A 230686-nucleotide genomic window follows, 5' to 3' on the forward strand; every position below is an offset into this window, starting at 1 on the left:
TTGACGATTACGTTCATTGGTTTAACAACATCCGTATCCACGGAACTCTTGGCTATTTAACGCCGATGGAATTCAAGCTACAGCCCACATGATTTTTGTCCAGTTTAGTGTTGACATTCCATCATGGAACATTTCCAGGATGCGGGGTTAAGATATTCAGTAAGGTTAAGCCATTTTGATAGACACACACGCTCAAACATTGCATTGAAAGCCCACTTGGTAACGGAATCATCCATAAGTGCGTTTATAATTTCATCGGGGATTTCCTCCCCACTGGCAAGGTCAACCACCTGTACTTCACCGCCATCCACCGAATAACCAAATAGTAGAATTTCAAAATCATCACTCTCTGCATAACGGTAAACTCCAGACTTTTGAAGGTTGGCACTACTAAATGTTTCAATATCAATAGAAATAGAATTCATATATTACCGCCCTTTCCAATGCAAACGAGGTGGCAGAAGAACAACCTCCACCACCTCGTCTGTATTTATTCCTTATGCTAGAAAATCATCATCAATAGTTGTGAAGTCATCAGCTGCATTGGTCCTTCCACCTAAAGGCTCTCCATCTCTTATCTTCTGGATGTTGCCAAGACCACATGCTACACCCTTATTGCCATTAGAGTTAAAAGCATAGAAATTTAGGGATACTCTTGCATAACAACCGCTGTAAACCTCGTTGCGATCCAAGATAGGTCTAACCGCTTTATCTACTATTTGGGGTGGCGTCTTGCTGTTGGCATTTACAAAATAATGCCCTTTATAAGCCTCATCATCACGTTCTACATCACCATCACGAAGTGGCAGTTTGATAGCCGCCTTATTCGGCTTTTTACCACCAAACTGTGCAATGCCCTCTTCAATGGCTGCATCTACTGCTGCATTGATAGCATTGATGGTTTCCTTATCTGTTTTGGGAATCAATACGGATACGCTGTACTTTTCCGCTCCGCCATTGATGGATACGGGTTCCCAGCCGTGAAAGTAGCTGAGACGGGTGTTGACACTTGTAATAACCTTCGTTCTGTTTTGATTATTCATATTCCAATTCCTCCGTTATTTCGTTAAATTCGTTATTTACGTTTGATATATTCATAGCTGGTGTGTATTGCATAATAAAAGTGCAGACTAGTGCAGCGAATTTGTACAGAGTCTAGCACTTTTTTAGTGCAAAAAAATAGACTTGCCAGCCACCCCAAGTCACTCTACTGTTAAAGTGTCGAATTTTACCAGTGGAGGTTTGAAAGGATGCTAGCAATGTCTGAAGTTAATTGTATCAAAACATTACGAAATGAAAAAGGATTATCGATTACTGAAATCGCCAATACAATGCAAGTCAATTGGCGTACTGCCAAGAAATACGGTGATGGGGATCAGTTGCCGCAGGAGAAAACTCACCTGAAAAAAGGCATGATGTACGACGAAAAATGGGGAGAAATCGTAGTTGATTGGTTAGAAGAGGATTTAAAACTAAAGAAAAAATTACGCCGTACAAACAAGAAAATGCTTGAGGATCTAGTAAAGATGGGATTCAAAGGTTCTTACAGAACGCTTTGTAATTTTATTCAAGAATGGAAAGCAACAGAAGAAGAGGAAGCAGATAAAGGGCATGAACGTTTAAATCATCCAGGAGGAGAAGCACAGGTAGACTTCGGTGTAATGGAGGCTGTTCAAGATGGGGAAATTATTGATGTTCACGCATTAGTCATGTCATTCCCTGCAAGTAATACAGCATTTGCGGTGCCGATGCCTGGTGAAAACTTAGAATGTTTTTTAGGTGGACTTCAAATGTTGTTTAAACAGGCTGGTGGTATTCCTTTGAGCATTCGAATTGATAACCTAACACCTGCGGTGAAAAAAGTAAGAAAAGGAGATTCAGAGGCCCAATTAACCGAAGCCTTCCGACATTTCCAACAATATTACGGCTTTAAAGTGCAAGTGTGTAACCCACGCAAAGGAAATGAAAAAGGTCATGTAGAAAGAAAGGTTGGCTATGTACGCTATAATTTCTTTAGCTTGCCACCTGTCATTAAAGACCTTGAGGATTTAGGAAATCAATTAGAACAGCAGTTAGCAAATGATCGTCAACGAATTCATTATAAAAAGGAAGTACTGATTGATGAGCTATGGCAGCTTGAACAAAAGCAATTGATCAAATTACCTGAAGAACCATATCCGATATTTAAGCAGTTTCTGATAAAGTTTAATAAGTATAATGAATTCAAGCTTGATGGACATTTGATTCATGTACCAAGAGCAAGGAACTACGTCCAACTTTCTTGTGTGACATATTGGGATTCGTATAAAGTCATCACAAATGACGGTGAAATTCTATTATCTGATGCCCGTCCTTATATGAGAAAACGCCGTTTTATTCCTTGGAAGGAGATTTTAAAAGATTGGTTGAAAAAACCACGTGTTGTAGGGCATTCTCGTTATTCAAACTATTTACCAGCGCGTATTAAAGAGTATTTAACAGTGCCTTCGCTTGCCTTAAGAAAACAACGGATTAATGAATTACTGACGCTTTTACTCACACATGATATGAATGACATTGATCAAAACTTTTATAGTTATATTGGACGTGAGGTAGAAGAGACAGAACACCCTTACGGTGTGAATTGGACAGAATATGATGCCTTATCGCCAAAAGGAACGGAGGCGTTGAATCATGAATGAAGCGATTTTAACGCTCTGTAAGCAATTGAGATTGGCTTATGTGGCAGAAGCCATTAAAGTGGTACCTTTTACCGATCCAGAAGAATATATTTATCAAATTTTATTAAAAGAGCAGCTTGGCAGAGAACAAGCAAAAATAGCGCGTAATTTGAAGCAGGCACGTTTTATCGATACGAAGACGCTTGAAAGTTACCAGTGGCATAAAGATATTTGTTTACCTAGCCATTTAACAAAAGATGAATTAGAGCGACTAGATTTCATTCGAAGAAAAGAGAATATCATTTTAGTTGGAGCACCTGGAACAGGTAAAACTCATTTAGCTTCTGCACTTGGACGAAAAGCTTGTGAACAAGGATTTGAAGTGCGTTTTTATCGCGTTTCACATTTGGTTGAAGAATTAGAGCAAGCACTCCTTGTAGGGAAATTAAAGCAATTTAGAAGTAAATTAGAGAAAGTTGATTTAATGATTTTAGATGAAATGGGTTATTTGCCTTTTGGTAAAGAAGGAGCAGAATTACTGTTTCAAATTATTTCAGAGTTCTATGAACAAAAGAGCTTGATTATCACATCAAATTTAGAATTTAGTCAGTGGAACCGCATTTTCTCGGATTCACGTTTAACGGCAGCTCTGGTGGATCGTTTGATTCACCACGCCCATATTATTTCATACACGGGTCAGAGCTTCCGTTTAACCAATGCGTTGTCGAGAAAATAGAGAAAATATTGGGTGGCAATGCTCTGTATTTTTCGTTGCAATTCTCTGCACTTTTCTCTTGCAAAATACAGCAGTATCCGATCCATGCAAGAACGAAGTAAAGAGTTAATATCTGGTCGTTTACAAGACGTCGCTTATGAACGTATAGACGACCAAACGGAAGCCCTCATTTCCATGATTGGCGAACATCAAGTAGACTATCGTTTCTTTATTGGGTTTAAGCTGTTGCTGAAAGAAGAAGAAGTCAGTATGAAATCAATGGGGAAAAACATTAAAAATTCACTATCTTCATTTGTCCGTGATGCAAACCACCACCTGATGGGAGATTTTGTCTCGATGCCACATGAAGAAATGAGGCGTTTCTCTAAAATGGAATCTTTATTACAAAACAAAATTTCTAGACGTTTTAAGGTACGGCCATTAGATAAAAATGACTTTGGCTATCTGATTGAACATCTTCACGGTCAAACAGGAATTGCTTATGACGAATATGACTATGCCCTCCCTCTAAAGAAATTAAAAAAGGAAACTTTAGTGAAGCGTTATGACCTGATTAAACCGACTCGTTGTTTGATAGAGGAAAACCAACGGTATTTAAAAATCGAACAGGAAGAACAAACCACGTATGTGGCATACTTTACGATTAATTCCATTGTCGGTGATCTTGAGTTTCCATCTGATGAAATTTTTTATTATCAACAACAACAATTTGATTTTCAAATCGATACTTCCATGAACGTAGAAATTGTAACGAATAAAAAAGCGTTATCTACCGTTCGGAATAAGAAAAAGGAACTCAAAGACTTGGATAATCATGCCTGGGAATCCGATAATGAAACTGGCAGCAATGTCATCGACGCATTAGAACAGGTAAATGAATTAGAAGATGTGCTCGACCAAAGTAAAGAATCGATGTATAAATTAAGCTACGTGATTCGCGTGTCTGCTCCTAACTTGGACGAACTCAAACAGCGTTGTAATGAGGTAAAAGATTTTTATGATGATTTGAACGTAAAACTCGTTCGTCCGTTTGGAGATATGATCGGTTTACACAGTGAATTTATCCCAGCCAGTAAGCGGTATATGAATGATTATATTCAGTATGTTACATCTGATTTTTTGGCAGGACTTGGATTTGGGGCAACGCAAATGCTCGGAGAAACGGAAGGAATATATTTTGGCTACAATTTGGACACGGGAAGAAATGTCTATCTCAATCCCAGCCTGGCTAGTCAAGGAGTCAAAGGTTCTGTTACCAATGCGTTAGCTTCTGCATTCTTAGGTTCACTTGGTGGTGGGAAATCTTTTTCCAATAATCTATTAGTCTATTATGCCGTTCTCTTTGGAGGACAAGCACTCATTGTTGATCCAAAGGCAGAACGAGGAAAATGGAAAGAAACATTACCTGAAATCGCTCACGAGATTAATATTGTTAATTTAACGAGTGAAGATCAAAATAAAGGATTACTTGATCCTTATGTCATTATGAAAAAGAAAAAGGATTCAGAAAGTCTTGCGATTGATATTCTCACTTTCCTCACGGGTATTTCTAGTCGAGATGGTGAAAAGTTTCCAGTGTTACGAAGAGCGATTCGAGCTGTCAGTCAACAGGAAGAACGAGGCTTGCTTCTTGTGATTCATGAATTAAGAAGTGACCCTAATCCATTAGCGGGCCCTATTGCTGACCATATCGAGAGTTTTACGGATTATGACTTTGCCCACCTCCTCTTTTCAGATGGAACGGTGAAACATTCAATCAGTTTAGAAAAGCAGTTAAATATTATCCAAGTGGCGGATTTAGTGTTACCAGACGCAGAAACAAGTTTTGAGGAATATACAACGATGGAATTATTAAGTGTCGCCATGTTGATTGTCATTTCCACTTTTGCGTTAGACTTCATTCATTCCGACCGTAGCATTTTTAAAATTGTTGATTTGGACGAAGCCTGGAGCTTCCTACAAGTTGCACAAGGAAAAACACTTTCTAATAAATTGGTTCGTGCAGGGCGTGCCATGAATGCAGGTGTCTACTTTGTTACCCAGAACGCCGACGATTTAACCGATGAAAAATTAAAGAATAATATTGGTGTCAAGTTCGCTTTCCGTTCAAGAGATATGACAGAAATAAAGAAAACTCTTCAATTCTTTGGTGTGGATGCGGAAGATGAATCGAATCAAAGGCGATTACGGGAACTGGAAAACGGACAATGTTTAATTCAAGACTTATATGGGCGTGTGGGGATTATTCAAGTCCATCCTGTCTTTGAAGATTTATTTTATGCTTTTGACACGCGTCCACCGACACAGGAGAAGAAAGGTGGCGATTAATTTGAAAAAACAAAAATGGAAAAAGATTGTCTTAACGGTGGTACTTATTGGTACTGCCGTTTTTCTATGTCTTCTTTTACTTGGAACATTAGCTCAAGCAGCTGGCTTAGTTGATGATACGGTGTCAGAAGATAATCTCTATTCCTTGTACCCACTTGACCATTATCAATTAGATTTCTACGTGGATTCGGGTTGGGATTGGTTGCCGTGGAATTGGGATGATGGCATAGGTAAACAAGTCATGTATGGCTTATATACAATCACGAATTTCATTTGGATTATTAGCTTATATTTATCAAATGCAACAGGCTACTTAATCCAACAAGCTTATTCTCTCGATTTCATTTCCCAAACGGCAGACGCTATCGGGAAAAACATGCAAACATTAGCTGGAATTACCGCAAGTGGTTTCAGCAGTTCCGGATTTTATATAGGTTTTTTGCTTCTTTTCATTTTAGTGATTGGAATTTACGTGGCCTATACAGGCTTAATGAAACGGGAAACAACGAAAGCGATTCGGGCGATCCTAAACTTTTTAGTCGTGTTTATTTTGTCGGCTTCTTTTATCGCCTACGCTCCAACCTATATTACTAAAATTAATGATTTTTCAGCAGATATTAGTCAAGCAAGTTTAGGTTTAGGAACAAAAATCTTGATGCCGAACTCTAACAGTCAAGGAAAAGACAGCGTGGATATGATACGGAATAACCTCTTTTCCATTCAAGTGGAGCAGCCTTGGATGTTGTTGCAGTTTGATGATTCAGACAAAGAGACAATTGGCGAAGAACGTGTTGAATCCTTAGTTTCCATTAGCCCTGACGCCAATAATGGGAAAGATCGTGAAGATGCTGTCAAAGCAGAAATTGAAGATCACGACAATAAAAATTTAACGATTACGAAGACCACCACACGTTTAGGGATGGTCTTCTTTTTATTTATATTTAATATTGGAATATCCATTTTCGTGTTCCTACTATCGGGCATTATGATTTTCTCGCAAATTCTGTTTATCATCTATGCAATGTTCTTACCAATTAGTTTTCTACTTTCCATGATACCCACCTTTGAAAACATGGGAAAACAAGCGATTATGAAACTATTTAATGTGATTATGCTTCGGGCTGGGATTACGTTGATTATCACAGTAGCCTTTAGTATTTCATCCATGCTTTACAGTTTAACAACAAGTTTTCCGTTTTTCTTGATTGCCTTTTTGCAGATCGTGACGTTTGCAGGCATTTACATGAAACTCGGTGACATTATGAGCATGTTTAAACTACAAAGTAATGATTCACAACAAGTCGGACGTCAAGTCATGCGTCGTCCTTATCGAATGTTTAATCGGGGTAGTCGGCGATTACAGCGAACAATCGGACGCACCCTTGCAGGGGCAACAGCTGGAGCAACGGTCGGGGCAATGGTTGGAAAATCAAAGCAAACAAAAGGCTCGTTCTCTCCCCTACGCCCATCGCAACGGTTAACATCGACTACAAAAAATAACAAAGAACGGCCAACTGATCGCACGAAATCAACATCTTTAAGTCAGAAAGTAGGTCAAGTCACAGGAAAAGTGCTTGGTGCGAAAAGTCAGTTCCGTGCAAATATAGATCATCGTAAAGAACAACTACATGATTTACCTACTACTGCTCAATATGCGGTGATGCAAGGAAAAGAACAGCTTACAAAACCCGCCCGTGATTTTAAAGAAGGCATGAAGCAAGCAAAGGAAAAGAGACAAAAAACAGATGCAGACCGTCAAGCAAAACATCGTCAAACCATTGCAGATAGGCGGCAAGCATTGGATAAAAAACGTCCCCCTTCTCGAAAGACTGCTAGTTATGAACGACCAGTCACGCATGATGTCAATGAATCCGCACATCAAGATAGATTAAAGAACCCAACTGTTCAACAAAGAGAAAAGACAAGACCTGCCGCAAAAAGCGAGCATATGAAGCAATTCAAATTACAACGACAGTTATCGAGTCCAGACAGAAAAGAGCATTTTACAGATAATCCCAAACAACCTGTTAAAAAAGAAAACCGATCTCCTAATGAAGAACGTTCTCGACCAAAAAATAGTCGGACAATCATCAAGCGTCCTTCTAAACCGTTGAAACGTACAAACCGGAAACAAATCACTAAGCGTCCAATCCATGCTGTTAGGAGGAAACGCTGATGAAAGTCATGAAATTAAAGGTCATGTTAATTGCTGGAGGATTAGGCTTTCTTGCCTTTTTAGGGATATTAACATTTGTAGCTATTTTTATATCAAACGAAGAACACTCATCAGATGGTGGTGATTTCATTCATGATATAGGTGGCATATCAGTATCCGCCGATGTATTAAAGCACCAGCCAATGGTAGAAAAGTATGCACAAGAATATGGAATTAGTGAGTATGTCTCTACTCTACTTGCGATTATTGAAGTGGAAAGCGGCGGTAAATTGCCAGACGTAATGCAGGCCAGTGAATCGTTGGGATTACCGCCTAATACATTGGATACCGAAGCTTCTATTAAACAAGGAACAAGATATTTTGCAGATTTGTTGCGTTCTGCAGAAGCAAAAGGTATCGATGAGAATACAGTCATTCAGGCTTACAACTATGGCGGTGCTTTTATTGATTATGTCGCAAAACAAGGAAGCTCTTACTCTTTTAAATTAGCTGAAAGCTTTGCGAAGGAACGGTCAGGGGGCAGTAAAGTCACTTACTCTAATCCAATAGCCGTAAAGAAAAATGGTGGTTGGCGGTACCGTTATGGCAATATGTTTTATGTCGATTTAGTGAGTCAGTATTCTATTTCGCCTCAATTTGATGATGAAATGGTTCAGATTGTCATGAATGAAGCATTAAAATACGAAGGGTTTCCTTATGTCTTTGGTGGAGATAATCCAAATACTTCATTTGATTGTAGTGGACTCACGCAGTGGAGCTATCGGAAAGCTGGGATTAATTTGCCCCGAACAGCACAACAGCAATATAACGTAACTGAGCATATTCCTCTTTCAGAAGCAAAACCTGGGGATTTAGTATTTTTTCATTCTACGTATAACGCGGGAACGTATGTCACGCACGTTGGGATCTATGTTGGAAACAACCAAATGTATAACGCAGGTGATCCGATTGGTTATGCGGATTTGACGTCTTCTTACTGGCAAAAGCACTTAATTGGAGCTGGACGGATTAAACAATAGAAAGGGTTAGATAAAATGAAGGGATTATTTAAAAAGCAAGACAAGCAAACGAAAGAAACAAAACCTAAAAAAATAAAAGTAAAGACAGTTGGACCACGTAAAAAGTCAGTGGTGTTTTTATGGATAGTCCTCATTGGAAGTCTTGCCTTTGGAATCTATAAAAACTTTACAGCAATTGATCAACATACCGTTCATGAAAGAGAAATCATTGAAACCAAGATCATGGATACGAATGCGATTGAGAGCTTTACGAAAAACTTTGTGAAAGATTACTACACATGGGAAAATGAAAAAGATTCCATTGAACAACGGGCGGAAAAGATCAGTCACTATTTGACAGAGGAATTACAAGCTTTAAATATCGATACCGTAAGAGATGATATTCCTACTAGTTCCAGCGTAGGTAATATTGATATCTGGTCAGTATCACCAGAAAATGATAATACCTATGCGGTTGTTTATTCGGTAGATCAAAAAATTACGGAAGATAAAAATAGCGAAAGGGTTCGATCCACATATCGAATACTTCTTCATCAAGATAATGCAGGAAACTTAGTCATTACACAAAATCCTACCTTATGGAGCTTACCGAATAAATCAGATTATGAGCCACAACAACCTGAAAGTAACGGAACGGTTGATTCTGATACTGTGCAAGAAGTGACAGAGTTTTTGGAGACATTCTTTACATTTTATCCTACTGCCACTGATAAAGAACTTGCTTATTATGTGAAAAATAATGCCTTACCACCGATTGGCAAAGACTATATATTTTCAGAGCTAGTTAATCCTATATTCCAACAGTCTGGAAATCAGGTGTATGTTTGGATATCGGTGAAGTACTTAGATGGGACAACAAAGGCAACGCAGCTTTCTCAATATGTACTAACTTTAGAGAAAGATATAAATTGGATGATTGTTAAGTAACTGTGCTAACAGTTTGTTTGCTGAAAATTAATATTAATAAATTATTATTTAAACCTGTTTCACTTTTATCATTCTTGACAATTGATGATTATTAAACTTTATTAATAAAATCCACACTTTAAGTACTTAGTATATAAACAATAATTAGCTTTATTATTGAAAGTAGGAATATATAGGGTAATAAACTCCATTTGTAATATAAATATATTGAATTATTATATACTTAGTATATAATAATATTGAAAATAGGAGGGATTGATAAAGTGATTCAGGTTAAAAATCTTAAAAAGGAATTTTCACAAGGACAAGAAAGAATAAAAGTATTAAAAAATGTTAGTTTACAAATCCAAGAAGGTGAATTTGTAGCTATTATGGGTCCTAGTGGCTCTGGAAAAAGCACATTACTCCAATTGTTAGGTGGTCTTGATATACCTACTGAAGGAGATATTATAATTAATCAGCATTATTTAAATAAGATGACGGAAAAGAAAAGAACAATATTTCGTAGACAGAATATAGGATTCATTTTCCAAAATTATCAATTACTTACTAATTTAAATGTAGAAGAAAATATAGCTTTTCCGCTTCATGCAGATGGAACTTTAACAAAAGAAAAAAAGCAATTAGTTTTAGAATTACTTGATTCTGTTGGATTAAAAGGACTTGGTCAGAAAAGAGCTAATTTGCTTAGCGGTGGTCAACAACAACGTGTGGCTATAGCCAGAGCACTGGTTAGCAAACCTGCCGTATTATTGGCAGATGAGCCAACAGGTAATTTAGATAGAAATACAGCCGAAGAAATTCTTGGTTTAATAACAAAATTTAATCGAGATTACAATCAAACAATAATTATGGTTACACATGATATTTTCGCAGCTGGATTTGCAGATCGAATTATTCTTTTTAAAGATGGAGTTGTCGATCAGGTGATTTCTAGAAAGGATGAAGATTATGCTAAATATGTGGCGAATTTCATGGCGTAACATAACACAAAACAAAAAAAGATTTTTCTTTTCATTACTTGGGATTATCATTGGTGTTTCCTTTATAACATCTATGTTAATCGCAGATAAAACAACAAACGATGTTTTTAATTATTATAAACAAATGTATGTAGCAAATGCTGATTATTGGCTTTTAAGTGATGAACATACCTTTTCGGAAGAGACTGTTTCACCCCATTTAAACAGTCCAATCATTACTGAAACATTGTTTGTACTTGATAAACAAGCATTCATAGATCTAAGTGATAAATCGCTAAATCAACGATCTGTACGAATTACAGGTGTGGATGATCAAAACAGTTCCTTATTAAAACTTCCTGTTATTGAAGGGAGTTTAGACAATGAGGGATTGGTAATACCCGATGTTCTTGCAAATTTACTAAATAAAAGAGTAGGAGATACCATTCAGTTTACTAATCTGGGAGAGGCTAAAATATCTGCTGTAGTTGAGTATACACAGTTACTTGCAAGCCCGAGCAATTGGGAGAGTGCTGAATCAACCAGTTTTAGAGTCATGGCTCCACTTGATTTGTTAAGAGAATGGACAAGTATGGATAATGAGCTTTCATATGTAAGGCTTCAAACAAATGAAGAAGGTGAAAAACTTTTTCAATCTTTACAGAAAGAATTTAGTAATTCAAGTGTATATATACAGCCAGTTGTCGCAGATGATCGACAAAGTAACGATATTGGGGGACTCTATACATTTTTTTACTTAATTGCTGGCTTATCTATGCTTATTAGTGGATTCATTGTCTTTAATATGATTTATACAAGCGTTATGGAGAGAAAAAAGGAATTTGCAATAATGAAAAGTTTTGGTTATTTACAAAGTTCTATTTCTAGGCTTGTTTTAATTGAAGTAATAATTTTATCATTAATTGGTACGGCTGTAGGGGTACCAATTGGAATTTGGCTTGGCGATATGTTTATGCAAATTTTGCTTAGTGTGTTTGAATTTGACATGGTTTACACTTTGAATTGGAAAATACCTACAATAACAGCCATAGTAATAGGAATTGTATTTCCCATTATTTTCTCCTTATTTCCTATTTACAATGCGGGAAAAACTTCGGTGCTCTTAACATTAAAAATGGCAAATCAAACAGAATCATCGAAAAGACAATACGTGTTTAGAGGTATTGTAGGAGTTGGCTTATTTACTTTTATATTTATTGATCATTTCGTTTCCTATCTAGCTATTTTAGCAAGTATCATTTTGCTGTTCCCATTCTTGCTAAAAGGAGTAAGTAAGATCTTTAAACCAATTTTCAAAGTACTTTTTGGCTATTCAGGAATTTTAGCTACGCATAGCCTTACGCAGCAATTAAATCGAAATGCCAATACTTCCGCTATCCTTGCCATAGGGATAGGAGTAATCTTATTGTTAAGCTCTGTTATAGAATCTGCTCCTGAAGGTTATGAACGTGACATTAGAAATACATTTGGAGGTGATCTAAGAGCTACATCGGAAGCTCCTTGGTCTAGTGAGGATATAACAACTCTACTTTCTTATGATTCTGTAGCAAATGTTGTCCCATTAACGGAAGCCACACCCATTACATGGGAAACAATGAATGAAGAGAATAGACAATTCTCTATTTTTGCCGTAAGTAAAAAAGGGCCTATTTTATTTGAAGATATTGAAAAAGAATCGTTATATCAAGAGTTACAAAAGAAACCATCTATCCTGCTCGGTAAACGGGCTTTTGATGAATGGGGTGGAAAAGTTGGAGAATACATTCACGTAAATACTCCTTCTGGTAAACAAAAATTTGAAGTCATTGACGTTGTGGATACTTCTCATTATTCAGGATATGTTGGCTTTATGGATGAGGAGCATTTAAATAATGAATTTGGTTGGAGAAATAGTTTTGATATGCTACTAACATTAAATGATAAATATAGCAGCGAGGAATTACGAGATCAGTTATGGATAGATTTCAATGAACACCTTTCAAAAGTTAAAACTGTCGAAGATGAAATTAAATCAACTACTTCTGCGTTATCTGGTATGAACGAATTAATATTAATTATGCTATTCCTAATTATTGGTCTAGCTAGTATTGGTACAGCTAATACTCTTTTGATGAATACCTTGGAACGTACATCTGAGATTGGAACGATGCGGGCGCTTGGATTTACTAGACAGCAAGTAAGAAAGATGGTAATTGGTGAGGGGTTACTTATAGGTTTGGTAGGAGTCATTGGAGGCGTAGCATCAGGTGTGATTTTACTTTACGTTACTAGTAAATCCAAGCTTTTGGGAGATTTCATATCTTTCCAGATACCTCTTGGTAATATTGGAGTAGCATTGATTGCTGGTCTTTTACTAAGTTTATTTGCCTCTTGGATTTCTAGTACGACAGCTAGTAAAATAAATATTTTGTCATCACTCAAAGAAGGTTAAAATTATGTCGGTAAAGTACGGGATATTAACATTGTTATTCCTACAAGAAAATCATGGATACGAATTGAAAGTAGAATTAGAGTCTCTTCTAAGTATCAAGGGAAAGATTAACCCTGGTCAGATTTATACTACCCTTGACCGTCTCATTCGTGATCAACTCGTGTCATCGGCAGGAATAGATGACCAAGAAAGAAAGTTATATAAATTAGAAGCGGAAGGTGAAAATGAATTAAAAAAATGGTTATTAGAACCTGTACCTTATTACTCTACTAGGGACGACTTTCATTTTAAATGGAGTTGCGCTCGAAAAATCCACTTTGATCGAGAAAATATTATGCTTGAGCAACAAAAAGCAATGATAATGAAAGATGTAATGGAGTTGACTAAATTAAAAACGGAGTTACTTATTCAGGGTGAAGAGGATAAATATTTATTAATCAGTGGTACACTCTTACATTTGGAGGCAGATTTAAATTGGATAAGTCAGATTGAAAATAGAAATCGTTCATAAATCTAAGTAGAGGTTTCCTTTTCGATATACCGTTGTAATTATCTGTAAGCCCGAAATATAAAAAATAGCGCACCTTTACGGTACGCACGACGAATGGCCAACTATCCTAGATTTTTTTCGGATAGTTGGCTATTTTGCACATGTGGCTTGAATATTATCTGACCAAGGCATGTAATTATGTAAAATTTCAGGTTGTTGATGGAACGGTAAATTTGGTAACTCCGTCATCAGCTTCACCAGGTACTGATAAAAATCAATCCCGTTTGCTTTGGCCGTTTCAGCCAAACTTAAACAGATGGCATTCGCATTGGCACCTGCTTCGCTCACAGAGAAAAGCCAGTTTTTTCGGCCAATCACATTTGGGCGAATCGCATTTTCAGCGGGATTATTGTCAATTGCGATGTGGCCGTTTTCAAGAAAGACTTTTAACTCATCCGCTCGGCTCAATGTATATTCCGCTGCTTTCGCAATCGCGTTTTTACCAAAGAAAGGAGAACGGTCTATCCAATCGAAAAATTCAGCTATGATAGGCTTTGCTTCTTGTTGACGAACTCGTACACGTTCTTCCGGTGAAAGGTGTTTAATTTTACGTTCGATGTAAAATAAACGATCGCAATATTCAACGCCTATTCGTCCGTTTTTACTATCAGCTTTCAGCCAATAACGTCGTACGTGCGCCCAACAGTTCGCGAACTGAACATTAGGCAATTGACCATAAGCCGAATAGCCGTCACAAATCACAGTCCCATTGAATCCCGCAAGTAAATTTTCTAATATAGCTCGCCCTCGTGAGAGTGCGCTCTTAAATAAAACGATAATAGGACCTTCACTTTGTACACTACGACATACCCAATTATAGGCGTTCGATTGAGCCGGTTTTCCATCCGAACGTTTAAGTATCTGTGCATATGTTTCATCCACATGCAGCACAGATTTCGCCGTCAATAGTTGCTTCATCAAATCATAAAGCGGCTGAAGCCAATCTTCTGATACACGTATTACCCAATTGGATAAATTCTTATCGTTGGTATGTAGGCCATGTCTCTCCCATTCATTTACCTGACGGTAAAGTGGCAAGTACTGGATAAACTTATCGTAGATAAGCTTTGCTAAAACAGTGGGTCCAGCAATGCTTCTTTGGATAACACCTTGTGGTGCTTTACCACGTTTGATTTGTGCTTTTTGTAGGGCATCTTTTTTACACGCTTTGCACTCATAAGTATGTTCGAAATGTTGTACACGCTTCATCGTCGCTGGAATAAATTTAGCTTCTTCACGTACCATCGTTGAACTGAATTCTACCATTTCACCAAGACAACAATCACAAGCTAAGTTAGCTGGATGATGATGAATTTCTTCAACTTCAATATCCTCACGAAATGAATCATTTCGTTTTTTATTTGTCTTTTTACGAGTAACAGTATAACTAACCGTTTCCGTGCTTTTTTCTTCTGTCTGCTCAGGTTCGCTAAAAGACGGATCGTCTTCAAATAAAGAGCCTTGTCCATCGGGCGCTTGATACTTAGATTTCTCTGATTTAGAGCCATATAAAGCTTTTGTTAATTGGCGAACCTGTTCAGTTAATGCTTCAATTTGTTTGTTTAAACTTTTATTTTGTTCTTTCGTGTAGGATAGTTGTTCTTCCAATAATTGAATTACTTTTTCATTTGAAGCGTTTCCCAAATCATTCACCACGTTTCGTTCAGTATAAGTTGTGGATGATTATACCATTTTTTATACTGCGATTAAAAGATACCTTTTACAGATTTTGCAATTGCCTTTGGCTGTTGTAGGGATAATCCTTCTAATAACCAGCGAAGTTCTTGTTGCGAAAGGTTACGCACTTCATTTTCATCTTTTGGCCATTGTAATTTTCCATTATCTAATCGTTTATAAAGCATAGCGAAGCCATCTCCATCGAAATACAAACATTTATAACGGTCCTTGCTCCATCCAGAAAACAGAAAGATAGAATCACTATACGGATCCAATTCGAAAGAATCTTGAATGAGCGTTGCGAGACCGTCAATGCCTTTACGCATATCAGTCTTACCGCATATTATGTAGATGTTTTGCACGCTCGTAAAATCCTGTTTCATCAACCATTCAGCTCCTTCATAATGGTTTGGATAATGCGCTCATCTACGCCATTAAAGAGGGAAATTTCAGCCGTAGCGGTTTTAATTACACAACTTGGCTCAGTAGTGTATTGGCTAGAATGGAACGAAGAAGTTTCAACTGGAAGAGGGTCGAGTTTGACGGGAACAATGGTTAATTTGTCCGTTGGCATAGGAATGGCACCTCCTTTGAATGATACGTTTATCGTACCGGAGGTGCCAGGTCATTTATATGCGTTATTTGATTACGGGCTTACAATTATCTTATACTAATCATTCCCAAAAAGGAGGAGTTTAGTTGGGTCTTATTCTTGAATACAATTGGGAATTGTTTATCCTCATCGAATTATTGTCTATAGGGGCACTAATCCTATTTGGTATATTTCGTTATTTCTTTAACAAACCTAGACTTAGTATTATGTTCATTTTCTTCTTTTTGTTTATGGTAATACTTGAAGGGCTGCTCGGGTTGTATGTCTATCATCAAACAGGAGAGATTTCAACGTTTCAAATTGTTATTACTGTATTTATTATCTATGCGTTTACATTTGGAATATTTGATTTTATAAGATTAGATCGTTGGATGCGTAGAAAAATTGGAACGTTACGTGGTGTTGAATTATTGTCTGACAAAGACTATAAAATTATTGAAAGGAATAATAACCCTAAATATATTGCAAAAAAGTATCGTAAATCTTCCTATATACATTTATTTATTTTTGTTACAGTTCAAGCGATTCTTTGGATCATAGGTACGGAAAGCATCGCAGAGATAAAAATGTATTTAAGTGATTTTTCATGGATAGAGAAAGGAGTAGCAAAAGAATCACCTTATCCTAATGATGTTACCTTTGGAATCGGAATAATTTGGGGAATTGTTTTTATCGCCGATTTTATTTATTCGTGGTCTTATACATTGTTTCCAAAATAACTAAAAAACCGTTGTTTGTAGTGTGAAAAATGTATATATATATACGGTGAAAGAAAATTAGAGTTTCAAGCACAGCCTATTCACCGTATTTTCAGGTGTTTGATTAATCATTTGGATAAAGCCTTGGACAGCACGTTGAATCTTTCCGACATTTGAGTAAAAGACATTGTGGATCACCGTTGTCTTCATCCATTTCCACAGTCCTTCGATTAAATTTAAATTGGGACTGTACGGCGGAAGGAACAGAAATTCAAAGAAATCTTGATACTTTTCTAAAAATGGTTGAATCAATTTCGCATGGTGTATGCGCGCATTGTCTAATACCATCACGATGCGTTCATTCGGATAACGAGCGATGACTTTTTCTAAAAAACTTAGGAATTCAACAGCGGTATATTGTTCTTCTTGCACGCAAAATACATCGCCCGTTTCGTAATCCAATGTACCAATTAGCTTAACCCCTTGATGTCGGCCATATGTTGGAATGATTTTTTGTTGACCTTTAAGAAACCACGTGTTGGAAATCGCTTGGTAATCACGGATCATTGACTCGTCTTCAAATAAAATACGATCAATTTGACCATGAATTAGTTTTTTTTCGCCTGTTCAAATTTTTCAAGGAAAACTGCTTGTTTGAGGGGGTCTGCTTTTTCCAATGTATACGTTGGTTTCGTATAACTTAAACCAAGACGGTACAATAAATCACGTGTCCCACGTACAGAAAAAGACACACCAAATGTTCGCTCAATCCAATCGCGAAGAAGAGGCGCTGTCCAGTTCATTTCAACGGGAAAACCAGCATCTTTAGGCGTTTGGTTGACAATTGTCGCGACGACTCGTGCTTCTTGTTCAGCCGTTAAATGACGCTTTCGACCAGGTTGTTTTTTACGTCCAAGTCCAGCGATCCCTTTTTCACAATAAGCTTTGCGATAATTGAACAGCGTCGCTAAAGAAAGACCTGTATAGTCGACAATTTTTTCATACGATTCGCCGGAAAGTAACATATAAATCACTTGGTAGCGAACGAACATTTTATGATTGTTTTCTTCTTTCATGACAAGCTTTAATTCTTCTAAAGCAGCAGGAATTTGTTCTTCAGGAATTAGGACAATTTTACGCATCATTTTTCTCCGTTTCATATCTATTAAGAATAGTATACAGGAAAACGAAGAAAAAGAGTGTAAGTCTAAAAGTTAATCACCTTATATATAGAAAGATAATATATCAAACGGCGGTTTTGAAAATAAGAAATTTCAAAGCCGCCATTTTTCTAAAAAATAGAATTACGGAAGGTGTATTAAGTTCGCTCTTTTTTAAGGACACGGCGGTATGAAGGAGGTTATCGCCGTGTTTATTTATGCTTACCTTTATTGGATATCGCAAGCCATATCAAGAAACATCTTAAAGTGCTGTCAGATTATTATAACTAAAAATTTAATAGAAAGCGTCAAATTTTATGCCTAGCTGGCTTATGTTCAGTTGGGCTTTTTTTGTGCATTTCACAATTTTTTTAAGAAAACTTCTCTTATTTTTGGCATTTCACAAAAAATCTTGTTGAAGGTTATGAAAGGGGAAATCATCACCCACCTTTGCAGTTGCGAAGGGAGAGGAAATGCATGATAGAACCAGATCGTACCGAGTGGCAAGTTCGCTGTGCATTTAATGCTTTTTGTAAACGTGTTTTGAAGAATGAAGCAATCAATATTTTTAATGAAAGAAAACAACGACAAGCAAAGGAGATGACATTTTCTGATCTCACCCCACAAGAAGAAAATCAACTCTATACCTTAGATAAGCAATATGAAGGAGAAGAAGGGCAAAGTTTTCAAGTGGCTGGAAAGAAAATCACTCCGAAATTACTTGCTGAAGCCATGCGTACCTTGCCAAAGGAAAAGCGTATCACTGTCCTACTATACTATTTTTTTCAACTGTCTGATGTGGAAATTGGTCAACTACTCGACATTCCACGTAGTACAGTTCAGTATAGGCGGACAAGCTCTTTTGAACGGTTAAAGCGATTTTTGGAGGAACATGCAGATGAATGGGATGAATAATTCTAATATTGAAAACAACGAGCGTGGTTTATTGCCGTACCCAATTATTTTAGCTGCAAATAAGGGTGAGCCAGAAGCAATGAAAGTAGTTGTTCTGCATTATGGAAGCTATATGACAAGCCTATCCATGCGTAAGCTCCGTGATGAACAAGGAAACACTTATTGGGGCATCGATGAAGATACACGTGATCGCTTACGAGCGAAGCTTATGCAATCTGTTTTAGCTTTCAAAATTTGAATACAGAATGGTTAGGTTTTCCCTTTCATTAATCATATATTTGTTCTTTGACAAAGAAAGCACGGAAGATAACGCCGTGCAGTATAAACAAAAAATCAGATACGTTCTACTGATGATGAGCCACTTGATTCATACGCCATGACTTTCGTTAGGAACGAGCGATAATTTGTGAATCTAATGTAATTGTGGTGGATTGCTGGCGATAACCCATCAGTAAAGATAATGATACTCCCCTACCGTCATGGTTCGAGCGTTCAAAGCGTCGCAAGCTATGAGTAGGGCTGGAAGAAATACTTGCAGGGGTGAAATTCCCGTGGAGCTGTACCAACAGCCGTCTGATTTTTTAATAGATTAGGTAAGGGGGCGTTTTTTTGAAACAGAATTTGATTCTATATAGTATGCAAATTGCTATGTTAAAACAACTGCTAACCCGTAAACTAATTTCAGATAAAGAATATTATATTGTAAAAAACAAATTAATGAAAGAGTATGGTATTGTTTCTGACATTACAAGCTGAATTGTGTTCCTAGCGATGCTATAATACAAAGTATATAAGGAACACAAAAGGAGGAGCTATTATGTCAGGAGTTGAAGTGATTAGGGCAAATAGTAACTTGGCTAACCAAAAACGTGGAAGAGAAATTGAACGGCTTCGGGTTGCAGCGTATTGTAGAGTTAGTACAGATTCAGAAGACCAGTTAAACAGTTATAAGTCACAAGTTGCATATTATTCGGATTTAATCAAGAAAAATATGGAATGGGTATTAGCTGATATATATGCTGACGAAGCAATTACTGGAACACAGGTAACAAAGCGGGAAGATTTCCAGCGATTGATTAATGACTGTATGAATGGAGATATTGATATGGTCATTACAAAATCAATATCCAGATTTGCAAGAAATACACTGGATACGTTGAAATATGTCCGTATGCTAAAGGAAAGAGATATAGCTGTTTATTTTGAAGATGAAAAAATTAACACGCTTACAATGGATGGTGAATTGTTACTCGTAGTGTTGAGTTCAGTAGCACAACAAGAAGTTGAGAATATATCTTCTAATGTAAAAAAAGGATTAAAGATGAAAATGAAACGAGGTGAATTAGTCGGTTTTCAAGGCTGTCTCGGTTATGATTATCACCCAGAAGATAAGAGTATAACTGTAAACGAGAAAGAAGCAGAAATTGTTCGTTATATATTCCACAGGTATGTTGAAGGAGCCGGGGGCAGTATCATTGCAAGAGAACTTGAGAATTTAGGCTATAAAACTAAAAGAGGTACTCCAACATGGGCTGAATCGACGGTACTTGGAATTATTAAGAATGAAAAATATAAAGGCGATCTTTTAATGGGAAAAACTTTCACATTGGATCCTATTTCGAAACGTCGATTGGAAAATTTTGGAGAAGAAGATCAATATTATTTAAGAAATCACCATGAACCCATTGTCAGTGCTGAAATATTTGATAAAGCGCAGGAGATCAGATTAAGACGAAGTAGGGGAAGAAATACGGTAGAAAAAAATGGTGGTAAACGTGAAAAATTCAGTCGTAAATATGCTTTTAGCTGCATGATTGATTGTGCTTATTGTGGCAGTACATTAACAAGACGTAGATGGCATAGTGGAACTAAATATGGCAAGACAATTTGGCAATGTGTTACGAGTACGAAGAAAGGTAAAAAGTTTTGTCCAGATAGTAAAGGAATACCAGAAGAAGCCATTGAAAAGGCCTTTTTGGAAAGTTACCGTATTATGTGTAATAATAACAAAGACGTTTTAGATGAGTTTTTGCAACGAATGGAAGAGGCTTTAAGTGCCAGTACGATTCAAAAAGAACTTTCTAAAATAGAAAAGGAAGTTCAAGGGTTAGAAAACAAAAAGAATAAGTTAGTAGACATGAGATTAGAGGATATTATCGACAAAGAAACGTATGAAGAAAAATATAATGAACTAATGCAGAAGATAAATGAAAAAGTTCAAGAAAGAGAAAAATCGCTGTCAAATTTAGAAGAAGAAAAAGATATTAAAAAACGGTTATTAGCCTTCAAAAAAGTGTTAGAACAAAATGAGGTTATCGATACTTTTGATCGTTATGTATTTGAAAGTGTAGTTGAAAAAGTAATCGTTGGTGGAATAGATGAAGATGGAAATAAAGATCCTGCCATGATTACTTTTGTATATAAAACAGGACTAAGTAACAGTCTTGATGGTGAAAAATTTAAACCTGCTAGAAGAAACGCAAAAAAAGATAACACAAATGCATCTAATGAATTGTGTTCACATACAGGCAACGAGGACAATAAATTGTATCCACATAGTAGTGACGACGCATGTTGAGTGTGTGGCGTGGATGTCTAGGGTGGTTGTAGACAAGCAATAAACTCCTGTACTTTATAATAAAGTCGCAATATCCATATTCAACCGTTTAAAATAAAGTCCTGTACCCAAAATGCCCGAAACCCTTGTAACTACTATCTTTTCTTGATTTGAATCTTACAGAACTTTATTTTAAATCGAGAAAAACGTGAACAAAAAGTGTGAAAAAAGGGCGGAAAAACGTGCAAAACGTGATTAAAAATGTGTGAAAATGAGGGAAAGATAGCGTGACTTTATTTTAAACGGCAACGGTGGAATGCGGGTTGGCGTGGGGTGAAGATGGGGTGAGATTTTTTTAAAAGAACAGTGGTGTAGATAAATATTAATCTCTTGGCAACCAAAATAAACTCTTGCTAACTTCACCACCAATACTGTCAAAATAAACATTTGCTTTTTCAATATAAAACTCATTAAAAACTCGGTTTTTCCACATCAGGATCCCGAGTTTTTTATGTCTTTTTCAATATCATTTCAATACATATATGTACCTAAACCGATTGATAATAGTGGGTTTATCCAATATACTAATCAATATAATCTCAATAATTTTTCCACTATTTTTATCTTTTTTCTTTACCTCTTATCTCAACCATTTTCTTCCCTCTATTATGGCAAAACTTTATTCCAACTCCGAAAAAACCGTGAAAAAACAGCCGAAAAAGGCCCGAAAAACGACCGATATTAATCCAAAATTGGATAAAAATGAGGGGTCTGTAGCAAAACATTATTATGAGTGAAACGGTGGAATGCGGGTTGGAGGGGTGGGGTTTTAGCAAATGATTATTCTTATGGTGGAAAATTGTCTGTTTAAAAAGTAAATCTCTCAATTAAAATAAACATTACCGACTCTGATCCGAATATCGTTAAAATGAACATTTGGAAGTTCTTAAAAGAAAAAAGAGAGAAAATATAGATAAAAAATGAAGGGTTGAATCTAAAACAAGATTCAACTCCTTATTTTGATAAAATATTTCTTTAAGAACATTTACTTGAATTATAGTTTGAAAATTCCCTCAGTAAAGTTTTTTCTCAAATGCTTTTGTTTGGTTTAATCGAGGATAAGCCCAAGGAGTAATTCCGAAAATAAGTCTTCATTTTTATTAAATACTTAATTTAAGAATTCCTACCCAACTTTACTTGGTAAACAAGGTCTTAATCTTCTTTCTTACCTGCTATGCCGTAAAAGAATAACTTGGTAAGATCCTCAGCAATTGGAAGTGTCATTGTGGCAACATCTTCACGCTGCAAATATTCTTGAAACATCTTTAAATAGAATAAAATAGCTTCATCTGATATCTCAGAGTCAATATATCCTTGTTCTCTACCTTCATTAAAAAGTTTAATGAAGAGTGGAAGGGCTTCCTTTTGATATACTTCTTCAACATAACTCTGCCCACTTGCATAATCTTTCATAAAGTCTTGAAAAAATCGTTCGCTTATTTGATTAGCGGCAATACCTTTTTCAAATATAATCTTTTTAATCTTCTCATTAAATGGAAGGTCATTAACTAATAGATGTTTTTGTTCATCCCATATCTGATCAACATAAAACTTAAAAACTAAACGAACTAGATTTTCTTTACTTTCAAAGTAATTATATATGGTGACTTGCGATACATTGGCCTTTTTAGCTATTTCTGTAATAGATACCTTTTGTAATCCATACTCCATGAATAGGGCTAATGCGGCATTTAAAATGTCTCTTTTCTTTTGTTCCCTACGTTTTTCAAACCCATCCATTTTCTTCACCTCATTGTTAGTTTAATAAAAATTATGTAATAAAACAATAAAAATAGTTCATAAGTTGTTGCAGAAAAAATAGTTTTTGTATATTATGAAATAAACGAGTTAAAATAGTTCATAATTTAAAGGCGATGAAACATGAATCTATTAAAATGCTGTGGAGGATTAATATTATGATAGGAAACTTTCCAGAAATTAAAACGATAAAACTAAAATTAAATGATATAAATGTCAATTGCTATACAGCTGGAGAATCTGGTTCTCCTGTGATACTTTTGCATGGTGCAGGAGTTGATTCAGCAAATATATCTTGGAGTGAGGTATTAGGTCCTTTATCAAAAAATCACCGTGTATTTGCTCCTGACCTTCCTGGGTATGGAGAAAGTGATAAACCTAATGTGGAATATTCACTTTCCTTTTACATTGATATATTGAATCAAATAATAGATCGTCTTCACCTTGAGAAGGCTAACTTGGTTGGACTATCTTTAGGTGGAGGAATCTCTCTTGGGTATACGCTCGAATATCCAGCTCGAGTAGAAAAGCTAGTATTAGTAGGTGCGTGGGGGCTATTTAGTAAACTTCCTTATCATCTTCTCACTTATTGGTATACACAATCATTCCTCAATGAACTTTCGTATAAATGGTCAAGTAAAAGCAGAAGATTTGTGAAGTGGACGCTGCTAAATAGTTTATTTGGAAATCCTAATAATGTATCAGAAGAACTTGTAGATGAAATTTATGGATTTTTACAAGCACCACATGCTGGTAAAGCATTTATGTCATTCCAGAGAAGTGAGATTACACGCACAGGACTTAGAACTAAGTTGGCAGAAAATCTATCTGAAATTAAAAAACGGACATTAATCGTTCATGGGTCAAAAGATACCTCAGTTCCTATTAAACATGCGTTTGAAGCACATGAGGCTATGAAGGCTTCCGAGCTGTATGTAATGGAAGGGTGTAAACATTGGCCACAGAAAGAGAGACCGGAAGAGTTTACCCGAGTTATTACAACATTTCTAGGGAAAGAGTAAAGTAAAAATATGTACTTGAACAGGAGCTATAAAGAAATGAACATAGTAATTAAACAAGAACAGGTGAAAGACTATAAAATAACTGAAGAAGTGGTAAAGAATGCATTCGCTAATGCGGAGCACAGTGATAAAAATGAACATCATTTGGTGTCTCGTATTAGAAATTCAAACGTATTTATACCAGAATTATCTTTAGTGGCGATGGATAATGATGATAACAAACAAGTGGGACATATTCTATTATCCAAGATAAAAATTAAAAATGAAGATCAAGTTGTAGAGTCACTCGCTCTTGCACCTGTATCTGTCCTACCAGAATATCAAAATCAAGGCGTAGGTAAATTATTGATTAGTAAAGCATTGCAAAAGGCAAAAGAGCTTAGATTTAATTCGGTTGTTGTTTTAGGGCATCCTGAATATTATCCGAAGTTCGGGTTCAAAAAAGCATCCACTTGGGGAATAAAAGCACCTTTTGAAGTGCCAGACGAGTCGTTTATGGCAGTGGAGTTAGGCGGAAATACCCTTGATAAAGTTTCAGGAGTTGTTGAATATCCTCGTGTGTTTTTTGAATAAAATGTAAATTAAAATTAAGAATATGACCATTAATTATATCTTTTTTATTGGTGTTCAATATGGTTTTTTCTGAAGAAGTTCTAGAATTGGAGATGATACAGCTGTTCCGTTTTTAGAGCCCCTCTATTAAAAGTATATCTTTCATGGTAGTTTAATCCATTTCTTAATTGATTCATACTTCGAGTAACATTATTAAGCATTTTTTGACTATAAAAAAATAGACTTTAACCAGTTAGTAGGGGAAATGGAAAAAACGACCGCTGCCTCGGCCTGTGTGAAATAATTCGTTGTGATTAAATTAGCAAGTCATCTTTAAACAATGATATAAAGGAGTGAGTTTATGTCTGCTAATAATTTTCCTGGACCAAATCCACAAACTCCATTTCCATTAGAAGGAAATAAAAATGTTCAATTTATTAAGCCAACTATAACAAGAAAAAATGTTTCTGTTGGGGATTATTCGTACTACGATAGTAAACATGGAGAGTCATTTGAAGAACAAGTTCTATATCACTATGAAGTAATAGGTGATGAACTGATTATAGGAAAGTTTTGTTCGATAGGTCCAGGAACAACCTTTATTATGAATGGAGCGAACCATCAAATGGATGGCTCTACTTATCCATTCCATTTGTTTGGCAGTGGGTGGGATATGTATGTACCTACCTTAGACGACCTGCCGATTAAAGGAGATACTGAAGTCGGAAATGATGTATGGATAGGAAGAGATGTAACAATTATGCCTGGAGTCAAAATTGGAGATGGAGCAATAATTGCTGCACAATCAGTTGTTACAAAAAATGTAGCCCCCTATACAGTTGTTGGAGGAAATCCTGCGATAGTTATAAAAAAACGTTATTCAGATAAAGTAATAGAGGATTGGCTAACAATAAAGTGGTGGGATTGGGATTCTAAGAAAATTAGTGATAATCTCGAGTTCATAATAGGTGGACATATAGATAAATTGAAAAAGAACAATTAAATTAAGATCGGACTGGATGCTTAATAGGTTCTTCTGATCTTTGTTCTAAAATACTTCACTCTCGAAAAGTAGTGTGGATGATGACTTACTTGGTGGGTTTTGTACCAAAAGGTTAAGAAAGTAATTTAAGTAGAAAATCTATTTTCTTATATCTGAAACTCTTTTTCTACTATGTAGATCAATAATAAACTCTTGACAGTCATAATAAACTTTTGCTAACTTTACCACCAATTCTGTAAGAATAAACCTTTGCTTTTTCAATATAAAACTCATTAAAAATTCGGGTTTTCCTCATCAGGAACCCGGATTTTTTCATGTCTTTTTCAATATCTTTTCAATACAGTAATGTTCCCAAACTATTGATGTTACTGGCTTTTTCCAATATTCGATTCAATACTATTTCAATAACAAATCAATACTTATCCAATATTTTTATCTTTCCTCTTGATCTCTTATCTCCATTATTTTCTTCCCTCTATTATGTCAAAACTTTATTCTAACTCCGAAAAAACCATGAAAAAACAGCTAAAAAAGGCTCGTAAAGCGATCGATTTTAATCCAAAATTGGATAAAAATGAGGGGTCTGTAGCAAAACTTTATTATGACTCGAACGGTGGAATGCGGGTTGGAGAGGTGGGATTTAGCAGATGATTATTCTTATGGTACAGGTGGAGAAATAAGGCTATTCAAAGCACTGATAAATAAAGGGTTTCCTGACATTGAACTTTGCTCACGGCTACTTTGCCGAGGATGTTAAAGTCGGGAAACCCTCATTTTTATTCTTTGAGGAAACATATCAACTACCCTGAAAACGATAGGGTCGAGTTGACAGATTAGATTTTTTATTGAGGTTGAGGAGACAGGATAGATGTATTATTTAATCTTCTCGTACAGCATCTGTATCGAAAATTCTATCCAGTTCCTCATTTGATGTTATGCCACGAACTTTATTCCTAATCGTTGTTTTTCCCATATCTAGTCGATAGAAATGTTCACGACCATCTACACCTTTTTTAAGTCGAATGAGCTGAATCCTGCCAAATATATCCCAATGCTTCTCTGCGAATTTTGCTAAACCCACTGCCTTAGGATAATTGTCTTTAAATTGCCACCCCTTCTTACGGACTCCGAAATTGAAGAAGTTCTTTCTAAACTGTCTGACCTTACAAAGTGGGCAAATGAAATCATTGCTTATGCCACGGATGCTGCTGTTAATCACGGGAAAGAGTGGCGCGGTTTTAAGGTAGTCGAGGGCAGGTCTATCCGTAAATATAAGGACGAAGAGGCTGTGGCTGAAGTAGCCAAGGCAAACGGCTATAAGGATATCTATCGTCAGAGTCTCATTACCCTTACGGAAATGCAGAAGCTGATGGGTAAAAAGAAATTTGAGCAAATTCTCGGTGGCCTCATACATAAGCCACCGGGCAAGCCAACGCTGGTTCCAAATTCGGATAAGCGGCCAGCTGTATTTTGCAAGAGAAAAGTGCAGAGAATTGCAACGAAAAATACAGAGCATTGCCACCCAATATTTTCTCTATTTTCTCGACAACGCATTGGTTAAACGGAAGCTCTGACCCGTGTATGAAATAATATGGGCGTGGTGAATCAAACGATCCACCAGAGCTGCCGTTAAACGTGAATCCGAGAAAATGCGGTTCCACTGACTAAATTCTAAATTTGATGTGATAATCAAGCTCTTTTGTTCATAGAACTCTGAAATAATTTGAAACAGTAATTCTGCTCCTTCTTTACCAAAAGGCAAATAACCCATTTCATCTAAAATCATTAAATCAACTTTCTCTAATTTACTTCTAAATTGCTTTAATTTCCCTACAAGGAGTGCTTGCTCTAATTCTTCAACCAAATGTGAAACGCGATAAAAACGCACTTCAAATCCTTGTTCACAAGCTTTTCGTCCAAGTGCAGAAGCTAAATGAGTTTTACCTGTTCCAGGTGCTCCAACTAAAATGATATTCTCTTTTCTTCGAATGAAATCTAGTCGCTCTAATTCATCTTTTGTTAAATGGCTAGGTAAACAAATATCTTTATGCCACTGGTAACTTTCAAGCGTCTTCGTATCGATAAAACGTGCCTGCTTCAAATTACGCGCTATTTTTGCTTGTTCTCTGCCAAGCTGCTCTTTTAATAAAATTTGATAAATATATTCTTCTGGATCGGTAAAAGGTACCACTTTAATGGCTTCTGCCACATAAGCCAATCTCAATTGCTTACAGAGCGTTAAAATCGCTTCATTCATGATTCAACGCCTCCGTTCCTTTTGGCGATAAGGCATCATATTCTGTCCAATTCACACCGTAAGGGTGTTCTGTCTCTTCTACCTCACGTCCAATATAACTATAAAAGTTTTGATCAATGTCATTCATATCATGTGTGAGTAAAAGCGTCAGTAATTCATTAATCCGTTGTTTTCTTAAGGCAAGCGAAGGCACTGTTAAATACTCTTTAATACGCGCTGGTAAATAGTTTGAATAACGAGAATGCCCTACAACACGTGGTTTTTTCAACCAATCTTTTAAAATCTCCTTCCAAGGAATAAAACGGCGTTTTCTCATATAAGGACGGGCATCAGATAATAGAATTTCACCGTCATTTGTGATGACTTTATACGAATCCCAATATGTCACACAAGAAAGTTGGACGTAGTTCCTTGCTCTTGGTACATGAATCAAATGTCCATCAAGCTTGAATTCATTATACTTATTAAACTTTATCAGAAACTGCTTAAATATCGGATATGGTTCTTCAGGTAATTTGATCAATTGCTTTTGTTCAAGCTGCCATAGCTCATCAATCAGTACTTCCTTTTTATAATGAATTCGTTGACGATCATTTGCTAACTGCTGTTCTAATTGATTTCCTAAATCCTCAAGGTCTTTAATGACAGGTGGCAAGCTAAAGAAATTATAGCGTACATAGCCAACCTTTCTTTCTACATGACCTTTTTCATTTCCTTTGCGTGGGTTACACACTTGCACTTTAAAGCCGTAATATTGTTGGAAATGTCGGAAGGCTTCGGTTAATTGGGCCTCTGAATCTCCTTTTCTTACTTTTTTCACCGCAGGTGTTAGGTTATCAATTCGAATGCTCAAAGGAATACCACCAGCCTGTTTAAACAACATTTGAAGTCCACCTAAAAAACATTCTAAGTTTTCACCAGGCATCGGCACCGCAAATGCTGTATTACTTGCAGGGAATGACATGACTAATGCGTGAACATCAATAATTTCCCCATCTTGAACAGCCTCCATTACACCGAAGTCTACCTGTGCTTCTCCTCCTGGATGATTTAAACGTTCATGCCCTTTATCTGCTTCCTCTTCTTCTGTTGCTTTCCATTCTTGAATAAAATTACAAAGCGTTCTGTAAGAACCTTTGAATCCCATCTTTACTAGATCCTCAAGCATTTTCTTGTTTGTACGGCGTAATTTTTTCTTTAGTTTTAAATCCTCTTCTAACCAATCAACTACGATTTCTCCCCATTTTTCGTCGTACATCATGCCTTTTTTCAGGTGAGTTTTCTCCTGCGGCAACTGATCCCCATCACCGTATTTCTTGGCAGTACGCCAATTGACTTGCATTGTATTGGCGATTTCAGTAATCGATAATCCTTTTTCATTTCGTAATGTTTTGATACAATTAACTTCAGACATTGCTAGCATCCTTTCAAACCTCCACTGGTAAAATTCGACACTTTAACAGTAGAGTGACTTGGGGTGGCTGGCAAGTCTATTTTTTTGCACTAAAAAAGTGCTAGACTCTGTACAAATTCGCTGCACTAGTCTGCACTTTTATTATGCAATACACAACTGCTTGCGGTACTGATTTGTAGAGCATGAATTTTACCATCTTGATTTTGCGCAATTAATTGACGGAAATGGTCATGTACTTGTATTTTTTCGTCTGGTGAAAGGAACGAATAGTTATATGGCAACAGCTCATAATACGCAAAACATTCACCATCATAGTTGAAAACGAGATTATTTTCAATATATTTAATCGGATAACGCACGATGCACTTCACTCCTAACAGCAGTCATATTTTCATTTACCTTCATTCGTTGTAGTTTGACGGGTTTTCCCGCATAGGTTACTTTAGGCCGGAACCAATAAGTCAATACGGACTTGAGAAAGTTATACGGTTTCTTGCCGTCAAATGTTTTCTGACTCATAAACCAAGTCAAACCAACTGGTATTCCGATATATTTTAATAACGCCCCATCAATTAAAGAGAGTGGCGGAAGATTTCCCAACAGCATGACTGCTAAGAGGGAAAGCACAAACCATGACATTTGGTTGAATGTCACGGGAAAAGGTAAACGAAAATCATTTATGGCATAAATCACTTTTTCAACCGACCAAATGCGCGTATAACTTCTTAACTTTTTCATAGGTTCTCCTTTCAAAATGAAAACAGCCTGCATGTACACAGACTGTTTCACATTTTTATATTTACTTATCCAACATATTCAAACACACCGTGTGACGTAACGAGAAAGTTTCCGTTTAATTCTAAATCTCTCCCAAGCGCTTGATAATCAATATAGTTCTGTAAGTTAGTAGGAACTTCGCCGATCATACCTGTTTCTTTTACATAATACCGAGCCACATCTTCCATATCTTCACAATCTGCATAACAGATAATATCATTTTGGTTTTCTAGCAATTCTTCAAGACTATCAAACCAGTAGTCTTGAATTTCAGATAGTTCATGGTAAATTGGCGATCCTTCCAATTCTTCTACCATCGCACATAACCGATTGATTTCAGAGATAGGGGTGTATTCACCAATCTCAAATGGCAACTCATAATCATGTATGGCGTATTCTTCATATTCACTATTTAAGCCAATTCGTTCTTTCACATCTTCGATATCGATTGGTGGCGTAAACCATTCTCCAACCAATTCGCCCTCATTGTATTTTCCGAGATTGGCGATATATACTTGCATGTCCATTAATTTTCACATCCTTATTATTATAAATGGGCATAAAAAAACAGCTAACTGTTTAAAGTTAACTGTTTTTTGAAAAACATTTTGGTACTATAATCTAAATACTACATCTTCATGTTTTTTCTTTCTTAAATCTTTTATTAATTTTGCTACTGTTTCAGTATCTGATATTCCTTGTTTCTGAAATGTATCTAATAAATGATCATTTTGCCATAGTATCGAACAATGATACATGGTACCTATGAAATAATATTTATAGGTATTTGATCTATTATGCTCTTCTACTTCGAGTTCGCTAAGTCTATATACTTCATCCTCAATTTCTATATATCCTGAATCCTGATGGTAGCCATCTACTATATGTTTATTATTTACTATTAGAGCACTAAAAACCTCTTCTCCATCTATAATGAAAGGTTCATTTTCTTCTGTTTCCAAAATAATTAAATCATCATAAACACTACCAGTATACAGCCAGATCCCTCTGATTTTTATTTCTCTATAATCTAATAAGATCTTTTTATCTCCCAAATACTTCAGTTTACTGAAATCTAAGTTTCCTATTCCAGTATTAAACCAGAGTTTACGTTTGAAATTTTTCTTGTTGATATTTTCAACTAACCTTTTTACATATTTTTCATCTTCAACAAACTGTATCCCTCTAGAGACCGAAGGGCAAGTAGCCCTAATAACATCATTGAACATATACATTTCTTCAAATGGGTCAACTTCTCTTCTTTCTTCCTTGATTTGATCAATATGTTCAAAAATCTCATTAATACTCTGGTACCTTTGTTCGTGGTCATTATAAAGGCATTTATCTAATACTTTTTCAATAAGTTCTGCTTCTTCTGATTCAAAAACATCAGTAATCCTTCTTCTATTTGTTCCCCTATGAGTTTCTCCAAATACGTACCATTGGCATACCTGACCAAGTGCATATATATCCATTGACGGAGCTGGAATAGCACCTTTCTTTGCTTGTTCAGGAGCTGAGAATTCATAATTTCCTAATCTCTCTTTTCTTTCCGTTTTTGCTTTTAGTGTGTATAACTCATCGTTATAGTTAGCAATCCCAAAATCAGCTAATACAAAGTCAGTTTCTTTTGTCACCAAAATATTTTCAGGCTTAATATCTCTATGAATTATTCCATTTTGGTGTATTTTTTCTAAAGTATTAAGTAAAAAGTTAAATAATTTAATAAGAACCTTTTCACTTATTTCTGAAGTGTTTCCTCTTAGCTTATTTAGGGCTTTGTCATACCTTTTCATAATAATAGCTGGAATAAAATTACCATCACCTAGATGAATTTCTTCATAATTTATATAATTAACGATGTTAGTACGTTCTTCTATTAAATTAACGTTAAAATACTCTGCTTTAAAGCGTTCTAATTTACTGGATTGTGTATCTTCTACAAGAAATTTTATTGCAACCTCTTGATTATTTTGAATTCCAGCATAGACAAGCCCATTACCGCCTTGACCTATTTGTTCTAAATTAGAAATTTCTCCTAACGTCAAAGTAAGCGATTTGTTATTTTCCTTGATAAAACTACTTATTCTTCTTCTGTTTTCATTTGCCCCGACTTTCTCTACCCTGCCCATTGTATCCCCCCGCATTTACCAAAATAATCATAAATATACTAACCACAATCTATTATCAAAATGCAATACCCTATTTATACTGGCTTCTTTTATTTATGAGGATGATTCATTTAATGAATTGTGCTTTCAAAGCATTTTCGTAGGTACTTAAATAAAATATTATTCCCTATATATACTATAAATTGTAACACCTAGGCACCTATAATTCTATTGAATAGGTTCAATAGTACGTCCTTAACACCACTTGCATTAAAGACCAATCCTACTGCAACCAAAGCAACAATTAAAAAGCCGATTAGTTTAGAGAACTCTCGTTTAAATCCTAAATAAATACCTATTACTACAATCGCCATCAACACCAAGGATTGCGCATTACTTAAAAACCAGTTATAGAGATTCTGCCCAAAGTTCATCTTACATTTCTCCTTTCACCTTCTAATATTTTGTCACTTGACGCATACATTCGATAAACCATAAAATAATACCACCTATGATAGTAAGAAAAATATACTTTAATAGTTTCATGGAAAACCTCCAATCCATCATTTAATGACATCTTCTGTTTTAAGCGCCTGTTGCATCAATAATTGTTGATGACGTTTGGTTAACTTTGCTTGATTTAACATATCTTTAATCACGGTCGTTTGATTGATTTCATCCAGTTTAGTAGCTAGCTTCCAAGTAGGAGCCACTTGTCGAGCCAACCATCTAAGTGTTTTATCAAACGTGTAAGGTTCAGGTTTTGTTGTTAAATAAATTTTTCTATTTTCACCTAAATCTAAAAAACGTTGCCACTTTGCATTCATTGGCCAACTACTTCGTCGCTTTTTCTCATCTTTATCGACAAAACGAATATATCGATTAATAATAGAAAAAGCTGTTCGACCAGCGTCTTCATACGTCATTAAATCGACAACTGCATGGTACGCACGATCATTTTTTAACCGAATTTCAAAACGGTTTTTAATGTCTGTATCTTCAAGTGATGCTCCGTGTTTCACGTATTGTTCATAATCCTTCTCATACACACAAAAATACACATCACTTTTTAAAGAGCCAATATATAACGTATTTCCCATATCACGTTTTTCTTCTCCATGAACCAATTCGCCAGAACGATAACTTTTAAAGCTGCGAAACACAGAAATACATTCCTCGTTTCGACATTTGTTCGTTAGAAATGGAACATCCAATATGCCTGTCTTATCATTGATTGCTAAGTCAACTCGTTTAAATACACCATTTACTCGAAATACATCCATGAAAAAGTCAAACCATGTACGTTGCTGGGCTAATAAGAAATTTTCAAACTGACGGCAACCCTTGCCTTTGAGTTCTAGCAGACAACCTTTATCTTCATCTGGCGAAACTATGACGACAATGTCACCAAAAACATATTGTTCCAAATAGGAATAAAACGCATAATCTTCATGGATCATGTACTCCATTTTCAACCGTAAAATTTCTTCAATAACAGGCTTCGGGTTCGTTGTTAAAAAACGTATTCGCACATAATCAAATAAGATTTCGAGTGGTGCTTCTGGATTAAATTGTTCTAAAATATCAAACATCGCACGTTGCAATGTTTGAGTCGGTGTGATTTTTCCTGTTTCAATCTCACTAATATATTGTCTTGAAATCCCTACATGTACCGCTAATTTATTTTGCGATACGCCATATGCCAAGCGTTTTTCTTTTAATTGTTGATACCAAGGTACTTTATTCATATGCATTCCTCCCAACACAAAAAAGATGTCAATTAAAGGTTAAAAGCTGACATCTTCGTAATATACCCTAAACCCTTGATGCACAAGGCTTTTCAGACTTTTGAAACAGTTTCTTATTGTTTTTCTACCCCCCTGTTAGAAACGGGGGTAAAGCGTGGCTATCGCCACGCAGGCTTCGCCCAGCACAGCGGTTTTCGCTTCGCACACCGCCGCGCTGGGCAGCCTTTATGACGCTAATTTACCAATTTCTTTTAGAAAATCATGTCCTTTTGGGACAAGCGGTGTATAAAATTCAGAAATAACGTTATCCCCTTTATCAACATAGCCACGACCTTTAATCTGTTTTAAGAAAAACTGTTTTTGCACGTCGCTGCCAAACATCATTCCATAGCCAAGCTCACTCATACGACCTAAAGCAACCCGAAAATTAAACTGATCTCGAATCCCATCTCCAAGATATTTTGCATCTGGCCGTTGACAGGCGAGAATAAGGAAGAATCCAGCTTGTCGTCCTAACATTACAATCTGTTTTAGCTTGGTTAACACCGCTGTATTTTCCTTAGAAGCAAGCATTTCCATAAATGCCACGTACTCGTCAAAAATTAAAAAGTGAGGAGATAATCCTAAATAAGCATAGTTTTCTCCTGTCTTATAGTTAGGCATCTGTTTCATTTCCTCACTACGAGCCATCATAGATTCATAAAATTGGTCAATACATGTCACCATGTCTTCCTTTTTATAATAGACATCAGGCATAACAGTGGCTAAATCCGCTAAATCTGCATTTTTCGGATCTAAGATATACAATTTTGCGTCTGTTTTGAGTAGGGCTTCAATCAAAGTTAAAATAAAGTACGTTTTCCCACCACCAGTTCCACCAGCAACTAACATATGCGGTAACTTATCATATTCCCAATAGAGTGATTCCATCAGCTTTAAGCTGCCATTTTGTGCAACAACTTCATCAATCGAAATACGGTTCGCAATCATATCATAAAAAAGGATATACTCCACATAGGAATCATGTAATTCTTTCGATACCAATTCACAATATAGACCACTTTCTAATTTCTTTTCTAAATTTAAAAGTGGTTCTTGATATTTTCCGAGTGTAATTTCCACTTGAATATGAAGTAATCCTTTTTCAAACCGATAATACATCTTTGGAAAATGACTGATTTTTTCCTTTGTTTTATTGGACGGAATGTCTTTAAAAAACCCCTCTTGTGTAATTTGTTTTGTTTCATACCATCCGTTCTCCAAAATCATTTTTGCGAGCTTTTGACGGTGAATGACTTGTTTTATTTTGTCATACCGAGAGCGATAATAGTGATATGCACATCCAGCAGTTAAGGCAAGACTAATTAACAATGTCACCAATCCATAGGTGCTAATAAAGTGTGCTTGCAAGTCATCCAATTGCCATGTGGTCGAGAGTAAAAAGGACAGATGAAAAGGGATAAAGGAAACAAGCCATACACCAACCAGCCCGAAGAATATAAATTGAAAAACAAGGGAAGCATCTTTTTCCTTAATGCGTTTCCCTCGTCTTCGGAAAGTCTTCATTATTTTTCCTTATCAGGAGTAGACTTTGAAACATGACTAGTCGATGTTGCCGCTTTTCCCTTTAAGACTAAATCATCTGCCTTGATGTACCAATCGACATCCGCACCACGAAAAGTCGCATTTGCGACCGTATCCGCGACAGGATTTATAAGCTCTACCTCCGCATTGTAATCAAATTCTTTCAAAGGCACAGAAGCAGGAATACTTATTTGAATCATGCGTCCCTGTTCACGAGATTTTAAGTCATAGGTGCGCTCCTTCACTTCTGATGATACGGTTCCATCTTCATTTTGAAGAAACACTTCACGACGTAATGCTGAAAATTTTAATAAACCAAACGTTTTTTCCTTATCAATGACAATACCTTGTGCTAATCTCATCTTTTTTTCCTCCTTATGCTTTGACCATGTCATCTGCATGTAAGATATATTTTGTAAATCCGCGATCACCAATTTTATAGCCTTCTGCGGTAATCCTAGCATTGACTAATTTTACTTTTTCCTCATGTTCAAAAAACTTTTCTCCAGCTTCTTGTGGCAAAATCACTTCAATATCATCAGCGCGTTGAATATCCGAATACAAATTATAACTGCGTGACAATGTTGTCATGCGCCCATTAATACGGCGTTGTTCCACCTTACCCTCACCAGCATATTCTAAATTACCAAAAGTTTTTTCCATGTTCGGAATAACATATTTAAGTTCCATTGTTCATTACCTCTTTCTTTTTTTAACTTTCTCTTTTAAAATACCAAATCCCCTTTTTTCAGGATTTAACCTGTTAAAAGGGGATTAAAGTTGTTCTTAAATGATTCTAATCAAACTAAAAGTTAAAATATAGACTTTTTTAATAATGGAATAATAAAGAATCCCTGCGCTTTACAAGGATTATTATTCAATGCTTTTTATCTTGATGATTTTTTAAAGTTTTACCCGCCTTAGATTTCGCAGATTTACTACTATTTTTTGAAGCGAGCGTTTTACCGGCCTTACCTACTTTTCCGCCACTATGTTTTACCAAAGTTTATCACCTCATATATCTCTATTACTAAGACATAATAATAGTTTTAATTTTCATACTCCTATATTTTTATTCCCAATTACTAAATGCCATTTCAACTTTTAATATTTAATCTCTTCTCATTTGAACAATTTTTCCTCTATTATTGTCCGTTAACTTTTCCAATGGAATTCCTAAAAGTTCTGCCAAAATATCATTCGGCAAACTAATTCTGTATTTCCTTTCCAACAAATCTGAAAGAGAGCTTTCTCCGATAATACCTGCTTGTTCTAGTAATTCAAAAGCCTGCTTCATAACAGTAGGTTTAGATATAGGATGGACAGTATCAAATGGTTCGCTTCTTTTCCATCCTCTTGAACTCATCCTTTTTTGCAATCGTAGATACTGCTCTGAAGATACTAATCCTAGACTTTTTGATCGATATACCATGCTAGCGGCAGAAACTTTCCACTTTGATTTTAGATTAAGATACGCATCTAAATTATCTTCATATCCTTTTATATCTTCGCAAAAGGCTTCCGCAGGTAATAAAAAGTTAGACGCAAAAATGTTCGCCTCTTTCTCCATTTCGCGATATTCTTGTGGATTTAACTCTTGAGGATTTACTTTTTCTGAATGTAATACCCAATGAGCTAATTCATGTGCCAAACTAAATTGTTGACGAAAAAAAGAATTATTATCTTGGTCAATTAAAATGCAATAATAATTTTTTCCATTCACCTTTGTTTGACTACCAAAAGCATCTACTTTTTCAGAATGAGAATTTATTGCTGCAACTTGAAATCCATGTAATTCAAGCAAGTGAAGCATATTCTTGATTGGCTTATCCCCTAATTCCCATTTTATGCGAAGTTGCTTTGCAGCTTCAGCTGGCTTTTCCGATAATTCCAACTCTCTCAAAGTCGGAAAATTAACATAGTTTTCAAAGAAATTAGCTAATACAGCTAAATACTTTTTTAACATTTCGCTCGGTTTTTTTTCAGATTGTGTTGATGTTAGTCTACTTCTATAAAATGTACCTAAATCATTGTAAGTAAATTCATCATCTTGTTGAAAATATTTTAATGGAAAACCAAGTGCAAATATTAATTTTTGATATGTTTTAGCACTTGGCTGAGCATCGTTATGCTCATATTTCGAAATCATTTGTTTTGACACTCCAACTCTATCTGCTAGTTGGGGTATAGACATTTGTCTAAAACGACGCGCTTCCTTCAATCTATCTCCATTGAAAGATATTGTCATTGTATACCACTCTCTCTAATTACTTAATCATCTATAGTTTTAGTTATATCTTTTAATGTTACTAGTGACTGTGTTGACTCAACAGAATCACTTGTATTATCACTCATAATGTTATCGCCAAAATATTGAGTATCCAATAGATCAGAAATATCCCTCTCACTAGACAGTAAAAAATCAGAAGTATATTCTTGCAATAACGCTGCGATTGCTTCATCTTCATGGTAAGTGACGCTTACCATTTTCACCTTTTTTATATTCGCAGCATCTTTTCCAATCATTTTCTCAATATCTTTTTGTCTTTTGAGATTTAGTTCTTCTCTCTCCTCATCAGCAATCGGAATAAGCTCCAATTGTTCATTATCCATTGGCAGTAAACCTATGTTTTTCAGTAAAAAACTAACAGAATAATGGGAGCTTTCTCCTTTCTTTATATATTTATTTCTGACTTGAGACAAATTATTTTCGGAAAATAATAGATATAAGACTCCATTACTACGATCAAAAACAGGGTCAATTTGCCAAAGACTCGTCCTTTTAATATGAAAAACTTCGATTTCATCGAACTTACTAAATTGAGCATCCAAGTCATCACTTCTTCTTGCCCATACACTAGCATATAACCCATTTTTATTGCTTTTAGAAATTGCTTCTTCAAAATCATCTACAACATCTTTGCCAGTAATAGACATTGCATGTAAAATACCTTCTATAACGATTTGTTCCATATCGGTAGCGATAGCCAATAGAGACACTCCTAACTATGTAGTTTAGAAGTATCATACCATTAAGGTTGACTTTTCGCAATGTTTTTCTGATGCAAACTTACTATTAATAGGATTTAACACAAAAACGTCCCTGCATTTCAGCTTAAATAAAACTTATACAATAGAAATATTTATCTTCATAACAAACAATATTAATAGTATTGTATTTAAGACTGTATCAAAATTTTTATATTTTGAATGGCCTAATTCCACTTATCAATTAAGGCGGAGAACGAGAGTTATTCATTTAACATCACACTCCTTACGCTTCTTGAAAACGATAATCCACACGTCCATAAATCACACACCAAAAGACAACCATGGTTTCTCCATTTATATCACGTATCAATTTCCCATGAAGAAAAAACGGAAAGTCTTCAATCTCTATCTCATTTAAAACAAAATGATCGTCAATCCAATCCATCACTTTTGCTTCATTTTCTTCCAAAGAAATCACACTCCCCCTTGATTTAGACAATAAAAAAAGCATGACAGATAGAATTTGTCACACGGTAGTTGATTTATCTATAAAGCTTCTGCAATACCGGCCATGATATATTCTGCACACGGTACAGCAATCGCATTTCCAAGCGCTTTATATCTTGCATGATCACTAATTGTTTCATCTTTGTGTCCTAAAGCTGTCCAGCCTTCAGGTAATCCCATCAAACGTTCACATTCTAATGGGGTAAGCTGACGAATAAATCCTTCTTTTTCTTCTCCTTCGTACCAAAATGAAAAGTAATTTACAGCTCCTGCGAGCAAAGTTGGAAAAGGGTCATCGGTCCGTCCAAAACTTCCAATGAATCCTGTTTTGTTTTTGTCTTTTGCGGCACTTCGCATGCGTCTTTCTTGAAAGGGACGGACGATGGGCATTTTCCCCCTTGCTTTTTGAGTAGATATTCCACTTGTAATGGTGGAGGACAGCCTGCCCTTTCCGCAAGACGTAGGAAACGATTGCAAATCGCGGGCTTTAAATAATATTTCTTTGGCACGTTTTCCTCTAAAATCTGCCACGAGAAAGATACGTCTTCTTCTTTGAGCAAGTGTGGGCTTTCCCCAATATTGGGCGTCCAACAATCACCAAGAGATATCAACATTATTCCCTCGGACCATTCCAGCGGTTGCCCAGATTCCAGAAGCAGGCATTGGAATTTCGGCATTTGTGAACGATTCAAGCACGACCTTAAAATCCAGCCGGTCATTTGATGAAAAAGCTCCCATGACGTTTTCCCAAACAGCGATAACTGGATATGTTCCATTTGTTGCACACCTCATTTCTTCAATAATTCGGATTGCATGAAAAAATAAACTGGATTGACTTCCTGCAAGACCCTCTCTTTTTCCGATATTGGATAAGTTCTGACAAGGTGAACCAAATGTAATAATATGAACAGGTGGTATTTCTCCGCCATTAACTTTTGTAATATCTCCCAAATGAAGTATTTCGGGAAAGTGTCGCTTCGTAATAGAAATAGGAGCCTGCTCAACCTCACTTGCCCATATTGGTGTAATACCGTAACAAAACGCTGCCAATGGAAATACCCCAATTCCATCGAATAAACTTCCTAAAGTTAGTTCCGTCATATTTCACCTCTATCCTACACTTTCTGGCATAAAAAAAGACGATCATTTTAATTGAACGTCTTAAAAAGTTTTTATTTTATTGTGTTCCCACACCCCAGATCAATTACCACCGAAACAGTAATGTGGTTTTTCAGTACCTTATTTCTGTTTTTTTCACCTTTTCCTACAAACACAAAATGCTTGTGAAAGTGCTTGAAACTAAGGATTTCTATATAGTTTTTGTTCCTTTAAAATAAACTCACCCCATCTTCACACCCCGCCAACCCGCATTCCACCGTTGCCGTTTAAAATAAAGTCACGCTATCTTTCCCTCATTTTCACACATTTTTAATCACGTTTTGCACGTTTTTCCGCCCTTTTTTCACACTTTTTGTTCACGTTTTTCTCGATTTAAAATAAAGTTCTGTAAGATTCAAATCAAGAAAAGATAGTAGTTACAAGGGTTTCGGGCATTTTGGGTACAGGACTTTATTTTAAACGGTTGAATATGGATATTGCGACTTTGTTATAAAGTACAGGAGTTTATTGCTTGTCTACATAGAAGAATAATGGATATAGGATTAAGGAAAGGATAAAATGCTAAGTATCTGAAAATCATAATTAATGACAGTCACTCGCACAATTAGCATCTTTATCTTATCCAATCTATTTTGAAGTGAATTTATCGAAATACTCATCCCAATAGTTTCCATCATCCGACTCAATGCTATGTAACCAAGTGTGCATCATAAGTAATTCAAGATACTGTTTCTTTCCTTTCATAAACGGTTTATGTGAAATTCTTGGATATAGCGAATTGAGGTTAAATAGATTTGTTTTTTGCTTGAAGTCATAATCGAAATATTGCTGTACCTTGGTATTTTTCACTTTATGTTTAGCTGGCCACAAGCTATCATCGTCTGAAAAGCGGTGTATATAGTCTGATACAAAAGCCCAAATACTCACTTTATACTTAGCCCAAGTTTTATCAATCCATTCGGTAATTTCTTCGGTCAAGAATACAGGTGGATTATCTACTTCCTTTTGACTCTGGATTCTGTGATAATCTTTAATAAACTGAAAAAGCATTTCCGTTTGATCTTTTAAAAATGGATTCTTCTTGATAAGCTCTGCATAAATACCATAGGAGCAACTTCTAAATTCACTTTCTGTGTGATAAAGAAAAAATATGTCATCTTTCTTCAAAATGCTAATAATTGAACGATGAATATGCTTTTCATGAACATCGTAAATATTAATAAGCCAATCCTGGATTGCTTTCTCATACATACCCAATTGATTCCTGAACTTATTTAACCGCTCATCATTCAGGAATGTTTTTTGCTCCATCTCGTCTATATTCAGATACTGGTTAAAATACTCGAAGACATAATTTACACATATCTGCACATTCTCCATACGTTCATCAACATTAAACTCATTTATATGATCTTCTTTTTTTCTACGGGCAATATACTCCTCTAAACTTTGCATTGTTACACCCCCTTTTTTATTCCCAGCTAAAGCAGGTATTCACTTTCACCGACAGAGTTAGAAACACCCTACCACTCCATATTATCACGCATTTCTGCTTCATACTCTGCTTTCATTTCCGCCTCATATTCCGCCCGCATTTCTGCTTCAATTCCCCTTAAATATTGCTCCTGCTCATATTTACACGTTTTTAAATAATCCAAGTGACCGTCTGCACCACTAAAAAAGTTATCCAGTTCTGTCATCCGCTCTTTCAAGTTTACAAGGTCTATTCTCTCTTCACCTTTTATTAGGGGATTAGCATCTTTATCAATAGGATATCTAAATTTAAAGGATCCTTTGTCGAAGTTATGGTATCGCATGATATAGCCTTCAACTACATTTACAATTTCTTCTTCACTTTTGTTATTACTTGCATCAATCAAAGTCGGTTTCAATTTATTCCACATTTGTGCTAAGTTGTGGCTAACTTGTTTAATTGTTTGTATTTTTTCATCCATAGGTTTATCTGCATACTCCAAGTACAAAGATTTTAGTGAGAGTTCAATAAATTGTCTATACAAAAATAAAACGGGAAAAATGTAAGTATCTAATATTTCTATCCTATAGATGCAACGCAAATTCAACCAATGTATCAGCAGATCTCTTATAGCCTCTGATATATCCATAAAATTGGGAGTTAATATTCCCCCAACCAAAATGGGAGAATTCCAAATAGTTGTTAGTAGATTCGAACAACTTTTTCCCTTTGACTGGAAACTGGATATCAAATTCCATGAATATTCCTCCATCCTGTTTTACACAAACGGTGAAAAATCTTCAAGCAAACTACTTCGAACCTCTGAGAAGAATTACACTCAAGAAAAGGCTTATTCAAATTTAATTAATGTGTAAATTTAAAGTGTTTACAATATTAATCGCATCCAATTCTTTTTTCATTTCACTTCCCAATGGTGGACAGGCAATGCATAAAAGATCCTCTGCACGACTTAATGCTACATAAAGAATTCTTGAATCATCACTCTTTTCTGATTCAATTTGTGGTTTAATAATTTTTTCAACATCGCTCAGATCGGTTAAATAAAGTAATACTGATTCAAACTCAGCACCCTTTGCTTTATGAATAGTTCTGATTTTGGAAGTTCTTTCTTCGGGCAAAATTATGTTGTTTAGTAACTCTGAAATCAAGATGGTTTCTGAAAAATCTTTAAATCTACTTTTTATTACATTCTTTAATGAAAATCCTTTTTTCTTTGTAAAATCGTTCAAAGAATTATAAAAGTTATACAGTGTCAAGTTCAATGATTGGTTAATTTCAGTTACAATAAATTCGAGTATATCTACTGCCAAACCCCTTTTGGAAATTTCACTTATATACTGGTCTTTTTGAAACGGAGCCCTCAATAAGCCATTTCGATTGGTTTTCAAGTGTCGAATTATCTCCTTAATAGCAACATCGTTTCGATTATCTTTTACTAATCTATAAGCTGTAAGTAGTGCTTTCAATAATCTCTCACGATCTTCATCAATACCACTGAAATCTGACCAAACTTCTGTAACCTCTACTTCGTTGATTATTTTTACGGTATTATTATTTCGAGCTAAGATGCAATAATCTTTATTGAGCCTATGCTCTTCTCTCAAGTCATGAAAATGCTTTATTGTTAGTTTTACATCTCCTGTACACTCAATAATTTGAACTTCATTAGCACTGTTTTTTCGGGTGCATTTTTGAATTAAAGAATCACCAGTTCTTAGATGATTTATAAGATCAACAATCTTGGTCCCAGATCTCCTATTATTCTCAATCTCTAATTCCATTTGATTAGGCAAGTAAAAGTCTATAAAGTCTTGTCTGGAAGCCCCTTGAAAGCGATAGATTGACTGTGCTGGATCTCCAATAACTCCTATTACTGTACCAGTGCTCCCTAACCACTTAACTATTTCAGCTTGGGTAGGGCTTGTATCCTGAAATTCATCAATAAACATAAAAGGATACTTTGCACTTAAATGTTCCAGAATCATGGGGTACTTTTCCAATATTTTATATGAGAAATAAAGAACATCTTCATGATGAATCATTCCCTCATTCCAATGTAGTTGTTTGTATACTGGTAAATCCTCGACTTTAATAGAATAATTACCTACTCTTCTTTTGTAGTCTTTTCGGGGTTTCAAGATAAATGAACCTTCCTCAAGGATCCAGTCCAAACTTTCCAGGCATTCTTTTATTTCTTCTTTGTTATTAATATACCGTAGATTATTTACTTCTTTTTGCCACTGAAAAATCTTTCCCCCTGTTGCTATATTTTCAAAGTGTCCATCCAACTTTTCCACATTAACAATTCTTTCATTATTTTCATCAACTAAAAGATGTACATAAGGCTTAACGACATTGATATACAAAAAGCTATGAATAGTAGAGATATCTACTCTGTCAGTATTTGCTCCTAAACGTTTTGACATTTCTTCTGCCCCTACAGCTGTATATGTGATGCATGCTATCCTTGAGTTTGCGGTGAAATTTGAAGCATTCTGAAGAACATTCTTAATATGCCCGATAAGCCAATGTGTTTTCCCCGCTCCTGGACCCGCTATGACTTTAAAATGGCGATTTAGGTCAAGTATTTTTCCATCTGAAGAAATTGTTATCCTTTTATTCATCCCCTTCTCCTCCGCTATTATCTTTTTCAGAAACCCATCTAAATGCCTGTTTTATATGTAAGGGAACATTTATTTCATTTGATTTCTCTTCCAATTTGCTTGCCAAAATGAATGCAAGTTCGCCCTTTTGGTCATTTGCGTATAACAAAAAGCTCGTAGCCATTTTAGCCTTTTCTTTTTCTTCTTCACAAGAAATCATTTCTATAAGTTCATTATCCTTTACTATTTCAATAGATTCGTCGAATAGCCAATCACTTTTATAGTTATCCCAAGCCAAATCATATTCGAATGTTTTGCCTTTTGACTTTTTATAAAAAACATCAACATTAGATGAATGCTTTTTTTGTGCTAATAAATTTTGTAAAGCACCAGAAATGTCTTTGTATTCATAACTGTCCAAATCACTGTTCAGTTCATACGGCCAACATTTTTTCCATCTTCTATGCTTTTGTTTATCGTCATCCCTCTTTTTTTCAATCTTCGTTGGATCGGGATCTACAAGACAAGCTACTCTTTTTTTAAGTGCGAATTTCGTATTCTCTTGCTTAATACCAGCTCCGAATAATTTGATAAAATGCTTAAATGTGAGAGCATCAGCCCTTACGAGAGAAACATGATGTTTTTCTAAATCAGTTCCTTCCCTTTCCGCCAATAAAGGGAGAAGAATAAGCTCCGCCATGCCTTCAACTAATAAAACTGATTTTGAAAATAGCATAGCTGATTTAGTAGCATCAAGAAATCGTTCAACGTATTTTTTAGATTTCTGGTCTTCTTCACTACTTGAAAATACTTTGCTTGGATACTTGGCAAATATTTCACCTTTATCATCTTTTTCTAAACAAATAATTGGTTTCAATCCAACTGCAGATGTAATTTGTGTTGAATGAGTTGTTACAAATATTTGCCTACTAAAACTTTGAGCTTCTACCTCCTCCTTAAGAAACTTCAAAAAATTATATTGTAAAGCTGGATGGAGGTGTGCTTCTGGTTCTTCAATAATTAGAATTGGGAATGCTTTTGCATTCTCACCATATTCATCTGAAGTAATCATCTTGAACTTTGATAATATTAACGATATAAAAATTAAATTATTATATCCCATACCATTATTTATTATCGGGATCTCAATGCCTGTTTTATCTTTGATAATTAAACGCAAGGTTGACAAAACATCACTCTCTTGTAAGTATCCATCTAATGCTGGTGAGCCCCCGACAGAAGCTCCAGTCTTTTTTGCAAATTCAAGAATTTCCTTTTGGTTTACCCTTCCAATTATCCCTTCTACTAATAAATTTGCCTGTTGTGTAAATGTTTTTTGGTTCTGTTTGTCGTCTGTTGCTGTTAAATCTTTCTGATCATTATTAGACAACGAGTCCTTAAAATGTAGGAGTAACTGTTTTAATAGTGTATTTCTTCCTGTAAACATCTTTCTTTCTACATCCCTGAGGGCGTCTAACGTTTCACAATGAATTTTATCTAAGTGCTCTCCTTCTGCACGCATTTTATTTACTATATCTCCACCATAAATCCTTGTAACATATTTTTTCAGAGTTGATTCTAATAATGCCCATCTTTCCTTTTCTTCCGATAGACTTTCATACTTTTCTACATACGCCTTATGTTCCTGTTCAGGCAGAAAATGTTTATAAGTAAGTGTTGCTTCCCAAGGTGTTTCTAATTTAGTCAGCCAGCTTGCTACTATAGCTTTATCTTCTGTAGTATCCTTTGAGGATGATTTTAAAGTTGCCTCAATTGAAATCTCTGGTGGAATTGATAAGTCTACTTTCTTATGAAAATCATCTATTGAAATCATTTTAGAGTTAGATCGGTTAAAGATTAGCTCTAAAGCCTTCGTAAGTGTCGTTTTCCCCGCATTATTGGCCCCAATTATAACGTTTATACCTTCATTGAAGTCAACTTTTATTTCCTTGAAACATCTAAAGTTATTAATCTTTAAACTTGAAATGTACATTTACTTTCCTCCCCTTCGAAATTTTCCGTATAATCAATCCTATAAGAATATGTTATCATAATTAATTCCATTGACGGGACTATTGACGGAATTTATATGTTGGTTAGATGGACATGATAAAATGTAATTTGGTGATCAAAAGCAAGTTGCGAAAACTATTCAAACCTGGCATTTCTTTTATGACAGGAAGTCAGCATCAAAAAAAGGTGCCAAATTATCATGTTTTTAAAATTGATAATTTAGCACCTTCTTTTATTCTGCAAGAATCTCTTCTATCAATCCCCGAATCTCCCTACCTCCACCGCCAAACCCTGCATATAGTTGCACCTTATAAGCAGTAATGCTCCCATCCTGCTTGTTCAACTCATCAATTGCCCACCTGATTTTCCGAACACGATATTTATTTATATCCTCTTTGGATTCCCGCAAAAATTGTTGGGTTCGAACCAATTTCTCATTTTCAAACCATTTCCTCGCACCAATCGTCAATTTGATCCTCCAAGGGGTTACTCTGACGGGCTTTCCACTTTTATTCAAAATAGCCTTTACTGCCTCTTTAGCAAGCATTAAGCACTCTTCATCTTTTTGTTCCCAATCAATAGGATCAGTTCTTGGTTTTCTCGTTTTCACTCTTGGAGTTACTTTCTCATACCATTCACGATCGTATCTAAAAATCCATGTATGCAGACCTTTTCCTATTTCTTTTAATTCGCTTCTGGTTGCCCCTTTGTGTTCTTCAATTATTTTCAGCCACATATTTCTTCTTTCGTTAATATCAAACAGGGGGGTGAACTCTTCAACAATCTTCTGTTTACCAACCACAGTAGTTGTCTGAAAAAGTTCGTCAATATCTACATTGAGAAACTGGAGAAACAGCAGATGCCTTAATGGGCTTCGATTCTTATTGTTGCTTCTTACGAAAAACCTTAACCAATTAGTGGGATTCTCTGGATCAATAGCACTCTGCATGATTTCTAAATAAGCATCTGGGAAGTAAGATAAGAACTTTTCTTGCACATCATTCATGTACAAATTTCCGCTGTCAGAGGCTAAGCCCTTACTCCGCAATTTATCAATATAGAAGCTAATAATAAAATCAAGTTGTTTGCGTGGATAGTCACCCTTCAATAAGCGTTCGGCATTATGGATATATTGAAGATTTAATTCTTTTATTCTTGTCGGGAATGGATCGGTCAAAACCGCTATATCACATACTTCCGCATCTGCACATTTAAAGTCAAATCCGCTTTCCGTACTAAGTACAGTGCTATCTTTTAACAAAACTTCATGCTTTGAACAATATAAAGCACCAACAATTTGGTGGGATCTGCGGAAATAGCTCTCACCATACTTTTTTATATCGTTTTCGAAACAGATTGGACAATATCGTAGATAAATTGGGATTTTCACCTTGCTTCCCCCAAACCCAATTATACTTTCAACTGCCCTTCCTTTACCTTCAGCCATTATTTCATATATAGACTGAGTTTTTCCTTCAGATAAAAATGAAGTGTAAAAGGGAAACATCGTATGTTTCATAATAATTTCCTTTGTCGTTAGCTTTGAAGTCGGAGTCAGATTTTGCACAAAAGCATCAAGATGTTTGGGAAATAATGTTGATTTCATAATGATCAACTTACCAAATATGTCTTTTACCATTGCTTGGTTACTTACCATACCACACATTTGTTTATAACGAGCAATAACACTATACAACAGTTCATCATCATACATTACGGGCAGAAAGTTGATCATGCATCCACACCAACATTCCACTGCACCATGTCATCAATGAAGCCATGCTCTGAGAGAATTTTATAAGGAGTTTCTTCTTGCTTAACTCCATTCTTCAATAGAAGTCTAATGTCACCCTCTGCGTATTCTGTATTCCGCCTCGCCTTTTTTACTTCGGGCATTGTCGCTACGTCTTTTGCGTCATTTTTTCGGGGCTTCTCGTTATTCTTGGCTTTTAACGGCTTACGGGGGTGTTCATTAGCCGACTGAATTGTTGCACTCTCAATCCTTCTTATATCTTCATATTTTGCTATCTTGTAAGGGTTGCCTGAACGTATTGCATTCAGCATCTCCCTCATCAATTTGAACTTTTCGTTGGCAACATTTCGCATAAGTTCAACAGTTAATTCTTCTTTACCCGTCGATATTGCTTTCTGCTGAGAATAAACAAATATCTTTACAATCAAATCGGAAATCCCTTGGGTTTCATCATAGATAACTTTTGAAAACTCCTCTGTAAGCGGAGTGAACTTCTTTGTCCATTGATACCGCCACATAGACTCCAGCAAGAACTTAAACTCATCATTGTAATCCATGTTGTTGAAAATTATTTCCGAATTACCCGTTAGCCTTCTTGCAATTCTTAATTCGTCTCCAAATAGACCATAAGCTCCAGGCGTTCCAATAATAGCAAGATTTACTCCTGAGTTAATAAGACTCACAAAAAAATTCATGATTTGGTCTGCACCACGCCCTTTAATATTCTGGGTTTCATCAATTATTAGTAACCCAAGTCCAATATTCTGAGCAAGTTGTCCAATTAGAGGCAACATCATATCGACTGACGCATTTCTTGATACATATTTTTTATAGTTGTTCGTACCAAGCAACTCGTCAACCCTCATAAAAAACTGCAAGCACAAGGCTTTTAAAGATGATGTTGAAGGTGCATCTAACTTTAACCAAACAAGCTGAATTTGATTAAAATGCTTTCCCCTATACTTGTTATGGATGACGACCTGTGGGATATTGCTTAACACCCGACCAACCGATGTCGTCTTTCCCATGCCTGATAGTCCAATCAAAGTTCCACATCCCGCTGTTGTACGGAAGTTTTGTCTACTATTAATATCAAATGTACGGTTGATGATTTGCTTTCCAGTCTCATGTAAATAGCGTTTATAAGCTGGATCAAATGGATTTCTCGCTAAATAACCCTGTATTAAAAGATTGTTTATCATGTCCCAAATCTCCAAATGAATGGGGAGTGGCTGAAAAAACTGGTATAGTCTACTGATCATTTGTAAGCGATAAACGGATTCCATTTGTCTTTCTTGCTCGGCAAATGATGGATTCATTGCAAGCTTTTTTATAATTGTTGGCTTATCCGCTAATGGAGGCAAAGCTTGTATAAAAGGATTTTGATTAAACTCATCAAGTGGATATTCAGTATAACTTGCCTGTATTGCTTCCATCCCGTTTGGAAGAAAAATTTCCTGCACCAATTCGTATCACACCTCATTCCTATCTCTTAAACTTCTAAACAATGACAATCCATCCCCATCGTTATTTTCAACCAAGATCTCCTCAGATGGCGTAATATATTCCTCTTTTTCCTTTTTCAATCGCTCACGCTGTAACTCTCTTTCCATGCGTTGATTTTCTTTTATCCCTTTCAACTTTTTTGTTTTACTTATACTGCTGTCATGCTCTGCCTCCGTTTTTCTTTTACCTTCTGCTACGATCTCTTCTATGTCAGTAAACAGTTTTACTTTCTTTTGAAGCTCCCTCTCTTTGCTTTTCTCATCCAATTCTTTTTCAAATTCAATGATTTTTTCAATCTCATCAATACTCTTCCCGTAGTATTTTGATAAGTGGTCAAGAAGCTTTAAGGTATGGAGATTTCCTTCTTCATTTATCATGTAAATCTCAGTTAGATCTCTGGCATCAAACTTAATTTTCACACGTTTGCTTCCATTATTTCTGGCTGATTCAAACCAGTTATTTTGTAAACTATATTCAGATGCATATAGTAGCTTCTTGTATCTTAGTCCTTGAGGCGTAATGGTTGCCGTATCAGACTGCAATAAATTTATCTTGATAACTTCTTCGGGTAACTTCCTCAACTGACCTTTCTGATGTCTTAATCCAAATCTCCATATTTCTCTTGGAATTTTTTCAACTCCTGCTTCCAACATTTCTTCGGTCAATTCATAATCTTGTAGAACGTGATGATTATTATGGAAAAGGATTAACTTAATAATGATTGCCGTCAATTCGTCAATTGTTAGATTTGCTTTTAGCCTTAAGTCACTTTCTCCACGTTCACGAACTCTTTTTCCACTTATTGAAGCACCATCTACGTGCGGAGCCAGTTGCATTTGGATTTGATTCAAAGCTTGTTCAACAACTCCTTTTAGTTCAGGGCGGTAGCTTGGGCTATTTTGTATTGAAATTCCCAATCCTTCAATTGCACTTTCGATTCGACTACCATTTAATTCTCCTCGATCCGTAAAGATTCTATTAGGAATACAAGCTACATCCCATTCATCATCATCTATCTCAATTCCATATCTTGCACAAAACTGTTTTTTTGATGTCATGCTGTTTTGCAAAGCAACCATTGCCCCACTATAAGCATTTAATGATTCAAACGATAGATTGAATCCGACTATTAATCGTGAATAGACATCTACTACAAGGTGTAACAATGGTTTCCCCACAAGGATGTTCCTGTTTACACTGGATACGCAAGTCACATTAAGGGGTGTTGAATCTGTCTGCCATAATGTAGCTGGCCCTAACCCTGCATCTTGAGATGAATTTCCAATAATCGCTCTGTGTTTCTGATGGTACACCCTTGAGCCATGTCGCTTTGAAACTTCATGTTTAAGTTGGTTAAAAGCTCTGTACCAATAATAAAATTGATGATAGGTCGGGATATCTGCTTTCAAAATTGGAATAATCACACCGTTTTGTTCTTCCTTTTCAATCGTGAAAAAGTCTTTTATCATCAGCTCATATGCTGTTTTTAATGTGTTTTGCTTTTTGTTGTAAAAATAGCGATTGAGACTGATCATGAAAATTTTCTTCATTTTTTCATCTACATTGACCCCTTTTTTGATACCATACTTTCGAGGTCTTCCCCTTTTCACTTCACTAACTTTTTTATCTCGACCTTTTGCTCCACAATTATAAAAATTGGGAAGCAAAGCATTACGAACCTTTCCTCCTTTCCAATACTTAATTAAATAATCCTTTATAGTATTTTTACTCACTTGAAAAACGGAAACCGAATGATTAATCACCTTCTGCCGATATTTACGAAGATAGATTTGTTCTTCGTGTTCAACTTGTTGAAGTACATAGGTAATGATTTCATATGCACGATCTCTTCGTTGCTTTTCAGCACCGCTCAAATCCTCTTCATAAACATGTCTAAAATACGGGTCTTCTTTTAACAAAGTAACTTCTCCATCAGCCATAGCGACAAATATATCTTCTTTATTAATCGGATATGGCCATCTACTCCCTTCATCCATGGCAATTACATATATAATAGAAGAAAATCGGTTTACAAATACAATTCGGATGATTTCTCCATCCTTGTTTCGTAGCAACATATTCTCCACTAATTCCATACATGCTCCTCCATTTCCATTAGAGTTAGGTTCTTAACCGTTTCCGACAGGTCTATTAATTGATACAAATTTACTCGAATATCTTTTTTCGCTATTAAATATCGGAATAGGAATAAACCCGTTCCCTTTGCTAACCCCTCTGTTTTATCAAATTGTCTTAAAACGTTTCTAACTGGCAAATGATCATTGTTAAACAGTTCGCTTAATAAATGAGTAGATAATAAATCTTTATCAAATTCTTCTTCGTTACCTTCCAGTAAGGTTTCTCTGATCCATTCAAGATTTTTTGCAAGTATACGTGGCATTTGCTTTTCCGTAATCACTTTCCACTCAATTCCTTTTTCGCTCCAGTATCGCCTTTCAATTTCAAGCTTCTCCCATGTGATTTTCCTTTTTAGCTCGGATGTATTTTTTACAGTGCGGGCAATTAATCTCTCTTTACCTTTTTCATCTCTTAGCGTCAGCAAAAAATTGGTTATAATAACGAATGGTTCATTTGTGTCTTTGTCTCGATATTTGTCAAATCTTAAATCATCAATATTTATCGTTTCCATCACATCAAGCAATGGGTAAGTTTCACGAATATCAATCACACTTGAATGATATTCGAATAGTAAAAATGCTCTGTACTGTATGTCCGACTGCAAATGGAAAATTCGTGGAATTTTTATTCCCTTTATACGTGTAGCTCTACCCAAAGATGAATAATCAGATGTTTTTGTCCAAGGGATGTAATTGATTCCAATCCCCTGTCCCCTCCCCTCCTTAAGGTATTTTTGTACTTTTATACTTGTTGAATAATATGATGAAACCATTGCTACCCCTTCCAAACCAGAGGGCAAAATAAAAACCACAATTTCATATAGTCAACGCCCTCTGTTTTTTTTTGAGGATTTGACTAAGAAATCGTGGTTTCCATCTCAATATTTGATTTTTGCTTATACAATCCATTTTCCTCCTATTTCGCAACAACAATCACACTCACTACAGATTCACTTGTAGATAAATATTATCCAAGTCCTCTTGAAGAAGCCCCAAATACCTTTTTGTTTCTGCTATTGAACGGTGATTGAGTGCAATTGAAATATAGTCTAATGAAATTCCGCTTTTGAAAGCCCAGTACCCCCATGTCTTTCGCATCCCATGAGTACCGAAAGATTCCTCTACACCAACCATATCGCACGCTTGATTTAACATCATGACAGCGTACTGACGGGAAATTGGCTTGTTTTTGCCGACCCTGCTAACAAACAAGTAATCGTCTGGACATCCATCATATTCAGCCATATACTCTTTAATTGCTTTTTTCAAGTTTGGTGTGACTGGAAACCGTTTGTATTTGCCCGTTTTCTTTTCATTTAATTCGATAAACTCTGCAGGCTTCTTTCCATCCCATACATGATTAACTTTCAAGCTTAGGATATCGCTGATGCGAAGTGCGGATGTAATACCAACCATAAATAGTAGATAATCTCGTTTGTTTTTTCCTCGAAGATAACCTTTGACAGCTTCCAGTTGCTTTTTGCATCGGATTGGATTGACAACGTTCATTTCTATCACCTCCCTCTCAAGAGTTGACACAATTATTATAAACTGGACTTTCAGTAAAGTCCAACACCTACAGGAGAAAGGTGATTTTTAAGAATGCTAATTTAACAGCATTCCTTAGTTTACAAAACCCGATTTTGTAAAGTAGATTTATCCTTTACCCTTTTGAATTTATATATATCTTCATCAATCACCTATTGGTTTTCAACATATCCTGTGGTAAGCAATAAAAAATACTCTCAATACAAAATCCCCATAAAAAAACAACGCAACCAATTTTAGGTTTACGTTGTTTTTCTGTTATATATATAAGGATTTTTCATTCCAGTCTACTTCATTCAAATTATTTTTAAATGCATACATTAAAAGGTCTTCAGTTCCCAATGTAGAATCGAATATCTCTTTATCACAGTAAGAACAATAAAAATGAGGGATGTTCTTGATTATAATTTTACGTGGTCCAATAAAAAACTCACTATTCCCTTCTCGCCTTTTGGCTGTACTTCCACAGGAGCAAGTTGTTTTCACTCTATAATCATTTTTTTCGGGAGCCAAGATCATAATCCCACCTCTTTCGTAATTATTCTTAGTATATGCAAATAAAAGCTTATTTATAATATTGTTATCACGCTAATCGTCTGTTCATTTAATATTACCAGAACAAGTCGTCCTTTACCAGTACCCTTGCTTCCCGAAATGACAAGAGCAAGGTTAGGGTGAAGATGTTTAACTTTCTCAGTATTTTCAGGATGATGATGATCTACGTTAAGTCGAACACCAGTTACCATTGAAGCAGATAGAACACATTCTCGAACTTCCTCACTATTGTTCCATCCTCTTTTTTCTGGATGATTATCATCTAACAAAGCATCATATACAAGTCGCTCTAATACATGTTTTTCAAAATCAATAAAAGGACCTTTTTTCAATATCTGTACCAAATTATCTCGAATCTCTATCAATCTATCTTTACTGAGGGTTATGGGGATTCCCATCGGGACACCGTTTCCAGACGTTCTGTTTAATATCTCCTCATCTGACATTAAGGATACTTTAAGCGATACCATTTTGGTTTCAGCATCATTTAGCAGTATCACTTCTTCTTGATCTCTATTCCAAATATACTGCGTACCATCATTTGATACAAATATTTCAACTTCCCTCATTAAAATATCTCTCTTTCCCATTATTATTGCCGTTACTATTTACCCAATTATACCATAGTTATGTATTCTATTCACTTGCCTTATTTCTTTAATTCGTCAACACAAACATGATTATCAGTTATGAAGAAAGTTTCATATCTATAGATAAAATGCAGGGGTGTATCCTTTGAAAAAGAAATAAGCAATTCTTAACTCTATACGTAATTTTTCAAGCTGATTTTGCAAGAATTTCGTCTATAATAATAGTATTGGTATGATTCTTTAATAGGGATATTTGTACTGGGGGAATACTATATACACTGTTGCATCCATTGCTTCAATGATTATTATATAAAAGAAAAAATAAAATCGGAGGGAACTCTATCTGTATGCGATTACTGTGGTGAGGAAAACGTTCATGCAATTTCTATAGGAGCTTTGGCAGATGACTTTGAAATCCTTTTTTCTATTTATGAACAAACAACTCATGGTGAGCATTACGCTCATCAAGTCCATTGTCCAACCGATTTCGGGGATTTATTGGATGTTCTATTCCAGGATGATTGGAGTATCTTTTCAGATGAAACAAGTCAAAATCTCTTATTATTTGACATTCTAAATTGGAATCGAAGTCTTGAAGATGTCTTAGATGATTCAGAGCTTTATTCTAAACAAGAAAATGCTTTTACGTTTGTGAGTAGTAGCGATGTTTGGAATGCATTCGCTTATTCCATTAAGAGAGAAAACCGTTACTTTCCTGATCATGATTTATCAAATGAGCTTGGATTACTAATACAGAATAAACTTATTACATTTCGGACTAACCATAATTTTTACAGAGCGAGAATCGGGAATTTCCCCGTTGAAAAAATGGGGCCACCTCCATTTGAACTTGCAACGCCAGGAAGGGTTAATCCAAAAGGAATTCCATATTTGTATGTGGCAAGTGATGAATTTACATGTATTGCTGAAACAAGACCTTGGGTAGGAGCAGAAATAACAGTCGCAATAATTAAACCCAAGGAAGCAATCAATATTATTGATTTAAGCTCTAAAGAGTTTCTGAAGTCTCCCTTTCTTGCGGATGATCTTTCGCATTCAATACAAGCAAACAAACTATTAAATCATCTTTCGTATGAGTTATCCAAGCCAGTTAGCCCTGATGAGTCATATATTGAATATATACCGTCTCAATATCTTGCGGAGCTAATCAAAAAACTTGGTTATGACGGATTAAAATATAAAAGCTCTTTGGGTACAGGTGAAAATTTTGTTTTCTTCCATCCTGACAAGTTTGAATATGTAACCACCGCTTTGCGAAAAGTGTCCTTTGTTGGATACGAATACCGATAATTACTTCACGACAATCAGGGAATGTAGACCATATCTATTATGGAACCTCTGGATATCAATTAAAAATCAAGGTGTACGTTATTTCGATCATTACAATAAAAACTATCCCTAACTGAAAAAACGGTTAGGGATAGTTTTTACAATTATAATTATTCAATTGTTAATGTGCCATTAATCTTATTGGCAATCCCTCTACGAGTTATCTCTACAATAAATTGCTCTTCCGAGAAACCCGCAAGACCATTATATTCTTTTAAACTCATCTTTTCTTCCTGAATTACCTTCATTGCTAAAGAAAGAAGCTGTAACCCCAGTCATTCCCCACGTAATATCCATCATAAAAATGGATTTCCTCTTTATCTATTTTATTTAATCGAACTCTGTAATCAAATTTACCGTCTCCTCTAAATAGATATTTTGGATTTGTTATTTTTGCTTAGCCAGCCAAAGTATGAGTTTATCAATCTAATTACTTGATCATAGTAATATTGCAATTCAATATCATCTTCATGTTCTATTCTTGATTTCAGTAATAGCTCAGATGTCAACGTCTTAAGCTCCTCTAACAAGCCTTTAGCCATATTCAAGCGTTTGAAGCGTATTTTCATATTCATTTGCCCGATTCCAGCAGCAATTGCTACTGGAATTCGTACAGTCATTTTTCTTATCTTTAGTTTTTCTTCATTCGATAGTTCCATGGCATTATTATCAATAAACCGATAAACTGCATAGTAAAAGTCAAGGGAATTCTGGTACAAACTTAGTTTTTTAAAGTCTTCAACATACACCAGCCATTCCCCCTATCCTGTTATTTGCTCTATTCTTCTCATCATGCCAATTAACAGCCTCAAGATTTCTTGTGCATCCTTTTCAAGGTTTTCATATTCCTGTAATGTTAGATATCCCTCGGACAATGCCATATCAAGAAAAGACCTGATTTCTGCTAAACTTCCAAGAGCGGTATTAAGTCGATCAAATTCTTGCTTGAAATAGTAGTTACCATTGCCTTCAGCAATATTGGCAGGAATAGATGAAACCGCCCGATGCAATTGATCAACCATGTTATAACGCTCGAAATCAGGAAATTTCTTGACGATTTCATAAATAGACCTTTGAAATGCTAATGCCTTCTGATATACCTTTAATTCACGAAAATCTCCAACATATTCTTTCTTATAAACCATCTTTTTATCTCCTTTGACAAAATAATTAACCATAAGATGCTTGAATCTCAGACAAAATCCTCCAGGCAACCTATTTTCAATCTTTTCCGCAGATTTTATAAATCACTTTTATCCTTCTTGAAAATAACCGAAATCAGTTCGCTTTGTTAAATACACTATATTTTTTTGTCCAATGGAATTTTTCTGTATTTGAAGGGATACTAAGCAGTTGTTAGGGGAATTGGGAGATATATTAGCAGGCTTTTCTGCAGGAGAATTAAGAAATATAAAAGTATCCACATGGCGTTCTATTCCAGCAACGGTTAGATATCCATTTATAAGGTTTTCATGGTCAATTGGATTCAAATCAAAAGTTGCTATCATGACAATTTGTAGCCTTTTTGCGATTCGTTGAAGTGAAGTGAACTTTCCTACAAGCCGTTCCTTGTCTGTATCCCATGTTGAAAGCTCATGCATGTCCAGTAAAATAATTGATTTGTCATGAACTGCCTTTTGATATTGCAGACGATCTTCCAACGATTGGATATCAAGTAGATCCGTTTCAACTACACTTAAATACTTTACTGATGGGGCAATCTGATTCGATAATTGTTTTAGCAATAGTGGATTATTCAATAGTTGATTTGAAACTTGTTGAAGTGGGATAGCTGTGGAAGGATTGTTCTTAAAAGTGGTTCGTGCAATGATGCGTTGTAGAATAGAGGTTGGACTTTCTTTTGAAGTGAGCATAATTACTGCATATTTTTGTTTTGTAAATTCCTCAGCCATATGGATGAGCAGTGAACGTTTCCCGCTGTGAGGTGTTCCAGCAATTACATGCAATCCTGGGGACCCATCCGCCATTCAATGCTACATCCAGATTAGGAAGACCAGTTGATACAGTCTGCTTATTTTCCGCAATTAGCCTCTCACTAAATTCTGTTTTTAGGAAGTTCAGAAGTGGGGGAAATCTATATTCTCTTTCATTTTCCTGTTGGAACTTTTGTACTGAATTGTCCACCAACTGTAGATTTGTATCATCTTTTATTGTTTCAAACATTTAATATTACCTCCTTGTGTTTGTTGTACGCTCATTTTATCGTACTTTTTTCTTCTTGCAATCCTTAAATCTGCTCTACATTGTTCGAGCCTCATATATTATTTAAAGCTCTCTAAAAAACTGATGCTTCGTAAAATAATCAAATTTAATCTGGCTGGATGCATCGCCGAAACGGTTTTTTAATATCTGTACTACAAGTTCACGTGGATATTTCTTCTTCCAACGCTCCACTTGCTCCCGTTTCTTTTGCTCATCCTTTTGACTTGCTAATTGGTGAATATCCCTAAACTGTAAGCCCATTAAAACATCTGCAGAATATTCAATAGCCCCTGACTCCTTAAAGCTTTCAAAACCAACAGGTAGATTGTAGTTTGATCTATTAAAGGATGAGATTGCTATTACAGGAACTTGGTAATCACGACTAATTTGCTTAAATCTCGTCACAACAGCATCTACTGTACTCCGCTCCCCCATTAGAGAGGTTTTTGAAGCATTGACGACTTGGAGATAATCCACTACTACTAAAAAGGAATCATGATATCTTTTTAAACGTTGTACCTTAGATTCGATTGAATCAACATTTTCGCCGAACCTACCTTCATATATTTCCATATTCTTCACTATCAAATGGTAATCTTTTTGAATTAGTGTCAACACTTTTGGCAATGCTCTTCCAGTCTTTATTTCAACATCACTGACTGCGGAATTTCTATCATTCAACAAACTTAGTCTCGATAAACTCCTTGCCATTAAGTCAATGCGACTCATTTCATAGGAGAAATAAAAAACAGGAATACCTTCAGAAGCAACTTGATCTGCAATTTGATGAACAAATGCTGTTTTTCCAACTGAAGTAGCCCCTCCAATTACATATAAACCAGGGAAAAACCCACCGCCAAGTGTATTATCTAAAGATGGAAAATGACTACTTATAGGTTTAATTTTGTTTTCCCTTACAGTTGAAAGAAAATCTTCTAAATAATTAATGAGAAAATCTCCCTTTTTAGAAGCTGTTATTTTATCTGCAATGTCAGTAATAAATTGCTTTAATCCTTCTCTATCTGCAACAAGAAATTCGTTTACATCTTTATACCCCTCAGGTAACTTGAAAATTTCATAGTGGACTTTGATTTCACTTAACCTTTTATGAGCATTTTCTATTAATTTATCACCTGCTTCATCTCCATCAGGAATAATAATGAATGTCACATCCTGCAACGAATTTAGATTGTCTTGAACAAGCTTACTAAACTTATTGATATTAACCACACTATTGATAGCGATAGCAGGGAAATCAAGTTCCTCGATGGACAAGGCATCAATATAACCTTCAACAACAAAAATTACATCATATTGTGGATCATTACCTTGAAGATATCTTTCATTTAGTAGTTGAGCTTGTCTTCCTTTTAAGTTGTGGATTTTGTGCATGTTATCCTTTTTCAAAGAATCATCTATTCGTGTTAGAAAATAACTACATTTTTCTTCGTTATCCCAAATAGGCAAGAAATACTTGTATGCTGTTGATGAATCATTTTCCTTTTCTAATATGTCTGAATGATTATTTATCGCAAATATAAATCCTTCATCTGCATAGCCTAATTTGTATTTATCAATTGTCTTTGAAGTAAGTCCTCGATTAACAAAATAATCTGTTTGCTGGACATTTCGATGAGCTTTTTCCATCAAAGCTGTAAAGTCAACTTTCTCAATTTTAATTGCGTCATTTTTGCTTTTTGTAACTGTCATCATTTTTTCCTCCTTATTTGGTATTAGATTTGCCATATCAAGTAGTTTTTTTATTGCCTCTTCTTTTGGTAGATTTTCATAATGAATCATGAAATCAATAATAGAGCCTCCAGGTACACATCCATTAAATGAGTTATAATAATTCTCTACTTCATTTATGGAGAAATGATGGCTTGTCTTATCACAAAATGGACAAGGCTTAATAAAAGTTGATTTGCCATATCTAATGGCTGTTTTACCTGTAGCCCTTTCTATATATGGAAGCAATGCTACAAGTTGTTTTGCTTCTTCAATTAACATTTGGGTTATTTGCATACCAATTCCTCCTTGACTGTTATTATTGTTAACTGTCGTAGGGAAAAGAGCAGATTCAAAAGCTCTTTTCCTAACTTATATTTATTAATTTAATTAGGGTTACTGCTGTCCCCAAAACTATTGATACTATTGGCTTTTGGAGATTACTGTTCCTACAGAGGAAACATTTCTACCTATAAAAGAGACATCCATTCCTAATCAAGAGTCATTAGGGTAAAAAAATAAAAGAAAGCTATACTCACTATTTTTTCTTGTAAAATTGTTTTAAATCGGATTGCTCGTAGTACAATTTGTTCTGCATAAACATAGTAAAACTCCCTTCCTTTTTCTCCATATTTATAGAAAAGCCCATTTCAACCTGCATTCGTTGAAAAACGTTTTCCAATTGATTGAAATAATGTTTGTATCCTTGCTTCCTTATTTGACACTCTGAAATTCCAAGAAAAGAAAATAACGTTTTGAATTTTATCGAGTAGGTTGGAAGTGGTTTAGTAAATTGAAGTTTTGCTAATTGGGTAAGTTTTAATGAAAGAAGAATTGCCACTGAATCGTGACCAGGATGGTATTTGAAGAAGTTTTTATGAAGGAGAGTAAACGTTCCATAGGATATATGCTTAATCCATAAGCCGAAGCGAATTTTGTAAAATCCCCGCCTAATTTTTTCATATTCAATAAGCTGGGAATCAATATATTCAAATTGCCTTTTATTTTTTGCTTGCAGTTGGAGAGAAACTGTAGATAATAATGCCAAGTCACGTTCCAGCCGATCTTTACTGGCTTTTCGTACAGCTATGTCTCTTTTTGAAAAATAGTCTTTTGCTTCTAAGAAGAATTCATCCACTCCACCATTTTCCTGCCAAACACTAAGCAGATAGATAAAAAGCTGTATTTGTGAAGAACTAATAGCACTTCTTAATTCTTCTATAGTGGAGAATCGGCAATCAATTGGCTCTGCCCGAATCCTTTCTTCTACTGTCAGCTCATATTTAAGTTCATGACTGTACTCTTCTATTTCGCTATTTTTGATCTTGTGGAGTCCTTCGACTATTTTCATTATGATGTCGTTGATCGGTACTCGAAAATATAATTCTTCTATTTTTTCTTTAAATTCAACTAAATTATTTCTATTATTGCTTTGTAAATTTTCCATGACTATCATTTCATTCACCCTTTCATATTTAATTTTTATTCCTTTGATAGACTTATGTGGAGCATCCTCACAAGTCTATTAGCATTTTAACAAGGATGTACAGTTTCCGAAACACATAACTGGTCGAACCTTGTTTAAGTTCCTATTGGATATGCAAAACTACACATCTCTTGAAGGAACCGTATGGACTTACTATAGTTGTTATTGTATAGAGGCAATAACAATAAATCAGTTGCCTCAAGGACACATTTCTTAGGAGGAAGGGACTATTTTTATGGATGAAATGAAGGATACATTAAAGAAAAACATTCAAAGTTTTATTTATAACGGTGGTTTCCATGACCTTTTAGATTACTTAGCCACAATTAGTCATAATAATGATAAGGCTGTTTTCGGACATAGCCTATCATCTATTTATACTGAGCTTTCTATCATTCAACGTGGCATGAAAAAAAGAAAATCAATTTCCGATTTTATAAATACATGGATGCGAGATAAAAATATTCAAAGACCATCTTACATATATAACCGAGGCAATATCAAAAAGGAACATTGGCGTAAGCTGACTTCAGGAGTCCCACATGAACCTGAGTTAAAAACGCTGTATAAACTGGCGATTGCATTTGAATTAACAATAGAGGAAACCCATGAATTTTTACTTAATTTCAATAGAACATTCGCACACGATTCCAATATGACAGATCAAATTGTCTCCTACTTTATCGCAAACAAAATCTATGAACCTTCACAAATTGATGCTATGCTACATGAATTTGGTGAGGCAACTTTGTTTTCAGACGAATAATAGACTAAAATTTAGCATGAAAAATTATTTAAGACATTTCATAAATATAGATTGTTATTAAACTCTATATTTTATGAAATGTCTTATATTTTTTGATTTCCTGTATATGATATATTAGTAAATTCAAATAGAAAGGAGATTATTGAACAATGAAAGAACCAGTTCTAATCGCTGTCGACTGCGGAAAATATGCAACTAAAGCGATTCTTAAAAGCAAAGACAAGCATGCAATCACAGCATTTCGAACAAAAATTCAAGAGGTGGAAAAGGTCGGTATTGAAGTTAATCCAGGTTCTTACGAGGTAAGCTACAATAAAAAGTCCTATTTGGTTGGTGATGCAGTAAGTGAATCTTTTAGCAATTTTGACCTCACAAAGAAAATTGATCTTCATAAAATTTGTATCTATACCGCTATAACTGATCTTCTTCGTATTACAAACCTTCAAGCAGAGAACGTTAAAATCCACTTGGCTATAAACATTCCTATTTCAGCGTACAAAGATGCAACCTCCAAGCAAGAGTATAAAAACTTCATTGAAGATAATGGAGAACCAATTTTATTTTATCTGAATGGAAAGCCTTACTACCTTTATTTAAAGAATGTAGTTATTGCATTCGAAGGTATTGGCATTATTTATGAAGAAATGGAGCAAATGAAAGGCAAATATACTGCGGTAGTTGATATTGGAGGACTCAATACCACTTATTGCACGTTTAATGGCATTAATCCTATTTTTGATTCAATGACCGTTTCAAACTTGGGGATCAATATTCTTAAGGGTAAAATCGGGAAGCTGATTAACGAACGTTTTGGGGTTGCAGTTACTCCAAGTGATCTCGAAAGAATTTTGCAAAACGGTTATTTTTCACACGCTGGGCAGATATATGACGAAAGCAAGGAACTAATCGAACAAATGAAAGCCCAACACTTCCGAGAAATAATTGAGTTTGCGAAGAGTCGTGATTATACCTTTAATAACGTCAGCCTCGATTTTGTTGGCGGAGGGGCGTATATGCTAAGCGATATCATTCAAAAAGAATTCCCAAATGCACGCATCGTGGTAAATCCCCAATTTGCAAATGTGAAAAGCTTCCTTAAGATATTGGAGATTAAGTATGGATTATGAAACGGGAACGAATCACAATCAGCTTTTTAGCAGAAGATGCCGATATTATTGAACATCTTCAAATGATTAAAACTGAACGTACTATCAGCTCCTATATTCGCCACCTCATTCGCCAAGATATGCTTGGTACACCCCACATTAATAACCTCGACAAGTTAGCAGAAACGATAGTCAACAAGCTGAGCAACGGAACTCTTCAGATTCCCTCAATACAAGAAAAGCCCACTGAAATGTCAGTGAGCTTGGAAGATAAAAGCCTTATTAATCAACTATTTTAAGCTATGCAGAAAAGCCGAATAGCTATTTTCCCTATTTGGTTTCTCTGCAAAGCCTTTAAATCCGATTAGCGTTAATTAATAAGTAGACTCACCAATCAAAGCTTTTGCCGAATCATAAAGATTATCGTAGTGCAGTAATAAAATACCTTCTGTTTTCTTTTGTCGTTTTAATTGATAAGTTTTCTCGTTAAAATCATTTCGTCTTCCAGCAATAACAGCATAGTGAATACGTGTACTGTCATATTTCATAAATTCAACTGGTAACGACTTCTTGGAATCTTTATACTTATTAAACGTTTCATAGAGTGTCGCATAGTTCGCTTCTAACCAGTATTTCCAGTCAATTACCTGCCTCTCTCCTTTTCTAATTGCATCACCTAAATGACCATCAATTAAAGTAATATTTTTATTCGGATGTTCCAACTCTACAAAGATAAATTCATAACCCCCAGAATTCCGCCCAACAAGTAGGTAATCAACTTGATATGAGTTTCCTAATTGAAATTCTGGAAAAATAAATGCATCATGATGACCGAAATTATAAGGGCCTTTCATGATAGAAGCAATTATAAAGTAAGCACTTTTTTCACGAATCCAATTGAGAATAGACCTTTCGTTTGAAGTAGAATAATCTATTAACTGATAGAATTCTTCTGCTAATTCTGAAATCTGATCAATTTTCTGTAAATCAACTATATCCAAATGATTATTTGGAAACAAACTTTCATAGTGTCTTACTGCAACTGGGTATTCTCTGTACTTGTTTCTTCTAACAACAAATTTCCCTGATTTATGAACAATCTCTCTTTCCTTTAAAATTTCCCATTCTTTTAATTCTTCTGTTGTTAAAACAGTATAATCTCTTGAATAAATTTTCACATTACATTCCCCATCCAACTTTTCTTTCGATAATATAGAAAAAGAATCGGCATTACCGACTCTTTCCTTTAATTATGGTTACGTTCAAATCCTTTTCAACTTACCCCCAAAGCCTTAAACACAGCATCAATCGGATCCGCATAAAAAACTGGCTGTACTTTAACCAACAAATCTGGCGGAACTGTTTGCAAATCCATAACAGAAGAAGCTGGGATCAACACTTTCTTCGCTCCTGCATCGACACATACTTGCAAGACGTTAGCAAATTCTTCTACTTTTGCAATGGTTCCTCCTACGGTCATGTTGCCAATAACAACGGTGCTTTCTTGTACGGGCTTGTCCAAAGCTCCTGAGCAAAGTCCTATTAACTCCGCTATCGCAAGCTCCCCTGATAAGCCAATCCCTTGCAAATCACTAACATGCATTAAATAATCTTTTGTTTTTGTGCTAATCGTATTGCTTATAGCCTTACTATTTGCCGTAAAGAAGCGAAAAGCCGTATCTAAACTTTCCTTTGCACCTCGGTGGGAGCCAAGCCCTGATTTATCGAACTTACCTGTTCCGCTTACGACTTGGTTTTCAAGCTTGTAAACGCCGATCATGCCCGAATCACTTTGACCGACGACATACACATGCCCTGGCTTACCCATGCCCTCTGGAATTAACTTACCGCCCCCCTGCTCAGGGACAGAGACGTATTCTTCTTCCATCGTTTCCTTATCAAAATACGAGAACATGACATCGTAGAATTCCATGCCCCCGATTTTCTTAAGCTGTTCCTTTACACGACGGCGACCTTCAAGAGCATATTGTAAAATTTCCTCGATATCTTCTTTCGTGTATTCACCATGAGGATAAATCAGTTTCACCATACCCGATACCGTTTTCCGCACAGCAACCGTATCCCGTTGATTCAAATTATTGCCAAGTTTGTAAAAGCGATCAATGGAATCGGCGAATGAGCGTTTTCGCATTTCCCTAAAGAATTCAGCGATATAATCTACAATAAACCCGTATTTATCTGTAAAGAAGTCGGGCCGCATTTTTGGAATTTCCCAACCTGGCATGTAGTAATGCATCCGATCAAAAAATGCGGTATCATTCGCCATTTCTTCGGGAAATGGAGCGAAAAGATGAGACGTCTTCAGCAATACATCGACACTCTGGTTAATATTCCCGACAAATACCATAGATGCCGAGGCGTTCTTCTCTTCCTTCCCTCTGGCAAAGGATCCTGATGCCATGTAGTCCTTCATAATTTGAATGCCATCTTTATCTTTAAAGCGAATACCTGCTACTTCATCAAACGCTACACAATCCCATAGTCCAACAAGGCCGATTTTACGGGTGGACATATTATAGAAAAGGTTGGCTACTGTTGATTGACCGCCTGACACAAGGATGGAATTTGGCGAGATTTCCTTGTATACATGCGATTTCCCCGTTCCTCTTGGTCCCAATTCACACATATTGTAATTATTTTCAACAAGTGGAACGAGACGTAGAAGTAGATGCCACTTTACTCTTTCTTCTAATTGCGTAGGCTCCATCCCTGTAGAACGGATAAGAACGTCAATCCACTCATCCTTTGTAAATTTCTTTCTGCCTTCAAAGACCTCATTGATGTCCATGTTCGGCATTTGAATCGGCTGTAGGCTACTTACACTGAATGGGTTCATAACCCTTACTTCTTCATCGTAAAAATAATCAATTTTAACCATACACCAAATTCCGCCCACCAAAAGCTTGTCATATTCTTTTACGAAGTTTGAAGCGATTGGCACTCCCTTTAACCCTAAGTTTGAAAATTCAGCCTCATAAGTATCAATTTTCGGATTCAGCGTAACCGTCACTTTATCTATTATTGAATACTGCCCAAGCTCTCGAATACGTGATTTAATCTTTTCCGCTTCATCTGGGCGGACAAAATTATCAGAAAGAATTTTTTTAACCCGCTCAACACCTTCTCGAATACTTTCTTCATCATCAGTTGCACAGTACATCCCAAGCAAGTATTCAAGAACATAGACAGGAACGTTTGCCCCTTCTTTAATGAGCTTCGTCAAATCTTTACGAACAACTCGACCTGCAAAGACACTATTTAACTTTTTATCGAGATCAAGTGTCATATTCTCCTCTACTTTTTCATCCATTCTCATCCCTCCAATCATCACAGCTTAGAAGTCAAAATCACTGACAATTCCTAAGTTAATCGTAAACGAAACTTTTTCTGTAATTACGCCTGTCTCCGTATCTTTAATGATTAAGTAATATGTTTTATTTCGATCGTACGGAATACTTTTTAACACAAATTGTAGCTTGAATGTACGGTCTGCTGGATTATCAAATGAACGATCACCAATAATGGTTTCTTCATTTGAGAGTACGTTACCTTCTTCATCAGCCATATAAATGATAACTGTACGAGGTTTTGTTTTCTCCTCTACTTTTTCGGTTTGGAAGAAGTTTAAGTTAAAGATGCTATTTGTAATTTTTTGCGTCGTACTTGTCAGTTTAATATCGACTTTCGAAATAGCTTGAACTCCCTTTTGACCAGCACGTTTATTTTTAAATGATAGTAAAGGTACTACAATTTCTTGTAAACTTGCTCCACCATGATTGAAATTCATCCCAGATCCTTGCATACGATTACGAAGCGATCCGTTAGGAACATAAACGTTTAATTGCTGTTCATTTTTAATAACGGAAGCTAAATCAATTGTTAATTGTCCTGGAATGTCCTGCTTTTGATTAGATAAAGCGTAACGACGTTTTACTTCAATCGTTTCCAACTGTACTTTCTCTATTTTATCGCTGTCCTCTAAAGGTTCTCTTTGATAAAGGAAGCCATGATCAGCAGTAATTAAAATGTTAGTTCCAGAAAGGTCGTCACGAATAATTTTTATTAGGTTAGAAATTTCATCCAGTGCCTTTTCGACTGCATTAAACGTATAAATTTCTGTTGATGCTTTATCACCCATTGCATCAATGCTGTCATGGTAAATATAAATGAGTTTCTTACCTTTAAATGTTTCACGTCTTCCTGTTTTGTTCATATTTACGATATCTTGGAAACGGACTGCCATGCTATCTTCAACAGTCGATTCAATAATGGCTTTGCGGTTTTCCAGCCCTGATGAATCCTTGTCATTGACAAACACTTGCCCCTTCGAATCAATATCAATAGATTTGTGTGGGAGCATTGATGCCATTCCCAACTTTGTAACGGATGGAATGACTCCAAGCATGGATTGGATATCACATGTACCAATCGTCTCAGCGTTCAATCGTTCTGTCAGTTCTACCCCTATTTCATATCGAAATGCGTCGGAAATAATGACGAATACTCGCTCACCTTTTCGAATGTGCGGAGCTACAATGGAAGAATAAAACTGCTGTTGGTTTAACACACCTGGTAATGACCATTGTTCCGTCATTTCTGCCTTTACAGCTTGCGACCAGTTCGCACTTAATTCGCCCATAAACCAATGCGTATATAGATGCTCCACCACTTCTTTTAATTTCTTCAGTATTTCATGATTGCTTTCTTCATCATAGGCTACATAAAACTTACGATAATACGTATCCATCAGATAATACTTACTCTGATATGCTTCATAAATATCTATTGCTCGACCTGTTGGAATTCCATGTTGATACTCTTTATAGAACTCCTGCATTTTAACCGCATAAAAAAGTGCCTCGTAGATATTAGCAAATCGTTCGTAAAAGTGTTTTGCCCGTCTTAGCTTAATTAATTTCGTGTACTCTTCATAATCTTCGAGTTTCTCAAGTAAGCTATTGGCAATATATATAATGATCGCTCTGTCGATATAGGGAAATGTTTCTGCTTTTTTTAACTCTTCAATTGGCACAGTTTGCAAAACTTGTGGAAGCTGTATTTCTTTCTCTGCCATTTCGACATACTCATCAAACACCCCATCATCGGTTTTATGATGCATCCAATGGTCGATGAACACAAGACAGTTCGTTCGATTACGGACAGCAATAAAGTCTTTTACACTCGTCAAATATTGCTCATTTACAGAATGGCTAAATGCCGTTATAGCCATATGTATAAACAATGTTTTTAATGTCTTAGTATCACGTTCATAGCCATACTGTTTGAACACATACTTCCAAAACACTTCTTCATCGAAAAACTTGTCCATTTGAGTTAAAAACCTATTATCGCCATCTTCCAGCGTATCCATTAGTACCGTCTTTAACACTTCTTCAAAATCAGGAACTTTCACGTTACATAGCACACTCATAATCGCAAGCTCAATCATTTCTTCACTGTATGATTCAATACTTAAACCTTGAAACTTACGATAACGCTCCTTGTTATGGAAGAAACGTTCATATTTTTTAATAACTCCACGTAGAGAGGGATCTATTTGAAGTTCACTTATAATAAGCGAAATACGATCTGCATAAAACGTCTTGGAATAGTACACCGTATCAGCTAACCAGTTATCTTCTAAACCTAATTCTAAGGTTGTGTATATCAAATAAGGAGAAGATGAATCTTCTTCCTCTAATAAATGTTTTAAATAAAATTGATTATTTTCCGATAATGTTTGGACTTTAACTCCATCTATAATCAATTGATCTATTTCCTCAACAAACTCTTGATCCTTATCCACCCAAAAGACAATTTTTCGTTGCTCCCCATCTTTTAACGGTTCATTAAAAATGTCTTGTAGGGCGGAGATGATTTGTATCATGTTCATTGTGCTCACCTGCCTCTAAATTAATTGTATCTTTAAACGTTACTATAAAGCAAAAGTCTTAATCTGTTTCAGCATATAAGTGATCGTATAGATAATGAGTTGCAATTCGGCTTAAACTTTGTCCAATTTCTTTAAACCTTATTATAAAATTCTGTAAGTCTACTACAACATTATCAAATGTATCAATATAAAAGTGTGATACATATTTTGTGTCAAAAGGATATCTGGAAAAATCCATATTATCTTTCTTTTTTTCATTAACCTCCGTTTCAATTTTAGAGAATAGCTCTTTAATATAATTTTCAAGATTACTTATCAGTTCCTTGAAAGTCTTTATTCGTATTTTGTCAGTCTCGTATTCATTAACTCTTGATTTAACCACATTAAATATTTGCTGAATATCATGGTTTCCTTCCACTTTCTTTCCATTTCTAAGAAGTATATTAAGAGTCCATCCAATCGCCTTCAAATATAACTCAATTGCATGATTTGCGTTAAAAAGAATGGGGAAAATCAAAATATCTGCTTTTTTATCTCTATTATCTACTAAAGCTTGCTTTGCTAACATTACTGAGGATTTCATAAATCCATCTGCTATTGTCAGCATATTTTGAATCGGATTATTCCTATCTATCCTCCAATTAACGTAGGCGTTTTTATCAGTATCAACGTTATGTGAAAATATTTCTTTCATAATCCTTCACCTCTTTTACTTAATTGTTCCTCCTAAATTTAACTTAAAGAAAAGCAATTCAAAGAATTGAACTGCTTTTCTAAGTAATGTTTATATTTTCGCCACTAAGCCTTTAAACTTCTCATAATTTACTTTCACACCGTCATCAAGGTCAATTTCAATTTGCATATCTGCCATGTGGTGCAATAGTTCATCATACGCTTTTAACTCGTCTATTTTTTTATCGAGTGACTTTAACTCCTTCTTCGCATTGCTAATTTCTTTTGCTGTGAAATCGCCTTCTATTATATCGAGCAAGTCTTTCTTTTCTGCATCCATCCGTATTTGCACTTCATGTAAATAATCTGTACGAATTCGAGAAAGAGTTGTTTTATCGTAACGATGCATATAAATGAGACAATTAAATGCTTTTTCTTTACCAGATGTAAATAACCAATAAATCGGTCGTTTTTGATATGTTTTAACATGCTCCTTGTAGAAGTCATTTAAGAAATAACGTCTTATAGTTTCCCTTGCAGTTTCTCCTTTTTTCTTTACGAGTATGTCGGCGATAAAGTCAAGGTTCTCATTTAATGTTTCTTCACCAAAAGTCACTCGTATAAATTCAATAAACCTTGAAACAATATCATCTTCAAAATAAGCACCTGGTAAGATTGGAAGTATATTGTCACTGTCTGCTTCGTACGTATTATAAAGAGATTGATTAAATTCTCCACCCGCATATATTAATCCCTTCTTGTCAAGTGAATACCTACCAAGTGAACATCCTATTGCATAAGAAATAAAACTCTTTATATCCCTTTCCAAATCAGAGATTTGTATAGAGATTTCTTTCTCATCTACATTAGGTTTTAGCTCGCTGTTTAGACCATAGACTTCATTAAATATAGAATTTATTTCCTCTTCATTATTCTTCAACTTGTTAAAATACATATTTGTTTGCTGTTCCCAAATATCATAAGCAGTTTCAATTTTAGTAATGCCCTTATCAATTCTTGTTAATGGATGCTGTTCAAAGTCCCAAGAAGTTTCATAGGAATCCCAATCTTTTTTTGAAATTTCAATATTATTTTTAACTAAATCAATTACTCTTTCCTTTCTCGAGACCATTAGTGGTATTTGAATTACATCTCCTACTTTAAAATCCATCGTTGGTGAAAAGAATTCTAAAAAAGCCATTCCTATTTTACTGTTTAAGAGTCCTAAAATATAAATTAAATTATCTTTATCTTGACAAAAACCCTTTGCACCTTTTGAATCAAACAAGTAACCTTTTTCACTGTATCTTACAGATATACTTCCAGAACTTAATGCTGACCAGGTAATCCCTTCCTTGAACCCAAAGTCGCCATTATAATTATGAGATCTTATTCTTCCTGTTTTTTCATCCTTATTATTTCGAATTAGGTAACCATCATTTTCCCAATTAACAATATAATCATTATTTCCATACCATTTTCTATAGCTACCGCCTTTATTATAAGGGAACCATTTACCATTTTTCTTTAGTGCTTCTTCTGCATTATTGCAACCAAAAGTAATCTTTGGATAGCTCACTTCATACCAAAGTCTTAAAAATCTATTATTATCAGCAGTTGCCATTCCCTCTCTTGTAGTCAATTCTGAACCTACAGGTGGGTTTGAAAATGAATTTATTATTTTATCACTAACCCAGTATGCAATTGGGCTACCAGGTATCTTAAAGAATTCCTCCGCAGATACTATTCCGTTTTGGTTTTTATAGATTGGAAATTCTTTTGGTGTATTATTCTCCTCTATATCAAAATATTTTACTTGGGTATAAACACCCGAAAATTTTTTAATATTTGTATTTCTAAAAACAGTAGCTGAAGTTCCAAAAGCAATTCCCATAACCATATTATCCATATGCAGTAGAGTCGTAATTGTTTTTTTATTGATAATTTTCTTTCTAAGTTTTTCATAGCTTGATAAGAACATCCAAGATTGCATTGTTACCATGCTGTTAAAACCATGATTTTTTGATAATTCAAATCCCCTTTCTATAAATGTCGCAAATAAGTCACTCTTAGAATCAGGATATTTAATATCAAGAAAATCTATTAAATGTGAGTTCATACCACTTCTGCCCATATACGGTGGGTTTGTGCATACAACATCGTACTTTTTACTTAATAACTTAACTTGATTAATTAAAATTGGCAGTCTTTGTTCTGCAATTTCTTTATCTATAAATTCAAATAAACTTACTTCATCTGATTTATATTTTTCAAGATAGTCTTTTAATAGATCTAAATTAGAAATTTCTACATTTATTAATGAACCGTACTCCTTAGCATTTATGAAAGAATCTTTGATAATATTTAAAGTTCCTTTCACTTCATTATTATTATTATTAGCAATACTATGAATCATTTCATCAGTTAACCAATTACTTTCTTGTATTGCATAAATATTTGGTTTAATCGCATTTCTAAAAATCCTACGTGATTTCTCTCTTGCCTTCATCATCACAGCAAATGAAGCTAACTGAACTGCACGATCATCTACATCCAAACCAAATAAATTTTTACTTAAGATTAGATGTGGTATTTCATTTTCCATATATCCCTTTTCAAGATACATTTCATAAAATACATCAAATGCATATACAAGAATGTGTCCACTCCCACAACAAGGATCAAGGAACGTAATCTCTTCAGGATTTACATTTTGGTAACGGATTTCATCAAGTTGTTTCTTTGTCACCTCTTCATGCTCTGCTTCATCTAAAAAGTATTTCCACTGATTTTTTAATGAACTGCTTGGATAGCTTTCCATCCAAATTCTACCCAATGAGTTTTCTACCATATAACGAACAATCCAATTTGGTGTAAATAGTTGTGTGGCCGCAGGAAGTGTATCTTTTGTGATTTTAATATTTTTTTTAAGGTTAGCAAAAACTTCATCTTTTTCCTCAGATATATAATATTGATATAACCATCCAATGATCTCGACATTTTCCCAGTCACATTCTGGAATGACGTTGGTGTTTGTCAATTGGCGTAAAAACGAATCTGTACCAAGTAAACCCTCTGGAAATAAGATTTCTTTGTAGTCTTCCAGTGTTTCAAACATGAATGGCATATAGCGATTCAAATCGTTACAGTGCATTTTAATGAGGTACTTGAACAGTTCGTCTGTCTTGTTGTTCATTTTTAGTTCATATACATATTCTTTATCCAATTCTAAATCAAGAGACAGTGCCTCTTTCATCATATCTGGCTCTGCACTATTGTCATTTGATGATGATAAAACCCGCACTTTTGTTGGAAGGTAGTCATTCACTTCCATGAAACGTAATGCAATGAAACGGTTAAACCATGTGTATGCTGTCTCTTCCATAACTCGATCAAAACCAATTTCGTTAATTCGAGCAATTAGTTTATTGCGTTGTCGTCTTTCTACATCCGAAAGCTGTCTGCCGTCGATAAAGACGGCATCGGAGCTTTCTACATTTGCTTTTTGAATAGATTCAGCAGTAATCCCAATTTTTCTTGCTTGTAGCTCTACTCGTTCCAGCAATTCTTTTCTTGCTTCTGTTGCAAACTTTTTCAATGCACTTTTATTCATATATTTCACCCTTATTCAATGAACTCAATCTGTTTATTTGCCTTAATTATTTCCTTTAACTTGTGGGAAAGCGTATTGATATACAAGTCGACCTCTTCTTCTGTAGACAATGTTTTCACCGTCACAAGCTCTTTTACTTTTACTGTCTGTTTCTGAACTACTGGTTCAATTGGTAGCTCTACAACTGTCCCTGCATTTCTCTTTTGTTCTTCCGCTTTTTTTCGTTGCCATTCAATAATTTCTTGTCGTATTTCTTTCAGTGTCTTTTCTTTATAACTGTTACTTTGCGAAATCGTTGCATCCACCTTGAAAATATCGGTAAACTGCTCAATACTTCCTTTTAATCCTTGATAGTATTGTTCCACTCGTTGTTTCGTTTCATTTGAAACACCATACTGCGTAGCCTGTAGAACTAATTCATTATAATCGGCTTGTAGTTTTTCATTGGCATTTGCTTTTTTCTCTACTAATACAGCCTCTATTTGTTGCTCTAATTCGTGAAGTAAATCAGGGATGTCTTTAATGTTTTTATAAGGAATTGGATCTTCCACAATATTACGTAGTTGATGCATTGCTTTTTCTACTACGTTACCTGATAAGTACGATTTATTTTCTTCGTACTTTATAAGTCCTGCTAATCCTCGGTCAAAAATATCCTTTTGATTCGATTCGAAGAAGCTCTTTACATATACGATGTCTTCTTCCCAGTCTGCTAAATCATCTTCCATTTCTTTCAGTTTCAAGAAGAAAGAGGCGTTATCCAATTGATTGTTAAATTGCCCGAAGTATTCTAACCCTTTGTTTAATAAGCTCAAACCAGGATATTTTCTACCTTCATAACGTACTTTGAAAGAATTGATTTCATCTATTTGCTTGGCAATAAGCGAACGAATATCCTTTGCCAGACCGTCTTCATCATCGGCTAAATCGGTTGTATTAAATACTTCTTTGCAAATTCTTCTGGCAGTACGAAGAAGGGCTTCATCCACTTTCACTCGTTTTGTAATAATCCCTTTATCCGCTTCCGTTGTTTTTCCGAAAACCGTCAATAATTTATTTGTGTCTATTTCTGGCTCTAAATACTCTGAATTATATCGAATGCGAATGCGTTGCTCTTTTAGCAATTGTCCAAGGAGACCTGCTATATCAAGCTGTTTCCAGCCATAAGGTTTGTCTACGAAGCGGTCATATACAAGTTTGACTCGAACTTGTTTGTTCAATTGCTCCTGCAAGTCGATATAGTCATAAACTTCACTTTTTGCAAGAGCGTTTGGACTTTGAATCATTTGTTCGTCAAAGGAAATTTGCTGGTCATCCGAAGCTAAAATAGAAATAAGCTCTCGTTCATTATCCAAATGCTCTTTCACATAGCCTAATTTCGTGTAGACGTTATCGACTAAATGCTTAAATGCTGTAGTCATTTTTTCTTTTACGGTAGAGCCTTTAATGTCCATTTTGTCGCCGTTAACGAAGAATGCACCGTCTTTTATCGCTTCTTCCAATAATTCTCGCACTCGTCGTCTTCTTTCACGTGCCTCGGCCTGTTTGTTATTTAATATGTTTTGAATATTTTCTGGTAGTTGAGTAATGTTCTTTTTCTTGCGGTATTCTTCAATACGCAATGCTTCTTCCATTTCCTCGACATACGCTTCGTTGCCACCCAGTTTCAATATCGTTTCCCCATTGCCTGATGACATCATCATTAGCTCTTGGTCAGACTTAGCATAATGGTCTGATAGTGGTGACAAGATTTGAATGCCGATGTTTGACGTTTGATTGCCATAAGGCTTTTCATCCATTACTTGATTGTAAGAGAAAGAATATTGTTTTGAATAAGTGAAACGTTTTTCTTCGTATAGATCATTAAAGATATATTGGGCTAATTCACGTTTTACCAAATTTTCATCAACATTCAACTGCTTGATTTCTCGGTTAATATCTTGTTCATCGTCAGTTAAGAATAGGTAGTTGTCCCCGTTCTTTCCGATCAATGTTTGTGACATTAACTTCCGTAGTGCCACTTTGATTTTTTCTTTTAACTCCAATTTATCTTCGTCAATATGTGTGACCATAAGAGTAGCGATATTATCAATGTTTGCTGGAAGTTCTTTAATGTACTTGATCATGAACAGCACTTTTAACAAATCAATGTTAAACGGATCATCTTTTAAAGCAGGGTTCATGCTTGCCCCTTCGATTACCCTTGAAATAGAAGGATTTAAAAATTCTTTGATCGTATCGTAAAACGCATAAAACGGAATGAGAGAACCTTCTTCTGCATCTTTATATTGAAGTCCCGCTTCCTTAAATGCAGATAACATCGAACGTTCCCCTTCAGATAAGTGCTTTCCTGAAGAACCATGCTTTCGTACTTGTTCGAACACGTTTTGTAGTAGCTTAAATTGATACGGTACGAACGGATAAACTTCGGCAAATTCCATATCATCTTCATAACCACGAAGATCTGCTGTACTTTCTTTAAAGCTAATTAAATTTTTCAAGATGGCACTTTTATTTGGATAATCGGCTCTTAACTTGTCCAACACATGAGGATATTTCTCTAAAATACGCTTTTTGATCACTTCATCAACCGAGATAGATGATAGGGATAGACGTGTATCAAAACGACCTTGGATGCGTGAAAAGTCATCCCCTTTGACTTTAATAATCGAGTCAATACTTTCTTGAGAAGTGACCATAATCCATACTTTACCTTGTGCATATGTTCCTAAATCTTCTGTTAACGTTTGTAGATTCAACATAAGGTTTCGGTTATCCCCGATGTATTGTCCAATTTCGTCGACTAAAAACACCAAATGGAAATTTGGGCCTTTGCTATCAATGTACTCTTTTACATCTTTTGCGAACTTTTCAATGCTAATTTCGAAATTGTTAACTCCACTTTCAAACCAATTACGTGCAGATTCTTCTGTCATGTTTGTCGCTTTTACTAATGCTCCAATGACATAATCTGCATCGAAGTAGAAACTGTTTCGGCGTTCTTCCCATGGTTCACCCGCAAGAGCATGGAATTCAGTCTTAAATGTTTCGTAAACTCCCTGCTTATCTAAATACTTTTCCATTTCTGCAACACCAGGAATGTCGCCGTAGTAGCCACGATGCTCGTAAAACACCTTCATGAACACACGTAAAATTGCATCTTCTTTTGATTTGTTATCTAAAGAGCTTTTAGAATCAATATTAAACAAGATGACTTCTGTATCCACGTCTGCTGTCCGCTTCATATTGGCGTAGACAAGAGCGTCTTTTATTTTTTCATCAAAAAAATCAACAGGCTTCTTTCCTTGTACTGCTCTGTTTTCTAAAAGGTACGCAAGAATTTTAAGGAAGTGTGATTTACCTGAACCGAAGAATCCGCTGATCCAGACACCCATTTTATCTGTCTTACCTTGAACTCCCTTTAAATAGTTTTCATAGAACTTCGAAAAATGTTTATGTAATTCCTGTGTTACAACATACTCGTCTAATTCTTGATAAATATCTGCTTCGTTTGTTTGGGCAACTTTAATAACCCCACGAATATCACGTTCAATATCCTTTAAAAACATCTCTTTAAGTAGCATCTAAATTCCCCCTCTTCCATTAATCAACTAAGCGAAATGCACGATAATAGTTATCATCTTTAAATTTGCTAAATAATTGAAGCGATTGACCATCATATTGACCTGGAAAAAACATGATGACAGGCGTTTTATCCAATACTTCTTGAAGGTTATTCAAAATATTGTGTGACCGTACGAAGGGGTATACTTTCCCCACGCCTGTCAAAAGGACAACATTGTGATCTTCAATCTGCTCTTTAATTTTTTGCAGAAAAACATCTGGTTTGGCAAAGGTTATCATTGCTTTAAAAAGTGCATCTTTTCCTTGCCTTTGTTCCATTTCAAATATCCGATCAAAAATTCTCTTTTCTTTTGTTATTTCAATGAGCATTTTATATAGGTCAAACTCAATTATTCGTCTGTTACTACCTTCATAAGAAAATTCCTTTTTTATGTGCTTCACATAATCTCTGACTTTTAATTCATGTTCAGGTTCATAGTCAAAGACGTAGAAGCTAATTTCATTACCAAGTCCTCTTCCTTCAATAAACTTGTCTTCTCTTATTTTAGGAATGATTTTATCCAGTCTGGCATTGATGTTTGTCATATTCTACTCTCCCATCGCATGGACATACTGTGCATCACCAATATGGATTAGATGCTCTCTTAATTGCTGATCAATGATAAGGCGATTTAATTCGTTACCACGCCTTTCCTTTAATAGTCCGCTTTCATAAAGCACTTGCATAAATGCCCGTTTCAACTTTTCCGTATTAATGGCACTCCAACTGGCAACCTTTTCACTTTGTTCAGCTTTTGTAGTAAAAAAGACGTTTATGTCTTTCTTTTCAATTAACAGGTCGTTATTATGGAGTTTCTCGCCTATCACTTCATTCATGAATTCGAAAAACAGCAAATCTGTTTTCATAATTGCATATAAATTGATAACCTTCCCCATCTCAATAGAGCCATCCAATAATAGGTCAGCTAAACTTTCGTCAATCACTTCTGCTCTTCGCATAACGGAGGGCAATGCCCGATTGATTCTACCTTTGTTTTCAAATTGAAAGAGGTTTTCTTCAATCACTTTAGCTCTAATTTCTGATGATGTTAAACCTATTCGCTTTAATTTAACAATCTGTTTAAGTTCAAATAATAAATAGGACGCACCATTCAAACTTGAAGAGTATTCTAAATCTATTGTCACCCAAATCCTACCTTTCGCACAAGACTATTAACCTATTTCCTTTTCTAAAATTTTCCCAACTACAGCTAATCGTCTTTTTCCGCTTTGCTGTTGAACCACCTTGGTAAACTCATTATTCTTTATCAGCTTCTCCTGATTATGTTCGTACATACTCTTTATGCCTTCGATAAGTTCATCTTCCCTTATTTCTTCCTGCCAATATGCATCAACTATCTTGTTTAACGCTGTCGATAAATCACGTTGAGTGCGGTAAAAAAGCCTTACTTCCACGAAGTTCACCTCGTACAATCGAATTTCACTTAACTCTTATTTTACTCTTACTCTATCTTTAATTCAATTTTATCCTGGGCATTCGACTTATTCTCCTAATATATGCTACAAAAAACAAATAAGACTTCACATCTCAACGATATGAAGCCTTCTATGGTGTTACTTTGTTAACAACAGTTCGGATAATTCTTCCATTTCAATTCTGTAACTTTCTTCAGTTGGAAATGGTTGCTCTTGTAACTCGATTGGAACTTGAACAAATTTTTTCATTATATACTCTTCATGATACTTTTCTGAAACAGCCATACCAATTTCTTTTCTTCCAAGAATAAAAGGGGAGAATCCATCTATCATTTTCTGAAAGACTTCCCCAATTTTCTCAAAGGTTTGTTCATAACCTTCCTCTGGCTTGAAATAGACCCCAATTCTCCTTTTCCTAAAGCACAAGTCCTTGTGAATAGTAGCAACAAGTTCCTTTTCAATACCTTTAAATGATTCGTACCAATCCTTTTCTGCTTTGTCGAAGTATAGCTCGACAAATGCAAGATTCCGAACATCCTGTGCAGAGCATCTATAAATTATCCCAGTTTTGCCCGCACCGCAAGTAAGGATTCGATCATTTCGATTTGTCTTTTTATCGTAATGGAAATTTAGAAAGTACGGTATTTTGCTACGCAATACTTGTAACATTGCTCGCTTTACATCTTCAGTTCGGTCAAAGTCAGGTAGTGATGGATTTGTATTAATCTGCCCACAATGCGATGGATGAATTTGGTGGTTCACTAATTCAGCATTTAGCAGGGGATTCAGTTCCCTTAACAGATAAAAGTTCTTATATATATCCAAACGATACATTTCATTTAGTTTTTCCAATACAGCGATGGTATCTTCATGAAGCGAAAGGGCATAAAAATCAACAAACTCTTTTTGATGCGACTCAAACCATTTTTTCAGTTCATCCAAAATTTCATCATCGAATGATTTGGCAATCCATACGATAACTGATTCATTATTTTTTTCAATCATCTCTATTACTCTGTTCTGATACTTCTTATTTGCTTTCGTGACCTGTACTTCGATAATAACAGGAATTCTTCTCTTAGAATCAACCCCACGAATATCCATGTGATTGTATGCAATACGTTGTTCAAGCGTAATATTATTGACCTGAAATCCAAGTGCATCTGAAAGCAATTGCGGATTTTCCTTCAAGAATATAGATAGTAAATTTTCTTTCTTCGTACCACTCTTACCCATGCCATTCCAACCTTTCAAAATTTGATTATTCCTTCTCTTTTGGGTTTGGTAAAAAATAAATACATGAAAAAAGCACCTACCAGATTCGTTAGCCGATTCGGTAAGTGCTTTGCCTTTTATTTATATAATTATTCTTCAATTGATTCTTCAAAACCATCTTTTTCACCTCTTTTTGCTATTTTCTGTGAATTATAAATGGGTTATTGGCTATAGTCAAGCATTCTAAACGAACGTTTATTAGACTTGAAAATCATATGGATAACATCTATACACTTTCTATATATGTTAAATATAGTTCTATATTCCTTGCATCGGAGAAATCTACATTATATATGAGGTTTATATTTATAACATTAATAACTTATATCTATTCCTGGATAGGCTACACTAAGTTAGACAGAATAAATGAGGGGTTGTAAACTTAGACTAATAACTTAAGGGAGCGTGCTTTTATGACACGTCAACGTCGAACATTTACACCTGAATTTAAACTGCAAATGGTGAAGCTTTATGAAAACGGAAAGTCTCGTGCAGATATTGTCCGTGAATACGATTTAACTGCTTCAGCTCTTGATAAATGGATTAAAAATCATCAAGCAACTGGTTCTTTCGCTGCGAAGGATAACCGGACAGAAGAAGAAACTGAGCTAGATCGCTTACGCAAAGAAAACCAACGCTTATTGATGGAGAACGATATTTTAAAGCAAGCGGCGCTGATCATGGGACGAAAATAAATGTGATTCGTAACAACGCTCACAAGTATTCGGTATCAGCAATGTGTGCCGTCCTCGACATTAAAAGAAGTACGTATTATTACCATGCGGACCTTTCTGGTGAGCGTGCAAGAAAAGCTGAAGACGCCGCACTTTCAAAAGAAATCGAACGCATATTCAAAGCCAGTCGTAACAACTATGGAACACGTAAAATCAAAAAAGAACTGATGAAATTAGCAGAGCCGAAACAAGTATCAAGACGCCGAATTGGTCGTTTAATGAGCGAAATGGGCTTAGTTTCAAACTATACAGTAGCGCAATTTAAGCCTCATCAAGCCAACTGTAACGAAGCACCTGTAAAAAATGAATTACAACGTGAATTCAATCAGAACAAGCAATTAGCTGTTATTGTCAGCGATTTAACATACGTCCGTGTCGGAAAAAAGTGGCACTATGTATGCTTATTTGTCGACCTTTTCAATCGAGAAATCATCGGTCATAGTGCAGGTGAAAATAAAACCGCAGACCTTGTGTATAAAGCGTTAGCAAGTATTGAAGCCAATTTGAATGACGTGAAAATGTTTCATACAGATCGAGGCAAAGAGTTCGATAACAAGCTGATTTCAGAAGCACTCGAGACGTTCGGCATCCAACGATCACTCAGCATGAAGGGTTGCCCTTACGATAACGCCGTGGCCGAAGCGACATTTAAGGTATTTAAAACCGAATTCGCAAATCAAGCCCACTTCACTTCCCTTGAACAGCTCGCTCTTGAACTTGACGATTACGTTCATTGGTTTAACAACATCCGTATCCACGGAACTCTTGGCTATTTAACGCCGATGGAATTCAAGCTACAGCCCACATGATTTTTGTCCAGTTTAGTGTTGACATTCCATCCATATGTAAACGGCAACAGTAAGCCTGTTACCGCCGAAGAATTACAGCTCCTTTAATTCACTGACCAGTTCTCCGATCACCTGCAATTCCTGCAAAAGACTTTCTTTTGACCAGTCCGCATCGAGGGTTGCTTCAAGGATTTCAAGTAGTATTTCTTTTACCTCTGCACTTAGTATTTCCCCGTCATGCTGTACCTGGTGATTGAACAATAATTCTTTTAAACCTATTGTCTCTCCTTTGTTCCAGTTAAGACTCGAACCCGCAAGTACCCATGGTTCGACTCCTAATGCTTCTGAAAGTGCCACAAGCTTGGGAAAGCTCACAGATTTTCTTTTTGATTGCTCAAGCCTATAGATGTACGAACTTGAGATGCCAGTTTTAATTGAGAGATCATTTAAGGAAAGCCCTTGTTCTACTCTCAACCTTTTTAACATTTTGCCAAAGCCATCTGTCATTTGTTGTAGATCCTTGTTCAAAGTAATCCTCTCCTCTTTTTAAGTTTTCCAAAATGGAAATCCTATTTTCTGATCGAATGATCCTTTTATCATAAGCAGGAAGAGGATTTTGATAACTTTATATAAATAAGGATCTTTTACATTTCTATTATTGTTATTTTGTGAACGAAGTAAGGATAGCGATTAATTATGTTCAAAATCTAACTGTTTCGGAATCAGCAAAAAAAAAACAGCCACTCATTTTAAGGATGAGTGACAGGTATGTCATTAAGTAGTTTCTTTTCCTTTTTGTTCATTTATGACTTTCCACACATAATTCGTATAAGTCTTTAACTCCCTTGCAATCTCCACTTGTTTCATGCCCTTTTGATGAAACCGTAGATCCAATGTGCAATCAGGAAGAAAAAGTGTTCAAAACTACTTGACGGTTACAAAGGTTTGAACAACATAGGAAAGACATTAGAATTCATCATACCAAAGAAATCCTTTTTCATACTATAATTAAATAAAGGATAAAAATAAAAAAGCATGGTTGAAAAATTATTTTACCATGCTTTTTCTAATGCTATTTACTATGATTTTCTCCAAATTGCGAGTCCAAAAGGAACACCTAAATCATCTTTTTTATTGTTGTATTTGCTTTTTTAACGAAATGATTCGCTCTTTGGGAAGATGTGTTTTTTCTGCTATATAATCAATTTCCTTATGCTCTTTAAGAAGTTCAATTGCTTTAAACACATTATCCAACGCTTCTGCCTGGCTTCTTTTCGTAATTTCTTCGTATAATGGTCTCATTTCAATCACCTCTAACATTTGATTGGTTTCGTCTTCCGATAAAAATTTATGCGAAATGGTTGTAATAAATGAAAGAACCTTCGTTTGCATATCTTTATTTGGAATTTTACTTGCAATTTGAGCAGATTCCAAAACTCTTTCCGAACGTTTTACTTCTGTCTTCGTTAGAGGCAATAAAATTAATTTCCCCATATCAGCATTTGATAAAGATTCTCCATTTTCTACCTTTATCCATAAATCTTTAACCAATGCATCCCCATCTTGATTGCTTGGAAAAACAAACTCCGATTGGTAGAAAATAGATCCATACGATTTTGATTCAATTGCATCTTTCACATCTGCCCCAAATACAATTATTATTCATATGCTATATCCCTTTTTAAGACTAAAATTTCCTTTGATTTAATATTATATTTGGTAATTTTTATTTCGCAATAAAAAGAACCACCCGAAGCCTGGAAAGCGGGGTGATTCCTCACATGGACCTACTTATTGCCGAACCAAACTTTCAAAAGTTCAGTTATCGAGTAGTGATATTGCGAGTACCCTACCCACTTAAATTATAAGAAAAATTAATCACTTATTCAACCATTCTTATTGCTAAGATCTTGTATTCTAATCCTTTATGCTGGAACACTGTTTTAAACCATTTCGGATGTAGCAAATAAATATCCCTTCAATCCTAAACCCTTTTTCCTTAAGAAAAAGGAGAAAAACTTTAGCTTTTTCTCCTTTTTTCGTTGCTACTATGTTGCTTTAAAATAAACTCACCACATCTTTACCCCACGCAAACCCGCAATCCACCGTTGCCGTTTAAAATAAAGTCACGCTATCTTCCCCTCATTTTCACACATTTTTAATCACGTTTTGACCGTTTTTCTACCCTTTTTTCACGCTTTTTGTTCACGTTTTTTTCGATTTAAAAAATAGTTCTGTAAGTTAAACATTGAGAAAAGATAGTAGTGACAAGGGTTTCGGGCATTTTGGGTACAGGACTTTATTTTAAACGGTTGAATATGGATATTGCGACTTTGTTATAAAGTACAGGAGTTTATTGCTTGTCTACAACCACCCTAGACATCCACGCCACACACTCAACATGCGTCGAATGTGGGAACATATCGACTGGCTGAATCTCCTTTGTTTGATAGCCACCATCCTCTAAAATGCGAAGGTCACGTGCTAGTGTGGCTGGATTGCAGGATACATAGACCACTCGTTTTGGGCGCTGCTCTAAGATGGTTTTTAAAAGTGCTTCGTCACAGCCTTTGCGTGGTGGGTCGACAACGAGGACATCTGCTTCCTTACCCTCTTTATACCAGCGTGGAATGATTTTCTCTGCTGGACCTGCCTCGAAATACGTATTGGTTAAGCCATTCAACATGGCATTGCGCTTGGCGTCCTCTATAGCTTGTGGGACAATTTCAACACCCATCACTGCCTTTGCTTGTTGTGCAAGGAATAAGGAGATTGTGCCAATACCACAATAGGCATCAATTACGCGTTCATTCCCCTGCAAGTCTGCATAATCAAGTGCCTGCTTATAGAGCACCTCTGTTTGCTCAGGGTTTACCTGATAGAAGGAGCGTGCTGAGATTTCAAAGCGCACATCGCCAATTGTATCAATAATCACATCTTTGCCCCACAGGTTGACGGTTTCATCGCCGAAAATGACATTTGTTTTAGCGCTATTAATATTTTGCATAATCGATGTAACGTTCGGAACAAGTTTTTGAATCACGGCAACGGTTGCTTCTTTTTGAGAGAGCTTTTTCTTTTTCGTAACAAGAACAACCATGACCTCACCCGTTGCTCGTGCTTTACGAATAACTACATGGCGTAGCATTCCGTTATGTGTTTGCTCATTGTAAGGATGAATTCCCAATGCTGCTAATTCCTTTTTCAAGCCAGCTAGAATAGCATCTGCCTCTCCTGTTTGAATTAGGCAGCGTTCCATATCGACAATGCTATGTGTTTTTGTTTTATAGAAGCCTGCAATCGCTTGTCCTGCTTCATTTGTAGCGAATGGAATTTGGGCTTTATTGCGATAATGCCAAGGCTCCTTCATTCCTTTTACAGGTAAAACAGGTGCATCGATTTTACCAATTCGCTGCATCACATTACGCACCATATTTTCCTTCCATTTCAACTGTCCCTCGTAGGATAGATGCTGAAGCTGACAGCCGCCACATTGCTTGAAATAATTACATGGCGCCTCTACACGATCTGGCGATGGCTGAAGAATGTCTATAACTTTTGCAAAGCCATAATTTTTTAATGTTTTTAGTACATGAATTTCAGCCGTTTCATTTGGTAATGCGCCTTGGATAAATAATGGATAGCCGTCAATTTTAGCGACACCATTGCCGTCATGCGTTAAATCTTCTATATATACTGTCAAACGATCATTTTTTTTCACAGGTGCTGACATTTTACTCACTCCATTTCAATCCTCTTATTGTAGCATGTGTTGACGACTGAAAAAAGAGCCGCTATTCGCGACCCTTTTCTTGAGTTTTTGTAATATATTGATCCTTTGGTGCCCACAAGAAGGCAACGATAATGCCAAGGATCACAACAATAAATGGCGCATAAAAAATTAAAAAGCTTTGCATATATTGATTCCCTCCTATGCATGATTATCTTCTTTTCCTGTTACATAATTTTTATTGAATAAAAATAATTTCATCAATAAATACAGTGATGGAAGAAGAAGACAAAGCCCTAAAACAAAAGCAATCACTAAGGCAATCGCCATTTGCGTACTTGTAAAGCTATCATAAATCGTTAAATATGGATACAATAAATACGGATATTGTGCAATACCGTATGCAAAGAATGCTACCGCAAATTGAGCAATCAGCAGCCCTACTGCAAGCCCGTACTTTTGACGTTTGGCAATAAGCAGTACAGTAATAATGAATAATATCGCTGATATAGTAAACATCCACCATAGCTCAACCATATGATTGTAACTTTCTGGATTAATGAATTTCATTTCATACATAATGCCAAGTGCACTAATCATTAAAGGAACTGCCCAAACAAGTGCATACTTTCGCATCAGCTTTGTTGCTTCGATATCATTTGCTTTATGCGCATACCATGTTAAAAATACAGCGGAAATATACAATACCGCAGCAATACTTAATACAACAATACTCCATGCAAATGGACTTGTATATAATGTCCAATAATTTAATGTAGGCTGCCCATCTACCATATCCACGTAGCCACCAGCTGCAATGGCAAAAACAACAGAAAAGGAGGCTGGGATAAGCAAGCCTGCCACACCATATGTCAATGTATAGCCAATATGCCCACGTGCTCCGTAAGCCTCAAATGCATAGTAGGAGCCTCGAATTGCCAATAGGACAAGTGAAATGCTGACAGGGACAAGTAAAATTGTTCCGTAATAAAAGGCTGTTTGTGGGAAAAATCCTACGATGCCTACAAAGAAAAACACTAAAAACACATTCGTTACTTCCCATACAGGTGATAAATAACGTTTAATGATATTTGTTAATATATGATTTTTGCCAATCAATAAACTGTATGCATTAAAGAAGCCTGCACCAAAATCAATGGATGCGACAATAACATAACCAAATAGAAAAATCCATAATACTGAAATTCCTAAAACCTCTAATGTCATAAAATATCACCGCCTTTTTCAGAATGGCGATCTTCAATTTCACGTTCAATTGGGTTCCTTTTAAACATACGTATCAATACAACAACACTACCCACTGCTAATACAGCATAGACGCCTGCAAATAATAGCAGCATTAAATCAACATGGTCACTTGTTGTAGCGCCTTCTGGTGTACGCATTAAACCGTAAAGTATCCACGGCTGACGACCAACCTCTGCAAGCCACCATCCCGCTTCAATCGCAATAATGGACAGCGGACCACCAGCGACAATAATCCACCTGTACCAGCGTGTATGAATAAATTTCCACCCACGCCTTTGCCCGATTACATAAAGCAGTGATACAAGCACCATAAACATGCCGATGGACACCATAATATCAAAAAGATAATGAATATAAAGCGGTGGTAAATCCTCTTCTGCAAACTGGTCTAAGCCAATCACCTCTGCGTTAGGATTAAAATGTGCAAGAATACTTAAAGCATACGGAATTTTAATAGCATATTTTACTTCTTCCCCATCTAATACACCAAATAAAACAAGTGAGGCTTTACCCTCTGTTTCAAAATGCCATTCTGCTGCGGCTAATTTTTCGGGTTGATATTCAGCTAAATATTTTCCTGAAAAATCGCCAATAATAGCAGCAGCAATCGAGAAAATTAAGCCTATTTTCATCAGTAAATATAATGACTTTTTATGATAAACATGCTTAGACCCTTTTAGCATTCTATAGCCTGCAATAGCTGCTAGCACAAATGCGGATGTCATATATGCTGTAACAAGTACGTGTGCTACCTTTGTCGGCATTGCTGGGTTAAGCATTGCTAGTAAAGGTTGAATATTCACAAGCTCGCCATTCACAATATCGAAGCCTTGTGGCGCATTCATAAAAGCATTCACAATGGTAATAAAAACAGCAGACATTGATGCACCGACAGCTACAGGTATTAATAACAGCATATGCTTTTTTTGACTATCAAAACGATCCCATGTGTATAAATAAATTCCTAAAAATATAGCCTCAAAGAAAAATGCAAACGTTTCCATAAAAAGTGGCAATGCAATTGTTTGACCAGCTAGCTGCATAAAATTAGGCCATAATAGAGATAACTGTAAGCCAATTGCTGTGCCTGTGACAACACCAACTGCAACAGTAATAACAAAGCCACGTGCCCAGCGTCTTGCCATTAAGATATAATGCTCATCATTCTTTTTATATCCAGTCCATTGAGCAATCATAATCATTAACGGAACACCTACACCAATGGTTGCATAAATAATATGGAACGATAATGTTAGCTCCGTTAATGCACGACTCCAAAAGACTGCTGACTCATTAATCATCTTATTGCCCCCTTAGCTACCAAATATTTTTCCAAGAATAGAAAGTAGCATAATAATTGCCACACCAAAGCTTAACCATATGAGCTTTTTTTCTTGTGATTTATACAAAGGCAACACTCCCCTTCCCCTATTCATACCCTTATTTTCCACTATTACAACGAAAAAAACCTTTATAACGGACCGAAATTTCAGTCTTTTATAAAGGTTTCAAATTTTGTTCAAGTAATATACGCACATTTGCCAAACATTTTACTTAATTTATTCACAATCTTTATTGCGATTGAGCGGTCGCCTTATATTTTTAAGCGGTTTCCACACAATTTTGAGCGCTTTGGACTCCTTTTTGAGCGGAAACCACTTACTTAATCTCAAATACGATCTTCCTCACGAATATCCGCAAGTGGTACAAATATTTCGATATGACGCTTTAAGTTTTCAAATGTGGCAGGTGCATCCCCGCCATATTCGCCATCTAAATTGAGGTGTACTTCATTTTCTGTCGTGACTTTTACAACGCTGGCTTTCTTATAAATAACCCGGTCATCGTTTAAATGCTCGCCTCTTAAAGCCATAGCAGCAAGCTGAATAAACTCAGGTAAGCTGACCTTTTTCAACACAATTAATGTAAAGTAGCCATCGTTAATACTGGCATCTGGCGCAAGCTTTTCAAAGCCACCTACTGAATTTGTTAGGCCACAAAGAAACATCATGGCATCTCCATCAAACACTTCACCGTCGTACTCAATACGCATATGTGAAGCTTTAATAGATGGTATCATTTCTACTGCTTTTAAATAATAAGCTAGCTGCCCAAGCATTGTTTTCATTTTGCTTGGCACTTCATATGTTAGCTCTGTAATTCGTCCACCAGCTGCAATATTGATAAAATAACGTTCACCATTTAATAAACCAACGTCTACTGGTATTGTATCGCCTTGAATAATAATATCTACTGCCTCATCAATATTTCGAGGGATATGCACGGCACGGGCAAAATCATTTGTAGTGCCCATTGGAATTAGACCAACTTTCGGACGATTTTCAAACGGACTTACACCTGAAATAACTTCATTTAATGTGCCATCTCCACCAACGGCGATAATCATATCAAAGCCACGCTCTACCGCTTTTTTTGCTGCAAGTGTTGCATCACCTTCACCAGTTGTTGCATGACAGGATGTTTCATAGCCTGCTACCTCTAGTTTCGCTAACACCTCTGGGAGATGCTTCTTAAATGCTTCACGTCCAGATGTAGGATTATAAATGATTCTTGCTCGTTTCATAACATACCTTCCTGCTTCATAAGATTCTATTTCATTCAACGAATTAGCCGTTGAAATGTTGCACTACTTTATTGTAATGCTGCTGTAATTTGCTTTTTAAAATCCTCATAGACAAAAGTCCAATACGATTTGTTAGCAATGTTTTCTTCACGGATTTCCGTATAAAGTGCCTTTTGTGCTTCTTCGAATGCTGGGTCTTCTTTATCTGGTAAGCTTGCTCGCTTCGTTACTACGAGCTCCTGTAATTCAGGTGCGCGTGGCCCCCATTTTCCAACAACCTCACCTGCATCATCTAACAGCAAATAGATTGGAATCGCACGGCCACCATTTGTTAAATAACGATCAATTAAATTTGTATCAGCATCACGTAAAACCGCACGCATCTCTATGCCTGCTGCCTCAGCAACACGACGAATAATTGGATTATTTAACATTGCATCGCCACACCAATCTTCCGTAATCGTTAAAATTTTTGGCTGCTTGTCCTTTAGTAAATCAATAAAACCATCATTTGTCGGCACTTCAAAACCGTCATAAATGCGGAAGCTTTCTTCTTTTAGTGTTGTCATATTGTCCATATATTGTTGAATAGAAATAGCTTCATTAAAATATTGTTGTTCTGTTTTCATTGGCTCGTCCCCCTCTATATAATCTATTCTATATTTTGCTACGAATCCACATTTAAGACAACTGTAAAGCTCTTTTTATTTACAAAAAATATAAGTACTATTTACTTCTAATTTATAAAATATCTAAGTATTTATTTTCCGAAATAATATAAATATTTACATATTATGTTCGATATAGTAAAGGAAGGTCCTTCTAATAAAAAATGCGAGGAGTTTTAATAATGAGAAAGATTTACGCTTTTCTATTTGTTTTGTTTATCTCTTTACCATTTTTCATCGAAGAAGCAGCTGCAGCTATAATTGATGAGGCAGAACCAAATGATACATCAGTAAATGCGCAGCTTATTGAGAGAAACAATCATGATCCAGCTCAAATGATTAATGGGAATAATGCGAGTCAAAAAGTGTTAGTTGGCAATTTGACAAGTGCAACAGACGAGGATTGGTATCAAGTTTATTTACCAGCCAATCCAGAAACCTATTTATCTATCAATGGTCAAACAGGTCCAATCTTTAAATTTGAAATATTTGATGCTACTTTGGGGCAAATTTTTGAAGAGAACTATAGTAAAGATCCTTCTTTTATAGGCGCCTTTCCTTACGAATTTAATGTACCCACAGCGGGGATTTACTATGTGAAAGTTTCAAGTGTTTTTGGAACAGGTGGGGATTATCGCTTTACCGTTGGCAGCCCCAATTATACGGTGGATTCCTATGAATACACAGCAACAACACCTTTAACATTAACGACGTCAATTAATACTGCTCAGGATACGTATGATCTTAGACATATCGCAGACGTCCCTAAAAAAGCTATTGTTTACCAAGTTACATTTGGTGGCACTAAGGTAAATTCTGCAACAAGTGAATATAGACGAATTAAATTAGCGGCCGATTCTTCGTGGATTAACACCTCCTCCTATTCATGGATCGCCAATATTCCTGCTGTTCAAAATAAAGCCTTTCATAGTCAGTGGAGTGTTCAATTACAAGGTAAGGTTTCAAATAGCACAAAGCCCTATAGTTTAACACCAAAATTAAGATTTTCTTATTTTTACCCAATCATTCCATAATATATACGAGGTGAATTTCTATGAAAATGCAACACTACTCTCTTATGCGAAGCCTTTTCAATAATGGCTCCTCTAAAACAAACATGTTATCAACGATGAAACAATTAAGTCAATACAATCAATTATCTAAAGGGACTATGAAAAAACTGTATGAAAAATTAGATACGGTGGAAATATCACCTAGTAGTCTGCAAAAGCAGGTAGCGAGTAAGCAGGGGATTACAAGCCATCAAGCTATTCAATCACTCACCCATTTACAAGGAAAAGAAGTAAAGGAAATAAAAGCAAAGAATAACGTGCTTGAATTTGAAGATGGTGCTTTATATCGCTTTAGTTTTAATGGCGTTTCAACGGTTATGCAAAGCTTCTACCATGGCTCTGGTTCCATTCTTGGCACTGCTTTCACCGAATTGGGCGAACGACTAGGTGTTGATACAGGAGCTATTTATTCTCAGCAGGATGTAACAAAGATCAATAAAATTGAAGACTTTTTTTCTGGCTTTACAGGGCGATCTGGCTTAATCGGTTCAAGGTATTCATATTCTGGTGAGGAAGTATTGGAGATGTTCAAGAGCGTTGGGATTGAGCCTGGTTGGTTTACGGTTAAAAGTAGTGGTCAAACTGTGAGACATTATTTAAGAGAGGATGGTCGAACTTTTTCGGAAAAACAGGTTCTGGGTAGCCGTAATACGTTTATGTCCCATAATTTATTTGATATTGGGTATAAACAAGGCGAAAAAATTACTATTGGCGACACTGATTACGAGGTGGATGAAACAGGTCATATTAATTTACCACCAGATGCAGCCGTTTTCCTCACCCATAATGTCGATCCCATGTACACAAAGCGAAAACAACTTGCCACAATTAAAGATCAATTAATAAAAACACAGGCAACTCGACCAGAGGAGCAAGTATTCTTTTCAACGCCCACCCATGATTATACATTGGATGGAAATGGAGAATTATTAGAAACCAAGAATTTAAACAGTAACCGTCAAACAGGCTGGTGGACAACAAAATTGTAATTTAAACCAAAAATGGTACCGGGCTTATTCCATCCCAGTACCATTTTTTTAGCGTTTAGCAATTTCTTGTTGTAATAATTTATTAACCATTGGTGGGTTAGCTTGACCTTTTGTTGCTTTCATAATTTGACCAACTAAGAAGCCAATTGCACGATCCTTACCATTTTTAAAGTCTTCAATTGATTGTGCATTGTTATCTAGAACTTCTGTAACAATTGCTAGTAATGCACCTTCATCAGAAATTTGCACTAAGCCTTTTGCCTTCACGATTTCCTCTGCAGAGCCGCCTTTTTCTACTAATTCAGCAAATACCTTTTTAGCAATCTTTGAGGAAATTGTACCATCGGCAATTAATTTCACCATTTCAGCAAGGTTCTCTGGTGTTAGTGCTGTATCTTTTAAATCTTTTTGCTCTGCATTTAAGTAGGCAGATACATCACCCATTAACCAGTTAGCAGAAAGCTTAGCATCTGCACCATTTGTGACCATTGCCTCAAAGAAGTCAGAGATTTCTTTTGAAATTACAAGTACACCTGCATCATATGGTGTTAAGCCTAATTCCTCAACATAGCGTTTTTTACGTGCATCTGGAAGCTCTGGAATTTCAGATTTTACACGCTCTAGCCATTCGTCATCAATGGATAGGCGCACTAAGTCTGGCTCTGGGAAGTAACGATAATCGTCTGTTCCTTCTTTTACACGCATAAGAATAGTTTTTCCCGTTTTTTCATCAAAGCGACGAGTTTCTTGCTCAATCACGCCACCTGATAATAATACATCTGCTTGGCGTAACTCCTCATGCTCTAAGCCACGACGTACAAAGTTGAAAGAGTTCAAGTTTTTCAGCTCTGTTTTTGTACCAAATTCTTCTTGACCATAAGGACGAATTGAAATGTTCGCATCACAGCGAAGTGATCCTTCCTCCATCTTACAGTCAGATACCTCTGTATATTGGATAATGGATTTTAATTTTTCTAAGTAAGCATATGCTTCATTTGGTGTACGAATATCTGGCTCAGAAACGATTTCAACAAGAGGTGTACCTTGACGGTTAAAGTCAACTAATGAATGGTCACCAGCATGTGACAGCTTACCAGCATCTTCCTCCATATGAAGACGTGTAATACCAATACGCTTTGTATAGCCATCTACTTCAATATCAATCCAGCCATTTTTACCGATTGGTTTATCGAATTGTGAAATTTGATAAGCTTTCGGATTATCTGGATAGAAGTAGTTTTTACGATCAAATTTTGTTTCTTGCTCGATTTCCATATTTAATGCAAGTGCCGCACGCATTGCGAAATCTACTACATTTTTATTAAGTACAGGTAGCACACCTGGGTAACCTAAGTCGATTACTGTTGTATTTGTATTTGGTTCAGCACCAAAATGCGCAGGTGCTGGTGAGAAGATTTTTGAGTTTGTTTTTAACTCAACATGTACTTCTAAACCAATAACTGTTTCAAAATTCATGTTATTTTCCCTCCCAAATTTGAGGAACTTGTTTATGGAACGCTGTTGCTTGTTCAAAAGCATGCGCTACACGGTAAATTGTTGCTTCATCAAAATATTTACCGATAATTTGTAAGCCTAGTGGTAGACCGTTTTCAAAGCCACATGGAATTGAAATGGCAGGTACGCCCGCTAAGTTCATCGGGATTGTTAAAATATCGTTCGCATACATTGTCATCGGATCATCAACGTTTTCACCAATTTTAAATGCAGGTGTTGGCGATGTAGGTCCAATGATGACATCAAAGTCTTCAAATACTTTGTCATAATCAGCTTTAATTAACGTACGTGCTTGTTGAGCCTTTTTGTAATAAGCATCATATGTCCCTGCACTTAATGAGTAAGTACCAAGCATAATACGACGTTTTACTTCATCCCCAAAGCCTTGTGCACGTGTTTCTTTATAAAGGTCCATTAAATTAGTAACGTTTTCTGCACGGAAACCATAACGAATACCATCGAAACGAGAAAGATTAGAAGATGCTTCAGAAGAAGAAAGGATATAGTATGCTGCAAGTGCATATTTTGAATGTGGTAGTGATACCTCTTCTACTGTTGCACCTAAGCCTTTTAGTACCTCTAATGCCTCTAGCACTGACTGACGTGCTGCTTCACCAACACCTTCACCAAGGAATTCCTTTGGCACAGCGATTCGTAAGCCTTTCACATCACCAGTAAGCGCTGCTGCATAATTTGGCACCTCTACATTTGCAGAAGTAGAATCATTTGGGTCTAAGCCTGCAATTGCTTCAAGTAAAAGGGCATTATCTTCAACATTGCGTGTAATTGGCCCGATTTGGTCTAAAGAAGATGCAAAGGCAACTAGACCAAAGCGAGATACACGACCATATGTAGGTTTCATCCCTACAACCCCACAGTAAGCGGCTGGTTGACGGATTGAACCACCTGTATCTGAACCAAGAGAGAATGGTACTTCGCCTGCTGCTACTGCTGCTGCAGATGCACCGGAAGAACCCCCTGGTACGTGGTTTAAATTCCAAGGATTTTTTGTTGTTTTATAGTATGAGTTTTCATTAGAAGAGCCCATTGCAAACTCGTCCATGTTGAGCTTACCAATTGTCACCATGCCTGCTTCACGTAGCTTGTTGACAACAGTAGCATCATAAATGGGCATAAAGCCTTCAAGAATTTTAGAGGCACAAGTTGTTTCTAAGCCTTCTGTTACAATATTGTCCTTTACACCGATTGGAAGACCGAAAAGTGGTCCGCGCTCTTCAAATGGTACTTGATCCATTTCAGCAGCTTGTGCCGTTGCTTTTTCTTCGTTTAAAGCGAGGAATGCTTGTACATCGCCATCAAGCTTTGCAATACGCTCGTAGGCTTCTTTTGTTAAATCAGCGATTGATAAATTACCTGCTTTAATATCAGCTTGTAATTCCTTAGCTGAACGTTCAAATAACGTCATGAGGAATCCTCCTATGTTTTAGTATTACATGATAGGTGGTACTTTTACTTGACCATCTTCTTGTTCTTTTACATTTAACATCATTACTTCGCGATCTAAACCTTTGACTGCTACATCTTCACGCATAACATTGACCAATGGTAAAACATGTGTTGTTGGTTCAACATTTGTAGTATCTAGCTCGTTTAATTGCTCTGCAAAGTCAGTAATTTTTCCAAGCTGTTCTGCAAACTTTTCTGCCTCTTCCTCTGTAATTGCAAGACGCGCTAAATTTGCTACATGCTTTACTTCTTCTTTTGTTAATTTAGCCATTTTTCACACCTCCAAATACTTACTCAATTCATTGTTTTTATTGATAACAATAGGGTTGAATAAAGTTAACCATGCAAATAATCATAACATTTTTCCTATTAAAAATCACAACTTTCAGCAAAAATATAGAAACTTTCACCACTATGACAAAGTGTTATTATATTTGTTTTTCCTAAAAATATAGCCAGCACAAAGGCTGACTATTATTAATCATACACATGCACATATGGGTCCGTATCACTCGCTTTTTTAATAATTAATGCCTCAGGACCGTTGACTGAAGTAATGCTCACTTCAACATGAATATTATTAAATTGATTGATTAAACTACTTGTCAAATATTGTGTGAAGCCGATAATTTCTGCTTTACCAAAAAATTGAATAGGAATTTCGATGGTAAGCTTTTGGATTTCTTTATCGCGATAAAAGCCTGTGCCGATAACGCTCGTATAATTTGAGAAATATTTATCAACATCTTGCTTAAAGATTTTGAAGTTTCTGCTCACATCTCGATAAACATCCTGGGAATCATCTGTTGGGAATAATACATAATTTTCATCAATCGTCTCCCAGCCAGCGATGTCATTTTGACCAGCCTTCGCTACACCATAGCTAAAATAGGATCCCGGAATAATGGCATTACGTGCTTGTTGTTTAAACAAACCAACAACAATTGGAATATCCTTTAGCTCATCACGTGCACGTAATCGCGTAACAATTTCAGCCGCCATTTTTTTACCTTGTTCCACAAGCTCAGCCTCTGAAATCGGTTCCTCATAATATTCCCCATACTGCTCTTTTTGATAGTAATAAATTGAATTTAAAGCAAGACCGATTGAAACCCCGCCTAATTTAACTTTATTATCATCTGTTTTTGTTAAATAATTTTGCTCTACAATATGTGCTAAGTACACAGGAGCCTTTGTCGCTCGCTCTTCAGCTGTCATCGTTTCTGTTGTTGGCGGGTTTAAGCCTGTTTCTACTTGCGAGCTACGTGCTAGCCAGTCCTTCACTGTATCTTCAGCTAAATATTGCCCTTCTTGGAAGTAATAATTTTCAGTGTCAAACTCCTTTTGCGAAAGGCGCATTAAGCCTTCTTCTACTTCCTTCATATCATACTTTGTATAAATATTTGATACAACAAGCCCTCTACTTGCACTCTCTTTATAAGGAATCAATGTTTTGTAATAGGATTCATCAATTTGTATGCTTGGAATAATTGTTGTTTCAGCTTTTTCTTTTTCCTGTGTTTCCTGCGTAAGCTCTGTTCCCCCACCGTTAGAGGGCACACAGCCGACTAACATTGCAGCTGCTACAATTGCTGGAATGAGTCGAAAAGACTTCATTATTTAATGCTCCTTTACGAATAATCAATTTTAAAGCTGTTAAATAAGACTAAGTTGCTCAATTAAGGTTTCCTCGTTCCAAATGTCAATGCCTAATTGCTCAGCCTTTGTTAGCTTAGAGCCTGCGTCCGCACCCGCGATCACAAGATCTGTTTTTTTGCTAACACTGCCTGTCACAGTACCACCTAACTCTTCTATTTTCGCCTTTGCTTCGTTACGTGTCAATTGCTCAAGTTTACCAGTTAAGACAATTGTTTTACCTGCAAAAGGATTGTCACCGATTACAGCCTCTACTTTCTTCCCTTTATAAGTCATATTAACGCCTACCTCAGCAAGGCGTTCAATCACTGCACGAGCATCTTCATTTGCAAAGTATTCAACAAGAGATGAAGCCATTTTATCGCCAATCTCATGAATTGCTACTAGTTCTTCCTCTGTAGCCGCCATTAATGCCTCCATTGAACCAAATTGCTCTGATACAATCTTTGCTGCCTTTTCTCCAACATGTCGAATACCTAAGCCGATTAATAATCGCTCCATCGAATTTTCTTTCGAAGCCTGAATCGCATTGACTAAATTTGTTGCTGATTTTTCGCCCATTCGTTCTAATTCAACAAGCTGTTCAACTGTTAAATGATATAAATCAGATACATCATGAATTAAATCTGCACGCAATAATTGTTCAACTACTTTATCCCCTAAACCATCAATATTCATGGCATTACGTGAAACAAAATATTTAATGCTTTCTGCAATTTGTGCAAAGCAGGCAGGATTTACACAGCGTAGTGCAACTTCCCCTTCAATACGAATAAGCTCACTATCACATACGGGGCAGTTTTTTTGCATTACATATGGCACAGAATCTGCAGGACGCTGCTCCAGTAGTACACCTACAACCTGTGGAATAATATCGCCTGCTTTTCTAATAATCACTGTATCTCCAAGGCGAATATCCTTATCGCGAATTAAATCTTCATTGTGTAATGATGCACGCTGGACAGTTGTTCCCGCTACTTGCACTGGTGCTAAGATAGCAGTTGGGGTCACAACGCCTGTACGTCCTACTGTTAAATCAATATCTAGCAATGTTGTGATAACTTCCTCCGCAGGAAATTTATAAGCAATTGCCCAGCGCGGGCTTTTGGCTGTATAGCCTAGCTCATCCTGCTGTGCGTAGCGGTCAACCTTAATGACAATACCATCAATTTCATAGGCTAAATTTAGACGATTTTCTGTCCAATGCTCAATAAAAGCCATTACCTCTTCAATTGTTGTACAGCGTTGACGCTCTTTGTTGGAAGGGAATCCCAAGCTCTCTAAATAGTCTAGCATTTCTGCATGTCCATCAATACCATATGCCTCTCCATCGCCACCAATTGCATAAATAAAGGTTGATAATTGACGGCTTGCTGCAATTTTAGGGTCTAGCTGACGCAATGAACCCGCAGCAGCATTACGTGGGTTCGCAAACAGCTCCTCACCGTTTTCTGCACGCTGTTCATTTAATTTTTCAAAGGATTTTTTCGGCATATAGGCTTCGCCGCGTACTTCAATTGTAATAGGCTCCTTTAAGCGCAGCGGTATTGCTCGAATTGTCTTTAAATTAGCTGTAATATCTTCACCTACAACACCATCGCCTCGTGTTGACCCTTGTACAAATACGCCGTTTTCATATTTCAATGAAATAGCAAGACCATCTATTTTCAACTCACATACATAAGAGAAATGATCACCAATTGCCTGTCGAACTCTGCGGTCAAACTCCCGTAAATCCGCTTCATTAAAGGCATTTGATAAACTAAGCATCGGGTAATCATGCGTTACCTTTTTAAAGCCCTCTACCACTGCCCCACCAACACGCTGTGTCGGTGAGTCAGGGTAGATTAGTGAAGGGTTTGCTTCTTCTAATGCAATAAGCTCCTGCATTAATTGATCATAAACACTATCAGCTACAACAGGCTTATCCAATACATAATAGGCATGTCCATACTCATGCAATAATTGATTTAACTCCGCTATACGTTGTTCAATTTCGTTCATGTAAGTTCCTCCGCTTACGCTTTTTCAATCGGTGCAAATTGAGCTAATAATCGCTTAATGCCCACTGGTTGTGGAAAAGCGATATCCAGCTCTGTACTATCACCTTCACCTTTTACACTAACAACCATACCTGTTCCCCATTTTTTATGAATCGCCTTATCGCCAGCCTTCCAGCCAAACTGGTCACCACCTGTTGCTTGTAAGCGTGCTGTTGCAGGCTGTGTTTGCTGAACGGCTCCAAGTGTCCGCCTTTGAGAGCCACCCGTTGAACGATTGCTTGCTGCAAATGGTGTTGTTGCTTTTGTAGCTGCCTTTGAAATTGGCTCTAAAATATCCTCGGAAATTTCCTGTAAAAATCGTGAGGCATTATTATAGCTTGAACGTCCAAAAATCGTGCGGCTTTGTGCGCATGTTAAATATAAACGCTCCTCTGCTCGCGTCACGCCCACATACATCAAGCGACGCTCCTCTTCCATTTCATCTGGATCATCAAGGGAGCGTGAATGTGGGAAAATATTTTCCTCCATACCAATAATAAAAACAATCGGGAACTCTAAGCCTTTAGCAGCATGCATTGTCATCAAAATAATATTGCCTTTCGATGCATCCTCTTTATCGAGCGCATCAATATCAGCAATTAATGCTAAATCAGTTAAAAAGGCGATTAAGCTTTTATCATCACTACGCTCCTCAAATGCCTTTGTAACAGATAAGAACTCTTCAATATTTTCTAAACGACTTTCAGCTTCAATCGTTTTTTCATTTTGCAGCATTGCACGATAGCCTGATTGCTCAATTACTTGCTCAACAATTTCAGTAACCGATAAATAATTTTGCATCTCTGTAAAGCCTTTAATCATTGTATAAAATTGCTCTGCTGAATTGGCAGCTTTTCCTGATAAGCCCATAAATACAAGATCATTCATTGCATCAAAAATAGAGCGATCTTGCTCAATTGCATAGCGCGCCATTTTTTCAAAGGATGTAGCACCAATACTACGCTTTGGCTCATTAATAATACGTGCCAGTGATAAATCATCATCATTGTTGGCAATAAGACGTAAATACGCAAGCAAGTCCTTAATTTCTTTGCGATCATAGAACTTTGTGCCGCCTACAATTTGATAGGCCATATTGGACTTTACCAGCATTTCCTCCATTACACGAGATTGAGCATTTGTACGATATAAAATAGCAAAGTCATCAAATGAACGATTTTCTTTTTTGATCAATTGCTGGATTGTTTGGACAACAAATTGTGCTTCTTCTTGCTCATTATAAGCTTTATATAAGACAATTTTTTCACCCTCAGCATTTTCTGTGTGCAGCTCTTTTGGATAGCGTGTTGTATTATTTTGAATGACGTCATTAGCTGCTTGCAGGATGCGCTTTGTTGAACGATAATTTTGCTCAAGCATAATTACTGTTGCGTCAGGATAATCCTTTTCAAACGATAAAATATTGCCAATATCTGCGCCACGCCAACGATAAATAGATTGGTCAGAATCCCCCACAACACAAATATTTTTAAACTTCTTCGCTAATAGCTGCACAAGTAAATACTGGGATTTATTGGTATCTTGATATTCATCGACATGAATATATTGAAATTTATTTTGATAATATTCAAGCACTTCAGGTACACGTTTAAACAACGTAATCGTCGTCATAATCAAATCATCAAAATCTAGGGATTGGTTGCGGCGTAATCTTTTCTCATAGCCTTGATAGACACGTGCTACTGTTTGCTCATATGGATTGCTGGCATTGATTTTTCCCGCATAGTCCTCTGCTGTTATGCATTCGTTTTTAGCTCCACTGATGGCATTTAAAATAGCGCGTGGTTCATAACGCTTAGGATCAATATTTTCTTCCTTCATTACATTTTTTATCACCGATAGCTGATCAGTAGAATCTAAGATCGAAAAATTACGAGAAATACCGAGTTGATCAATATTGCGACGCAAAATTCTTACACACATTGAGTGAAACGTAGACACCCACATACTATCGCCAGTACCATTACCGAGAATGCTATCAATACGTTCACGCATCTCACGTGCCGCCTTATTTGTGAAGGTAATCGCTAAAATTTTAGATGGATATACTTCCTTTTCTATCACTAAATAAGCAATGCGATGTGTTAATACACGCGTTTTGCCTGAGCCAGCACCCGCCATAATGAGCAATGGTCCTTCTGTTGTTTTAACCGCCCTCTCCTGCTCCGGGTTCATACCTGCTAATAAATTTTTGGTTAACTGCTCCATTTCCTTCTACCACCTCACAAACATTTGTTCTTAAAATTATAACGTATTTTTCACAGCTTTTACAGTTGCCAGTGCAGCTTTTATATCCTCATAAATAATATTGCCAACAATTATTGTATCTGCAAATTGTGCCATTTCTGCTGCTTGCTTTGCAGATGTAATACCTCCACCATAAAATAGCTTTGTCTGCTTTAATTCTTGCTTCACGGCACTTACAATTTCGAGATCGCCATACATGCCGCTGTACTCTAGATAAAATACAGGTAGCTTAAAGAAATTTTCTGCCAGCCGTGCATAGGCTACTACATCGTCAATCGTTAAATCTGTCTTTGCACCAGTTACTTGCGCTACTTTGCAATTTGGATTTAAAATGCAATATCCCTCTGCAACTAACTCCTCCCATACCATAATATCTCCGTACTCTTTAATCGCCTTATGATGTAAATTTTTAATCCATGTTGGATCATCGCTATTTAATACAGTCGGAATAAAATAATAGTCATAACCTGGTGTAACAGCATCAATTGTGGAAATTTCAAGTGCTATCGGTACTTCAAAGCGTCTTACACGAACAAGTAAATCTAATACACCATCTAATGTCACATGATCAGTTCCTCCAACTACAATAACATCTGTGCCAGATTCGCAAATTTTTTCAAGATGTTCATTTGAAATCTCCTTTGCTGGGTCTAGCTTGAACACATGTTTCCATTCTAAATAATCCATCTATTGCCCACCTATCATTTTCGATTTATCGTAGTTCAGCAAAGTACATTCACTGAAGCCCCTCGTATGTCACAGATTTTTTCGAGCACTCGAAAAAATCTAGACGCAGTTACGCTGGAGCATAATTGATTCGCTTACAAGTATAGCTTATGATTCCCAACAAAAAAATGAAAAAGACTAGGTAGAAACTCTACCCAGCCTCTTCTCAACTATTCTTTTGGTGCTTGAAATGGCTTTTCATCAGGATACAAACGACCAAGCATTTCATCATATGTATCATTTCCATAATCAAAGCAACGACGTACCCTTGAAATAGTTGCTGTACTTGCACCTGTTTCCTTTTTAATGGATTCATAGGTTTTCTTTAAACGTAGTAAATGTGCAACCTCAAAACGTTGTGCCAACAATTGAATTTCGCTAATTGTACATAAATCATCAAAAAACTTATAACATTCTTCGATATCTCTCAGCTCTAACACAGCTTTAAATAATTGATCTGTTTGATGCCCTCGAATTTTTTCGATTTGCATGCAGGTTTCCTCCTTCTAAGACTGCGTTTTCACCATTGCTTGTAACCCTGGTGAAGTTGGCACAAAATGAATCCATGACTTACCTGGTACGAGCTTTACTGGCTCTCCAGATTGTTCTACAGCCATTGGTATGCCATCAACATTAGCCCATTTGACTTCTCTTAAATAGCCATTTTGAAATACATACGCATTTCCACCAGAAGTTAAATCAACTGCTTGACGACCAACATTATCGAGTGTTCGATGATTCATTTCAAAAAATAGAACATTTGATAATGAAAGTGTTTCGCCTGTTAACATATCTATTGTGTCCACGCCCGCCGATTGTCGTTTATATTGATTACTTTGATGATCATACACATACGAATTATGGAAATCATTACTGTTTCCATAATAAATATCAACTTGACTTGTTTCAATGCCTATTTTACCACGTTCATCAGATTCATAAAAAGCCTGAAGCACTTTTTTACTGTAATTCATTGAAGCGTCTACCATTTCAGCACCTTTTAGTATATTTTCAAATGATATATAAGAATTGTGTGGAGCAACACGATCATTTGAGCGCTTAAAAAGTGTGCCATCATGAGCCATACCATTGATATTATCGACCACATGGTTTTCTAGCATCGACTTTGCCTCTGGGCTATAACCATGTGCGACATAAAAAGCATCATACCCTTTTGCAATATCAATAAAATAAGAGCGGGCACTACGCACTGGCCCCACATTCTGAGGTAGTTCACTTTGATAAATGGCTAAAAAGCGTGTTACATCACCTTCTGCTAACATTTCATAAATCATATCTGCAGCAGCCAAGCCTGATTGTGGACGGGCTACTGGATGATTATTAATCGTCACGATAATCGGTCGCTGTGTAACCTCTTGCTGCAGAGCTTCGCCTGTAAGCGGTGCAGTAAATGCTTGCTGTTGCACAGGCTCCTCAGCTATTGGTTGCTCATCTATCACATCTTGATTATCGTCTTCTTTGACCTGTTGCGAGTCTTTGGCACAGCCACCAAGCACTAATATACTAAATGCCATTGCTATCCATATTTTTTTTGCTTTCAACACAAATATACCTCTCCCTTAAGCAATTACCTATCCCTTTAATTGTGTACATAATGGTTATTTTTATAAACTAGCGCATAACCGCTGGTAATAATAATTTATTTTTCATTACATCAAAAATACCTTTAGGCGTGATACGAATGTATGGTAAATGTGTAGATTGCAAGAATAATAAAGTGTAAATTGCATCTCCTAATTGATAGCCTCGCTCTGCTAAAGCTTGTTTTAAAGCCTTTTCTTTCTCCATTAATGACTCAACACTTCCATTATACAGTAGTCCGCCAATCGTTAATGGAATAGTGGCAATCACTTCTCCCTTCTCCACTAACACAATGCCACCTTGCATCGCCTTCATCTCTTCAAAGGCTTTCATCATATCTTCTTTATTTTTTCCAATCAATATAATATCACCTGTATTGGAGTAAGAGGAGGCAAATCCTTGGACATTTGTAGCAAAGCCTTTAATCATCGTATTTACATGCCAACTGCCCTGTCGATTAATTAACATTAAATAGCACTCATCATGATTAGCGAGCTGTCCCTCTCTAGTAATAAGCGAATTATAAGGCTTTGTAATGACATCATTGACTAACTCAATTCCAAATGGCATTGAAAACTGGAAGTCCTGTGAATCGAGCGAAAAATCTAATGAAAATGGTGGGATAGCCGTATAATCAGCATCCCCCAGATTATACACACGCTTACCATCACGCTTCAGCCATACACCCTTTGATAAAACACTTTCTGGCACAGGTTGATACTCATCTTGTAATATATTTAAAGAAGCAAAGCGACCTGTTGCGATAAAGCCATGTAAATTAGATATATTATAATAGCGCGCAATATTGTAAGAAGCCATTTGATAGGCATCTATTGGTGCCACTCCTGCATCTAAAGCTACTTGAATGCATTTGTCCATCACACCATCCTCATGGAATGAAGGCGTTGAGCCATCTGTTGTCATCATTAAATGATCAAAAATAGGCAATTGTTTATCTACGATACCTTTTAGTAAATGCGGTAAGTCTGGGCGAATCGACGAATGGCGCAATGTAACAGCATAGCCTTGCATAATACGACGTTCTACTTCTTCCACTGTCATCGCCTCATGGTCGCCATCTGCACCAAGTAACTTCATACGTGCTAATGTTCTTTCAGATGCCCCAGGGAAATGCCCTTCAATCTTTTTCCCTAACACCTTTGCCATCTGCATGCGATAGAGCATTTGATCATCACCATGCAATAGCTTAGGCCAGCCTGTCAGCTCTCCTCCTAATAACACATCACTACGTCCTAGCCATTCAAGAATAGACGTATTGGAGAAAATCTCCTCCTCCTGCTCCATTTCTGTTTGTGAATCAAAACGTGCCCACCAATAAAATGAAAAAGGTAGCTTTTTTAAATGATCCAATATTGAAAACGCTTTCTTATTTGTTAAAGATAAAACAAAACTTAAATTATCAGAAATAAATGCCGTTGTTCCAAGCTGTCCACAAAAATCAGCAAATGATTGTGGGTGATATAGCTGGAATGGATGTACATGTGGCTCAATATAGCCTGGTACAATTGTTTTATCTGTACAATCTACTATTTCTGTTCCCTCTACTAATGGAGGCATTCTGTCACCAGCATAAACAATTCGATCCCCTAAAATCCAAATATTACCTACTATCCATTGTTTCAACATACTATGTAAATATCGTGCATTTTGTAATACAATATCTGGCGCTTTTTTACCATCAATTACTGCTAATTGCTGGCGTATTTTTGTTATCCTCCAAAGCGGTTCCACACTATTTGCTCCTTCCTAAATTGCGTAATTTTTCATTGTGTAAATTTAATTTGACATCACATACTATTACTGCATAATCACATGTTTTCATAAAAATTTGTGCTTTATGCAATCATCTTGTTTCAATCGTAACACAGCACTTTCATAAAGCAAAGTGCACCTCGCTTATTTTTTCCACAATGACTAAAGGAGGAAATATTATGATGCAACAAACGAATTTAAGCGAAAAAAATGCATTTTGCCGCTTTGCCATGGGGACAAGCCTAACAGCATTTGGTATCGCTAAAGTGTCACGAAATCCTGATTGTACAAGAGGTCGATTAATGATTGCATTAGGTGCTATGAAAATGGCTGAGGGGCTCTTTAAATACTGCCCAACAAAGGCAATTTTAAGCTCCAATATGCAAAATGCCATGAACAGCTCTATGCAAAGTATGTTCAATGGACAAAATTCTATGTCCTCTGAACAGATTAATCAGCTCATGAAGGATTTCTCCTCGGCTATTGCTGGTAACTCATCCAACGCACAAACAACTGCTGCAAAAGAAGGTAACACCAGCACTTCAACACAAAATTCCTCAAACAGTAGCAATTCATCAACGAATAAAGCTCAAAATCCTTCTTAAGTCAAAAGAGAGCCGTCCCAATCCATTTTTGGGACGGCTCTTACCTCTTACGTTTGAAATACAAATAAGTTTCACTACATTATTCAAAACTTTTTCTTGTGCTACTTAAATGTACGCCAGCCAATATCTTTACGGAAGAAGAAATGCTGCCATTCTTCTGTTGCAAGCCCTGCATAAACTTTTTCTTGTGCTTCTTTTAATGTAGCTGCCTTTGCGCCTACTAGCAATACACGGCCACCATTACCAACAAATTGACCATCTACTAATTTTGTCCCTGCATGAAATACAGCATATGATGTTGAAAGTGCTTCAAGACTTGGTAATGCATGTCCTTTTTCCACATCACCAGGATAACCCTCTGCTGCAATAACAACACCTAGCATCGTCTCGTCTGACCATTGTAAATCAAATGGCTGCTCATCCATTAAAGCTGTCATAAATGCGCCAAAATCAGATACCATGCGTGGTAATACAACCTGTGTTTCTGGATCGCCAAAGCGAGCATTAAATTCAATTACCTTTGGACCATTTTGCGTTAAAATAAGCCCTGCATATAAAATACCTGTGAAGGACACACCATCTGCCTCCATACCATTTACAGTAGGCTCTACAATTGTTTGATATGCATGTTCAACTACCTCTTGTGCAATTTGTGGTACTGGTGAATAAGCGCCCATCCCACCAGTATTTGGCCCTTTATCGCCATCATAAGCACGTTTATGATCCTGTGCAATAACCATTGGATAAATTTGACCTTTATGGACAAATGACATAAAGGAGAATTCTTCTCCATCTAAAAACTCTTCAATGACAACACGTGATGATGACTCACCAAAGCGCTGGTTGCCAATCATATCCTGCACAGCATCAATCGCTTCTTGCTCTGTCATCGCCACCACAACACCCTTACCTGCTGCTAGACCATCTGCCTTAATAACGATTGGTGCTCCCTGCTTCTTAATATAAGCAATCGCCTGCTCTGCTTCTGTAAATGTTTCGTGTGCAGCTGTCGGGATATTATATTTATTCATCACTTCTTTTGCATAGGATTTACTGCTTTCAATTTGTGCCGCTGCCTTTGTTGGACCAAAGATGCGTAAGCCACGCTCTACAAAGAAATCAACAATGCCTGCTGCAAGCGGCTGTTCAGGACCGACAAATGTTAAATCAATACTATTTTCCTTGGCAAACTGTGCAAGACCAGCAAAGTCCATTGTATCAATGTGAACAACCTCTGCATCATTGCGCATTCCATCATTGCCTGGTGCTACAAATACTTTGCTGACGGATGGCGAAATACTAAATTGTTTAGCGATTGCATGCTCACGACCGCCACTTCCAATTACTAATACATTCATTTTTAAAAATCCTCCTCTGTGTACATAAGACCAAGATGCTTTATCTTGGTTCAGTATTTATCCTTCTTTAAGATAGAGGTAGCTGTCTAGTTTCCTCTTTGTTCAACAAATAGCTAAACATCCACTGAACCAAGATAAAGGCACCGGCGGATGTCACAGATTTTGAAAAGGAGTTTTTCGAGCACACTCGAAAAAAATCTGGACACATTGTTTATCTGCGTGAAAGCAAAGCGTCAGCAGTTATGCTGAGGCATAATTGATCCACTATCTCGGTCTATACCTTGCTATTTTAATGTTTGAAATGACGTACGCCTGTAAATACCATAGCAATGCCATATTCATTTGCTTTATCAATCGAATCTTGGTCTTTTATTGAGCCGCCTGGCTGAATAATTGCTGTAATGCCTGCTGCCGCTGCTGCCTCAACCGTATCGCTCATTGGGAAAAAGGCATCTGATGCAAGTGCAGCTCCTTGTGCTTTTTCTCCAGCTTGCTCAAAGGCAATTTTAGCTGCACCTACACGGTTCATTTGCCCTGCACCTACACCAAGCGTCATATGAGCATCTGTCACAACAATGGCATTTGATTTCACATGTTTGACAACAGACCAACCAAGCTTTAAGGCTTCCCATTCCTCTTCTGTTGGTTCACGATCTGTTACCACTTGAATCTCTGCATCACCAAAGCCATAACAATCTGGCTCTTGTACTAACAGGCCACCTTCCACAGAAACAACATTAAATTGATCTTGCTTTGCTTGTTCAAATGGAATTGTTAATAAACGAATATTTTTCTTTTGTGTTAAAATATCTAGTGCTTCTTGTGAGAAAGCAGGCGCAATAATAATTTCTAGGAAAATATGGCTTAGCTTTTCTGCTGTTGCCGCATCTACCTCACGATTTAGTGCAATAATGCCACCAAAAATAGATGTTGGATCCGCTTCATATGCTTTATCAAACGCTGCCCCGAGTGTATCTCCTGTGCCAACACCACAAGGATTCATATGCTTTACGGCTACCGCTGCTGGCATATCAAATTCCTTGACGATTTGCAATGCTGCATTGCCATCCTGAATATTATTATAGGATAATTCCTTACCATGTAGCTGTGTAGCATAAGCCAATGAAAAGTCAGAGCCAAGACGTTTTTGGTAAAATGCTGCTTGCTGATGTGGGTTTTCACCATAGCGTAAGTTTTGTTTTAATTCATATGTTAATGTTAAGCTCTCTGGAAACTCTTCTTCTGTTAAATAATTAGAGATATAAGAATCATAAGCGGCTGTGTGACGGAAAACTTTCGCAGCTAATTTACGACGTGTTTCTATAGTTGTTGCACCATTAGCTTTTAGTTCCTCTAATACATTTGCATAGTCATTGCTATCTACGATAACCGTTACATACTGATGGTTTTTTGCAGCAGAACGTAACATTGTTGGGCCACCGATATCGATGTTTTCAATCGCATCCTCCCAAGTTACATTAGGCTTTGAAATTGTTTCAACAAATGGATATAAGTTGACACAAACAATTTCAATTGGTTCAATACCATGCTCATTCATTTGTGCTTGATGGGAAGCATCGTCAAACTTTCCTAATAGACCACCATGAATCATTGGATTTAATGTTTTCACGCGACCATCTAAAATTTCAGGAAATCTCGTTACTTCATCGACAGCTGTTACAGCTACAGCATTATCCTGTAACATTTTTTTTGTACCGCCAGTTGATAAAATTTCATAACCTAATGCTACTAATTCCTTTGCAAATTCTAAAATACCATCTTTATTGGAAACACTAATTAATGCACGTTTTGTCACAACAATATCCTCCTAATTTTTATCGTGTTGACCACGAAGTAACTTGCTAGATTGGTAGAGTTAGGTCTTGTTGGTAAGAAGGTACTTGACCTAACCCCTTTGATGTATCTTAGTTCAAGCTTTTTGAGCACACTCAAAAACATTGCTTACTGTAATAATTGCTGCAAAGCCTTTGTATACAATAAATGCTCTTGCTTATGAATCTCTGCCTCTGTTGCTTCACGATTTCCTTCAATAACTGGTACAGCAACCTGTGCAATAATGGGACCTGTATCCATTCCCTCATCTACAAAATGCACAGTCACACCCGTTACCTTTACACCATGATTCATTGCCTGACCAATGGCATCTTTCCCGGGAAAAGCTGGCAATAAAGAGGGATGAATATTGACAATGCGCTGTGGATATGCCGCTAATAGTACATCACTAATTAAACGCATATACCCTGCAAGCACAATCCATTTCACATCATATTTATGTAAAACCTCAATAATAGCTGTTTCATAGGCTGCTTTTGATGCAAATTCTTTTGGATTTAATGCAAGTACAGGAATGCCAAAATGATCAGCACGTGTGACAACAAATGCTCCCGGTTTATCTGTCACAACAAGCTCAATTTTTGCATGTAGTTCACCACGCTCAATAGCCTCTTGAATCGCTTGAAAATTACTGCCGCTGCCTGACGCAAACACGGCGATTTTTGTCGGTGCAGTCATTACACTAAACTCCCATCATGTGAACCGTTAAAGATAACGCCATCACCCTTTACAACGCGACCAATTGTATACGCCTTTTCACCATTTGCCTCTACTGCCGCAATTACCTTTTCAGCTTCCTCTGCTGCAACAGCAATGACAAAGCCAATCCCCATATTAAAAACATTATATAAATCTTTATCTGCTAATTGACCTTTATCTTTTAAAAGCTCAAAAATACGCAAAACTGGCCATGAGCCTAAATCAATTTCAGTTGCTAAGCCTTCTGGCATCATACGTGGTAGATTTTCATAGAAGCCGCCACCTGTAACATGTGCACAGCCATGAACTTCGGCTGCCTTTAAAGCCGCTAATACTGGCTTAGCATATAGCTTTGTTGGCACGAGAAGCGCCTCACCGATTGGGCCTAAATCTTCGTAGCCTTCGACAATAGCATCCACCGCATATTGCTGATCTGCAAAAACAATTTTACGGACTAACGAATAACCATTTGAATGCACACCGCTTGATGCAATACCAATAAGCACATCGCCTTCGACAATATTTTCACCTGTAATAATGGCAGACTTTTCGCAAGCGCCTACTGCAAAGCCAGCTAAATCATATTCATCTTCCTCATAAAGCCCCGGCATTTCTGCCGTTTCACCGCCGATTAATGCAGCTCCTGATTGGACACAGCCATCTGCAACACCTTTAACAATTTGCTCAATTTTTGCAGGCTCTGCTTTCCCAAGTGCTACATAATCTAAAAAGTATAGCGGCTCTGCTCCTTGCGCTACAATATCATTGACACACATGGCTACACAGTCCACGCCAATTGTATCGTGCTTATCCACCATAAATGCTAGCTTTAGCTTTGTCCCAACACCATCTGTCCCTGAAATAAGAACAGGTTCTTGAAGATTTAGTTCTGACAAGTCAAACATACCACCAAAGCCACCAAATGCTCCCATCACACCTAGACGGTTTGTACGTTCAACATGAGATTTCATTCGTTTCACGGCTTCATAGCCTGCTTCAATATTTACACCTGCTTGTTCATATGCTTTTGACACGCAGAGTTCCTCCTTATTATCCAAATCGCCCTCATTCTAGAGGTGGTATTGTTTTCTTAACGTAATAGTTCTTTTTCATGTGGTAAGATGGTATCCGGGAAAATCTCTGTTGGATATTTGCCTGTAAAACATGCTAGACATAGTCCACGGTTGTCATCTTCATATGGTCGTGCAATTGTTTCTACCATTCCCTCAGTAGAAAGGAATGTTAGAGAATCTGCACCAATTGCTTCACGAATTTCATCTACATTATGACTGGATGCAATCAGCTCTTCATGTGTAGAGGTATCAATGCCATAATAGCAAGGGTTTGTCATCGGTGGTGAAGAAATCACAACATGCACCTCTGCCGCACCTGCATCCTTTAGCATTTTGACAATACGACGTGATGTTGTACCACGTACAATGGAATCGTCCACCATTATTACACGTTTACCCTTTACAACTTGAACAACTGGGGACAGCTTCATTTTCACACCACGTTCACGTAGCTCCTGTGTCGGCTGAATAAAGGTACGACCAACATAACGGTTTTTAATAAGACCTAGCTCATAAGGAATGCCACTTTCCTCTGCAAAGCCAATTGCAGCAGAAATGCTTGAATCAGGCACACCTGTTACAACATCTGCCTCGATATGTGCACATTCACGCGCAAGCTGTTTACCCATACGTTTACGTGCCATATGAACATTAATACCATCAATATCTGAATCAGGACGTGCTAAATAAACATATTCCATTGCACACATAGCACGCTTGTCCATATCTGTAAAGCGGTCAGATTTAACACCTTCATCATTAATAATTAATAGCTCACCTGGCTCCACAGAGCGAACAAACTCTGCACCAATTAAATCAAATGCGCAAGTTTCAGAAGCTACCACCCAGCCATCTCCTAGCTTGCCAAGAGATAATGGGCGTAAACCATATGGGTCACGTGCAACAAGCATTTCATCCTTTGTCATAATTAAGAAAGAATAGGCACCTTTTAATAAAGATAGGGCATTTTTCACCTTCGCACGGAATGGTGAATGCGAGCTTTTCTTAATAAGATGCGCCAACACTTCTGTATCAGAGCTTGAATGGAAAATACTACCTTGACGCTCTAAATACTGCTTTAAATGCGTCGCATTGACTAAGTTACCGTTATGAGCAATGGAAAGGCTACCAGTTGAAGAATGAAATAATAATGGTTGGACATTTTCAATGCCACCACCACCAGCAGTTGTATAACGAACATGGGCAATAGCTGCTTTGCCGTCCACTGCTTTTAATTTATCTTCATTAAAAACATCATTCACTAATCCTTCGCCTTTCACTGCACGAAGGTGCTGTCCGTCAGAAACAACGATACCAGCGCCTTCTTGTCCACGGTGTTGAAGAGCATGAAGCCCATAGTAGCTAAGGTGTGCTGGATTTGGGTTACCCCAAATACCAAACACCCCACATTCTTCGTTTAAGCCTCTGAGTTCAGCAAGCATGGGATTGCTCCTTTCCAATTAGAACGGAATTCCTCCACTGTACCTTCTATAAGCACACCTTTGTCTCCGCTGATTTTCACAAGTGCATCATTTGTTACGACACCAATTTTCTGTGCATCTTTTACGATTTCTACAAACGCTGCAGCATTTTCTTCTTTTACTGTTACAACAAAGCGCGATTGACTTTCACTAAATAATGCCGTTGTTGCAGAGCCTGTTAATGTTACCTCAATGCCAAGACCATTTGCATTAAATGTTGTTTCGGCAAGTGCAACAGCAAGACCGCCCTCAGCCACATCATGGGCAGATTGGATAAGCCCCGCTTTAATCGCTTTTAATAGTGCTTGCTGACGCGCAGCCTCCACCTCTAAATCAATCGCAGGTGCTTTCCCTGAAATCACACCATCGTTTAATAGCTTTTGCAGCTCTGAGCCACCAAATTCTGTATTTGTTTCACCAATGACAAATACAATATCCCCAGCAGCTTTTACTTCCTGCGTTGTTACATGGGCTAAGTCTTCAATAAGACCAACCATACCAATTGTTGGTGTTGGGTAAACCGCTTCTCCTGAGCGTTCATTATAAAGTGATACGTTCCCACCAATAACTGGCGCATTTAATGCTATACATGCAGCAGAAATACCATCAGCGGATTTTTCAATTTGCCAGAAAATTTCTGGTTTTTCTGGATTACCAAAGTTTAAGCAGTCTGTAATCGCAAGTGGCGTACCACCAGAGGCAACGATATTACGAGCTGCTTCTGCTACCGCAATCGCCCCACCCACTTCTGGGTCTAGGTAGATATAGCGAGAGTTACAGTCTGTTGTCATTGCCAAGCCCTTATTTGTGCCACGTACACGAAGTACAGCCGCATCAGACCCTGGTGCAACAACTGTTGATGTACGTACCTGATAATCGTACTGATCATAAACCCATTCTTTAGAAGCAATTGTTGGTGCTTGTAAAAGGGCATTTAACGTTTCTTTATAATCTGTAACAGTTGGCTCTGCATTTTCGATTGCTTGGAACTGTGCATAATATGCAGGTTCAGCGGATGGCTTATGATAGACAGGTGCATCCTCTGCTAGCGCATCAGCAGGTACTTCTGCCACTACTTCCCCATTGTGTAAAAGACGAAGCATTTTATCATCCGTTACTCGTCCAATGGCAACAGCATCTAAATCATATTTTTCAAAAATCGCTTTAATTTCATCTTCGCGACCCTTTTTCACTACTAATAGCATACGCTCTTGAGATTCAGACAACATCATTTCATATGCTGTCATCCCTGTTTCACGCTGAGGCACTAAGTCTAAGTTCATTTCTACACCAGAACCAGCCTTGGAAGCCATCTCTGCTGAAGAAGAAGTTAGTCCAGCTGCACCCATATCTTGAATACCAACTAACGCATCAGATTTTACAACTTCTAAACATGCTTCAAGTAAAAGTTTCTCCATAAATGGATCGCCTACTTGTACTGCTGGACGTTGGTTTTCTGATTCCTCAGTTAATTCCTCAGAGGCAAATGTTGCACCATGAATGCCATCACGACCTGTTTTCGCACCAACATACATCACTGTATTGCCAACACCTGCTGCAATACCTCGTTGAATATCTTTATGGTCAATTAAACCAACACACATAGCATTTACAAGTGGATTACCTTCATAGCAAGGGTCGAATTGAATTTCGCCACCTACTGTAGGAATACCAATACAGTTACCGTACCCTGCAATACCTGCTACAACTTCCTCAAATAAATATTTACCACGTGCTGATTTTAATTCACCAAAGCGCAATGAGTTTAGCATAGCAATTGGACGCGCACCCATTGAGAAGACATCACGAATAATCCCGCCTACACCTGTTGCAGCCCCTTGATAAGGTTCGATGGCAGATGGATGATTATGTGATTCCATTTTAAAGACAACCGCTTGCTCATCACCAATATCGACAATCCCTGCACCTTCACCCGGTCCTTGTAAAACTTGAGGTCCTTTTGTAGGGAATTTACGTAATACAGGCTTTGAATTTTTGTAGGAGCAGTGCTCAGACCACATTACTGAGAAAAGACCTGTTTCTGTCCAGTTAGGTAGACGCCCTAAAATTCCTTCTACCATTGCAAATTCTTCGTCTGACATCCCCATACCAGCGTATAGCTTTTCATCCTTAATTTGCTGTGCTGTTGGCTCAAACTTAGTTGTTGACATGATTTTCCCTCCACTGCTTCACAATTGATTTGAATACTGCTAGACCATCTGCACCGCCCACCAGTGCATCAACAGCTCGCTCTGGGTGTGGCATCATCCCTAATACATTGCCACGCTCATTGATAATCCCTGCGATATCTGCTAAAGAACCGTTTGGATTTTCACCTGAGTATGTGAAAACAATTTGATTGTTATCTTTTAATGCTTGTAAAGTTTCTTCATCACAGTAGTAGTTCCCCTCGCCATGTGCGATTGGAATATTAATGATTTGACCTTGCTCGTATTGATTTGTGAATAATGTATTGTTATTTTCTACCTTTAGCTGCACTGTACGGCACATAAATTTTAAATTTTTATTGCGTAATAAAGCCCCTGGTAACAAGCCTGATTCTGTTAAAATTTGGAAACCATTACATACACCTAGTACAGGTTTGCCAGCCTCTGCTGCTTTCTTAACCTCTGCCATAATATTAGATTGGTTTGCCATCGCGCCACAGCGAAGATAATCGCCGTATGAAAAACCTCCAGGAACTAAAATACCATCAAAGCCACTTAAATCTGTTGCTGTATGCCATACATATTCTACTTCTTCACCTAGCTCGTCCTTTATCGCATGATACATATCAATATCACAGTTGGACCCAGGGAATACGAGTACCGCGAATTTCATGATTAATTAGCCTCCTCGATTTCATAACGGTAGTCTTCGATTACAACGTTCGTTAAAACCTTTTCACACATTTCTTTTACTAGACTATCAATATCTCGTTCTGTATCTTTTAATGTTAATTCAAGATATTTACCAATACGTAAATCTTCTACTTCATCGTACCCAATCTTTGCTAAAGAACCTTGTACTGCAGAGCCCTGTGGGTCAAGAATGCTCTCACGTAATGTTACATAGATTTTTACTTTTTTCATTGTTATTTGCCTCCGAGTCTAGAAAGTATAATAGTATAAACTTCAGTTAAATTACCAAGGTTTCGACGAAAAACATCTTTGTCTAACTTTTGCTTTGTTGTTGCATCCCAAAGTCGACATGTATCAGGTGAAATTTCATCTGCCAATAATACAGTGCCATCTGCATCACGACCAAACTCTAATTTAAAGTCAATCAGTGTCACATTAACTTCTTCAAAAATTGGCTGTAAAACTTTGTTAACGGCTAGTGCCTTCTCGTAAATAGTAGTTACTTCAGCAGGTGTTGCAAGCTCCAGTATGTCAATATGCTCTGTTGTAATAAATGGGTCGCCTAAAGTATCATCTTTATAATAAAATTCAACGATAGGTCGTTTTAACGGTGCCCCTTCATCAAGACCAAGACGTGTTGCCAAGCTCCCTGCTGCTATATTACGAACGACCACTTCAATTGGGATAATCTCTACTTTTTTTACAAGCTGCTGTGTATCTGATAGTTGTTTTACGAAATGTGACGCAATTCCGTTAGCTTGTAATTTTTCGAAAATTAATGAAGTAATGCGATTATTTAATACACCCTTACCTTCAATTTCCTCTTTCTTTTCACCATTAAACGCTGTTGCACTATCCTTATATTCAACAAGCAGCACATTTGGCTCCTCTGTTGTATACAATCTTTTTGCTTTACCTTCATACAAAAGTTGACCTTTCGTCATGTCGTTTTCCCCCTGATATTATGAAATCCACCTGTAGTAATGTTCAGAATTGAACCGTATCTCTACGATTCAACTCTGAAACTTTTCACGAATATTAGTTCAGTCCTAATCGTTCAAAAATCATATCTACATGCTGTAAGTGATAGTTGTAATCAAAGCACTCATCCAGCTCTTCTTTTGTTAAATAGGACGTGATTTTTTCGCTAGCATCCACTAATGTACGGAACTGAACTTGCTCGTCCCATGCCTGCATTGCTAAAGGCTGTACTGTATCATATGCTTCCTCACGTACTAAGCCCTTATCAATCAATGCTAGTAAAATGCGTTGAGAATAAATAAGACCAAATGTGCGATCCATATTACGTTTCATATTATCAGGGAATACTGTTAAGTTTTTCACAATATTACCGAAGCGATTTAACATATAGTTAAGAGTAATCGTTGCATCAGGTAAAATAACACGCTCTGCCGATGAGTGTGAAATATCACGTTCATGCCATAAAGCGACATTTTCATACGCTGTCACCATATAACCACGCATTAAACGCGACATACCGACCATATTTTCAGAGCCGATTGGATTACGTTTATGCGGCATTGCTGATGACCCTTTTTGCCCCTTTGCAAAGGCTTCCTCTACTTCACGTGTTTCTGATTTTTGTAAGCCACGAATTTCTGTTGCGAATTTTTCAATAGATGTTGCAATTAAGGCTAATGCACCTAAATATTGTGCATGGCGATCACGCTGTAAAGTTTGCGTTGAAATTGGTGATGCTGTAAGCCCTAATTTATCGCATACATATTGTTCAACACGAGGATCGATATTGGCATATGTACCAACAGCCCCAGACATTTTCCCTGTTTCAATTACTTGAGCAGCCGCATCAAAGCGTTCAAGGTTACGCTTCATTTCCTCATACCATAAGCCAAGCTTTAAGCCGAAAGTTGTTGGCTCTGCATGTACACCATGCGTACGCCCCATCATAACTGTATATTTATGTTCCTTTGCCTTTGCAGCAATAATATCAATAAAATTTACTATATCCTTACGTAAAATCGTATTAGCTTGTTTGATTAAATAAGAAAGCGCAGTGTCCACTACGTCTGTAGATGTTAAACCATAATGTACCCATTTACGCTCTTCACCAAGCGTTTCAGAAACGGCACGTGTAAAAGCTACAACATCATGACGTGTTTCTTGTTCAATTTCTAAAATACGATTTACATCAAATGAAGCATTTTCACGAATTTTAGCAACGTCCTCTTTTGGGATTTCGCCTAACTCTGCCCAAGCCTCACACGCTAAAATTTCTACTTCTAGCCAAGCTTGATATTTATTTTGCTCTGTCCAAATTGCGCCCATTTCGGGTCTTGTATAACGTTCAATCATCGTGTATCTCCTTCTTATTCTGACCAAATACCAGAATGCTCAATTTGTTGTAATGTTTCCTCTAGGTTTTTTGTCATAATCGTTACATGGCCCATTTTACGGTTCACCTTAGCCTCAGCTTTCCCATAAAGATGAATAGACCATTCAGGATATTTAGCAATTGAGTTACTTAATGGCACGACATGCTGTCCTAATACATTGACCATAATGGATGGTGCCCAAAGCTGTGGCTTACGTAATGGCCAACCACAAACCGCACGGATATGCTGATGGAACTGTGAAATATTACATGCCTCTATTGAATAGTGACCTGAGTTATGAGGCCTTGGTGCTAATTCATTAATAACAATGCGCCCATCTTCTAATACAAACATTTCTACCGCTAAAGTTCCTACTAAATGTAAGTAATCTGCAATTTTTAAAGCTTCACGCTCTGCAGTTTGAGCTGTATCTTCTGTTATACGTGCAGGTACAATCGTTTCATGTAAAATATGATGCACATGAATATTCTCTCCAACAGGCTGACAATATGATTCACCGTCCCCATTTCTTTGGACAATAACCGATACCTCTTTTACAAAAGGTACAAACCCTTCTGCAATACATTGTGAATGAATAAATAATTCTTCTGCCAAAGGTAGGTCTGCTGCTGATTTTAAAAGCTGTTGCCCTTTGCCATCGTAACCACCTCTTGCTGTTTTGACTATACAAGGATACCCAATGGAATCAATATTGGCTACTAATTCTTCATAAGTTCTTGCTACAATATAAGGTGCTACCGGACAACCAGCCTTCACAATGGCATCCTTTTCTGTTATACGGTTTTGTGTAATGCGCACTAACTCAGCTCCTTGAGGAACATACGCAATTTGTGATAATCGTTTTAAACCTTCATAATCGATATTTTCAAATTCATATGTGATCACATCACTCACTTCTGCAAGCTCTTCCAATGCAGCTTCATCATCGTAAGGTGCTACAATACGAATATCAGCTACCTGCCCACACGGTGAGTCCATTGCTGGTTCAAGCACCGCAATTTTAAAGCCGGATTCCTTTGCAGCAAGTGCCATCATTCGACCAAGCTGCCCTCCGCCTATAATTCCAATCGTTTGTCCAGGGTAAATTATTTTTGTCACACTAAGTCACCTGAGCTTTCTACTACTTGCTGTTTTGTTGCCTCACGTCTAGCATCCAATTTAGTAGCAAGCTCCGTATCAGTTGTCGACAAAATTTGCACTGCAAGTAATCCTGCATTTGTTGACCCAGCTTTACCAATGGCTACAGTTGCTACAGGCACACCACCAGGCATTTGAACAATAGATAATAATGAATCAAGTCCATTTAGTGCACGTGATTGAACAGGTACACCAATAACTGGCAATGTTGTTTTCGCTGCTACCATTCCTGGTAAATGTGCAGCTCCACCTGCTCCTGCAATAATCACCTGTATACCTCGTTCGCGTGCTGTTTCAGCATACTCAAACATTAAATCAGGTGTACGATGTGCAGATACAACCTTTTTTTCATATGGTACTTGTAATTCATCTAATATATCACATGCATGTTTCATTGTTTCCCAGTCACTTGAACTCCCCATAATGACACCGATTTTCGGATTCATAAATTGTCGCTCCTTTTAAACGATAGAAAAATGATCAATTATTGTGCAAGCCTCTATTCTCTCATAGCGCCTGCAATTTTTCTCTTCCTTGACAAAAAAATCCCCAACTAAACTACTCTCTACCATACACGCGAAAGCAGCTTACTTGAGGACTTATAAAGACAAGAATATATCCATGTATAAATCTATACATCGATCCTCTTGTAGCATTCCAAAAGCGCTTTCCCGCATAGTCCAGCATTTACGGTGCCGGGTAGAAACACTAGAGCCAATCCTCTAGCATATATGTGGGATTTATTTGTTTTTCCTTCTCACATTTTAACAAGGGATTCCCTTATCGTCAATGCAAAAATACGAACATTTTTTTAATGTTAATATAAAACATTCGGATTTTATTTATATTTACTCCATATCCTGAATGAGCATAGCTTTAAATTGAATTTTTTGGCGTAAATATGTCGGCTCATTATTTACTAGATGAAAAATTGGCTCTTCCTTTCTACCAACCGCTATATACCCATCCTTACGCATTCTTGCTAAACATTCATCAATGGATTCATGTTCTTGCACTTCATACCAAATTTGTTTTTTTCCCAATTTTGACTTCCTTTCAACCTTAATCATTTGAACTTCATTATGCTTTGAAAAAGCTACCAATTTTAGTCAAGCTATAAAATAGATACCTAACAAAATGAACAATAATAGTAAATGTAGCACAACAAGTATCTTACGAAAATCACCATTAATGCCGAATAATGCACTGATAATACCAATTATACTTAAAATAAATGGCATAAACCCGCTTAGTTCATAAAGCAACTTAAAAAAAGCTCCATACCACTTTGTCGAATCATGGCCAAACATAAAGATTATTAATAAAAGACACAAAATCGATATACTTGTAAAAATATTATGCCTCATTTTTAATCCTCCATTATAAAACCCCTTTTATTTCTATTTATTAGCATTTGTTATAGACAATTGTAACATTTTGTTTATCATATCATTTTTTTATTACTTTATAAAACTAGGGTGTAAAGAGCCATAATAAGGTTTTTCATACTATTAAATTCTGAACTGAGGTTTTATTAAATAAAGTTACTTAAGAAGCAGGTAATAAAAGTGAAAAGACGCTCATTGTGCTATTTATATGTAATTGTAAAGCCAAGTTATAAAAGGGATAATGTTTCTTATAAGCATTTGAAACTACCAAGCGTTTTTTAAGACGGGTTATGGAAAACAGTTTTTATCATTATCTTCTGGTTAAGCAATATTATAAATAGTACCACTTTACAAGGAGGGGATGAACATTGAAAACAGGGTTCGGTAGCCAGCCCTTATAATAGCTGACTATTGACTGCAAGTAGAGGTTGCTATATCAAGCTATAGCTGTATATATCTGTAGAGAGGAGCAGACTTTAATAGAATTGGAAAACTATTTGAGCTCTACTAATATCTTAATCTTCAGGCAGAGCAAATTTTTTTATGTAAAAACATAGTGATAGTGTAACGTAACGATAGTTACAAGGAGATAGAATTTTACATACAAAAAAGTCATGGAATATATTCCATGACTTTTTATAGATTGCCTAGCGACGTCCTACTCTCACAGGGGGAAGCCCCCAACTACCATCGGCGCGAAAGAGCTTAACTTCCGTGTTCGGGATGGGAACGGGTGTGACCTCTTTGCCATTATCACTAGACTATTTAAAAGACAAGATTTATTATAACAGGTTTTGTTATCATTGCAAGCTTTTTTTAAAACTTTCTTGTTCTTTCAAAACTGGATAAACAGTGCATTGAATTGCGTCAAACTGGTTTTGGTTAAGTCCTCGATCGATTAGTATTCGTCAGCTCCATGTGTCGCCACACTTCCACCTCGAACCTATCTACCTCATCGTCTTTGAGGGATCTTACTTACTTGCGTAATGGGAAATCTCATCTTGAGGGGGGCTTCATGCTTAGATGCTTTCAGCACTTATCCCGTCCACACATAGCTACCCAGCGATGCCTTTGGCAAGACAACTGGTACACCAGCGGTGTGTCCATCCCGGTCCTCTCGTACTAAGGACAGCTCCTCTCAAATTTCCTACGCCCACGACGGATAGGGACCGAACTGTCTCACGACGTTCTGAACCCAGCTCGCGTACCGCTTTAATGGGCGAACAGCCCAACCCTTGGGACCGACTACAGCCCCAGGATGCGATGAGCCGACATCGAGGTGCCAAACCTCCCCGTCGATGTGGACTCTTGGGGGAGATAAGCCTGTTATCCCCGGGGTAGCTTTTATCCGTTGAGCGATGGCCCTTCCATGCGGAACCACCGGATCACTAAGCCCGTCTTTCGACCCTGCTCGACTTGTCGGTCTCGCAGTCAAGCTCCCTTGTGCCTTTACACTCTACGAATGATTTCCAACCATTCTGAGGGAACCTTTGGGCGCCTCCGTTACCTTTTAGGAGGCGACCGCCCCAGTCAAACTGTCCGCCTGACACTGTCTCCTGCCCCGCTAAGGGGCATGGGTTAGAATTTCAATACAACCAGGGTAGTATCCCACCGACGCCTCCTTCGAAGCTGGCGCTCCGAGATCTCTGGCTCCTACCTATCCTGTACAAGTTGTACCAAAATTCAATATCAGGCTACAGTAAAGCTCCACGGGGTCTTTCCGTCCTGTCGCGGGTAACCTGCATCTTCACAGGTACTATAATTTCACCGAGTCTCTCGTTGAGACAGTGCCCAGATCGTTACGCCTTTCGTGCGGGTCGGAACTTACCCGACAAGGAATTTCGCTACCTTAGGACCGTTATAGTTACGGCCGCCGTTTACTGGGGCTTCAATTCGTAGCTTCGCTTGCGCTAACCACTCCTCTTAACCTTCCAGCACCGGGCAGGCGTCAGCCCCTATACGTCACCTTACGGTTTTGCAGAGACCTGTGTTTTTGCTAAACAGTCGCCTGGGCCTATTCACTGCGGCTCTCTCGGGCTTTCACCCTAACAGAGCACCCCTTCTCCCGAAGTTACGGGGTCATTTTGCCGAGTTCCTTAACGAGAGTTCTCTCGCACACCTTAGGATTCTCTCCTCGACTACCTGTGTCGGTTTGCGGTACGGGCACCTCTCACCTCGATAGAGGCTTTTCTTGGCAGTGTGAAATCAGGAACTTCGTCCATACGGACTCGCCATCACAGCTTGGCGTTACAGTGTGCGGATTTGCCTACACACACGCCTTACTGCTTGGACGCGCATTTCCAACAGCGCGCTTACCCTATCCTCCTGCGTCCCCCCATTTCTCAAACGGTGAGGAGGTGGTACAGGAATATCAACCTGTTGTCCATCGCCTACGCCTATCGGCCTCGGCTTAGGTCCCGACTAACCCTGAGCGGACGAGCCTTCCTCAGGAAACCTTAGTCATACGGTGGACGGGATTCTCACCCGTCTTTCGCTACTCATACCGGCATTCTCACTTCTAAGCGCTCCACCAGTCCTTCCGGTCTGACTTCAACGCCCTTAGAACGCTCTCCTACCACTGACATCGTAGATGTCAATCCACAGCTTCGGTGAATCGTTTAGCCCCGATACATTTTCGGCGCAGCGTCACTCGACCAGTGAGCTATTACGCACTCTTTAAATGATGGCTGCTTCTAAGCCAACATCCTGGTTGTCTGTGCAACGCCACATCCTTTTCCACTTAACGATTACTTTGGGACCTTAGCTGGTGGTCTGGGCTGTTTCCCTTTTGACTACGGATCTTATCACTCGCAGTCTGACTCCCGTGTATAAATATCTGGCATTCGGAGTTTGTCTGAATTCGGTAAACCGGGATGGCCCCCTAGTCCAAACAGTGCTCTACCTCCAGTATTCTCATCACGAGGCTAGCCCTAAAGCTATTTCGGAGAGAACCAGCTATCTCCAAGTTCGATTGGAATTTCTCCGCTACCCACACCTCATCCCCGCACTTTTCAACGTGCGTGGGTTCGGGCCTCCAGTAAGTGTTACCTTACCTTCACCCTGGACATGGGTAGATCACCTGGTTTCGGGTCTACGACCACGTACTACTTCGCCCTATTCAGACTCGCTTTCGCTGCGGCTCCGCCTTCTACAGCTTAACCTTGCACGTAATCGTAACTCGCCGGTTCATTCTACAAAAGGCACGCTATCACCCATGAACGGGCTCTAACTACTTGTAGGCACACGGTTTCAGGTTCTCTTTCACTCCCCTCCCGGGGTGCTTTTCACCTTTCCCTCACGGTACTGGTTCACTATCGGTCACTAGGTAGTATTTAGCCTTGGGAGATGGTCCTCCCGGATTCCGACGGAATTTCACGTGTTCCGCCGTACTCAGGATCCACTCAGGAGAGAACGAACTTTCGACTACAGGGCTATTACCTGCTCTGGCGGACCTTTCCAAGTCGCTTCATCTAACTCGCTCTTTTGTAACTCCGTATAGAGTGTCCTACAACCCCAAGAGGCAAGCCTCTTGGTTTGGGCTCTTCCCGTTTCGCTCGCCGCTACTCAGGGAATCGATTTTTCTTTCTCTTCCTCCAGGTACTTAGATGTTTCAGTTCCCTGGGTCTGCCTTCAAGACGCTATGTATTCACGTCAAGATACTACGCCATTAAACGTAGTGGGTTCCCCCATTCGGAAATCTCCGGATCAAAGCTCACTTACAGCTCCCCGAAGCATATCGGTGTTAGTGCCGTCCTTCTTCGGCTCCTAGTGCCAAGGCATTCGCCGTGCGCCCTTAATAACTTAACCGTCGGCTTTCGATATACATCGTTATCCAGCGTCAGCTTCATTCGCTCGCTCAGTCACGTACAGAGGTACGCTCCTTTACTCACTCAATCGCTTCCTTGTCTAACTCGTATCTCAAAACCCTTAAATTATTAAGCCTAAAAAACTTAAAAAATAAATGTGTTTGTTACAATTTCAATGTCGTTTTATCCAGTTTTCAAAGAACAAAGCTACTACCTGCTTCTACTTCTTCGCAGCTTTGCGACGAAAGCGTAGCGACAGGAGCACATATATGAAGTATTTCATTCGAAAGAATGAACCTTCAAAACTGAACAGCAAAACGTAATCGTACAAACCCAAGGTTTGTATTCCGAAAATATCCTTAGAAAGGAGGTGATCCAGCCGCACCTTCCGATACGGCTACCTTGTTACGACTTCACCCCAATCATCTATCCCACCTTCGGCGGCTGGCTCCAAAAGGTTACCTCACCGACTTCGGGTGTTACAAACTCTCGTGGTGTGACGGGCGGTGTGTACAAGGCCCGGGAACGTATTCACCGCGGCATGCTGATCCGCGATTACTAGCGATTCCGGCTTCATGTAGGCGAGTTGCAGCCTACAATCCGAACTGAGAACGACTTTATCGGATTAGCTCCCTCTCGCGAGTTGGCAACCGTTTGTATCGTCCATTGTAGCACGTGTGTAGCCCAGGTCATAAGGGGCATGATGATTTGACGTCATCCCCACCTTCCTCCGGTTTGTCACCGGCAGTCACCTTAGAGTGCCCAACTAAATGATGGCAACTAAGATCAAGGGTTGCGCTCGTTGCGGGACTTAACCCAACATCTCACGACACGAGCTGACGACAACCATGCACCACCTGTCACCGTTGCCCCCGAAGGGGAAACTATATCTCTACAGTGGTCAACGGGATGTCAAGACCTGGTAAGGTTCTTCGCGTTGCTTCGAATTAAACCACATGCTCCACCGCTTGTGCGGGCCCCCGTCAATTCCTTTGAGTTTCAGTCTTGCGACCGTACTCCCCAGGCGGAGTGCTTAATGCGTTAGCTGCAGCACTAAGGGGCGGAAACCCCCTAACACTTAGCACTCATCGTTTACGGCGTGGACTACCAGGGTATCTAATCCTGTTTGCTCCCCACGCTTTCGCGCCTCAGCGTCAGTTACAGACCAGAAAGTCGCCTTCGCCACTGGTGTTCCTCCAAATCTCTACGCATTTCACCGCTACACTTGGAATTCCACTTTCCTCTTCTGCACTCAAGTCCCCCAGTTTCCAATGACCCTCCACGGTTGAGCCGTGGGCTTTCACATCAGACTTAAAGGACCGCCTGCGCGCGCTTTACGCCCAATAATTCCGGACAACGCTTGCCACCTACGTATTACCGCGGCTGCTGGCACGTAGTTAGCCGTGGCTTTCTAATAAGGTACCGTCAAGGTACAGCCAGTTACTACTGTACTTGTTCTTCCCTTACAACAGAGTTTTACGATCCGAAAACCTTCTTCACTCACGCGGCGTTGCTCCATCAGGCTTTCGCCCATTGTGGAAGATTCCCTACTGCTGCCTCCCGTAGGAGTCTGGGCCGTGTCTCAGTCCCAGTGTGGCCGATCACCCTCTCAGGTCGGCTACGCATCGTCGCCTTGGTGAGCCGTTACCTCACCAACTAGCTAATGCGCCGCGGGTCCATCCTGTAGCGATAGCAGAACCATCTTTCAACTCAAAAACATGTGTTTCCAAGTATCATTCGGTATTAGCCCCGGTTTCCCGGAGTTATCCCCAACTACAGGGTAGGTTACCCACGTGTTACTCACCCGTCCGCCGCTAACGTCAGAGGAGCAAGCTCCTCCTCTGTTCGCTCGACTTGCATGTATTAGGCACGCCGCCAGCGTTCGTCCTGAGCCAGGATCAAACTCTCCATAAAAAGAAATTTGATTTGCTCAAATTGTTTTGCTGGCATCTCATCTTCATTCGATGTCCAAAATTATTTCGTTCACTTACTAAAGTAAGCTACTAAAATTTATTGATTACGTTTTGCTTGTTCAGTTTTCAAGGTTCATAGTGCTATTTTCTTTAGCGATTGTTTTAAATTATAAAATAGTCATTTTAGTTTGTCAATAACTTTTCATTCTTTTTTTGTGTGTTTCGCAACAACGTTTATTACTATACACCTATCACACTATAAAGTGCAAGCATTTATTGAAAGAAAAAATATTCAGATTTTAATTCTAGCTATAAAAATGAATTTCTTCCTATTAAATGTCGCAATAAATATTCTGTTTATCAAACTAAATCAATTCTTGCTACTAAAATCTTCAATCTATCTACTTTCATCCAGCTTCCGATACGACTATGTTAAATCCTCAAAAAAGCTATTCAAACGATTGCTCACTTGAATAGCTTTTATATACTACGATTTAATGTGTTGCTGTTGCAAGATATAATAAGAAAATTAAACCAAATACATACATGATTGGATGAACATCTTTTGCACGGCCTTTAACAACCATTGTTAATGGGTAAAATACAAAACCGATTGCGACACCAGTTGCGATTGAAAATGTTAATGGCATCATTAGCATCGTGAAGAATGCGGGTACAGCCACCTCAAATTTCTCCCAATCAATTTTACCTAGTGAGGCAACCATTAATACACCTACAACAATTAATGCTGGAGCTGTTACTGCTGATGTAACGACACTTAATAACGGTAAAAAGAATAAAGATAATAAGAACAATATACCTGTTACAATTGAAGCAAAGCCTGTACGAGCTCCAGCTGCTACACCTGATGAAGACTCCACAAATGAAGTAATTGTTGATGTACCAAAAATAGAACCTACGATTGTTGCAATTGAATCGGAAATCAATGCTCTCCCTGCACGCGGTAATTTATTATCTTTTACAAAGCCTGCTTGGTTCGCTACAGCCATTAATGTACCTGCGTTATCAAAGAAATCAACAAATAAGAACGTTAAAATAACTGATAGCATTGATAGCGTGTAAAATTCTGCATCACCAAATGCCGAGAATAGTGCGCCAAATGTTGGCTCAATTGAAGGTGGTACGGCAAAAACCTTCTCTGGTAAATCAACTAAACCAAAAATCATACCTGCTATTGCCGTGATTGCCATCCCTAAAAATACACCAGCTTTTACACCACGAACTAAGAAAATAACTGTAATAATAATACCGAAAATTGCTAATAACACTTCTGGGTCTGTTAAATTACCAACCCCTACAAATGTTGCTGGATTTGCGATAACAATACCTGCATTTTTTAAACCAATAAATGCGATAAATAAACCAATACCCGCACCAACAGCTAATTTTAACTCCATTGGAATAGCGTTAATTAATTTTTCACGTAATCCTGTTAACGTTAAGATGAGGAAAAACACACCTGATACAAAAACTGCAGCTAACGCATGTTGCCATGGGCTACCATTCGTTAAAACAACCGTATAAGCGAAAAATGCATTTAAACCAAGCCCTGGGGCTAACGCTAATGGATATTTCGCCAATATTCCCATAATAAACGAACCGATTGCTGCTGCAACTGCTGTCGCTACGAATACAGCCCCATAGTTCATGCGAAGTGCCTCTGGTAAATCTGCAACATTTGCCAGCGTTAATGTTAATGGGTTAACGACAAGGATATAAGCCATTGCTAAAAATGTTGTGAATCCCCCAAGAATCTCTCTTCGATAATTCGTTCCAAGTTTATCAAACTCGAAATACTTTTTCATTGTGAATTGTTCCTCCGTGTAATCGTCTATAGAAAAGCAATAAAAAAAGACATGCCCCCAATTGACATGCCTACGACTAAAGTATTATGTATAGTACAATACAAATTCACTTACATCGTAGTCAAATCATTTACGGTGATTTGGTAGAAACTTGCGAGCCTATTCCCGCTACTATACGACGACTTTATTTAATTTACATTCAATAATATATCACCTCATTTTTTACTTTTCAACTCATTTCCGAACATTTTTTTATTTTAACAACACAAAGTTCGTAAAAAATCATTTTTATCCAAAGAAAAACGCCACCTCTTCAGTAGCATTTTTAAATCTCCATCCATTATTTAGTACAACTTTCTCACTACATCTTACCCTTTAACTTGTTGCTAAATTCAAATACGTATTATCAAAGCGAGCTTCCTTTAAATCTTTAAAATGAATTAAAAACTCCAAATAGCCAGCATCCCACCAGCACATATTTACTTCATCTAACGATGATAAAGAAAATAGCACTTGCCACTTTTTCGCAGCCTGCTTATGCTGCTCTTCTTGTGCCTTATATTGCTTTAAAAGAGGTAATACCTTCTTTTCAAGATGATTCGCATATTGTATACGACCATCTATTATGGCGTCCTCCATATCTTGTAGCACGCGTTCAGGTGTTTTATACGTATTAAATAGTAGCTCTTCCATGTTATTTCGGCATAAATAAGCATCGAGCTGTGTATCTCCAGCCCATGTTTGCAGGTTTCCGCCAAGCGTATCACTAACGTCACATACTTCCATATACACATCCTCATGCTCCTCTAACAGCACATCTAAATCCTCTCCCAAATCAGGCAATGATAAATGCGGCTGCCATGTTATACGGTGTGCAATAAAATCACGCTCATCTGCATTCACTTCTTCTATTCCTTCAGGTATATTTGCTAAAGCAAGCTCTGTTAAATCTCCATTATAATAAATAACCTGATGATCGATATGATAAGCTGGCTCATCTATACCTAAAAAGAAATATAGCATCCCCATTGTTGGCCAATGCTCTGAAGGTAAAAATGGCAATTCACTTAGATTAATTTGTGTAAGAAAAGTATAGGCCTCCCCATCTTCAGTACATGGCCACTCAATAGATGATGGTAAATCAGGACGTCCAGCTATACGGCTATTGCCAATCTGCTGATAATTTTCCTTCTCTGTAATGGTAAACTGTAGGGAAACTTGAGCATACTCCATTAATAATGATGCCAGTTCCTTCTCCCCTACCAATCCGAACTTCTTCAATATATCTACAATCGCTTGTTTACGCCAGCCTTCTCGCATCATTACCACTCCTTTTCATCCTGTAAAAACCCGATTGGTGAACCTTCAATCAGTGGAGATCAGGAAAATACCACTGATTGAAGGTTCACTTTATGTTAACGCTTTTTATATAATTTCAGTTTAACATATATGCTAAAATCAAATGAAAGGAGGCGTGGACAATGAAAGAAATTGCAGAATGTTTCAATCTACTATTTGAGGATATACAGGAAATTGCCTACGAATCATTGCCACCTATGTATGATGATACAGGGCAATGTTTTTTCAAAGGTACAGCTTATTTTGTTGCCTATACAGTATATGGTGCGAGAATTGAAATTGCCGAACAGGAGAGCCGCTTTCTTCAAATCAAGGAGCTATTCAACATTGATCTGCCTTTACATGAAAATAAAACGCTTTATGTAAGGAGTTGAACTGTATGAGTATCGTACAAATTAAAATCGACCACGATAAAAATATCGTAAAATATATTACCCTTATTCGAAAATTTAACCGTGAACTGTCGATTAATACTATTAAAAGTAATATTGAAAACAAATATTATATTATCAGTCATAATTTGTATGCCTATGATGTTGTAGATGATTTGCTTGGAATTGACCATACCGCCCGCTTTAGACAGCTCTTAACAGACTTAATGGCTGAAGGTGCAAACCTGCATATATATTGTGATGAAGAACAATGTACATTAGAATATTTAGATAACAGAATAACAGTCATGCATGAAATTGAAAAAGAGATGCAATTGGAAATGGATAGGGCTTTAGCGGAAGAATAAAAGGCTATAGAGTAATATTGCTTATCTATAGCCTTTCCATCAACTATTCATTTTGCCAAGGGTTGCCTTGATCACTATTCAGCCATGAAAGAAAATGATCTGTTATATCACTTGCCTCTGGAACGCCATAGCTATCACTGACTAATTGAAAGTTAGCTGCACCCTGCTCAGCCTTCATTAAAAGATGATAGCCACCATTGTCATTCCCAATCCAAACATAGCCAGGGGCATAATCTTGCACTTCATATGTTTTATTCATCTCGATTAACCCCTCTGTTGAATACAATGTTGCTAAATTGCCAAGCATACCATTTGATACACATAAAAACTCCTTATATACGTTTGGTAGCACAATCTGCAACTCTTGTTCAACCTGTTGAATATCCTCAGTTGTTGCTGGCTCATATAGCTCCAAAACCCATTCCCTACACTGAAAATCTGCCCTATCCATCAATTTCCACAAGTTCTCCTCACCATATCTATTCACCTCTTACTTAAAAATAAAAAAACTTGTAACGAAATGCAAACTTTTATGACTTATCATTATAGAGGGTGGTGAAGAACGTGGAATTTAATGAAATATATCAAGAATACGGAACGCTTGTTTATCGGTTTTTAATGAGCTTGACGCAGCATGAACAATTAGCCGAGGAGCTGACTCAGGAAACCTTTTATCAGGCAATCAAGTCTGCGGATAAATTTAAAGGCAATTCAAAAGTGTCCACTTGGCTTTGTCAAATCGCCAAGCATTTATGGTTTCAAGAATTAGCAAAGAGAAAGCGTCAAGAGGGACAAAGCGCATTACTTGATGACCATGATGATCCTTCACCTACGCCTGACCAAATTTTATTTTCCTCTGAGAATAAGGTTGAGTTATTCCGTCTTATTCACAAGCTAAGCGAAACAAACAAAGAGGTTATGCTATTGAGAATAAATGGAGATTTTTCTTTCAAAGAAATTGGCGAGGTCTTTGGCAAATCAGAAAATTGGGCACGTGTCACCTTCTATCGAGCTAAACAGAAAATTATAGAGAGGATGAGTACCTATGAATCATGATATTATCAAAGATTTGATTCCAAGCTATATCGATGGGATGACAAGTGAAGAAAGTAATCGTTTAATTGAGGAACATGTAGCGAATTGCCCTGCCTGCAAAAAATATCTGGAGGATATGAAAAAAACATTAGCTATTAATACTGTAGAAGAAACAAAAAAAGTAGATATTCTCAAAAAGGTAAAAAAATCGAACCGAAAAAAAGTAATTTATAGCATCCTATCAACACTCGGTATTATAACCCTTATACTGGGTGGTCTATATTGGTATTATGGGCGTATGTGGACTACTTCGTCAGATGATATAACGCAATCCATTCAACAGATTGATAGTACTGTGGAGATCACTTATACACCTAAAAAGAAAAATCAAGTGCTGCTGTACACTGATATTTCTTCTCAAAATCAGCTTACTTATATTATCTATGCAACGAGAAAAACACCCTTTGATCCCCCACTTCCAGAAAAGCTAACATTTTCAATAGAATTTTTAGACGCTGATACAATCTATCTACCAGATGGACAAACCCAGCATATTATGGATGATGATGTAATCGAAATCCAATTCGCTGATAAAATGGAGCGAATTAATTTAAAGGAACTTTATAACCAAACATACTAAAAACCAAAGGGGATGCCTGACACATCCCCCTTTGTACACAATTCTTCTACTTCACTGTACGACTTTGTAGCACTTGGATTCTTTTTGCTAATTTCTGCTTCCATTCATCTGCAAGTGCTTCAACCTCTAAAATACGCTGCATTGCGTCTGCATTTTTATTTTGAAAATACACTTCATTGCAATGCAAGACCGAAATACGAGCAGGGTCTTGTTCAAGGAGCTCAATTGGTGAATCTGCATAAATTGTCCCTTCCTCTAACACACGTGCAAGGAAGCCCGTATAGCCTGTTTCAATTAAACGCTTCATCAAGGTACTTGCCTCGGTATATTTATCAATGGTGCTACATGGCACACGTCCCTGTGTAATTTGAATAACTGTATCACCAATTTTATAAATATCGCCAATACAAACATTCGCTTCTGTCATATTTGTGACAGTTAAGTTCTCACCAAACGCCGCTACTGGCAATGGTTTCCCAAGCTCCTGCTCCCACTGTAGGTAATGCTCTACTGGGTATAAACAAACAGCACGATCAGGGCCACCATGATGCTTTTTATCTGCAACATCATCTCCCTTAAAGCCTTGAGCGGCTAAATAAACTTCAGGTACAGCTTGCTTTTTAATGCCTGTTATTACTGAGCGCCCATTGCCGTAATGTAGCTCCTGCGGCATACCAACAGCAAGCGTATGAATTGTTGCTTGATTTTTTTCCATATGTATCCCCCTCATATAAGCCTTGTAGCTTGCATTTAGTTTACTATATTTCGCACTTGGCGAGCCATTTTTTATACAATAAATCATGCTATACTGTGAAAAAATATGGTACTCATCATAAGTAAATTTGCATACAATTATCACCATATCATTAAATTAAACGAGCTTAAATCCTATAATTTTATATATTATAAACAGGAGGGGTTCACAGTGAAATATGTTATATCTATTATTTCTTGAAATACACCATAATGATGAGCTTTATTTAGCGATACTAAATAAACAGCTTTCTTTATTTTTAGGAAAAATAAACGAACCCTATATTCTTTGCGGCTTATCGCTGGGATGCTTATTAGTAACACCTTGTACTTTAATATCGCACAGTTCACTAACACGAATGCCTGTATCGAATAAAATGATTAGAATCAACTTGTCACGGACGTTTGAATACGTATACTCCTTTACATCACGTAAAATCCGTTTCACTTCTTCGTCATTAAAAGTATGCATGACTTTGCGTTCCTCTTTTAAGTTCTTAATCCTCCTCATTGGATTGTCCATTTCATCAAGAAACTCCTCTGCTACTAGATCATTAAAAAACACCCTTAGCGTGGCTATACTCCCGTTAATTGTAATTGCCTTCTCTTTACCTAACTCCTGACAAAAACGAATGTATCACTTAATATGAATAGTTTTAACACCTTCAATTTCAGTGATGTTAAACTGTTCTTCCATGTAGTCTTTCCAGCGGTTTAAACGATAGCTACAAAGTGCAATATATTCTTTCTTCCGTTCCTGAACCTGTTGACTCAATTCAAAATCATCTATCTGTTCCGTAATTTTTACCAATAAAAAAACTCCCCTCTATTTTAGTCGCTGAAACTAAATAGAAGAGAGTTTAAATTTACATATAAATAGTTGTACGTTAGCAGTGATTTCACTAACTAAGAACACACGATAAACATTGATACATCAACATTTAAAGCGTATCAACAACCTTGTATTTCACAAGGTCTATTCCCACTCAATCGTTGCAGGGGGCTTAGATGTAATATCGTACAGCACACGGTTGACGTGTTTTACTTCGTTGACTAGGCGTACAGAGATTTTTTCTAGTACATCCCAAGGAATACGTGCCCAGTCAGAAGTCATGCCGTCGATAGATGTTACGGCACGGATACCGATTGCATAGTCATACGTACGAGCATCGCCCATTACGCCTACTGAACGGATATCAGGTAATACCGTGAAGTATTGCCAAATGTCGCGATCAAGACCAGCCTTAGCGATTTCCTCACGTAAAATATAGTCTGATTCGCGTACAATTTCTAGCTTTTCTTCTGTTACCTCACCAAGCACACGGATACCTAATCCTGGACCTGGGAATGGTTGACGCCAAACGATTTTCTCGTCAAGACCAAGCTCTAAGCCTAACGCACGAACTTCATCTTTGAATAATGTTTTTAGTGGCTCGATTAACTGGAATTGCATATCTTCTGGCAGACCACCAACATTATGGTGTGATTTAATTGTTTGTGCAGTCGATGTACCAGACTCAATAATATCTGTGTACAGTGTACCTTGTGCTAAGAAATCCATGCCTTCAAGCTTCGCTGCTTCTTCATCGAACACATAAATAAATTCATTACCAATGATTTTACGCTTTTGCTCTGGGTCAGATACGCCAGCAAGTTTGTCCATAAAACGTTTACGAGCATCGATTTTGATTAAATTCATATCAAAGTCCTCTGTGAATGTTTTCATAACTTGCTCTACTTCGCCTTTACGGTTTAAGTTATGGTCAACAAACATACATGTTAGTTGGTCACCAATTGCTTTATGGATTAATACGGCTACAACTGATGAGTCTACACCACCAGAAAGGGCGCATAATACTTTTTTATCGCCCACTGTTTCACGGATTTTCGCGATTTCAAGCTCAATAAAGTTTGCCATTGACCAATCGCCTTTTGCTTCACAGATGTCGAATACGAATTGACGTAATAAGTCATTACCATAAACAGAGTGACGTACTTCTGGATGGAACTGTACGGCATATAGTTTACGCTCTACGTTTGCCATTGCAGCAATCGAACAAGATGCACTAGTTGCGATAACTTCAAATCCGGCTGGGACTTCTGTTACATGGTCACCATGACTCATCCAAACAATTTGTTCAGTTGGTAGCTCACCAAATAATTTATTGGAAGTTGTTACTTGAATTTCAGCTTTACCGTATTCACGCGTTTCAGCACCTTCAACTTTCCCGCCATTTGTATGTGCCATTAATTGCATACCATAGCAAATACCTAAAATTGGTAAATCTAGTTCAAAGATAGCTGGATCAATATGGAAAGCATTTTCATCATAAACAGAGTTTGGACCACCTGAAAAAATAATACCAACTGCATTCATTTCTTTAATTTCTTCTGCTGTTACTGTATGTGGATGCAGTTCACTGAAAACACCAAATTCACGGATACGACGCGTAATTAATTGGTTAAATTGGCTACCAAAGTCCAGTACAACGATTTTTTCTTGCTCTTTTAATAAAGGGCTAGCTGACAAGATTTCCACCTCTTCTACTATTTTTAAAGGATATGTTCATCTGTTCAAAGAAAAACGCGAAGAAAGTACACAACTCTCTACGCGCTCATAAGTTCATAATTATTATAAAGGTGAATGCGCAGCAAAGATATATCTGTTTAAGATACACTCCTTGCAATGAAGATGGTGGTATTTTGATCTAGAACTTTAGGCAAAGAGCCTCTTTTCACCTAAACAAAACATCCACCCTCATAGAGAAATCATTTATGGTGATTTCGTAGAAACATCCGAACCCTATTATCGAACTTATATGAAAGCAATCCTTGCATTTTATTTTTTTCATTTTACTCTTTGTTTCAGTTAAAATCAACTGATTGTGCGATTGATTAAATATTCCCAACTTTCTTTCAGCTCTACAAAATCAACCTTTTGTGCCTCATTTCCGTAAACATGTTGTTCATATACAGCTGTAAGCTTTTGCATTTCATCTGTTTCTAATGCAGTATCCACCCTTTCTGCAAATGCACGTAATGTTTCTCCATCTTTTCTGCGTAAATCAATGCGAGCTAGCTGCTTTAATAAAACATGATAAGAAGAGTCAAACGTAGACCAATCCGCTGCCTTTTTACGGTATGCACGTACATGCATTTTCGGAATCCATTTTTTGCGCTGGAAGAATAACGTAACGGCTGCGACAACTAGTAAAATCATTAGCCCAATCCATACATATGTTAGCTTTTTCAGCCATGTCCATACAGCATTGAAGCTAAACGTTGAACGATTTTGTGCTTGCTGAGCCTCCTGCTGTTGCTGTGGCTGCTCTCGTTGTTGTTCAGGCTCAATAATCTCATCCTGTTCAGGTGTATCTAATTGTAAATCATAATCAATATTCACATTTCCCGTGAAGCCGATTGTAGGCTCAAATTCCATCCAGCCTGCTCCAGGTACATATGCCTCTACCCATGAATGGGCATTGTCATTTGTCACCTGATATTCACGCATACCATCTGACATTGGTCCTGCTTGCCCTGATGCAAAGCCCTTCACCCAGCGAGCTGGTATACCTACTGAACGCAAAAGCACAACCATAGAAGTTGAGAAATTATCACAATACCCTACTTTTGTGTCAAATAAAAATTGATCGACATAATCCTGATCTTCAGCAGGAATGGCTGCTTCTGTTTTATCATATCTAAAGCCACTTGTTTTAAAATAATTTTCTACAGCCTTAATTTGATCGTATACAGTAGGTTCATCTTGTACAATATCAATCGCCAAATCTCTTACGCGTATTGGCAGTCTATCTGGCAATTGTAAAAAACGATCAAAAGATGTATCCAATGTTTCAAGTGTAGAAGGATAGGATAATTGAAGCTGCTCCATACTATAGACAGGCTCACTATAGGATAATGAATAATTTGCTAGTGTTGTTGATTCACCGCTATCCTGCTTAATCATCATTTTTTCGGTCTGCTCATTCTGAATAAATAAAGCAAAATCTTGAGCTGACACACTAATTAAACCATATGTTTGAATTACAAACGGCATTGGTACAGCCATTTCTAGCTGAGCCTGACGCTCATCCTCAGACAATCCTACTTGTAAAGATGTTCTAATTGGCATGCCTGACTCGTATGCTACTTCATTCGCGTCTTCTTCTGACACAATCCAGCCCTTTGTTGTATACGTATCCTTTGTTTCAATACGCCAATAATGCCGATCACGAGAAGTAGCAGTGAAAACTAATGTATCATCTCCCTGAAACGGTCCGCCTAACTGACTATCATCCTCACCATAGCCAACCTTTTTTTGACCTATACCACTTCCATCTTGACCTGTAACGCTTTTGATAAATGGTACTGGGTCTGCCCAAGTCGGCCCTGTTTTTGGTAAAAAGAATGCCACTGTACTTACAAGCAGAACAGATACAAGCATTGGAATAATAACCTTCCATTTGTCCACAATATTATTTGTTGCATCCGCCTGTAGCCATAACCGTTTCACAAATAGCATACCTGTCATCATTAAGCCCAATACAACAACCTTTACAATAGCCCCTTTGCCATCGTAATCACTAAACGTATCTAATGTGGCAATAAAGAATACCGTCATTGCGAAAAAATAAAATATATTTTTTTTCACTGAAACCCAATGATGAATTAAATAAATTAACATCCAAATAAGAACAAGGAACAACACAGTTCTAAAGGCATCTGATACTTGTCCAAAATCACCCGATAAAATGGTTGTCATATTCCATTTCCATTCAGCGAGTAAAAACGGTAGTGTCTTGCTTGATAATACAGGGCTATCATTATAAATATAAGCGATAAACCAAGTAATATAGCCAAGCTTCACTAATCCTGATAATAGTGGATGCACACGCAATAAGCTTAGCGCTAACGATAAACCAATAAAGACAAGGAAAAATTGAAATCCTCCAGTATTCGTTAGTTGCATAATTGGAACAAGCCATTCACGCAAAATAAAAAATATAATAATATAAGCAACAGCTAATTCTAAAAATTCCGCTACAGATTGTTTCACGGCTTCATCACCTCCGTGAATAGATGATAAAAGTCTGCTGGGTTTACATAAATAATTGTCATATGTTTATAACGCGTCATAAGCTCTGATTGTACAGGTGGCTCTTTTGCCACTACAAAGCAAATACAGCTTTTCACTATATTTGCAAGAGTATGTAGTAATTCATCTGATACATCGCTTGTTACATAAAACAATGTGGCAACTTGCTTAAAGGCTTGTTGGTCATGGAAACGAAATTTTACATGCTCTGTAGGTTTAATGGCTGCTAAATGATGCATAACCTGCTCTAACTGCTTATGTCCTTGAATAACGGGAAAGACTTTTGTTGTTTTTCCTGCTGCAATAAAGGATATATCTCCACGCTCTTGTACAATCATTTGTAGCATGGATGCGGCTAGCTCAATTTTTTCTTCAAACAGCGGTGAGCTTTTGGCATCAAGCACAAGCATTAGCTCAGAAGATTGCCGATCCTCAAACTCTTTTGATTGCAAGGTTTGCGTTTTTGCAAAGGACTTCCAATGTATCCATGAGAAACGATCACCTGGTACATACTCACGTAAGCCGACAGCCATTGATGTATCCTTCACAATCGAATAAGGTGATAGCATTGTACCAACATCATATTTTGTTTGAAGGGGAGCATATTTCATCTCTCGTATTCTTGGATAAACTAAAATTGTTTGTTCCTTTTCTGCAATGATAAGCTTTTTAGCCCAGCCAAAAAAGTCATAGAAAATAATTGTAACACCTAAATAGCGATGCTCGCCGCGGGGCATATTATCCAATTCATAATGCCAGCTAAATCTTTTTCGAAAGCCAACAAATTTCACCGCATTTACACTTTGCTTTTTAGCTTGTACAAGCCCTTCGCTATCTACTTGTTCCTCCATCATCATATAAGCAAAAGGGAAGCGTGTTTTTCTTTCTACCGTAATCATCACTTTTGCTGATTGTCCTCGCTCCACATGTGCAGGTTCAATTTTTCGCTCTACTAGTAAAATATGTTCCTTCACAATAAAAAACAATAGCGCATACACTAAAAATGGACTTACTGTAAAAAATACAAACCAGCTAACAAATCCACCTTGAAACATAGCATAGGAGAACGTTAATACCATTAATAACAGAACTAATAGGAAATGTTTTGTTTTATCAAGGAACACTTTCCATTGCTTCATTGTTCTGCAAACCTTTTTGTTGGTACTGGCGTTTGAGTAATAATACGCTCAAGAATTTCATCTGCTGTTACATTATCATAACGTGCATCTGGCTTTAACACTAAGCGATGGCTAAAGACAAATGGCACGAGGTATTGAACATCATCAGGTGTTACATAGCTGCGCCCTTTCAAAAATGCATAAGCTTGAGATGCTTTCATTAGTGCCAGTGTTGCCCTTGGACTTACCCCTAAATGGATATAATTATTTTCCCTTGTCTGGTTTGCAAGCTCCACCATATAGTTTTTAACTGAATCTTCCACATAAACACCTTGTACAAGGTCCTGTAATTCATTTAATTGAGCAACAGATAGCACAGCCTCAATATTTTCAATAGGCTTACTATTTTCAGCTCTACGCAAAATTTCTACTTCTTGCCCTCTAGTTGGATAGCCCATCTTTATTTTCAGCAAAAACCGATCAAGCTGTGCTTCTGGCAATGGATATGTTCCTTCATGTTCAATCGGATTTTGTGTAGCCATTACAAAAAATGGCTGATGTATTGCAAGAGTATTCCCATCAATCGTCACAGAGGACTCTTCCATAGCCTCCAGTAATGCGGACTGTGTTTTAGGAGAGGTACGATTAATTTCATCCGCTAATACAACGTCACCCATAATCGGACCTGGGCGAAATTCAAATTCCATTGTTTTTGGATTGTAAATCGAAATACCTACAACATCAGATGGCAATAAATCTGGTGTAAATTGAATACGTTTAAATTGAGCATCAAAAGATTTTGCAAGGGAGCGTACCATCATTGTTTTTCCAACACCAGGTACATCCTCTAGTAGCACATGCCCTCTTGCTAACAAAGCAACAATGCTAAGCTCAGCTACCTCTCTTTTGCCAATAATCACTTTTTCAATATTTTCCAAAACAGCTTTTAACTGTGAATTCATAAGTCAAAATAACCTCCCATTTCTATAGAAAAATTATGTGAATTGCTCGATAACTTATCATAAGCATATCGAAATCTACTGTGTAACACAATTATCTGAAACCGCTATAAATAATTTAGTCTACTAAAGAGGAGCTGTTAGGAAAGAATAAATCTTCCTGACAGCCCCTCATTATTATATAACGTTATTATTCTTTAGGATGTTACAAAATTAATGTTTTTAATCCTATTTTTTCTAATAAAAATTGGAGGGCTAGGAGAAGTTAGTTGCTGCTTAACTTCTCTTAGCCTTTGTTATTTAGATGGACGAACGGTAACTATGGAGTCGCTTCTTTTGTTTGCTTATACGACTTAATTTTAATGCAGTTTCATTTAGCTCATGACGAATTTGCAAATTGCTATCGCTTTCCATATGTGTTACTGGTATCGAACGAGGTTGTCGTTGTTGCTTTGACACACTATTAGCATTAGTCTTTTTAACTTTATTTTTTTGCAAGTTGTTTTTAAATGGCTGCTGTTGATTTTGCCCAAAATTATGGCTAATATCCCCTGCATGTAAATATTGATTTTCCTGCCGAAAAACACTACTTGTCGTTGCATTTACTCTAGAAGTCCTCATAAAAAGTTACCCTCCCTTACATTTTATCTCTTTTGTAGGTATTTATATCGACATTTTACGCTAGATATCAACACTTTAGAACTATAATATAAAAAAGAGTTGGCAAAGGTGCTTTCGCCTTTACCAACTCTTTCCTTTTAAATATCATTTCCAAAAATCATCAAATATTGTAATTGGCAAATGGCGTTTATGCTGTGAACGCAAATAATAGCCCTCTAATGTTTTGCGAGCTGCCTCTGGAATTTCTTTTCCCTCTAAATAATCATCAATTTGATCGTACGACACACCAAGCGCTACCTCATCTGGCAACGCTGGACGATTTTCTTCTAAATCCGCAGTTGGTATTTTCGTATAAAGGTGCTTTGGACATTGAAGTTCCGCTAATAATTGCTTACCTTGTCGTTTATTTAAACGAAAGATTGGCACTAAGTCTGCGCCACCATCACCAAATTTTGTATAAAAGCCTGTAACAGCCTCCGCGGCATGATCAGTTCCTAATACAACTGCCCCATTCATGGCAGCAATTGAATATTGCACCTTCATACGCTCACGTGCTTTTTCATTCCCTTTGACAAAATCATTTAGCTCAACACCTGCATTTACTAAAGCTTCAACGCTTGCATCAACAGCATTTTTAATATTCACTGTATAGACTTTCGTTGGCTTTATATAATCAATGGCATCTTGGCAATCCTGTTCATCCGCCTGTACACCATATGGTAAACGAACAGCCCAAAATGAATACTTTGCTTCACCCACTTCTGCATTTAGCTCATCAACGGCAAGCTGTGCTAGCTTCCCTGTTAATGTTGAATCTTGACCGCCAGAAATACCAAGAACAAAGCCCTTTACAAAGCTATATCGCTTTGCATATTCCTTTAAAAAATCAATGGATTTTCGTATTTCCTGCTGTACATCTATTGTCGGTAATACATGTAATTCCTTAATAATTTGTTGCTGTAAGGTCATTGTTCTTATCTCTCCCTTTTACATTCGATTCACCATATTGTGCACTTCTTCAATATTACGCATTTTATTATCCCAGCATTTTTGGCTTAAATCGACTGGATATTCCTCTGGGTTCATTGCACGTTTATATTCATCCCATAGCAATTCTAAATTCTCTGCAGCATAATCACGCATTTGCACTAAGGTTGGATTTTGATAGTTGATTGCTCCATTTTTAATGACATGCTGATGTAAATTTTTTGCTTCGAAATTTGTGACAAACTTTGATACAAATGTATGGACTGGATGGAACATTTTAATGCGTTCCTCCGCCTGAGGGTTTTCATCGTGCATTGTAATATAGTCGCCCTCTGCCTTGCCATTCTTTTTATGAATAATACGATAAACATTTTTTAAGCCCGGTGTTGATACCTTTTCAGCATTTGCTGAGATTTTAATTGTATCCTCTAGCTGACCTTCACTGTTTTCGATAGCTACCATTTTATAAACAGCACCTAAAGCAGGCTGGTCATAGGCTGTAATCAACTTTGTACCAATCCCCCAAATATCAACTTTGGCACCTTGCGCTTTTAAATTTAAAATCGTGTATTCATCTAAGTCATTTGAAACAATAATTTTAGCATCATGGAAGCCTGCATCATCCAGCATACGGCGCGCTTCTTTTGATAGAAAGGCAATATCTCCACTATCTAAACGAATACCGATAAAATTAATTTTATCACCTAGCTCTTGTGCTACTTTGATAGCAGTTGGCACACCTGATTTCAGCGTATTATACGTGTCAACAAGAAAGACGCAATCTTGATGACGTTTAGCATAGGCATGGAATGCATCATAATCATTTTTATAAGCCTGTACTAATGCATGTGCATGTGTACCAGATACCGGAATGTTAAATAGCTTGCCTGCTCGAACATTGCTAGTGGAGGAAAAGCCACCAATAAATGCAGCACGTGTTCCCCAAATAGCAGCATCCATTTCATGTGCACGTCGCGTACCAAATTCCATAGCTACTTCGTTTTTAATAATTTGCTTAATACGGCTAGCCTTTGTGGCAATTAATGTTTGGTAATTCACAATGTTTAGCAGTGCTGTTTCAATAAGCTGTGCCTCTACTAATGGTGCTTCGATACGCACAATTGGCTCATTCGCAAAAACAAGCTCACCTTCCACCATGGAATACATGTCCCCTGTAAATCGAATATTTTGCAAATAATCAAGAAAGTCCTCTTGATAGCCTACTTCCTCACGTAAATATGCAATATCTGATTCACTAAAGCGGAAATCACGCAAGTAGTCCAACATTCTCTCTAGCCCAGCAAATATGGCATAGCCATTGCCAAACGGTAATTTCCTAAAATATAATTCAAAAACAGCATTTTTATTATGTATGCCGTCAGCCCAATAGGACTCCGCCATATTGATTTGATATAAGTCTGTGTGTAGCGCTAAGCTATCATCTGTATAGTTTGAACTCACAAAAACCCCTTCTTCCGCTTTGATAATTAGTCCTAGTATACACTATATACCCAAATTCTTGCGTTTTATATCCTTATGATTAGATGTTAGATTTCCTAACATTAATAGTCAGAAAATTTAGAACCGTACACATTTTAGACACATTTTTTAGCACCGCTTACATTCCCTTTATAAAAACCTTTTGTCTAAAATACTTCGAGAACAGAAATATAACACGTAATAAAACATTACATAAGTTTCAAAATAATAATTGCACTAATGTCCACATCGCTTTAACATGTAAATTAAAATTACCCAAGGAGCTGGTAGTGATGAAAAAAATTGAAGCAATCATTCGTCCTGAAGTTTTTGGAGCCGTAAGGGACGCACTTGCACAGGAAGGAATTGCAGGTCTAAGTGTTTCTGAAATTGCTGGCTGCGGCCGTCAATTAGGAAGAACAGGTCTATTTCGTGGCAATACGTACGAAATTGAGTTTTTACCTAAATTAAAATTAGAAATGGTTGTCGATGACGGCAAAGTTGATGCGACAGTTGAAGTTTTATTGCGCGAAGCAGCGACTGGTCAAGTTGGCGATGGGAAAATTTTTATTTATCCAGTAGAGCAAGCAATTCGTATCCGTACAAAAGAAGTCGGATCAATTGCAGTAGAATAAGGAGGCGATATAGATGGATGAGGTTCTATTATCTGTTAATTTAGTTTGGGTGATGCTTGGAACAATTTTAGTGTTCTTTATGCATGCAGGATTTGCCATGGTTGAAGCAGGATTTACACGCTCAAAAAATGCAGTCAATATTATTATGAAAAATTTCCTTACCATTTCACTTGGGGGTATTATCTATTTTTTATGTGGCTATGCCATTATGTTTGGGGACACAGCAGGCGGCATTATCGGCACAAGCGGCTTTGCATTAAAGGGGGTGGATGATCTTTCATTCTTTATCTTCCAAACAATGTTTGCTGCAACAGGTGCAACGATTTTATCAGGTGCAGTTGCAGAACGTACAAATATTTTTGCTTATGTTGCTATTATTATACTTATGACTTTAGTAGTTTATCCTGTTGTTGGTCACTGGGTTTGGAGTGGTCAGGGCTGGTTAACAGACTTAGGCTTTATCGATTTTGCTGGCTCAACGGTTGTGCACTTAACAGGCGCTATTGCAGCATTCATTGCAGCGGTTATGGTTGGACCGCGACTAGGTAAATACGATGAAAATGGTCGTGTTAATGTTATTACAGGGCATAGTATTCCATTAGGTGCTTTAGGTGTGTTTCTACTATGGTTCGGTTGGTTTGGCTTTAATGGTGCATCCACTTTAGCAGCTGACCCTGAGCTAGTGCCGAATGTTATTGCTAATACATTTTTTGCAGCAGCCGCTGGTGTTGTAGCAACTGCCTTCTATACAAATTTTCGTTATGGACATATTGATGGCTCCCTAACATTAAACGGTGCTTTAGCAGGACTTGTAGGAATTACAGCAGGTGCCGCAAATGTTAGCATTGTTGGTGCTATTATCATCGGAATCATTGCGGCTCCATTGCTTGTCGAAGGTGTACGCTTCATTGAATGGAAGCTAAAGGTGGACGATCCAGTAGGCGCAATTGCAGTTCATGGTATTTGCGGTATTTGGGGAACATTAGCTGTTGGATTATTTGATATCGGTGGTCAAGGCTTATTCTATGGAGGCGGCTTCGCGCTACTAGGTATTCAAGCAATCGGCGTTATTGCTACAATTGCTTGGGTTAGCATATCTGTAACAGCAGGTCTATTCATTATTAAAGCCTTTATCCCATTACGTGTAACCGTAGAGGAGGAAGTTGCAGGCCTTGATGTGATGGAGCATGGAACGCCAGCTTACGAATTCCAAGATATCTTTAAAAGCTCCGCTGTACGAGGAGAAACGTTCGCTCATCGTTTAACGCATTTTGGTAAAACACCAAACAATGTACACGAGGAGCACGTATAGTCAGGCGTTAAATCTGCGCTGTCATCTCAGTGATGGCAGGCAGATTTTTTTAAGCTTATCAGTTTATGCCCTCTAACTCTAATAAAAATTGCTTCATAGCAAGACCACTTCGAAAGCCTGTTAACTGACCATTTTTACCAATCACACGATGACATGGAATAATGGCTAATATCGGGTTTGCGCCAATTGCTCCACCTACAGCTCTTACTGCCTTTGGATTTCCAATACGTTGTGCAATATCTGCGTACGATACAGTTGTGCCATATGGTAGTTCTTTCAATGCATCCCATACAGCTAATTGAAAGGGCGTTCCCTTCACATGGATAGGCACATCAAATTCAGTAAGCTCCTTTTTAAAATAGGCTGTTAATTGTTCTTTATAGGGCTGTAGCTTTTCTTTATTGTCCTCAAAGCGATATCCTTTAAACGGCTTTCGTGCCCACACTTCAACCTCATCAAATGGCATATTTGGTGTGCCAATATAAACAATGCCCTTATCTGAAGCCACAATATACATATCTCCTTGCTCATATGTAAATTGATCAACATATAATACTGTCATTGCCTCTGCTCCTTATTTTGCTTATTTTCATCGGTTCATCTGCATCTTTTTCGCATTTCATGCTACAGTTAGTTTACTTAATTATTACAAAGGAGTATCCACCCATGAATATGCTATACGAACCTGCTATTCACTTTCAACAAGTTCATTTCTCAGTAAATGCTAAAACAATATTAAAGTCAATTACAGGATCATTTCCAAAAGGTCAAATTACTACATTAGTTGGCCCTTCTGGTGCAGGTAAAACAACCTTACTGAAATTGTGTAATGGTCTGCTTTCAGCAACAGCAGGACATATACTTATTGATAATCATCCTATTTCTACCTATGAACCAACAGCCTTACGAAGAAATGTTGGTATTGCTCTACAGGCAGCACCAATGATAACAGGTACTGTTTGGGAAAACCTTGCCCTTCCTCGCACACTGCAAGGGAAAAAACTCTCACAGCAAGAAGCAATCCAATATTTAGAGGATGTCGGATTAGATAAAAGCTTTTTACATCACTCAATCGATGAATTATCAGGAGGACAGCGGCAAAAGGTTTCGATTGCACGAACACTTATTAACCAGTCCTTGATTTTATTATTAGATGAAATTACATCCGCACTTGACCGTCAATCTGTTCAAGAAATTGAAAAGCTAATTGTAACCATTAATCAAAAATACAATGTCACAATGATTTGGATTACACATAATTTACAGCAAGCATTAACAATTGGTCATTATACATGGGTTATGATGGATGGTGAGCTAATTGAGGCTGGCAAAAGCACCTTACTCAATGCACCAACAAACCCACGTGTAGCAGAATTTATTCAGGGGGTGAATTTATGACATATACAGCACTATCACTCACATTAATATTTGTCTGCATTCCCCTTCTACTATCCAAAACATTAAAGCTAGGACTTGAAAAAGATACACTTATCGCAACAGTGCGCTCTATCATCCAATTACTTGCAGTAGGCTATATTTTAAAATTTGTCTTTGATACCAACAGTTATAGCTATATTTTTCTAATGGTCGCATTAATGATTATTGTTGCTACATTAAATGCACGTAAAAAAGGAGCAGGTATCAAAGGCATAACGTGGAAAATAGCACTTACTCTTGTTGCGGTAGAAATGGTTACACAAGGTGTCTTGCTTGGCTTTCACATTGTACCAGCAACTGCTCAATATATCATTCCTATTAGCGGTATGTTAATCGGCAATTCCATGGTATTATCCATTTTATTTTTAAATCGTTTTACAGCGGAAATTACCAGCCATAAAGATGAAATGGAGCTTATTTTATCACTAGGTGGAACACCGAAGCAGGCTATCCATCGACAGCTTATTAATGCGGTAAAGGCTAGTATGATTCCTACTATTGAAAGCCAAAAAACAATCGGCTTAGTACAGCTACCAGGTATGATGAGCGGGCAAATTATCGGTGGCGCTGACCCGATACAGGCTGTGCAATTTCAGCTCCTCATTATTTTTGCATTATTAACAACAGCAACATTATCAAGCATCATGATTGGCTTTTTAAGCTATCCTGCATTATTTAATGAGCGCATGCAAATACTTAGTACGAAATAATTATAGTTTTAAAATTTTATGTTATACTAAAAAGAAAATGCAGTTAGGAGAATGACCATGTTATTACGCGATTTTTTCATCCATTTATCTGAAAACCAACTATTAAATAGTGCTGCAAAGAAATACGGTCTAAAATTGGGCGCACAAAGTGTAGTAGCTGGTACAAATGTTGAAGAAACAATTGCAAGCATTAAAGAACTGAATGCGCATAATATTTCTTGTACAGTAGACAACCTAGGTGAATTCGTTTCAAGTAAAGAAGAAGCAACAAAAGCAAAAGAGCAAATCCTTACTGTTATTGAAGCTATTCATGAAAACAGTGTTGATGCACATATTTCATTAAAGCCTTCTCAACTGGGCTTAGATATTGATGTTGATTTTTGCTACGACAATCTATATGAAATTGTAGAAAAAGCCGCTGCCTATGATATATTTGTTAACTTCGATATGGAGGACTATGGTCGTCTTCAAATCTCCTTTGATATGGTGGAAGAGCTATCAAAAACATTTGATAATGTTGGAACAGTGATTCAATCATACTTTTATCGTGCCAAAGAAGATATTGAAAAATTCAAGGACTACCGTCTTCGCATTGTAAAAGGTGCTTATAAAGAACCTATCGAGGTCGCATACCAAGATAAATTAGATATTGATTTAAACTTTATTGAGTTAATTGAGTATCACCTACTACATGGTAAGTTTACATCGATTGCAACACATGACCATAATATCATTGCACATGTAAAACGCTTTGTAGCAGAGCATAATATTCCGCTTGATAAATTTGAATTCCAAATGCTCTATGGCTTCCGTACAGATATGCAAAAGGAGCTTGCAAAAGAAGGCTATAACTTCTGTGTCTATGTGCCGTTTGGCGAAGATTGGTACGGCTACTTTATGCGTCGCCTAGCTGAACGTCCACAAAACCTTAACCTTGTGACAAAGCAAGTATTTACGAAAAAAACAAACACAGTGCTTGCAGTAGCAGCAGGTGCATTTGTACTTGGACGTTTAACAAAGCGCAAAAAATAAAGCTCTAAAAAAGAACCTTGCCGCATTTCATTTACTGCGATAAGGTTCTTTTTTTATTTATTCCAGCCCTTCTCTTTAAAGCGTGCAATGGCTTCAATGCGATTGCCGACATTTAATTTTTCTAAAATCGTGGAAATATAGTTGCGCACCGTTCCTGCTGAAAGAAATAGCTCTGCCGCAATTTCCTTTGTTGTTTTGCCCTCTGCTACCAGTGTGAGCACCTGACTTTCACGCTCCGTTAAAGGATTTTCACTATCATCCTCATAAACAAAATCAACAAGCTCTGGTGCATAAATACGTTTACCATCCATAATTGTACGAATAGCACTTACTAACTCCTCAATAGGGCTATCTTTTAATAAATATCCCCGTACACTTGCTTTGCGAGCACGCTCAAAATAACCAGGTCTTGCAAATGTTGTTAAGATAATAACCTTACATGCAGAGCCAGCACTGTGCAACTCCTCTGCAGCATCTAAACCTGTTTTCACTGGCATTTCAATATCCATAATACAAATATCAGGCTGATGCTCATCAACAAGCATCAATGCTTCCTCACCATTTTTTGCTAAGCCAACGACCTCCATATCTTCCTCCATACTCAATAAAGAACGAAGAGCGCCTAATAGCATCCCTTGATCTTCAGCAATCACAATTCGTATCATGTCATCAGCCTCTTTTCTATATGTTCTTTAGATTTTCTTGGACACTTTGATGTGTAATCGTTACTGGAATGGTTACGGTTAATGTCGTTCCTTCATCACTTTCAATTTTAAAGGAGCCATTGATAAACTCTAAACGTTCCTGCATCCCCTTTAAGCCATTCCCTGTTTTCCATGCTTGCCTTTTCTTAATGCCCTGTCCATTATCTCGAACAATCAAATAAACCTCTTTAAAATTTTGATGGAAGGCAATCTCACACTTTGTAGCACCACTATGTTTGACAACATTATTGACAGCCTCTTTTAAGCACATGGATAAAACATTCTCTACAAGCGGTGGCACATGTAATGCATGTTTATCGCCTTCAAACACAAATTCCATTTCCGCAGCCTTTAATATTTGGGAGATACGCATAAGCTCATCCTCAAATTTTGCTGTGCGCATGTCTGACACTAATTCACGTACCTCTTTTAAAGCGATACTAGCTGTTTGACGTATATCCTTAATTTCTATTAAAGCCTGCTGTGGATCACGTTCAATCAGCCTAGATGCTAAGTCACTTTTCAAGCCAATCATGGACAATTTTTGACCCAATGTATCATGAAGGTCACGCGCAATACGCTGGCGCTCCTCAAAAACAATTAATTCTGCAATACGCTCATTAGCCGTTTCTAGCTGCCCCTCTAAGTTTTCACGCTTATTTTTGGAATAAATGGTTAATGGCAACAAGACAACCGCTAAAATCGTTAACACAACAAACGGTAGCTGTGATAAAAATAATTGAAGCTCAATAAAAAAGCCAATACCTGTTGAAATAACTGTAAAGCCAATATGCAAGCCATACATAATATAGAAGCCAACAGGTCGTCGTATATTGCCAATAAAAAAGGCTGTAAAAATGGATAAATAGACATACCCATATAAAATCGTCATCACAATATTAATGACCATTTCAAAGCTAATCCACATATACACTAAGCCGCTTTTCGAATTCACAGAAAATCGATAGAAAATAAAATAAACCATTAAAAAGGTAATGCCAATAGTTATTTCTATGTAGGATGATTTCCGAAAAATAAAGAAAAACGGGAGGAAGCAAAAAATAACCCATAAATATACACTGAGCATTGGACTATTTGGAATAATACTATGCCATTTCCTCAACATAATCTCACGCTCTTTTCCTACTTTTACCTTATTATAACAAGAAAATTATATTTGTGCCCATTTCACTTTGGACATAGCTTGATTGACTACATTCAAAACAGCCATCCCCCTTTTAAAAGAGATGGCTGTTTTAAGCTAAGCAGCAATACTGCCTCTAGCCTTGCGTCTTATAATCTCATTTACTTCTTTAAATGTGACAAATTTACCTTGCTCTTCATCATATAGCTTATAACGGATTGACTCTAAACTTGTACGTAAAGTAATCGTTGTCGCCATGTGTAATGGTGGTGTTTCATTATGTGCTTTTTCAAGATTATAGTTAGGTACACGAGGAGCTAAATGATGCACATGATGGAAACCAATATTCCCTGTCACCCATTGCAAAATTTTTGGTAATTTATAATATGAACTACCTTCAACTGCCGCCTTTACATAATCCCACTCGGAGTCATGTTCAAAATAAGAATCTTCATATGTGTGTTGAATATAAAATAACCAAATACCAAGAGAACCAGCAACAAACAATGTAACGCCCTGCACTAATAAAAATGCCTGCCAGCCCATAAAGTAAATTAAAACAGCACAAATTGCTAGCATCACAATATTTGTTGAAATTGTGTTAAGACGTTCCTTCTTTTTCGCGTCTTTACGATTAAAGCGATTTAAAATAAGCACCATATATAAAGGTCCTAATCCAAACATTACAAATGGATTGCGATAAAAACGATACCATAAGCGCTGCCCTTTAGATGCTTGCATATATTCTTCCACTGTCATCATATCAATATCACCAATACCACGCTTATCTAGGTTTGAGCTTGTTGCATGGTGAATTGTATGCTCACGTTTCCATTTTTCATAGGGGAATGATGTTAACACGCCTGTAAAAAATCCAACCCAGTCGTTTGCCTTTTTACTTTTGAAAAATGAGCCGTGTGTACAATCGTGAAAGATAATAAATGTTCGTACAACAAAGCCAGCTGAAATAATGCTTAAGCCAACTGTTAACCACGGTGAAACATCTACTAATAAATAGCCAGCTACCCATAGTGCAAGTAACGGTGCAATGGTATTAATCATTTGAAATACACTTTTACGTGTATCTGATTTGGCAAATGGCGCTACATCTTGACGCAATTTTTTTGTTTTTTCTTTAATTGTTGCCATCCTTTACTCCCTCGTTTCCTTTTTCCTTATGATCTCATCATAAAACAAGAGTATAAGTCAGCAACAGACGCAAACATCATAAAAAGGATATGACATTTGTCATATCCTTTAGACTGAAGACAACGAATAGTGTTTATTGCTTTTCTAGGATAAGTGCATGTTTCCCCATCTCTTCATAACTTTTAAAAAACGCATCGAAATTATACGCTACTCGCCCCTTTAAAGGGTTCATCGCTTGGACTTTACCTTCTTTATATCCAATCAAAACAACCGCAGTAAATCGACCTTTCACCTCCGTAAAAACAGATTGATCGTGAATAATTACTATATTTCTGTAGATTTATCAGCTTTTCAGTGCTCTCTCAAACAGCCAACCACACTACTTTTCGATGAGGTGACTAGCTTACAGCTCTGGCCCTTTTAATTGTAATTGATAAAACACCAAATCCAACCACTCATCAAATTTATAGCCTGCATTCTTAATGGTGCCTGCATATTCAAAGCCTAATTTTTCATGTGCCCTCATGCTAGCAATATTTTCACCATCAATACCAGCAATTAGTGTTTTCACACCCTGCTCCTCCGCAATGGCGATTAGCTTATACATTAGCTTTGTAGCAATGCCCTTTTGATAATGCTCCTTGTGCACATAGACAGAATGCTCCATTGTATACTGATAACCTGGATATGGACGGAACTGGCTATATGTTGCAAAACCAGCTACCATGCCATTGTCCTCAAAGACAAGCAATGGATTTCCCGCTGCCTGCTGCTCTTTAAACCATTGTACTTTTTCCTCTAATGTTTGAATGTCATAACGATAAACTGCCTTGCTTGTTAAAATAATATCATTATAAATAGCCAACACCTCAGGTATATCAGCCTCTTCCATCATGCGAATCATCCAGCTCATCTCCTTTTTGTCACAAAATGACCCTCCATAAGAAAAGAGGGTCATGTTTATTATACTTTACATTTTATACATTAAAGTAGCGAGCATCAGGATGTGCAAAAACAATGGCTGATACAGATGCCTCTGGCTCCATCATAAAGCCTTCTGTTAAATGAACACCGATATCCTCAGGCTTTAACAGACCAAATAACTTCTCCTGATCCTCTAAGTTTGGACATGCAGGATAGCCGAATGAAAAGCGTTGCCCTTGATATTTCGCTGCAAAACGATCACGCATTGTGAAATCTGTTGCATCTGGGAAGCCCCATTGATCACGGATTTCCTGATGCATACGTTCCGCAAAGCCCTCTGCTAATTCTAGTGCAGTCGATTGTAGGGCATGACTTTCAAGGAATTTTCCGTCCTCTTTTAATTGACGAGCCTGTGCCATTACCCCTTGCCCAGCCGTTACTACCATTAGCGCAATATAATCCATTTCGCCACTATCAACTGTTTTTAAGAAATCAGCAAGGCATAAAAACGGTTCTACTTGCTGGCGTGGGAACGTAAAGCGTTCAATTTCTGTTTTGCTATCAGCAGGATCATAAACAATTACATCATCCCCATCTGCTTGTGCAGGGAAAAATTGATATAAACCAGATGGCTTTAACAAATCACTTCTTAAATAATCATCCACTAACTCTTTGAGCTCCGTTGCTCTTGCATCGCCAGCATCTAATAATTGCTGTACTTGCCCTTTTAAGCCTAAATGATGCCCTAGCAATGTACGCATATTTACATATGGATATAAATGCGATACAGAGTAGTCCTTCTTCACATGGCGGCGTAAATCAGCAGGTACAAATACAGCTGCTTCCTTCACTGTACGAGCAGGCTTAACCGTTACTTCTTTTGCAGGACGAGCAGCACGCTTGGCATCTGCCTCTAAGCGTTGCTGACGAGACTCTTTGATTTCCTCTAAGAAGCTTTCACGCGCTTCCTTATCCATCAAACGATTTGCTTGCTCAAGCCCCTGCATAGCATCCTTCGCATAAATAACAGGGCCGTTGTATTCATTAGCAATTTTTGTTTCTGTAAAGCGTCGAGATAATGCTGCGCCACCAACCAAAATTGGTACATCAATCCCTGCCTCTTTAAAATCTTGTGCAGTAATTACCATTTGCTGTGCTGATTTAACAAGCAAGCCTGATAAGCCGATAAAATCAGGCTTTTCCTTACGAATAGCTTCTATTAATTGGGCTGGCGTTACCTTAATACCTAAATCAACAACCTTATAGCCATTATTACTTAAAATAATATCAACAAGGTTTTTCCCAATATCGTGCACATCACCTTTTACAGTAGCGAGCACCATTTTACCTTTACCAGCGCTCTCATCATTTTTTTCCATAAATTGCTCTAAATACGCAACAGCAGCCTTCATCACACCTGCTGATTGTAAAACTTCAGCAACAATTAACTGATTGTCATTAAATAAACGACCTACCTCAGCCATACCATCCATTAAAGGTCCATTAATAATATCCAGTGGTGACTCAAAGATTTCACGAGCAGCCTCCAAATCCTCAATAAGCCCCTCTTTTGTACCTTCTAATATATAGTAAGCTAAACGTCCTTCCACCGTTTTAGGAATATCCGCTTCCGTTTTTTCTTTCTTTTTATCACGATAGAAATCAGTAAATACGGCTAATGTTTCATCATTTGTATTAAATAATAAATCATTCGCTAGCTTAATTTCCTCTTCTGGAATAGACGCGTAACGCTCTAGCTTTTCCGTATTAACAATGGCATAATCTAAGCCTGCCTGTGTACAATGGTAAAGATAGACAGCATTTAACACTTCACGTCCAACAGGTGGTAAGCCAAATGAAATATTACTTACACCAAGCACCGTTAACGCTCGTGGCATTTTTTCTTTAATTAGACGAATCCCTTCAACTGTTTCCAGTGCAGAGCCAATATATTGCTCATCACCCGTACCTACTGGGAACATTAACGGATCAAAAATAATATCCTCTGGTGCAAGTCCCCATTTTTCGGTTAACAACTTGTAGGAACGTTCAGCAATTTCCAGCTTGCGATGACGATCAACTGCCATCCCCTGCTCATCAATTGTACCGACAACAACAGCAGCACCATATTTCTTCACAAGTGGCATAACAGCATCAAAGCGTTCTTCCCCATCCTCTAAGTTAATGGAGTTAATAATAGCTTTACCTTGTGAAAACTTCAGTGCTTCCTCAATGACTTTTTCATCAGTTGAGTCAATCACAAGAGGAACCTTCACCTTTTTGACAACCTCTTGCATAAAGCCACGCATATCTGCTAACTCATCACGGTCAGGGTTCGCTAAGCAAATATCAATAACATGTGCGCCATTTTTCACTTGTGCACGTGCAATTTCTGCTGCTTCCTCAAATTTCCCATCAATAATTAAATTTTTAAACTTACGGGAGCCAATGACATTTGTTCGTTCACCAATAAATAATGGACGCATTGAATCGTCATATAATAATGGCTCGATTCCTGAAACAGCATGACCATGTGTTGCTTCAGGTAATTGGCGTGGTTTTGCATCCTTTAACACTTCACGAATAGCTGCAATATGGGCTGGCGTTGTACCACAGCACCCTCCTACAATATTCAGCCAGCCTTTTTCTGCAAAGCCCTTTAGCTTTTGCGATAACGATTCTGGCGACTCATGATAACAGCCTTCCTCATCAGGTAAGCCTGCATTTGGATAACAGCTAATATAGCCTGTTGACAGCTCTGCTAATGAACGAATATGATCCGTCATAAACTCTGGCCCTGTTGCACAGTTTAAGCCCACTGATAATGGTTGAATATGCTCAATGGAAATATAAAAGGCATCAATAGTTTGCCCTGCAAGCGTTGTGCCCATTGGCTCAATTGTTCCTGAAATCATCACAGGTAGTTCTTTTCCAGTTGCCTCAAAAGCACGCGCTACACCTAGTGTACCTGCCTTGACATTTAACATATCCTGACTTGTTTCAAGCAACAATACATCTGCGCCTGCCTCAATTAATGCCTTTGCCTGCACATAAAAATTTTCCTCTAGCTCATCAAATGTAATACCACCTGTTACGGATAATGTTTTTGTTGTTGGTCCCATAGCTCCCGCAACAAAGCGTGGCCAATCAGATGTGGAAAAGCTATCCACTGCTTGGCGAGCAATTTCTACTGCACGCTTATTAATTTCCTCTGCTTTTGCACCAAGATTATACTCATTTAACACAATCGGCGTTCCACCAAATGTATTGGTACAAATAATATCTGCGCCTGCCTCCAAATATTTGCAGTGAACTTTCTCAATAATATCTGGTCTAGTGAGCACAAGATTTTCATTACAGCCATCGAGCTCCTCACCACCAAAATCCTCAGCTGATAAGTTTTCATTTTGCAACATTGTACCCATTGCGCCATCAAGGATTAAAATACGTTTCTCTAGTTGCTCTTCAATCAAGTGCTTAACCATCTATGCTTACTCCTTTTTTCTGTTCGTCCAATTGTTTGATATATTTCATTAACTCTAGTGTGACATCATAGCGTAAAAACGGTGTAATTAGGTAAATTCCATTGAAGTATTGTGCAGCCACTTCCACTAATTCCTTAGCAATGGCAATACCCTCCTGTGTTGCACGTTCCTTATCATCACCACAAGCTTTCATTCTTGCTAGAGCATCCTCTGATAATTTTATACCGGGAACCTCATGATGTAAAAACTCTGCGCTTTTATAGCTTGTGACTGGCATAATTCCAAGATAAATAGGTGCTTGTAAATGCTTTGTTGCCTCATAAATTTCCACAATTTTTTCTTTTGTATAAACAGGCTGTGAAATAAAGTAGTCAGCACCGTGCTCGATTTTTTTCTCTAAACGAGCTACTGCACGATCTAATACGCGCACATTTGGGTTAAAGGCAGCAGCAACTGAAAAGCTCGCTTTTTTACGAAGGGGCTTGCCTGAGAACGAAACACCTTCATTTAACTGCTTAATTAATTGGATTAATTCCATTGAAGATACATCATAAACACTTGTTGCTCCTGGGAAATCGCCTACTTTTGTAGGGTCACCTGTCACAGCTAGCACATCATGAATACCTAAAGCATTAAGCCCCATTAAATGTGACTGAAGACCAATTAAATTACGGTCTCGACATGTAATATGTGTAAGGGGACGTACACCATATGTTTCCTTTAATAATGCACCCATCGCAATATTACTAATGCGTGGAGAGGCTAGTGAGTTGTCTGCCATCATCACAACATCAGCACCAGCATTATATAATTGCTGCGCTCCCTCAATAAAGCCATCAATCTCTAAATGCCTTGGTGTATCTAGCTCTACAATTACAGAACGTTCACGCTTGACCTTTTCATAAAGAGATTCATGCTTAGCTGGTTCTGCTTCACGAACAACCTCAATTTTCACTGGCTTTGCATGCTTTTCACTAACTGGTGATAGCTCCTCTAAGTATTTCTTAGCTGCTGCAATATGTTTTGGCGTTGTACCACAGCACCCTCCAATTAAACGCACGCCTTGATCACGCAACGCTACAGCTGCTCGACCAAAATAATCAGCCTCTGATTCATAAACAACACGCCCATCCTCTAAATCAAGAAGCGAAGCATTTGGGTAAGCTGACATAAATGCCTTTTTAGGAAGCTCAACGCCTTCAAATGCTTGAATTGTATGATGCGGACCTAAACGGCAGTTTACACCAACCACATCTGCACCCAATGCCTCTAGATCATGCAATGCCTCATTTAAAGAAAGCCCATTTTGCAGCACACCTGGCTCATGCATTGACACTTGTGCAATAATCGGTAAAGCTGTTTTTGCTCGTAGCATTGTTAATGTCGCTGTTAACTCTTCAAAATCATAATACGTTTCAAGTAAAAGACCATCTGGATTCCCTGCCAGTAACACTGTTGCCTGCTCTTCGACAGCTGCTAGTATTTCCTCTAATGTTGCATCACTTTTACGAATGCCACGAATACCACCAATTGTTCCTAGCACAAATTGACCGCCATCCGCCGCTGCTCGTTTTGCAATTGTGATGGCCGCTTCATTAAATTGCTGAACACGTGACTCTAATCCATAACGAACTAATTTAATAGCATTTGCTCCATACGTATTTGTTTGAATCACATCAGCACCCGCTGCAATATATTCTCTATGAATCTTTTCAATTAATTCAGGCTTCTGTATATTCATTTCCTCATGGCAATATTCTAAGCCGTAGCCATAGAGTACCGTCCCTATTGCACCATCTGCCGTCAATACATGTGTTTTTAATCTTTCAAGTAATCCCATAAAATTGCCTCTCTTCCTTCTTAACTCTATCATTATCAACTATGCTTCAACATAATTGGAAGTTTTCGATCATCTCAAAAGAAAAAGCCCTCTTTCATAAAAAGAAGGCTTTAACGATTTGTCAATGTTGTTCCTTCTCATCTTCGACTACAAGAGTCTTCTGGATTTAGCACCTGACATAATGTTGGTTGCTGAAGCTTCATTGGGCCAGTCCCTCAGCTTCTCTTGATAAGAATTAAGTATGAATTTTTTAAATAATTAAAAGAATCATATCGTTTACAGGCGATTGAGTCAAGACTATTTCACAGAACAAAGTAATTTTTCGCTTAAAGTCTTAGAATTTAACTAATTTCTCTGCAAGCTCCTCGCCAATCTTTTTCCCATTTTGAATACAGGCACCAATGCCTACACCAAAATAAGAGCAGCCTGCAATCGCTAAATTCGGATAATTTTTATCTAGCTCCTGTTGCAGCCCTTGCAATGCCTCACGATGTGCTAAATCATATTTAGGCATTTGATCGATCCATTTTGTTACATTGACAACAGTAGGCTGCTCCTCAATCCCCAAGCTTTTGCGAATATCCTCCAAAGCAATGGCTGCCAATTCCTTATCTGTCATTAAACGTAGCTGTTCATACGCTGGATTAATGCTTTTATAAAAAAGTCGTACAAGTAATCTACTATCCTTCGATGTATGCTTCCATTTACGGCTTGTCCAAGTCGCTGCATTACATACAACATCCGAATTATGTGACACAATATAGCCTGTTCCATCTGCTGGCAATCGAGCATCTGGTATATTAAAGCCTAAATAAATCGTAATGGCTGACGCAGTTGTAAATTGATCAAAATAGTAATCTAAAGCTTTATCCTGTAAGATACTTTGTACGGCTTCATTTGGCAGCGCTAAAACAGCATAGTCCGCTACAATGCTTGCATTATTCGCTAGGGAAATTAGATAGTCACTTTCCTTTTTTTGAATACTTATCGTTTCCACGCCTTTTATAATTTCTACATCCGTTAACGTTTGCTCTAACTGGTTAATAAAGGAGGACAAGCCATTTTGGAACGATATAAATTTTTTGTTAGCTGCTTGCATAAATTGCTCACGATTTGCATCAAAGCCTTTAATAATACTGCCATAATTATCTTTATAATCAATTAGGTATGGCAAAGTAGAGGCAATTGAAAGCTGGTATAGATCGCCAGAATAAACACCAGCAAGCACAGGCGCAATTTGGTTTTGCACAAGCTCCTCTCCTAAATAATACGTTAAAAACTCTCCAATGGAGCTTTCCTTTGTAAAGCCCCTATTTGGTAATGCTAAGTCCTTTAATGCCTCTTGTTTACCTTGTTCTGAAATTAATGTACTTTGCTCAAGGGATTCGATACTCATTGGTATACCAAATGTAGAATCTGCTGGAATAGCATGAAGCTCATTGTTTGTATAAATATAGGAAATGCCTGTTTCGTTGTAAACTAATTGCTCTTCAAAATCAAGCTCCTGCACAAGCTCCATTACCCCTTTATGACGGGCTACAATGGAATCAGCACCTGTTTCCATAATAAAGCCTTGCTCATACGCTGAGTGTAATTTACCACCTAAATATGTATTTTTCTCAACAAGCACTAGTCGAACATCTAACTGTTTCTCCTTCACCTGACGTTGCAAATAATGCATTGTACATAATCCTGTAATACCGCCGCCTAATACAACAACTGTTTTCATCATTAACCGCCCCTATTTTTAGTTCTTCCTCTCTACAGTATAAACCTTTTTGCATCAAAATTAAGCTCAACCCTTTACAAAATTAGCAAAAGAGGTATGTTTCAAATGATTTTGAAACATACCTCTTTCTGTTGTGAAAGCGCAGTGCAACGCAGCAGCAGCACAAAACGATTTTCTGTGCGAAAGTGTAGCATCAGGTATAGCCTGTAAAAACTCAATTAAGAAAACTAACAATCAGTGAGTGTGTGCAAGCACCACTGATTGTTAGTTTCACTTTATTAGCCATTAATATTTCATTTAGAAAATTTTTTGATCGCCCTTTAAGTATGTAGCTTCACTCTCCGTTCGTGTACTTCTCATACATATATAGGGGATCGCTACCTTTGTTTAGTCATTTAAGTTTTGTGCAAAGCTTGCTAACTTTTCTGCTGAATTTGCTACCTCACTAAAAGAAGTACTTAGCTCATTTAATATTTCTACAATAACTTGTATTTTGTCTGCCATACAATTATTTTGATCCTTTGCCTCTGTCATTGCTCCTAGTATATTCGTAAATTGACCTTCCGTCTGTGACATATTTTCCTCACCAGACGCAACCTCATCTTGAATATTTGTTAGTGAGTCCTCTAGCTTCTCCATCCGCTCACTTGTTTTTTGCAGTAATAATGCAACAGCTGTCACAGATTCTTTTGTTTGAATAGATAATTTCCGCACCTCATCAGCTACTACACTAAAGCCTTTACCCGCTTCTCCAGCACGGGCAGCTTCAATGGCAGCATTCAAAGCTAATAGATTCGTTTGATTCGCAATATTCGTCACTACGCTCATAATCGATTCCATTTCCTTTGACATACCAGCTAAATGCTCTATATTTTCTTCGATATCACGCAATGAATGGATAATATTAAGCATATTTTGTGACTGATTTTTTAAGCGCTCACGACCTTCAAGCGCTTGACCTTCAGCTAACATCGATACATCAAGTGATTTTTTTGCTAGCTGTTTAAGCTCTTCCGATTGCGTACTTAAAAGACCAAAGGAGGTGTTTGTTTCCTCTGATATTGTTGCTAGTGCCTCTGAAGATGCTACAATTTGCTGCTCTATTGATTCTCTCTCTTGCTCAATAGTATCTTTTAGTTCTTCAACAGTATTCTCAAATGCCTCTAACACAAGCTGCTGCTCAAAATTACATATTTTTAGGATTGCCCTAATCGTATTAAATTGATCATAAGGATACTCTATATTTCCCTCCACTAAATCAATAAATGATGTAGATAGATCTTGAAATGCACAAATATACCATTGTGTTCGAAGACCAATATGAACATGCACCTTCGCAATTTTTACACGCCTTTGGTAGAACTCCTCATCAATTGTTCCGTTAAACATTTCAATAATATGCTGACGCAATGTTATTTTCAGCCTTTCTACAGAACTATGATGGTTAATAATATCTACTAATTGCTGCTCTCTCCCTACCACTTCGTAAAAACGGTTAACGATGTGATCTATACTGTTCATTACATATGGCTGAAATGCTTTTAAATATTGTAAATCTTGCTTTGTTAAATTTAGCATCTCCATTTGTTTTATCATGGATGGGCGATTAGACAAATCCATTTTCACAATATATTGCTGTAAGTCTAATGATTTTATCTTTCTCCTTTTTTGAAAAACCACATATTTTCCCTCTTTCATTCTGTTTACTTTCATTATGTTAAGAAACATCTAATATAATTTATCGATTACTACAAGAAGGGGCTTTTCACAATAATTTGTGGTTGACTTTCACTCTGCAAGTTTTGTTTCTTTCACAACGGATTAATCGCTCTTCCCCAACTACATAAATATCATTACTTTGAGCCAACAAACCTTTTCAATAGCGGGTTTTGTCTATTTTTTCTTATCAAAATCTCTCATAATACCTTAATCATTTTACAAATGGCTGTCAATCTTATAAATTACAATATTTTACACAAAATAGGTTGAAAGCCCTTCCTATTGATCTTTTTAATATGAAGAATAAAAAGTTATTATAATATTATTATGCAGTCTTTTCATTAATTATCATGACTAAAACCTTACTTTGTTCACATTCAATTTAACTATTCTAATATTTTCGCGTACCCCTAAAAATAGGTTTATAAACCTAAATGATTGTATAATTAAAGTATATTTTACCTATTATAAAAACGCAGATAAATAGATATAAATACTTAAATGTTTTTCATACAAAATTCATAATTTTTTAAGTTCCAGCAGTAATTTGGCAGCCTCTTCAACACCAGCATCAGCCGCAAGACGGTACCATTTCATCGCTTCTTTTATATTTCGGGCAATTCCTTCCCCTTTATTGTAAATATGCCCAAGCTGTAGCTTTGCAGCTGCATCACCTTGAAGTGCTGCTTGCTTATACCAATGAATTCCTTTTTCAATATTACGTATCCCTGTTAAACCATTGCTCCAGATAAAGCCTAAATCATAAAAAGCATCAACATGGTATTGCTCTGCCGCTTTTTCATACCAAAATAGACCACGATTTACATCTTTCGCTTGAGCTAGGCGTCCTTCCAAATAAATGCCACCAAGACGATACTGTGCCTCCACATAACCTGCCTCAGCAGATTTTTTATAAGCACGAAAGGCTGTTTCCTTATCAGCCGTCACGCCTAATCCTTGTTCATAAATAATTCCTAAAGTAAACATTGCTTCGGCAACATGATGCTTTGCTGCATAGTCAAACCATTTTTTTGCTAGTAGGTAATTTTGCGGTACACCCTCTCCATTAAAATACATATCCGCTAAATTATTAGCTGCATCCGCATGGCCCTGTAAAGCCGCTTTTTCATAAAATGAAAATGCAAGGGAGTAATTTTCTTCAACACCAATTCCTTCAAAGTAAAAATTTCCTAGTAGATATTGTGCATCTATATTACCCTGAACAGCTGCACGTTCAAACCATTTTAGCGATTTTTCTGGCTGAAAATATTCACCTTCTATAGCATTATAATATTGCCCTAGGCGATACTGTGCCTCTGCATCCTGCTCCTCGACCGCCTCTTTGTATAAATCGATCATTTCCTCATAGTCTAATTCGTCTTCACTTAATATCTTGATTTGTTTAGCGTGATGCTGACAATACCACTCCAGCACATCCAATACATCGTCCACTACTTCAGCACTACAAGCTAGCTTCTCTAGCGAAGAAATTTGCCAAATAAGAATATAAACAGGATGTGGAATAGCATCACGCAGCACGTCATCATACTCTGCTAACAGTGTTAATACATTCTCCTGTACAGATTGCCCTGTATAGACAATTTGTAAATAACGCTGCTGCTGCTCTTTTAATAGTCCTTGAACTATCTGATACAATATTTTTTGCAAGGCTGTTATATGCACTTCAGTAAATGCTAATAAGTTCATATTTTGAGCAAACCATGTATTGTCTGCTTGTATACGCTTCTGTAGGGAATCAATTCTTTCTTTATTGCGCTTTATTAATAATTGCTCGTACATTATTTTCCCTCCCTGCACATTATGTAAAAAAAGTGATTTGCCTTCTTTATTCTAGAGATAACTACCCATTCAACTTTTGTCGATGAACTAAAAAACTGCCTTGCCACTATTATATGGAAGACAGTTGAATTTGGGTTACACATATGCTCTTACATAGTAACTGTACGCATCATTTTACCATAGCGCCTATGGATTGAAGGCATTTATTTTATTTTTACCAAAAATTCATGTACTATTATTATAGTACGATGAAATTATAATTGGAGGAATGTACGTAATGAAAAAAATTCTTGCCGCTCTTTTTGCAGCGACACTCATCTTTTCGACTGTAGGTGCAACATTGTTAATCTCAGATACACCAACAGCTGAAGCAAAAAAATCTTATAAATCAGGAAAAAAGGGCTTCACAAACAATAATAATAGCTCAAATATCCAAAAATCACAGGATAATTCTAAAGACAATAATGCAACAACAAATAAAAATAATACAAACTCAACAAATAAAGCGGATACAACTAAAAAAGGCGGCTTTTTCTCAGGCGGTCTTATGAAAGGCTTAATGCTTGGTGGATTAGCAGGTTTATTATTCGGTAGCCTATTTAGTGGTATGGGGATACTTGGTAATATTTTAGGGTTATTAATCAATGTAGCAGCCATTGCTGTTATTGTTATATTAGTGATGAAAATTGTGAATATGTTGAAAGATAAAAAGCGTAAAGAGGAAACACAATGGCACAAATAATTAGTGAGCAAGATATTATTAATGCCATTTGTTTATCCCAAGCGTATTATAAAAAAATTCGCCCAGAAGCTGTTCTTGTTGAGCTAACATACGATGATGATGCTGGCTTTGGTGCAGAAGTTGATGTCAATGGCCAAATCGAAATGCTCAATACAGCAGCAATGATTGGCGCTTTACGTGTTTGGATAAAGGATGTTTTACATGGCGATCCATTCTCAACAGGTATTGAACTTGTGTTAGATGATGAACAGGGTATTATTGCCATACTATCTTAAAAAAATAGCAGTACAATGAGTCCCCTACAAGGTTCATTGTACTGCTATTTTATTTGTTCACTTTCCTATCCTCCTCTTCCTCATGAAGAGAAATATCAACGATGGATCGTCCAAGCATCAATAACATAATAAACATCACACCTGTACCAACAATTAAATAAATCATTGTAAAAACTTTAGAATAATTAGAAGTTGGATATAGTCCTGTTTCTACACCTGTTGGAATTAAGCTAACGACCGCAAAATACATAGCATCCAACCAATACCACCCTTCAGTTCCTTTGTAAAACAATGTTCCTGATAAAATAATTAACACTAATGTTGTAAATAGCGATAAAAAATATGGTCGTTGAAAGGAGCGCCACAATCCTATTAACAATCTTTTAGCAGATAATATAAATGATATCATACCTTTCTCCTCTCTAGTAATGACTGTCTATGTACGTTATCTACAACCTGCACATACTATAGTCAGACTATACTGTGCTTTTTCACAAAACATCAAAAGGTAGGAGCATCTTGTTATCGCTCCTACCCTCTCCTTATTATTGAGTGGTTAGTTGACTAAGGTTGACAAATATTTTGGCTGCCTCGCTTCGTTTTGTTGGAGCCTTTGGTAAGTATTGCTTGCCATCTCCTACTACAATCCCTAGCTCATACAGCATTGTAATTGCCTGCTGTGTTTCTACATCATATGAAGCAATATCTGTAAATGGTAGTTGATTACCTGTCACTACAGAAGGCTGATTAAATTGCTGTTCATAAGCTCGATAAAGCATTAATGCTAATTGAGCACGTGTTACCGGCTGTCCTGGATTGAATTTTCCATCTGCTGTACCTTTAATGAGTCCGTGTGCATAGGCTGCTGCAATTTCTGACTTTGTTTTAGCATCATAATTCGCAATATCTGTAAATGGTGCTTGCTCCTGTGTTGTTAATCCTAGACTTCTTACAAGTATTGCTGCAGCTTGGACACGTGTTATATTATGATTCGGTCTAAATGTACCATCTGGATAGCCATTCATAATGCCTGTTGCTGCAGCTTTTTGAATATACTCTTTTGCCCAATGACTTTCTATATCCGTAAAGCTAATAGCTCCCTTTGTGGTAAATGTAATGGCTGGATTTTGAACACTTTCATTACCAGCCGCATCCACTGCTTTTACTACAATATGATAGGCTGTATTTTCTGTTAGCTGATCAAGTGTAATCGCAGTTGTATTGGCATCAACTGTTGATATTTGCTGGTCATTGACAAAGATACGATAATTCGTTACACCTACATTATCTGTTGCCTTGTGCCAGCTTACCTCTACAGTAGTAGAATTCTTTACATTTACAGCAATTGCCTTCGATACATCCCATAAAGAGCTTGTCTTCATGATTGGTAAAAATGCTTCATTTGCTACTGCTAAATAGCCAGCCTCACTTAAATGAATATTTTCTGGATTTGGTAAATAGCTTGGAACATCCTTTGCCACAACATCATATGTTGGCACAAACGTTGCACCTGCTTTTTCAACCGCTGCTTTTAATGTTGTATTAAGTGTAGCTAGTAGCACTTTAAACTGTGCTTGTAGTTTTTCCTCATAATATGGGAACGAATTATAATAGCCCATTACATATACTTCTGCTTGTGGATTTAATTTTTTTATTTCTCCTAAAATAGCTCCAACATTGGCTACTGTTTCCTTTGTCGCCTTAATAATGGCAGCCGTATTAATGCCCGTTTGCTGTGATTCTTTTAAAATAGGCAATAAATCATTGGCTCCAGCAGTTAATGTAATAATTTCAGCATTTTTAATAGCATCACGTAGCTTTACTTGCTCACTTGTATAGCCAAAGCCCGTCACTGCCTTTTCTACATTATTTTGGATATCTGTTAAAATATTTGTTGTTGTATAGCCTGACATCGCAAAGCCTTTGTTATAGGAAGCTAAAAAGCCCTCTTGTTGCAATGCTTGTGCTACAAAATCTGTGTAGCTTAGCCCAATAAGACCTAGCTCATTCATACCATGAGCTAATGAATCACCCAGTGCCACATAATCTGCCTGAACAGCCCAGCTCGGTGCTATATTGTCGGTTTGCTCCTCTGCATTGGCTGCTACAGGGGCAACTAACTGTAAAGCAAGTATACTTGTAGCTAAAAAACGAAATTTCTTTGATAATTGCATACACTTTCGCCTCCATCTATAAAATAGTACATGTAACCACCATTTTACTAGAGAAAGGTTAAAAATAGGTTAAATAATAATATTTTTTTAATTTCTATTCCTTATTTAGTCAGCTTGTATTTTTCCATAAATTCCACCACCCCCAACAGCAATCGCTAATTGACCTGTTCTTGCTTGATCAATGAATGTAGCAATTTTAGAGGGGACAATTTGTTCAAGCTGCTCTAGTGTTACATTGTGTAAAATATTCATCTCTGTTCCAAATGCTTGCAGTAATCGTTCCAGCATCTTAGGTCCAATTCCAGGAATAAAATCTAACGGCACCTGATGAATATAAGGGGGTCTATATCGAGTATTCAGTAAATCCTCCGATAGCTCCTGAATGCGTGTAGCCACACCTTTTATAATTTGTGTACTTCCACAATTTGTACAGTGAGTTGCTAGATTATCAAGCTGTTCACCACATTTTGCACAGACGGTTTGATGGTATTTACCAAGTAAAGGATTTAATCCATAATTTGCAAGGACTGCACGACCCTGCTGTTCATGAAGAGCCTTTTTTAGCTCTGTAAAATTGGCTGCTGCTAATCGTAGCTTTTGATATTCACGTGCTATTTTTCCAAGGGAATGAGCATCAGAGTTACTAACAAATGTATATGCCTGAAGCTCTTTTATTTGATTGACCATCATTGTATCAGAGCTTAACCCTAATTCAATAGCGTCTATCATCTTCGGATCAAATACCTCTGTTAAACTGCGCTGAACACCTTTGCCAAACAGGCTTTTAAAGGGGGTAAAAACATGTGCAGGAATAAAAAGCCCACCCAATTCATACACCTTTTGCTGTAATGTTCGTCCATCACAATAGATTCGCTGTGAGCTTAAATGGATATTTTTCATATGCTGAGCCATCCAATTTGAAAATTGCTTCATTAGCAAAAGTGTAGGGAAGTATGCAAGCACATGAATAGGGCCATGGCAAAATTGATCATAAATTTCAATTTCTGAACCTGGAATTAGTGTTGTTTCCTGAAAACGTAGCCCCCCTCCTTCTAGCTCCTTTAGTTCACCTTGCGCTAATAGCTCACTCATTTCCTCTATAACCTCTGGTGAATGACAATCGATAATACCAATAATATCTAACCCCTTTCTTGCACTGGCTGTTTCTAAGATGCGTGCTAATGTTAATGTTTTACTGCCTGTAATTTTCACAGCACGTCCACTAGCAGTACGACCAATATGAATATGTAAATCTGCATAAAACTCTTTCATTTATAGCACTTCCTTTTGTGTATGTTAAAAGAAAAGTACCTTACATTACTGCAAGGCATTTTATTGTTTATGATGACCTGCCATGTTAGGGTTCGCTTCATAGGCAGTTGATCCTTGAGCTGGTATTTCGGATGAATCATATGCTACTAATGTAACACCTATATCCTTCTCTAGCTTATTAATTTTATCAAGTTGCTGTTGATTGAGGTTGGCTAATTTTATTTCTTCCATTGTTTATCATTCCTTTCAACCATAAAGTTCCCTAAAATTAAGCTATCTATACAAGGAAATAGGCTATCAAGAAAGTGGAAATTTTCTTAATAGCCCATTGATATAGTATGCTCAATTATGTTGCTGCTACTGCCTTTATTTTATTGCTTGTAAATTGTTCAGGAATATAGGTTAGATATGGCTTGCCTGTCAATGCATGTGTCTGAATATCCGCGTAGACACCAAATACCTTTTGCAATAATGCAGGCGTTAGCACTTCCTCTGGTGTACCATAGCATACAATCCGTCCATGCTGTAGCACATATATTTGATCACAGTACATAGCCGCGATATTTAAGTCATGCAAAGCTGCGACTACTGTTAAATGTAAGGTTTGAATTAAATCCATCACCTGAAGCTGATGTTGAATATCTAAATGATTTGTTGGCTCATCTAGAATAAGCACCTGTGCTTGTTGTGCAAGTGCCCGCGCAACCATAACACGCTTTTTCTCGCCTCCTGAAAGGGAGCTAAAGCTGCGTTTTGCTAGATGCTCAATACCTGTTTGCTTCAGCGCATCTTTCACAATTCGAAAATCCTGCTCTTTGTCTAGCTCTAATAACTTTTTATGTGGTGTTCTACCCATACTAACTAAATCATGTACAGTAAAATCAAATAATACAGGTGTTTCTTGACTAACAACAGCTAAATTTTTGGCAATAGCTTTACTCGATTGCTTTAAAATATCGTGCTCGTTTAATAAAATTGTACCATTTTCAGGCTTTAATAAACGATACATATTTTTTAACAACGTTGATTTACCGCTACCATTAGGACCAATTAGCCCAACAAATTGCTTTTCCTTTATGTGAATACTCACTTCATGTAATATGCGCTGATCGTTAATGGAGAATGATACTTGCTTTGCTTCTAATGTCATCTTTTTAATCTCCTTCACCAAAAGAATAATTGTTACGACGGAGTAGCCAAATAAAGAATGGTCCGCCACAAAAGGCAGTAATAATACCAATTGGCATTTCCTGAGGAGCAATAATAATTCGAGCCACTGCATCTGCCCAAACTAAGAAAATCCCGCCCAATAAGGCACTAATGGGTATAACATATTTATAATTAGACCCGACAATTAATCGGACAATATGTGGAATGATTAATCCTACAAAGCCAATAGCACCGCTTACAGCAACAAGTACCCCTGTTAATAACGAAACAAGTAAGACAAGCTGTATACGAAATTGCTGAAGGTTGACACCTAATGTGACAGCAGCCTCTTCGCCCAATAATAGTAAATTTAAGTTTCGATAATGGAGCCAAAGTAAAGCAAATACTACTAAAAGGACGATAGCTGGAATGATAATATTTGTCCATTTGGCACCAGCTAAACTACCAAGCATCCAAAACATCACTGCCTTTAATGCACCCTCTTGCTTTGCCATCATTAAAATAAAATTCGAAACGGCTGTTAAAATAAAGGACACCGCCATGCCTGCTAATAGTAGACGAAAGATAGAAACACGCCCTCCAACACGCGATAAAAAAAATACAAGCACAATAGCAAATAATGACCCTAAAAAGGCGGATACGGAAAGAGCATACATACCTAAAAACGAAAAAGCACCTAAAATAATAACAGAGGTTGCTCCCACCGCTGCGCCTGAAGAAATACCTAAAATATAAGGATCAGCAATAGAATTTCGCACAAGCGCCTGAATAGCAGCACCTGCAATTGCTAAGCCTGCTCCAACAATAGCCGCCAGTATGACACGTGGCACTCGTATTTGCCAAATAATAATTTCCTGTGAGCGGCTCCAATCAGACTCTATAAAGTTATGTATAAAAGGTAGCTTCGAAAGAATCACCTTCCAAACATATAATGGCGTTACAGATACAGACCCAACCATTACAGCAAAGGTCATAGAAACGATTAATATGAAAACAAGTAGTACAGAAAATAATATAAACTTTTTATTCATTCAGTAAACTCCTACAAATTTGATGGATAAAGCAATTAGCTAATGCCTTTCAGAGCCTATGATTATTTATCTCAACAACAATAAAGTTGAAGCAAAATAAAAAAAGGCATTCTATACAAAAATATGCATAGAAATACCCTCGATTAAACAAAGTCAGAAAATAACCAGCTATTGTCCGTAATTGCTTGCATCCTCGTGGGCATTACAGGTATTACTAATTGGCAGGTCTCCTGGCTTCGATTCTGCGTCCTCTGATAGCCTTCCCATTTTTCAACAGTGGCATAAAAATCATAGAACTCGTCGTTACAGTTGCGGGACAGCGTCGGACTTTCACCGACTTCCCTTTTAAGTGACATAAAAAGATGTCACACCAATAGTAGCAAATAATATTAAATGATAACGACTCTATCATACAGTTTTATAGGTTGTTCGTCCATATGGAACTATTATTTAACAGCTCTATATTTTAGTTAACTAAATGAAATTTTTATGTTGACACAAATATATCCATTCTTTACACTAGCATTAATAACTATAAAAATTAGAGGTGAGAGCATGGCAACAGTTACAGAACACCGTCATCATAAATTAAGAACCGTAGATATCGCTTATATTGGCTTATTCTCTACACTAATGATGGTAGGTGCTAATATTACTTCCTTTATACCATTTTTAGTAGTGGGTGGTGTCCCAATCACACTGCAAACTTTCTTTGCCATTTTATCAGGTCTTATTCTTGGTAGTCGAAAAGGCGCGCTCGCTTGTACTGTCTATATGTGTATCGGATTAGCAGGAGCGCCTGTCTTTTCTCGCTTTGGTGGAGGCTTTGGGCAAATTTTAAGCCCTACTTTTGGTTTTATTGTGTCATATATTTTATTGGCATTTATTGCTGGTCTTATTGTCGAACGCAGTGGCACAAAAATGAGCTATATAGTGGCTGCGTTAATCGCCTTTATCTTTAATTATGTATTCGGCACAAATTGGATGTATTTTGCGTATAAGCTTTGGGCAAGCGCACCAGAAGGCTTTACATATAAATTAGCGTGGCTTTGGATGGTTCCACCACTACCAAAGGATGTTATCTTATCTGTCTTTGCAGGTATCTTTGCTTACCGATTACAAAAAACATTAAAAATTATTCCAATCAAATAAGCAAAAGAGCTGTGAGAAAGCCAATAAAACGTCAGCTTTCTCAACAGCCCTTCTATACATTAAATATATTTTTTTGCCCAGTCAATAAAGTTATCCATCACAACATCAAGGAATTTTACAGTTCCTTCATCCGTTAAATTTCCTTCTGCATCAAATTTCGTATGCACAGCACCAATATAAACATCGTTACCACTTAGTAATGGTGAATTGACACCAGGAGAGAATAAAATATCACGTAAATGTAATTGAGCTTTAACTGTACCTAAGTTCCCCATAGAAGCACCCATTATAATAGATGGTTTACCGATCATTACTTTATCCACACGAGATAACCAGTCAATAGCATTGACCATGACACCTGGAACTGTTCCATTATATTCTGGTGTTACCCATAACACAGCATCTGCCGCTTTTACTTTTGCTTTAAAATCAAGCACTGTTTGTGGTGGATCATTTTCGTTATCTTGATTATACATTGGTAAATCTTTTAAACTTAAAACTTCAAGATCGAATTTTTCTGCATAACGTTTTTGAATAAATTGAGCTAACTGCATATTATAAGATTCTTTACGGATACTACCTACGATGGCTACTACTTTCACGATGTTTCCTCCTAAATGAATATTAGTCATAGTATTTGTATAGCTATTCTATTTTATACCACATTAATAATACGTGACAAATTCTTCGACAGGCTTTCGATAGCCACGTAAACGACGGCTGCTTTCCTTTTCTTTGCCAATCGTAATCATCAGGACAATCTCATGCGTTTCTGGCACATTAAATAATGCACGCATTTGTTGCTGATCAAAGCCAATCATTGGGCAAGTATCCCAGCCACGATTTTTCGCTGTAAGCATAAATAGCATTGCAGATAGAGAGGCATTGCGAATTGCCTCTTCCTTCATAAATGCCTCACCACGATCCTCATAAAATTTTGCATTTTCAGCTACAAGCTCATCTAGTTCACAGGCTGTAATAATGCCTAAATCTACCATACCTTGACTTAATTCAGCAGTATGTTTATATGCCTCTTTATCGCCTAATACAAGGACTACACCTGAAGCTGAATGTACCTTGTATTGCCCATATGCCGCCTCTCGTACCTTTTCTTTCATTTCCTCATCTAATACGACAATATAATTGGCATGCTGTAAGTTAAAGGCTGATGGTGCTAATTTGACATCCTCTAGAATAGGACGTATATCTGCCTCAGTCATCTTCACACCCTCTACAAAATTATTCGCAGAACGGCGCTTATCTAATAGCTTTGAAAATTCCATTTATGAATCCCTCACTACTTCTATTATCTTTAGCTTTATTAACAATAATTAAGGCGTTAATTACTAAAAAATCAAATTCCATTACTCATATTCTTTCTCAAATGTTTCAGAGCTTCGAACCGTATCAATCGGACGAACAAGCTTTTCAATCTGCTCACGCTTGGGCTCTAAAAATGGTGGTAATGATAGCTTCTCGCCTAATGTTTCATATGGCTCATCCCCCATAAATCCAGGGCCGTCTGTTGCAAGCTCAAATAAAATTTGTGGTGCTACTCGTGTATATAAAGATTCAAAGAAATGGCGATTCACATAGCCTGATGTATGGAAGCCAAAGCTTTCAAATCGAGTTGTCCATTCATCTAATACAGCACGATCCTCTACACGAAAGGCAGCATGGTGAACTGTGCCGAAGCCTTGACGAGCTGCTGGTAAAACTGTGTTATACTCTACAATAATTTGTGCGCCATTGCCCCCTTCACCTACTTCAAATAGATGGAAGTCGCCTTCTTCAGCAATTTCTGTAAAGAGCATTACCCTCTCTAGCATTTCTTTAAAATATTGAAAATTAGCTACACGAACAAATATAGGGCCTAATCCAGTAATCGCATACTCCAATGGAATTGGTCCATCTTGCCACGGTGTGCCTGATGCAACGCCTGTATTATGCTCGTCTGAAATAAGCTGATAGTGCTGATCGTCAAAATCCACAAAGGATAATGTTTTCTTACCAAACTGCTCTTTAATACCAGTATGTTTAACATCTAAACGGTCAAAACGTTTTACCCAGTAGTCGAGTGCTGCATCTGTTGGTACACGGAAGGAAGTTTTCGAAATTTCATTTGTACCATGTACACCCTTTGGAATATTGGGGAAATCGAAGAATGTCATATCTGTCCCTGCACTACCTTTATCGTCTGCAAAGAATAGATGATACGTTTGAATATCATCCTGATTCACCGTTTTTTTCACTAAACGCATACCTAAAACATATGTAAAAAATTTATAATTTTCTTCTGCACTACTTGTAATAGCTGTTACATGGTGTACACCTTTTAAATGATTCATTGTATGTTCCTCCTAATTATCTTTAATTCGAGATATTTGTATAAAAAATTTTATTGTTTGATAGCATTTTTGCCAACCTTTTTTAACGACAAAATCATTGTGTCCAGTTCTTGAGGTTCCAATACTTTAAAAATCTCATTGATCTTTTGTTCATGCTTAGGAAATGTTTCTTCCATTAAAGTGTATCCCTCCGGTGTTAGTAATATATACGTAACACGTCGATCTTTTGGACATGCTTTGCGCAAGACATAACCCTTGTGCTCAAGCTTATCAATTACATAGGTAATACTGCTACTAGCAATTAATATTTTTTTACCAATTACTTGAACAGGTTGTTCTCCATGATGATACAAAAATTCAAGAACAGAAAATTCTGTTGGGTTTAAATCGTATTGTAATAAATCTTTTTTCGTTGCATCCTGAATTGCTTGATATGCTCGAAACAGAACTGTGAACGCTTTTAAGTTACGATTATCTTCCTTCATGCAGCTCCCTCATTTATTTCGAAGTTATTTATCTCTAATTCGAGATAATAATATCATAGCTGCTAGCAAAGAGCAAATAGATTGTTTATATTTCAGACTTATGACTGAAAAACCTTCATAAAACTAGCTATCACACTGATAGCGATAGCTAGTTATAATTATTTGATGCGTTTAAATTCTTTTTCTGTGCCATCCATAAACTCTACCTCTACCTCAATGCTTTGGTAATCATCAGCAATATTAAACACTTTGATTACTTGGTCAATAACCTCGTCATTGGATGTTGTCGATTCAAATGTGAGCTGTTTAAATAATGGCTCTAATTTTGTGTATGCCTCATCGCCCTGTAGTCTTTCGTTGTTACGGTCATCCTCTAGCTTTGCCTCTATGCCAGACCTTTTATTTTCATACTCTACCTCATATGATTCGGTAGCAGAGTAATCCACATCTAATGAAAACTCTACAAAATTATAGTCTGCTTGGTCTGTCACATTATCGCCAGCCTGCTGTGTTGTATTTTGCTCGACAGGGACGTTTGTAGGAGCGTCCTCCACCTTTTCTTTATCATTATTACAGCCAGCTAAAAGAATCGCTATCATAGGAATTGTTAATAAATATTTTATACGCAACCTCATCACTCCTTTCATTCCTATTCTTTCCTCTATTCATTAAAAATAACCCCAACAAGAGCATCTCCCAATATAGAAGATGCTCTTGTTGTTTGACTAATAATTGATATTAATATTATTTTCTTGAATGGCACGTGCTAGGCGAAGTGTTGATACGGCTAAATCCGCATATGAAACCTTTGCTGTAGCATTAAATTTATTTTGCTGTGCATCCATTAAGCCCATTGCATTTGCTATAGCAATATAGCCTGCATATTCAGGACTAATCGAGTCTGCGTCCGCAAAATTCAATTTATAAATATCGCTATGCTTTGCGGCATACTCTAGCTTTAGTAATTTAATATACCATTCAGCAAGCTCCTGACGACTTAGCTGTTCATTTGCTGCAAATTCGTTAGCAGGCTTTAAAATACCGCTTCGTACAGCTTGTTCAACTACATAATATAAAGGATGCTTTTTATCAATATTACCAAAGGATTGCACATCCTCGCCCTCGCTAAAATAATGACCATATGTTAAAGAATTTAGTAAAATTTTTAATGCTTCACCCTTTGTAATAGCTTGGTCAGCATTAAAGCTTGCAGGGTCCTTTACTACTAAAATATTTTGCTGTAACAAATAATTCAATTCCTTCGCAGCTGTTGGATGGGAAATAACAGCGGCTTCCGTTGAATTATCTTCTGTTATTAACCATTCACCTGTTGTCGCATCAATGAAATTATAGGAGCTACCCTCAAAAGTTGGTGTATATACTAAATCATAATGCTGCTTATTATCATTTGTATTTTGCTCTATATATTGCAACTGTAGCTCCAATGCTTGACTATACAATTCCTTTGCTTGTTCAGCAGGAATTGCCTTGCTGATAGATGGCCAGTTTTGAATATCATGGTTGATCGTATAAATTGAGCTGAATGAACCATCATGACCGATTGTTACTAAAATCTCTTCACCTATTACTGGTAGTCCATTGACAATACGTGGGAATGTAAACATGTATTCCTTACTATCATGATTGATAGTTGCTTCATCAATTGGCTTTGAATATTCATGTAAACGTGAAGGAGCGTATTCTTTTAAATAATCAATTGCTTTTGATAATGCCACATCGCTTCCAATCATCGTTGTTTTGTCATCTAATTCTAAAAACTCTCTGCTAAGGTCTTGATAATGAAGAAGCTCTCCTGTCGCCTTATCAATTTCTATATTTGTGCCAACGCTATTATTCCCTTGTGTATAGGAATATTGAATAGAGTAAATCGTTCTTCCATTTTCGAGTTCTCTTTCATCAATCATTTCAATGTTTAGCTCTGTCTTATCTGTGCTTTCTTTTAAGATCGTTTTGGCAAATGCCTCTACCTCTGCAACGGTCATATCTTTTTTCCGTGGTGCTAATGGCTGAGCAGAAATCCTTTCCAATTCTTTCACCTTTGGAAGTCCAGCTGTGAAGCCATTTGCTGTTTGCCATTGACCTGATAAAGCATGTACGCCATTAGAGCCTGATGCTGGTGCATAAACAAGCTTTACACTTGGTTCGCCTGTTTGATAGTCATAATCAATTGTATAACGCAACACTACTGAAAGGTTGTCACGCAGCTGTGCAAGTATATCAGCTTCATCCTTTTTCTGATCAACACGATCAAATGTAGCTTGACTAATTGGCTTTGCATAGCGATAGAAGCTAGTAACCTCCCCATTTGCAAGCACCTGGATAGAGATTTGCTGGTCCATAATCGGTACATTATTATGTGTTGGCGCATACGTAAATGCATAAGTAATTGGCTCCGATAATGGTCTAGACATATTATAATAGTGGCTCAATCCATCTGGTTGAAGCTGGTATCCTTCTGTATTTGGTAGCTTTTTTAGGAAGTCATATGCAAGCTGCTGTGCCTCTGCTTCAGAATACTTTGCTGGATAGATCGCATCTGCAATGTTAGCAGGCTGATAGTAAAAACTTTCAAGCTCTAAATCATTGTCCGTGAAGGTAAAGCTTCCATAGACATCTTTACCATTAACGGTTTTATGGAAGCTAAGCTCATAACGAATCGTTTTATCATCTCTAAAATAATGACCACTGCCTAGATGAAATTCATCATCCGATACAAAGCTAAATTTTCCTTGGAATAGTTCATGAACTTTCTTAATCAGTGTACTTTTTGTCACATTTGTTTCTGTTGAAGCAACTAGAATTTCAATTTTTTCTGATGGCTCCTTTACATTGGCAGAAGCCTGAGAGATTGGTGAAAGTAAACCTACAGTAAATGCTGTAGATGTTAAAATGATTCCTAAGTTTTTAAATTTACCCAAAATACCCCTCCTACAAAAATGTTTACCATAATTATAATATAATTACCTAGATTTAAAAATATTTATTTCACTACTTTTTTACTATGTTGAAATTTGAGCCTAGTAATAACCAGTTTTGCGGGAATGGCAGCCCTAGTTTCCAATAGCCAATACCTCGAAGCTGATATTGCTTAATAAGATTAAATTTGGCTTGAATCGACCTAGCATCTTCAAACCATACCATATGTGCTCTGCCCTGCTCATCATAATATTCAAAGAACGGCGCTTGAGCTCGCCAATCATATTGAATAGCAGCATGATAACGTTTTGCTACCTCAATCGCTCTTTGTGGACTAAGTGCCTCTGCATAAGGTCCTCCCTGTACAAAGGGTAATGTCCAATCATAGCCATATAAATTTTGCCCAAGCATAATTTTATGTGCGGGTATCTCACTAACCGCATATTTCACAACTGCCTCCACTTCAGGCAATGGAGAAACAGCCATTGGTGGTCCTGCAGAATATCCCCATTCATAGGTCATTAGTAATGCAAAATCTACAATTTCTCCATGTGCTCGATAATCATGTGCCCCTGTCCACTGTCCTGTGGTGTCATCTCTTGTTTTAGGTGCTAATGCTGTAGATACGGTATAGCCTTGCGCATGAAATTTTTCAACGGCTCTTCTTAAAAAGTTATTATAGGCTTGTCGTTGGTCAGTAGGTAGGCTTTCAAAATCAAAATGAATATCTTTCACATCTCCTAAGCGCTTTGCCTCTACAAGAATATTGTCAAAGAGTATATCCTGCACGGCGGTACTTTGAAAAATATCTCGTGCCAGCTCACCACTAAAAGCAAAATCCTCCAGATTGGAAATAACCATTGCAAGAGAGGCTCCTGTGTCATTTATGATTTGTGTAACACCTTGACTTGGTGGTTTCTGTAAGCTACCATCTCGTTTTACCTCATAGCTAAACAATGCTAAATATGTTAAATACGGTCCCGCTTCTCTAGCCTGCTCTAACAGTGTTTCGCTAACGGCTGTTCCTCTTGGCTCTAAATATGCCAATGTTTCTGCTGTTGTTTTGGGTGGTTGTGGAATATAGAGCCTTAGCCCAATAGATAATATTTGATTGGGATGAATGCCATTTACTTGAGCAAGCGTTAGATAGTTTATACCGAAGCGCTGTCCAATTGACCATAAGCTATCGCCCGGCTGTACATAATAAAAGCTCCCAACAATCGGAATGACAAGAGCTTGCCCCACCACTAATTGGTCTGGCTCTGGAATTTGATTGGCATCTACAATACTTTGAACCGTAGTCCCATATGCCTGTGCAATACCCCATAAAGACTCACCAGCTTGTACAACATGTATTTGAATGATATTGCCTCCTTCTAACATGATACAATCACACTTATAAACCTTATGATAGCTATATGGAAAAGATGTCTTACAAAAAAATCCATCGCCACTAAAAGCGAATGGATTTTTCTTGCTCAATATTTTTATAACAGACTCTGTAATAATAATTAACTACTACAAATGCACTAAGCTGTGCCAGAGAGCCTAGGAAGCTAATTATATCTCGTATACTCGCCTCTATATTGATAGCAAAAGCTTGAACAACAAAGCCTCCTAGCATACATATCATAAAAATTTGATAGGCTTTAAAGGTTTTCGCTTCTAATGGCTCATTTCGATACATATATAGCAATAATTGAAACACATAGTACATAAAAACAATAAACAAAAACTGTATAAACTGTGTGCTAATCCCTTGAAATATTTCCAGTCCAAACCATTGAGCAATCTCTACAATAAAGGACAATACCATTAAAATAATAGCAAAGTTCTTTGTCCAGCGTTTTAAATTATGGAAGGCTGGTAACAAATGAATACCAACTATAAAAAATAAATAGCCAAGAAAATCTGGTAAAATATCTGGTATCCAAAAAAAGTGTAAATCCAAAAAGATAAAGGCGAAACCATTCGATAAATATACATATGGATTTTTCATTGCTCCCCCTCCTTATATGTTTGCCCCTTCAGCAATGTGCTTTCTTGTTGATCCTTAATTGTGGCAGGCTGTTCGATTTGCTCCTCCTTATATTGCTCTGCATAAATGATATTTCCTAACCATGCGATCAATGATAATGAAAACGTCATATAAACAAGCTTGCCCTTTGTTAATCCCTTGTAATAAACCAAGACGATAAACAATAATAGTCCAAGCATTGCAACAATAAGCATAACGTTTCCAAATAAATTTCCCTCTCCATACAAAACTTTAGCAGCTTGCTTTCGTTCCAATGATTGCCCTGTTATAACGAGTACTAAAAAGGCGAGCGTTGCGAATGTTACTGCAAGTGTAAGCATGGCTGGTAGCGAAAATCGTTTCCTTTTTTGTCGCTGGTTGCTTATTAAGGCTTGTCGTAATTGTTTTGAAAACTGCTTATTTGGCTCTAAATCGGGGCGCTTTATTTTATATTTCATAAATCATCCCTCCCCACCCTTTTTCGAAGCCTTGTCATTGCTCGGTGAAAGTCGACACGTACCTTTACCTCTGAAATCCCCAATATCGCTGCTGTTTCCTGAATGGTGTAGTCCTTTAACATACGACAAATAATAATTGTGCGATCATGCGATTTTAATGTCATTAATGCCTCCTGAATGAATTGCCATTGCTCACGCTGCTCAACGACCTCCAAGGGCTTTGGCACGTCCTTTATAGATGGCTGCCAGCTAAGCTTCTCAAGTAAAAGACGCTTTATTTTTTGCTTTCTATGTATATCCATCGCTGTATTGCGAGCAATGGATAAAATCCATGTTTTAACCTTTTCTTTGTTCCTCAACTTATCTAATTGCTTTAGCACCTTGAAAAATGTTTCCTGTGTAATATCCTCTGCTTCCTCTCGGCTATTCGTATAATAAAGCGCAAAATGATACACATCTCGATGATATAAGTCGTACAAACGTTCTATTTTAAGCGTATTCTTCGGCAAAGCTTCACCCCCTTTTTACCTTACAAATAAGTCGTAGCATAGCCTTTTTTGTTACACATTTCCCACAAAATTTTTGTAGAACTAGCATCATATGCCTTATTCTTTTTGCAGTTATCGCTCTTGTATAATGAAGCTATGATAAGGAGGTGTTAGGTTGCGTTTATTTTACCAACAAAAAGTCATCGGTAAGAAATCACGTAAGCTTCAACAAATCCCATTTTTTATCGAGGAGCCTGTCACAACATTACAAGATTTGCTTATTCAGCTTGTCACACAAGAGGTACAGCGATATAACGAAAAAATAGTTGATACACCGCTTTACCTCGATTTAACAAACCAGCAATTGGAAGAGGCAGCCCAATATGGCAAAGTACATTTTGGAGAGAAGAAAAACAGCACTATACAACAGGTTGACCAAGCCATCTCCACAATGCTACAAGCTTTTGAGGATGAGTTATTTTTAGTGCTTCATCATGAGGAAGCCATGCAATCACTCGCTACACCATTAACCATACAGGAAGACGATGTTTTTACATTTATTAAACTATCAATGCTTGCAGGACGCATTTGGTAAGGAGGGGCTTTTATGACATTATCACATGAACAAAAAACGCATTTTCAACATATAGTCGATACCGCACCTACAGCTATACAGCCACTAGCAACAGCCTTATTCAAATATATGGACAACCGTGACGATGATATTGAACGGTTAATTGCCACACAGCACTACCAAACACTTCAGGAGCTCTTTAATGGACCATTCTTTGATGTGCTTACCCTTTTTTCTTCACAGGAACGCGCAAATACAATTAAAACGCTAGCACTACGGTTTGACACAACTATGTTTCAAACAGGTATTTTGCGTCGATCATTCCGCTCAGCTCAGCCTGTACAAGATCACCTTTTTCAATGCCTTCAACTAATAGAAGAAATGCTAACGTTTGAGGAAATTAGTTTGCAGGAGCTGTTGACTAAGCATCAGCAATATGAACATGGAACATATCCAAACTATCATGCCTATGTTTTGAAAAAAGACAAGATAAAGGTAATTGATTTTACAGTTTTTGAGCAATTGCTTGCTGAAGAGCTATCCTTACAAAATACTTTGATTGAAGAGGCAGTTGAGAGTATTTTATTTGATGAGCATCGCAGTAGCTTTTTTGGTTATCCACTTATTCGTGGCATTTTTAAATCAACGAATACACGCATGCATGAGGCACTTGGTAAACTACTTGTAGCGGCAGCACGTCAAGAAGGGCTACGACAAGCTATTGTGGAAAATATCGACCATGGTAATCTTGAGGCACAGTTGAAAATGATGAAGCTTATTCAAGAGCATAAGCTTACACGCTTCTCCTCTGTTATTCGTGCAATCGATACATGGATGGGGCTTGGCTATAATAGCTTTGATAATCAAAAGATAACAGAGGAAGTATTATCTTTAGCTATTCAGGCAATCGAGGAGGATAGCTTTACTGAAGAATTATTACAAAGCGAGCGTACAATTGATATTTTCGTTGCACTTTGGGCAATCTCCACAAAAGATTATACAAAGCTTGATGCTGTGCTGCCTGAGCTATTGAAGCGTGACAAACATATTCAGCTTACAGCACTTGCCTTTTTAAAAAATCTATCTAAGATTCCCTTTACAGCACCATATGTAAAGGAACTGATTTTAACGACAAAGGATATTGAGTTGTTTGCTTTTGCATGGGGCAATTTTATTTATGCCAATCACTATATTAATAGTGAGTATGCTCAAGATAATGATTGGGATAAAACGTTGCAAAGCTTTATGCAGGAAAATGTTCAGCTACAAGGGATTGAATATCCATTTTTTGAGCAGATTGAATGGGCAAAAAGTGAAATCTCTAAAGAAGGACTTACAATTACAGGGAAGCCATTACCCTTTGTCTTTGTACATCTATTATTAGAGGACTTAGTTTCCATCCAAATTATTTTGGCACATCATGTACAGGATGAAGCATTGTTCCAACGAATTATTGCACAGGCAGATTCCTATTCACCAACGAGCAGAATTGGTTTACTAAATATTTACTGTCTGCACCCAACAACACAGGGACAGCGTGAATTTCTCTTTAGCTCTCTACGCGATCGAAGCTCCATTAATCGCTCCATCGCACTTAAGAAAATACACGAGCTAACACCAACGACAGATGAAATATTAAAAATTGAAGATTTATTAGCTAATAAATCAGGGGCTCTACGTAAAGAAGCAATTTCACTCCTAAAGGTACAGCCGCAGGACAGTGTTTTACAAAGCGCTGAAAGATTGATTAAAGATCGTAAGCAATTAAAGCGTCTTGGAGGGCTTGAATTATTGCTAGAGGCCTCCAAAAAATCTGCTATAGCAAATGAGCAAATTATTGCTCTTTGTGCATTATTGCCAAAAGTAACAAAGAACGAGCAAGTGCTATTAGATCAGCTAGTGACACAGGATGTACCAGAATATAATGAGCATAATGGCTATGGCTTATATACGCCACACCCTCCTGTTCAATATGACAGCATTACTAGCGGAGCGATTAATATGAATGCTGGCGAACCTTGGCAGCAGCTTGTTCCATTATATGTACAATCACCAACACCATTAGAGAAATTCTTTCAATACGATGTTACAAAGCTACTGCATAAACTTGAGCAGCTTATTCACATCCTTGATGAAAATGCTGATTATGAGTATGAAACCTATCAATGGAATGATACAACAATTACGACAACATTAGATCAAAGATATAGTTTGATAGCTACTAAAACAACTAATCAGCACCAAGCAAATCTTGATGTGCATCCAATACCAGAGAAAATTGTGCAATGGATTCAAACATCTATGTTTAGCTGTGAAGATTTAGCCTATTTTAACTTTTACAATGACCTATACGAATATCCTACTGCTCAAGATCTTACAGAGGAAGCTCATACGCTAATTGCTCCCTTCTTCCATTATGAAGAAATCAAAAAGAATATCGCCAAATTTAATGCTTTAAAGCATAAATATACGCTTGAACAAATCTTTGCTGTGCTTATGCAGGATAACAAACATATTGAGGAAGAATCCGTGTTGCATAAGGAAGCAATCACTTTATTAGAACAGCACTCGCCAGCATTTAACAGCTTTGAGCAGGCAGTTGGTATTATGCTACAGCTCTTACAGCAACTTTCTGCTGAGCAATGGCAAATTAATATACGAGATAACAGCTATTATTACTACCGTGCTACATTGACAATTATTGATTTAGATGTGATTCAACTATTTGTAGATCGTTGCCTAGCTGACTACTCAACTTATTGTTGAAAAGAATGGCAAGCGTTTAAAAAATATTCCTGCCGCACTTAAAAAACATGCGGATGTTGTTGCCTTGCAGGAAGCACGCAAGGAATTACAAGAACAATATAAACGAGCACGTCCAGCACTTGAGCAAGCAATGGAAATAGAAACGGTATTCCCTGCTGAGGAGCTTCTCCATTTATTAGATCATCCAATTTTAGCACCTCTTTTACAAAAGCTAGTCTTTAAATGTAATGAGCATCTTGGCATGCTTACTTCAGAGGGCTTGCAATTAGTATCAGCAGATATTATGCCACTTGCACCAACAGCAACTTTAAAAATCGCGCATCCCTACCACCTGCTTGAAAGTGGGCAATGGCGACAATGGCAAGCCTATCTATTTGAACATAAAATACAGCAACCATTTAAGCAAGTATTCCGTGAGCTGTATATCATTAATGCTGATGAAAAGGGGCAAAAGCAATCATCACGCTATGCAGGACATCAGGTAAATCCATCACAAGCAGTAGCGTTGTTAAAAACACGAGGCTGGCAAATTAGCTATGAAAGTGGACCGCGTAAAGTTTATTATAAGGAAAATATTGTGGCATCTCTCTATGCACAGGCAGATTGGTTTACACCAGCAGAAATTGAAGCACCTACGATTGAAGGCGTTTATTTCTATGATCGCTTAACAGGCAAAAATATCGCTTTAGATACTATTCCTGCAACGATATTCTCTGAGGTTATGCGTGATATTGATCTTGTTGTAAGTGTTGCGCATATTGGTGGTGTAGACCCTGAGGCAAGTCATTCTACCATTGAAATGCGCAGTGTTATTGTTGAGGAATTAGTGAAATTACTAAAGCTAAGCAATGTAGAAGTGAAAAAGCAGCATGCGCTTATTACAGGAAAACTTGCCAGCTATTCCTTACATCTAGGCAGTGGCGTCGTACACCAAGTGGGCGGCTCAATGATTCCCATTATCGCTGTGCCAGCTCAGCATCGCGGACGTATTTTCCTGCCAATGGTAGATGATGACCCACGCACGGCTGAAATTATGTCAAAGCTGTTATTACTAAGTGAAGATACAAAAATAAAAGACCCAGCCATACTAGGTCATATTCGTAGCTATGAACAAATGAGTTAAAAATATGTATAGCAAAAACAGGTGATTATGAAAGATCACCTGTTTTTATTGTTCATCCGTTTTAATCATATCAAATAATAGTGGTACATTCGTTCCTCGCTGTAATGAATGACAGCCTTCCATTAAATGTCCCCAGCTTTTGCGCATTTTTTCCTTGTAAGGTAGCATCGCATCTACTGGCACATATGCTTTTAAATAGTCCTCAATCGTACCTGATAGATTTTCGATAAAGGCATCCGCTTTTTGAATTTTCTCTGTTGCAATTTCATTGCGTTCATCCCATAATACATGCTCTAAGTTTGTAGAAAAATAAAAAAGCTGATAAGGCACTTGCAAACGTTGAATGCTAAAATGGTCATGGGCAATTAAAATCTTGGCATTCTTGGCCTTCATTTCATTGCGCTGTTCAATTTGCTCCTTGCGCTTAGCTGACTTTACTAAGATCGCATCCTCTGTATAAAATAGATTTTGCTTAATACTCTCATCTACCTTGACATATTCAGGCGCAATAAAACAACCATCTGCATCTGTAATATGGACAACGGCTGTTAAATCCTTTGCTAAAAACTTATATTTTTCTAAATAACTTTGAATCGCTTGTACAACACTATTTTTAATATTGGGCACACGCTTATGCTTATCCCATTTTGTTAACATATCCTCACGCTGCACATCAAAGCGTATGGTCGAATTTGCAAAATGGGCATCTAAATAATCCTCTAAAATAACTTGCTCTGTCTGCCCTTCAACAATAATTAATAGCACCTTTTTAGTCATGCTGTACACCCGCTTTACGAAAGGCACGCTTTATTTTAAATGTTTTTGTTTCCTTATAAAGCTCCTCATCCTGCCCACCAAGCTGAATGGCACGAAGATATGCATCTCTTGCGTTATTTGCTTCTTTCATACCTTTTAACTGTATATAACGATGATTATCATTTGTTGTTGTAAACCATAGATTGTTAATTGCTAACACCTCTAACACACGTAGATTATGGGATGTAAAAATAAGCTGCCCTTTTCCATCCTCATCTATCACTGTTAACAGCTCCCCTAGCAAATATTCAAAAATACCTGAATCTAACTCATCAATAACAACACAAGCATTAGGGTTATTGTAAACAGCAATCAGCACGCTAAGAATGGCGATAATTTTTAAAATCCCCTCTGACTCTGTGCGTAAGGGCAATGCTTGCTCACCACGCTGGGATAAAAATTCAAAGCGCATACCCTGCTCACCACTATCCAGCGTCTGCTTTGTAATCACATTAATCTTGATGGTTAGCTCTGGAATAATCGCCGATAGCACACGATTGCTTTGCTCAATTACCTCGCAGAGCGCGTAAAAGGCATCCTCTGGCAATAAGGCTGGTCCCTTTAAATCATAAGGAATAAGACCTCTTGTTTTTTCTAGATGAATACTAAAGGGCATCATTCGTTCTTCAAATAATGGCGCGATATTTTGCGTATTCACAACATGTAAATCACGATTAAAATCAATAGCAATATTGTGCAATAGCTGTATTTCCTGTTCAGAAAGTCGTGCTTGTACGAAAGGCTGTAAATCTTTATGGAATAAAAAAGATTGATATTGCTTTCTTGCTAACTGTTGAAGGACAAGTAATTGAATGCGTACTTCCTCATTAATATTCGCTAGACTTGATTTTCGAATATGCACATCCTGCTCTGTGACAGCCATTAAAACTTTAGCACGCTTGCCTTTAATATTTTCTTTATAAGAAAGACGTTCTACTATTGGATAGAGTCGATGCTGATCCTCCTGTAGCTCCACATAATAGAAGACAAAAAATGCGCCAAATTCATTCTCCACTAAAAATTCGAAATCAAGGCTTGCTGTTTGCTCCCCAGCCATAATTAAGCGTTTGTTCTGTGCAGGTAGCTTGCTATCACCTGAAAGCAGCGTTTTTAATAACGCAAATGCGTCTACAATGGTCGTTTTGCCTGAGCCATTTTGTCCATACAAGCCAACAACATTTGCCTGTAGAAATGTATCAAAACTCACCGTAAGTACAAGTTCACCATGCCCTACATTTCGTAAATTTTGCATAGTTATTTTTTTCACTTTGATGATTGCCATTTGCTAAACATCCTTTAGCTTTTTTCACCTAGTATAAGGAAAATTATGCTGTTTTATAACCATGTTAGTTTTTAGCCTATGACAATCATCCGTATAGGCATATAGTAGAAAAAATAAAGAAAGGTGTGTTTTATTGGTTTATCCTCGATTAGCTCCCGAAGATTTTAACAAACAATTTCATCCGGGCATGAAAATATGGGTTTCACTTCCAACTGGTACGTATTCAGGTACATTGATTCGAACATTTGGTTCAAGAGGTAGAACGGCTGAAATCCAGCTAGATAATGGACAATTGGTGACAGTTGATGTTAGTCAAATTACAGCGGCAGGTACAGGAACACCACAACATGGCGGCTCTTATCCTCCTTCATATCCACCACGCCCATATCCGCCGCATTCCTATCCACCACAGCCTTATCCACCGTACCCATATCCATCACCATTCCCACCAGCTCCATATCCAGGAGGACACTATCCTAATTATCCACCACCTTTAATCCCCGGTTTGCCAAATATATTGCCAGGAATCTTTGGTAACTCACGGTAATAAAAGAAGGCTTTCCTCTCGTTCTTGTAAAGAACGGTGGAAGCTTTTTTTCATGGAATAATCAAATTGTATCTTCTCATCTTTTTATTATTCCAAAAAAATAAAATTATTCCATTTTCTAATTTATTCACGCCGACAACACAAGTCGAAATACCTATAAATAAAACCGTAATTCACTTTTATCCAATAGCTGATTTTAGGTGTAATTAAATCGAGCTTCGCTTTTATACTATTAATTATTTACTTTTTGCATATATAATGCATAAATCATAAAAATAAAGGACTAAAGAATCAAATTATTCTATTTATTTTTGCTATTGCAAGCTTTAAATAGTAAGTTTTTGGGGTTGTGAATCATTTTTTTTGGCAGTATAGTTGTTTAATATATAGAGATAAATATCTTATTTTACATTTATAAACTATGGGACATGTGAACTTCTATTAATGTAACATCAAATATTTTTAGATTTATTTAATGATATAAGGAGGAGCAATATGACAAAAGGGAAGAAGCGCAATATGTCCATTAGTACAAAGTTAACCGCTATTATGGTAAGTATTTTATTATTATTCGGTTTAGTTACTTTAGGTCTTTCTTATTATATAGTAAGAAATAGTAACCTAGCAGACATGGATCAATCACTTTATGATAAAGGGATGATCTTAGCCAAAACGGTTGATACCGAAACATTGAAATCCATTTTAGAAAATCCGACAGCTAATAATGCTGATGCTATTCGTTTAACAAAGGAAATGGACACGATTAATGAGCACTCTGAAAGCATTACAAACCTTTATATCATTACGGTTGATGGCGAAAAGATCAATGCACCTGTACTATCAACTAGCATTTTAGAGTTAGGGGCAGAATATAACCAAGATATGCTTGCTATGGGTATCTCTGCTGATTTTCTAGCAAGAATTAAAGAGGTTTTTAACGCACAAGAAGCAACTGCTACAGATATATATAAAGATGAATTTGGTAGCTTTAAAACAGGTCTTACACCTATTTTAGATGAAGATGGCTCTATGTTAGCTGCCTATGCTATTGACTATGATGTATCAATGGTCACTGGCAAAGCGATGACTGAGGCACTTTGGATATTGGTTGTAACTGTTATTTTCTTAGTTGGTTCATCCATTGCTGTCTACACACTATTAAGAAAAAAATTAACACCTATTCAGCAGCTTTCTCTACAATCTAAAAAAGTAGCAGAGGGTAACTTAGAGCTTGAGCCATTACCAGTTACTTCAACGGATGAAGTAGGAACACTGACACAAAACTTTAACTCGATGATTGATAATTTAAAAACAGTTATCAAAAGTACAACAAATGTTTCCGCTCGTGTTTCCAATACAGCCAGTGTTTTATCAACAAATATGCAGGAAGCCTCAGACTCCTATAATCACGTAGCCTCTGCTATGCAGAAGATTGCTAGTAGTGCTGACCTACAAGTTCAAAAGGCAAAAGAAAGTACAATTACTATTGAGGAAATGAGTATTGGTATCCAGCGCATTGCGGAAACATCGAATGAAATTTCGGAATCATCCATCCAAGCTTCTGAGGAAGCTGAAAAAGGCAATGAATCCACAACTAAATCTGTTACACAAATGAATGCTATTAGTGAGGCAGTTAATCAATCTGCCGCTTCAGTTAAATTGCTTGGTGAGCATTCTACCAAAATCGAAGAGATTGTTGGCATTATTACAGGCATTGCCTCTCAAACAAATTTACTTGCATTAAATGCAGCTATTGAAGCTGCTCGTGCTGGTGAAGCTGGCAGTGGCTTTGCAGTAGTAGCTGATGAAGTCCGTAAGCTCGCTGAACAATCAGAGGCATCTGCAAGAGAGATTTCAACACTTATTTCTCGCATTCAGCAAGATACAAATGAATCGGTTAATATTATGGTTCGCGCTGTAGAAGAGGTCGATAATGGTATTATCATGATTAACAATTCCGAAAAATCATTTAGCCAAATAGTAACATCCATTCACCATGTGACAGGACAAATTCAAGAGCTTTCTGCCACAATCGAGGAAATGGCTGCTGGTATGCAAGAAGTAACATCAGCTGTTAAAGATATGGAAAGCTTCTCTATTGATTCAAAAGAACATACAAGTGCAGTAGCGGAAACTTCTGCTTCTCAGCTAAATACAGTTCAACGTGTTTCAGAAGAAGCTCAAGTATTATCCGAGTTATCTGATGAATTATTAAATGTTGTCAATACATTTGTAGTGAAATAAAAAAGAAAGGGCTGCCATTATAAGGAGTGCTTCAGTGCCCCTTTATAAGTGACTGCCCTTTTCTAAACTAGGAGTTGTCATGATTGAATATAAAACAAGAATTTGATTTATTTACATCACAGCTTTCTGAGCAACGGGCTCTACCATCCAATCGTACACAACTATTGCATCAAGAAGATTTACTAGCTTATCAACTATTAAATCAAACAAATGCCGATTATGATAAAACAGCATCCATCCCTAAAGTATTTTATCAAGCAGCACAGCAATTTGCCGATCGTATCGCATTATCCTTTGAAGATGGGATGATAACTTATCGCCAGCTAAATGAACAATCCAATCAAATTGCTCATATGTTAGTTGCCAATGGACTACAAAAGGGAAACTATGTTGCTATTTTTATGGAACGCAGTAAGGAAACCATCGTTAGTTTATTAGCCATTTTAAAAGCTGGCGGTGTTTATGTTCCAATTGATCCAAGCTATCCAAAAGAACGTTGTCAATACCTTTTAAATGATACAGGCGCATCATTTATTATGACAAAAGGTGAGTATACTGAATTACTAAATGATTTTATACATAATGATGTCCAATCGCACACCGTATTGACCATTAATGAGATGAAAGCTGATTTTTCTAAGGAAGATTTACATATTGACATACTTCCAAGTGATTTAGCCTATATTATTTACACATCTGGTTCAACAGGTAAGCCTAAGGGTGTCATGCTAAAGCATAGTGCAGTGATTAATTTAATAACAGACAATCAAAGAATCTATCATGCTACTAAAGAAGATGTTTATTCACAGTTTATCTCTTACAGCTTCGACCCTTCTGTTACAGAAACGTTTACTGCCTTCTTTTCAGGAGCAAGACTACATATGCTAACAAGCGAAGAGCGTTTATCCATTGAGGCATTTGCGGATATGATTGCGCGCGAAAAGGTCACAACTGCTACTGTACCAAATGCTTTCTTTACACAGCTAGCTACATATTTACCTGCTGAATACCGCGAGAAATTAACAACACTTCGCTATTTATCTGTAGGTGGAGAAGCACTAATGCCTGCTATTGTACAAAAATGGCAGGATAAATTCGGGCTATCAACGGAAATTATTAATGTTTATGGGCCAACTGAATGTACGGTATTGTCCTCATACTATAAAATAACAAGCCCGCTAACAGATATACAATCAAGCATTCCTATTGGTAAGCCTATTGCCAATTATGAAATGTATGTTGTGAATACTGAAGAACAGCTCTGTCCTATTAATGAAATCGGTGAATTATATATTGCAGGTGCTGGACTAGCGGCAGGTTATTTACATCAGCCTGAAAAAACGGCTGAGGTTTTTGTGCCCCATCTATTTAAGCCAGACCAAAAAATGTATCGCACAGGTGATTTAGTCCGTTTATTGTCTAGTGGTGTGATTGAATTTGTTGGACGTAAAGATTCTCAAATTAAAGTACGAGGATTCCGTATTGAGCTTGGGGAAATTGAAACAATTTTAAGCCATCATCCTAACATTCAAGAAGCTATCATTATTGCTAAAAAAATGGCTGATGGTAATAATCATTTATTTGGCTATTACACAACAGCTAGTAGCACCCAGCTAGATGAGGCTGTGTTAAAGAATTATATAGCAGCATTTTTACCTGATTATATGGTTCCAGAACGATTAATAAAGCTGTCAGAAATGCCATTATCTCCAACTGGAAAAATTGATCGTAAGCAATTAACTACACTTGAAGTAGCATTATCTCGCAGCCAGCCATATATAGCGCCTGAAAATGATACACAGCGTATGCTCATCGCTGCATGGGAGCATGTGCTTGCCATTAAACCAATCGGCATTCACGATAATTTCTTCCATATTGGTGGTCATTCCTTAAAGATACTCGAAATTCTTGTACAGGTGAAAAAGCATATACCATTTTTAAAAATTCAAGATTTCTTCCAACACCAAACTATTGCAGAGCTCGATCAATATATTTGTAGCTACCAGCCTGAAGCTGCTGACATACAGTCACAGCCAACAAATCTCACAATAAAAGAATTAATGGAGCCAAGCCCTCTCCCAATTTCGCAAACTGTAACACCACTGCCAATGCAGAGCGTTTTATTAACAGGTGCAACAGGATATTTAGGCAGCCACGTGCTATACGAACTGCTCACAACAACCAATACACATATTTATTGTTTAATTCGACCAAGCGCACATACAGCGCTTGAACTTAAGCTATTGGACAGTATGCAATTTTATTTCGGTGATACAATCACTTCACTTCTGCAAGAGCGAGTAACAGTTGTACAAGGTGATTTAGGAAAACCTAAGCTACACCTATCCAATAAAGATGAGCATATGCTTATGAAAGAAATTGATGCTATTATTCATTGTGGAGCAGATGTACGCCATTTTGGAGCAACTGCACATTTTCATGATGTCAATGTCAATGGCACTCGTTATTTGCTAGAGCTAGCCAAACAAAAACAGGGCATTCATTTCCATTATGTATCCACAATGGGTATACCAGAGGAACTTGCCGCTATTCAATGGGGAGAACATGAAGCACAAGGTAACTTTAATTATCATGGAAAGCTTGCCAATGTTTATACACAAAGTAAGCTAGAGGCAGAAAACCTTGTGCGCCTTGCTGTCAATGATGCTATCCCTGTTTCAATTTATCGTGTTGGCAATTTAAGCTGTCATTCTAAAACAGGCAAATTCCAGCGTAATATGGATGATAATGCCTTTTATCGTATGATTAAAGCTATGCTTTACCTGGGTAATGCACCTACTGCACAGTGGCATATTGACTTCACACCAATTGATTATGCTAGCCAAGCACTTGTAGCCTTAGCTAGCCAACCAGCAGCAAATGGACATATCTTCCATTTATGCAACCCTGTAGCGCTGACTTATGTAGAATTTATCGCTATTATTAAAGAGCTTGGCTATCATGTAACAATGATGCCCGCAGCAGATTATACAAACTGGCTATTGCATAGTGAGCACGCTGAAGCAATACAGGAATATTTATCATTAGCCATTGCACAGCTAGAAGGTGATGGTCCTAGTGATTCCCCATTTATCTTTAATTGCCAAAAAACAACCGAATTTCTAGCACAAACAAACATTCAATGTGCAGTGCCAAATGCTGCCTTTATTTATCAAATGATTCAATACGGTATAGATGCAGGCTACTTCCCTAGGCCAAAGCATATGTCAGTCACATGATAGCACATCCGATACAACTATTTGCACTACCTTTAGGCACACCTTTAACATCAGCAGAATGGGAAACGCTGTTTAGAGCGCTTCCCTCTGATATTCAGCAAAAAATTATGCACTATAGGCTCTGGCAGGATCGGCAAAGAGCATTGCTTGGCCATACACTAATTAAATGGGCATTACAGCCGTTCATTGATGAATCAGCATTCCATATTGTACAAAATACATATGGTCGCCCATATATTATAGACAAGCTTTGGCAAGGTGATTTTAACCTTTCTCATTCTGGTGACTGGATTGTTCTAGCCTTAGCGATGGAAGGGCGCGTAGGAATTGATGTTGAGGAGATAAAACCTATAAGCCAAGATGTAATGCAGTATGCACTAACTGAGGAAGAATGGCAGCTAATTCATCATAAGCCTCCACACGTTTTTTATGAGCTTTGGACATTAAAAGAGGCTCTTTTTAAAACAGGGCTCTTTCCTGTCCAATCACCCCATTTGCTCAGAACAATAGATATTCAAAAAACAAGAAAAGACCTTTCAACGTATTTATCGTACCTTGACCCGCAGCATCCCGTAACGATCTGCTGGAACAATAAAGCAATGACTGTTAACACCACCATCTTACATAAATATCAGCTCCTACAAAGAGCTGCTCCATAAACCTATCGGAGCAGCTCTTTTATCAATTATTTAAATAAATCTGGATACATTTCTTTTGCTAATGCTTCCATTCCATCAATTGTGTTATAGCCGTAGCCAAACATATAATTGTAATCGACAATATAGATTTGTTTATTTTTAATAGCCTTCATGCTTGAAAGCTTAGGATTTGCATAGATTTCTTCACGTACGTTTGTTAAATCAGAGCCGTCCCAATTCGGCAAAATTAATACATCTGGGTCCACTGCAATTAATGTTTCAACACTGACATCACCCGTTTCGTCTTTGAAAATATTATCTAGCTTCACCATTTTGAAAGCATCATTAAAGAATGTTTCATCGTGTGCTGGATAAACAAAAAGCTCCTTTGGATCATTTGTATGCAGATAGGCAAATGTTTTTTCTTCTTTTATACTTTCTAATTTTGAGGAAATATCTTGTTGTCGACCTTTTAATTCTTTAATAAAGCTATCTGCTTTGTCTTGAACATTAAAAATTTCACCAATATTCTTTATATCTTTATAAATAGAATCATATGTGCCGCCTGTTACGGATGACTCTAAAACATATGTTTTTACACCCATTTCATTAAGCGAATCTACTGTCCCTACTCCCCATTCAGCATTATCAAATAAGCCACCACGACCAAATACTAAATCAGGATCAGTACCTAATGTAACCTCTTTCCCAACATATTCATCACTTAAAATATTTAGCTTAGCATACTCTTCTTCAACAGCTTTATCAACTGCACCAAAGTTTGCACCAACACCAACGATTTTATCGCCTAATCCTAAATGTAATAATAATTCTGCAGCTGGGCGTGTATTTGCCATAATTCTTTCTGGTGCTTTATCAAATACTTGATCTTTCTTTCCCCATGTTGATCCACCTTCAGCCTTTGTAAAGTTCTCAATTGTCAGTGGATAATGCTCTTTTGTTTGTGATTCCTCAGCTGTATCTTTTGATGTGTTACCGCAGGCTGTTAATGTTAATAAAGCTGCTAAACCAATTCCTAATAATAATTTTTTCTTCATGTTTTTCCTCCTACAGTCCATATGCAAAGCCTAATCCATTTGTCACCGGATTAGTAAACGTTTGACATTTGATATGATATAAAGCTTCTATTGTTTCTGGTGTTAAAACTTCTTGGGGTGTACCATGTGCATAGATTTCACCATCTTTTACTGCATAAAGATAATCACAGTAATGTGCTGCCATTTCTAGATCATGAAGAGCTGCTAAAACACCGATGTTTAAACTTTTTACACAGGATAGTATTTCAATTTGATAACGAATATCTAAATGATTTGTTGGTTCATCCAAAATCATAAATTTAGGCTGCTGGGCAATCGTTCTAGCTAAAATAACCCTTTGCTTTTCACCACCAGATAGTGACAGAAAACTGCGCTCTCTATAAGATTGTAAGTTCGTTCTTGTCAATGCCTCTTCTACGATGTCAAAATCCTTTTGGTTATCTGACTCTAGCATTTTTTTATGAGGTGTTCTGCCTAACATCACCATTTGCTGCACAGTTAAGTCAAAGTGCATTTCATTAAATTGCCCCACCACACCTAAATGCTGAGAAATCTTTTTTTCGGGGCTTTTTAAAACATCTAAATTATCTAAAAAGACCATCCCTTTTTGTGGCACTAGACTTTTATAAATACTTTTTAATAAAGTCGATTTTCCGCATCCATTTGGTCCGATTAAGCCTACAAATTGCTGCTTATTCACATGAATAGATATATTTTTTACAATTTCCTTTTTGCCAATCTTTACTTCTATTTCCTTTGCTACTAATTCCATTGTTCTACCCTCCGAAGTTGTAACCTTTTTTTACAATCATATAGATAAATAATGGTGACCCAATGACAGAAGTAATAATACCAATCGGTAATTCCACATTTTGGATTAATGTTCTAGACAGAATATCAGCCCAAATCATGAAAAGACCTCCAAGCAGTAATGTTCCTAACATTAATCGTTTGTGATCTGCCCCGAAAATACCTCTTGTGATATGTGGAATAATTAAACCAACAAAACCGATCATACCTGCATAAGCGACCATCGTTCCTGTAATAAGCGAGGTAAGAATCATATATAATTTACGATAAGCACTTAAATTAATGCCTAATGTAATCGCTGATTCATCCCCAAGTAGCATTGTGTTTAGCACACGATGCTGGAAAAGGAATAAGCCCGCTCCTAGCACAATAACAATGGTTAAAATTGGTGTTTTGTCCCAGCTTGCAGAGGCTAAGCTCCCCATAGACCAAAACGTAACAGTTTTAATTCCTTCCGCATTGTTTGCAAAAAAGATAATAAGACTTGAAAATGAACTACATAAAGCTCCAATCACAACCCCTGATAGTACAAGCTTTACCGATGTTGCTTTACCGCCAATGCTCGATAAAATAAGCACTGCCATAGAGGTAATCATCGCCCCTGCAAATGCACCAAAGGCTACCCCAAACTGCGCTAGTAATGCACTACTACCAAAGCCCACAAGAATAGCAAATGTTGCTCCTAATGAGGCTCCTGAAGAAATACCAAGTATGTATGGGTCAGCAAGAGGATTTTGTACAACTGCCTGCATCACCGTTCCACATAGTGCAAGCCCAATACCGATAAGCAATGCAAAAACTACTCGTGGCATTCTGACCTGTAAAATAATATTCAAGTAGGATTCACTCTCTACGCTATCAAGCGAGCCAAGCTTCCCATTTGATAGAGCATGCAGCAAGATGTCCATTGATTGCTTAAATGGAATGCTAACTTGTCCTATTGATACAGAATAAACGGCAGATATTATAATGGAGCCTATTAATAGCAAAATAATAACGTAATAAATATTGCCCATCCCTATTCTGCTAACTTCCTGTTTATCCAAGATTCCACCTCTATTATATAAATATAGTTGATAACGATTATCATTATCATTTTGTATTGTAAGTGATAATCTCTTGAAAAACAATAAGAAAATTTTTTTCCATAAAAAAAGCCAGCTCTTAAATGATCTATTTAAGAACTAGCTACTATTTTATAAATATCTAAGACTATTATTCACAATCTGCCATTATTATATCTTAAATTTTTATATCTATAGCTACATTAGAAATATCCTGCTGAAGGGGCTCATTGTCACCAGCACTGGTTTCGCTGGATGAAGATGTCTGCTGATCCTCATCCTCAGATAATTGCTTATGCTCCTCTGGATTTTCTTTCGCTATACGCAATGTTAATGCTTTACCATAAAGGGCTGGATCATGCTCTAATAAAAATTTATGATCTTTTGTTGGGACTTTATCACCTGCTGTAATACGCCTCGCAATTTCCAAGCAGGTTACATAAGTTTTTAATGCATTTTTTTCGTCCTCCATCCGCTTTTTAGCAGCCTCAGTTTCTCGCTTTAGCTGCTCTGCCATCTGCTCCTGTCTTTTTAACTCCTGCTCTCGCTCCCGCTGCTTCTTTAATTGTTTGTCATCAGCCATTGCCTGCTTTAATGCCTCAACTTGATCAGCAGAAAATTTGGAATAACCGCTAGCTTCAATCCGCATCTGTCCTCCTCCTTTTCTTATAAAAGAGTATCTTAATGTATTATTCGGCTGAAATCTAAACAACTAAACTATAATTTTGGATCAATGACAAAATATGTGCTTACAATTTAACATAGTTTTGAAGTCATAGCTGTGGAAAATTAGTACCTGAACACGTTGCTGTCAATTGTAATGGAATATACAATTAAAGGGCTGTACAAAATGAAAATCTTTTGCACAGCCCTTCTTCTATTGGAAAGAAGCTTATTTTTGTTGCATGATACGGTGATATTTCCGGTATTCATTATCTAAAAATACAGCAGTTTCCTCGCTATTTTTGTAAAAGCCAGTCCAGTTATGCTTTTGCAGTTCCTGCTCCCATACAGGGGATGCTTGAACCTTTGTTAACAAATGACTCCATTGCTCTTTCTCCGTTTCACTCATATTCCCTGGCCCTACTATCCCTCGCCAATGTGGAAATACAATATCAATTCCTTCTTCCTTCCATGTTGGAACGTTAGGAAAGCGATTGAGGCGTTCAGGTGACGAAATCGCAATAATACGTATTTGCTTATTTTCGGCGAACATCTCTGATTGGGAGGAGGAAAGAGATGCCGCTACAATCTCTCCTGACTGCAGAGCTGCCAACAAATTATCAGCATTTGCATAGCGGAAGAAACGCAAGGATGCCGCTGAAATCTGTCGTGTACGAGCTGCTTGGATAAACGCAATTTGATCATCATTTCCAAACTGCGGCTCAATGCCAATTGGATAACGAGCTGGCTCATTTTTTAGCTTTTGCATTAAATCATTAATAGACGTAATGGCAGAGTGATTAGCTACAACGACTGCCTGCCATTCGCTTGCCATCGTCGCTAATGGCGTAAAATCTTCGTAATGTAGCTTGCTATGTCCAAGTAGCTCATTTGTTAGCAAAAGACTAGATGTCATCGCAATGGTGCTACTAGAAGATTCATTTAAGCGTAGCCATCCTTCCTCCCCGCCGTTCCCCTCTTCATAAACAATCTTTACGTTGCCATCTATAAGCTGCTCTTTTTCAATTACTGTTTTAATAGAAGTCGCAAGGGCATCCCAGCCACCAGCTGGAGCACCAGGAACGATAAGCGTCAACTCTCTTTCTGAAAGGGGTGGATTGGATGGAATACAACCAGCTAAAAAAACAACAAATAGGCAAATCATTAACTTTTTCAGCAATTCCCTTCCCCTTCCTATTACTAAAAACTATACTTTGAAATAACGGCGCTCTGGACGTCCAACAATACCATATTCATGCTCCACGCGACAGAAGCCTATTGTGACCAAATATTCGAGATACCGGCGAGCGGTTGTTCGAGAGGCACCCATTTTTGCACCCATTTCTTCAATAGAGATACCTGACTCAGTTGTTTTCATCAAATCCGAAACACGTGTAAGTGTGACACCATCAATCCCAGTCGGAAGTGAAGCATTGGAGAAAGTGGGTGATCCTGCTTCTGAAAAATAGGCATCAACCACCTCTTGGGTAACATGGCTCGTTTCGGACAAAAGCTGCTTTTTCTTTTTATAATTCATTAACACCGATGTGAATTTTTGAAGTGATACTGGTTTGATTAAATAGTGAAAAACACCATAACGTAGAGCTTCCTGAAGCATTTCTTTTTCAGAAGCCGCCGTAATCATAATAATATCTACCTGTGGAAATCGTTCTTTTATAATCGGCAGTAGCTCTGTCCCGAGTTGATCAGGCATATAAATATCCAAGAGCAGTATATCCACTGGCTCTTGTTCAAGTTGTGCCAGTAGCTCTGCCCCATTCAATGCTTTCCAGACAAGTGTAAATCCTTCTAGCTGCTGCAAAAAGCCTTCCTGTATATTAGCAATACGAAAATCATCCTCAGCAATAGCAACACGTATCACGTTATGATTCCCCCTTTTTAGGAATATAAATAGTGAAAATCGTTCCGTTTGGTTCATTTGCTAACACATCAATCATACCTCCAAAAGAATCAACTGCTTCTTTAACATTAAACAAGCCATAGCCACGATGCTCTCCTTTTATTGACCAACCTTTTTCAAATAACAACTGAACTGTATTTTCATCAATACCATATCCATTGTCAGCTACTTCAATAATGAGCGTTGGGCTGGCATCTGTTATTAGCAAAGAAACATAGGGGTCCTCCACATCCTTTACTGCGTCAAATGCATTGTCAATAAGATTGCTAATTACTGTCAGTAATAAATGGACATCCACATTTGATGGTATTGCTGTTAACGTACTTTCTGATTCAATGGAAAAAGCAATTTTACGCTCAGATGCCTTTGCTGTTTTTCCAAGCAAAACCGCCTGAATAAAATCATCTTTAATCTGCTTAAAGACAATATGCTGGTGTACGGTAATGCTGTCCACTTCTTTCTGAATAAAGTCAAGTGCAGCATCATGGCGATTTAGCTGTAAAAGACCAGAGAGCACATACAATTTATTCATAAACTCATGTGTTTGAGCGCGTAACTCATCTGAATAGAGGCGCATTTCATCAATGGTCCGCTTATACATAGCAGCTATTTTCACTGGCTCAAAGCCAAGTGTATCCGCCAGAATACTTTTTGTTAGCCAGAGCCCACCAACCACTCCTGCTAAAAGAGCGACAGCAGCCGCGATTAAAATATCGCTCATTTGCGAAGCTGTTTGAACTGCAATCGACTGCTTTGAAAATTCAACGGAAACAGTACCAACTACTTCCGCTGAGTTTCCCACTGCATACAAAACAGGTGCTTTACCAATGATTGACTCCCCATCTGTCCCCTGCTCTTCAACGATATACGTTCCACCATATATCAGAGCACGACTGTCTGATGCTTGTAAAGCCAGCGCTGCTTCATGAGTCGAGAGTATAGCTCCATTTTGCCCTGCAATCGTAATTGATTGTGCGTCAGTACGTTTTCGTATTTGTTCCACAATAGACTGGAGAGTGTCTTGTTCTGAATTTCCATTTAAAAAAGCAATCGTTTCTGGCATAAAAGATAATGTTTGTGCGGTTTGCAATGACAGCTTTTCAGCCTGCTCAGACGTTTCACTTGCTTGAATTGAGTAAAAAACAACAGACATACCAGCTACAATAAAAAAAAGCAATGAAAACACGAGAATAAAAATTTTTGTCCGCAATGTAATCGTTTTTTTGCTCATGAAGACCCCTTATCTTATTTGCTTTATACTAGATTGTACGAAAAAATTTATCGAAATAAAAGAAAAATTCCCGAATATAAAAAGTTCGGGAATAATTGATTAAAGTGAAATAACACCAAATAGCACTGCGACAATCGTCATAACGATGGATGTACCAATCGTCCATAAAATCGTAAAACGCTGATACTGACCGAAATCAACTTTTGCCATACCAACAAGTAAATATGTGGATGCAACAAGTGGACTCAATAAATGCACAGGTTGTCCAAGTAAAGATGCACGCCCAAGCTCTACTGCACTAATACCATAATTAGATGCAGCCTCTGCAATAATAGGCAGTACACCAAAATAGTAAGCATCATTCGACATAAAGAATGTGAATGGCATACTTGTAATAGCTGTAATAACCGGCAAATGAGGTCCCATTGAATCAGGAATAATAGCAACAAGACTCTTGGCCATTGCGTCTACCATTTCAGTACCAGATAAAATACCTGTAAAAATTCCCGCTGCAAAAACAAGCGATACAACTGCCAAGACATTGCCAGCATGTGCGGCAATTCGCTCTTTTTGATGCATGACATTCGGATAATTGATTGTGATTGCGACAGCAAATGCAAGCATAAAAAGAATGGCTAATGGCATAACACCTAAAATAAGCAATACCATAAGAATAATAGTTAAAATAAGATTTACCCATAGTAGCTTCGGACGTTTCCATGCTGCATCTTCCTCGGATGCAGCCGTTTCACCTAAAACCTCCGCATAATTTTGTCCTCCAGCAGATACCTGAATGGCTTCTAGTGATAAAACGCCAAGGCGTTTTCGCTCCATTCTACCCATCCAGTAAGCAGCAAGCAGCACCCATATAGCACCACAAACCATAACTGGAATTAATGGATTAAACAGCTCATGCATATCAAGGCTTAAGGCACTAGCTGCTCGTGCAGTTGGTCCTCCCCATGGTGTTAAATTCGTTACGCCTACAGCCATTAACGCAACAGCTGGCAAAATAAGCGGATTCATCTTTAGACGTTGATAAAGTGGAAGCATTGCAGAAATTGTAATCATATAGGTTGTTGTTCCATCACCATCGAGAGAAACAATTGTCGCCAATACAGCTGTACCGACTACAATTTTCATCGGATCACCTTTTACTGCCTTTAAAATCTTATTGACAACCGGGTCAAATAAACCAGCATCAATCATAATACCAAAATACAAGATGGCAAACATCAGCATAACACCAGTTGGTGCTAGATTTTTAATCCCCTCAAGTGCCATTTCACCGAGATCAGACCCAAAACCAGCAAAAATAGCGAACGCTGCTGGTACAACCATAAGTGCAATTAATGCGGAAAGCCTTCCGCTCATAATTAAATACATAAATGTAGCTACCATGGCAAAACCGAGAATAGCAAGCATTGTCAAACACCCCTCTTCACTTGTTGAAAGCGCTTTATTAAAATTAATTTAGCGAATCTTGACGAAAAGTGATATAAAATGAAAAATAAAAACGTTTTATTCTTAAAGTGAATTGTGTTCATAAAAACCAAACGATTGCTATTCTTCTGAATCTTTAAAGTATAAAAAAACCACCTCTCATAATTTTTTAAAATCATGAGAAGTGGTAGTTGCTCTATATTTTAATTGCAAAGCACACTACTTCTTAAAAAGAAGTGTTGAAACGTCAAATGGCGATTCTCTAATGGCTAAAATTTAGCTATTTATAAATAGCATAAACTAATAATCAACATCTACAAACATTGATATATCAACGTTTTTTCGATATTAATTACATCATTCCTGGCATACCGCCCATGCCGCCCATATCTGGCATTGCTGGTGCTGCTGGTTCTGGAATATCTGCTACCACTGCCTCTGTTGTTAAGAACAGAGCTGCTACAGATGCTGCGTTTTGTAGTGCTGAGCGTGTTACTTTTGCTGGGTCTACTACGCCTGCTTCCATCATATTTACCCATTCGCCAGTTGCTGCATTGAAGCCTACACCGATTTCCTCACGTTTTAAACGATCTACAATGATTGAACCTTCTAGACCAGCGTTATTAGCGATTTGGCGAACTGGCTCTTCTAAAGCACGTAGAACGATTTTCACACCTGTAGCTACATCGCCTTCTACTGACTCAGCCGCTTTTTCCACTGCTGCATAGACGTTAAGAAGTGCAGTACCACCACCTGATACGATACCTTCTTCAACTGCTGCACGAGTTGAGTTCAATGCGTCCTCAATGCGAAGTTTGCGCTCTTTTAGCTCTGTTTCTGTTGCAGCACCAACTTTGATAACTGCTACACCGCCTGCTAATTTTGCAAGACGCTCTTGTAATTTTTCTTTATCGAACTCTGAAGTAGTTTCAGCAAGTTGCGCACGAATTTGACCAACACGTGCCTCGATAGCATCTGCACCGCCTACACCTTCAACAATTGTTGTGTTGTCTTTTGTGACAACAACTTTTGCTGCGCGACCAAGTGCAGAAATATCAGCTGATTTTAGGTCTAAGCCTAATTCTTCTGTAATCACTTGACCACCAGTTAGGATAGCGATATCTTCAAGCATTGCTTTACGACGATCACCAAAGCCAGGTGCTTTTACTGCTACAGCATTGAATGTACCACGAAGCTTATTCACAACAAGTGTTGCAAGTGCTTCACCTTCAACATCTTCAGCAATCATTAATAGTGGACGACCTTGTTGTACCACTTGCTCTAATAATGGTAATACTTCTTGAATGTTTGTGATTTTTTTATCTGTAATTAAAATATATGGGTTTTCAAGAACCGCTTCCATTTTATCTGTATCTGTTACCATATAGTGTGAAGCGTAGCCGCGGTCAAATTGCATCCCCTCTACTACATCAAGCTCTGTTGTAAAGCCTTTAGATTCTTCAATTGTAATAACACCATCGTTACCAACACGTTCCATCGCTTCAGCAATAAGTTGTCCAACTTCATCGTCAGCAGCAGAAATAGCAGCAACTTGTGCAATTTCTTCTTTATTGCTTACAGGGCGAGAAATGGCATGTAATTCTGTTAATGCAGCCGCAACTGCTTTATCAATACCTTTACGGATACCTACAGGGTTTGCACCAGCTGTAACATTTTTCAAACCTTCACGAATGATTGCCTGTGCTAACACTGTTGCAGTAGTTGTACCGTCACCTGCGATTTCATTTGTTTTAGAAGCAACCTCAGCTACTAATTTTGCTCCCATGTTTTCATATGGGTTTTCTAGCTCGATTTCTTTTGCAATTGTTACACCATCATTTGTAATAAGTGGTGAACCGAATTTTTTTTCTAATACAACATTGCGCCCTTTTGGCCCTAATGTTACCTTTACAGCATTTGCTAATTTATCTACACCTTGTAGCATTAATGAACGAGCGTCTTCTGAAAATTTAATATCTTTTGCCATGTGAATTTACCCTCCTGAAATGGAATATTCGTTAAGCTTCATCAATATGTTTATATTAATTTTTGCTTCTTGTACATTGTTATAAAGCGAACAATGACTGTAAGCATTCACCTTATCGAAAGGTGCATAAAATATTGGTTTATTCAATAACTGCAAGAATATCGCTTTCGCGTAAAATTAGGTATTCATTACCTTCAAATTTAACTTCTGTACCAGCGTATTTAGAGAAAATAATGCGGTCGTCAACTTTAACGTCAAGCTCTACACGTTGTCCATTCTCTAAAACACGACCTGTCCCAACTGCTACAACTTTACCTTCTTGTGGTTTTTCTTTTGCCGAGTCGGGTAGCACAATACCGAATGCAGATTTTTCTTCTACCTCGATTAGTTCAATTACAATACGATCTCCTAGTGGTCTTAACAAGTGAAACAACCTCCTATTAATTAAATAATAATTAAGTTTTTATTAGCACTCAATCTCAACGAGTGCTAACACATTTATTATAATAATCAATCACTCTTTTTTTTGCAAGTCAGAACCTCTAAAAATTTTGTTTTCTTTCTATATTCCTCTACAATAGAAATGAAGCATATGAATGGAAAGGATTTTGATTGTGACTAATTTTCAAAAAGTGAAGAAACATAAAAAAACAGGTCTGTACGTTTTACTCATCTATATCCTTATGCAAATTTCAGGTAGATGGTTGCTCTTACCGTTTCATGCACTTGTTCAAAAAATAACAGAGCTATCCCCTGAACAAGCTGCACCTATTACGCAAGGCTGGTATATTGCCCTTAGCTTTGCCATTGCGCTTATTTTAAGCTTAATTCTAACTTCTCGCGATAAAGACTTTTGGAATATTTATCAAGGAAAAAAAGAAACGATACCTCTTACAATCGTCTGGGGAATTATCGGCTTCTTCCTCGTATTCTTTGGTCAAATGATTGGCGCTGTTATTGAAATGACTGTTTTTGGTATCGAAGGAGGCTCGCAAAATACTGCGGATATTGTTGCATTAGCTAAAGGTGCTCCAATTGCTATATTAGCGATTGTTGTATTTGGCCCAATCTTAGAAGAGTTTGTCTTCCGCAGAGTAATATTTGGATCACTTGTCCAAACAACAAATTTTTGGATAGCTGCTATTGTCAGTGCTATATTCTTTGCGCTTATACACTTCGACTTTTCTCATATTCTGCTTTATACGATTTGTGGCTTAATTTTCGCCTTTTTATATCACAAAACAAAACGTATTTGGACTTCAATTATCGCACATATTATGTTGAACGGTTTTGTGACACTTATACAATTCTATGCAGAACCACTACAAAAGTTTCTTGAAGAGCTAGAAAAAATGCAATAAATTTTTGTAAAGCTATCATATGATGAAAAAGCTCGATGCCAAAAAACTTAGGCACCGAGCTTTTATCATTACTGCTGATTAAATTCTTCTATTTGGCGTCGTTGCTGCTCAAGCGCCTCTTCAACTAGGCGTTTTTGCTCAGCTTCCTGTTCCTCTTTTAGACGTAGCTCTTCTGATCTCAAGTATTTTTTATAGCCAATTCGAGAAATCATAATACTAATTTCGTAAAGAATAAATAATGGAACTGACACCATTAAATGCGACGCCAATTCAGGTGGTGCAATAATTGCAGCACATACAAATAATGCAAAATATGAATATTTACGAATACGAATTAATAAATCAGGACTTAATATTCCTATACGTGAAAAGAATAATACAACAATTGGTAATTGGAATAAAAAACCGAATGGTATTGTAAGTTTAAATAAAAATGTAAAATACTCATGTATACCAATCGTTTGCTGAATCTCTAAATCATTTGATAAATTCATCATAAACGTCATGACATAAGGAAATAGTAAAAAATATGAAAAAGATAACCCTGCTAAAAATAGTAAAAACGAATATGGTATATAGCTTAAAGTTGCTTTTCTTTCTATTTCGCTTAAGCCCGGACTAATAAATGCCCATAATTGATACATTAAAATTGGTGATGAAATAATAAACGCAATTAAAAAAATAATTTGGAAATAAATAGACAGTGGTGTTACTACATCAAAAGCATGAAGCTCTAAATTATAGGATTCCCCTGTAGATTGGATGTATTTCACAAGTGGTTTTGCAACAAAAAAACCACCAGCCATAGCGAGAACAAAGAAAACGGCAACTATAAAAAGCCGTTTTCTTAATTCTTCTATATGCTCAATGATAGTTAGATCTTTTGGATTCATTCCTCAAACATCCTAACTTATTTATCTAGTTCTTTCTTTTTCTTATCATCATCGTCTTCGTCGGCCAATCCTTTTGTAGCATTTTTGAATTCACGTAATGTTGAACCAAATGCCTTACCAAGCTCTGGTAATTTTTTAGGACCAAAAATTAGTAATGCCACAACTCCGATAATAATGAGGCTCATAGGACCAATACCACCCATTCCAGCCACCTCCTCTTATATCCATCATTTTAACGCATAATTCGTCAATTTGCTAACTAATTAAATGTGAAAGTTTTTCGTCATAGCCTTCTCTATATCACTAGTAAAGAGTAGCTTTATCAGTCTTCCTGATTACGAATTAAATAAATAAGTGCTTGCAACTCTACAGATAAATCAATGGTTAATAGTTGCATGCTATCAGGCACTGTTAAACGCTCTGGTGTAAAGTTTAAAATACCCTTTGCATTCATTGCAGCAAGGCGATCAGCCATTTTCTGTGCTGAGCGTGAAGATACCGTTAAAATAGCAAGCTCCGCTCCATATTCTGCATATTTTTCTTCTAGCAAATCTGGATGAAAAACAGGAATATTACTAATCATTTTTCCATCTTTAGGAGCTTTTGAGTCAAATGCTACAACAATATGAGTATTATGGTTTTTTTGAAAATTATATTTGAGTAATGCACTACCTAAATTCCCTACGCCAATTAATGCCACCTTTGTCGTTTCGTGCTGATCAAGCGTTTGACTAAAAAACTGTAATAGATGCTGTACATCATAACCGTAGCCCTTTTTCCCAAGAGCGCCAAAATACGAAAAATCACGGCGAATGGTTGCAGAATCTATTTTCATCGCTTCACTCAATTCCTTGGACGATATACGCTCCATACCTTCCTGTGCAAAGTTTTGAATAAATCGATAGTAAAGAGGAAGTCTTTTTGTAGTGGCCTGTGGAATTTTTAATTCTTGTTTCAAACTTTTTCCTCCTTATAGTATACCTAATCCAATTTTACTGTATTTAGCTATAACTATATACAAAATATTTGCTACCCACTAGCGTATTTCCCTTTAGTTAATGGCGCTTTTACGCAACTAACTAAAGGGAAATCGTTTCAATCTTACATGACTGCTCGGAATAAGTAAAGCACTGACATTGCATGCAATTCGTTCATCCATTACACTAAGGTAGAATTGAGGTGTCAAGAATGATTGTTTTACAGGTCAATCAACTATATAAATCCTTTCTTGCAGATGAAATTTTAAGCGGTGTTAAATTAGAGGTGCAACATCGTGATCGCGTTGCCTTAGTAGGACGCAATGGTGCAGGTAAATCTACGTTATTAAAAATCATCGCTGGTCAAATGTCTTATGATTCAGGCGATATTATTATTCCTAAAGGTATCCAAATTGGCTATTTAGAGCAGCATGCCGGATTAAATTCTACATTAACAATTTGGGATGAAATGATGACGATTTTTGCATCACTGCTTGAGCAGGAGCAAACCTTGCGCTCCCTTGAACAGCAAATGGCTGATCCAAATATCTATGAAAACCCTACTGTCTATGCAAAAATTATGGCGGAATATGATCAATTACAGCATACATTTAAGGATGCTGGTGGCTATCAATTTGAATCGGATATCCGCTCCGTGCTTCACGGTATGCAATTTTATCCTGAAGACTATGATAAACCTATCAGCTCATTATCTGGTGGACAACGCACGCGATTAGCGCTTGCCAAGCTCCTACTGAGTAAACCAGACCTTTTAATTCTCGATGAGCCGACAAACCATTTAGATATTGAAACACTATCTTGGTTGGAATCCTATTTAAAGGGCTATGAAGGCGCCATTTTAATTGTTTCGCATGACCGCTATTTCCTAGATCAGGTCGTTTCGATTGTCTATGAGGTTTCTCGTCATCGCGTCACAAAATATACCGGCAACTATAGTGCTTATTTAGATGAAAAGGCTAAAAATTATGAGCGTGATCTGAAGCTATACGAGCGTCAGCAAGATGAGAAAGCTAAGCTTGAGGACTTTATTCAAAAAAATATTGCACGTGCCTCTACAACAAAAATGGCACAGAGCCGTCGGAAAATGCTAGAGCGAACAGAATGGATGGAATCTCCAGAGGGTGATGAAAAATCAGCTAGCTTTGGCTTCACTATTGAACGTCAAAGTGGCAATGATGTATTATCTATTGACGATTTAACTATTGGTTATGGTCAACAAGCAATATCAAGTGGCATTACCCTACGTACCTTTCGTGAGGATCGTATAGCACTGGTAGGTCCAAATGGCGTTGGCAAATCAACATTACTGAAAACAATTGTAAAGGACCTAACCCCTATTTCAGGCGATATTCGTTATGGCACAAATGTGCAAATTGGCTACTATGATCAGGAGCAGGCAAAACTCTCCAGCAATAAAAGTGTTTTAAAAGAGCTTTGGGATGAATGGCCATTAATGAATGAAAAGGATATACGCACTGTCCTAGGACGTTTTTTATTTAGTGGTGAAGATGTGGATAAAGTAGTATCTTCGTTATCTGGTGGTGAAAAGGCACGACTGGCACTTGCAAAACTAATGATGCAAAAGGCAAATTTTTTAATTTTGGATGAGCCGACAAACCATCTTGACTTAGATAGTAAAGAGGTGCTGGAAAATGCGTTAATTGATTATCCAGGGACACTTCTTTTTGTGTCACATGACCGCTACTTTATTAATCGTATTGCCACAAAAGTAGTCGAGCTGTCTGGAACAGGCTCTTTTGAGTATTTAGGTGACTACGATTATTATTTGGAGAAAAAACAAGAACTACTAGAGCTTGCACAAATGAAAGCAGCCTCACAGCCACAAGGACAACAAGAAGCAACTGAAAAAACCTCTACCTCTAAAATTGATAAAGAGGCTAAAAAACGCGAACGTCAAATTAGACGTGCTATTGAGGAATTAGAAGAAAAGATGCAAGAAACCATTGCTACTATTGCACATTTAGAGGAAGCCCTTTGTGATCCTGCGATTTTCACAGACCATGAAAAAATTACAGAGCTTCAAGAGCAGCTAACAACTGCTAAAGAACAACATGAGCTATTCGAATTAGAATGGCTGGAGTTAAATGAAGAGCTTGAAAATATTCATCTATAAGGCTGTCTAAGACCGAGCTATCCACTGAACCTTTATTATGTGGACTAGTTCGGTTTTCTTTACTCGTCACCATTTTTCATATATATTGGTCAAGCGCTATTTTTCGACAAAAAATGCCCACAACTTTATACACACAATAAATCTAGTTGTATCAACATATCAACAGAGTTTTCCACATTGTCCACAATTAAAAATTATTTTATCCACATTCCTTCTTATAAAATCTACTACTATATATAGAATAATCACAAGTTATACACAATTTATCAACATTTTGTGCATAAGTACGCCTGTTCGCTGTTTTTTTATCACTATACCTGTGGATAATTTTCTGAAAAATTTGTCAATTAAACTGCTCCCTCCTTTAGCATTTCTCTACAATTTTTTTAACATACAAAAAGAGGCGTCCTTAGAAAGAGGGCACTGAAAAACTTACATTTTTTACGATGAATTAGTTTTTCAAACAAAAATAAGGCACTTTCCATTCGTTTTTGAATGGAAGGTGCCTTATTTCTTTCTTTTTTCCTACTCTTTTTCACTCAGTAGTTTGAGTATCCGTTTCAGATTGACCGCAAAGATCGTCGTGGCTCCTTGAATTTCCATGCCAAATAAACCCGCCGATTTTGCTGTTTTAAAGCCGTGTGGGTTCTTTAATTCACTATTTTTCGCTTCGATTTTATAGCGTTTGCTGGCAAGTGCTTTGAATTCGGCTGTTTCCTGGAATGCTGCTTGTTCTTGATGTGTATCGGATTGAATCGTTACACTATACGTTTTACTTTTCGCCCCTTCCTTATAACAGCCCTCTCGCATCGGGCAAACTTTACATTTTTCAATATCAAAATGAAACGTTAAACTTTGATTCAGGGTTTTCCTGCCCGTACGTCTTTTGTGAGTTGCCATGTGCCCCGCTGGACAAACAAACATACCCGCATCCTTGTTATAATCAAATTCAATTTTCCGTTGTCCGCTGCCATTTGTGATTACTGGATTTAACTTTGAAATTAACTGAAACTGCTCCGATTTTGCATACACTAAATTCTCTTTCCAGGAATAGGCGGCATCACCAATCACCGTGTCAATTTCCATGCCGGCAGTTCTACTTTTCTCTACCAACTCTTGTAAATAGTGCCCATCACTTTTTTCACCCGTCGTCACAACCGCTGCTGTAATAATACGTTCATCACTCATCGCAATATGCGTTTTAAAACCAAAGAAAGAAGAATCTGCTGACTTATGGCCAACACGTGCATCCGGATCATTTGAATAGCTTAAATGATTCTCATAATCATCTATCACTTCTTTTAAAACATTTAATTTTTCTTTCACAGCCGGGATTTGTGCAACCTTTGATTGTGTTTCGACTGCTTCAACTACTTGACGACAGTAATCTAATTCTTCTGTGACTTCATTTGACGCAGGCTTCTCAGGGAATTTTCCGACCATGTTTTCGTCTAGTTGATACACGGCTTTACGTACATTTTTGGATTTTTCCTGTAAAAATTCTTTGGGCGTTTTCTGGTTATATCGCGCTTTTGTATGGGTAGCGTCGACAATCACCATTTTACTAAGGAGTAGTCCTTTCTCTAAAGCAATTTCAACAGTTTTCTGAATCAGTAAATCTAATAAATTCATATCTTGAAGACGGAGTCGACGGAATTTTGTCAGGGAACTGGGGTCGATCACTTCCTCTTCTGGTGCCATATCTAAAAAATATTTAAAGGACATATCGAATTTTGAACGTTCGATAAGGTCGGCATCCGACAGGTCATGAATCGCTTTTAACAGTAAATATTTAAACATGCGAATCGGTGGAATCGCGTTACGGCCATTAACTAAACAGTATTTCGATTTTAGTTCGTCTAGAATAAATGAGAAATCCACAAGTTCATTGATTTGGCGAAGCATATTGTCCTTTGGAATAATTAAATCGTACAACGCCATGTACGGGCTTAAATTGAATGTTTCCTGTTTAGAAATCATGGTCGCACCACCTTTTATTAGTCCTTTAATTATACAGGAAATTTGTGAGATTATACGAGAGGAAAACCCTTCTAGTGATGAAAGTGGTCCCAGTTGATTGGAATGGAGGCGGCGACTTCTGCGGGAACAGCACGAGCGGAAGCACCCGGACTGAGCAAAGCGAGGGAGAAGGCTGGAGCCGTGCCCGCGAAACGCGTCCGCCGCAATGGAAATCAACGGCATCGAAGAAAAAGAGAGTACAGGAACGAATATTCGTTCCTGTACTCTCTCACTTGTGCCTGAGGGACTTTTTCAGTGCCCTCCTTAGAAAGACACCTCTTCTTTATGTTAAACCCATGATTTTAATTCCATGCCAGGACGTCCATTCATCAATAAATTTCCACGAACCCCCGCTTCAAACATCGGTGCTGCTGCCGCGCCAATCATTGCTGCATTATCTGTGCACAATTTAAGCGGCGGTACAAAAAATGGAATACCTTCCTTTGTGAATACTGCCTCTAATGACGCACGTAAGCCTTTATTTGCTGCGACACCGCCTGCTGCAATTACTTGTTTCACTTGATATGCCTTTGCGGCACGCAATGCTTTTGCTGTTAGTACCTCTACCACACTTTCCTGAAAGCCTTTTGCAACAGCTGTTGGCGAAATTTCCTCTCCTCGCTGATCCATATTATGCTTATAATTAATAACAGCTGATTTCAAACCACTAAAGCTAAAATCATATGAATCTTCCTCCAGCCAAACCCTCGGAAAAGATACAGCCTCTTCGCCTTCATGAGCAAGCTGGTCAATACGTGGGCCACCTGGATAAGGCAAGTTTAACACACGTGCCACTTTATCATAGGCTTCACCTGCTGCATCATCTCGCGTTTCACCAATCACTTCAAATGAGCCATGCTCCTTCATATAGACAAGCTCTGTATGACCACCTGATACAACAAGTGCTAATAATGGAAACTCCATTGGCTGAACAAGTGCATTGGCATAAATATGCCCTGCAATATGATGCACACCAATAATCGGTAAATTATGTGCAAATGCAAAGGCCTTTGCTGCATTAATACCAATCAATAATGCACCTACAAGCCCCGGTCCCTCTGTCACAGCAACCGCATCTAAATCTGCTGGCTTTATATTGGCTTGTGTTAAAGCCTCCTCAATCACCACTGTAATTTGCTCAACATGATGACGTGATGCAATTTCAGGAACAACACCACCAAATCGCTTATGACTTTCTATTTGTGAAGCAACAACATTTGAAACAATTTCATTGCCATTGCGAATAATCGCCGCTGCTGTTTCATCACAGCTTGATTCTATTGCTAATATTATTGTATTTTTCACTATAACTTCGCCCACATAACAAGGGCATCCTCCCCGTTATCAGTATAATAGCCTTTTCGTATGCCGCCGTCTTGGAACTGAAGCTTGCGATAAAGATTTTGTGCAATCGTATTTGTTACACGAACCTCTAAAGACATCATCTCCATTCCATGTAAACGTGCTATTTGCATCGCCTCACGCATAAGTCCTTCACCAATGCCTCTGCCACGTGCTTGCTCCACAACAGCTACATTCGTAATTTGGGCTGCATCAATCACCATCCACATACCACAAAAGCCAATAATGCTACCATCTGCATCCTCAGCTAATACATAATGTGCATATGGGTTCTCATGTACTTCATAATAAAAGGAATCTAATGTCCATGCTACGGGAAATGAGGCAAGCTCAATTTCATAAACTGCTGGAACATCATCAGAAACCATTTTACGATAAGTGACATTACTACTCATGTGTCCTCTCCTTTTGTTCCTTCAACCAATTTGCTTCCGCCTCAGCAATGCGCTTATATTGCGGAACAAAGTGATGGGTAGCTTCTACGCTTGGAAGTGCTACCTGTGTTGCCAAATGAACAGCTTCAGTTGCACGTGGTAAATCAAGGCTAAACGGTGCACGTATTGCTGCATCTCCAAGCACATTAGTAATGCTCTCCCAAAATATATCAACATCTATGCCAACAAACAAAATAGGTGCTTCTAAAGCCTTTAAACGCTCTAATAGCTCATCGATATGTGTATGGTAATCCTCAACAATAGTTTCTAGTGCCATTCCTTGATAAATAGCCGTGTAAACATTGCCTCTACGTGCATCAAAAATTGGGCAAATTAAGCCATTGTATAAAGCAGCATTTGCTGCTAATATTTTCAAGCTAGAGATACCAACTAAAGGCTTTTGTAACGTCCATGCTAGCGTTTTAGCCAGTGTTACACCTATACGGACGCCTGTATAAGAGCCTGGGCCTTCAGATACTGCAATTGCGTCTAAATCGCTTGGCTTTAGCCCTATACGTGTTAAAACCTCTTCAATAGCAGGCATTGCACCTGCCGAGTGTGTTAATTTTATATTTTGCACCATTTCGGCAACCACTTTTCCATCCTTTACAACAGCGATAGAAAGCGGTGCATTTGCTGTTTCTATTCCTAACCAAATCATTTTATTAGCTCCTCACATAGTGCCTCATAGCGTTTCCCATGAGGTATTAATACAAAGCGTCGTTCATGCTCCTCGATTCGGTAAATCTCTATTGCTAGGCGCTCCTGTGGCAAATCCTGTTCAATTAAATGCGCCCACTCGACCACTGATACTGCATCACCATAGAATAGCTCATCCCATCCCAAATCCTCATCGCTTTCTGCTAAACGATAAACATCTAAATGGTTGAAGGGTAGACGTCCCTCATATTGCTTAATTATCGTAAATGTTGGACTGTTTACAGTTCTCGTAACACCCAGTCCCTTCGCTAATGCCTTTGTAAATGTTGTCTTGCCTGCACCAAGGTCCCCTTCTAATGTAATGGTATCCTGAGCTTCTAATAACGCTGCAAGTCTTACGGCAAACTGTTCTGTATCATCAACTGATTTCATGATTATTTCATACATCGTCTTTTTTCCTCTCATTCACTACATTATCTCTAGTTTACCGAAACAAGCGCAAATGTTCAAAGCATCCAATATAAAAACACGCCTTCTCTCCAAAAGACGTGTCTACGTTCTATCTATTAGAATGCCCCTTTACGGCGATTACTTCCTTATCAATTAATTTATCATCTTTAAACTTCACAATATAGCCCTGTGTCATGAGTATTTCATCATCCCAACGATACTCATTTTTTTTAATTTTTTTACCTGCTCCACCTACTGTTTTTACTACTTCAATATAGGTCATATTATTTTGCAATTTCTCAAATTCTGTTTCATTCATATTTTTTTGCCAATGATATGTGTTGGATTCTTCAATTTCTATAATAGGATCACCGCAGCCTATCATGAATGCTATAACGCTGATAAGCATTGGTAGAGAAAGACGTTGTAAGAAATTATTACTTTTCATAGAAACACCCCCGTCATTAATCCAATTACTACTGTATTTTTACCCCTGTTCTTTATTTTAGAAACATATTTATCTAGTAATTCAATAACCTCGGTGCTGTTAAAATACTGCTAGCAACAATAGCCTGTAGACAAAGCTAAGTAATTTCAAGGTAATACAAGATGATGTCAAAAAACTAAATATATGAATAACTTGAAATAATAATGAAAAGTGTATACAAAATTGTCCATGCAGGCACTAGTTTTACTTCAGTGAAGCTGCACCCTTAAAGAATATACTTAATTAGACAGTTTCCATGTATTCATGGTAGAAGACTTCGATGGAGCTACCTCAACTTCAATAAGCACAAGAGTGAGCTAAATAAATTACAGCTTTCAAGCATTCAAAATTTATATAATGGTAAGATTACCCCTTATTCAATTGTTGAGTCCAAGGTACAGCTTTCATGTCGCCTACATTAGCCCATATAGAGCGTCTGTCTGAGGATTGTACATTTATAGAGGCATCGATTTCAACTCTACGCTTACCTTTTATCTACAGTTTAGCTTTCAAAATCGCTAGCTCATTTCTTGCTAAATATTCTATAGGTCAACAATTCCAGCAAATAAAAAAGCTCTTATGATTTAAACTATCATAAGAACTATATTATCAGTTTTATTAAAATGGCGGTCCCGACCGGGATCGAACCGGCGATCTCCTGCGTGACAGGCAGGCATGTTAACCGCTACACCACGGGACCTCTTAAAGACATTGATAAATATATCATAAAAAAAGAAGAGAAGCAATAGATTTTTAATTTTTTTTATGTAAGTTGCACTTAGTAAAGTAGATAACCTTTATCTAAATAATTTTATTTAAATGATTTGTACGATTGTACTAAAATAAATACATGAGTAAAAAAAGTAAACCACTTAATCAAAAAGAGATGTCGTTTATCGAAAAAGCCCGTAGAACTCAAATTGTAGAATGTGCGATTGAAACCATTGCAGAAATAGGTTATGCCCAAGCATCTTTAGGACAAATTGCCAAGCGCGCAAAAATCAGTAAGGGAGTTATTTCTTATCACTTTGCAAATAAAGGAGAATTATTAGAGCAAGTAATTTATGATTACTATACAGCTTGCCAAGCCTATATTGCTCCACTAATAGGAAGTCAAAAATCACCTAAAGAGATGCTTAGCATATACATTGAATCTAATCTTAGATTCATAGATGAGCATCGACGACATATGTTCGCTGTTATAGAAATTGTTTCTAATGAAAGAACCGCTGATGGTAAACTTCGGTTTGCGGCAGACCATGATGACACCATTTTTCTTCCAATTGAAAATATACTCAAGCTGGGGATGCAAGAAGGGATTTTCCGAGAGTTCACCAAACTCTCAGCAAGAGTGATGGCGTTGACAATAAGAAATGCCATTGATGGGTTTACCATTGAATTAATGAGAAATCCTCAGTTAAATGTGCAGGAGTATACTAACGAGCTAATTACAATCTTTGATAAATCAACTAAAAAGTAATGTGTCATAACTTAGGAGGATAACAATGTTTTACTATGAGGTAATTTGTTCTAGCTGTAAAAATAAATTCAGAGTATATGAGGGGTCACTAAGATATAGACAGTTAAAGGAAGGAAGCAACAAAATTTTTCGTTGTGAAGATTGCAATCATAAAATACGTATGGATGCAATCAAAAATTTCTTTAGAGATAGATTATAAAATATTGAGGAAAGCTTCAAAGAGCCTTATTACATACAATAAACGTAATAAGGCTCTTATTCTTTGATAAAAAAGCAGTCAGCTAAATGCTGACTGCTTTTCTATATAGATTGCCTAGCGATGTCCTACTCTCACAGGGGGAAGCCCCCAACTACCATCGGCGCGAAAGAGCTTAACTTCCGTGTTCGGGATGGGAACGGGTGTGACCTCTTTGCCATTATCACTAGACTATATTTGACCTTCAATTTGTAGCTTGAAGCTCTCTTTTGGTTGAAAGAATTATTCTTTCAAAACTGGATAAACAGTGCATTGAATTGCGTCAAACTGGTTTTGGTTAAGTCCTCGATCGATTAGTATTCGTCAGCTCCATGTGTCACCACACTTCCACCTCGAACCTATCTACCTCATCGTCTTTGAGGGATCTTACTTACTTGCGTAATGGGAAATCTCATCTTGAGGGGGGCTTCATGCTTAGATGCTTTCAGCACTTATCCCGTCCACACATAGCTACCCAGCGATGCCTTTGGCAAGACAACTGGTACACCAGCGGTGTGTCCATCCCGGTCCTCTCGTACTAAGGACAGCTCCTCTCAAATTTCCTACGCCCACGACGGATAGGGACCGAACTGTCTCACGACGTTCTGAACCCAGCTCGCGTACCGCTTTAATGGGCGAACAGCCCAACCCTTGGGACCGACTACAGCCCCAGGATGCGATGAGCCGACATCGAGGTGCCAAACCTCCCCGTCGATGTGGACTCTTGGGGGAGATAAGCCTGTTATCCCCGGGGTAGCTTTTATCCGTTGAGCGATGGCCCTTCCATGCGGAACCACCGGATCACTAAGCCCGTCTTTCGACCCTGCTCGACTTGTCGGTCTCGCAGTCAAGCTCCCTTGTGCCTTTACACTCTACGAATGATTTCCAACCATTCTGAGGGAACCTTTGGGCGCCTCCGTTACCTTTTAGGAGGCGACCGCCCCAGTCAAACTGTCCGCCTGACACTGTCTCCTGCCCCGCTAAGGGGCATGGGTTAGAATTTCAATACAACCAGGGTAGTATCCCACCGACGCCTCCTTCGAAGCTGGCGCTCCGAGATCTCTGGCTCCTACCTATCCTGTACAAGTTGTACCAAAATTCAATATCAGGCTACAGTAAAGCTCCACGGGGTCTTTCCGTCCTGTCGCGGGTAACCTGCATCTTCACAGGTACTATAATTTCACCGAGTCTCTCGTTGAGACAGTGCCCAGATCGTTACGCCTTTCGTGCGGGTCGGAACTTACCCGACAAGGAATTTCGCTACCTTAGGACCGTTATAGTTACGGCCGCCGTTTACTGGGGCTTCAATTCGTAGCTTCGCTTGCGCTAACCACTCCTCTTAACCTTCCAGCACCGGGCAGGCGTCAGCCCCTATACGTCACCTTACGGTTTTGCAGAGACCTGTGTTTTTGCTAAACAGTCGCCTGGGCCTATTCACTGCGGCTCTCTCGGGCTTTCACCCTAACAGAGCACCCCTTCTCCCGAAGTTACGGGGTCATTTTGCCGAGTTCCTTAACGAGAGTTCTCTCGCACACCTTAGGATTCTCTCCTCGACTACCTGTGTCGGTTTGCGGTACGGGCACCTCTCACCTCGATAGAGGCTTTTCTTGGCAGTGTGAAATCAGGAACTTCGTCCATACGGACTCGCCATCACAGCTTGGCGTTACAGTGTGCGGATTTGCCTACACACACGCCTTACTGCTTGGACGCGCATTTCCAACAGCGCGCTTACCCTATCCTCCTGCGTCCCCCCATTTCTCAAACGGTGAGGAGGTGGTACAGGAATATCAACCTGTTGTCCATCGCCTACGCCTATCGGCCTCGGCTTAGGTCCCGACTAACCCTGAGCGGACGAGCCTTCCTCAGGAAACCTTAGTCATACGGTGGACGGGATTCTCACCCGTCTTTCGCTACTCATACCGGCATTCTCACTTCTAAGCGCTCCACCAGTCCTTCCGGTCTGACTTCAACGCCCTTAGAACGCTCTCCTACCACTGACATCGTAGATGTCAATCCACAGCTTCGGTGAATCGTTTAGCCCCGATACATTTTCGGCGCAGCGTCACTCGACCAGTGAGCTATTACGCACTCTTTAAATGATGGCTGCTTCTAAGCCAACATCCTGGTTGTCTGTGCAACGCCACATCCTTTTCCACTTAACGATTACTTTGGGACCTTAGCTGGTGGTCTGGGCTGTTTCCCTTTTGACTACGGATCTTATCACTCGCAGTCTGACTCCCGTGTATAAATATCTGGCATTCGGAGTTTGTCTGAATTCGGTAAACCGGGATGGCCCCCTAGTCCAAACAGTGCTCTACCTCCAGTATTCTCATCACGAGGCTAGCCCTAAAGCTATTTCGGAGAGAACCAGCTATCTCCAAGTTCGATTGGAATTTCTCCGCTACCCACACCTCATCCCCGCACTTTTCAACGTGCGTGGGTTCGGGCCTCCAGTAAGTGTTACCTTACCTTCACCCTGGACATGGGTAGATCACCTGGTTTCGGGTCTACGACCACGTACTACTTCGCCCTATTCAGACTCGCTTTCGCTGCGGCTCCGCCTTCTACAGCTTAACCTTGCACGTAATCGTAACTCGCCGGTTCATTCTACAAAAGGCACGCTATCACCCATGAACGGGCTCTAACTACTTGTAGGCACACGGTTTCAGGTTCTCTTTCACTCCCCTCCCGGGGTGCTTTTCACCTTTCCCTCACGGTACTGGTTCACTATCGGTCACTAGGTAGTATTTAGCCTTGGGAGATGGTCCTCCCGGATTCCGACGGAATTTCACGTGTTCCGCCGTACTCAGGATCCACTCAGGAGAGAACGAACTTTCGACTACAGGGCTATTACCTGCTCTGGCGGACCTTTCCAAGTCGCTTCATCTAACTCGCTCTTTTGTAACTCCGTATAGAGTGTCCTACAACCCCAAGAGGCAAGCCTCTTGGTTTGGGCTCTTCCCGTTTCGCTCGCCGCTACTCAGGGAATCGATTTTTCTTTCTCTTCCTCCAGGTACTTAGATGTTTCAGTTCCCTGGGTCTGCCTTCAAGACGCTATGTATTCACGTCAAGATACTACGCCATTAAACGTAGTGGGTTCCCCCATTCGGAAATCTCCGGATCAAAGCTCACTTACAGCTCCCCGAAGCATATCGGTGTTAGTGCCGTCCTTCTTCGGCTCCTAGTGCCAAGGCATTCGCCGTGCGCCCTTAATAACTTAACCGTCGGCTTTCGATATACATCGTTATCCAGCGTCAGCTTCATTCGCTCGCTCAGTCACGTACAGAGGTACGCTCCTTTACTCACTCAATCGCTTCCTTGTCTAACTCGTATCTCAAAACCCTTAAATTATTAAGCCTAAAAAACTTAAAAAATAAATGTGTTTGTTACAATTTCAATGTCGTTTTATCCAGTTTTCAAAGAACAAAGCTACTACCTGCTTCTACTTCTTCGCAGCTTTGCGACGAAAGCGTAGCGACAGGAGCACATATATGAAGTATTTCATTCGAAAGAATGAACCTTCAAAACTGAACAGCAAAACGTAATCGTACAAACCCAAGGTTTGTATTCCGAAAATATCCTTAGAAAGGAGGTGATCCAGCCGCACCTTCCGATACGGCTACCTTGTTACGACTTCACCCCAATCATCTATCCCACCTTCGGCGGCTGGCTCCAAAAGGTTACCTCACCGACTTCGGGTGTTACAAACTCTCGTGGTGTGACGGGCGGTGTGTACAAGGCCCGGGAACGTATTCACCGCGGCATGCTGATCCGCGATTACTAGCGATTCCGGCTTCATGTAGGCGAGTTGCAGCCTACAATCCGAACTGAGAACGACTTTATCGGATTAGCTCCCTCTCGCGAGTTGGCAACCGTTTGTATCGTCCATTGTAGCACGTGTGTAGCCCAGGTCATAAGGGGCATGATGATTTGACGTCATCCCCACCTTCCTCCGGTTTGTCACCGGCAGTCACCTTAGAGTGCCCAACTAAATGATGGCAACTAAGATCAAGGGTTGCGCTCGTTGCGGGACTTAACCCAACATCTCACGACACGAGCTGACGACAACCATGCACCACCTGTCACCGTTGCCCCCGAAGGGGAAACTATATCTCTACAGTGGTCAACGGGATGTCAAGACCTGGTAAGGTTCTTCGCGTTGCTTCGAATTAAACCACATGCTCCACCGCTTGTGCGGGCCCCCGTCAATTCCTTTGAGTTTCAGTCTTGCGACCGTACTCCCCAGGCGGAGTGCTTAATGCGTTAGCTGCAGCACTAAGGGGCGGAAACCCCCTAACACTTAGCACTCATCGTTTACGGCGTGGACTACCAGGGTATCTAATCCTGTTTGCTCCCCACGCTTTCGCGCCTCAGCGTCAGTTACAGACCAGAAAGTCGCCTTCGCCACTGGTGTTCCTCCAAATCTCTACGCATTTCACCGCTACACTTGGAATTCCACTTTCCTCTTCTGCACTCAAGTCCCCCAGTTTCCAATGACCCTCCACGGTTGAGCCGTGGGCTTTCACATCAGACTTAAAGGACCGCCTGCGCGCGCTTTACGCCCAATAATTCCGGACAACGCTTGCCACCTACGTATTACCGCGGCTGCTGGCACGTAGTTAGCCGTGGCTTTCTAATAAGGTACCGTCAAGGTACAGCCAGTTACTACTGTACTTGTTCTTCCCTTACAACAGAGTTTTACGATCCGAAAACCTTCTTCACTCACGCGGCGTTGCTCCATCAGGCTTTCGCCCATTGTGGAAGATTCCCTACTGCTGCCTCCCGTAGGAGTCTGGGCCGTGTCTCAGTCCCAGTGTGGCCGATCACCCTCTCAGGTCGGCTACGCATCGTCGCCTTGGTGAGCCGTTACCTCACCAACTAGCTAATGCGCCGCGGGTCCATCCTGTAGCGATAGCAGAACCATCTTTCAACTCAGAAACATGTGTTTCCAAGTATCATTCGGTATTAGCCCCGGTTTCCCGGAGTTATCCCCAACTACAGGGTAGGTTACCCACGTGTTACTCACCCGTCCGCCGCTAACGTCAGAGGAGCAAGCTCCTCCTCTGTTCGCTCGACTTGCATGTATTAGGCACGCCGCCAGCGTTCGTCCTGAGCCAGGATCAAACTCTCCATAAAAAGAAATTTGATTTGCTCAAATTGTTTTGCTGGCATCTCATCTTCATTCGATGTCCAAAATTATTTCGTTCACTTACTAAAGTAAGCTACTAAAATTTATTGATTACGTTTTGCTTGTTCAGTTTTCAAGGTTCATATTGTTGCCTTTTGGGACAACTTCTTAATTTTATCATACATCCGAAATAGATGTCAATACTTTTTTGGAGCGGGTGATGAGAATCGAACTCACGACATCAGCTTGGAAGGCTGAGGTTTTACCATTAAACTACACCCGCATATATAAAATTTGGCGCGCCCGACAGGAGTCGAACCCATAACCTTCTGATCCGTAGTCAGACGCTCTATCCAATTGAGCTACGGGCGCTTATTAAAATTAATCGACTTGGTGCGGCCGAGAGGACTTGAACCTCCACGGGGTTGCCCCCACTAGGCCCTCAACCTAGCGCGTCTGCCATTCCGCCACGACCGCATTCATTTAGTAACTTTTCTAGTATACTTACATCAACCTAAAAAGTCAACTTGTTTCTTAAAAAGATGAGCCATGAAGGACTCGAACCTTCGACCCTCTGATTAAAAGTCAGATGCTCTACCAACTGAGCTAATGGCTCAAATTAAGAAATGAATGGCTGGGGTACTAGGATTCGAACCTAGGCATGACGGAATCAAAATCCGTTGCCTTACCGCTTGGCTATACCCCAATAAGTGGCGGTCCCGACCGGGATCGAACCGGCGATCTCCTGCGTGACAGGCAGGCATGTTAACCGCTACACCACGGGACCTTTATATGCTTATTAATATTAATTATGAAAAATGACCCCTACGGGATTCGAACCCGTGTTACCGCCGTGAAAGGGCGGTGTCTTAACCACTTGACCAAGGGGCCATGGCTCCGAAGGCAGGACTCGAACCTGCGACAACCTGATTAACAGTCAGGTGCTACTACCAACTGAGCTACTTCGGAATAATTCATATTATGTCGTCGTCATCTTATCGACTTTTTCTATTATAAGGACAACACAATCAAACGTCAACCTTTTTTATAAAATTTTTATTCTAATTGCTTCAGCCTCCCTAAACACTTGCTACAGCAGTATTTTTCCATATTCATTTTTATCTTTCTCATATATAATTGCTGACAATTGACACACATATACGTGTAGGAGCGGCGTTGTTTTTGTGCGGTAGCTTTGGGCGATTGTAAAGCCGAGCAAAAACGAGGCGCATTTACTTTTTTTAATAACTCTTTAAAATCTTTATCTCGATGTTTGTAACCCTTTCCCTCGATATGTAGATGATAATGGCATAGTTCATGAAGAACGATTCCTTTAACTTCTACAAGACCATATTGCTCATAAGCCTTTGGGTTAATTTCGATATTATGTGATTGTAGCAAATAACGTCCACCCGTTGAACGTAACCTGCTATTAAAATATGCTTGATGAGTAAATGGTTTATGAAAGCTTTCCATAGATAACTGACACACAAGTTGCTGTAGTTCCTCATTGTTCATAGTCATCACCTCTAACAACAAGAATACCACACTGCACAGTATTGGCAGTGTGGCAAAAAATTATTACTTAATCCATTGTTTGATTTTTTGGTGGAAGCATTGTTAAAGAAATGCGTCCTTTATTAATATCAATTTGTTCTACCCAAACGGTTACGATATCACCTAAGGCTACAACTTCCAATGGGTGCTTAATGCGTCTATTTTGTAATTTAGAAATATGCACTAGTCCATCTTGCTTCACACCAATATCAACAAATGCTCCGAAGTCTACGACATTTCTAACCGTTCCCTGCAATTCCATCCCAACTTTTAAATCTTCCATTTTTAATACATCTGTTTTAAGCAGTGGCTGTGGGAAAGCATCGCGTGGGTCGCGACTCGGCTTCATCAATGTTTCTACAATATCTTGAATCGTTACAACGCCGATTCCTAGGGCATCACTTAACTTTTGAATCTCTAAAGCCGCAATAGCTTCTTCTGCCTTTGGTGTGCCAAGTTCTTTTTTATCAATTTGTGCCTCTGCTAATATTTGCTCAGCTATTTTGTAGCTTTCAGGGTGAATACCTGTAGCATCAAATGGATTTTTAGCTTCTGGAACACGTAAAAAGCCGATTGCTTGCTCATAGGTTTTAGCACCAAGCCTTGGAATTTTCTTTAACTGTGCACGTGTTGTAAATTGACCATTTTCTTCTCGCACCTTAACTATATTTTCCGCAACTGTTTTGGATAAACCCGAAACGTATTGTAAAAGTGATGAAGAAGCCGTATTTACATCTACACCTACTTGGTTAACTGCTGTTTCTACAATAAATGTTAATGATTCATTTAATTTTTTCTGGGAAACATCATGCTGATACTGACCTACACCAACAGCTTTAGGTTCAATTTTCACCAACTCTGATAAAGGGTCCTGTAAGCGGCGTGCAATCGAAACGGCACTTCGTTGCTCTACCTGTAGATCAGGAAATTCTGCACGTGCAATATCAGATGCTGAGTACACAGAGGCACCCGCTTCATTGACAATAACATACGCTACATCTGTAGCAAGCTCATTTAATACATCTGCAATAAACTGCTCTGTTTCACGAGAGGCTGTACCATTCCCAATAGCAATAATACTAATTGGGTATTTTGCTAAAATTCCTTTCACAGTAGCTTTAGATTTTGCTACATCGGGTTTAGGTGGATGAGGATAAATAGCTGTAACCTCTAGCATCTTCCCTGTTTCATCTACAACCGCTAATTTACAGCCTGTACGATAGGCTGGGTCTACACCTAGTACATATTTGCCCTTCATAGGTGGCTGTAATAAAAGATTACGTAAATTTTCAGAGAAAATATGAATTGCCTGTGCCTCTGCTTTTTCTGTTAGCTCGTTTCTTAGCTCTCTTTCGATAGATGGTTGAATTAAACGCTTATATGAATCCTCTATTGCTAGCTTGACTTCCGCAATAGCGGGAGATGAACCAGTTGCAGGTATCCATTCCTTCCACATAATCATTAATACTCGGTCTATTGGCACATGAATTGAAACCTTTAAAACCTCTTCTTTTTCTCCTCGGTTGATCGCTAAAATACGATGAGGAACAATGCGACTTACAGGCTCCTTATATTCGTAATACATTTCAAAAACATTTTTTTCATCTATCTCTGCATTTTTTATATTTGTTACAAGCATGCCATCTTTCCATGAATACGCACGAATTTTCTCACGGATAGTAGCATCGTCAGCAAAACGCTCTGCTAAAATATCTCGCGCGCCTGCTAGTGCATCTTCGAGAGAAGCCACCTTGTCATGGTCTACAAAATCAGCTGCTAGTTGCTCTAATGAATCATTACTATATGCTAGTAGCAAGTCTGCAAGGGGTTCTAAGCCTTTTTCTTTAGCAATTGTTGCCTTTGTACGTCGCTTTTGCTTATATGGTCTATATAAATCCTCTACACGCTGTAAAACTGTTGCTGCAAGAATAGCTTGTTCCAATTCAGGTGTAAGCTTGTCCTGCTCTTGAATTAACCGTATAACCTCTTCCTTGCGTTGCTCAAGCTGCTGTATGTAATGATAACGATCCTCCACAGCTTTAATTTGCACCTCATCAAGAGAGCCTGTCATTTCTTTTCGATAGCGTGCAATAAATGGTACTGTATTTCCCTCTTCCAATAACTTAATAACAGCATCCGCTTGCCCCGGCTTAACCGCTACATCCTTGGCAATAAGCTGTAACATTTGTTTATGTTCCACATTATCCCTACCTTTTTCTTTTCATTCTACCATTACACTTTACTAAACATACAAAAAAATAGTCTACTCAGGCGACCGTGAGTAGACTATTTTTTAACTGAGAAAACTTAGAGCGAAACACCGCCGCTTGCTAGAATGGCCTCTTGTAATTTTTTTATAGCTTTTCTTTGTATGCGAGATACATGCATTTGCGAAATGCCTAATCGTTCTCCAGCTTCTTTTTGACTAAGCTGCTCTAAATATGTAAGCTGAATAACTTGTTTTTCCCTCTCATTTAACACGACCATTGCATCGGAAACAAGCATTCGTTTATTGGTCATTTCATAGCCATCATCTTCTCTACCCAAAATATCGAATAGTGTAACCGTGCTACCATCTGAATCAGACTCTATTGAATGATCCATTGAAAGCGCCTGATAGCTGCGCCCCATTTCCATCGCCTCTAATACTTCTTCCTCTGCCACTTCTAATCGTTCAGCGATTTCCTGAATGGATGGAGAACGCTGCAATTCAATTGTCAGCGCTTCCACTGTTAATTTAATTCTTGGGCCTAATTCTTTAATGCGTCTAGGCACATGAACATCCCATGTTTTATCACGTAAAAAGCGCTTAATTTCCCCAACAATCGTTGGCACAGCAAATGCTTCGAAACTACGACCGACATTTGGATCAAAACGTCTAATTGCACCTAATAAGCCCAGCATTCCTACTTGAACAATATCATCATAATATGATTTGCCATTTGAATATTTACGCGCTATTGACTCAACTAAATATCGATAATGAATCACTAAGTTGGTTTGTGCTTCATCATCCTCCGTTGACTGGTATAATGCAATCCACTTTAATACATCTTCTTTGGATGAAGATTTACGTAGTGATTCTTTCGACATTTTTTTCCACCTGCTCCCTAGAGACATACTTTGTCATGAAAACAGTTACGCCACCATCGTTATTAATCATCACCTCATCCATTAAAGTTTCCATTAAATAAAGTCCCAAGCCACCTTCTCTTAGCCCTGCAATGCTCTCCTCAGGGTGATACGGTCCAATTTTAGACTTAACCTCTTCAAAGCTAAAGCTATTGCCATAATCCGCAATCATGATTTCGATTTTATTGTCATACAACGCACACCCGATGACGATTTCGCCTTCCTCATCTTCCTTATAAGCATGATGTACAACATTTGTTACTGCCTCACTTGCCGCAATTTTCAAATCCTCAATATCATCATAGCTAAAGCCAACTCTAGCAGCTAGGCCAGAAACAGTTAAACGAATAACACTGACAAATTGCGGTTTAGCAGGAACTCTAATTTCTATATAATCAAATTCCTTCATTAGCTTAATTCCACCTTTTTATCAGTTTCGATATCCATTAAATCACTTAAACCCGTTATTTCAAACAATCTTTGTAGCCTATTGGATAAACCAACAAGCTTTACTTTGCCCTTTTCACGTACGACTCTTTTATAAAAGGCAACAAAAATACCAAGCCCTGTACTATCCATGTAGCTTACCTTGGACAAATCCAGCTCAATTTCTAATCCTTCAGTAATTTTAACAGCTTCTAATTCCTCACGTAGACCAGAAGCTGTAAATGTATCGATTTCTCCCTCAACAAATCCATACAATTTATGATCAATTTCTTTAAAATGTATTGTCACATCCATATAGCCATACCTCCACCATATTTATTAGACTGTTCCCTGTTCCCCATTCAATTAAAACATAAACCTATTTTTTTAAAATGACTACAGTAAAATCATCTGATAGGTTAAAGCCATGTATTTTCTCTATTTCCTGATATAGAAGCTGACATAATTGTTGGGCTGGTAAATGCTTGTGCTCCTTAATTAGTGCCGTAATAACCTGCCTGGAATTTAAGTCATCATGCTTTCTAAACTCTGTAACCCCATCAGTCATCATTGTAATAATATCATTTTCCTCCAAAACAATTTCCTGATATGTGTATTTTGTGTTTGGTAACACACCAAGCAATAATCCTTTTGCCTCTAATGAAAAGAATTGGTCTTGTTTGGCATTATAATGCAAAGCTGGTTCATGACCTGCTGATGCATAGGAAAAAATATTTTTTTGAATATCTAAACAGCCATAAAACATGGAAACAAACATACTATCATCAACACCTTTTTCAATTACCCTATTGATAACTTCTAAAACATAGGAAGGCTCTTTGTAAGCATATTCTAATGTTTCCAGACCATATTTCACCATCGACATACATAAAGCAGCAGGAACACCTTTACCGACTACATCTGTTACAGCTACACTTAAATGCTCTTCGCGGTGATGAAAAAAGTGTACATAATCGCCATTTATTTTGCGGGCTGGCACAGATATCATTCCTACATCAACGCTTGATAATTGTGGTATATATGTTTTTAGCAATGTTTTTTGAATGCTTGTAGCAATTTTCATTTCCATCTCATATTCTGCTTGTTTTTGCAGTAGGCTTTGATGCTCTCTATGTGCCATTCCATAGTGCACCATTACTTCAATAAGAAAATCATATGCTGGCTGTTCCTCATTCATTCTATCGGGAAATATTTCGGCAACAGCGTTTTTATGAATGCTAACAACATCCTCTGGTGATATGTTTTTTTGAATTAACTGACGTGTGAAATTTTGAGCAATATATAAATTTTTTTCAGTTTGATTAACGATATAATCTGCTAATATTTTTTTATACTGAGCTTCTAATTGTTTCATTTTTCTCACGTCCTAACGCAGCCATTTTTCCGCCCTGATCGTTGTACCCTCTCCAATAACAGATTGAATTTCTAAGCTATCCATCAATCGCTTAACACCTGGTAGACCAGCACCTAGCCCGCCTGATGTAGAATAGCCCTCTTCCATAACCTTTCGAATATCTTGAATTCCAGGTCCTTGGTCAGTAGCAATCACTACTATTTTCTTGTCAGTGTCTGTTTCAACTCTTTCAATTTCAATCCTACCTATATTTGCATATAAATAGATATTTCGTGCTAATTCACTAATTGCTGTGGTAATGCGAGCTTGATCAACAGTGCCAAATCCAAGTGCTTTTGCTTCATTACGCCCCAGTTGTCTTGCTGCAACAATATCCCACTCAGTAATAATTTCAACCGAAGACTTACATGTCACTGCTGTCCCTCCAATTTCTTAAGGTGTTATCCCCTTACACTTTTATTCAATCTGTTTGTCGTTATTTAATACTTAATAGTATCTATAAATGGAATATTCTATGTAAAATTTTATATACCTCTTAAGAAATTTATCAAAAAGCTATTTTTTTGATAAATCTTGAATCTATCTTAAAGCTTTTCATACTGTTTTTAAATAGCAAATTCAAATTATGGTAAGGAAGTAATTGATTCTATAGGATGAAAAAAGCACCGAGATATTTGTAATCTCGATGCTTCTATACATATATGTATATCAAAATTTAACTAAACCTAAACTAATCATCAACGCACCATCTACTTTTTCCATCACAGCCTGATCGAGCTGTGTGATACGATCTGTCAATCTTGACTTATCAATTGTTCGCACTTGTTCGAGCAAAATAACCGAATCACGTTCGAAACCATACTTTTCAGCATTAATCTCGACGTGTGTCGGTAACTTTGCCTTTTGAATTTGTGCAGTGATAGCTGCGATGATGACAGTCGGACTAAATCGATTGCCAATATCATTTTGAATAATCAGCACCGGTCTAGTTCCCCCTTGCTCAGAACCTATTACCGGCGATAAGTCTGCAAAAAAAACGTCACCACGTTTTACATTCAAAGTGTCATCCCCCGCTAACGAGACGCTCCACCATATGCTGTGCTTCATATTCGACATGCAAGCATTCACTTGCAATTGTTAAATTAATATGAGACATTTCAACATATCCTTTAATCATAGCTTCCCGTATTTGATTTGGTTGCCCCTGCATTAAATTTTGGCGCGCCAAATTACGCCCAAAAGATTCACCTTCAATTATTTCCTTTGATTGTAGATATAGTCTGTCTTGAACAGCAATTGTAGCTTCTTTTAATTTCTTTTCATACACAGCAAGCACCTCCAACGGAACCATCCACTTTTCATTACTTCCCATTCTATCATTGAAAGATATTGTTGAAAAGACATGAAATGACAATATATCTGACAATTTGGCGTACAAATTGTAAATATGTGTTGGTCATCGAAGGTCTATGCTGAATAATTATAAGTGTAATATACTACCACATCTGATTGCTCTAGCTTCCAGTGAAGAAAAAGCTTTTTAAGTCATTAATTGACTAAATTCAACATTTTTCTTTGGTGGCATTGCTTGTAACAAACTATTCTCTAAACAAAGGCTTAAAGGTATATTCTAGGAACTCTTGCTGTAATAATGCATGGTACTTCATAGTTAATGGTTTCAAGTCTAGCTGCCCATTCATCGATAGAAATTGCATGCTGTCCTTGTTGACCAATAAGTGTTACCTTCTCACCTATAGCATATGCTTTTGGTAGAGCAACCATACATTGGTCCATACAAATTCGTCCAACAATCGGTGCTCTTTGTCCATCAATTAATACTTCTTGTCCACCTAGCTTACGAATTACGCCATCCGCATAGCCAATTGGAATCGTTCCTATCCACATATCCGTTGGTGCAATATATGTAGCACCATACCCTACACAATCACCTGCTTTTATTCGCTTTACATGGACAAGCTCACTTTCAAGTGAAAAGGCAGGTTGTAATGAAAAAGGTGTGATACTACCTACATAGGAAGATGGCGCTAAGCCATACATGGAAATGCCATATCTAACAGCATCATATTGTAAACGTGCATCCTTCACTAAAGATGCTGCTGTATTTGAAGCATGGACAAGTCTTGGCTTAGAAGGTATGCTGGATAAACATTTTTCAAAAAACTGAACTTGCTGCTCAAAATGTATTGTATCCTCTTCATCAGCTGTTGCAAAATGTGTAAATATACCATCTAGCTCTACATGATCTGTGGACTGGATAGTTTGATAAATCTCTAATAATTCTTGCTCTGAGCGTATGCCAATTCTATTCATACCGCTATCTACTTTTATATGCAGGCGCAGCGGAAGTGCTTCCTTGTCTATAAGTGAAGCTGCTTGCTGTACCCATTCATTAGCAAATACTGTTAGAATAATGCGCTGCTCGGCTGCATAAGGTGCAAACGAGGCTGGAGATGCGCCTAATAGGAGTATGTCTGGTTCTGCAAAATGTGCTCGAATATGTAATGCTTCCTCTGGTGTTGCCACTGCAAGTATTGTAGCGCCTGCATCAAGTGCTGCTTGTGCTACGGCTACATCTCCATGTCCATATGCATTTGCCTTTACTACAGCAATAATTTGAACATTAGGTTGTAAAAGCTGTTTTAGATTTTGTACATTTTGTTGGATTGCCTGTAAATTTATAATAGCTTTGGTTGGTCGAAAATACTGCTGTGTCTTCATTAGAATACCCTCTTTATTTTTAATTAAAACATTTATGTACATATCTCAATACATATTTATTGTAAATGAAAAGGCTTAATATTTTCTAAAAACTTAAAACATCTCACCCATTTATATGGTCAATAAGCTACAGCCTTCTTTGCTTAGAAAGCTGTAGCTAGAAAAGTTACTTCATGCTACTTATCGTCATAGATGTCGCAACTTCAATCATTTCTTCTCGTGTTAATTTACTTGATGCTACAAAGAATTCAATACCATCCTTTTCCCAGCTAATGGACGTGTCTGTAATAGCACCTATTGTAAAGCCTAGGTCAACTGGATCACCAGACGTTGATACTGGTAGCATTGTGCTTTCCTTTGTCACTGGTTGCTGCATTACTGTAAATGGCTTCTCTCCATCAAATGTTAAAATAACGCGTTCCATCCCAGCTTCTTGAACGACTTTTTCATTGGATAGTTGTGCCCAATTTACAACAGGATAATGTGTTTGGAACTCTTCATACTCTACCTCTGCACCAACCGCCTCTTTATCGTCTTGCTCTTGTTGTCCATCTTTTTCGGTTGGTGTAGCTTGTTCACCTTTTGCATCATCTTTTTCCGTAAATTGCTCAACAGCGTACTCTTTTGCAGCATGCTGCACACCTAGCTTAACTTTTTTAAATGTAATGCGAATTTGCTCTTCCTTTACATCATTCATAATGACAACAGAGGTTGGTAGTAATGTTTTCTTATCTACTGTAATTACTTGATGAGGCATACTATTTTTATAGCTATTTCGAGTAGCCGCTTCAAATATATATGATTTTTCTTCCTCTTTCATGACAAGATTTTTATCTTCTGCTAAATCCTCTGCTAAAGCGCCTATTAAATAAGCCTGACTATTTTTATTTGGCCAATCACTTTGGAATTTATACATTTTGTTTAGTGTTGGTGTCACAACAAAAACACCATCTGCATTACGCACAATCATTTGCGAAACATCTTTCCCGCTTTCCACTACTTCCACTCGATAAAAATCAGGCTTCGTATGCCATACAGTAACATCATAATTTCTTGGCTCCCCACCAGATTTAATTTCCATCGAGGCATTTAATTCATATCCATTTGTTTCAGCCCATTTGCCATTTACTTTCTTTAACACTTTTTCCTGTGAGGCTGTACCACATGCCGACAGAAGTAATATCATACAAACTAAGACGAGCCATTTAACTATACGGTTGCCCACGCTTTCACCCTTTCTTCTTTCAAATCCACTACGACAATATATGAACCGTATTTGTCAGTTATGTCATTTGAAGAAAAGGCAATATATTTATATTTACTAACCAGCCTGTTAGACAAGTTCAGCATTAGTTTAATAATATTACTTGTGCAGCCGCATATTCCTTCGTATGTGTAATGCTTATATAGCCATTGACAGGCTTCTCTTTAAAATACAACACGGGATTTCCTGCCGCCCCTTTTAGTATTTCTATATCATGAAGCTTGCATTCCGCTCCAATGCCAGTACCTATTGCTTTTGAAAATGCTTCCTTTGCAGCAAATCGTCCCGCTAAAAATTCTATTTTACGGCTTTCAGAATAACCATCGAATAAAATTTTTTCCCTTGCGCTTAAAATGCGATCTGTAAATTTAACTGTACGTTTCATCGCTTTTGCAATACGGTCTATTTCTATAATATCGAGACCGATTCCCTTAATCATATAACCTTCTCCTTTACCTATTTCCAATAAGGCATGTATAATAATTGTAAATTGAGGTGGAGCCATGTTTAGTAGAACGGAAAATTTTAAGCAATACACAACGTATTATCCTGTCGTTTCAACACTAATTGCCATTAATTTAATTCTTTATGTACTATCTCTTATACCCGGCATAGGGACACTGTTATGGAATTATGGCATTCTAGCAAATTTCCTTATGCAAAAGGGTGAATGGTGGCGTGTATTTTCTGCAATGTTTTTACATGCTGGATTTTTACATGTACTTTTTAATATGTTTTCATTATTTCTTTTTGGACCAGAGCTTGAAAAAATCGCAGGCAAGGCACGTTTTATCACAATTTATTTAGTATCAGGTGTTGTAGGCAACATGGCAACCTATATGTTTTATGATAGTAGTTATATGAGCCTTGGTGCAAGTGGGGCTATTTTTGGTATTTTTGGTGCATTTGGGGCATTAGTGTATTATACACGTCGCACAATGCCGATGCTTCGAAAGCTTATTTTGCCAATTATTATTATTAGTGTTATCATGACATTCCTGCAGCCGAATGTAAATGCCTATGCACATCTAGGCGGTTTACTAACAGGATTTATTCTTGGGCTTATCTATTTACATCCAAAAAGAATTTTAAGCTGGCGCAAACAAAAAATGGCGGGTAGATAAAGTGAGCCTTCAATCAAGTTTTACAGGCTTGTGATACGGAATAAAAGGAGCCACCTATATGATCGAATCAATCATATAGG

At 37.6% G+C, this 230686-nt stretch carries 203 protein-coding genes, 9 tRNA genes, 6 rRNA genes, 3 pseudogenes and 5 riboswitches (1 of these 226 cut by a window edge); of the genes and pseudogenes, 51 read left to right on the forward strand and 170 right to left on the reverse strand.

What is annotated here, in order from left to right:
• The gene (locus MHB42_RS17080; protein ID WP_340804134.1) for an IS3 family transposase occupies positions 1-92 on the forward strand; it begins 1038 nt to the left of the window's first position. Within the gene, positions 1-92 belong to an annotated coding region that runs on past the window's edge; the region does not span the whole gene.
• A 12-nt stretch (positions 93-104) separates the two neighbouring features.
• Here the strand turns inward: MHB42_RS17080 and MHB42_RS17085 are convergent.
• Together MHB42_RS17085 and MHB42_RS17090 are read right to left on the reverse strand one after the other, a co-directional pair.
• Complete coding sequence (locus MHB42_RS17085) at positions 105-425, reverse strand: hypothetical protein (RefSeq protein WP_340807667.1); 321 nt, start codon at positions 423-425, stop codon at positions 105-107.
• A gap of 72 nt (positions 426-497) precedes the next feature.
• Positions 498-1043: a DUF2815 family protein gene (locus MHB42_RS17090; protein ID WP_340807668.1), complete on the reverse strand. Its 546-nt coding sequence runs from the start codon at positions 1041-1043 to the stop codon at positions 498-500.
• A 207-nt stretch (positions 1044-1250) separates the two neighbouring features.
• Here MHB42_RS17090 and istA (MHB42_RS17095) point away from each other — a divergent pair, with 207 nt between their 5' ends.
• From istA (MHB42_RS17095) to MHB42_RS17135, 9 genes and pseudogenes are all read left to right on the forward strand, one after another.
• Positions 1251-2681 (forward strand): IS21 family transposase, encoded by a 1431-nt coding sequence (istA, locus tag MHB42_RS17095; protein WP_258860958.1) that lies wholly within the window; start codon positions 1251-1253, stop codon positions 2679-2681.
• Entirely contained in the window at positions 2674-3396 is a 723-nt protein-coding gene (istB, locus tag MHB42_RS17100; protein WP_258860959.1) for an IS21-like element helper ATPase IstB, read from the forward strand. Before istA (MHB42_RS17095) ends, istB (MHB42_RS17100) begins: the two co-directional genes overlap by 8 nt.
• A gap of 57 nt (positions 3397-3453) precedes the next feature.
• Positions 3454-5724, forward strand: a pseudogene (gene tcpF, locus MHB42_RS17105) (conjugal transfer ATPase TcpF); the annotation flags it as partial.
• Positions 5675-7900: a CD3337/EF1877 family mobilome membrane protein gene (locus MHB42_RS17110; protein WP_445299993.1), complete on the forward strand. Its 2226-nt coding sequence runs from the start codon at positions 5675-5677 to the stop codon at positions 7898-7900. The pseudogene tcpF and the gene MHB42_RS17110, both read left to right, overlap by 50 nt.
• An 8-nt stretch (positions 7901-7908) precedes the next feature.
• Positions 7909-8919 (forward strand): bifunctional lytic transglycosylase/C40 family peptidase, encoded by a 1011-nt coding sequence (locus tag MHB42_RS17115; RefSeq protein WP_340808626.1) that lies wholly within the window; start codon positions 7909-7911, stop codon positions 8917-8919.
• A gap of 15 nt (positions 8920-8934) precedes the next feature.
• Positions 8935-9846 carry a conjugal transfer protein gene (locus MHB42_RS17120; RefSeq protein WP_340807670.1) on the forward strand — a complete coding sequence of 304 codons (912 nt, stop codon included), beginning with the start codon at positions 8935-8937 and terminating at the stop codon, positions 9844-9846.
• A gap of 263 nt (positions 9847-10109) precedes the next feature.
• Positions 10110-10829 carry an ABC transporter ATP-binding protein gene (locus MHB42_RS17125; RefSeq protein ID WP_340760290.1) on the forward strand — a complete coding sequence of 240 codons (720 nt, stop codon included), beginning with the start codon at positions 10110-10112 and terminating at the stop codon, positions 10827-10829.
• Positions 10798-13260, forward strand: coding sequence for an ABC transporter permease (locus tag MHB42_RS17130; protein ID WP_340808627.1), 2463 nt, complete (start codon positions 10798-10800; stop codon positions 13258-13260). The genes MHB42_RS17125 and MHB42_RS17130 overlap by 32 nt, the downstream gene beginning before the upstream one ends.
• 4 nt (positions 13261-13264) lie before the next feature.
• Positions 13265-13771, forward strand: coding sequence for a PadR family transcriptional regulator (locus tag MHB42_RS17135; protein WP_340760288.1), 507 nt, complete (start codon positions 13265-13267; stop codon positions 13769-13771).
• Between the two features lie 129 nt (positions 13772-13900).
• Here the strand turns inward: MHB42_RS17135 and tnpC are convergent, their stop codons facing one another.
• The 3 genes from tnpC to MHB42_RS17150 are packed head-to-tail and all read right to left on the reverse strand — an operon-like array spanning position 13901 to position 16061.
• Positions 13901-15463 carry an IS66 family transposase gene (gene tnpC / locus MHB42_RS17140; protein WP_340805400.1) on the reverse strand — a complete coding sequence of 521 codons (1563 nt, stop codon included), beginning with the start codon at positions 15461-15463 and terminating at the stop codon, positions 13901-13903.
• 53 nt (positions 15464-15516) lie between these two features.
• Positions 15517-15870, reverse strand: a complete 354-nt coding sequence (tnpB, locus tag MHB42_RS17145; RefSeq protein ID WP_340808560.1) for an IS66 family insertion sequence element accessory protein TnpB — start codon at positions 15868-15870, stop codon at positions 15517-15519.
• Positions 15870-16061 (reverse strand): hypothetical protein, encoded by a 192-nt coding sequence (locus MHB42_RS17150; protein ID WP_340805401.1) that lies wholly within the window; start codon positions 16059-16061, stop codon positions 15870-15872. The genes tnpB and MHB42_RS17150 overlap by 1 nt, the downstream gene beginning before the upstream one ends.
• Positions 16062-16186: 125 nt before the next feature.
• Here MHB42_RS17150 and MHB42_RS17155 point away from each other — a divergent pair, with 125 nt between their 5' ends.
• Positions 16187-16819: a hypothetical protein gene (locus MHB42_RS17155; protein WP_340807671.1), complete on the forward strand. Its 633-nt coding sequence runs from the start codon at positions 16187-16189 to the stop codon at positions 16817-16819.
• 57 nt (positions 16820-16876) lie between these two features.
• Here MHB42_RS17155 and MHB42_RS17160 read toward each other — a convergent pair.
• Positions 16877-17940 (reverse strand): IS630 family transposase gene (locus tag MHB42_RS17160; RefSeq protein ID WP_340808510.1). Its coding sequence is split into 2 segments (ribosomal slippage): positions 16877-17416 and positions 17419-17940, totalling 1062 coding nucleotides; the frame shifts between segments, so codons are not numbered across the junction.
• A 495-nt stretch (positions 17941-18435) separates the two neighbouring features.
• Here MHB42_RS17160 and MHB42_RS17165 point away from each other — a divergent pair.
• The 4 genes from MHB42_RS17165 to MHB42_RS17180 all read left to right on the forward strand — a co-directional run bounded on the left by MHB42_RS17165 (position 18436) and on the right by MHB42_RS17180 (position 21451).
• Entirely contained in the window at positions 18436-18873 is a 438-nt protein-coding gene (locus tag MHB42_RS17165) for an RNA polymerase sigma factor (protein ID WP_061785330.1), read from the forward strand.
• A complete protein-coding gene (locus MHB42_RS17170) occupies positions 18857-19111 on the forward strand; it encodes a helix-turn-helix domain-containing protein (RefSeq protein WP_033826639.1) in 255 nt (84 codons plus the stop codon). Before MHB42_RS17165 ends, MHB42_RS17170 begins: the two co-directional genes overlap by 17 nt.
• 371 nt (positions 19112-19482) lie before the next feature.
• Positions 19483-19629, forward strand: a complete 147-nt coding sequence (locus tag MHB42_RS17175; protein ID WP_033826638.1) for an SHOCT domain-containing protein — start codon at positions 19483-19485, stop codon at positions 19627-19629.
• A gap of 61 nt (positions 19630-19690) precedes the next feature.
• Positions 19691-21451 carry a recombinase family protein gene (locus MHB42_RS17180; RefSeq protein WP_340807673.1) on the forward strand — a complete coding sequence of 587 codons (1761 nt, stop codon included), beginning with the start codon at positions 19691-19693 and terminating at the stop codon, positions 21449-21451.
• Between the two features lie 1191 nt (positions 21452-22642).
• Here the strand turns inward: MHB42_RS17180 and MHB42_RS17185 are convergent.
• Positions 22643-23230 carry a TetR/AcrR family transcriptional regulator gene (locus MHB42_RS17185; RefSeq protein ID WP_018664382.1) on the reverse strand — a complete coding sequence of 196 codons (588 nt, stop codon included), beginning with the start codon at positions 23228-23230 and terminating at the stop codon, positions 22643-22645.
• A 134-nt stretch (positions 23231-23364) separates the two neighbouring features.
• Between MHB42_RS17185 and MHB42_RS17190 the strand changes: the two genes are divergently transcribed.
• From MHB42_RS17190 to MHB42_RS17200, 3 genes are all read left to right on the forward strand, one after another.
• The gene (locus MHB42_RS17190) at positions 23365-24270 is read left to right on the forward strand and encodes an alpha/beta fold hydrolase (RefSeq protein WP_340807674.1); all 906 of its coding nucleotides are present in this window, start codon (positions 23365-23367) and stop codon (positions 24268-24270) included.
• A gap of 36 nt (positions 24271-24306) precedes the next feature.
• Positions 24307-24843: a GNAT family N-acetyltransferase gene (locus tag MHB42_RS17195; protein WP_137743049.1), complete on the forward strand. Its 537-nt coding sequence runs from the start codon at positions 24307-24309 to the stop codon at positions 24841-24843.
• Positions 24844-25183: 340 nt separating this feature from the next.
• Positions 25184-25825, forward strand: coding sequence for a Vat family streptogramin A O-acetyltransferase (locus MHB42_RS17200; protein WP_018664385.1), 642 nt, complete (start codon positions 25184-25186; stop codon positions 25823-25825).
• A gap of 877 nt (positions 25826-26702) precedes the next feature.
• Here the strand turns inward: MHB42_RS17200 and MHB42_RS17205 are convergent.
• Entirely contained in the window at positions 26703-26906 is a 204-nt protein-coding gene (locus tag MHB42_RS17205) for a hypothetical protein (RefSeq protein ID WP_033826700.1), read from the reverse strand.
• A gap of 24 nt (positions 26907-26930) precedes the next feature.
• Here MHB42_RS17205 and MHB42_RS17210 point away from each other — a divergent pair, with 24 nt between their 5' ends.
• The gene (locus MHB42_RS17210; RefSeq protein WP_340807678.1) at positions 26931-27386 is read left to right on the forward strand and encodes a DUF2800 domain-containing protein; all 456 of its coding nucleotides are present in this window, start codon (positions 26931-26933) and stop codon (positions 27384-27386) included.
• On the opposite strand, the gene istB (MHB42_RS17215) is transcribed toward MHB42_RS17210, so the two are convergent.
• From istB (MHB42_RS17215) to MHB42_RS17345, 27 genes and pseudogenes are all read right to left on the reverse strand, one after another.
• Positions 27360-28082, reverse strand: a complete 723-nt coding sequence (istB, locus tag MHB42_RS17215; RefSeq protein WP_258860959.1) for an IS21-like element helper ATPase IstB — start codon at positions 28080-28082, stop codon at positions 27360-27362. The genes MHB42_RS17210 and istB (MHB42_RS17215) overlap by 27 nt on opposite strands.
• Positions 28075-29505, reverse strand: coding sequence for an IS21 family transposase (istA, locus tag MHB42_RS17220; RefSeq protein WP_258860958.1), 1431 nt, complete (start codon positions 29503-29505; stop codon positions 28075-28077). Before istA (MHB42_RS17220) ends, istB (MHB42_RS17215) begins: the two co-directional genes overlap by 8 nt.
• 146 nt (positions 29506-29651) lie before the next feature.
• Positions 29652-29855, reverse strand: a pseudogene (locus MHB42_RS17225) (hypothetical protein); the annotation flags it as partial.
• Positions 29839-30234 (reverse strand): TcpE family conjugal transfer membrane protein, encoded by a 396-nt coding sequence (locus tag MHB42_RS17230; RefSeq protein WP_155554853.1) that lies wholly within the window; start codon positions 30232-30234, stop codon positions 29839-29841. The pseudogene MHB42_RS17225 and the gene MHB42_RS17230, both read right to left, overlap by 17 nt.
• Positions 30235-30299: 65 nt before the next feature.
• Positions 30300-30800, reverse strand: a complete 501-nt coding sequence (locus tag MHB42_RS17235) for an antirestriction protein ArdA (protein ID WP_155554852.1) — start codon at positions 30798-30800, stop codon at positions 30300-30302.
• An 87-nt stretch (positions 30801-30887) separates the two neighbouring features.
• Entirely contained in the window at positions 30888-32405 is a 1518-nt protein-coding gene (locus tag MHB42_RS17240; protein WP_155554851.1) for a protein kinase domain-containing protein, read from the reverse strand.
• 191 nt (positions 32406-32596) lie between these two features.
• Positions 32597-32818, reverse strand: coding sequence for a hypothetical protein (locus MHB42_RS17245; RefSeq protein WP_050349780.1), 222 nt, complete (start codon positions 32816-32818; stop codon positions 32597-32599).
• Positions 32819-32947: 129 nt separating this feature from the next.
• Positions 32948-34147 (reverse strand): MobT family relaxase, encoded by a 1200-nt coding sequence (gene mobT / locus MHB42_RS17250; RefSeq protein WP_340808628.1) that lies wholly within the window; start codon positions 34145-34147, stop codon positions 32948-32950.
• Positions 34148-34357: 210 nt separating this feature from the next.
• Positions 34358-35698, reverse strand: coding sequence for an FtsK/SpoIIIE domain-containing protein (locus tag MHB42_RS17255; protein WP_340760313.1), 1341 nt, complete (start codon positions 35696-35698; stop codon positions 34358-34360).
• Positions 35698-36078, reverse strand: a complete 381-nt coding sequence (locus MHB42_RS17260) for a DUF961 family protein (protein WP_155554848.1) — start codon at positions 36076-36078, stop codon at positions 35698-35700. The genes MHB42_RS17255 and MHB42_RS17260 overlap by 1 nt, the downstream gene beginning before the upstream one ends.
• Positions 36079-36091: 13 nt before the next feature.
• Positions 36092-36406 carry a DUF961 family protein gene (locus MHB42_RS17265; protein ID WP_155554847.1) on the reverse strand — a complete coding sequence of 105 codons (315 nt, stop codon included), beginning with the start codon at positions 36404-36406 and terminating at the stop codon, positions 36092-36094.
• A 187-nt stretch (positions 36407-36593) separates the two neighbouring features.
• Positions 36594-36719: a hypothetical protein gene (locus MHB42_RS17270; RefSeq protein ID WP_269058775.1), complete on the reverse strand. Its 126-nt coding sequence runs from the start codon at positions 36717-36719 to the stop codon at positions 36594-36596.
• A gap of 108 nt (positions 36720-36827) precedes the next feature.
• Positions 36828-37964, reverse strand: a complete 1137-nt coding sequence (locus MHB42_RS17275; protein WP_155554846.1) for an ImmA/IrrE family metallo-endopeptidase — start codon at positions 37962-37964, stop codon at positions 36828-36830.
• 23 nt (positions 37965-37987) lie between these two features.
• Entirely contained in the window at positions 37988-38707 is a 720-nt protein-coding gene (locus MHB42_RS17280) for a DUF5986 family protein (protein ID WP_155554845.1), read from the reverse strand.
• 283 nt (positions 38708-38990) lie between these two features.
• Entirely contained in the window at positions 38991-39185 is a 195-nt protein-coding gene (locus tag MHB42_RS17285) for a hypothetical protein (RefSeq protein ID WP_196406332.1), read from the reverse strand.
• Between the two features lie 68 nt (positions 39186-39253).
• Positions 39254-40315: pseudogene (locus MHB42_RS17290) on the reverse strand (DNA cytosine methyltransferase).
• 645 nt (positions 40316-40960) lie between these two features.
• Positions 40961-41788 carry a hypothetical protein gene (locus tag MHB42_RS17295; RefSeq protein WP_340807681.1) on the reverse strand — a complete coding sequence of 276 codons (828 nt, stop codon included), beginning with the start codon at positions 41786-41788 and terminating at the stop codon, positions 40961-40963.
• A 68-nt stretch (positions 41789-41856) separates the two neighbouring features.
• Positions 41857-42456 carry a hypothetical protein gene (locus tag MHB42_RS17300; protein WP_340807683.1) on the reverse strand — a complete coding sequence of 200 codons (600 nt, stop codon included), beginning with the start codon at positions 42454-42456 and terminating at the stop codon, positions 41857-41859.
• 211 nt (positions 42457-42667) lie between these two features.
• Complete coding sequence (locus MHB42_RS17305) at positions 42668-44452, reverse strand: ATP-dependent helicase (protein WP_340807685.1); 1785 nt, start codon at positions 44450-44452, stop codon at positions 42668-42670.
• Positions 44445-46424 (reverse strand): ATP-dependent nuclease, encoded by a 1980-nt coding sequence (locus MHB42_RS17310; RefSeq protein ID WP_340807687.1) that lies wholly within the window; start codon positions 46422-46424, stop codon positions 44445-44447. The genes MHB42_RS17305 and MHB42_RS17310 overlap by 8 nt, the downstream gene beginning before the upstream one ends.
• A gap of 252 nt (positions 46425-46676) precedes the next feature.
• On the reverse strand, positions 46677-48158 hold the full coding sequence (locus MHB42_RS17315) for a TnsD family Tn7-like transposition protein (protein ID WP_340807689.1): 1482 nt from the start codon (positions 48156-48158) through the stop codon (positions 46677-46679).
• Positions 48159-48175: 17 nt separating this feature from the next.
• Positions 48176-49660 carry an ATP-binding protein gene (locus tag MHB42_RS17320; protein WP_340808629.1) on the reverse strand — a complete coding sequence of 495 codons (1485 nt, stop codon included), beginning with the start codon at positions 49658-49660 and terminating at the stop codon, positions 48176-48178.
• A gap of 9 nt (positions 49661-49669) precedes the next feature.
• Positions 49670-51799, reverse strand: a complete 2130-nt coding sequence (locus MHB42_RS17325) for a Mu transposase C-terminal domain-containing protein (RefSeq protein WP_340807690.1) — start codon at positions 51797-51799, stop codon at positions 49670-49672.
• Positions 51790-52614 (reverse strand): TnsA endonuclease N-terminal domain-containing protein, encoded by an 825-nt coding sequence (locus tag MHB42_RS17330; protein ID WP_340807692.1) that lies wholly within the window; start codon positions 52612-52614, stop codon positions 51790-51792. The genes MHB42_RS17325 and MHB42_RS17330 overlap by 10 nt, the downstream gene beginning before the upstream one ends.
• 169 nt (positions 52615-52783) lie before the next feature.
• Entirely contained in the window at positions 52784-53350 is a 567-nt protein-coding gene (locus tag MHB42_RS17335) for a site-specific integrase (protein ID WP_126293932.1), read from the reverse strand.
• A gap of 297 nt (positions 53351-53647) precedes the next feature.
• Positions 53648-53908, reverse strand: a complete 261-nt coding sequence (locus tag MHB42_RS17340; RefSeq protein WP_340807694.1) for a YgiT-type zinc finger protein — start codon at positions 53906-53908, stop codon at positions 53648-53650.
• Between the two features lie 50 nt (positions 53909-53958).
• A complete protein-coding gene (locus tag MHB42_RS17345; RefSeq protein WP_340807696.1) occupies positions 53959-54534 on the reverse strand; it encodes a hypothetical protein in 576 nt (191 codons plus the stop codon).
• 396 nt (positions 54535-54930) lie between these two features.
• On the opposite strand from MHB42_RS17345, the gene MHB42_RS17350 reads away from it, so the two are divergent.
• Positions 54931-55845 carry an RES family NAD+ phosphorylase gene (locus MHB42_RS17350; protein WP_340807697.1) on the forward strand — a complete coding sequence of 305 codons (915 nt, stop codon included), beginning with the start codon at positions 54931-54933 and terminating at the stop codon, positions 55843-55845.
• 149 nt (positions 55846-55994) lie between these two features.
• Here MHB42_RS17350 and MHB42_RS17355 read toward each other — a convergent pair whose 3' ends face one another.
• The 7 genes from MHB42_RS17355 to MHB42_RS17385 form a co-directional block, all read right to left on the reverse strand.
• The gene (locus tag MHB42_RS17355; RefSeq protein WP_340807698.1) at positions 55995-56132 is read right to left on the reverse strand and encodes a hypothetical protein; all 138 of its coding nucleotides are present in this window, start codon (positions 56130-56132) and stop codon (positions 55995-55997) included.
• Positions 56133-56249: 117 nt separating this feature from the next.
• A complete protein-coding gene (locus MHB42_RS17360) occupies positions 56250-56633 on the reverse strand; it encodes a four helix bundle protein (RefSeq protein ID WP_340807700.1) in 384 nt (127 codons plus the stop codon).
• Between the two features lie 12 nt (positions 56634-56645).
• Positions 56646-57029, reverse strand: a complete 384-nt coding sequence (locus MHB42_RS17365) for a four helix bundle protein (RefSeq protein WP_340807702.1) — start codon at positions 57027-57029, stop codon at positions 56646-56648.
• A gap of 108 nt (positions 57030-57137) precedes the next feature.
• Positions 57138-57797: a hypothetical protein gene (locus tag MHB42_RS17370; protein ID WP_340807704.1), complete on the reverse strand. Its 660-nt coding sequence runs from the start codon at positions 57795-57797 to the stop codon at positions 57138-57140.
• Positions 57790-58068 carry a hypothetical protein gene (locus tag MHB42_RS17375; RefSeq protein WP_340807705.1) on the reverse strand — a complete coding sequence of 93 codons (279 nt, stop codon included), beginning with the start codon at positions 58066-58068 and terminating at the stop codon, positions 57790-57792. Before MHB42_RS17375 ends, MHB42_RS17370 begins: the two co-directional genes overlap by 8 nt.
• A gap of 102 nt (positions 58069-58170) precedes the next feature.
• The gene (locus MHB42_RS17380) at positions 58171-60132 is read right to left on the reverse strand and encodes a DnaB-like helicase C-terminal domain-containing protein (protein ID WP_340807707.1); all 1962 of its coding nucleotides are present in this window, start codon (positions 60130-60132) and stop codon (positions 58171-58173) included.
• Between the two features lie 241 nt (positions 60133-60373).
• Positions 60374-61282 carry a hypothetical protein gene (locus tag MHB42_RS17385; protein WP_340807708.1) on the reverse strand — a complete coding sequence of 303 codons (909 nt, stop codon included), beginning with the start codon at positions 61280-61282 and terminating at the stop codon, positions 60374-60376.
• A 274-nt stretch (positions 61283-61556) separates the two neighbouring features.
• Between MHB42_RS17385 and MHB42_RS17390 the strand changes: the two genes are divergently transcribed.
• The 3 genes from MHB42_RS17390 (at position 61557) to MHB42_RS17400 (ending at position 63492) form a co-directional block, all read left to right on the forward strand.
• Positions 61557-62087: a hypothetical protein gene (locus MHB42_RS17390; RefSeq protein WP_340807709.1), complete on the forward strand. Its 531-nt coding sequence runs from the start codon at positions 61557-61559 to the stop codon at positions 62085-62087.
• A 149-nt stretch (positions 62088-62236) separates the two neighbouring features.
• Positions 62237-63214 carry a ParM/StbA family protein gene (locus tag MHB42_RS17395; protein WP_340807711.1) on the forward strand — a complete coding sequence of 326 codons (978 nt, stop codon included), beginning with the start codon at positions 62237-62239 and terminating at the stop codon, positions 63212-63214.
• Positions 63211-63492: a hypothetical protein gene (locus MHB42_RS17400; RefSeq protein ID WP_340807712.1), complete on the forward strand. Its 282-nt coding sequence runs from the start codon at positions 63211-63213 to the stop codon at positions 63490-63492. The genes MHB42_RS17395 and MHB42_RS17400 overlap by 4 nt, the downstream gene beginning before the upstream one ends.
• A 75-nt stretch (positions 63493-63567) precedes the next feature.
• On the opposite strand, the gene MHB42_RS17405 is transcribed toward MHB42_RS17400, so the two are convergent.
• From MHB42_RS17405 to MHB42_RS17450, 10 genes are all read right to left on the reverse strand, one after another.
• A complete protein-coding gene (locus MHB42_RS17405) occupies positions 63568-64371 on the reverse strand; it encodes a Shedu anti-phage system protein SduA domain-containing protein (RefSeq protein ID WP_340807713.1) in 804 nt (267 codons plus the stop codon).
• 95 nt (positions 64372-64466) lie between these two features.
• A complete protein-coding gene (brxL, locus tag MHB42_RS17410) occupies positions 64467-66524 on the reverse strand; it encodes a protease Lon-related BREX system protein BrxL (protein WP_340807714.1) in 2058 nt (685 codons plus the stop codon).
• A gap of 24 nt (positions 66525-66548) precedes the next feature.
• Positions 66549-69107, reverse strand: a complete 2559-nt coding sequence (pglZ, locus tag MHB42_RS17415) for a BREX-1 system phosphatase PglZ type A (RefSeq protein ID WP_340807716.1) — start codon at positions 69105-69107, stop codon at positions 66549-66551.
• Positions 69108-69165: 58 nt separating this feature from the next.
• The gene (locus MHB42_RS17420; RefSeq protein WP_340807717.1) at positions 69166-69801 is read right to left on the reverse strand and encodes a hypothetical protein; all 636 of its coding nucleotides are present in this window, start codon (positions 69799-69801) and stop codon (positions 69166-69168) included.
• Between the two features lie 90 nt (positions 69802-69891).
• A complete protein-coding gene (pglX, locus tag MHB42_RS17425; RefSeq protein ID WP_340807719.1) occupies positions 69892-73392 on the reverse strand; it encodes a BREX-1 system adenine-specific DNA-methyltransferase PglX in 3501 nt (1166 codons plus the stop codon).
• A gap of 11 nt (positions 73393-73403) precedes the next feature.
• Positions 73404-76976 carry a BREX system P-loop protein BrxC gene (gene brxC, locus MHB42_RS17430; protein ID WP_340807720.1) on the reverse strand — a complete coding sequence of 1191 codons (3573 nt, stop codon included), beginning with the start codon at positions 76974-76976 and terminating at the stop codon, positions 73404-73406.
• A gap of 19 nt (positions 76977-76995) precedes the next feature.
• The gene (locus tag MHB42_RS17435) at positions 76996-77562 is read right to left on the reverse strand and encodes a DUF1788 domain-containing protein (RefSeq protein ID WP_340807721.1); all 567 of its coding nucleotides are present in this window, start codon (positions 77560-77562) and stop codon (positions 76996-76998) included.
• 3 nt (positions 77563-77565) lie between these two features.
• Positions 77566-78162 (reverse strand): DUF1819 family protein, encoded by a 597-nt coding sequence (locus MHB42_RS17440; RefSeq protein ID WP_340807722.1) that lies wholly within the window; start codon positions 78160-78162, stop codon positions 77566-77568.
• A 27-nt stretch (positions 78163-78189) separates the two neighbouring features.
• Positions 78190-78432, reverse strand: a complete 243-nt coding sequence (locus tag MHB42_RS17445) for a TIGR04540 family protein (RefSeq protein ID WP_340807723.1) — start codon at positions 78430-78432, stop codon at positions 78190-78192.
• 159 nt (positions 78433-78591) lie between these two features.
• Positions 78592-79689 carry a hypothetical protein gene (locus tag MHB42_RS17450; protein ID WP_340807725.1) on the reverse strand — a complete coding sequence of 366 codons (1098 nt, stop codon included), beginning with the start codon at positions 79687-79689 and terminating at the stop codon, positions 78592-78594.
• Positions 79690-80141: 452 nt separating this feature from the next.
• On the opposite strand from MHB42_RS17450, the gene MHB42_RS17455 reads away from it, so the two are divergent.
• Positions 80142-81271, forward strand: a protein-coding gene (locus tag MHB42_RS17455) for an IS3 family transposase (protein ID WP_340804134.1) whose coding sequence is annotated in 2 segments (ribosomal slippage) — positions 80142-80388 and positions 80388-81271 — 1131 coding nt in all. Because the reading frame shifts where the segments join, the coding sequence is not laid out codon by codon here.
• A gap of 72 nt (positions 81272-81343) precedes the next feature.
• Here MHB42_RS17455 and MHB42_RS17460 read toward each other — a convergent pair.
• The 8 genes from MHB42_RS17460 to MHB42_RS17495 form a co-directional block, all read right to left on the reverse strand.
• Positions 81344-81778, reverse strand: a complete 435-nt coding sequence (locus MHB42_RS17460; protein WP_340807726.1) for a helix-turn-helix domain-containing protein — start codon at positions 81776-81778, stop codon at positions 81344-81346.
• A gap of 603 nt (positions 81779-82381) precedes the next feature.
• Complete coding sequence (locus MHB42_RS17465; protein ID WP_340807727.1) at positions 82382-82888, reverse strand: hypothetical protein; 507 nt, start codon at positions 82886-82888, stop codon at positions 82382-82384.
• A gap of 715 nt (positions 82889-83603) precedes the next feature.
• Positions 83604-84983, reverse strand: a complete 1380-nt coding sequence (gene rlmD, locus MHB42_RS17470; protein ID WP_340808630.1) for a 23S rRNA (uracil(1939)-C(5))-methyltransferase RlmD — start codon at positions 84981-84983, stop codon at positions 83604-83606.
• Between the two features lie 61 nt (positions 84984-85044).
• Positions 85045-85167 carry a cytochrome bd oxidase small subunit CydS gene (gene cydS, locus MHB42_RS17475; RefSeq protein ID WP_340807728.1) on the reverse strand — a complete coding sequence of 41 codons (123 nt, stop codon included), beginning with the start codon at positions 85165-85167 and terminating at the stop codon, positions 85045-85047.
• A 14-nt stretch (positions 85168-85181) separates the two neighbouring features.
• The gene (locus tag MHB42_RS17480; RefSeq protein ID WP_340807729.1) at positions 85182-86207 is read right to left on the reverse strand and encodes a cytochrome d ubiquinol oxidase subunit II; all 1026 of its coding nucleotides are present in this window, start codon (positions 86205-86207) and stop codon (positions 85182-85184) included.
• Positions 86204-87550: a cytochrome ubiquinol oxidase subunit I gene (locus MHB42_RS17485; protein WP_340807730.1), complete on the reverse strand. Its 1347-nt coding sequence runs from the start codon at positions 87548-87550 to the stop codon at positions 86204-86206. The genes MHB42_RS17480 and MHB42_RS17485 overlap by 4 nt, the downstream gene beginning before the upstream one ends.
• 368 nt (positions 87551-87918) lie before the next feature.
• Positions 87919-88833: a diacylglycerol kinase gene (locus tag MHB42_RS17490; RefSeq protein WP_340807731.1), complete on the reverse strand. Its 915-nt coding sequence runs from the start codon at positions 88831-88833 to the stop codon at positions 87919-87921.
• A gap of 68 nt (positions 88834-88901) precedes the next feature.
• Positions 88902-89462, reverse strand: a complete 561-nt coding sequence (locus MHB42_RS17495; RefSeq protein WP_340807732.1) for a thioredoxin family protein — start codon at positions 89460-89462, stop codon at positions 88902-88904.
• A 221-nt stretch (positions 89463-89683) separates the two neighbouring features.
• On the opposite strand from MHB42_RS17495, the gene MHB42_RS17500 reads away from it, so the two are divergent.
• Together MHB42_RS17500 and MHB42_RS17505 are read left to right on the forward strand one after the other, a co-directional pair.
• Positions 89684-90535 (forward strand): hypothetical protein, encoded by an 852-nt coding sequence (locus MHB42_RS17500; protein ID WP_340807733.1) that lies wholly within the window; start codon positions 89684-89686, stop codon positions 90533-90535.
• Between the two features lie 20 nt (positions 90536-90555).
• Entirely contained in the window at positions 90556-91563 is a 1008-nt protein-coding gene (locus MHB42_RS17505) for a hypothetical protein (RefSeq protein WP_340807734.1), read from the forward strand.
• A gap of 48 nt (positions 91564-91611) precedes the next feature.
• Here MHB42_RS17505 and gatB read toward each other — a convergent pair whose 3' ends face one another.
• The 10 genes from gatB to MHB42_RS17555 all read right to left on the reverse strand — a co-directional run bounded on the left by gatB (position 91612) and on the right by MHB42_RS17555 (position 104591).
• Positions 91612-93039: an Asp-tRNA(Asn)/Glu-tRNA(Gln) amidotransferase subunit GatB gene (gatB, locus tag MHB42_RS17510; RefSeq protein WP_340807735.1), complete on the reverse strand. Its 1428-nt coding sequence runs from the start codon at positions 93037-93039 to the stop codon at positions 91612-91614.
• A 1-nt stretch (position 93040) separates the two neighbouring features.
• Positions 93041-94504, reverse strand: a complete 1464-nt coding sequence (gene gatA / locus MHB42_RS17515) for an Asp-tRNA(Asn)/Glu-tRNA(Gln) amidotransferase subunit GatA (RefSeq protein ID WP_340807737.1) — start codon at positions 94502-94504, stop codon at positions 93041-93043.
• Between the two features lie 24 nt (positions 94505-94528).
• Entirely contained in the window at positions 94529-94816 is a 288-nt protein-coding gene (gatC, locus tag MHB42_RS17520) for an Asp-tRNA(Asn)/Glu-tRNA(Gln) amidotransferase subunit GatC (protein ID WP_053995386.1), read from the reverse strand.
• Between the two features lie 206 nt (positions 94817-95022).
• On the reverse strand, positions 95023-96162 hold the full coding sequence (locus tag MHB42_RS17525; protein ID WP_340807740.1) for a CamS family sex pheromone protein: 1140 nt from the start codon (positions 96160-96162) through the stop codon (positions 95023-95025).
• Between the two features lie 39 nt (positions 96163-96201).
• Complete coding sequence (gene ligA, locus MHB42_RS17530; protein WP_340807741.1) at positions 96202-98205, reverse strand: NAD-dependent DNA ligase LigA; 2004 nt, start codon at positions 98203-98205, stop codon at positions 96202-96204.
• Between the two features lie 14 nt (positions 98206-98219).
• On the reverse strand, positions 98220-100472 hold the full coding sequence (gene pcrA, locus MHB42_RS17535) for a DNA helicase PcrA (RefSeq protein ID WP_340807743.1): 2253 nt from the start codon (positions 100470-100472) through the stop codon (positions 98220-98222).
• A gap of 36 nt (positions 100473-100508) precedes the next feature.
• Complete coding sequence (locus MHB42_RS17540; protein WP_340807745.1) at positions 100509-101198, reverse strand: heptaprenylglyceryl phosphate synthase; 690 nt, start codon at positions 101196-101198, stop codon at positions 100509-100511.
• Between the two features lie 209 nt (positions 101199-101407).
• A complete protein-coding gene (locus tag MHB42_RS17545) occupies positions 101408-101728 on the reverse strand; it encodes a YerC/YecD family TrpR-related protein (protein ID WP_340807746.1) in 321 nt (106 codons plus the stop codon).
• A 15-nt stretch (positions 101729-101743) separates the two neighbouring features.
• Entirely contained in the window at positions 101744-102802 is a 1059-nt protein-coding gene (locus MHB42_RS17550) for a DUF3048 domain-containing protein (protein WP_340807748.1), read from the reverse strand.
• A gap of 67 nt (positions 102803-102869) precedes the next feature.
• Positions 102870-104591, reverse strand: a complete 1722-nt coding sequence (locus MHB42_RS17555) for an adenine deaminase C-terminal domain-containing protein (protein ID WP_340807749.1) — start codon at positions 104589-104591, stop codon at positions 102870-102872.
• Between the two features lie 200 nt (positions 104592-104791).
• On the opposite strand from MHB42_RS17555, the gene MHB42_RS17560 reads away from it, so the two are divergent.
• Positions 104792-105217, forward strand: coding sequence for a YgaP-like transmembrane domain (locus tag MHB42_RS17560; protein ID WP_340807751.1), 426 nt, complete (start codon positions 104792-104794; stop codon positions 105215-105217).
• A gap of 101 nt (positions 105218-105318) precedes the next feature.
• On the opposite strand, the gene purD is transcribed toward MHB42_RS17560, so the two are convergent.
• The 18 genes from purD to MHB42_RS17650 form a co-directional block, all read right to left on the reverse strand.
• Positions 105319-106575: a phosphoribosylamine--glycine ligase gene (gene purD / locus MHB42_RS17565; protein WP_340807753.1), complete on the reverse strand. Its 1257-nt coding sequence runs from the start codon at positions 106573-106575 to the stop codon at positions 105319-105321.
• Between the two features lie 289 nt (positions 106576-106864).
• On the reverse strand, positions 106865-108391 hold the full coding sequence (gene purH, locus MHB42_RS17570; RefSeq protein WP_340807754.1) for a bifunctional phosphoribosylaminoimidazolecarboxamide formyltransferase/IMP cyclohydrolase: 1527 nt from the start codon (positions 108389-108391) through the stop codon (positions 106865-106867).
• A gap of 146 nt (positions 108392-108537) precedes the next feature.
• Positions 108538-109107, reverse strand: a complete 570-nt coding sequence (purN, locus tag MHB42_RS17575) for a phosphoribosylglycinamide formyltransferase (RefSeq protein ID WP_340807756.1) — start codon at positions 109105-109107, stop codon at positions 108538-108540.
• On the reverse strand, positions 109107-110162 hold the full coding sequence (gene purM, locus MHB42_RS17580; RefSeq protein ID WP_340807758.1) for a phosphoribosylformylglycinamidine cyclo-ligase: 1056 nt from the start codon (positions 110160-110162) through the stop codon (positions 109107-109109). The genes purN and purM overlap by 1 nt, the downstream gene beginning before the upstream one ends.
• Positions 110163-110218: 56 nt before the next feature.
• Entirely contained in the window at positions 110219-111643 is a 1425-nt protein-coding gene (gene purF, locus MHB42_RS17585; RefSeq protein ID WP_340807760.1) for an amidophosphoribosyltransferase, read from the reverse strand.
• Positions 111619-113853, reverse strand: coding sequence for a phosphoribosylformylglycinamidine synthase subunit PurL (purL, locus tag MHB42_RS17590; RefSeq protein ID WP_340807762.1), 2235 nt, complete (start codon positions 113851-113853; stop codon positions 111619-111621). Before purL ends, purF begins: the two co-directional genes overlap by 25 nt.
• On the reverse strand, positions 113840-114523 hold the full coding sequence (purQ, locus tag MHB42_RS17595; RefSeq protein WP_340807764.1) for a phosphoribosylformylglycinamidine synthase subunit PurQ: 684 nt from the start codon (positions 114521-114523) through the stop codon (positions 113840-113842). The genes purL and purQ overlap by 14 nt, the downstream gene beginning before the upstream one ends.
• Positions 114524-114525: 2 nt before the next feature.
• Entirely contained in the window at positions 114526-114774 is a 249-nt protein-coding gene (gene purS / locus MHB42_RS17600; protein WP_340807766.1) for a phosphoribosylformylglycinamidine synthase subunit PurS, read from the reverse strand.
• Between the two features lie 2 nt (positions 114775-114776).
• Positions 114777-115487, reverse strand: a complete 711-nt coding sequence (gene purC, locus MHB42_RS17605) for a phosphoribosylaminoimidazolesuccinocarboxamide synthase (protein ID WP_340807768.1) — start codon at positions 115485-115487, stop codon at positions 114777-114779.
• 94 nt (positions 115488-115581) lie between these two features.
• The gene (gene purB, locus MHB42_RS17610) at positions 115582-116877 is read right to left on the reverse strand and encodes an adenylosuccinate lyase (protein ID WP_340807770.1); all 1296 of its coding nucleotides are present in this window, start codon (positions 116875-116877) and stop codon (positions 115582-115584) included.
• A gap of 14 nt (positions 116878-116891) precedes the next feature.
• A complete protein-coding gene (gene purK, locus MHB42_RS17615; RefSeq protein ID WP_340807772.1) occupies positions 116892-118016 on the reverse strand; it encodes a 5-(carboxyamino)imidazole ribonucleotide synthase in 1125 nt (374 codons plus the stop codon).
• Entirely contained in the window at positions 118013-118501 is a 489-nt protein-coding gene (gene purE, locus MHB42_RS17620; RefSeq protein WP_340807773.1) for a 5-(carboxyamino)imidazole ribonucleotide mutase, read from the reverse strand. Before purE ends, purK begins: the two co-directional genes overlap by 4 nt.
• 210 nt (positions 118502-118711) lie before the next feature.
• A riboswitch (purine riboswitch) is annotated at positions 118712-118810 on the reverse strand.
• Between the two features lie 93 nt (positions 118811-118903).
• Positions 118904-119098 carry an NETI motif-containing protein gene (locus MHB42_RS17625; protein WP_340807775.1) on the reverse strand — a complete coding sequence of 65 codons (195 nt, stop codon included), beginning with the start codon at positions 119096-119098 and terminating at the stop codon, positions 118904-118906.
• Between the two features lie 990 nt (positions 119099-120088).
• Positions 120089-120204 (reverse strand): 5S ribosomal RNA (gene rrf / locus MHB42_RS17630).
• Between the two features lie 117 nt (positions 120205-120321).
• Positions 120322-123250: ribosomal RNA gene (locus MHB42_RS17635) — 23S ribosomal RNA — on the reverse strand.
• Between the two features lie 362 nt (positions 123251-123612).
• Positions 123613-125163, reverse strand: a 16S ribosomal RNA gene (locus MHB42_RS17640).
• The 16S, 23S and 5S rRNA genes sit together here, the layout of an rRNA operon.
• Before the next feature lie 493 nt (positions 125164-125656).
• The gene (locus MHB42_RS17645; protein ID WP_340807777.1) at positions 125657-126988 is read right to left on the reverse strand and encodes an NCS2 family permease; all 1332 of its coding nucleotides are present in this window, start codon (positions 126986-126988) and stop codon (positions 125657-125659) included.
• A 98-nt stretch (positions 126989-127086) separates the two neighbouring features.
• Positions 127087-127187, reverse strand: a riboswitch (purine riboswitch).
• A gap of 176 nt (positions 127188-127363) precedes the next feature.
• On the reverse strand, positions 127364-128311 hold the full coding sequence (locus MHB42_RS17650) for a YwqG family protein (RefSeq protein ID WP_340808631.1): 948 nt from the start codon (positions 128309-128311) through the stop codon (positions 127364-127366).
• A 158-nt stretch (positions 128312-128469) separates the two neighbouring features.
• Between MHB42_RS17650 and MHB42_RS17655 the strand changes: the two genes are divergently transcribed.
• Both MHB42_RS17655 and MHB42_RS17660 read left to right on the forward strand, forming a co-directional pair.
• Positions 128470-128721 carry a hypothetical protein gene (locus tag MHB42_RS17655; RefSeq protein ID WP_340807779.1) on the forward strand — a complete coding sequence of 84 codons (252 nt, stop codon included), beginning with the start codon at positions 128470-128472 and terminating at the stop codon, positions 128719-128721.
• A 5-nt stretch (positions 128722-128726) separates the two neighbouring features.
• Positions 128727-129086 carry a hypothetical protein gene (locus MHB42_RS17660; RefSeq protein ID WP_340807781.1) on the forward strand — a complete coding sequence of 120 codons (360 nt, stop codon included), beginning with the start codon at positions 128727-128729 and terminating at the stop codon, positions 129084-129086.
• A 43-nt stretch (positions 129087-129129) separates the two neighbouring features.
• Here the strand turns inward: MHB42_RS17660 and MHB42_RS17665 are convergent, their stop codons facing one another.
• The gene (locus MHB42_RS17665; protein WP_340807782.1) at positions 129130-129501 is read right to left on the reverse strand and encodes an SMI1/KNR4 family protein; all 372 of its coding nucleotides are present in this window, start codon (positions 129499-129501) and stop codon (positions 129130-129132) included.
• 149 nt (positions 129502-129650) lie between these two features.
• On the opposite strand from MHB42_RS17665, the gene MHB42_RS17670 reads away from it, so the two are divergent.
• Entirely contained in the window at positions 129651-130142 is a 492-nt protein-coding gene (locus MHB42_RS17670; RefSeq protein ID WP_340807783.1) for an RNA polymerase sigma factor, read from the forward strand.
• Positions 130132-130761, forward strand: a complete 630-nt coding sequence (locus tag MHB42_RS17675) for an anti-sigma factor family protein (RefSeq protein ID WP_340807785.1) — start codon at positions 130132-130134, stop codon at positions 130759-130761. Before MHB42_RS17670 ends, MHB42_RS17675 begins: the two co-directional genes overlap by 11 nt.
• A gap of 46 nt (positions 130762-130807) precedes the next feature.
• Here MHB42_RS17675 and MHB42_RS17680 read toward each other — a convergent pair whose 3' ends face one another.
• The 10 genes from MHB42_RS17680 to MHB42_RS17725 all read right to left on the reverse strand — a co-directional run bounded on the left by MHB42_RS17680 (position 130808) and on the right by MHB42_RS17725 (position 141755).
• Positions 130808-131476, reverse strand: coding sequence for an MOSC domain-containing protein (locus MHB42_RS17680; RefSeq protein WP_340807786.1), 669 nt, complete (start codon positions 131474-131476; stop codon positions 130808-130810).
• A 318-nt stretch (positions 131477-131794) separates the two neighbouring features.
• Positions 131795-132025 (reverse strand): tyrosine-type recombinase/integrase, encoded by a 231-nt coding sequence (locus tag MHB42_RS17685; RefSeq protein WP_340807787.1) that lies wholly within the window; start codon positions 132023-132025, stop codon positions 131795-131797.
• A gap of 126 nt (positions 132026-132151) precedes the next feature.
• Positions 132152-132325 carry a hypothetical protein gene (locus MHB42_RS17690; RefSeq protein WP_340807788.1) on the reverse strand — a complete coding sequence of 58 codons (174 nt, stop codon included), beginning with the start codon at positions 132323-132325 and terminating at the stop codon, positions 132152-132154.
• Between the two features lie 165 nt (positions 132326-132490).
• Entirely contained in the window at positions 132491-134044 is a 1554-nt protein-coding gene (gene guaA, locus MHB42_RS17695; RefSeq protein ID WP_340807790.1) for a glutamine-hydrolyzing GMP synthase, read from the reverse strand.
• 211 nt (positions 134045-134255) lie between these two features.
• Positions 134256-134357, reverse strand: a riboswitch (purine riboswitch).
• A 32-nt stretch (positions 134358-134389) separates the two neighbouring features.
• Entirely contained in the window at positions 134390-136570 is a 2181-nt protein-coding gene (locus MHB42_RS17700; RefSeq protein ID WP_340807791.1) for a DUF4129 domain-containing transglutaminase family protein, read from the reverse strand.
• Entirely contained in the window at positions 136567-137748 is a 1182-nt protein-coding gene (locus tag MHB42_RS17705; protein WP_340807792.1) for a DUF58 domain-containing protein, read from the reverse strand. Before MHB42_RS17705 ends, MHB42_RS17700 begins: the two co-directional genes overlap by 4 nt.
• Positions 137745-138689, reverse strand: a complete 945-nt coding sequence (locus tag MHB42_RS17710) for an AAA family ATPase (RefSeq protein ID WP_340807793.1) — start codon at positions 138687-138689, stop codon at positions 137745-137747. The genes MHB42_RS17705 and MHB42_RS17710 overlap by 4 nt, the downstream gene beginning before the upstream one ends.
• 297 nt (positions 138690-138986) lie before the next feature.
• On the reverse strand, positions 138987-139307 hold the full coding sequence (locus MHB42_RS17715) for an NAD synthetase (RefSeq protein WP_340807794.1): 321 nt from the start codon (positions 139305-139307) through the stop codon (positions 138987-138989).
• Between the two features lie 144 nt (positions 139308-139451).
• Positions 139452-140276 (reverse strand): ammonia-dependent NAD(+) synthetase, encoded by an 825-nt coding sequence (gene nadE, locus MHB42_RS17720; RefSeq protein WP_340807795.1) that lies wholly within the window; start codon positions 140274-140276, stop codon positions 139452-139454.
• An 18-nt stretch (positions 140277-140294) separates the two neighbouring features.
• Positions 140295-141755: a nicotinate phosphoribosyltransferase gene (locus MHB42_RS17725; RefSeq protein ID WP_340807797.1), complete on the reverse strand. Its 1461-nt coding sequence runs from the start codon at positions 141753-141755 to the stop codon at positions 140295-140297.
• Positions 141756-142066: 311 nt separating this feature from the next.
• Here MHB42_RS17725 and MHB42_RS17730 point away from each other — a divergent pair, with 311 nt between their 5' ends.
• Together MHB42_RS17730 and MHB42_RS17735 are read left to right on the forward strand one after the other, a co-directional pair.
• On the forward strand, positions 142067-142408 hold the full coding sequence (locus MHB42_RS17730; RefSeq protein ID WP_340807798.1) for a P-II family nitrogen regulator: 342 nt from the start codon (positions 142067-142069) through the stop codon (positions 142406-142408).
• 13 nt (positions 142409-142421) lie between these two features.
• Positions 142422-143720, forward strand: a complete 1299-nt coding sequence (locus MHB42_RS17735; protein ID WP_340807799.1) for an ammonium transporter — start codon at positions 142422-142424, stop codon at positions 143718-143720.
• 58 nt (positions 143721-143778) lie between these two features.
• On the opposite strand, the gene MHB42_RS17740 is transcribed toward MHB42_RS17735, so the two are convergent.
• Entirely contained in the window at positions 143779-144282 is a 504-nt protein-coding gene (locus MHB42_RS17740; protein WP_340807801.1) for a methylated-DNA--[protein]-cysteine S-methyltransferase, read from the reverse strand.
• A gap of 104 nt (positions 144283-144386) precedes the next feature.
• On the opposite strand from MHB42_RS17740, the gene MHB42_RS17745 reads away from it, so the two are divergent.
• The 3 genes from MHB42_RS17745 to MHB42_RS17755 are packed head-to-tail and all read left to right on the forward strand — an operon-like array spanning position 144387 to position 146899.
• Positions 144387-145118 carry an ABC transporter ATP-binding protein gene (locus MHB42_RS17745; protein ID WP_340807803.1) on the forward strand — a complete coding sequence of 244 codons (732 nt, stop codon included), beginning with the start codon at positions 144387-144389 and terminating at the stop codon, positions 145116-145118.
• Entirely contained in the window at positions 145115-145867 is a 753-nt protein-coding gene (locus MHB42_RS17750) for an ABC transporter permease (RefSeq protein ID WP_340807804.1), read from the forward strand. Before MHB42_RS17745 ends, MHB42_RS17750 begins: the two co-directional genes overlap by 4 nt.
• A 57-nt stretch (positions 145868-145924) precedes the next feature.
• The gene (locus MHB42_RS17755) at positions 145925-146899 is read left to right on the forward strand and encodes a proline dehydrogenase family protein (protein ID WP_340807805.1); all 975 of its coding nucleotides are present in this window, start codon (positions 145925-145927) and stop codon (positions 146897-146899) included.
• Positions 146900-146952: 53 nt separating this feature from the next.
• Here MHB42_RS17755 and MHB42_RS17760 read toward each other — a convergent pair whose 3' ends face one another.
• The 9 genes from MHB42_RS17760 to MHB42_RS17800 form a co-directional block, all read right to left on the reverse strand.
• Positions 146953-147564 (reverse strand): response regulator transcription factor, encoded by a 612-nt coding sequence (locus tag MHB42_RS17760; protein WP_340807806.1) that lies wholly within the window; start codon positions 147562-147564, stop codon positions 146953-146955.
• Between the two features lie 16 nt (positions 147565-147580).
• Positions 147581-148729, reverse strand: coding sequence for a sensor histidine kinase (locus tag MHB42_RS17765; protein WP_445299984.1), 1149 nt, complete (start codon positions 148727-148729; stop codon positions 147581-147583).
• A 135-nt stretch (positions 148730-148864) separates the two neighbouring features.
• Positions 148865-149896 (reverse strand): fatty acid desaturase, encoded by a 1032-nt coding sequence (locus MHB42_RS17770; RefSeq protein WP_340807810.1) that lies wholly within the window; start codon positions 149894-149896, stop codon positions 148865-148867.
• Positions 149897-150299: 403 nt separating this feature from the next.
• Complete coding sequence (locus MHB42_RS17775; RefSeq protein ID WP_340808632.1) at positions 150300-150800, reverse strand: GNAT family N-acetyltransferase; 501 nt, start codon at positions 150798-150800, stop codon at positions 150300-150302.
• A gap of 73 nt (positions 150801-150873) precedes the next feature.
• On the reverse strand, positions 150874-154305 hold the full coding sequence (metH, locus tag MHB42_RS17780; RefSeq protein WP_340807811.1) for a methionine synthase: 3432 nt from the start codon (positions 154303-154305) through the stop codon (positions 150874-150876).
• Positions 154298-156145: a bifunctional homocysteine S-methyltransferase/methylenetetrahydrofolate reductase gene (locus MHB42_RS17785; RefSeq protein WP_340807813.1), complete on the reverse strand. Its 1848-nt coding sequence runs from the start codon at positions 156143-156145 to the stop codon at positions 154298-154300. Before MHB42_RS17785 ends, metH begins: the two co-directional genes overlap by 8 nt.
• A gap of 134 nt (positions 156146-156279) precedes the next feature.
• Positions 156280-156380, reverse strand: a riboswitch (SAM riboswitch).
• 99 nt (positions 156381-156479) lie between these two features.
• A complete protein-coding gene (gene hemG, locus MHB42_RS17790; RefSeq protein WP_340808633.1) occupies positions 156480-157874 on the reverse strand; it encodes a protoporphyrinogen oxidase in 1395 nt (464 codons plus the stop codon).
• Positions 157875-158261: 387 nt separating this feature from the next.
• Positions 158262-159554, reverse strand: a complete 1293-nt coding sequence (locus tag MHB42_RS17795; RefSeq protein WP_340807815.1) for a globin-coupled sensor protein — start codon at positions 159552-159554, stop codon at positions 158262-158264.
• Positions 159555-160112: 558 nt separating this feature from the next.
• Positions 160113-161393 carry an SEL1-like repeat protein gene (locus MHB42_RS17800; protein ID WP_340807816.1) on the reverse strand — a complete coding sequence of 427 codons (1281 nt, stop codon included), beginning with the start codon at positions 161391-161393 and terminating at the stop codon, positions 160113-160115.
• A gap of 277 nt (positions 161394-161670) precedes the next feature.
• Here MHB42_RS17800 and MHB42_RS17805 point away from each other — a divergent pair, with 277 nt between their 5' ends.
• A complete protein-coding gene (locus tag MHB42_RS17805) occupies positions 161671-162135 on the forward strand; it encodes a hypothetical protein (protein WP_340807817.1) in 465 nt (154 codons plus the stop codon).
• On the forward strand, positions 162123-162410 hold the full coding sequence (locus MHB42_RS17810) for a DUF2653 family protein (protein WP_340807818.1): 288 nt from the start codon (positions 162123-162125) through the stop codon (positions 162408-162410). Before MHB42_RS17805 ends, MHB42_RS17810 begins: the two co-directional genes overlap by 13 nt.
• A 49-nt stretch (positions 162411-162459) precedes the next feature.
• On the opposite strand, the gene MHB42_RS17815 is transcribed toward MHB42_RS17810, so the two are convergent.
• The 6 genes from MHB42_RS17815 to MHB42_RS17840 form a co-directional block, all read right to left on the reverse strand.
• On the reverse strand, positions 162460-162819 hold the full coding sequence (locus tag MHB42_RS17815) for a potassium channel family protein (protein WP_340807819.1): 360 nt from the start codon (positions 162817-162819) through the stop codon (positions 162460-162462).
• A 136-nt stretch (positions 162820-162955) separates the two neighbouring features.
• The gene (locus MHB42_RS17820; RefSeq protein WP_340807820.1) at positions 162956-164584 is read right to left on the reverse strand and encodes an S-layer homology domain-containing protein; all 1629 of its coding nucleotides are present in this window, start codon (positions 164582-164584) and stop codon (positions 162956-162958) included.
• A 105-nt stretch (positions 164585-164689) separates the two neighbouring features.
• Complete coding sequence (locus MHB42_RS17825; RefSeq protein ID WP_340807821.1) at positions 164690-165856, reverse strand: endonuclease Q family protein; 1167 nt, start codon at positions 165854-165856, stop codon at positions 164690-164692.
• 60 nt (positions 165857-165916) lie between these two features.
• On the reverse strand, positions 165917-166087 hold the full coding sequence (locus tag MHB42_RS17830; protein ID WP_340807823.1) for a hypothetical protein: 171 nt from the start codon (positions 166085-166087) through the stop codon (positions 165917-165919).
• A gap of 115 nt (positions 166088-166202) precedes the next feature.
• Complete coding sequence (locus MHB42_RS17835; protein ID WP_340807825.1) at positions 166203-167006, reverse strand: heme ABC transporter ATP-binding protein; 804 nt, start codon at positions 167004-167006, stop codon at positions 166203-166205.
• 4 nt (positions 167007-167010) lie between these two features.
• Complete coding sequence (locus MHB42_RS17840; protein ID WP_340807826.1) at positions 167011-168057, reverse strand: FecCD family ABC transporter permease; 1047 nt, start codon at positions 168055-168057, stop codon at positions 167011-167013.
• 202 nt (positions 168058-168259) lie between these two features.
• Positions 168260-168447, reverse strand: a riboswitch (cobalamin riboswitch).
• Between the two features lie 165 nt (positions 168448-168612).
• Here MHB42_RS17840 and MHB42_RS17845 point away from each other — a divergent pair.
• Positions 168613-169209 carry a biotin transporter BioY gene (locus tag MHB42_RS17845; RefSeq protein WP_340807827.1) on the forward strand — a complete coding sequence of 199 codons (597 nt, stop codon included), beginning with the start codon at positions 168613-168615 and terminating at the stop codon, positions 169207-169209.
• A 59-nt stretch (positions 169210-169268) separates the two neighbouring features.
• Here MHB42_RS17845 and MHB42_RS17850 read toward each other — a convergent pair whose 3' ends face one another.
• The 10 genes from MHB42_RS17850 to MHB42_RS17895 form a co-directional block, all read right to left on the reverse strand.
• Entirely contained in the window at positions 169269-169811 is a 543-nt protein-coding gene (locus MHB42_RS17850) for an NADPH-dependent FMN reductase (protein ID WP_340807829.1), read from the reverse strand.
• Between the two features lie 63 nt (positions 169812-169874).
• On the reverse strand, positions 169875-170492 hold the full coding sequence (locus MHB42_RS17855) for a nitroreductase family protein (RefSeq protein ID WP_340807830.1): 618 nt from the start codon (positions 170490-170492) through the stop codon (positions 169875-169877).
• A gap of 81 nt (positions 170493-170573) precedes the next feature.
• Positions 170574-171557, reverse strand: coding sequence for a ring-cleaving dioxygenase (locus MHB42_RS17860; RefSeq protein WP_340807831.1), 984 nt, complete (start codon positions 171555-171557; stop codon positions 170574-170576).
• A 50-nt stretch (positions 171558-171607) separates the two neighbouring features.
• Positions 171608-172042: a MarR family winged helix-turn-helix transcriptional regulator gene (locus MHB42_RS17865; protein ID WP_340807832.1), complete on the reverse strand. Its 435-nt coding sequence runs from the start codon at positions 172040-172042 to the stop codon at positions 171608-171610.
• Positions 172043-172200: 158 nt separating this feature from the next.
• Positions 172201-172671: a YusW family protein gene (locus tag MHB42_RS17870; RefSeq protein WP_340807833.1), complete on the reverse strand. Its 471-nt coding sequence runs from the start codon at positions 172669-172671 to the stop codon at positions 172201-172203.
• Positions 172672-172767: 96 nt separating this feature from the next.
• A complete protein-coding gene (locus tag MHB42_RS17875; RefSeq protein WP_340807834.1) occupies positions 172768-174981 on the reverse strand; it encodes a YcdB/YcdC domain-containing protein in 2214 nt (737 codons plus the stop codon).
• Between the two features lie 70 nt (positions 174982-175051).
• Positions 175052-176224 carry a glycosyl hydrolase family 18 protein gene (locus MHB42_RS17880; protein ID WP_445299994.1) on the reverse strand — a complete coding sequence of 391 codons (1173 nt, stop codon included), beginning with the start codon at positions 176222-176224 and terminating at the stop codon, positions 175052-175054.
• A gap of 208 nt (positions 176225-176432) precedes the next feature.
• The gene (locus tag MHB42_RS17885; protein ID WP_340807837.1) at positions 176433-176978 is read right to left on the reverse strand and encodes a hypothetical protein; all 546 of its coding nucleotides are present in this window, start codon (positions 176976-176978) and stop codon (positions 176433-176435) included.
• A complete protein-coding gene (locus tag MHB42_RS17890; protein ID WP_340807839.1) occupies positions 176975-177454 on the reverse strand; it encodes a hypothetical protein in 480 nt (159 codons plus the stop codon). The genes MHB42_RS17885 and MHB42_RS17890 overlap by 4 nt, the downstream gene beginning before the upstream one ends.
• The gene (locus MHB42_RS17895) at positions 177451-177963 is read right to left on the reverse strand and encodes an RNA polymerase sigma factor (RefSeq protein WP_340807840.1); all 513 of its coding nucleotides are present in this window, start codon (positions 177961-177963) and stop codon (positions 177451-177453) included. The genes MHB42_RS17890 and MHB42_RS17895 overlap by 4 nt, the downstream gene beginning before the upstream one ends.
• Positions 177964-178117: 154 nt before the next feature.
• On the opposite strand from MHB42_RS17895, the gene MHB42_RS17900 reads away from it, so the two are divergent.
• The 3 genes from MHB42_RS17900 (at position 178118) to MHB42_RS17910 (ending at position 182405) form a co-directional block, all read left to right on the forward strand.
• Positions 178118-178537, forward strand: coding sequence for a hypothetical protein (locus MHB42_RS17900; protein WP_340807841.1), 420 nt, complete (start codon positions 178118-178120; stop codon positions 178535-178537).
• A gap of 12 nt (positions 178538-178549) precedes the next feature.
• Positions 178550-181282, forward strand: a complete 2733-nt coding sequence (locus MHB42_RS17905) for a DUF5724 domain-containing protein (protein ID WP_340807842.1) — start codon at positions 178550-178552, stop codon at positions 181280-181282.
• A 64-nt stretch (positions 181283-181346) separates the two neighbouring features.
• A complete protein-coding gene (locus tag MHB42_RS17910) occupies positions 181347-182405 on the forward strand; it encodes a DUF4132 domain-containing protein (protein ID WP_340807844.1) in 1059 nt (352 codons plus the stop codon).
• A gap of 45 nt (positions 182406-182450) precedes the next feature.
• On the opposite strand, the gene MHB42_RS17915 is transcribed toward MHB42_RS17910, so the two are convergent.
• The gene (locus tag MHB42_RS17915) at positions 182451-183182 is read right to left on the reverse strand and encodes a hypothetical protein (RefSeq protein ID WP_340807846.1); all 732 of its coding nucleotides are present in this window, start codon (positions 183180-183182) and stop codon (positions 182451-182453) included.
• Entirely contained in the window at positions 183175-184503 is a 1329-nt protein-coding gene (locus tag MHB42_RS17920; RefSeq protein WP_340807848.1) for an AAA family ATPase, read from the reverse strand. The genes MHB42_RS17915 and MHB42_RS17920 overlap by 8 nt, the downstream gene beginning before the upstream one ends.
• A 187-nt stretch (positions 184504-184690) precedes the next feature.
• Here MHB42_RS17920 and MHB42_RS17925 point away from each other — a divergent pair, with 187 nt between their 5' ends.
• The 4 genes from MHB42_RS17925 to MHB42_RS17940 all read left to right on the forward strand — a co-directional run bounded on the left by MHB42_RS17925 (position 184691) and on the right by MHB42_RS17940 (position 191192).
• Positions 184691-185050, forward strand: a complete 360-nt coding sequence (locus tag MHB42_RS17925; RefSeq protein WP_340807849.1) for a hypothetical protein — start codon at positions 184691-184693, stop codon at positions 185048-185050.
• 495 nt (positions 185051-185545) lie between these two features.
• Positions 185546-187294, forward strand: coding sequence for a methyl-accepting chemotaxis protein (locus MHB42_RS17930; RefSeq protein WP_340807850.1), 1749 nt, complete (start codon positions 185546-185548; stop codon positions 187292-187294).
• 83 nt (positions 187295-187377) lie between these two features.
• Positions 187378-190533, forward strand: a complete 3156-nt coding sequence (locus tag MHB42_RS17935) for an amino acid adenylation domain-containing protein (RefSeq protein ID WP_340807852.1) — start codon at positions 187378-187380, stop codon at positions 190531-190533.
• Positions 190530-191192, forward strand: a complete 663-nt coding sequence (locus tag MHB42_RS17940; protein WP_340807854.1) for a 4'-phosphopantetheinyl transferase family protein — start codon at positions 190530-190532, stop codon at positions 191190-191192. Before MHB42_RS17935 ends, MHB42_RS17940 begins: the two co-directional genes overlap by 4 nt.
• A 26-nt stretch (positions 191193-191218) precedes the next feature.
• Here MHB42_RS17940 and MHB42_RS17945 read toward each other — a convergent pair whose 3' ends face one another.
• The 10 genes from MHB42_RS17945 to groES form a co-directional block, all read right to left on the reverse strand.
• The gene (locus tag MHB42_RS17945; protein WP_340807855.1) at positions 191219-192229 is read right to left on the reverse strand and encodes an ABC transporter substrate-binding protein; all 1011 of its coding nucleotides are present in this window, start codon (positions 192227-192229) and stop codon (positions 191219-191221) included.
• Between the two features lie 10 nt (positions 192230-192239).
• A complete protein-coding gene (locus MHB42_RS17950; RefSeq protein ID WP_340807857.1) occupies positions 192240-193001 on the reverse strand; it encodes an ABC transporter ATP-binding protein in 762 nt (253 codons plus the stop codon).
• 4 nt (positions 193002-193005) lie between these two features.
• Positions 193006-194055, reverse strand: coding sequence for a FecCD family ABC transporter permease (locus MHB42_RS17955; protein ID WP_445299995.1), 1050 nt, complete (start codon positions 194053-194055; stop codon positions 193006-193008).
• 226 nt (positions 194056-194281) lie between these two features.
• Positions 194282-194752, reverse strand: coding sequence for a hypothetical protein (locus tag MHB42_RS17960; RefSeq protein ID WP_340807860.1), 471 nt, complete (start codon positions 194750-194752; stop codon positions 194282-194284).
• Between the two features lie 243 nt (positions 194753-194995).
• Positions 194996-195946 carry a tripartite tricarboxylate transporter substrate-binding protein gene (locus MHB42_RS17965; protein ID WP_340807861.1) on the reverse strand — a complete coding sequence of 317 codons (951 nt, stop codon included), beginning with the start codon at positions 195944-195946 and terminating at the stop codon, positions 194996-194998.
• A 27-nt stretch (positions 195947-195973) separates the two neighbouring features.
• Positions 195974-196648, reverse strand: a complete 675-nt coding sequence (locus MHB42_RS17970) for a response regulator (RefSeq protein ID WP_340807862.1) — start codon at positions 196646-196648, stop codon at positions 195974-195976.
• Between the two features lies 1 nt (position 196649).
• Entirely contained in the window at positions 196650-197918 is a 1269-nt protein-coding gene (locus MHB42_RS17975) for a sensor histidine kinase (RefSeq protein ID WP_340807863.1), read from the reverse strand.
• A 99-nt stretch (positions 197919-198017) separates the two neighbouring features.
• On the reverse strand, positions 198018-199343 hold the full coding sequence (locus tag MHB42_RS17980; RefSeq protein ID WP_340807865.1) for a CitMHS family transporter: 1326 nt from the start codon (positions 199341-199343) through the stop codon (positions 198018-198020).
• Between the two features lie 370 nt (positions 199344-199713).
• Complete coding sequence (gene groL / locus MHB42_RS17985) at positions 199714-201348, reverse strand: chaperonin GroEL (RefSeq protein WP_340807866.1); 1635 nt, start codon at positions 201346-201348, stop codon at positions 199714-199716.
• A gap of 139 nt (positions 201349-201487) precedes the next feature.
• Entirely contained in the window at positions 201488-201772 is a 285-nt protein-coding gene (gene groES / locus MHB42_RS17990; protein WP_340807868.1) for a co-chaperone GroES, read from the reverse strand.
• 172 nt (positions 201773-201944) lie between these two features.
• Between groES and MHB42_RS17995 the strand changes: the two genes are divergently transcribed.
• The gene (locus MHB42_RS17995; RefSeq protein ID WP_340807869.1) at positions 201945-202709 is read left to right on the forward strand and encodes a CPBP family intramembrane glutamic endopeptidase; all 765 of its coding nucleotides are present in this window, start codon (positions 201945-201947) and stop codon (positions 202707-202709) included.
• Positions 202710-202777: 68 nt separating this feature from the next.
• Here the strand turns inward: MHB42_RS17995 and tatC are convergent, their stop codons facing one another.
• The 3 genes from tatC to MHB42_RS18010 all read right to left on the reverse strand — a co-directional run bounded on the left by tatC (position 202778) and on the right by MHB42_RS18010 (position 204560).
• Positions 202778-203602, reverse strand: a complete 825-nt coding sequence (gene tatC / locus MHB42_RS18000) for a twin-arginine translocase subunit TatC (protein ID WP_340807871.1) — start codon at positions 203600-203602, stop codon at positions 202778-202780.
• 17 nt (positions 203603-203619) lie between these two features.
• Positions 203620-203805 carry a twin-arginine translocase TatA/TatE family subunit gene (locus tag MHB42_RS18005; protein WP_008176991.1) on the reverse strand — a complete coding sequence of 62 codons (186 nt, stop codon included), beginning with the start codon at positions 203803-203805 and terminating at the stop codon, positions 203620-203622.
• A gap of 119 nt (positions 203806-203924) precedes the next feature.
• A complete protein-coding gene (locus MHB42_RS18010) occupies positions 203925-204560 on the reverse strand; it encodes a redox-sensing transcriptional repressor Rex (protein WP_340807879.1) in 636 nt (211 codons plus the stop codon).
• A gap of 230 nt (positions 204561-204790) precedes the next feature.
• Between MHB42_RS18010 and MHB42_RS18015 the strand changes: the two genes are divergently transcribed.
• Positions 204791-206734 (forward strand): ABC transporter ATP-binding protein, encoded by a 1944-nt coding sequence (locus MHB42_RS18015; protein WP_340808634.1) that lies wholly within the window; start codon positions 204791-204793, stop codon positions 206732-206734.
• 525 nt (positions 206735-207259) lie between these two features.
• Here the strand turns inward: MHB42_RS18015 and MHB42_RS18020 are convergent.
• The 7 genes from MHB42_RS18020 to MHB42_RS18050 form a co-directional block, all read right to left on the reverse strand.
• Positions 207260-208714: an IS1182 family transposase gene (locus MHB42_RS18020; RefSeq protein WP_340805685.1), complete on the reverse strand. Its 1455-nt coding sequence runs from the start codon at positions 208712-208714 to the stop codon at positions 207260-207262.
• 327 nt (positions 208715-209041) lie between these two features.
• Complete coding sequence (tsaD, locus tag MHB42_RS18025; protein ID WP_402896110.1) at positions 209042-210058, reverse strand: tRNA (adenosine(37)-N6)-threonylcarbamoyltransferase complex transferase subunit TsaD; 1017 nt, start codon at positions 210056-210058, stop codon at positions 209042-209044.
• Positions 210058-210510 (reverse strand): ribosomal protein S18-alanine N-acetyltransferase, encoded by a 453-nt coding sequence (rimI, locus tag MHB42_RS18030; RefSeq protein ID WP_340807881.1) that lies wholly within the window; start codon positions 210508-210510, stop codon positions 210058-210060. The genes tsaD and rimI overlap by 1 nt, the downstream gene beginning before the upstream one ends.
• The gene (gene tsaB / locus MHB42_RS18035) at positions 210503-211210 is read right to left on the reverse strand and encodes a tRNA (adenosine(37)-N6)-threonylcarbamoyltransferase complex dimerization subunit type 1 TsaB (RefSeq protein WP_340807883.1); all 708 of its coding nucleotides are present in this window, start codon (positions 211208-211210) and stop codon (positions 210503-210505) included. Before tsaB ends, rimI begins: the two co-directional genes overlap by 8 nt.
• Complete coding sequence (gene tsaE, locus MHB42_RS18040; protein ID WP_340807884.1) at positions 211207-211656, reverse strand: tRNA (adenosine(37)-N6)-threonylcarbamoyltransferase complex ATPase subunit type 1 TsaE; 450 nt, start codon at positions 211654-211656, stop codon at positions 211207-211209. The genes tsaB and tsaE overlap by 4 nt, the downstream gene beginning before the upstream one ends.
• 112 nt (positions 211657-211768) lie before the next feature.
• Complete coding sequence (locus MHB42_RS18045; RefSeq protein WP_340807885.1) at positions 211769-212107, reverse strand: hypothetical protein; 339 nt, start codon at positions 212105-212107, stop codon at positions 211769-211771.
• A 663-nt stretch (positions 212108-212770) separates the two neighbouring features.
• A tRNA-Asp gene (locus tag MHB42_RS18050) sits at positions 212771-212846 on the reverse strand.
• 150 nt (positions 212847-212996) lie between these two features.
• On the opposite strand from MHB42_RS18050, the gene MHB42_RS18055 reads away from it, so the two are divergent.
• Positions 212997-213626: a TetR/AcrR family transcriptional regulator gene (locus MHB42_RS18055; protein WP_340807887.1), complete on the forward strand. Its 630-nt coding sequence runs from the start codon at positions 212997-212999 to the stop codon at positions 213624-213626.
• 25 nt (positions 213627-213651) lie between these two features.
• Positions 213652-213825, forward strand: coding sequence for a DUF2197 domain-containing protein (locus MHB42_RS18060; protein WP_340807888.1), 174 nt, complete (start codon positions 213652-213654; stop codon positions 213823-213825).
• A gap of 112 nt (positions 213826-213937) precedes the next feature.
• Here the strand turns inward: MHB42_RS18060 and rrf (MHB42_RS18065) are convergent.
• The 23 genes from rrf (MHB42_RS18065) to acpS form a co-directional block, all read right to left on the reverse strand.
• Positions 213938-214053: ribosomal RNA gene (gene rrf / locus MHB42_RS18065) — 5S ribosomal RNA — on the reverse strand.
• Positions 214054-214155: 102 nt separating this feature from the next.
• Positions 214156-217084, reverse strand: a 23S ribosomal RNA gene (locus MHB42_RS18070).
• A 362-nt stretch (positions 217085-217446) separates the two neighbouring features.
• Positions 217447-218997, reverse strand: a 16S ribosomal RNA gene (locus MHB42_RS18075).
• 201 nt (positions 218998-219198) lie between these two features.
• A tRNA-Gly gene (locus MHB42_RS18080) sits at positions 219199-219272 on the reverse strand.
• 12 nt (positions 219273-219284) lie between these two features.
• Positions 219285-219361: transfer RNA gene (locus MHB42_RS18085), tRNA-Arg, on the reverse strand.
• Positions 219362-219380: 19 nt separating this feature from the next.
• A tRNA-Leu gene (locus MHB42_RS18090) sits at positions 219381-219466 on the reverse strand.
• A 66-nt stretch (positions 219467-219532) separates the two neighbouring features.
• Positions 219533-219605, reverse strand: a tRNA-Lys gene (locus tag MHB42_RS18095).
• Between the two features lie 15 nt (positions 219606-219620).
• Positions 219621-219695 (reverse strand) — tRNA-Gln (locus MHB42_RS18100).
• 5 nt (positions 219696-219700) lie between these two features.
• Positions 219701-219776 (reverse strand) — tRNA-Asp (locus MHB42_RS18105).
• A 32-nt stretch (positions 219777-219808) separates the two neighbouring features.
• Positions 219809-219880: transfer RNA gene (locus MHB42_RS18110), tRNA-Glu, on the reverse strand.
• Position 219881: 1 nt separating this feature from the next.
• A tRNA-Asn gene (locus MHB42_RS18115) sits at positions 219882-219958 on the reverse strand.
• Positions 219959-220045: 87 nt separating this feature from the next.
• A complete protein-coding gene (locus MHB42_RS18120; protein ID WP_340807890.1) occupies positions 220046-220507 on the reverse strand; it encodes a SprT family protein in 462 nt (153 codons plus the stop codon).
• Positions 220508-220574: 67 nt separating this feature from the next.
• The gene (locus MHB42_RS18125) at positions 220575-222746 is read right to left on the reverse strand and encodes a Tex family protein (protein WP_340807893.1); all 2172 of its coding nucleotides are present in this window, start codon (positions 222744-222746) and stop codon (positions 220575-220577) included.
• A 107-nt stretch (positions 222747-222853) separates the two neighbouring features.
• Positions 222854-223639, reverse strand: coding sequence for an RNA polymerase sigma factor SigB (gene sigB / locus MHB42_RS18130; RefSeq protein ID WP_340807894.1), 786 nt, complete (start codon positions 223637-223639; stop codon positions 222854-222856).
• A complete protein-coding gene (gene rsbW / locus MHB42_RS18135) occupies positions 223617-224087 on the reverse strand; it encodes an anti-sigma B factor RsbW (RefSeq protein ID WP_340807896.1) in 471 nt (156 codons plus the stop codon). Before rsbW ends, sigB begins: the two co-directional genes overlap by 23 nt.
• Positions 224087-224419 (reverse strand): STAS domain-containing protein, encoded by a 333-nt coding sequence (locus tag MHB42_RS18140; RefSeq protein WP_340807898.1) that lies wholly within the window; start codon positions 224417-224419, stop codon positions 224087-224089. Before MHB42_RS18140 ends, rsbW begins: the two co-directional genes overlap by 1 nt.
• 64 nt (positions 224420-224483) lie before the next feature.
• Positions 224484-225479: a PP2C family protein-serine/threonine phosphatase gene (locus MHB42_RS18145; RefSeq protein ID WP_340807899.1), complete on the reverse strand. Its 996-nt coding sequence runs from the start codon at positions 225477-225479 to the stop codon at positions 224484-224486.
• Positions 225480-225491: 12 nt separating this feature from the next.
• Entirely contained in the window at positions 225492-225893 is a 402-nt protein-coding gene (locus MHB42_RS18150; protein ID WP_340807901.1) for an anti-sigma regulatory factor, read from the reverse strand.
• A gap of 294 nt (positions 225894-226187) precedes the next feature.
• A complete protein-coding gene (locus MHB42_RS18155; RefSeq protein WP_053996968.1) occupies positions 226188-226538 on the reverse strand; it encodes a type II toxin-antitoxin system PemK/MazF family toxin in 351 nt (116 codons plus the stop codon).
• Positions 226539-226542: 4 nt separating this feature from the next.
• A complete protein-coding gene (locus MHB42_RS18160; protein ID WP_340808636.1) occupies positions 226543-226830 on the reverse strand; it encodes a hypothetical protein in 288 nt (95 codons plus the stop codon).
• Positions 226831-227096: 266 nt separating this feature from the next.
• Positions 227097-228218, reverse strand: coding sequence for an alanine racemase (gene alr / locus MHB42_RS18165; RefSeq protein WP_340807903.1), 1122 nt, complete (start codon positions 228216-228218; stop codon positions 227097-227099).
• A gap of 166 nt (positions 228219-228384) precedes the next feature.
• Positions 228385-229443, reverse strand: a complete 1059-nt coding sequence (locus tag MHB42_RS18170; RefSeq protein WP_340807904.1) for a LolA family protein — start codon at positions 229441-229443, stop codon at positions 228385-228387.
• A 124-nt stretch (positions 229444-229567) separates the two neighbouring features.
• A complete protein-coding gene (gene acpS, locus MHB42_RS18175) occupies positions 229568-229921 on the reverse strand; it encodes a holo-ACP synthase (protein ID WP_340807905.1) in 354 nt (117 codons plus the stop codon).
• Between the two features lie 64 nt (positions 229922-229985).
• On the opposite strand from acpS, the gene MHB42_RS18180 reads away from it, so the two are divergent.
• The gene (locus tag MHB42_RS18180; RefSeq protein ID WP_340807906.1) at positions 229986-230606 is read left to right on the forward strand and encodes a rhomboid family intramembrane serine protease; all 621 of its coding nucleotides are present in this window, start codon (positions 229986-229988) and stop codon (positions 230604-230606) included.
• The last annotated feature ends 80 nt before the right edge of the window (positions 230607-230686 follow it).

Origin of the sequence: Lysinibacillus sp. FSL K6-0232 (assembly GCF_038008325.1) — a bacterium.
In the GTDB taxonomy this organism is placed as follows: domain Bacteria; phylum Bacillota; class Bacilli; order Bacillales_A; family Planococcaceae; genus Lysinibacillus.

What these genes read in the sequence shown, in the direction of transcription:
- MHB42_RS17085 (WP_340807667.1), bottom strand. Translation starts at nt 425, where the DNA reads ATGAATTCTATTTCTATTGATATTGAAACATTTAGTAGTGCCAACCTT.
- MHB42_RS17090 (WP_340807668.1), bottom strand. Translation starts at nt 1,043, where the DNA reads ATGAATAATCAAAACAGAACGAAGGTTATTACAAGTGTCAACACCCGT.
- istA (WP_258860958.1), top strand. Translation starts at nt 1,251, where the DNA reads ATGCTAGCAATGTCTGAAGTTAATTGTATCAAAACATTACGAAATGAA.
- istB (WP_258860959.1), top strand. Translation starts at nt 2,674, where the DNA reads ATGAATGAAGCGATTTTAACGCTCTGTAAGCAATTGAGATTGGCTTAT.
- MHB42_RS17110 (WP_445299993.1), top strand. Translation starts at nt 5,675, where the DNA reads ATGCTTTTGACACGCGTCCACCGACACAGGAGAAGAAAGGTGGCGATT.
- MHB42_RS17115 (WP_340808626.1), top strand. Translation starts at nt 7,909, where the DNA reads ATGAAATTAAAGGTCATGTTAATTGCTGGAGGATTAGGCTTTCTTGCC.
- MHB42_RS17120 (WP_340807670.1), top strand. Translation starts at nt 8,935, where the DNA reads ATGAAGGGATTATTTAAAAAGCAAGACAAGCAAACGAAAGAAACAAAA.
- MHB42_RS17130 (WP_340808627.1), top strand. Translation starts at nt 10,798, where the DNA reads ATGCTAAATATGTGGCGAATTTCATGGCGTAACATAACACAAAACAAA.
- MHB42_RS17135 (WP_340760288.1), top strand. Translation starts at nt 13,265, where the DNA reads ATGTCGGTAAAGTACGGGATATTAACATTGTTATTCCTACAAGAAAAT.
- tnpB (WP_340808560.1), bottom strand. Translation starts at nt 15,870, where the DNA reads ATGAAACAGGATTTTACGAGCGTGCAAAACATCTACATAATATGCGGT.
- MHB42_RS17150 (WP_340805401.1), bottom strand. Translation starts at nt 16,061, where the DNA reads ATGCCAACGGACAAATTAACCATTGTTCCCGTCAAACTCGACCCTCTT.
- MHB42_RS17165 (WP_061785330.1), top strand. Translation starts at nt 18,436, where the DNA reads ATGATAGAACCAGATCGTACCGAGTGGCAAGTTCGCTGTGCATTTAAT.
- MHB42_RS17170 (WP_033826639.1), top strand. Translation starts at nt 18,857, where the DNA reads ATGAATGGGATGAATAATTCTAATATTGAAAACAACGAGCGTGGTTTA.
- MHB42_RS17180 (WP_340807673.1), top strand. Translation starts at nt 19,691, where the DNA reads ATGTCAGGAGTTGAAGTGATTAGGGCAAATAGTAACTTGGCTAACCAA.
- MHB42_RS17185 (WP_018664382.1), bottom strand. Translation starts at nt 23,230, where the DNA reads ATGGATGGGTTTGAAAAACGTAGGGAACAAAAGAAAAGAGACATTTTA.
- MHB42_RS17190 (WP_340807674.1), top strand. Translation starts at nt 23,365, where the DNA reads ATGAAACATGAATCTATTAAAATGCTGTGGAGGATTAATATTATGATA.
- MHB42_RS17195 (WP_137743049.1), top strand. Translation starts at nt 24,307, where the DNA reads ATGAACATAGTAATTAAACAAGAACAGGTGAAAGACTATAAAATAACT.
- MHB42_RS17200 (WP_018664385.1), top strand. Translation starts at nt 25,184, where the DNA reads ATGTCTGCTAATAATTTTCCTGGACCAAATCCACAAACTCCATTTCCA.
- istB (WP_258860959.1), bottom strand. Translation starts at nt 28,082, where the DNA reads ATGAATGAAGCGATTTTAACGCTCTGTAAGCAATTGAGATTGGCTTAT.
- istA (WP_258860958.1), bottom strand. Translation starts at nt 29,505, where the DNA reads ATGCTAGCAATGTCTGAAGTTAATTGTATCAAAACATTACGAAATGAA.
- MHB42_RS17230 (WP_155554853.1), bottom strand. Translation starts at nt 30,234, where the DNA reads ATGAAAAAGTTAAGAAGTTATACGCGCATTTGGTCGGTTGAAAAAGTG.
- MHB42_RS17235 (WP_155554852.1), bottom strand. Translation starts at nt 30,800, where the DNA reads ATGGACATGCAAGTATATATCGCCAATCTCGGAAAATACAATGAGGGC.
- MHB42_RS17240 (WP_155554851.1), bottom strand. Translation starts at nt 32,405, where the DNA reads ATGGGCAGGGTAGAGAAAGTCGGGGCAAATGAAAACAGAAGAAGAATA.
- MHB42_RS17245 (WP_050349780.1), bottom strand. Translation starts at nt 32,818, where the DNA reads ATGAACTTTGGGCAGAATCTCTATAACTGGTTTTTAAGTAATGCGCAA.
- MHB42_RS17255 (WP_340760313.1), bottom strand. Translation starts at nt 35,698, where the DNA reads ATGAAGACTTTCCGAAGACGAGGGAAACGCATTAAGGAAAAAGATGCT.
- MHB42_RS17260 (WP_155554848.1), bottom strand. Translation starts at nt 36,078, where the DNA reads ATGAGATTAGCACAAGGTATTGTCATTGATAAGGAAAAAACGTTTGGT.
- MHB42_RS17265 (WP_155554847.1), bottom strand. Translation starts at nt 36,406, where the DNA reads ATGGAACTTAAATATGTTATTCCGAACATGGAAAAAACTTTTGGTAAT.
- MHB42_RS17275 (WP_155554846.1), bottom strand. Translation starts at nt 37,964, where the DNA reads ATGACAATATCTTTCAATGGAGATAGATTGAAGGAAGCGCGTCGTTTT.
- MHB42_RS17295 (WP_340807681.1), bottom strand. Translation starts at nt 41,788, where the DNA reads ATGCAAAGTTTAGAGGAGTATATTGCCCGTAGAAAAAAAGAAGATCAT.
- MHB42_RS17300 (WP_340807683.1), bottom strand. Translation starts at nt 42,456, where the DNA reads ATGGATATATCAGAGGCTATAAGAGATCTGCTGATACATTGGTTGAAT.
- MHB42_RS17305 (WP_340807685.1), bottom strand. Translation starts at nt 44,452, where the DNA reads ATGAATAAAAGGATAACAATTTCTTCAGATGGAAAAATACTTGACCTA.
- MHB42_RS17310 (WP_340807687.1), bottom strand. Translation starts at nt 46,424, where the DNA reads ATGTACATTTCAAGTTTAAAGATTAATAACTTTAGATGTTTCAAGGAA.
- MHB42_RS17315 (WP_340807689.1), bottom strand. Translation starts at nt 48,158, where the DNA reads ATGTATGATGATGAACTGTTGTATAGTGTTATTGCTCGTTATAAACAA.
- MHB42_RS17325 (WP_340807690.1), bottom strand. Translation starts at nt 51,799, where the DNA reads ATGGAATTAGTGGAGAATATGTTGCTACGAAACAAGGATGGAGAAATC.
- MHB42_RS17330 (WP_340807692.1), bottom strand. Translation starts at nt 52,614, where the DNA reads ATGGTTTCATCATATTATTCAACAAGTATAAAAGTACAAAAATACCTT.
- MHB42_RS17335 (WP_126293932.1), bottom strand. Translation starts at nt 53,350, where the DNA reads ATGAACGTTGTCAATCCAATCCGATGCAAAAAGCAACTGGAAGCTGTC.
- MHB42_RS17340 (WP_340807694.1), bottom strand. Translation starts at nt 53,908, where the DNA reads ATGATCTTGGCTCCCGAAAAAAATGATTATAGAGTGAAAACAACTTGC.
- MHB42_RS17345 (WP_340807696.1), bottom strand. Translation starts at nt 54,534, where the DNA reads ATGGGAAAGAGAGATATTTTAATGAGGGAAGTTGAAATATTTGTATCA.
- MHB42_RS17355 (WP_340807698.1), bottom strand. Translation starts at nt 56,132, where the DNA reads ATGAAGGTAATTCAGGAAGAAAAGATGAGTTTAAAAGAATATAATGGT.
- MHB42_RS17365 (WP_340807702.1), bottom strand. Translation starts at nt 57,029, where the DNA reads ATGGTTTATAAGAAAGAATATGTTGGAGATTTTCGTGAATTAAAGGTA.
- MHB42_RS17370 (WP_340807704.1), bottom strand. Translation starts at nt 57,797, where the DNA reads ATGGCTGAGGAATTTACAAAACAAAAATATGCAGTAATTATGCTCACT.
- MHB42_RS17375 (WP_340807705.1), bottom strand. Translation starts at nt 58,068, where the DNA reads ATGTTTGAAACAATAAAAGATGATACAAATCTACAGTTGGTGGACAAT.
- MHB42_RS17380 (WP_340807707.1), bottom strand. Translation starts at nt 60,132, where the DNA reads ATGCAAATAACCCAAATGTTAATTGAAGAAGCAAAACAACTTGTAGCA.
- MHB42_RS17385 (WP_340807708.1), bottom strand. Translation starts at nt 61,282, where the DNA reads ATGGAAAATTTACAAAGCAATAATAGAAATAATTTAGTTGAATTTAAA.
- MHB42_RS17390 (WP_340807709.1), top strand. Translation starts at nt 61,557, where the DNA reads ATGGATGAAATGAAGGATACATTAAAGAAAAACATTCAAAGTTTTATT.
- MHB42_RS17395 (WP_340807711.1), top strand. Translation starts at nt 62,237, where the DNA reads ATGAAAGAACCAGTTCTAATCGCTGTCGACTGCGGAAAATATGCAACT.
- MHB42_RS17400 (WP_340807712.1), top strand. Translation starts at nt 63,211, where the DNA reads ATGAAACGGGAACGAATCACAATCAGCTTTTTAGCAGAAGATGCCGAT.
- brxL (WP_340807714.1), bottom strand. Translation starts at nt 66,524, where the DNA reads ATGGATGAAAAAGTAGAGGAGAATATGACACTTGATCTCGATAAAAAG.
- pglZ (WP_340807716.1), bottom strand. Translation starts at nt 69,107, where the DNA reads ATGAACATGATACAAATCATCTCCGCCCTACAAGACATTTTTAATGAA.
- MHB42_RS17420 (WP_340807717.1), bottom strand. Translation starts at nt 69,801, where the DNA reads ATGAAAGAAATATTTTCACATAACGTTGATACTGATAAAAACGCCTAC.
- pglX (WP_340807719.1), bottom strand. Translation starts at nt 73,392, where the DNA reads ATGAATAAAAGTGCATTGAAAAAGTTTGCAACAGAAGCAAGAAAAGAA.
- brxC (WP_340807720.1), bottom strand. Translation starts at nt 76,976, where the DNA reads ATGCTACTTAAAGAGATGTTTTTAAAGGATATTGAACGTGATATTCGT.
- MHB42_RS17435 (WP_340807721.1), bottom strand. Translation starts at nt 77,562, where the DNA reads ATGACAAACATCAATGCCAGACTGGATAAAATCATTCCTAAAATAAGA.
- MHB42_RS17450 (WP_340807725.1), bottom strand. Translation starts at nt 79,689, where the DNA reads ATGGGTAAGAGTGGTACGAAGAAAGAAAATTTACTATCTATATTCTTG.
- rlmD (WP_340808630.1), bottom strand. Translation starts at nt 84,983, where the DNA reads ATGTCAGCACCTGTGAAAAAAAATGATCGTTTGACAGTATATATAGAA.
- cydS (WP_340807728.1), bottom strand. Translation starts at nt 85,167, where the DNA reads ATGCAAAGCTTTTTAATTTTTTATGCGCCATTTATTGTTGTGATCCTT.
- MHB42_RS17480 (WP_340807729.1), bottom strand. Translation starts at nt 86,207, where the DNA reads ATGACATTAGAGGTTTTAGGAATTTCAGTATTATGGATTTTTCTATTT.
- MHB42_RS17485 (WP_340807730.1), bottom strand. Translation starts at nt 87,550, where the DNA reads ATGATTAATGAGTCAGCAGTCTTTTGGAGTCGTGCATTAACGGAGCTA.
- MHB42_RS17490 (WP_340807731.1), bottom strand. Translation starts at nt 88,833, where the DNA reads ATGAAACGAGCAAGAATCATTTATAATCCTACATCTGGACGTGAAGCA.
- MHB42_RS17495 (WP_340807732.1), bottom strand. Translation starts at nt 89,462, where the DNA reads ATGAAAACAGAACAACAATATTTTAATGAAGCTATTTCTATTCAACAA.
- MHB42_RS17500 (WP_340807733.1), top strand. Translation starts at nt 89,684, where the DNA reads ATGAGAAAGATTTACGCTTTTCTATTTGTTTTGTTTATCTCTTTACCA.
- MHB42_RS17505 (WP_340807734.1), top strand. Translation starts at nt 90,556, where the DNA reads ATGAAAATGCAACACTACTCTCTTATGCGAAGCCTTTTCAATAATGGC.
- gatB (WP_340807735.1), bottom strand. Translation starts at nt 93,039, where the DNA reads ATGAATTTTGAAACAGTTATTGGTTTAGAAGTACATGTTGAGTTAAAA.
- gatA (WP_340807737.1), bottom strand. Translation starts at nt 94,504, where the DNA reads ATGACGTTATTTGAACGTTCAGCTAAGGAATTACAAGCTGATATTAAA.
- gatC (WP_053995386.1), bottom strand. Translation starts at nt 94,816, where the DNA reads ATGGCTAAATTAACAAAAGAAGAAGTAAAGCATGTAGCAAATTTAGCG.
- MHB42_RS17525 (WP_340807740.1), bottom strand. Translation starts at nt 96,162, where the DNA reads ATGAAGTCTTTTCGACTCATTCCAGCAATTGTAGCAGCTGCAATGTTA.
- ligA (WP_340807741.1), bottom strand. Translation starts at nt 98,205, where the DNA reads ATGAACGAAATTGAACAACGTATAGCGGAGTTAAATCAATTATTGCAT.
- pcrA (WP_340807743.1), bottom strand. Translation starts at nt 100,472, where the DNA reads ATGGAGCAGTTAACCAAAAATTTATTAGCAGGTATGAACCCGGAGCAG.
- MHB42_RS17540 (WP_340807745.1), bottom strand. Translation starts at nt 101,198, where the DNA reads ATGGATTATTTAGAATGGAAACATGTGTTCAAGCTAGACCCAGCAAAG.
- MHB42_RS17545 (WP_340807746.1), bottom strand. Translation starts at nt 101,728, where the DNA reads ATGCAAATCGAAAAAATTCGAGGGCATCAAACAGATCAATTATTTAAA.
- MHB42_RS17560 (WP_340807751.1), top strand. Translation starts at nt 104,792, where the DNA reads ATGATGCAACAAACGAATTTAAGCGAAAAAAATGCATTTTGCCGCTTT.
- purD (WP_340807753.1), bottom strand. Translation starts at nt 106,575, where the DNA reads ATGAATGTATTAGTAATTGGAAGTGGCGGTCGTGAGCATGCAATCGCT.
- purN (WP_340807756.1), bottom strand. Translation starts at nt 109,107, where the DNA reads ATGACTGCACCGACAAAAATCGCCGTGTTTGCGTCAGGCAGCGGCAGT.
- purF (WP_340807760.1), bottom strand. Translation starts at nt 111,643, where the DNA reads ATGCTTGCTGAACTCAGAGGCTTAAACGAAGAATGTGGGGTGTTTGGT.
- purL (WP_340807762.1), bottom strand. Translation starts at nt 113,853, where the DNA reads ATGTCAACAACTAAGTTTGAGCCAACAGCACAGCAAATTAAGGATGAA.
- purQ (WP_340807764.1), bottom strand. Translation starts at nt 114,523, where the DNA reads ATGAAATTCGCGGTACTCGTATTCCCTGGGTCCAACTGTGATATTGAT.
- purS (WP_340807766.1), bottom strand. Translation starts at nt 114,774, where the DNA reads ATGAAAAAAGTAAAAATCTATGTAACATTACGTGAGAGCATTCTTGAC.
- purC (WP_340807768.1), bottom strand. Translation starts at nt 115,487, where the DNA reads ATGACGAAAGGTCAACTTTTGTATGAAGGTAAAGCAAAAAGATTGTAT.
- purB (WP_340807770.1), bottom strand. Translation starts at nt 116,877, where the DNA reads ATGATTGAACGTTATACAAGACCCGAAATGGGCGCAATTTGGACAGAG.
- purE (WP_340807773.1), bottom strand. Translation starts at nt 118,501, where the DNA reads ATGAATCCGAAAATCGGTGTCATTATGGGGAGTTCAAGTGACTGGGAA.
- MHB42_RS17645 (WP_340807777.1), bottom strand. Translation starts at nt 126,988, where the DNA reads ATGAAAAAGTATTTCGAGTTTGATAAACTTGGAACGAATTATCGAAGA.
- MHB42_RS17650 (WP_340808631.1), bottom strand. Translation starts at nt 128,311, where the DNA reads ATGATGCGAGAAGGCTGGCGTAAACAAGCGATTGTAGATATATTGAAG.
- MHB42_RS17655 (WP_340807779.1), top strand. Translation starts at nt 128,470, where the DNA reads ATGAAAGAAATTGCAGAATGTTTCAATCTACTATTTGAGGATATACAG.
- MHB42_RS17660 (WP_340807781.1), top strand. Translation starts at nt 128,727, where the DNA reads ATGAGTATCGTACAAATTAAAATCGACCACGATAAAAATATCGTAAAA.
- MHB42_RS17675 (WP_340807785.1), top strand. Translation starts at nt 130,132, where the DNA reads ATGAATCATGATATTATCAAAGATTTGATTCCAAGCTATATCGATGGG.
- MHB42_RS17680 (WP_340807786.1), bottom strand. Translation starts at nt 131,476, where the DNA reads ATGGAAAAAAATCAAGCAACAATTCATACGCTTGCTGTTGGTATGCCG.
- MHB42_RS17685 (WP_340807787.1), bottom strand. Translation starts at nt 132,025, where the DNA reads ATGAGGAGGATTAAGAACTTAAAAGAGGAACGCAAAGTCATGCATACT.
- MHB42_RS17705 (WP_340807792.1), bottom strand. Translation starts at nt 137,748, where the DNA reads ATGAAGCAATGGAAAGTGTTCCTTGATAAAACAAAACATTTCCTATTA.
- MHB42_RS17710 (WP_340807793.1), bottom strand. Translation starts at nt 138,689, where the DNA reads ATGAATTCACAGTTAAAAGCTGTTTTGGAAAATATTGAAAAAGTGATT.
- MHB42_RS17715 (WP_340807794.1), bottom strand. Translation starts at nt 139,307, where the DNA reads ATGAGGACTTCTAGAGTAAATGCAACGACAAGTAGTGTTTTTCGGCAG.
- nadE (WP_340807795.1), bottom strand. Translation starts at nt 140,276, where the DNA reads ATGACCTTACAGCAACAAATTATTAAGGAATTACATGTATTACCGACA.
- MHB42_RS17730 (WP_340807798.1), top strand. Translation starts at nt 142,067, where the DNA reads ATGAAAAAAATTGAAGCAATCATTCGTCCTGAAGTTTTTGGAGCCGTA.
- MHB42_RS17735 (WP_340807799.1), top strand. Translation starts at nt 142,422, where the DNA reads ATGGATGAGGTTCTATTATCTGTTAATTTAGTTTGGGTGATGCTTGGA.
- MHB42_RS17740 (WP_340807801.1), bottom strand. Translation starts at nt 144,282, where the DNA reads ATGACAGTATTATATGTTGATCAATTTACATATGAGCAAGGAGATATG.
- MHB42_RS17745 (WP_340807803.1), top strand. Translation starts at nt 144,387, where the DNA reads ATGAATATGCTATACGAACCTGCTATTCACTTTCAACAAGTTCATTTC.
- MHB42_RS17750 (WP_340807804.1), top strand. Translation starts at nt 145,115, where the DNA reads ATGACATATACAGCACTATCACTCACATTAATATTTGTCTGCATTCCC.
- MHB42_RS17755 (WP_340807805.1), top strand. Translation starts at nt 145,925, where the DNA reads ATGTTATTACGCGATTTTTTCATCCATTTATCTGAAAACCAACTATTA.
- MHB42_RS17760 (WP_340807806.1), bottom strand. Translation starts at nt 147,564, where the DNA reads ATGATACGAATTGTGATTGCTGAAGATCAAGGGATGCTATTAGGCGCT.
- MHB42_RS17765 (WP_445299984.1), bottom strand. Translation starts at nt 148,729, where the DNA reads ATGTTGAGGAAATGGCATAGTATTATTCCAAATAGTCCAATGCTCAGT.
- MHB42_RS17770 (WP_340807810.1), bottom strand. Translation starts at nt 149,896, where the DNA reads ATGGCAACAATTAAAGAAAAAACAAAAAAATTGCGTCAAGATGTAGCG.
- MHB42_RS17775 (WP_340808632.1), bottom strand. Translation starts at nt 150,800, where the DNA reads ATGATTCGCATGATGGAAGAGGCTGATATACCTGAGGTGTTGGCTATT.
- metH (WP_340807811.1), bottom strand. Translation starts at nt 154,305, where the DNA reads ATGGTTAAGCACTTGATTGAAGAGCAACTAGAGAAACGTATTTTAATC.
- MHB42_RS17785 (WP_340807813.1), bottom strand. Translation starts at nt 156,145, where the DNA reads ATGGGATTACTTGAAAGATTAAAAACACATGTATTGACGGCAGATGGT.
- hemG (WP_340808633.1), bottom strand. Translation starts at nt 157,874, where the DNA reads ATGAAAACAGTTGTTGTATTAGGCGGCGGTATTACAGGATTATGTACA.
- MHB42_RS17800 (WP_340807816.1), bottom strand. Translation starts at nt 161,393, where the DNA reads ATGTACGAGCAATTATTAATAAAGCGCAATAAAGAAAGAATTGATTCC.
- MHB42_RS17805 (WP_340807817.1), top strand. Translation starts at nt 161,671, where the DNA reads ATGAAAAAAATTCTTGCCGCTCTTTTTGCAGCGACACTCATCTTTTCG.
- MHB42_RS17810 (WP_340807818.1), top strand. Translation starts at nt 162,123, where the DNA reads ATGGCACAAATAATTAGTGAGCAAGATATTATTAATGCCATTTGTTTA.
- MHB42_RS17815 (WP_340807819.1), bottom strand. Translation starts at nt 162,819, where the DNA reads ATGATATCATTTATATTATCTGCTAAAAGATTGTTAATAGGATTGTGG.
- MHB42_RS17820 (WP_340807820.1), bottom strand. Translation starts at nt 164,584, where the DNA reads ATGCAATTATCAAAGAAATTTCGTTTTTTAGCTACAAGTATACTTGCT.
- MHB42_RS17825 (WP_340807821.1), bottom strand. Translation starts at nt 165,856, where the DNA reads ATGAAAGAGTTTTATGCAGATTTACATATTCATATTGGTCGTACTGCT.
- MHB42_RS17830 (WP_340807823.1), bottom strand. Translation starts at nt 166,087, where the DNA reads ATGGAAGAAATAAAATTAGCCAACCTCAATCAACAGCAACTTGATAAA.
- MHB42_RS17835 (WP_340807825.1), bottom strand. Translation starts at nt 167,006, where the DNA reads ATGACATTAGAAGCAAAGCAAGTATCATTCTCCATTAACGATCAGCGC.
- MHB42_RS17840 (WP_340807826.1), bottom strand. Translation starts at nt 168,057, where the DNA reads ATGAATAAAAAGTTTATATTATTTTCTGTACTACTTGTTTTCATATTA.
- MHB42_RS17845 (WP_340807827.1), top strand. Translation starts at nt 168,613, where the DNA reads ATGGCAACAGTTACAGAACACCGTCATCATAAATTAAGAACCGTAGAT.
- MHB42_RS17855 (WP_340807830.1), bottom strand. Translation starts at nt 170,492, where the DNA reads ATGGAATTTTCAAAGCTATTAGATAAGCGCCGTTCTGCGAATAATTTT.
- MHB42_RS17860 (WP_340807831.1), bottom strand. Translation starts at nt 171,557, where the DNA reads ATGAATCATTTAAAAGGTGTACACCATGTAACAGCTATTACAAGTAGT.
- MHB42_RS17865 (WP_340807832.1), bottom strand. Translation starts at nt 172,042, where the DNA reads ATGAAGGAAGATAATCGTAACTTAAAAGCGTTCACAGTTCTGTTTCGA.
- MHB42_RS17885 (WP_340807837.1), bottom strand. Translation starts at nt 176,978, where the DNA reads ATGAAAAATCCATATGTATATTTATCGAATGGTTTCGCCTTTATCTTT.
- MHB42_RS17890 (WP_340807839.1), bottom strand. Translation starts at nt 177,454, where the DNA reads ATGAAATATAAAATAAAGCGCCCCGATTTAGAGCCAAATAAGCAGTTT.
- MHB42_RS17905 (WP_340807842.1), top strand. Translation starts at nt 178,550, where the DNA reads ATGACATTATCACATGAACAAAAAACGCATTTTCAACATATAGTCGAT.
- MHB42_RS17915 (WP_340807846.1), bottom strand. Translation starts at nt 183,182, where the DNA reads ATGACTAAAAAGGTGCTATTAATTATTGTTGAAGGGCAGACAGAGCAA.
- MHB42_RS17920 (WP_340807848.1), bottom strand. Translation starts at nt 184,503, where the DNA reads ATGGCAATCATCAAAGTGAAAAAAATAACTATGCAAAATTTACGAAAT.
- MHB42_RS17925 (WP_340807849.1), top strand. Translation starts at nt 184,691, where the DNA reads ATGAAAATATGGGTTTCACTTCCAACTGGTACGTATTCAGGTACATTG.
- MHB42_RS17930 (WP_340807850.1), top strand. Translation starts at nt 185,546, where the DNA reads ATGACAAAAGGGAAGAAGCGCAATATGTCCATTAGTACAAAGTTAACC.
- MHB42_RS17940 (WP_340807854.1), top strand. Translation starts at nt 190,530, where the DNA reads ATGATAGCACATCCGATACAACTATTTGCACTACCTTTAGGCACACCT.
- MHB42_RS17945 (WP_340807855.1), bottom strand. Translation starts at nt 192,229, where the DNA reads ATGAAGAAAAAATTATTATTAGGAATTGGTTTAGCAGCTTTATTAACA.
- MHB42_RS17950 (WP_340807857.1), bottom strand. Translation starts at nt 193,001, where the DNA reads ATGGAATTAGTAGCAAAGGAAATAGAAGTAAAGATTGGCAAAAAGGAA.
- MHB42_RS17955 (WP_445299995.1), bottom strand. Translation starts at nt 194,055, where the DNA reads ATGGGCAATATTTATTACGTTATTATTTTGCTATTAATAGGCTCCATT.
- MHB42_RS17960 (WP_340807860.1), bottom strand. Translation starts at nt 194,752, where the DNA reads ATGCGGATTGAAGCTAGCGGTTATTCCAAATTTTCTGCTGATCAAGTT.
- MHB42_RS17975 (WP_340807863.1), bottom strand. Translation starts at nt 197,918, where the DNA reads ATGAGCAAAAAAACGATTACATTGCGGACAAAAATTTTTATTCTCGTG.
- MHB42_RS17980 (WP_340807865.1), bottom strand. Translation starts at nt 199,343, where the DNA reads ATGCTTGCTATTCTCGGTTTTGCCATGGTAGCTACATTTATGTATTTA.
- groL (WP_340807866.1), bottom strand. Translation starts at nt 201,348, where the DNA reads ATGGCAAAAGATATTAAATTTTCAGAAGACGCTCGTTCATTAATGCTA.
- MHB42_RS17995 (WP_340807869.1), top strand. Translation starts at nt 201,945, where the DNA reads ATGGAAAGGATTTTGATTGTGACTAATTTTCAAAAAGTGAAGAAACAT.
- tatC (WP_340807871.1), bottom strand. Translation starts at nt 203,602, where the DNA reads ATGAATCCAAAAGATCTAACTATCATTGAGCATATAGAAGAATTAAGA.
- MHB42_RS18005 (WP_008176991.1), bottom strand. Translation starts at nt 203,805, where the DNA reads ATGGGTGGTATTGGTCCTATGAGCCTCATTATTATCGGAGTTGTGGCA.
- MHB42_RS18015 (WP_340808634.1), top strand. Translation starts at nt 204,791, where the DNA reads ATGATTGTTTTACAGGTCAATCAACTATATAAATCCTTTCTTGCAGAT.
- MHB42_RS18020 (WP_340805685.1), bottom strand. Translation starts at nt 208,714, where the DNA reads ATGATTTCTAAACAGGAAACATTCAATTTAAGCCCGTACATGGCGTTG.
- rimI (WP_340807881.1), bottom strand. Translation starts at nt 210,510, where the DNA reads ATGAGTAGTAATGTCACTTATCGTAAAATGGTTTCTGATGATGTTCCA.
- tsaB (WP_340807883.1), bottom strand. Translation starts at nt 211,210, where the DNA reads ATGATTTGGTTAGGAATAGAAACAGCAAATGCACCGCTTTCTATCGCT.
- tsaE (WP_340807884.1), bottom strand. Translation starts at nt 211,656, where the DNA reads ATGTATGAAATAATCATGAAATCAGTTGATGATACAGAACAGTTTGCC.
- MHB42_RS18045 (WP_340807885.1), bottom strand. Translation starts at nt 212,107, where the DNA reads ATGAAAAGTAATAATTTCTTACAACGTCTTTCTCTACCAATGCTTATC.
- MHB42_RS18055 (WP_340807887.1), top strand. Translation starts at nt 212,997, where the DNA reads ATGAGTAAAAAAAGTAAACCACTTAATCAAAAAGAGATGTCGTTTATC.
- MHB42_RS18060 (WP_340807888.1), top strand. Translation starts at nt 213,652, where the DNA reads ATGTTTTACTATGAGGTAATTTGTTCTAGCTGTAAAAATAAATTCAGA.
- MHB42_RS18120 (WP_340807890.1), bottom strand. Translation starts at nt 220,507, where the DNA reads ATGAACAATGAGGAACTACAGCAACTTGTGTGTCAGTTATCTATGGAA.
- sigB (WP_340807894.1), bottom strand. Translation starts at nt 223,639, where the DNA reads ATGTCGAAAGAATCACTACGTAAATCTTCATCCAAAGAAGATGTATTA.
- rsbW (WP_340807896.1), bottom strand. Translation starts at nt 224,087, where the DNA reads ATGAAGGAATTTGATTATATAGAAATTAGAGTTCCTGCTAAACCGCAA.
- MHB42_RS18140 (WP_340807898.1), bottom strand. Translation starts at nt 224,419, where the DNA reads ATGGATGTGACAATACATTTTAAAGAAATTGATCATAAATTGTATGGA.
- MHB42_RS18145 (WP_340807899.1), bottom strand. Translation starts at nt 225,479, where the DNA reads ATGAAACAATTAGAAGCTCAGTATAAAAAAATATTAGCAGATTATATC.
- MHB42_RS18160 (WP_340808636.1), bottom strand. Translation starts at nt 226,830, where the DNA reads ATGGTTCCGTTGGAGGTGCTTGCTGTGTATGAAAAGAAATTAAAAGAA.
- alr (WP_340807903.1), bottom strand. Translation starts at nt 228,218, where the DNA reads ATGAAGACACAGCAGTATTTTCGACCAACCAAAGCTATTATAAATTTA.
- acpS (WP_340807905.1), bottom strand. Translation starts at nt 229,921, where the DNA reads ATGATTAAGGGAATCGGTCTCGATATTATAGAAATAGACCGTATTGCA.
- MHB42_RS18180 (WP_340807906.1), top strand. Translation starts at nt 229,986, where the DNA reads ATGTTTAGTAGAACGGAAAATTTTAAGCAATACACAACGTATTATCCT.